Here is a 227,938-nt window from a genome sequence, read left to right as displayed (position 1 = left end):
TCGACTTCGGCCTCGAGGTTGGCTTCCGCCGCTTCGATCGAGCGCCGGATGCCGCCGAACAGGTCGATCTCCCATTGGACGTCGAACCCGAGCTGGAAGATGTCGATGTTGTTGCCGAAACCGATGCCGCCGGGTTGTCCGCCCGCGCCGCTTTGGCCGGCATTGTTGAGGCGCCGGCTCAGGCTCTCCTTGTTGGAGACGATCGGCAGACCGTTCGCGATGGCGACCAGGCGCTGTTCGCGGGCAGCGCGGATGCGGGTGTAGGTTTGCTTGAGATCCAGATTGGCGACCATCGCCTCCCGGATCAGCCGGTTCAGTACCGGATCGCCGAAGGCTTTCCACCAATCCGCACCGACCGCTTCCGACGGGGCCGCCGCCGGCGGCCTGGCTTCGTGCCAGCGGTCCGGCATCGCCGTGTCGGGGCGTTGATAGTCCGGACCCACCGGCGAACAGGCGGTAAACACCGCGCCGAGCAAGCATGCAAAGAGGCGCGGGACACGGCGCGGCGCCTCGCCCCGGGCGCGCTGTCCTGTGCGAACCAGCTCTGCGGATTGCGGCACGCGTTCGCGGCTCGAATTGTGATAGTCCGGCTGATTCAAGAAATTCATTCGGGTAATTCAAACGTATGTTTGAATCGAAGATACGAAACAAGTGTTTGGATGTCAACCGGAATATTTCGCTTTGTGCTTGGCGGCCATTTTCGCGGCGGGATGGACGATCCGGCGGCGGCTGGCGGAAAATGGCCTCCAATGACCCGCACACAACGCACGTCGATCGTCCGAACCCTGCAATCCGGCTTGCCCCAGCTGCTTGCCGTTTATGCATTCGGCAGCCGTATCCGCGGCGATGCGCGGCCCGACAGCGACCTCGACCTGGCTGTGCTGGTGGCGGGCTACGCCGACGCCGCCATTCCGAACATCGCCGTGCACGATGACCGGAGCCTGCAGTTGCCCATCACCATCACCATCAGCGTCATCGAGAAACATCTGGACGAATTTCTGCAGTTCAGCCGCGCGCTGTTCCTGCGCGACGCGGCCAGGTGATGCGCATCTTTCGACGTTCCTCCGTCGCCGCACTGATCGCCAGCCTGGTGCTGGAGGCCGCGTCCGCTCAGGCGGGCCCGAGTTTCGGCGGACAGGTGTCGGCGGTGCTGGACGGCGACTCCATCACCGTCGTGGATGCCGGCCAGCGCGAAGTTCAAGTGCGGCTGGTGCAGATCGACGCACCGGAATTTGGACAGGCGGACTGGCAGGCGTCCAGACAATCGCTGTCCGAACTGCTGCTGGGAAGGACGGTGACCGTGGAGGGGGTGGACGCGGACCGGTACGGCCGCGTGGTGGGCCGGGTGTGGAGGGATGGGACCGACGCCAGCCTGGAGCAGGTCCGGCGCGGAATGGCCTGGGTGTACCGGCAGTACGCCGCCGATCAGGCTTATTTCCGTGCCGAAGAGGATGCACGGAAGGAAAGGCGGGGACTTTGGTCGCGGCCTCACCCGGTTCCACCGTGGCGGTTCCGCCATCGGGCGGAAACCGGCGCCTCCCGGTTCCAGCGTTCTCCCTCGAAAAGCACCGCCAAATGCGGCGCCAAGCGCCGTTGCGCCGAGATGGTTTCCTGCGAGGAGGCGCGTTTCTATCTGCTGCGCTGCGGTGTCAAGAGTCTGGACCGGGACGGCGACGGCATTCCCTGTGAAGAGCTGTGCTGAATGGAACTGGTTCACGCCGACGCCGCATTGCTGGTGCTTTCCAAGCCCAGCGGCCTGCTCTCGGTACCGGGGCGCGGCCCCGACAAGCAGGACTGCCTGAGCGGACGGGCTCAGGCCAGGTTTCCCGACGCCCTCATCGTGCATCGCCTCGACATGGCCACTTCGGGCCTGATGGCCATGGCGCGCGGACCGGCGGCGCAGCGCATCCTGAGCCGGGCCTTCGCCTGCCGGGAAGTGGTCAAACGTTACGAAGCGGTGGTGCTCGGCATTCTGAGCACGCGGCCGGACGCCGAGGACGGCTGGAGCAGCATCGATCTTCCCCTGGTCCTCGACTGGCCCAATCGGCCGCTGCAAAAGGTGGATCCTTTGCACGGCAAGCCCAGCCTCACCCGCTGGCGAATCCTGGGCCATGAAACCGATGCCACCCGCGTCGAACTCGAACCCGTCACCGGGCGCTCCCACCAGCTGCGGGTCCATCTCGCCGCTTTGGGGCATCCCATGCTCGGCGATCCGCTGTACGGGCACGAAGCGGCGAAATCCCGGGCCGGCAGGCTGCTGCTGCACGCCAAGGGTCTGGGACTCCACCATCCGGTGAGCGGCGAATGGCTCGAATTCGAAAGCCCGGTGCCGTTTTGATGGGGACTCGGCAGGATTGACACCGACCCCGCGAGGGAAAGACCAAGAAGACCGGCCGCCAGCCTTCTAAGCCGAACTTTCCTCCACTGGGATAGGTTGTGGCTGGTTTGTCGCCAAACAGATGTTTTCAGACAGATCAATGCCCGCTTGCGGCCAATTGCGGACCTCGACGCTTCTGCTCTAAGCGGCAGCAGTGGAATGCATATCTGTCGTTCGCGTTGGCCCCAGAAGCTTGACTGCAACCTGTCTTAGTTCCCGCAAAATCCCGTTCTCCTCGATGGAATGTTGGAATGTGAGAACAGACCCCGCTTGTCCTCGTGTCCTCGCGCGATCGCTGAAGAAGTCGCATCTGCCAAGCTGGGATCCGCAGACCGGAGATGAGACCGAAGACGAGAACTGACGGCTGCCCCGCTTGCGTTGTCGGGCGGGGTGGGCTGTACCCATGATGATGGATAGGAAATCCTACGGGATTAATCGCCCATTTCGACCGAATGTTGCGCTTCGGGTGAAATGCCCTCACAAGTGCTACGAGACGGCAGAGTCGCTCGCGAGCTGCGCGTTCTTCGCCGCCGTAATCCCGGCCAGGCGCGCGGCCGCGATCTCTCCGATCCGCACACTTCGAACCGATTGATCGCGGCGATCGTCAGTCCGGTGGCGTACGGGCAAGCCCAGCGACAACCCAGTCGCCTCCGTCCGCGTTCACGCTCAGCCCAACTCGCGGCGCCGGTCGTCCGGGCGGGATGACGACAAACTTCGCGATCGACACATCAAAGGCGACTGGGGTTTTCGAATCCGCCATACTTGCCCGCGGAATGACAAACGCAACCACTGCTGACCCGACGGTGACCGCGGTTCGGGCGACGGCGTTACTCAGTCCGCTGAAAAGACTGCCGAGCGCGCCTTCCCCTCCAGCAGCGACCGTTCCGCCAACGCGAACCACGAGCCCGATCACACCTGCCGCCAGCGGGAGAGCTTCCACCACCAACCATCCCGCCGCAATCGCACCGGGTATTCCTACGGTTGCGATCAGCATCGTGAGCGCAGTTCTCTGCAGCGCCTGAACAGGGTCCGCCTTCACTTGCATCACCGCGATTTGGTTCGCGACGATGCCGGGTCCGAAGATGGCGTTGAACACCGCGCTGTTCAGCAGAATCGCGACCGAACTGCCGTCGAGAACCGTCTGTGCACAGATGCTGCGGATGCTTCTGATAAACTCCGGAAGCAATGGACCGAGCTGCGGGATGCAACCGTCCGGCGTCAGCACGGGAGGCTTGTATTTTGGTGGAGGAAGGTTGTTCGGCGGCTTGGCGCCCGGCAAAGGCTGCGGCTGGCCCACCGCGAAATAGTCTTTTACGATCTGCTGGCGAAGAGCCCAGGCAAAGTAGGGGATCAAGCTCGAGACTTCCGAGCCATTGATCCGCCACTTGTACAGCACCGCCCCCGGACGCCCCTGGTACGCAATCAGTTCCGCTTTATTGCCGTTGCCTTCGAGCCGATAGACGACACCGCCGCCGCCGAATAGATTGGTGGTGCTGTACGACGTTCCGGGCCGCCACTGCGAGCCACAGGCAACCTTCGCGAACTTTGCGTAGCGAGACGCCTCCTTTACGGCATTGTCCTCGAGGCGTTCGGGCTTGATCTCCCAGATCTCTCCGGTCGCGATCGACACGATATCGGCGAAACCGGTCTGGCCGCTGGTCGACTTGCTGGAGCCGGGGATCGCGAATTCAGCGCGCGCATCGCGCTGCACTTGCACCAGGAAGTCGAACTGCACCACGAGGTGCTCGACAGTACCGTGGCGCTCGAGGAGCGCGACGAAATCTGGTGAGCGCCACCAGGCGATGCCGCCACAGCTCACGCCAATCCCTCGCTCACGACTTTGCCGCCCGGCCTCGACGTCACCATGTTTTCAAGCGATCGTCGCAAGGTTCGAGGTGATCGCGATGTCCGTACCCGACGATGGTGTGTACTCGAACCACTCGGCGATGAGCGCGCCTTTGTCGCCGGGCTGCAGAACCGGGAGCGGCGTGGTCGCGCCGGTGTGTGCGTGAACGACTTTGTCGACGACGATGTGCGTCGGGTCCGGTATCTCCGTGATGAAGGCGACTTCCTGGACATGACGACTGTCCTCGGCGTCGAGAACGACCTGCAGGCCAACGACGAATCCCGTGCTACTGGCGACTGCAATGTTCACGCCGGAGCCAGGAGCGATATTCTCGTCGCATGTCGTGTACACGGCATCGTGCAGACGGACCGCCGACCGGGCAGGGTTAGCGGGCGGAATGCCCGGATAGTTGCGATCGTCGTAGGCCGCGATCTCCTGCGCGATCGACAGATACGGACCGGTGGTCGCCGGAGCAATGTCCGCGTCGATCGAGCCGTCCTGCACGAATTTCATCCACTTCGCCTCCCAGCCTTTGCGAACGGTGAGCACGACGCGCGCGCTGCCGGCACGGAGAAACGCCTGGCGTGTGGCATCGGGATGACGCAAACCGCGGATGAACGGCCAGCTCTGTGGAACGTCCCAGAAGTACGAATACAGAAAGCTGACGACGTTCTCCCACTCGATCGCCTGGTTGATGAAGCGAACCATCTCCTCGTGTTGACGCAGAATGGTCCACTGGCTCAGGTTGAGACCTGATAAGCTCGCGTCGTCGAAGGCGATTCCGTGTGCCAGATCCATGGCCTCGGCCTGGAAGGCTTTCTGGACCGGATCGGGCATCAGGTCGAAGTCGGTGCCGAGAACGAACTTCAGCACGTTCTTCATAATCTCGTCGCTTTCCTCGCGGCGCAGCGTGAGGGTGTCGACGTTCGCCAACCGCTCCTCGATGGCGCCGATCCGAGCGGCGATTTCCTGCTGCTGAGCGAAATGCCGGGCCTGGGCGGCGTTGTAGAGGGCGGTCCACACCTCCGCTTGCCACAGCTCGATCGTCTCGGGCGCGATTTCCAGATCGACTTTCAAACTGATCGCCGGAGAATCCGAGTGCCACATCCAGAAGAGAACATTCTGCTCGCCGGTCGCGCCCTTCAGATAGTCGCTGCCGTCGTTCGCGAACACCTTGGCGTCATGGAGCTCGAGGTTGTTCTCGTCCTCCCACGTAGGCTCGTTCCTGGCGCCGATGACACGTAGCCAAGGCCACTCGCCGTCGTTGTTCCCGATCAGAGCACTTACATACAAGGCTTTCACGCGAGTTCCTGCCGGAACGTTGAAGGGAAGCCCCATGTAGCTCCAGCTCCGGTTGCCCGCACCTGTGATGTTCTTGATGATCGGCGCGGGATTGGCAGGGTACGGCCGGACTGCGGCCCCGTATCGCTCGGCGAGCCAGATGTACTTCGGTTTGGCTTGAGGGCCCGGCGGTGCCGGGTTCCACTTCTGATCGACGACCGCCGGACTGATTTCGGTGTAGCTGAGGTTGAACACGAACGGGCCGAGTTGACTTCGGAGCGTCTCGAGCTCAACGTAGGCGCGCCGCATCGACGCGCCCGGTTCAGGGATCACCATGTCGTAGGTCAAGCGAAGTCCAAAGCGATACAAGCGCACCCGCCACTTCCGCATTAGGCTAAAGTAATCGATCCGGATTGCGTCGGTCGGGCTCGTGTTCTTCAGCATTCGCGTCGACGTCTCCGAGGCGCCGGTGACCGTTGTCGTCGAAATCGTCGTTTTGTGCTCCCGGCGCGATCGGGATGACGCCTTTTCCGTGATCGACGTCGCGTGTTTGATGCTGTCGGTTGCCGACTGCGATGTCGAGTCTTGGACGCTGAACCCTGTCGTCGTGGACCCGCTGATGATCGGGATACCTCCCTGCACGGTCGCTGTGATGTTGAACTGCGTCGCATGCTGATTCTGCGACGTCGTCGACTGCGACAAATCGGTGTTATCGGTGACGCCGGTTTCGCTCGTTTGCTCGAGCGAATCGGTCACGATGGTCGTGAACTCCTGGGATGTGACCGACCACTCCTTGTGCGTTACCGCGGTCTCTTCGTCAGGCGCGAGCGGAATGGTGGCGACGAGCTCGCCGCGTTCGATTCCGGCGGGCACCATCTCGATGCGTTCGAGGTTCAGCATGCCGATCGGCTGAGCTGCCGTGTAGGTGTCGAACGCACGTGCGGCGACTACGGCTGCGTTCAGCGCCTGCATCATCCTGCCGAGCGTCTCGTCTGGCAGGCGGTTGGCCTGGGCTGTTCTGACGCGTTCCGCCCTCAACGCGACGAGTGCTTTGGCGAACTGGGCGAGCTCGCCTGCCGGCGCGGCAGTGATCGCGGAAATTCCCGGTCGCAAGGCTGGAACGAGAGGGGCCTCGAACGAGCGAATGAGCCCAAGCGTCGCGTCGGAGACTCGCCGCACCTCTCCGCTCTGCGGCGACACGCGAGCGGGAATCTCGAGATGCTCTCGCACCGCATCCGTCTCGCCACGAGCGATCCCGAGGGTATTCACCATAGCCATCTTGAACAGCCCATGAGAATTGTTGGCTGATTCGGGAACCTTGAGCGGAACGAGCGTCCCCTTCAAGACTTGCCGTGCGGAATTCTCGAGTGGATCCATGGTGCTCCTTCAACGGCCGGAGGATAGGAAGAGGAAATCCAACGGGCGGAATCGCCCATTTCGGCCGAATGATGCGGTGGGGAGGAAATGCCGTCAAGCGATTGTGCAACCCCAAAATCCGCGACAGTAAATTTGAGCGGCCGCCTCCGGCCCTGTTTGGGGCGTCTTTTTGCGCTCGGGCGTGAGGCCCATGCGCAGAACGTGGACTATCGGGCGTGTTAGCCCCTATTGGCGGAGCGAAATGGTCGTCAGCCCAAATTTCCGACAGACCCCACTCGCGGGGGGCTTCTGAACCCCTGAGAGGGAGGGCCGGTCCGGACGACCAGGCTACGTCTCCCCTTCATTCGCCAGGAGCCAACACTGCATCCGAATGTGCTCGAACAGTTCGATGACGTTGTCGCGAACTTTGAGCATCATCCGGCCGGCATGGCGCACTAGCTTGCCGGCGATCTGGTAGAGGCGCCAGCGTAAGGTCTGTACCTGGTGTTGCCGCCACTCCTTTTTCAAGACCCAGCGCTTGAAGCCCTGGCACAGGTTGTAGGCCAACACGCCCAGGCGGAAGAACACGGCATTGGCGGTGAGTTGGCCACAGGGCATCCGTTCCATGCCGAAACCGAGTTTGAGTTCCTTGATCCGGTAATCATGCGGTATGTCCCTATACCGCACCCTTCGGGCGCTGCGCGTGCAAATCGGCAATCCTACCGATTTGTCGCTGGTTTCGCCCCGCTGGGCGTACCATTCCAGCGTGTCGGCGGCGCTTTCGATGCGGTTGCTGGCCACCGCCGTGTAGCGGTAACACGGCGCATTTGCGTCGAACAAATCGCCTGGCGGGGGGCGACGGATTACGATCAGACGGAAGGCTTTGTTCGTCTTGGCCAGGCTGTGCACGGTCTCGGCGATCTCGGCATCACGCCATTTGACCCAGGCCGCTTCGGGAATCTCGGCGATGACCGCTTTCACCGTCGCGTCCAGGTCCGCGCCAATGGCAAAGTGTTGCTTCTGCTCTTCACACGCATTGAAGATCGCTGCCTGATAGGCTGCACTGTCGGCCCGCACCGCCACGATCCGCTTGCCTTCGGGCATCTGCTGCTCACAATAACGGATGAATTCCAGATTGCCCGAAGCCGGCGCCGCATTGCCGTCGCGAAACGCCTCCCCCACGATCAGGCCGTTCTCCGCCAAGGTGCCCACCCGGGGCAGGTAACCTTTCTCTCCCTTGTAGGTCCACTTCGCCGCCTCTTTCTCGGCCACGATCTGCGTCGCATCAATATCCAGCGTGTATTCACGGCGCGACTCTTTCCTGAGCAACTTTTGCAGCAGCCGACGCTGCACCCGCGTTAAGCCGGCCAGTCCTTCGCCCGCCCCTATCCGCCGCAACCAGTCCCCCGCCGCATCGCTACTCGGTAACGCCGTCAGGTTCAGCAGCGTCCGCAAGCCCTCGTCACCACGTAACATCCGCAAGTCCTCCAGCGATCGCCCCCCGCCTTGCAGCATCAGCACCAACGATACCCCATAGACTGATGGCTTATAGCCCAAGGATTCAACGGTCCGGGCAACTCCCGGTCGAGTTGACTCGGCAAACCCATGGCCTGCAGGTACTCACCAAACAAAATCAACCCCGCCTGCGCCGTAATCGTGTCCTGAGTCGTCTCCAGCTTGAAGGGCAGTACCGTCTGTGACACCAGGCCCGCAAACCCTCCTGGGTGATGAGAAAAACGTCTCTAACAACGCTATCTTACTCATCCAGCGAGGTTTTTTGTTGCTCAAAAAATTCCGTCGCGGTTTTTGGGGCAACCTGAAAACGAGGTTGCAAGCGGGGATGCGCGAAAGCGTGATGCTTGGGGTGCCACAGAGGTGCCGGGACGCGGCCGAACCTGGCTGTCAGGTAAAGCGGTTCCGGTCGGCCCCTCAATAGCGGGGCGGGCTGGCGCGCGAATTACCAGCTTATGGTCTGATCGTATTCAAAGTCCGGGACCGGCTCGCCCGGTTCCGGATCGTTGGCAGAGTTTTGATCCCAATCGAAGGCGTCCTCAACCGGAGGGATCCGGCCGGTGAAATCGGCGGCAGGGCGGTCGGCTCGCCGATGTGGGCGACGATATGCCGGACCGGTTCCGGCTCGGCGACACAGGCAATGAGGTCGCATGCCCCCCACATTCCGGGCAGATCAAGGGCAGGACTTGGCCAGTGAGCGGCCATTCGATGGGGAAGGCCCGACTGTCGCCTCTGGGCACACTACGGACGATCGACAGGCTTAAATGACAAGACTGCTTGTTCTTCCTCAGACTGCGGACTAGCCCGGATGTTTCATAAAAATGCCCCCTGCGCCCGATAGCTTGGCCAGCTGCCTATTTTTTTAGTCCACCGAACTGACCTACGCCCCCCATGAGGCATGGGCAGCCCCTCGACCTGCCTCTTTTCGCGGGGGTGGTGGCCGGAATCCAGACACTGGACGCAATCAACCCTCCGAGTCCTGCCGGATCCTCCTCGGTTGAGGGTGACGGCGCGCTTCAGGCCATGGCCGGTGGTCGGACGAGATAGAGTATCTCGGTGACCCGGTGCAACAGCGCCTTCACCGGACAGGCGCTCGGCAAGTGCAACTTGATCCGGTCCTTGTACTGCACCACCCGCACCGCCAGCTTGAACAGCTTCAGGATGAGGGTCATGGGCTGCGCCTTGGCCAGTTCGGTGTGGCACAGGGTGTGCTCCCGCAGGCTGTGGATCAGGCTGTAGGCGGCACAGGCATAGAACAGGCGCAGGTGGTTGGCGAGGAAGGCATGGTCGGCGGTGCGATCACTGGCCAGATCGTTCTTCACCGCCTTGATGAAGTTCTCGTCCTGGCCGCGTGCGCAGTACAGATCCCGGTACAGCGCCTCCGGCGTCGGGTCGGCGAGCGAGGTCACGACGAAGCGCGGGTTGTCCCCCAGGCCCATGACCTCGGCCTTGAGCACCACCCGATAGGCCTTGGGCCAGGAACCGGCCTGGTAGGCCACCTCGTCATACAAACGGGTCGCCGCCGGCTCGGGCTGTTCGGCGCGGCGAGCGAAATCACAGCGTTGCGCATGCAAGGCGCGCGTCTTGGCAAGCAGCGGCTCGGCCTTGGGCGTCAGCACCTGGTTGCCGGCCAGGCCGAAGAGGAAATCCATCCGTGCATCGGCTTCGCACAGGGCCATCAACTCCGGGTTGGCGAAATGGCCATCCCCGCGCAGGACGAGGTGGGTATCCGGCCAGGCCTGGCGCAGGCGGCGCACGACCCGCTGGAGGATGGCGGCGTTCTCGCGCCCGGTGGGGCGTTTGCCGGGCCGCAGCACGGCGGTGATGAACTTGCCGGAGAGGCCCTCGAACAAGAACAGCGGCAGATAGCAGTGGCTGCCGTAGTGGTGATTGTAGAAGGCCAGTTCCTGCTGCCCGTGGGTGCGGTCTTCGGAGTGGTCCATGTCCAAGACGATGACCGCGGGCGGGGTGGTGTAGCTGGCGATGAAGGCATCGACGAAGGCGCGGGCCAGGCGGTAGATGTCCTTGCGGGAGACTCCGTTCTCCAAGCGCGAGAAGGTGGGGCCGGAAGCCAGGGCGTTGTCGGCATCCAACGGCGCCCGCTCGGCCGCCAGCTTGAACACGGGATCGTGGCGCAGGCTGTTGGCGTCGTTGCCGTCGGCATAGCCGCAGGCGGTCTGGAAGATGCGCTGACGCAGGAGGTCGGCCAAGCTGTGGGCGATGTAGGAAGGGTGCCGGCGATCCTGAATGGCCGAGGCCAGACGGGCGATCAATCCGGTCTGCCGATCCACGCCCTGCAGGAGGAGGGCGCCGAAGTCGCTGGACACCGCGCCGCCTTCGAAGTCGGCACGGACGGTGAAGCCGGCGACGGTGGGAAAACGGAGCTGGGTCGGGATAGAATCACTCATTGGGCGGTCTCGTTTAGGCTTCGTACGAAGCGTTATTGGCGCAACTCCAATTATATCAATTGGTTAAGCGAGATTCGCCCACTTTCTTGAAATATCCGGGCTAGATCAACCCGCCCATCAAGGGGTCGCTGATGCTGTCCTTGCCGGTTTCGACATGGCCGGCGAGTCGATATTCGAAGCCGGCGTCGCCTTCGACGGTGACGATCAGGTCGTACCACCCGGAGAACAGACCGAGCGACCAGCGCCTCGACCTGCCGACGCCGTTCTGCAGTTCGAGCACCGTGAACCTGCCGGTGTACTTGTCCAGGATGCGGACCTTGGCCTTTCCGTTTGCGAGGTTGGCGATGTTCAGGGTGATACCGTTTTTCACCTTGTCGTAGCTGGCTTTGATGTCCAGATTGGCCGGGCCATTTGGGCTACCTTTGAAGGACCGGAAAAAGCCGTTCGGGCCGTAAACCGACAGGTCGTAGCCAGCCGAGGTGCTCCAGCTGCCGGAGAGCGATTTGGAGGGTTCGACGGTGTACGTTCTAGGCATTTCCTGGTTGTTCCGCGAACGTACTTGAAAGACGGCGCCAGCCGTACCGGCGTTATCGAAATCGATCCGGAACGCATTGTCGATGCGAGCGCCATGGGCATTGAGTGCGTAGGGCAGAGCGCGCGCCCGACGGATACCGGTCTCCTGGACAGGCAGCGTCTGATTGACGGGCGGGGTCGGTACCTCTTTCGAGTAGGCGTCCTTGTTCAGGTCGGTCGGCAGATAGGTGCCGGTGGCCGGCAGCCTGACCTTCCAGGCGTTGGGTCTCTTGAAGTCGAAGGCGCTGGTGAGATCGCCCACCACCGCACGTCGCCACGGGGTGATATTGGGTTCGATCAGGTCGGGATGCTCGTCCGCGAAGCGTGCCTCGATGAAGCGGATCAAGGAGGTATGGTCGAACACCTCCGAGTTCACCCAGCCCCCCTTGCTCCACGGGGAAATAACCAGCATCGGCACGCGCATTCCCAGGCCGTAAGGGGCCGACGGGGGATTCCTGGGATCGGCGGGGTTGCCCGGAAAGATTTCATTGATGGTGTCGACGGTGGACAGGCCCTGGCCGTCGTTCATCGGCGGGGTCGGCGGAACCATATGGTCGAAGTAGCCGCCTTCCTCGTCGAAATTGATGATGAAGACGGTCTTGCTCCAAACCTCCGGGTTGGCAACCAGAATGTCCATGATCCGGGAGATGTACCACGCACCCCAGTTGGCCGGCCAGATCGGATGTTCGCCATAGGCCTCGGGCGCGGCGATCCAGGAAACCTGAGGCAGATTGCCCGACATGACGTCCGCGCGGAAGTCCTCCAGCAGCATCAGCGGATCCTTGCCGTGCGCCTTGATTTCCGTTCCGGTCTTGGCGCGATCCGCCAGCGGATTGCCGGGCTGCGCGTTCTGGTATTGATGGAAATACAGCAGGGAGTTGTCGCCGTAGTTGCCGATGAACGGATCGGAAGTCCAGCCCCACCAGTTGCCGTTGTCCGCGTTCAGACCGTCGCCGATGTCCTGATATACCTTCCAGGTAATGCCGGCGTCCTGCAGCCGCTCCGGATAGGTGTGCCAATCGTAGCCGGCCTCGTCGTTGAAGATCACCGGGCCGCCGCCCTGGCCGTCGTTGCCGCACCAGCCGGTCCACATGTAATAGCGGTTGGCATCGGTTCCGCCCATCAGGGAGCAATGGTAGGCGTCGCAGATGGTAAAGGCGTCCGCCAGGGCGTAGTGGTAGGGGATGTCCTTGCGGCCCAGGTAGGTCATGGCGGCGACCCCCTTGTTCGGCACCCACTGGTCGTAATTGCCCCAGTTCCAGGCGGCATGGGTGTTGTTCCAGCTGTGGGGCGGATCCGGCGAGAACCACAGGCCAGCGTTTTCGACGTCCGGGCGGAACGGCAGGAGATAGCCGGTTCCATTGGGCTGATGCCAGACCGGCTTGCCGTTCGGCAGCATCACCGCCCTGGGATCGGCGAAGCCCCGTACGCCTCGCATCGCGCCGAAATAGTGATCGAAAGAGCGGTTTTCCTGCGTCAGGATGACGATGTGTTCCACGTCCTTGATGGTGCCCGTGCGATTGTTGGCGGGAATCTCCAAGGCGCGGGCGATGCTGGTCGGCATCGCTGTAGCCATTGCGCCCGAACCCATCAACTTGAGGAATGTACGACGATCGGTATCGCCCATGGGTTGCCTCTGTCTGGATTTGTTATTTAGCCACGCCCAATGTCCTAAGCCTCATTCCGATGTGGCTGCCGAATCGTCAGGCAATACAGGCAGGCCGATTACGGGTCTGGAAGATTTTGGGCAGATACAAAATTGTAGGTCGCCAAAAATGTCAACTGTGAAACAGGCTGATTAACGATTCGTTACAGCATTTCCTTGGGGTCGACATTCTCAACGTGCCTGGGGAAGGGAGGATCGCAAGATGGCTGACGGTTTCGACAGGGGCTCGGAGCCGAACATTGCTGACACCACGCTGTCAGGAACCGGCCCTTACCATGCAGCCTCCCGACCAACTCCAAGGAGACCACAGATATGAGCAACGTAGCGAACTGGTTCGAAATCCCGGTGAAAGACCTGGCGCGTGCCAAGGCTTTTTACGGGGACGTCTTGCAAACGACGTTCAAGGACGAGGAAATGGGTGGTTACCAGATGGCGATCTTCGCTTATGAAGGCCAGGCGGTCAGCGGCATGCTGATAGCGGGCGAGCATTACGAGCCCAGCCAGACCGGCGCGGTCGTCTATCTCAACGGCGGGGAGGACTTGAGCCAGCCGCTGCAGCGCGCGGTCGAGCACGGCGGCAGCGTGCTGGTGCCGAAAACGCCGATCCATGACGGCGACTGCGGCTACTTCGCGCAATTCCTGGACAGCGAAGGCAACCGCGTCGGCTTATACTCACCGGCTTGAACCTTGCCGAGACGGGCGGCCGAGCGCACCTTGGCCGCCTGCCCACCCGATGCGACGCGCCGACCGCCTGTTTCAGATCGTCCAAATCCTGCGCAACAAGCGCTTGGTCACAGCAAGAGCGCTGGCCGAACGGCTGGAGGTCTCCGAGCGCACGATCTACCGCGACATCCAGGATATCAGCCTGTCGGGCATTCCCGTCGAAGGGGAGGCGGGTGTCGGCTACACCTTGCGCCATGCCATCGACATACCGCCCATCATGTTCACCGCAGCAGAACTGGAGGCGCTGGCGGTCGGGGCCAGGATGGTGAAGTCCTGGGCCGGAACCGAACTGGGCCATTCCGCGCAATCGGTGCTCGACAAGGTGACGGCCGTCGTCCCCGCCGAACTGAAGGCCAACATCGAGCGCAGCAAGCTGTTTTCCTTGCGCTTCGGCGAACGCGAGGACATCGACGTGACGCTCGACATCTGCCGGAAAGCCATCGATCTGAAGCGTTTCCTGTATTTCGGCTATTGCCGTGCGGACGGCGAACAAAGCCGGCGCCGCATCCGTCCTTTGGGCCTCTATTTCTGGGGGAACGTCTGGTCCTTGGCTGGTTGGTGCGAATTGCGGGAGGATTTCCGCAATTTCCGGCTCGACCGCATGCAGGCCATACTGATGGAAAACGAGTCCTTCGAAGACGGGGCGGGGCAAAGCCTACAGGACTTCATCAAGCGGATGACCTGCAATTCGTGACTCCAACGCGGTTTCGGGGGGCGAGAGTGCGCGGAGAATTGCAGAATCCAAAGGCGGAATCGTGATGAGTGGAGATTTGGCCGACGGGATACGCGGTACGATCGAAGCCATCTATCGTCAGGAATCGCGCCGCGTTTTCGCCACGCTGGTGCGCCTGCTCGGCGACTTCGACCTTGCCGAAGAAGCGCTGCACGACGCCTTTCGGGCGGCACTGGAACAATGGCCGCGGGTTGGCGTCCCCGCGAATCCCAGGGCCTGGCTGGTGTCCACCGGACGCTTCAAGGCCTTCGACGGCATGCGCCGCCTCTCCCGTTTCGAGGCGCTGCCGGACGAGGTCGCCGAGCAGCTCGCGGACGACCTGGCCGATCCGGCCGGCCTCGATGGCGAGACCCTTGAGGACGACCGTCTGCGGCTGATCTTCACCTGCTGCCATCCCGCGCTCTCGCCCGACGCGCAGGTCGCACTGACCCTGCGCGAAGTGTGCGGCCTGACCACCGAAGAGATTGCGCGCGCCTTTCTCACCGCCGCTCCCACGCTCGCCCAGCGCATCGTACGGGCCAAGGCGAAGATCCGCGATGCCCGCATTCCTTACCAGGCTCCCGCGCGCGAGGACCTTCCGGTCCGGCTGGATGCCGTGCTGCGCGTCGTCTATCTCGTGTTCAACGAAGGTTATTCGGCGTCGTTCGGCAACGCTCTCATGCGGCACGATCTTTCGACCGAAGCAATCCGCCTGGGGCGGCTGCTGATCGAACTATTGCCCGATCCGGAAGCACTGGGCTTGCTGGCGCTGATGCTGCTCCACGAATCCAGGCGCTCGGCGCGCAGCTCGCCCGAGGGCGAACTGATCCTGCTCGACGAGCAGGACCGCACACTCTGGAACCGGGATCAGATCGCGGAAGGATTATCCCTGGTAAGCCGGGCTCTGGCATCGCGGTATGTCGGCCCCTACGCGCTGCAGGCGGCCATCGCCGCGGTGCATGCCGAAGCGCCGAGCGCCGCCGCTACCGACTGGGCGCAGATCACAGGCCTTTACGAATTGCTGCTGCGCGCCGAACCCTCGCCCGTGGTGGAACTGAACCACGCCGTGGCGGTGGCCATGCGAGACGGTCCGGCGGCAGGGCTGATGTTGGTCGACACGATCCTGGCTGACGGCGCATTGGCGGACTACCATCTGGCGCATGCGGCGCGAGCCGACCTGTGCCGGCGGCTCGGGCGCACCGCCGAGGCCCGGGCTGCATACCAGCATGCCCTCGCCCTCGCAAAACAGGACGCGGAGCGGCGGTTTCTGGAGCGGAGACTGCGCGAGTTACCGGACTGAAAGGGAAACCATGGAGAAAATCGATTTCAAGAAACGGCTTGCGCCGTTGTATCAGGCCTCGGCCGACGGGCCCGTCCAACTCGATGTGCCCGCACTGAATTTCCTCATGGCGGATGGGGAAGGGGACCCGAATACCTCACCGAGCTACGCCGAGGCGGTGGGAGCCTTGTTCGGGGTGGCCTATGCGGTGAAGTTCATGATCAAGAAAGGGCCGCTGGCGATCGATTACGCCGTCATGCCGCTGGAAGGACTGTGGTGGGCCGATGATCTGTCGGTGTTCGCAACGAAGGACAAGGCCCGTTGGAAATGGACGATGATGATCCTGCAGCCGCCGTTCGTCGGCCGGGAAACCGTAGACGACGCGATTGCGGAGGTGGCGAAGAAAAAGAAGCCGCCTGCGATATCAAGGTTGCGCCTGGAAACCCTGACGGAAGGCCGCTGCGCCCAAATCCTGCACGTCGGCCCATTCTCGGCGGAAGGGCCGACGATAGAAAAACTGCACGGCTTCATCGACGCCAACGGCGAAAAGGCCGGGAAACACCACGAAATCTATCTGAGCGATATCCGAAGGGCGGAGCCGGCGAAGTGGAGAACCATCATCAGGCAACCGATGCGGTGAGGGGCTTGAATACCACATCGCCTTCGGCGCTTCATGCGGGAGAGTCGGCCTTGCGGTACAGCCATCCCACCAGCACGCCGTAGAGGCAGAATTCGAGCAGCCCCGACAAGAACCACTCCGCTGCCAGCAAGGGCGGGAGCGGGTACAGCAGATATTGGTTCAGATCCACCAGGAGGCCGGAGAGAAGCCCAAAAGACAGTCCGTGGAAAAGCCCATCCCGAACTCCGCCGTTCCGCGCGCATCGAACGTAGCTCAGGACGAAGAACAGAGCGATTCCGGCCGTCAGCGCAAGCGATAAACCCAAGCTCCGCTCCGATGCCGGTCTGATGATCCCGCTGAGGGCACTGTTGGCATCCCGGAGAACCACGCCATGGATCAAGCCGTTCCAAGCCAGGGCAAACACGAAGACGGCGGCAGTGACGAGCAGGAGACGCATCGGATTCACTTTCATGGCTTACCTCAAAGTCGATCGGGTATGGCGTTCCGATATCGGCGATGCAGGCGACCTGCTCGGACGGACGGCGGCCATGGCTTCGCCGTTTTCACAGCCGGTCCATGGCGACGGGGCTCTGATTGCCCGCCCGCACGTTCTCCAGGATGGGGTCGCCTCAGAAAACGGAAAATAAAGCACGCTAAGCCGGTTGCAGCGGTCGTAGCGGCCTGAACTTGCCCGCGCCGATCTTGGCGCTGCTGCGCCAGAGGTAATCGCCGGTGAGGTTGATGTGCTCCCAACCGAGCGGCGACAGGTACTGCAACAGCGCGTCATCAACGGCATGGCCGTTGCCACGCAGCGCGTGCGCAGCCCGTTCCAGATAGACCGTGTTCCACAACACGACGGCAGCCGTTACCAGATTGAGGCCGCTAGCCCGGTAGCGCTGCTGCTCGAAACTGCGGTCGCGGATTTCACCCAGGCGGTTGAAAAACACTGCCCTGGCCAGCGCATTGCGCGCCTCGCCCTTGTTCAGGCCGGCATGCACGCGGCGGCGCAGTTCCACGCTTTGCAGCCAGTCCAGGATGAACAGCGTGCGCTCGATGCGGCCCAGCTCGCGGAGCGCCACGGCCAGGCCGTTCTGGCGTGGGTAGCTGCCGAGCTTTCGGAGCATCAGGGAGGCCGTCACCGTGCCCTGCTTGATCGAGGTGGCCAGCCGCAGGATTTCGTCCCAATGGGCGCGGACGTGCTTGATGTTGAGCGTGCCGCCGATCATGGGTTTCAGCGCGTCATAGGCGGCGTCGCCCTTCGGGATGTAGAGCTTGGTGTCGCCCAGGTCGCGGATGCGCGGCGCGAAGCGGAAGCCCAGGAGGTGCATCAGGGCGAAGACGTGATCGGTGAAGCCCGCCGTGTCGGTGTAATGCTCCTCGATCCGCAAGTCGGACTCGTGGTACAGCAGGCCGTCGAGCACGTAGGTCGAATCGCGCACGCCGACGTTCACGACCTTGGTGTGAAATGGCGCGTACTGGTCAGAAATGTGGGTGTAGAACGTCCGCCCTGGGCTGCTCCCGTATTTCGGGTTGATGTGGCCGGTGCTCTCGGCCTTGCTGCCGGTGCGGAAGTTCTGGCCGTCCGACGATGAGGTGGTGCCGTCGCCCCAGTGCTCGGCGAAGGGATGGCGGAACTGTGCGTTGACCAGATCGGCCAGCGCCGCCCCGTAGGTTTCGTCGCGGATGTGCCAGGCTTGCAGCCAAGCCAGCTTGGCGTAGGTCGTGCCGGGGCAAGACTCCGCCATCTTGGTCAGGCCCAGGTTGATCGCGTCGGCGAGGATCGTGGTCAGCAACAGGTTCTTGTCTTTGGCCGGGTCGCCCGATTTCAGATGCGCGAAATGCCGAGTGAAGCCCGTCCATTCGTCCACCTCCAGCAGCAGTTCGGTGATCTTGACGTGCGGCAGGATCATTGCCGTCTGGTCGATCAGCGCTTGGGCGGTGTCGGGTACCGCCGCGTCGAGCGGCGTGATCTTCAAGCCTGACTCGGTGATGATGGCGTCCGGCAGCTCGTTGGCCGTCGCCATACGGTTGACGGTGGCAAGCTGTGTTTCCAGCAGCGTCAGCCGGTCGTTCAGGTACCGGTTGCAGTCGGTGGCCACGGCCAGCGGCAATTCGCTGGCCTGCTTGAGGCTGGCGAATTTCGCGGGCGGCACCAGGTAGTCCTCGAAGTCCTTGAACTGGCGCGACCCCTGCACCCAGATGTCGCCGGAACGCAACGCGTTCTTCATCTCCGACAGCGCGCACAGTTCGTAGTAGCGCCGGTCGATGCCGGTGTCGGTCATGACCAGCTTCTGCCAGCGCGGCTTGATGAACTCGGTCGGCGCGTCGGCGGGCACCTTGCGGGCGTTGTCGCTGTTCATGCCGCGCAGCACCTCGATGGCGTCGAGCACGTCCTTCGCGGCGGGAGCGGCCCGCAGCTTGAGCACGGCAAGGAATTCCGGCGCGTAGCGGCGCAGCGTGGCGTAGCTTTCGCCGATGCGGTGCAGGAAATCGAAGTCCTCGGGCTGCGCAAGCTTCTGCGCTTCGGTGACGCTCTCGGCGAAGGCATCCCAGGACATGACGGCCTCGATGGCGGCGAACGGATCGCGGCCCGCCTGCTTGGCCTCGATCAGCGCCTGGCCGATGCGGCCGAACAGCCGCACCTTGGCGTTGATCGCCTTGCCGGACGCCTGGAATTGCTGCTGATGCTTGTTCTTGGCGGCGTTGAACAGCTTGCCCAGGATGCGGTCGTGCAGGTCGATGATTTCGTCGGTGACGGTGGCCATGCCCTCGATGGCAAGCGCCACCAGGGTGGCATAGCGTCGCTGCGCCTCGAACTTGGCCAGGTCGGCGGGCGTCATCTGGCCACCCTCACGGGCGATCTTGAGCAGGCGGTTCTGGTGCACCGACCGCTCGATGCCAGAAGGCAGGTCGAGCGCCTGCCACGCTTTGAGGCGTTCGATGTGTTCCAGCATGTGCCGCGAATTCGGTTTGACGGGCGATTGGCGCAGCCAGGCCAGCCAGGTCGTTTTGCCGTTGTCCCGACGCTTGAGCAGATCGTCGAGGCGGCGGCGATGCGCGTCCGACAGCGGTTCGGCCAAGGCATCGTAGATGCGCCGGTTGGCGCGGGTGATTGCTTCGGCGCTCGCCCGCTCGACGGCGTTGAGGGCAGGCAGAATGACCGACTGCTGCCGCAGGTGCTCGATCAAGGTGCTGGCCAGCACGATGCCCTTGTCGGTCTGCAAGGCCATCTCGGTCAGCAACTGGACGGCCTGCCGGTAGTGGCCCATGGTAAAGGGCTGGAAGCCGAACACCGTTTGCAGTTCGACCAGGTGCTCGCGCCGGGTCTGCTCCCGCTGCCCGTATTCGTCCCAGCTTTCGACGCTGACCTTGAGCTGGTCGGCGACCAGTTTCAACAAGGGCGGAAACGGCGGCTCATCGACGCCCAGGATGACACCAGGAAAGCGCAGGTAACAGAGCTGCACGGCGAAGCCCAGCCGGTTGGCCGGGCCGCGCCGCTGCCGGATGATGGAGAGGTCGGTTTCGCTGAACGTGTAGTGACGGATCAACTCATCCTTGGTGTCCGGCAACGCCAGCAGGCTTTCGCGCTCGGCGGCGGACAGGATTGAACGACGTGGCATATTTACTGATCCGTTCTCAAGTATTGATACAGGGTTTCGCGACTGATTCCGAATTCACGAGCCAGCTTGGTCTTTTGCTCGCCAGCCTCGACACGTTGGCGCAGTTCGGCAATACGCTCAGACGACAGGGATTTCTTCCTGCCACGGTAGGCCCCGCGCTGCTTGGCGAGCGCGATGCCCTCGCGCTGCCGCTCGCGGATCAAGGCGCGTTCGAACTCGGCGAACGCGCCCATTACCGACAGCATCAGGTTCGCCATCGGCGAGTCCTCGCCGGTGAAGGTCAAATGCTCCTTAAGGAACTCGATGCGTACGCCGCGCTGGGTGAGGCCCTGCACCAGGCGGCGCAGGTCGTCGAGGTTGCGCGCCAGACGATCCATGCTGTGCACCACGACCGTGTCGCCTTCGCGCACGAAGGCGAGCAGCCGTTCCAGTTCGGGCCGCCGTGTGTCCTTGCCCGACGCCTTGTCGGTGAACACTTTATCCACCTGGATCTGTTCGAGCTGCCGTTCTGGGTTCTGGTCGAAGCTGCTGACGCGGACGTAACCGATGCGCTGACCGTGCAAGGTATCCTCCTGAGGGAAATGTGTCAGGAAGAAATCTATGACCCTTGACGGCGTATGTCAATCAATTCGGAAGGCAACTCTATTCTGACGATTTAGCGCCGGATGGTCTGACGCCAAGTTAGGGTATGCCTCAATCTGACGGTAGCGAGTCGCAGGCGTTCGGATCGGCATCGGTTTCGTTCCCTGTCTTGGCACGCGCTTCGAAGCGTTGATAACACTCCAACCCGCAGAAGTGCTCGACGTATTCCGCGCCTTCCGGGGTGAAGGCGGCATCGAGCGGGATTTCCTTGCAGCACACGCAGCAACTGGTGGTGGTCGAGTCACTTGCATTCATGGTGGCACCCCTCCATTGACTGACGAAGACGGCGAATGCCGCCGCCGGCATTGGCTTCGCGAACAGGAAGCCTTGTCCTGTGTCGCAGTCCGCTTGTCGCAATAGATCAAGACTCGCCGATGTTTCCACGCCTTCAGCCACCACATCCATGCCCAGCCCGTGCGCAAGCTGAATCACGGTGTGCACGATGGTTTGGTCGCGGCGGTCGTTGGCGAGCCCGGCGACAAACGATTGGTCGATCTTGAGCGTGCTGATTGGGCAGCACTTCAGATGTTGCAGACAGGAATACCCCGTCCCGAAGTCATCGGCGGCGAAGCGCACACCGATCTGCCGCAAGGCGTCCAGGGCGGGGAAGATCGCCGGATCACCAAACGCGACCGATTCGGTCAGCTCGATTTCGAGATACTCGGCGGGCAACTCGGCATCAGCCAGCACGCCCTTTACCCACCCGTCGAAGTCCGGTCCCACTTGGCTCGCCGAAACATTGACGGCCAGCCGGAACGGTCGCCATGCCAGCATTCGCCAGTCACGCATCTGGCGGCAGGCTTCGCCCAGCACCCAAGCGCCGATTTCAGGCATCAGGCCGGACGATTCGACCACGGGCAGGAACTGGCCCGGTGGCAATAGTCCAAGCGTCGGATGACGCCAGCGCAACAGGGCTTCCGCGCCGACAATCCCACCACTGCGCAGATCGACGACGGGCTGGTAGTGCAGTTCAAGCTGCCCGCGCTCGACCGCTTGGGCCAGTTCCGGCGTCGTCCATCCATCCGGCCGGAAAGCGCTCATTCTCTTTCCCTGAATGCCCGCAACGCCCGCGACAGGGACAGAAGGAACAGGCCGGTCAAACCGAGCGCCGCGATGACCCAATGCTCGCCGAGGAAAGCACCGGCGGTTGTGCCGGCCAGCACGACAGCGAGGATGGGCAGGTGGCAGGGGCAAGTCAGCACAGCCAGTCCGCCCCACAGGTAGCCGGTGATCGGTTTGTGCGTCTCGGACGGCAAGCGCTCGGGGTTGTTCATGGCAGACTCTCCGCGTGCTGTGCCGGCTCGGTCGGCAGGGTGGCCAACTGCACTTCCAGATCGGCCAACGCTTCGCGCCGACGCTCGACGAACTGACGCAGCAGGGCAAGCTGCGCGGCCGCTTCGTCGCCGTCCGCCGCATCCAGCGCCCGGCACAGCCGCGCCAGCGCGTCGAGGCCGATGCCCGCCTCGAAGGCCGCCCGCACGAAGCACAGCCGTTGCAAGGCGGCGTCATCGAACAAGCCGTAGCCGCCTGGTGTGCACGCCACCGGGCGCAGCAATCCGCGCAGCAGGTAGTCGCGCACGATATGCACGCTCACCCCGGCATCAAGAGCCAGCCGGGACACCGTGTAGGCGTTCATTGAACACCTCCTTTTTCTCACCCGGCGCAGCAGGAAAGCTGCTTCACATCCTTGTTGAAGGTCTGCGCCGCGAGCTTCAACCCCTCGACCATCGTCAGGTAGGGGAACAACTGGTCGGCCAGTTCCTGCACCGTCATGCGGTTGCGAATGGCCAGAGCCGCCGTCTGGATCAGTTCACCCGCTTCCGGCGCGACCGCCTGTACGCCGATCAGCCGATGGCTGCCTTCCTCGATAACCAACTTGATGAAGCCGCGTGTGTCGAAGTTGGCGAGCGCACGCGGCACGTTGTCCAAGGTCAAGGTGCGGCTGTCGGTCTCGATCCCGTCGTGGTGGGCTTCCGCCTCGCTGTAGCCCACGGTCGCCACTTGCGGATCGGTGAACACCACGGCCGGCATTGCGGTCAGGTCGAGCGCCGCATCGCCGCCGGTCATGTTGATCGCGGCACGGGTGCCGGCCGCTGCCGCCACATAGACGAACTGCGGCTGGTCGGTGCAGTCGCCGGCCGCGTAGATGTTCGGGTTGCTCGTGCGCATGCCTTGGTCGATGACGATGGCACCTTGCGCATTGACAGTGACCCCCGCTGCGTCCAGCGCGAGGCTGCGCGTGTTCGGTGTCCGACCGGTGGCAACCAGCAGTTTGTCGGCGCGCAATTCACCGTGCGTGGTGGTCAGCACGAATTCACCGTCCATATGGGCGACCTGGCTGGCTTGCGTGTGCTCCAGCACCTCGATGCCCTCGGCACGGAAAGCGGCTGTCACCGCCTCGCCGATGGCCGGGTCTTCACGGAAGAACAAGGTATTGCGCGCCAGGACCGTGACCTTGCTGCCCAGCCGGGCAAAGGCTTGCGCCAGCTCCAGCGCCACCACCGACGAGCCGATTACGGCAAGGCGTTCGGGAATGGTGTCGCTCGCCAGGGCCTCGGTGGAAGTCCAGTAGGGTGACTCTTTCAAGCCCGGAATCGGCGGGACCGCCGGGCTGGCACCCGTGGCGACCAGGCAGCGGTCGAACATCACGACGCGCTCGCCACCCTCGTTCAAACGGACGGTAAGGCTCTGGTCGTCCTTGAAGCGCGCCTCACCGTGCACAACGGTGATGGCCGGATTACCGCCCAGGATGCCTTCGTACTTGGCGTGCCGCAGTTCGTCGACGCGGGCCTGCTGCTGGGCCAGCAGCTTACTGCGGTCAATCGTAGGCACAGTTGCCGCAATACCGCCATCGAACGGGCTTTCCCGGCGCAGATGGGCGATGTGGGCGGCGCGGATCATGATCTTGGACGGCACACAGCCGACATTGACGCAGGTGCCGCCGATGGTGCCGCGCTCGATCAGCGTGACCTGCGCGCCTTGCTCGACGGCCTTCAGCGCCGCCGCCATCGCGGCTCCACCGCTGCCAATGACCGCTACCTGCACCGGGGGCTCGTTGCCACTGTGCTTTTCGGCGGCGGCCATCCATCCCCGCACCTTGTCGAGCAGTCCGACGCGGTTGTCCGCCAGTGGCGCATCGGCTAGCGTTGCCTTGTAGCCCAGTCCGGCCACGGCGGCAGTCAGCGCGTCCGGCGATGTGCCCGGCACGATGGCGAGTTGCGCTGTGCCCTTCGGATAGGACACCAGCGCCGACTGCACGCCTGGCACTTTTTCCAGCGCTTCCTTGACGTGCGCCGCGCACGAGTCGCAAGTCATGCCGGTGATTTTTAGATGGGTCATGCAACAGATCCTTTATCGTTTGTGGCGCCAGACAATGACGTCCGTTGTGCTGCGGTGCCGTTTTCAGTGACTCACTGCTTGACGCTGGACGGATAGCCCGCGTCTGCGGTTGCCTTGGTCAGCTTCTGCACGCTGGTCTTGGCATCGTCGAAGGTGACGACCGCTTGGCGTGTCTCGAAAGTCACGTCAACTTTGCTGACGCCTTCGACCTTGGAAATCGCCTTCTTGACAGTGATCGGGCAGGCGGAGCAGGTCATGCCCGGTACGGACAGCGTGACGGTCTGGGTGGCGGCCCAGACGGGGGCAACAACGGCGGCGAGGGCGAGGGAGGCAAACAGTTTCTTCATGGTGAACTCCGATCAGTAGAAAAATGGCATGACGTAGGGAAATCCGAGCGCGACCAGAACCAGCGCGGCCACGATCCAGAAAATGAGCTTGTAAGTAGCTCGCACTTGGGGAATCGCGCAGACCTCACCCGGTTTGCAGGCCGCTGCCTGCCGGTAGATGCGCCGCCAGGCGAAGAACAACGCCACCAGCGCCACGCCGATAAAGATGGGGCGATAGGGTTCCAACACCGCCAAGTTGCCGATCCAAGCGCCGCTGAACCCCAAGGCGATCAGAACCAACGGCCCGAGGCAGCAAGCCGAGGCGAGGATGGCGGCAAGCCCTCCAGTGAAGAGCGCGCCGCGCCCGGTTTTTGGTTCAGACATGCGCTTGTCCTTTCGAATTGAAATTGGATAGCGTAACCTTACTTCCGTACTCATGTACGGAGTCAAGCGATATGGAAAACAATTTGGAGAACCTGACCATTGGCGTTTTCGCCAAGGCGGCCGGGGTCAATGTGGAGACCATCCGTTTCTATCAGCGCAAGGGCTTGTTGCTGGAGCCTGACAAGCCCTATGGCAGCATCCGCCGCTATGGCGAGGCGGATGTAACGCGGGTGCGCTTCGTGAAATCAGCCCAGCGGCTGGGCTTCAGCCTGGATGAGATCGCCGAGCTGCTGCGGCTGGAGGATGGCACCCATTGCGAGGAAGCCAGCAGTCTGGCCGAGCACAAGCTCAAGGACGTGCGCGAGAAAATGGCTGACCTGGCGCGCATGGAGGCCGTGCTGTCTGAGTTGGTGTGCGCCTGCCATGCGCGAAGGGGGAACGTTTCCTGCCCGCTGATCGCGTCACTACAGGGTGGAGCAAGCTTGGCAGGTTCGGCTATGCCTTAGCGTGCTTTATTTTCCGTTTTCTGAGACGACCCCAGGATGCGCTGCGTTTCCGTTGCCGCGGCCATATCCCCGCGTTTTCGCTGCACTTCCGCGAGGGCCCAAAGCGCCCAGGCGTCGTTCGGAGCCTGTTCGAGCGAGGCGCGCAGGTCACGCTCGGCGCCCGCGAGGTCTCCCCCCAGGAATTTCAAGGCGCCCAGCGAGCGGCGCACGGGGTAGTACCAGTAAGGCGGTTCCATGTAGGGCAGTCTTTCCTGCTGTGCCGCCGCCCGCTCGAAGGCGGCAATGGCTTCCGCGGATTCGCCCCGTGCCTGGGCGATGCGGGCGCGGAGGACTTCACCGGCGATGCGGACCAGATCCGGCGCCGGCACTCCGGCGGCGGACAGCGCTGAAAAGTCCGCCTTTGTTCCCAGTTGCAACAAAGCGTCGAGCTCCGCCTGGGCCTCCTGAACGGCCGCCTGGCGCGCCGCCGCTACTCCCCGGGCATAGCGCCACATGGCCTGGACGTAAGGAAACTCCGAACCGGGATCGGCCAGCTTCGATACGGCCTCCGGCGTGCCGAATTGGGCCTGGGCGAGATACGGCGCCGCCTTGATGGGCTGCGCCCAGGGTACGGTCCGGACGGCGTCGTCGGCGATGACTGCGGCGAGCTTGCCCGCCGTGTCCAAAGCCATTGCGCCGTCACCGGCCATCTGCGCCGACACCATCAGGAAATGCACGTTGTGGGGATAATAGGCGAGCGCATAGATGCCCTTGGCGCCGGTTTCCTTCAGATACGCCTCGTCCGCGGCGATGGCGGCGCGATTGGCTTCCAACGCGTCGCGGTAGCGGCCCAGGCGGTAATACAGGTGGCCGGGCATGTGCACCATGTGGCCGGCGCCGGGCATCAGCCGCGTAAGCCGGTCCGCATGGGCTTCGGCCCGTTCGGGCCGGTCGGAGCCTTCCACCATGTGGATGTAGTAATGGATCGCGCCGGGATGGTCGGGATTCCGCGCCAGCACCCGTTCCAATACCTGCAGGATTTCCGCCGTGCGGCCCTTCGGTGTGTGCCCGTTTTCTTCCCAATAGTCCCAGGGCGAAAGGTCCATGAGGCTTTCCGCGTAAAGCACGGCAATCTCGTCATCCTTGGGATGGCGCCGATAAAGCTTGCCCATGGCGTCGGCATAGGCTTGGTCCAGGGGCTTGCGGCCGGTTTCGGAATTTCCGGGGTAGCGCTTGGCGAGCGCCTCGATCAAAGCCCGTTCCTTGCGATTCCCTCGCCTGGCGAGTGTCTTGGCCTGCCCGATCGCTGAGCCGGCCGGGCCGATGGCGGCGGGTTCCATGGGGGCGTTGATGTTGGGGCCGAGTACCAAGGCCTCGCCCCAGAAGCACATCGCGCAGCTTGGATCGAGCTTCTGTGCCCTGCGAAAGGCGCGCTGGGCTTCCAGGTGATTGAACGCGTAGGTGAGGCGCAGACCCTGGTCGAAGTAGCGCTGGGCCAGCTTGTCACGGGTCTTTATCTTGTAGCTCAGCGTACCGAGGTTGCTCCAAAGGGGCGGTTCGGTGTCGACATAGTCAGAAGCCGCCACGGCTGCCGCCGGAAGATGCCCCGCCTCTCCGTGACCGTGGGTATGACCGGGGTGGCCCTCGGCAAACACATTGACGCTGGCTGCCAGCAGCACGGCGAGCAGCGGTACGTTACTCCTGAGGGAGATGAGGATGAGTGAGTTGTCGCGGTTCATGGATATGCTCTTCACAAAAAAGTGTCATGAACAACGTCAAGGCGAACGGGGGTTCCTCATGATGCCACGAAACGACGTCGGCATCATGAGCGCCTACTTTCTCCTTTCTTCCTTTTGCTCTTCGAGCAGTTCCTTGAGCCGCTCCTCGATCGCCGAGTCGGTCTGGAAGTCGCGGCCCGGCGCTCTCTGCGCCAGCTTGAGGTGCAGGATCGCGTTGCGGGTCTGGCCGTCGGCGTAATAGGCTTCGGCCAGGTAGCGGTGGGATTCCGCTTCGTTGCCGAGCTGGGAGTGGGCCTGCGCCAGCAGCTCGTACACTTCCGGCGTTGCCGGGAACCGGAGCAGGTACTCCTGCAGCCGCTTGCGTGCCTCCGCGGGTTTACCGGACCGGACCAGGGTCTGGGCGTAGTTCAGGCTGAGCGCGCGGTTGCCGGGGAAGCGCTTCAGGGCTTCCTCGTAGGTGGCGAGGGCGGCGGGATAGTTCTTGGCTTCGCGCTCGGCGTCGGCGAGCGCGTTGTAGAATTGCGACTGCTCGGGATAGCGGCGGATGAGCTCCTGGAGCATGGGCCGGCCCTGGCCGATTTTGCCCTGGGCGATCAGCGCCAAAGCCAGGCCGTAATGGGCCACGTCCTGCTGCTGGCGGGTGCCGACGTCGGAAATCGCGGTGAAATAGCTGACGCTTTCCTGAGGGTTGTGGGTCGTTTGCACGTGCAGCTTGGCCCGGATGATCTGGTAGCTGAAAGAGTCGGGATACTGCTTGTAGGCGTATTGTTCGGCCCGCCCACGGGTGTCGGCGATACGGGACATGGTGACCGGGTGGGTCAGGAGAAATTCCGGGGTACTGCGGCCGGTGGAGAAGCGGGTGGATTGCTGCATCCGCTCGAAGAAGGTGGGCATCGCACGCGGGTCGAAGTTCGAGCCGGAGAGGATTTTCATGCCCACCCGGTCGGCTTCCGCTTCATTGTCTCGGGTAAAATTGATCTGCATCTGCTGGCTGGCCGCCGAGGCGGCGATGACCGCGGCCTGGCCCAACTGGCTGGAGCCGGTTCCGGCGCCCAGCAGCACGCCGGCCAGCATGGCCGCCGCGGTCGGCAGCGACATCCGGCCGGCGGCCTGGAATGCTTCGTAGAGGTGGCGCTGGGTGATGTGCGCGATTTCGTGTCCGAGCACCGAGGCCAGCTCGCTTTCGCTTTCGGTCGTGAGGATCAGGCCCGAGTTGACACCGATGTAGCCGCCGGGGCCGGCGAACGCGTTGATGACCGGCTGGTTGACGACGAAGAAGTGAAAGGGCTGCCCCGGGGTGTCGCTGTTTTCCACCAGCTTCCGCCCCAGCGCCTGGATATAGTCGGTGACTTCCGGGTCTTCGTTGATCTGTACCTGGAGGTGCAGATTCCGGTAAAACGCTTCGCCCAGCGCTTTTTCCTGCTGGGGCGTGAACAGCGTGCCGGTGGAGTCGCCCATGTCCGGCAGCTCGAGGTTGAGCGGTTCGCTGGCCGCGGGAAGAGAGGCGGCAATCAGGGAAACCGTCAGTATGGCGGTTGCCGCTCGGGACGGCAGGCAGGCGGGTCGGCGGGGGCGGGGAGGCGTCATGAAAGCGATTGGAATTGTGGGGCGGAAACGGGGTTGAAGCGGTTCGCGGCGGGAGCGGTGATCATGAAATTCGTCATACAGATCAATGCGAGCCCTCGCGAGGCTCAGGCGGCGAACACCGCGTATCAGTTTATCAAAGCCGCGCTGGCGAACGGCCACCGTATCCCGCTGGTGTTCTTTTACTATGACGGCGTCTGCAATGCACAAGTTTCATCGTTTGCCGGCGAAGACGATCTCTCCGCCCGCTGGAGCGCCCTGGCGCGTGAAACCGGCCTGGATCTGGTCCTGTGCGTTTCCGCGGCCCAGCGCCGGGGTTTGGTTTCCACGGACGGAAAGGACGAAGGACTGCTGGCGCCGGGTTTCCGTGTCGGAGGTCTCGGCCAGTGGGTGGACGCCTGCCTGAAAGCGGACCGGGTACTCACCTTCGCCGCATGAATCATCCCAAGAGTTTCGTGTTCGTGGTGCGGCAGCCGCCTTTTTGCGGCGGTCGCAACGCCGAGGTGGTGGACCAGTTGCTGGCGGTCGCGGCATTCGATCATCCCGTGGACGTCCTGTTCCTCGACGACGGCGTGTGGCAGTTGCAGGCGGCTCATATCCCCGAAGGCGCGGGGCTTCGCCCGTTGGCGCCGCTGCTGCAAACCCTGGAGTTCTACGACGTCCGCGAAGTCGCGGCGGAACACGAATCGCTCGCCGAGCGGGCGCTGTCGCCGGATGGGCTGGTCTTGCCGGTGCGGCTGCTGGCGCGGAGCGAGGTTCCGGGCTGGATCGCCGGCCACGATGTCGCTGTGGGTTGCGGATGAGCGTGCTGCATCTGGTCAATGCCTCGCCCTTCGAGAGCGCCGCCCTCAGCCGTTGCCTGGCCCGGGCGGGGGATGCCGACGCCGTGCTCCTGCTGGAAAACGGCGTCTACGGCGCTCTGGCCGGCTGCCGATTCTCGGATGAAGTCGTTGAGGCGGCGGCGCGTCTGGACATCCGCGTGCTGGCGCCGGATCTCGACGCCCGCGGTCTTCGCGCATCGAGCCTGCTGCCATCGCTCGGCCGGGTGGGCTATGACGGCTTCGTCGAGCTCGCGGCGCGCCACGAGCTTTCGCTGACATGGACGTGAATCAGTCCTTGCGGCTCGACGCCGACGGTTTCCTGCTGGATTCGCAGTCCTGGGACGAAGGTACGGCGGAACGCCTCGCCGAAACGATCGGCATCCGCCTGACCGAGGCGCACTGGGAGATCGTCCGCTTTACCCGGGACTACCATCGCCGCTTCGATCATCTGCCGAACGCCCGCCTGTTCGTGAAGGCGGTCCGGAAAGCGCTGGGGGAAGCCAAAGGCAACAACCGTTATCTGCACGGCCTGTTTCCCGGCGGGCCGCTCAAGCAGGCGTGCCTGATCGCCGGCCTGCCCAAACCGCCCGGCTGCCTGTAAGGTGGCCCTAGGGCGCGGTCTGCTAAAATCCGGCGTCTTTTTCCACCGAGCGCACGCCTTGTATTCCAGGAGCAAACTTTTCTCTTCCCTGCCGAAATTCCGTAATGCGCATCGGGGCTGCGGCCCGGCGATGCCGCGGTCCATGGAATCCTGGGTGTTCGAAAGCGGCTCCCTGACCCGGCGACTGAAGGCCGCGTGCGGCGCCCGTTTCAATGTCCGAGTGATCCGCCAGGGCTTCGCCCATCCCTTTCCGGACGAGGCTTTGCTGCTGAAACTCCGGTCCGGCCGCCGCGCGCTGGTGCGCGAAGTCGAGCTCAGATCCGGCGAACGGCCTTTGGTTCTAGCCCGCAGCGTCCTCCCGGTGCAAACCCTCAAGGGTGCCGGACGTCGGCTGACGCGCCTTGGGAATCGCCCCCTGGGGGAAATCCTGTTCGCCTCCCGGCGTCTGCGGCGCCAGGGCCTGGAGGCGGCGCGGGTCGGGATCCGTCAATGGCGCCCTGACGTTCGTGCCGGCCTGGAACCGGCAGCAACGGTGTGGGGCCGGCGCTCGCTCTATTCGATTGGGGGAAGGCCCTTGCTGGTCGCCGAATTCTTCCTTCCCGCCGTGCTTTCCGCCACGGAGTCCGTATGAACGTCCCGCCTTCGCTCGAATCGCGTGCCGATGCCTACTGGCGCTTGATGCGCTTCGACAAGCCCATCGGCATCTTCCTGCTGCTCTGGCCCGCGCTGTGGGCGCTGTGGATCGCCGGACAGGGACACCCCGCTCCGGGCGTGGCGACCGTGATCGTGCTCGGCGTGGTGTTGATGCGGGCGGCGGGCTGCGTCATCAACGACTACGCCGACCGCGATTTCGACCCGCACGTCGAACGCACCCGGCTGCGGCCGATCGCGGCGGGGGAGGTGACGCCGAAGGAGGCTCTGATCCTGTTCGTGGTTCTGTGCCTGACGGCCTTCGCGCTGGTGCTGACGATGAACGGCCTGACCATCGCCCTGTCGGTGCCGGGCGCGTTCCTGGCCGCCTCTTACCCCTTCACCAAACGCTATACCCATCTGCCCCAGGCCTATCTCGGCCTAGCCTTCGGCTGGGCCATTCCCATGGCTTTCGCCGCCCAGACCGGCTCGATTCCGGCCGTGGCCTGGGCGCTGTACGCGGCGACGGTGCTGTGGGCGCTGATCTACGACACCATGTACGCCATGGTGGACCGGGAGGACGATCTGAAGATCGGGATCAAGTCGACCGCGATCCTGTTCGGAAAGCATGACCGCGAAATCATCGGCGCCCTGCAGATCGCCATGCTGGCGATCCTGTTCGGCATCGGCCGCTACTTAGGCCTGGGCGGGCCCTACGCGCTGGGGCTGGCCGCGGCGGCGGGGTTCTCGGTTTACCAGCAGGTCCTGATTTTCCGGCGGGAGAAGCCCAAGTGCTTCCGCGCCTTCCTCAATAATCACTGGTTCGGTGCGGCGGTGTTCGCCGGATTGCTCGCAGACTATGCGTGGGCCGACTGAGCTGGCCGTTCGTAGATCACGATGCCGACGCGGTCGATGTGCTCGAGCAGTCCGGGTTCGGTGATGGCGGCGTAATCGAGCACATCGAAATAGTACGGTAAGGGCTTTTCTTCGTTCAGCACCCCCGCGAGGCGCACGGCGGATTCATGGCCGACGGCTTTGCCCTGGATCGCCAGGTCGACGTCCGAGCCCGTCTTGAAATTGCCCTCGGCGCGCGAACCGAACAACAGCACGCGCTCGATTTCCGGAAATGCCTCGATGGCATCGACGATGAGGGCGAGGTCGGAGTCGCGCAGTCCGTACGGCATCGCTATCCGTCAAGCCTAGCCCGGAAATCCCGGTACAACCGCTCCAGACAAGGGAAATACGTCGAGCGTATCTTTTGTTCCACCAGCACCGCGGTACTTTCATTGTAGGTATGCGTGGTCAGATTCCGGTCTTCCAGGGCTTCCAGCCACTCGTGTCCCTGGCTGATGAAGCTGGCTTGAAAGGCTTGCTTGATCGCGTCCCGGGGGCTCTTCGGCGCGAAACCCTCTGCCTCCTCGAAGTCCTTCAGCAGCTTCCAGCCGAGTTCGAAAGCCATTCCGAAGAACTGAATCAGCCCCGCGCGTTCCACTATCGAAGGCCGTTCGATCTCATTTGCCTCCTGCAGCAGCAGGAAGGCCTTTTCAAACTGACGGAACCGTTGCCGCCAGCGAACGTCCTCCTGACTCATAGGCTCATACCCGGTGCAGCACCAGCTCCAGCACCATCTTGCTGCCGAAATAGGCCAGCATCAACGCGGCGAAACCGCCCAGGGTCCAGCGGATGGCGGTCCGGCCGCGCCAGCCGCGGAACCGGCGCCCGCTGAGCAACGCGGCAAACACCCCCCAGGCGGCGATGGACAAGACGGTCTTGTGGGCCAGATGCTGGGCGAACAGGTTTTCGACGAACAGGAATCCGGTTACCAGGGACACGCTGAGCAGGACGAATCCGGCGCCAATCAGTTGGAACAGCAGTTTTTCCATGGTCTGGAGGGGCGGCAGCGATCGCACGAACCCGCTGGCGTGGTGGGTCTTGAGCCGCCAGTCCTGGACGGCCAGTACGATGGCCTGCAGGGCGGCGATGTTGAGAAAGCTGTAGGCCAGCATCGACACTACGATGTGCAAGCGCATCTCCAGAGAATGGTTCTTCAGGAAGTGCGCGCTCTCGGGCATTGAGAGCTTCAGGGCCAGAATCAGGGCGGCCATCGGAAACACCACGATGCCGAGTTTCTCCACCGGTCTGAACAAGGCTCCGGCCAGCAGCACGGTAGCGATCATCCAGGCCGCGGCGGACAGGGTATTCAGAAAACCGACGTTGAGGTCTCCTTCGGCGTCGAACAGCGTGGAAAGCGTCAATGCATGGCAGCCGATTGCGAGAAAGCCGAACACCAGGGTAGCCCCTTTCTGACGCCGCGTTTCCAGCGGGGAAAGGTAATCTGTACGCAACGACTGGTAGATGGATGCGGCGGCGGCGAGATAGGCCAGGATCGCGGTGACGGCGAAGATCGCGGAATGCATACGGGGTCATGTCCTCCGGGGCGTAGTCTGGCATAATGCGCGGTCTGTTTGAAGCCGAGGGGACCACCCCGGCATCCGAGCTACAAGATCAGGAAACCAGCCATGTTCGACAATCTGACCGACCGCCTTTCCGACTCCTTGCGCAAACTGCGCGGCCAGGGGCGTTTGACCGAAGCCAACATCCAGGACGCCCTGCGCGAAGTGCGCCAGGCGCTGCTCGAAGCCGACGTCGCACTGCCGGTGGTCAAGGACTTCATCGAACAGGTGAAGGCGCGGGCGCTGGGCCAGGAAGTCCAGAAGAGCCTCACCCCCGGCCAGGCCATGATCAAGATCGTCAACGAAGAACTGGTGACGATCATGGGCAAGGCCAACGAGAAACTGAATCTGGCCACCCAGCCGCCGGCCGTGATCCTGATGGCGGGTCTGCAGGGGGCGGGCAAGACCACCACCGTCGCCAAGCTGGCGCGCTGGATCAAGGAGAACCTGCGCAAGTCCGTACTGGTGGCCAGCGCCGACGTCTACCGTCCGGCCGCCATCCAGCAGCTCGAGACCCTGGCCGGCGAAGTCAAGGCCGAATTCTTCCCCAGCGACGCCAGCGAGCAGCCGGTGGACATCGCTCGCCGCGCCATCGAGCATGCCAAGAAACGCTACGTCGACGTGGTCATCATCGACACCGCCGGGCGTCTCCACATCGACGAGGAGATGATGGGCGAAATCAAGGCCGTGCACGCCGCGATCCAACCGATCGAGACCCTGTTCGTGGTGGACAGCATGACCGGTCAGGACGCCGCCAACACCGCCAAGGCCTTCCACGACGCGCTGCCGCTGACCGGCGTCATCCTGACCAAGACCGACGGCGACGCCCGCGGCGGCGCGGCGCTGTCGATCCGCCACATCACCGGCAAGCCGATCAAGTTCATGGGCGTGGGCGAGAAGACCGCGGCGCTGGAGATGTTCCATCCCGACCGCGTGGCATCGCGTATCCTCGGCATGGGCGACGTGCTCTCGCTGATCGAGGACGTCGAGCGCACCATGGACAAGGCCAAGGCCGAAAAGCTCGCCAAGAAGATCCACAAAGGCCGGCGTTTCGACCTCAACGACTACCGCGACCAGTTGCTGCAGCTCAAGAACATGGGCGGCCTCGCCGCCATGCTGGACAAGCTGCCGGGCGTGGGCAACGTGCCTCAGCACGTCAAGGACAAGATCAACGATAAGGAGATGTACCAGCAGTTGGCCATGATCGACTCCATGACCCCCGGCGAACGCTCCGACCCGGACGTCATCAATCCCTCCCGCAAACGCCGCATCACCCTGGGCTCAGGCACCGACGTGCAGGACTTGAACCGCATGCTCAAGCAGCACGAGCAGATGCAGAAAATGATGAAGAAGCTCAAGGGCGGCAACATCATGAACATGATGAAGGGCATGAAAGGCCAGATGGGCCGCCGGATGCCGTTCTGAAAACGGGCCGGCGACACTTTGCCCTTTGCCGTTCCGATACCACGGCCCGACGTTTTCGCAGCGATGGGGTAACGTTCCTGTAACCGCCGGAAGGTAGGCTGGCTGCCAAACTTCCAGCCATGGGGGCGGCATCCAATGAACGTTCGTGCACGGAATCCGCAGGGCCATTTTTCTCTATCGCTTGCCGCCGTTCTGCTGGTCTCGATCGGACCATTGAGCCCAGATGCCGCAGCGGCCGGACTTGCCACCATTTATGTCGCTCCGCACGTACCGAGACGCCTAAACAAGCTTCTCGGCGAGCGTTTCAATCTGACGCCCTTTTCGGCCGAATCGGCCCCGACCGTCTCGCTACAAGTTGGCGCAGGGGGGGTCGTTCTCGGCAGCAAGGACTTGGAGGTCCCCGAACTAACTAGGCTTGCTCGGGAAGCATACGGCCTTGGCCTCAGTGTCGCTATCGCGGATGCCGATGCCGAAGACGCGGAGCACCTACGCGCTATTCTGAGCCGGAGCCTGCCTATTCCGCTTGGCAAGAACTCCAGGCTTAGCGGCAAAATCTCCCTGTTGGCGGTACGCGAAGAAGCCGCCCCTACCTGTTGCAGGACGTCCACACTCCGAACCCACATAATGAAAAGGGCGGATAGAAAGGCGGACTCGCGAACGGTCGATTGGCTTGAGGCCGTCTTTCGAACTCGACGGACCAGTGGGTCACCAACAAGGAAGGCAGTGCTCTGCAGGTACTGAACGAGGCATGGGCAGCACGCTCTTTCGTGTCTAACGTAGATTATTACTATGTACAACAGTGGGTGACAATTGCCAATTCAAAGGGAAGTTCCCCCAAATTAATCAAGGACGTTACATACGCCGTTAACCAATTGGTAGCTCCCTTTCGCTCCATCATAATACAGGCGGCTCCGGGCACAACGCAGAACGCTACGACGTATACCAGTGGAGTAAGCTTTTCGACGGGAGCCACCGCCGGATATAATGCCGGCAATATTCTTACTGCCATGGCAGGATTAACTATTTCTAACTCCACCAGCACTACGGTTGCCCCGACACAGATCAAATATCAAGGAAGACCGGAAGCGGGAATGCCGATCTGGAAGACAATCACAAAAGAAGAAAAGAAGGGCCTTAACGGAAAGTCGTACAGTTACACACAGAACTGGATATGGGCCGTACCATTCGATTCGTACGAGGCAGGTCAGACGTCGATCAGCTACCTTACAATTACAACGGAACAGATCTATCGTGACTGGTCCGGTTTTAAGGAACCCGACCCCGTCCAATTCTTGTCCCTCGCGATAATGTCAGTCGTCCCGCTTCCGTTCAATCAGACCCAGCTTGCCCCACCATCCGTAACAGGGGTAAGTACGCTTTCCGCAAGACCAGGTGATGTAATTACCGTAACAGGCACAAATTTTTACTTACTGAATTCGGTATTGATTGGTGGTAACCCTGTGCCGGAATCAAACTACTCGGTTGTCGAAAGTGACACATCTTTGCAAATAATTATTCCAGCTAATCAACCGTCTGGGCCAGGGCAGAGCATTGTTATCAATACCGATGAAGGCTTGTCGAATTCAGATGTCACCCTAACGATCAACTGACAATGATTAGCAGGTCGCCTTCAGTTCGAAAACAAATTATAGGCGAAGGGTGACCGGAGTCATTAGGCGGTAATTTCGTCAGGAAATTACTAATCCGCTCGGACTTCAATAGTATATCCTGAATCCGTGTTCCCCTCGGCTTACACCTTCCCATCGGGCCTGAACGCATGAATTTCGAGCGCTCTCCCTTGGGATTTGCCCTCGCTACCGGCGATCCGGGGAACATTCGACCGGGGTTTCGGGGCCAATCTGCTTGGCGTGCGCTTATCGTCAGCTCATTTTCCGCTCCCTGCGCGAGACTGTCCCTTCCGGGGTTCCGGAATCAGGGATTCGAGGCGTGCGGCAGGCATTTCCCGTCATCCGGACGCCGCCGCCCACAGCCGATTCTGAAGCATCACGAACACGGCTACGTTTGCCGCCACGCCACGACCGAAATCGAGGATCAGCCGGCGGGCATGGGCGACGAACTTCGCCGCCCGGTACCTGATCTCCTGCAGCACGGTCCGGATGCGGCGGCGCTTGGCCGGATGACGGATCGGCGCAATCTCGCCAGTCAGGCCGATCTGTCCCAAGAGACGCAGGCAGTTGTAGGCGAAGGCCGCCAGATGCAGGATCACGTCGTGGGTGTCGAACTTGCCCGAGGGCAGCCGTTCCAGGTCGAGGTCGGTCTTGACAAGCCCGAAGGGCGCAGGACGCCACGCAGTGGCGGTCCTGAGCGAAGCGAAGGATTCGGCGGAGCCGAACAACTCGGAGTGGAACTGCTCATGCATGCCGTGGTGCTGGTAGAGTTCGATCACTTCCTCGGCGGAACAGGAGAGCGTCGTCCACCCGCCTTCCAGTTCGACCTCCGGGGCCAGCAGGTGTTGGCCCTTCTTGTCGATGGTGCGCTCGACGACCCTGGCGACCAGGCGGAAGGAGCGCTTCTCCTTGTGCCAGGCGCGCTCGATGTCCAGCGACAGGAGGGCCTCGCGCTTACCGGGGCGAGTCTCGGCAAAGGCGCCCGCGTCCTCGGCGCGCGCCACCCAGGCCGCCTTGTCCTGCTTGCGGGGGTTCCACTTGCAGATGAAGTCGAGGCTTCGCCCCAGCGCGGCTTGCCGGTCTCGCTCCGCGGCCTTGGCGAACAGGAGCTGTGCGCCGTCGAAACCGCTGTCCTCGCGCAGCAGCACGGGCTGATCCGGTTTGACCAGGCGTTCGATGCGCGGAAACAGCCGCTCGTAGAAGTAGTGCGTCTCGAACGCCGAGTGGCGGGACCCTGGCCTCAGTTCCAGCCCGGTGTTCCAGCCTTCGTTGCCGAGATAGGCGGCAATCGGCGTGTAACCGTCGAAGCCCTGATAGGTGCGCGACACCGCTTCCTTCTTCGTGCCACTATTGTCCATGGCGAAGGTATCGATGTCGCAGCAGACATAGCCCTTGTGCGGCGTGATCGGCGCCTCGGTTCGCTCCAGCAGCCTCAGGGAAAGCTCATCGGCCAGATCGCGGATGGCTTCCGCCTTGGCATTCAGACGCTGGCGCAGCCACACGGCTCCGGGCACCTTCGTCAGCCCCAGCGACTCCTTGAAGAAGCGGTCCTCCCGAAACGGTTCGATGGCTTCGAAGTCGCTCTTGCCCAGACTCAACAACCCGACCACGCTCTTGACGATGTCCGAGGTGCGCATGCCTTGCGACACCGGAATCTTCGGATCAATGACCGCCTCCACCTGCGCCGCCTGGCAGCACTGGCCAATCAGCGCCAGGCCGGAATACGAGGTCAGTTGCAGCTTGCTGGATTGCTTGACTTTAAAGCGCGGCATGATCAAATGGGTGACATCGAAAATGGGCTAATTATACAATGGATTCAATATGTTATGAATTATTTAGAGGGTGGGAGCACGGATTCAGGTTCCAGGCAACCCGACGCCCCCCGCTAGAACCTTTGGATTCAACATTGCCGGTCGGAAGGCGGATTCCACAGTGCGCGCGACTCCACCTTTTTGTCCCACATCTGGCACACTCACCTTGCCGACATCTCCGTGAGACTTCTCTTGGTCCCTGATGTGAGTCGCCGAAACTCAAGACTTGAAATCCAAGTTTGACGTCTCTATATCGCTGGCAGCACCCGAGTGAGAGTGCTAACCGCTGAATCCCGTGCATTTCGCACAATTCGTTGAAGCAACATAGTAAGGAGTTCCAAGTCATCATGAAAATCCGTCCCTTGCATGACCGTGTTGTGGTTGTCCGCCGGGAAGAAGAGAAAACCTCTCCGGGCGGCATCGTGATCCCCGATACCGCGAAGGAGAAGCCGATCAAGGGCGAAGTCGTCGCCGTCGGCACCGGCAAGGTGCTTGAGAACGGTCAGGTGCGCGCGCTGGAAGTGAAGGCGGGCGACGCGGTGCTCTTCGGCAAGTATTCCGGCACCGAAATCAAGATCGAGGGCACGGAGTACCTGATACTCCGCGAAGACGACATCATGGGCGTCCTCGAATCCTGATCTTTAGATTGTGCCAAGCTTTTGATTTGAACACTGGAGGAATGAACTGATGGCAGCAAAAGATGTACGTTTTTCGGACGATGCCCGTCACCGCATGCTGGCCGGCGTGAACGTATTGGCCGATGCGGTGAAGCAGACCCTGGGTCCGAAGGGGCGCAACGTCGTTCTGGAGAAGAGCTTCGGCGCTCCGGTCGTGACCAAGGACGGCGTGTCCGTCGCCAAGGAGATCGAGCTAAAGGACAAGTTCGAGAACATGGGCGCACAGATGGTGAAGGAAGTCGCTTCGAAGACTTCCGACGTCGCCGGTGACGGCACCACCACCGCGACCGTGCTGGCCCAGGCCATCGTGCGCGAAGGCTTGAAATCGGTTGCGGCCGGCGCCAATCCGATGGACATCAAGCGCGGCATCGACCAGGCGGTCGGCGTCGTGGTGGAGGAATTGAAGAAGCTGTCCAAACCCTGCACCGACAGCAAAGCCATCGCCCAGGTCGGCACCATCTCCGCAAACTCCGACGAAAGCATCGGCCAGATCATCGCCCAGGCCATGGATACCGTCGGCAAGGAAGGCGTGATCACGGTCGAGGAGGGGTCGGGCCTGCAGAACGAGCTGGATGTCGTCGAAGGCATGCAGTTCGACCGCGGCTATCTGTCGCCGTACTTCATCAACCAGCAGGACACCATGGGTGTCGAACTCGAGAATCCTTACGTCCTCCTGCACGACAAGAAGATCTCCAACATCCGCGACCTGCTGCCCGCGCTGGAGAAAACCGCGAAGTCCGGCCGCTCGCTGCTGATCATCGCCGAGGACGTGGACGGTGAGGCGCTGGCCACCCTCGTGGTCAACAACATGCGCGGCATTCTCAAGGTCTGCGCGGTGAAAGCCCCCGGTTTCGGCGACCGCCGCAAAGCCATGCTGGAAGACATCGCCATCCTGACCGGCGGCCAGGTGATTTCCGAGGAGCTGGGCCTGAGCCTGGAAAAGGTCGAACTCGCCGATCTGGGCCAAGCGAAGAAGATCCAGATCAACAAGGACAACACCACGATCGTCGACGGTGCCGGCTCCACGGATGCCATCAAGGCCCGGGTCGAGCAGATCCGCAAACAGATCGAGGACACCACCTCCGACTACGACCGCGAGAAGCTGCAGGAGCGCGTGGCCAAGCTGGCCGGCGGCGTGGCCGTCATCAAAGTCGGCGCTGCGACCGAGGTCGAAATGAAGGAGAAGAAGGCTCGAGTCGAGGACGCACTCCATGCCACCCGCGCGGCCGTCGAGGAAGGCATCGTACCGGGCGGCGGCGTGGCGCTGATCCGCGCCCAGCAGGTTCTGAAGACGCTGCAGGGCAAGAACCACGACCAGACCGTCGGCATCGCCATCCTGCGCCGGGCCATCGAGGAACCGCTGCGCCAGATCGTGGCCAACGCCGGCGAGGAGCCTTCGGTCGTGCTCGCGAAAGTCCAGGAGGGCAGCGGAACTTTCGGCTACAACGCCGGCACCGGTGAATACGGCGACATGATCGAAATGGGCATCCTCGACCCCACCAAGGTCACCCGTTCCGCCCTGCAGAACGCGGCTTCCGTCGCGGGCCTCATGTTGACCACGGAAGCGATGGTCGCGGAAATGCCCAAGAAGGAAAAGGGCGGCATGCCGGCAGGCGGCGGCATGGACGACATGATGTAATCGACGCCGGGTTCGGGGAGCGTCCGAGGCCCCAAACCGCAAGGAAAGCGGAAGTCTCCGCTGCAACCCCCGGTTCCCGCGCCGTCATGGCGCGGGATCGGGGGTTTCGTTTATGCGCCGGCGAACCAGCCCCGCGTCCGGTTGCATACCGCGCACACCGAGAGCATCACCGGCACCTCGACCAGCACGCCCACCACGGTGGCGAGAGCCGCCCCGGATTCCGGGCCGAACAGGGTGATCGCGGTCGCCACCGCCAGTTCGAAGAAATTGCTGGCTCCGATCAGGGCTCCCGGCGCCGCCACTGCGTAATTCACCCGGAACAGGCGCATCAGGCCGTACACCAGCGATGAATTGAAATACACCTGAAGCAGAATCGGCACGGCGATCAGCGCGACGTGCAGCCAGCGGCCGGTGATGTTGTCGGCCTGAAAGGCGAAGATCAGCACCAGGGTCAGCAACAGGGCGCCGATCGCCACTGGGTGCAGCCGGGGCAGGAACACCTGATCGAACCAGGCGGCGCCCTTGCTGCGCAAGAGCCAAAGCCGCGACAGCACGCCGGCGGCCAGCGGTATCACGATGAACACCACAACGGAATAGAACAGGACGTCGAACGGCACTTCCAGCCCCGCGGCCCCCGAAACCAGGTATTTCACGATGGGGACGAAGGCCAGCAACATGATGAGGTCGTTCACCGCGACCTGGATCAGGGTGTAGGCCGGATCGCCGTCGGTGAGGTAGCTCCATACGAACACCATCGCGGTGCAGGGCGCGGCGGCGAGGATGATGACGCCCGCCAGGTACTGGTCGCCGGCCTCGGGTCCGATCCATGGAAGGAACAGGTATTTGAAGAACAGCCAGCCGAACAGTGCCATGCTGAAAGGCTTGACCAGCCAGTTGACGAACAGTGTCACCATCAGGCCCCTGGGGTTCCTGCCCACTTTCACCACCGAGGCGAAATCCACTTTCAGCATCATCGGATAGATCATCAGCCAGATGAGACCGGCGATCGGCAAGTTGATGTGGGAGAGTTCGAGCGCCCGCAGAGCCACCACGGGTTCGGGCACGGCCTTGCCGAGCAGGACGCCGGCGCCCATGCACAGCGCGACCCAGAGGGTGAGGTAGCGGTCGAAGAAACTCATGCGCTTGGGCGCGATTCGAGTCGGCCGGGGCTTTTTCTTCATGCTATTTTCCCGATGCGTTCCAGTTCCACCGAAAGCTCGGCGGGGCTCATGTGTTCGATCGGCAGGGCCAGCAAGGCCCGCACCCGGTTTTCCAGGGTTTCGAATGTCGCGTCGAACACCGCGTCGATCTCCGCCAGCGTGCCCGTCGCCTTGGCCGGATCCGGCATCCCCCAATGGCCCCGGATGACCTGACCCAGGTAGGCCGGGCAGGTTTCGCCCGCCGCGTCGTCGCAGACGGTGATCAGGATGTCGAATACGACGTCGCCGAGGGCATCCCAGGACTTGCTGCTCAAGCCCTCGGCAGGCAGGCCGTGCCTGCGCAGGGCCTCCAGCGCATGGGGATTGACCTTTCCGGTCGGATGGCTACCGGCGCTCCAGGCCCGGAGGCGGTCTCCGCCGAGATGGTTGAGCAGCGCCTCGCCGAGGATGCTGCGGCAGGAATTGCCGGTGCAGAGCACCAGCACGTTGATCAATTTTCGGTTCATGAGTGTCTCCTTCGATTCAAATGCCGCAGATGCCATCTCCGTCCAACTTGCGCTAACCCATGCGTCCGATTTCGCGAAGCTTCCGCTCGAGGGCGAGCCGTTCCAGGCTGAGGGGATTGAGGGCGGTGAACAATCTGATGCGCCGCTCGAGAAGCGCGAAGGCTTGGGCGAACGCGAGCCTTCTTTCGCCCTCGGAACCTTCGACGGCTGCCGGATCGGGCAACCCCCAATGGGCGGTGAGGGGCTGGCCGGGCCAGGCCGGGCACGCCTCGCCGGCGGCGTTGTCGCAGACCGTGATGACGAAATCCAGCGGCGGCGCGCCGGGGCTGGCGAACTCGTCCCAGCTCTTGCTCCGCGCGCCATCCGTGGGAATGCCTTCTTTTTCCAGCCGTTTCAGTGCCAGCGGATTGACCCGGCCGGTTGGGCGGCTGCCGGCACTGAAGGCGCGGAAGCGGCCTTTGCCGAGATGGTTGAGCAGCGCCTCCGCCATGATGCTGCGGGCCGAATTGCCGGTACACAGAAAGAGCACGTTGTAGGTTCTCTCGCTCATTCACGGGTCTCCTGATCGCTTGCGCATCGCGTCGAGACCGATGTCGTGCAGGGGGCGCCGCTGCAACAATTCTCGGTCAAAAAGCCGATCAACTCGTTCATCGCCTGAAAATTGGCCGAATAGATGACATAGCGGCTTTCCTGCCGTGACCTGATCAGACCGGCATGGGCGAGTTCTTTGAGGTGGAAGGACAAGGATGAGGGCGCAATTCCCAACGCCTCCGAGATCCTGCCTGCGGACAGGCCTCCCGGCCCGGTCTGGACCAGCAGACGGAACACGGCCAGGCGGGAATCCTGGGCGAGAGCGGCAAGCGCAGTGACTACGGACTTAACTTCCATGTTTCTATGATTATCGAAATGTAGGGGCCGTGCAAGGGGTCACCTCACGAAACGGAAGATATCGTACGCTAAACAGCTGATAGCGACTGCAACGGCCTGAGCTTACCTATACCGACTCCGACCCGAGCGCGCGTTGCTTTTCATTCTAATATTCTGTAGAGTGTTTGCATGAATAACCGAGCACTGAAAAACGTCTTGTACGAACAGGTCGCCCGCATCGGCAAAGCAGTCTCCAGTCCGAAACGGTTGGAGTTATTGGAGTTGTTGGCACAGGGTGAAAAAGCTGTTGAGATGCTGGCCAACGAGTTGTCGACAGACATCAAACTCACCAGTGCGCACTTGCGGGCACTGAAGGAAGCGCGCCTTGTTACCTCTCGGCGCGAAGGCAAATACATCATTTATCGGCTTGCCGGTAGCGATGTCGCAGGCCTCTGGGTGAGTCTTCGACAAGTCGCCGAAGAGCACTTGCTCGAATTGAAGGTGGCAGTGAGCCAGATGGTCGCCGATCCAGCAAAACTGGCTGCGGTAAGTCGCCAGACCTTGTTGGAACAGGCGCGGCGCGGGGAGGTTATCGTCATCGATGTACGTCCACGCGATGAATACGAAACTGCTCACCTGCCGTTTGCTCGTTCGATGCCGTTGGAAGAGGTTGAGCAGCGGCTTTCGGAGCTACCGAGGGACAGAGAAATTGTCGCTTATTGCCGGGGGCCATTTTGCTTGTTGTCTGATAAAGCCTTGGCTTTACTAATTGCTCGGGGCTACCGCGCGAGCAAGATTCTCGATGGTATAGCTGAATGGCAAGCCGCTGGGCTTCCGGTCGAGTTGCCCGGAGTTTCCTTCCTATGAAAGGGCGTGAAAGTGGAATGCCTGACGAGGAATATTGGGCAACATTTTTTGACCCTGTCTCCGCCATTGGCCAGTTGTTGAGAGAAACGGAATACGCACCAAGGACACATCATCGAATTCGGCTGCGGATATGGCACCTTTACAATACCTGCCGCTCGCCGCACACGGGCTGTTAACCGCCTTCGATATTGAGCCGGCCATGGTCGAATGCGTTCGCTGAAAGGCTGAGACATTCAAACTAGCCAATATCCGGGCCGAGGCACGGGATTTCGTCGAGCATGGAACAGGTGTCAAGGATCGCTCGCAGGCGCACGCCATGATTTTCAACCTGCTGCACTTGGAACAGCCCGTGCGCTTGTTGCGCGAAGCCTATCGGACGTTGCGGGACGGTGGAATGTTATCGGTCGTCCACTGGCGTAGCGACATTCCCACTCCACGCGGCCCATCGCTGGAGATTCGTCCAACCCGTGAGCAATGCCGGGTATGGATGAAAGAAGCCTGTTTTATCGAAATTGAAACAGTCTATTTGAGTTTTTCCTGTCCTTATCACTTTGGCTTGGTCGCCAAGCGCTAAACCGTCTATGGAGGCTTCCCAAAATGCAAAAACCAGCCGTATTTATTTATGGTGTCATTTCTTACTTGGCATTTTTTGTCACTTTTCTTTACGCCGCGGGTTTTATCGGTAACTTCTTCGTTCCAAAAACCATCGACACGGGCGATCCGACTTCTTTGGCCACAGCATTGGTAGTCAATGCCGCCTTGCTTGCGCTGTTCGCGGTACAGCATTCAGTTATGGCCCGGCCAGCGTTCAAAGACTGGCTGAAAAACTTCATGCCGGCGGCGGCAGAACGAAGTACCTATGTGCTGATTTCGAGCCTTTTACTTGCGTTACTGTTTTGGCAATGGCGACCTTTGCCTGATTTTGCTTGGCAGATAGAAGCGCAGGCTGGCCGGTTCGTGCTGTGGTGCCTATTTTGGTTAGGATGGATAATCGTATTGGCGTCCACCTTTATGATTAACCATTTTGATTTGTTTGGTCTGAGACAGGTATTGCTATTTTTTTTTGGAACCGAGTATCGGCATCTGGAGTTTTCCACGCCTGGGTTATATCGCTACGTTCGCCATCCAATTATGACTGGTTTCATTATTGCCTTTTGGGCAACGCCCGATATGACCGTTGGACATTTGCTATTTTCGCTCGCCACAACCGGATACATATTTATTGGCATCTTCTTTGAGGAAAGAGACCTCGTCACTTCTTACGGGGACATATATGAAAGGTATCAGCAGGAGGTTCCGCGCCTTATGCCCAGGCTGAAGAAATCGGCATGGACACCAACTTCCAGCGATTCTACTAAGAATTAGATTCCACCGCTTTGGCTAAACACCGGCTGCCAAATGATTTATCTGGAGCTTGTTATGAAAGTATTGATCATTTTCAACCGTCAACCCTATGACGGTACGGATGTCACCTGGAATGGCCTACGCCTTGCCGATAAACTGTTAGAGGCCGGAAGCGAAGTTCGCCTGTTTCTTATGAACGATGCCGTCGATATGGCGCGCGATGCATGTGTTTCGCCAGAAGGTTACGATCAAGACTTGGCGAAGATGCTCAAGGCCCTTATCGCCTGTGGCGTCACGGTCAAGGTTTGCGGAACCTGCATGGCGCGGTGCGGCATTTACAAGAACCAACCCTATTTTGATGGTGCCGAAAAATCAACCATGATGGCGTTGGCGGAATGGGTCATCGATAGCGATAAGGTGATTTCGTTTTGAAATGCTCCAGGGTGCCGTAATGTCCATAACTCCGGCGCAATGCGATACTTGGTATAAAAGTCCGCGCGGGAGTTGGATTGACGACATAGAATATCGACTATTGTCCGAGGAACTGGGGTTGAAATCGGGAGGGCGGTGCTCGATGTCGGATGCAGAACGAGTCGGTTTACCCGCCAATTGGCGGCATACCGGGTTTGCGAGTTACTGGTATCGACCTCGATGCCGAATGGCTGGCGCTTGCCCGTAGCCGCGACCCGCATCCACGTACTTGCAGGCCGAGTTCTGATTGGGGAGGAGAAAACGCTGTTTAACATTCCCGGTGAGGTCAAGCTTTGACCCGACCTTTGCCAATCTGAACGTCGAGCTGCGCCGCCGGGTGCCGATCGGCTCGAACTAGGGCGAGGCGAAAAACACATTGACCCGCGCCGTGAACGAGCTACGCGATCCGGGTGTTGCTATTGACGACGCGCTGCTGACGTTCTTGGCCCTGCTATGGGACGGGAACACACGGCCTGACCGGCGACTGCCTCTGGCGGCAGAACAAGCCGACTGACCCTTGGCGTACGATATTTTCCGTATCGTGAGCTGCCCCCGCTGCAAGGCCTCGCCGGATCTGAACGCAAGTTTCATACAAAACCCCGCGAAAGCGGGGTCTGCCGAAGAGCGCCGGTGCTGCGCGGTGGCGAGAAGCGCGTCAGGCCGCGTTCTTCTGCTGTTCGTCCCTGAGGACGGTCACGGCCTCGCGTGCCAGCGCGCTCAGTCCTTCACCGCCGGCCTGGAGGTGGGCGATGATCTGGCGGCGCATCCGGGGCTCCCAGAACTTGTGCAGATGGTCGACCACTCCCTGAATGGCCACGGCGTGGTCGGGCTCGGCCTGGAAAAATGCGCTGATGTTGTTTGCCATCTTGACAAGGTTTTCGCTATGCATGTGGAACCTGGGCTCCTTCTTGGCGTTATGGGTTCGAAACTCGCTTATTGTTCGTGCAGCCGATGGGGATGGGCATAAACCACGCACGCCTCGCCGCGGACGAAACCGACCAGGGTCAGGCCGGTCTCCAGGGCGAGCCGGACGGCGAGGCCGGTGGGCGCTGAAATCGCCGCCAGGAAGCCGATGCCGGCCTCCGCGCATTTCTGCACCATCTCGTAGCTTGCGCGGCTGGTGACCAGGACGAAACCCTCGTTCCGGGGCGCGCGGGTTTTCGCCAGGACGCCGATCAGCTTGTCCAGGGCGTTGTGGCGGCCGACGTCTTCCCGGAGGTGAACGAGGCCCTTGCCGGGCACGACCCAGGCCGCGGCGTGGACCGCGCCGGTCAGTAAATTGATGTCCTGCCGCGCACGCAATTCCTCCTGAGCATGGCGTAGATCGGCCATCGACACCCCGGCGCCTGCTCCGACGGATGCGGGATGACGCACCGCTTGCTGCAGGGTCGCCGAACCGCACAGGCCGCAGCCGGTACGGCCGGTGAGATTGCGCTCCTTGCCCGGCAGGCCGGCGAAACGTTCCTCGGTGATGCGCAGCCTCACCTCGATGCCTTCGCTGCGGTTGTGGGCGCGGACCGCCAGGATTTCGGACGGCGAGCGGACGATGCCCTCGGTCAGGCTGAAGCCGATCGCGAAATCCTCCAGGTCCAGGGGTGTCGCCAGCATGACGACGTGCGGCACCCCGTTGTAGACCAGCGCGACGGGCACCTCCTCGGCTACCTCGTCGGTCTCGACGCTGGCGATGCCGTCACGCAGGCGCTTGACCGTGACCCGACTGTGGCTGGGCCGGCTCCCGTCTTCCCGGTCCCACGCACCCGGCGCGTCGTCCCCGCCGCTCGGGCGAAGTACGGGGTCGAAGACGGTCGCGGCCGGGCCCATCATACGGAATCAGCCCGCCGTGGCCTTTTCCAGGAAGGACAACTGCTCTTCCGTGAAGCTGCGGAACTTCTCCTGCCACTCCGAAGGCGCGTTGACCTTGGTCACCTGCACGGCAGTCACCTTGTATTCCGGACAGTTGGTGGCCCAGTCCGAATTGTCGGTGGTGATGACGTTGGCGCCGGATTCCGGGAAATGGAAGGTGGTGTAGACCACTCCGGGCTGCATGCGCTCGGAAACTACGGCCCGCAGCACCGTCTCGCCCTGGCGGCTCTTGATGCCGACCCAGTCGCCGTCGTTGATGCCGCGGTTTTCGGCGTCGTGCGGATGGATCTCCAGGCGGTCTTCCGGATGCCAGGCCGTGTTCGCCGTGCGGCGGGTCTGCGCGCCTACGTTGTACTGGGACAGGATGCGGCCCGTGGTCAGGATCAGCGGGAATTTGCTGCTGGTGCGCTCCTCGGTGGGCACGTATTCCGTGAGCATGAACCGGCCTTTCCCCCGCACGAAATGGTCGACGTGCATGGTGGGCGTGCCGTCCGGCGCCTCCTCGTTGCACGGCCACTGCAGGCTGCCGACTTCGTCCAGACGCTTGAAACTGACCTTGGTGAAGGTCGGCACCAGGCTGGCGATCTCGTCCAGGATCTCCGAGGCATGGCTGTAGTTCATCGGATAGCCCAGGGCGTTGGCCAGCATCTGGGTCACCTGCCAGTCCTCGTAACCGGCCAACGGAGGCATCACCCGGCGCACCGGCGAAATGCGCCGTTCCGCGTTGGTGAACGTGCCGCTCTTCTCCAGGAACGATGCGCCGGGCAGGAAGACATGGGCGAACTTGGCGGTTTCGTTCAGGAACAGATCCTGGACGACGACGCATTCCATCGCTTCCAGCGCCGCGAATACATGCTGGGTGTCCGGATCGGACTGGGCGATGTCCTCGCCTTCGCAATAGAGGCCCTTGAAGCTGCCGTCCAGCGCCGCCGAGAACATGTTGGGGATGCGCAGGCCCGGTTCGGGGTCCAGCTTGGCGTTCCAGGCCGCCTCGAACTGGGCGCGGATCGTGGCGTCGGAGACGTGGCGGTAGCCGGGCAGTTCGTGCGGGAAGGAGCCCATGTCGCAGGAGCCTTGCACGTTGTTCTGGCCGCGCAGCGGGTTGACGCCTACGCCTTCGCGGCCGACGTTGGCGGTGGCCATCGCCAGGTTGGCGATGCCGATGACCGTCGTCGAGCCCTGGCTGTGTTCGGTCACCCCCAGGCCATAGTAGATGGCGGCATTGCCCCCGGTCGCATAGAGCCGGGCGGCTTCACGAACGGTTTGCGCCGGTACGCCGGTGACGGATTCCATGGCTTCCGGAGAGTTGCGTTCCTGGGCGACGAAATCCTTCCATTTGTTGAAAGAATCCACTTCGCAGCGCTCGTTGACGAAGGCTTCGTCGACCAGCCCCTCGGTGACGATGACGTGGGCGAGGGCGGTCACCACCGCAACGTTGGTGCCGGGTTTCAATTTCAGGTGGTAGTCGGCCTGGATGTGCGGAGAGCGAACCATGTCGATGTCGCGCGGATCGACCACGATGAGCTTGGCGCCCTGGCGTACCCGCTTCTTCATCAGCGAGCCGAACACCGGATGGCCGTCGGTCGGGTTGGCGCCGATGACCATGATCACGTCGGACTTCATCACCGAGTCGAAGGTCTGGGTGCCGGCCGATTCGCCCAGGGTCTGCTTGAGGCCGTAGCCGGTGGGCGAATGACAGACCCGGGCGCAAGTGTCGACGTTGTTGTTGCCGAAGGCGGCGCGGACCAGTTTCTGCACCAGGTAAGCTTCCTCGTTGGTGCAGCGGCTGGAGGTGAGCCCGCCGACGGAATCCTTGCCGTACTTGGCCTGGATGCGCTTGAACTCGGATGCCGCGTAGTCGACCGCCTCTTCCCAGCTCACCTTCTGCCAGGGATCGTGGATGCTCTTGCGGATCATTGGCGAGGTGATGCGGTCCGGATGGGTCGCATAGCCGAAGGCAAAGCGGCCTTTGACGCAGGAATGGCCGTGATTGGCCTGGCCGTTCTTGTCCGGCACCATGCGCACGACCTCGGAACCCTTCATCTCGGCCTTGAACGAGCAGCCGACCCCGCAGTAAGCGCAGGTGGTGATGATCGAATGGTCGGCCTGGCCCTTCTCGGCCACGGACTTTTCGATCAGGGTCGCGGTCGGGCAGGCCTGGACGCAGGCGCCGCAGGAGACGCACTCTGAATCCATGAAGGACTGGTTCTGTCCGGGCGAAATCTTGGATTCGAAGCCGCGGCCGTCGATGGTGAGGGCGAAGGTGCCCTGGGTCTGTTCGCAGGCGCGGACGCAGCGCGAGCAGACGATGCACTTGGAGGGCTCGAACTGGAAGTAGGGATTGCTCAGATCCTTCTTCGCATCGAAATGGTTCTCGCCTTCGTAACCGTAGCGCACTTCCCGCAGACCGACCACGCCGGCCATGTCCTGCAGTTCGCAGTTGCCGTTGGCGGAGCAGGTAAGGCAGTCGAGCGGATGATCGGAGATGTACAGCTCCATGATGCCGCGGCGGACCTGGGCCAGTCGGTCGTTCTGGGTCACGACCTTCATGCCCTCGAACACGGGCGTGGTGCAGGAGGCCGGAAGCCCGCGCCCGCCTTCGATCTGAACCACGCACAAGCGGCAGGAGCCGAAAGGTTCCAGGCTGTCGGTGGCGCAGAGCTTGGGAATGTCGATGCCGATGCTGGCGGCCGCCCGCATGACCGACGTGCCTTCCGGCACAGTGGCGGTGAAGCCGTCGATTTCCAGGGTCACCATTTTGTCGGAAGCGCTGGGCGGCGTGCCGAAATCTTTGTCTTGTAATAGAGCCATGGGGCTATCTCCTCTCGTGGTCGGTGCTTGCAGGGCACCCGTCAGGGAAGGGCGGCGTCAGGCGACCTGCGCCACGCTCTTCTCGCCGAAATCTTCCGGGAAATGGTTGAGGGCGCTGAGCACGGGGTAGGGCGTCATGCCGCCCAGCGCGCACAGGGAGCCGGCCAGCATGGTGTCGCCCAGGTCCCGCAGCAATGCCAGATTCTTCGCCCGGTCCTGGTCGTCGATGATGCGGTCGATGACTTCCACCCCGCGGGTCGAACCGATGCGGCAGGGCGTGCACTTGCCGCAGGACTCGATCGCGCAGAATTCCATGGCATAGCGCGCCATCTTCGCCATGTCCACCGTATCGTCGAACACCACGACGCCGCCGTGACCGAGCACGGCCCAGATGGCGCTGAACGCCTCGTAGTCCAGCGGGGTGTCGAACTGGGATTCAGGCATATAGGAGCCCAGCGGACCGCCGACCTGCACGGCGCGGATCGGGCGCCCGCTGGCGGAGCCGCCGCCGTAGTCGTACAGCAGCTCGCGCAGGGTCATGCCGAAGGCCTTCTCGATCAGGCCCGGGCGCTTGACGTTCCCGGCGAGCTGCAACGGCAGGGTGCCGCGCGAGCGGCCCATGCCGTAGTCGGCGTAGTACTTGCCGCCCTTGTCCAGGATGATCGGCACCGAGGCCAGCGAGATCACGTTGTTGACGACCGTGGGCTGGCCGAACAGGCCTTCGATGGCCGGCAGCGGCGGCTTGAAGCGGACCATGCCGCGCTTGCCTTCGATGCTCTCCATGAGGGCAGTTTCTTCGCCGCAGACATAGGCGCCGGCGCCCAGACGGACTTCCACGTGGAAGCGCTTACCGCTGCCGAGGATGTCATCGCCCAGATAGCCGGCCTCGAGGGCGGCAGCTATGGCTTGGTTCAAGGCGACATCGGCATGCGGATATTCGACGCGGAGGTAGATGTAGCCCTGGGTCGCCCCCACGGCGAGGCCGGCGATGGTCATGCCCTCGATCAGCACGAAGGGATCGCCTTCCATGATCATCCGGTCGGAGAAGGTGCCGGAATCGCCCTCGTCGGCGTTGCAGACGATGTACTTTTCAGGCAGCGCGTCCTTGGCGCTGCCCCCTTCGGGCGCGTTCCGCGTGCCAATCGGCTGTCCTGCCGATTGGTGCTTGGCGGGGGTGTTGAGCACCGTCTTCCATTTGATGCCGGTGGGGAAGGCGGCGCCGCCGCGGCCCCGCAGCCCGGAAGTGGTCACTTCCTCGACGATGGCGGCGGGTTCCAGCCCCAATGCGTTGCGCAGCCCGCGGTAGCCCTCGTGGGCCAGGTAATCGTCCAGGCTGACCGGGTCGGTGATGCCGACGCGGGCGAAGGTCAGGCGTTCCTGGTTCTTCAGGTAGGGTATCTCCTCCGTCGGTCCCTGGCACAATGGATGCGCCTTGCCTTCGAGGAAGCCGGCGTCGAACAGACCGGGAACGTCGCCCGGCTGCACCGGACCGTAGGCGACCCGGCCGGCGGGCGTGGCGACCTCCACCATGGGTTCGAGCCAATACAGGCCGCGCGAGCCGTTGCGGACGAGATTGATCGCAGCGCCGCGCTTGGCGGCCTCCACCTGGATGGCGTTGGCCACCCGTTCGGCGCCGAGCCCGAGAGCACTGGAGTCGCGGGGAACGTAAACGGTAATCATGCGGCGATCTCCTTCAATTCATTGATGATCGCGTCGAAGCTCTGCGGGGTGACGCGGCCATGCACCTCATGGTCGATCATCATCGAGGGGGAGCAGGCGCAATTCCCGAGGCAATACACCGGTTCCAGGCTGAAGGCGCCGTCCGCCGTGGTTTCATGGTAGCCGATGCCGAGGCGCGCCTTGATGTGCGCCTCCAGGGCCTCGGATTCCATCGCCTGGCAGGATTCGGCGCGGCACAGGTGGATCGTGCGCTTGCCCGGCGGCGTGGTGCGGAAATAGTGGTAGAAGCTGATGACGCCATGGACTTCGGCCCGCGAAAGATTCAGTGCCTTGGCGATTTGCGGAACCGCGTCTTCCGGAATGAACCCGATGCGGTCCTGGATTCCGTGAAGAATGGGCAAAAGCGCCCCCGGCATGGATTTCTTCTGTTCGATGACTTCCGTCACCGCATCGCGGTCCCATTCGGTCTGCGTCATGGTGCGTCTCGTGAGTGCCTAACGAAATAGTTGATTAAAGTAGTATGGATTTATAGCACAACGGCAATCCGGTGCAACAGGAGTTAGCCGGAAAATTAAAGCACTTTTGTCTTGTCCGCTCAACGACGTATGGCCTTGCCGTTCAGCGTTTCGCCAGCAGCCTGGCGATTCTGGAATCCTCAAAGGCCTTGTCATCTGTGGGGTTTTCACAGGACTTGAGCCATTCGGACGCGGTGTCGGAGAGCAGTTCGCTGCGGCGCCCGAGGTGATCCAGGGATTGGGACACCCCGGCTCCGATTTCAGCCAGTCCGACCTCGAGGCCCGCGCGGATTCCCCGCAGGGCGGCCCGCTCCGTGGACGGTTTGAGGGCTCGGTACAACAGGTAGGGCAGCAGCCACGCCAGGATGATCAAAAGGGCGCTGTGGACGGCGAAATCGACGCCCAGATAACCCAGATGCTCGGTGCTGCTGCGGTAATAGAACGTCACTACGTTGAACGTGACCCAGCCGGACGCCGCCAGCGGCAAGAGCAAGGCGAGCATCCAGCAGAGGCGGTAAAGCACCCGCTGCAGGCGGTTGCCCGGCCGGGAGAGGGCGCCGCGCAGCCGCTCCTCGACCCGCTTGGCGACCGTGGCGGATGCGCCGGCCGATAAAGGCGCCAGCGCCTGCTGCAAGGGCTGCCGCGGCAACTGCCGGTCGTCCGCGTCGACGGCCAGGGCTGCGAGGGTATCCTCCCACCGCTGCTGCGCCCACGGGTCCCAGACAGCGTTGACGGGCGGGGCATCCCGGCCGGCGGCGGGTTCCGGCGGATTCAGCGACTTGAGCCGGCCCGCCAGAAATTCCGCCGCGGCCCGCTCCGTTACCCAGGCGAGGCCCCCCTCGATCTCGGCCGTGGCCCCCTCCCATTGCGCCTCCCAGCGGGCACGCAGCGCCTCCCACGCCGGACGTTGCTCCAGGCGCGACTTGACCGCGCCGAGGCAGGTTTGCAGTTGCCGGGCGCGGTAGGCCAGCGCCTGGGCATCGATCTGGTCGACCAGATGTTTGTCCGCCAGTTCTTCGATCAGGCTTTCCAATGCCGCGAAATCGTCCGCCACGGCGGGCGCACCGTCGTCGCTGGCGCATTGGGTGCGGAACAGGTAGGGTTCGGCGAAACCGCCGTTTTTCAGCAGACCGAGGAAATCCTGGATCTGCATGGGATCGCCGTGGTCCCACTGGTTCATGACGAAGGCCCAGGCGTGGGTTCCGCGCTGCTCCATCAGCATCCTCCAGCCGCAATCGTCGCGATAGCGCTCCGGGCTGACCACGTAGATCAGGAGGTCGATGTGAGGAAGCCAGCGCAACGCCAGGTCCCGGTTGGCGGTTTCGGCGCTGTCGATGTCCGGCATGTCGACCCAGACCAGCCGGCGCAGGGCGTCGTTGTGGTGGTGGGCCAGTCGGACCCGCTCCAGGGGCAGGCCGGCCGGGAAGCGGTCGAGCCGCACCGATTCGTGGGCATAGAGCGAGACCTCGCGCGAGGTCGGCCGTTCGACGCTCACCCTGGCGATCGCCGCGCCCGCGAGGCGGTTGAGCAACGAGCTCTTGCCGACGCCGGTTCCGCCGAAAAAGCCGATCACCAGAGGCCGGTGGACGCTGCCGTCGAACAGCGTGCCCGGGCTCGTGTCGTCCTGGCCGGCGAAGGGCTCGAGATCGTCGCGGCTGAGCCAGCCGGCATGCGCCAGCGCCTGGACCCAGGCGAGGACTTCGCTCCGGAGGGTCGAATATTCCTGCTGATTCATGATTTCTCAGGATGTACCGGCGAGTTCCCGTTCCGCCGCTTCGATGGCGTCGACGGGAATGAAGAAACCGGTGTCGTAAGGCATGTCCTCGGGCAACCGGAGGAGAGTTGCCGCGAGGTGATCGTCGAACAAACCACTCACGGCGGCGGCCTGGCGTCTTTTCAGGTCCTCGGCGGCCCGCTGGACGTAGTGGCCCAGCGCGCTCTCGGTCAGCAGCGAGGTGAGCGAGAGGATGGCCGGAGCGATCACGAAATCCTGCAATCCGATCCCTCCCGTGTGCAGTCCGACCGCCAGTGCCGCCGCATCGGTGGTGACACGGGTGGCCCTGAGGCCGTTGAGCACCGCCGGATGTTCCCGCAGACGGTCGTACAGCGCATGCGCCGTCTTTTCGACTTCCGGCTCGAACTCCCGCGCGTAGGCCGAGGCGGCCTGCGAGAAACGGCCGACGGCAACAGCTTGCCTCTGGCCGAGCTCGCGCCCCAGCGCCAGCCACCACGGCCGCGTTTCCGTCGCGTTCTCGGCGATCTCGGCCACCTCCTGGCGCAGCGTGAGCATGACGTGCAAGGCGGTCTGCTGCAGCACCGACTGCTCGCTGCCCAGATTTGCGGCATCGGGCCGCCAGCGCCGTCCGAGCTGCCCGATCTGCCTGACCGGCCAGGTCATGATCCGTCGCATCTGCGTCAACACCCGCGCGACGCCGGGGATTTCCAGCAGGGTCAGCAGTTCGGCCAGCGCGCGTTGGAAGGTCTCGTAATGATGGGGGTGGTCGAGATAGTCACGGCGGTAGATCCGGTTCGCCGAAACCACCGCCCGGCCGACCAGGGCGCGCCAGTCCTCCTGAGCCTTCTGCTCCACGCGGACCGGCGCGAGCCAGTTTTCCCAATTCGCCCGCAGAAACCGTTGCAGTCCCAGGGTCTGGCGCGGCCGGTCCGTTTGCCGGAGGAGGGTCCGGGCTGCTGCGACCAGCGCGTCCACACCGGGAGGTTCGAGAGCGTCGGCGCCCAGATAGGGCAGGGCGACGATGGGAGGCGTGGCGTCGCGCCGCGCCTGGCGCCACTTCCCTGTCAGCGAACGTACCACCGTCTCAGCGGCCGCGGCGGGGGTCTTGTTCAGGCAGATGAGGCTGGGGATGCCGAGCGGCTCGATCATGGCCAGCAGTTCCCACACCGACTGGTCTGCATACTTGTCCTTGCTGAGCACACAGACCAGCAGATCCGACAGGGCGATGGCCCGGAGCAGGCCGCCCCGGTACCGCTCCGAATCGATCGAATCGAAATCCGGCGTGTCCCACACGGTGACGGGACAGCCCAGCCGGGGAAGGCCGGCATGCGCCGGCTCGAAACCGAAAAACCGGAAATCCTCGGCGGGCAGCTCGGAAATTCGCCTCGGCTGCAGGGGCTCGAAGTACCGGAGCAGCGCGGAAACGGCCTCCCCCTCGCAGCCATAGGCGAATCCTTGTGGATGCCGGGTGAATCCCGCCAGCGGACTCGCCACGGCGGCATTCTCGCCCAGGAGCCAGTTGATCACGGAGCTCTTGCCGGCCTGTGTCGGGCCGATCACGGTGATCTGGGGCGGCGTTGCGCTCGACGCGAGCCAGCGCAGCCGCAGGTTCGCCAGTTGGAGCGAGTACAGGTTCCGGCGATGATCCGCGGGCCGGGCCGCGCCGGTTTTCGCCAGATGGTCGTCCTTGCGCACGTAGCATTTTTCCAGCCTGGCGAGGAACTGCCGAAGCGCCGGACCGCAAGGACCGTCGTCGGCGTTCACCTGCAAGGCATTACGGACCGGGCCGTCCTTCCTCATCAAAGGAGGCTCCCCCGTGCCGCAATGAGGGAGGTGGGGCCGGCGGTTTCCGGGTTTCGATGGGATGGGCTGGAATACATGAGCGGTGAGGTGGTCGGGATGGGCGGGACGAAGCGGGCCTCGTGTCTGCGAATTTTAACGCGTTTGAGCGCGCGGTCAGCGGTTTTCGCGCAGCAGCACGTCCTTCGCCTGATTTATCTTGGCCGCGAGATAGTCCGATCCGCCCCGGTCGGGGTGCAGCTTCTGCATCAGCCGCCGATGCGCGTCGACGATGGCCTCGCGCTGCACGCCTTCCTTCAGCCCCAGTATCGCCAGCGCTTCGGCGCGGCTCATTTTGCCTGATTGCGACGCGCCGGCAGCCGCATCCTCCGCCCCCGCGCCGGCCCGCCAGCCGGCCCCCATCACGCGGTCCAGGTAGGCCTCCAGCAGACGGGCGGATTCGGCATCGGCCCGCAGCAGGTCGGCATGGAGTTCCCGCAGATCCGCCGGACTCAGATCGTAGAGCTGGCGGCCGGCCTGCCTTCCGGCGAGCACCTCGCCCCGGATTTCCCCCGTGGTCAGGTCCAGGCGCATCCGCAGGAATGGCGTTTCCACCACCGATTCTCCCGCGGCGTCGAAGGTTTTCCGGCGCCATAGCCGTTGCAGGATCGGCAGCAGGGGAATCAGGCCGGGCAGCAGCCGCAGCAAGGCCGCCAGCAAGGCGCCGGCGAGCGGCACGACCCAGCCGAGCCGGCCGGTGGCCGCCAGCCCCACGAACAGCAACAGAACGAGCCACAACGCGACCCGCCGAAGTCTCCCGGCCAGGGCGGGACCCATGGCGCGCAGAAAGGTTGCCAAAGCCGGCAGGACGAGCAGCAGGATCAGGAGCAGGAGGACGATCTGGATCAAGGCTGACGCAACTGGCGGGTCAATTCGGGTATCTCCGCGTTCCCGCGCTCCGGCAGTGCCTGCATCGAATGGATGCCCCCCGCGGCGTAGGCGGCCGCGGCCCGGAGCAGGCGGGCGAGGCGATCCGGGCTGCCGGCATCGAAGCGGGCATAGGCTCCGCGGCTCAATCGGGCAATCTTCCGGAATACGGCTTCGACTTCGGGCTCGTCGCCTTCCTGGAACATGAAGATGCGGACTCCGTGCAGGCCGAGTTCTCCGGCCAGGCCGCAAAGCACCGCGCCGTCCTCTTCCAGGGCGTCGCCGACGAACACGAGCGCGTTCACCGCCTGCCGCCGATTTTCCGCCAGCGCATGGCGCAGCACCCGGTCCAACTGGGTGTAGCCACTGACGCAGCCGATGCGCTCCATTTCCCGCCGCAGCGGCTCGGCCTCGGTATGCCAGGGCAGCGCTTCGAAGCCGTCGAATCCCTGGTAATAGCAGACCTGTATGGCCAGCCGGCCGGTTTCCGCCGCGACCTCGAACATCTGAGCCTGGAGGCGGGCGGCCCGGCGCCAGGTGGGTTCGCGACTCGCCGTGGCGTCGAGGGCAAAGATCAGACGGCCAGGGCTCGATGCCGGCTTGAGCCGCCGCACCGCGGCCATTTCGGCCAAAAAGGCATCGACGCCGGAAGCGCCTCCCTGGACCGCGGGACGCTTGTCGTTCATGCGAAACCTCCGGCTCCGCCAGCCATTCGCGGATGTTTTCTCATCATGCGATACAGTGTACCGGAGACGCCGCTAGCCGTTGAATCCCGGCCGGAACCGCCCTCCTTGTTCGAAGATGGGGCAACATGGTAACGTGCGCGTACCCTGGGAAGGGGAGACTTGATCCCAAAGAGGAGGTAATAACGAATGTCTAACGAAAACAATAGCGAAGGATCCGCTAAGCCAAGCATTTTAGACACGCTCAAGGCCAATCCGAAAGTGCTGTATGTGATCGGCGGGGCACTGGTCGTGATCCTGCTCGCCCTGGCCATGGGCGGTGGCGGGAACGGAGAGGTCCAGGTCAAGACCGCGGTCCAGGTCGGCCAGACGGTGGTGGTGTCCAACCCCAACGTGGGCGACTCCCAGCTGACCGCGGCGCCCGGACTGATGAACGTGGCTTCGGGGGAAGAAGAAAACGACGAGCAGAAGGTCTGCGTGGTGAAATCGGGTACCCGGGCAACGGTGGAAGAAGAATCGATCGTGGGCGCTTTGCCCTTCGTGAAGCTCAAGATCCTGGACGGTCCCTGCGAAGGCAAGAGCGGCTGGACTTCCAAGGTCAACGTGTCCACGAATTGAGTACTGTCGGCGATGGGTTGGGCAGGGGATTGAACCTCCCATCGCCGCTCCGTGCAAAGCCTTTTCCCTTCTCCTTTTAGGACAGGTCACGCAGGACGTCGTTGGGGCTCGTATTGACGACCCTGCGGACGCTCCATCGCCCCGCAAGTCCCACACTCATCGCGCCCAGGCAGGGCGCGGCGAGCCATAGCCAGGGGTGTGCCTGCGGCATCAGATTCATCACCCGGGAAAATACCACGGCACCGACCAGTTCGGCGCAGGCGGCGGCAAGGATACCGGCAAGAAACCCTAGGCTCGCGAACTCTATCCACTGGCTCGTTTTCAGAAGCGGCGCCTCCGCGCCGATGGCCCGCAACAGGGCGTCCTCCCGCATCCGTTCCTCCGCCGTGGCGTGCACCGCCCCGAAGAGAACCGTGAAACCGGCAACCACCGCGAACCCCAGAACGACCTGGACCGCCAGCGTCACCTGCTGCAGGATCGATTGAAATTGTTTCAGCAGGGCGTCGACATCCAGGAGGGTGATGCCCGGAAACGCCTTGACCAGGGCATTGAGCGCGGCGCTCCGCCCCGGAGGAACGTGAAAGCTGGTCAGATAGGTGCGCGGCTGGTCCTGCAGGCTGCCGGGCGAAAATATCATGTAGAAATTCGGGGTCATGGCGTCCCAGCGAACGCTGCGTATGCTTTCGACCGTCGCTTCCACCCGGGCGCCGGCGACATCGAACGTAAGCTGGGCACCGGTGCGGATGCCCAGTTCAGCGGCAAGCTTCTCCTCCACCGACACCCGTTGAGGAACACCCGACCACCAGCGGCCCCGGACGATGCGGTTGCCGGAAGGCGGGACCTCGCTCCAGGTCAGGCTGAGGTCCCGCTCGATGGCAGCTTCGGCCTGCGAATCCTTCGGCGCGAGCTTCCGTGCGTCGATCCCGTCCACACTTACCAGACGCCCCCGAACGATGGGATAGAGCTCGCCGCTTTCGATCGATTCGGCCGCGAGGGAGCGCCGGAACCGGTCCAGTTCGGCCTCCTGCAGATTGAGCGCGAAATAGTTGGGTGCATCGTCCGGCAGCTGCCGTTTCCATTCGGACACGAGTTCGTTCTGTACGATGTAGCTGACCAGCATGGCGGCCATGGCCAGGCCGAACCCTATGATCTGAAACGAGGCGAGCCGCCGCCGGCGCAGCAGATTGTGCAGGCCGAGACGCCAGATCAGAGGACGCCGCCGCAGCAGCGCCGGCAGCAAGCGCAGAATACCGCCGAGGCACAGGCGGAAGCCCGCCAGCGCCGCCGCGCCGCCCGTGAGGATGAGCGCTACCAGCGCGGGGTCGCGGGCGGGCCGCAACAGGAGGGCGCCCAAAGCCAGGACGGCGAATCCAAGGCTCAGCCAGACGCTGGGCGGGGTGGGCCCGAGGTCGCGCCGCAGGACTCGCAGCGGCGGCACACGCATCAGCCCCGGCAACGGCGGGATGGCGAATCCAGCGAGGACCACCAGTCCCATCAGCGGCGCGGTCAGCAACCCCTCCAGTCCGGGCTGGGCCAGGCTGTGGGGCAGGAGTCCCGCGACCGACCGGGCGATGCCGGCCTGGACGAGATAGCCGAGGGCGCTGCCGAGCACCGTGCCGGGCAGGCCCACACTCACCAGGACGAAGGCATAGATCGCCAGGATGTCGTTCTTCCCCGCCCCCATGCATTTGAGCAGGGCGGTCGTATCGGAATGACGCTCGGTGTAACGCCGGGCGCTCATACCGATCGCCACTCCCGCGATCAACACGACCATCACGCTGGTCATGCCAAGGTAGCGGTCGGCGCGGTTCAATGCGGTGCCGACCTCGGGACGGTCCTCGTGCACGTCCAGCAGCCGGTCGCCACGCTGCAAACGGGGCTTGAGCCAGGTCTTGAACCGCCCCACGGCGGCGTCCTCCCCCGCGAACATGTCGTAGTAGTGCACCCGGCTGCCGGGCTGAATGACCCGAGTGGCCGGCAGATCCCCGAGGTTCATGATCACGCGCGGCGAGAGGCTGTAAAGGTCCCCGCGCCGGTCCGGCTCATGGGTGAGGAGCCGCTCGATGCGGAATTGCGCGCTGCCGACCGTGAGCGGAGCACCGATCGTGAGGCCAAGGGTACCCAGCACCCGGGATTCGACCCATACCGTGCCCGGTTGCGGGATGTCCCTCGCCGGCTTTTCGTCCGCCGCTTCCCCAGCCCGGGTGCGGAGTTCGCCGCGCAAGGGGTAGGCAGGGCTCACCGCCTTGATCCCTCCCAGCAAAATCTGGTCGTTCTCCATGAGCACGCTGGGGAATTCCACGCTGGCCGCGTGCTTCAAGCCCAGGATCTCCGATTGCTCGATCCACTCCGACGGAATCTTGCGATGGCTCGCCAGCGTCAGGTCGCCGGCGATGAACTCCGCCGCATGGTCGACCATGGTGCGGGCCAGCCGATCGCCGAACAACTGGGTGGCGGCGGTGGCGGCCACGGCGATCACCAGGGCGACGAGCAGGACGCCGAGTTCGCCGCCCCGCCAGTCACGTCTGGCAAGCCGCCAGGCCAGGCGGAAATTGCGGGCGGCGCTCATGACTCGAGGATCCGCCCGGCCTCCAGCCGGATCAGGCGATCGCAACGCGAGGCGAGGCGGGCGTCGTGCGTCACCAGGACCAGCGTCGTGCAATGCTCGTGGTTGAGATCGAACAGCATGTCGATAACGGTCTGGCTGGTGCGGTCGTCGAGGTTCCCGGTCGGCTCGTCGGCGAAAAGGATCGCCGGCACCGTGACGAAGGCGCGGGCCAAGGCCAATCGCTGCTGCTCCCCACCGGACAACTGGCGGGGATAGTGGCCCAGACGATGCTGGAGCCCGACCCGGGACAGCATCCGGTGCGCCCGGTCCTGGGCTTCGTCGAGACGGCCGGCGAGCTCCAGCGGCAGCATGACGTTTTCCAGGGCGGTGAAACTCGGCAGGAGCTGGAACGACTGGAATACGAAGCCGACCCGCTGCGCCCTCAGCCGCGCCAAGGCGTCTTCGTCCAGGTGTGAAAGGCGGCGGCCGTCGAGCTCGATCTCGCCTGCTGACGGTCGGTCGAGCCCGGCGAGCAGGCCGAGCAGGGTCGACTTGCCGGAACCGGAGGTGCCGACGATCCCGACGCTCTCGCCCGGTTTGATCGCCAGGTCCACACCTGTCAAGATATCGAGCCTTTCACCGGCGTTCTCGACCCATTTGCCCACCTGTTTCGCCATGATCAAAGCGCGCTCGCTCCCCGGTCCGGCATCGTTGCTGTTCTTGTCCATCATGTCTGGTTTCATCTTGGGATTCCCCCCTCCTGCGGATTCCGCCGAGGCGACTTCGGTGCTCGTCGTAGGCGACAGCCTCAGTGCCGGCTACGGCCTGGCGGACAGCGGCAAGGGGTGGGTGGCATTGTTGGAGGAAAAACTGCGGACCCGGAACATCGCCGTGGTCAACGCCAGTATTCCCGGTGATACCAGCGCCGGCGGACTGGCCCGCCTGCCACCGGCGCTGGCCGCGCACAGCCCCCGGATCGTGATCCTGGAACTCGGCGCCAACGACGGCCTGCGCGGACTGCCGCCGGCTGCACTGAAAGCCAACCTCGGCGCCATGATCGATCAGGCGCGGTCGGCCGGGGCGCAGGTCCTGGTCCTGGGCATGAAGCTTCCGCCGAATTATGGTGGCCGCTATGCGGAAGTCTTCGAACGGGTGTACCAGGAACTCGCCGAGGAGAAAAAGGTCCAGGTCCTGCCATTTTTTCTCGACGGGGTAGGGGGCAACGACCACCTGCTGCAGTCCGACGGTCTGCACCCGAACGCCGAAGCGCAACCCATCCTGATGGAAAACGTGCTCGAGAAACTCGACCCCATACTGATTTCAATCAAACAACCATGACGACAGAAGAACTCATTGCCCGCGTACGGCAAGGCGACCGCATCGCCTTCAACGACGCCATCCAGGCGATCGACTCAGCTTATCATTTCACTCCCACGGAATTTCGCAACGGGCTGGGGAATGACGCCGTGATCAATCCGGCCGGCACCAACTCGGGTTCGTGCAAAATTTTCGGTTTCGCCCGACTGCATGGGCTGTCGGCCGCCGAAACCCTCGCACTGTTCGGCGACTACTACTGGCAGGACGTACTCGGACGTCCGGACGGCGACGACCATCGCAACATCCGGACTTTCATGAAATACGGCTGGGAGGGGATCGACTTTCCGGAAAGCCCTCTGGCACCGCGATGAGCTGCTAACCGTGCCCGGGTTGCCGGCTGAGAGCCGACAGCGTGGCGCCGCGCCGGCCGCCGCTTTTCCGGGGCGTTGCCGGTTTCGCGCCATCGAGGCTCGACGCCAGGACCGCGGCGCTCTCGACCGGCAGCAAAACGTCGTAGCTGCGTTTGGGCGGTTGCACGCCGGGTTTGAGGGCAGGGTTCATCTTGAAAAACTCCTGCTCGGGGAGTCCCGATCCGGCGACGACTTCGGCCACACGCACCTTCGAATCGATCTCTACCCTCGCCAGATAAGGCTTGTCCTGGATTTTCCGAAGCTTCAGCCCGTAGCCTTCCGGATTGGCGATAATGCTGGACAACGCCAGTATCCGAGGCACATAGGCCCGGGTTTCGGCCGGCAGATCGAGCGTCCAGAAACTGCCGCCGCGGCCGGCTTTGAGGCTTGCCGCGACCGCCCGCTGCACCGCCCCCTCGCCGGCGTTGTAGGCCGCCAGGGCCAGCAGCCAGTCGCCTTTGAAGACGGCGCCGAGATGCTTCAGGTAAGACAGGGCGGCGGACGTCGAGGCATGTATGTCGTAACGGCCATCATAGTTTTCGCCCACGGTGAGCCCGTGTTCTTCACCCGTGCTCCGCACGATCTGCCACAGGCCGGCGGCATCGCGGGGTGATAGCGCCTGGGGGTCGAATGCGCTTTCGACCATCGGGACGACAAGTACGTCCATGGGCAAGCCTTTGCGCTCGATTTCGCTCGCCAGATAATGCAGAAAGGGCTCGCCCCGCCTTGCCAGCGCATCGAGATGGGCCGGGTTATGGGTGATGGACTCGATTTCGGCGTCCACCGCTTCGTGCCGAATCTCGCCCAGAACCAACTTTTGCCTGATATGCTGCCACAGGCCATCTTTCCCCGGCTGGCTGGAAATCGTCCTGGTGAGGCGCAGGCCGGGCGTCGCCTTTGCTTTTCGTCTCTTGCTTCCCTGCGTCCTTGCGGTGTCGGGTTCTTCCCCTATGGGCAAATCGCCGTCCCAGAGACGGTTGGCGAGCCGGTCCTGGAGAAGCGCCAAGTCCGAGGGAAGCCGAAGGTAGGACGGGTCGTCCGGCTTCCGGCGGGGCGATTCGGCATCGCGATGCGACATCGAATGATGGCCGGCTGGCGGCAGGGAGTGAGCGCAGGCCGCCAGGAGCGGCGGAAAAGTCAGCGTACCGATCAGTCGCGTCGCTCTTCGCAGCAACACAGACCGCCACCTGTGCCCGGCGCCAATGGGAGCCGACAGGGAAATTCGATTTGTCATAAGCTTATGAATAGAGTTGCTTCCGTTGAAATAAATGGATTTGTTGTGGTATAAAACAATTAACAACAATCGAATGATGTCAGCCAATGATTTTTGAAAAGTTCATGGAAGAAACCAGTGAGCGTACCGTCAGAGCCCTGATCGGAATGAGTAAGGCGCAATTCGCCAAGCTTTGCCCTATCTTTGAGGAGGCTCATGCGGAGCTTCAGCAAGAACGCGTTCAGCAAGGCGAAATAAAACGGGTACCCAAAGGTGGCCATGTGGGCTATCTCGATCGGATAGATAAGAAGCTGTTCTTCATTTTGCATTACCTCAAGACCTACTGTACCTTCGATGTCCTGGGCTTTCATTTTGGCTTCAGCTCGGGACACGCGCATCGCCATGTGGCGCAACTTCTGCCCGTGTTACGGCGCAGCCTGGCGAAACTTGATCTGCTGCCCGAGCGGGAGCTGACGACCCCGGGAGAGATGATGAAGCTGATTGAAAAACATGGAGATATCATCATTGACGGGGTGGAATGCAGTTGCGTCAGGCCGCAGGATGACGATCAGCAGAAAGCCCACTATAGCGGTAAAAAAAACGCCATACGGTTAAAACCCTAGTCATTTCGACCCTGGCACGGCAAATTTTGTTCGTTGGAAGTATCGTGGCCGGCAGTGTTCATGATTATGCGCTGATGAAGCGATGGTTCGATCCTGCCTTATCATGGTTTGACGGTGCCGATGTCTGGTTGGATTTGGGGTTCTTGGGGGCCGCTTCCGATTATGGGAATAAAGCCAGAATTCACCTGCCTCATAAGAAACCCAGAGCCTCCAAGAACAATCCTCATCCCGCGTTGGCAGATCAACAAAGGCGCGAGAACAAAAAGCAAGCGCGAACTCGCATCTCCGTCGAACACTCCATTGGAGGAATGAAGACCTTTCATTGCTTGATGCATCGCATTAGAAACCGACTCAGTCTATTCATAGATAGCTTTTTCGGGCTTGGCGCTGGCCTTTGGAATCTAAAAATTTCTTTGTAATCATGCGGTTATCATCGGAAACAACTCTAATATTTCCGACAAAAATGGCTGATCCATATCTTATGGATTCAGGATTCTGCCTCAAACACCCTGGCTGTGACAAGTCTTTATTCCATGATCGGGCGATTCCTACCGGTTCTTCCTCATTTGGCGGATTTCAACCGGCGCTGCCCGACCCGCTGTCGATACTTTGTCATATACCTCGTCGAATGCCAGCTTGCATAACGGCAATTGTTCACGCAGACGATCGTAGCCGCCATGATCGAACATCTGCCTGAAGTCGGTGCGGCTCAGAGCCGTTTTTGCATATAGCGCCTGATAACCCTTATGCCGCAGCACGAACTGTTCGAGCAGGGTCAGCACGTACCGGGCATCTACGTCTTTCCTTTTCAGGGCACCGTATGCGCCGATATCCACGAACAGCTCGTCCTCGACACCGTTCCCGTCGCGGAACGGATGGACAAATCCATTATCCTGGCCGTTGCGCCTTATCGACATAGGAGACAGCCAGAGAGGGTAGAGCCCCGTCTGCTCGTCGAAATATTCGATGGATTTTCTCAGGTATCGAATGGGCATCAGCATGTCCTGAATCATCTGATGGCGCTCCCTCAGTTCCCTCGTGGTCTCAGTTTCGGTATATTTCAGCAGCTCAATCCTGGGCGGCAGCGCCCAACCCAATAGTACCCGAAACAACGGATGATTACCGAACGGAATGATATCTTCCATCATCCAGAAATAACCCCGCGTATGCCTGTGAAAGTAATCCTCCAAAGGAATATATTCAACACCGTTCAGGCTCGTTTGGAGATGGCTCTCCACGTGCTTGAAGAACCAAGGTTTATACCACCGGTTGATGGGATTGATGGGGCCGTCGCGTCCCGCTACGTCAGTCAGTCTCCCGCACATGATGACGGCCTTGTCTCTGCTGTAGACGATCCCTTCCACGAAATCATTCTCGGCATTCCTCGACTCGAACTCGAATAGCCTTGTCATTTCGTCCAGAGAAAATACGGGCTGGTAATGCAATCGCACATAACGCTTCGACGGTATTACTTTTAGTTCGGCGGCCACGAGAAAGCCGAGCGTGCCGTGACTCCACGGAATCTGATGAAACAGCTCCGAATTTTCGGAGCGGTTGCAGCGAACCAGCTTTCCTTCCGCGGTTACGATCTCGAAAGATTCGCATATCTGTTGAAAGAGGCCGTATTTATGGCTGCTGGTTTCGACGCCGAACCCCATGATCAAACCACCCACCGTCAAATCGTTCAGTTCGGGAACCACGGGAAGCATCCATCCCTTAGCCCTCAAGCTGGACGATATCTGCCCCATCGTGACCAACGGCTCAACCCTTACGACACCTCGAGCCGCATCGATTTCCAGAACGTCATATAAATCAAGATAGATTTTTCTGTGAGAATATTTATATCTTGGCACGAGTTCGCTCATGCTTTTCCATCCGGAGCGCCCTGTACACAATTTTCCCTTGCAGCCTTGTTCTCTCCACAGAGTGATCTGCCGGATCACTCCCTTGACTTTTTCATCATGCCGAGCCGGCGCGCTCCGCCAGAGAAACATGGCCCGATTTCTCAGATTTACATATGCACTGTAGATTACTGATATCGGCAAAAGAAATAGCGTCACAAAAATACCGCGGTGGTAGGTTAGTATATATTCGAGCATGCTGGAAAAAATATCGGTAAGTGCTTTATAAGTGCCAAGCCAGATGGCTGAAAAACCACAGATGTTACTCAGACCAGAAATCTTCATTCAAAATATAGTCAAAATTTATTTTTCTTACCATTCGCAAGTTTCCGGGAATTCACTCTTGCTGAAACCGGTATCGGTGGCAGCGAGTTTTACGGCATTCGGGTAAGCATGCTTAACGGCTTGTTCGACTGTTTGTCTAAGGCTCTGGTTATCGTTCAGAACGTCCGCAATGTCGATGCGTCGAATCTCCATCGTCACTCTCCCCTGAATCCGTGTTCCCCTCGGCTTACACCTTCCCATCGGGCCTGAACGCATGAATTTCGAGCGCTCTCCCTTGGGATTTGCCCTCGCTACCGGCGATCCGGGGAACATTCGACCGGGGTTTCGGGGCCAATCTGCTTGGCGTGCGCTTATCGTCAGCTCATTTTCCGCTCCCTGCGCGAGACTGTCCCTTCCGGGGTTCCGGAATCAGGGATTCGAGGCGTGCGGCAGGCATTTCCCGTCATCCGGACGCCGCCGCCCACAGCCGATTCTGAAGCATCACGAACACGGCTACGTTTGCCGCCACGCCACGGCCGAAATCGAGGATCAGCCGGCGGGCATGGGCGACGAACTTCGCCGCCCGGTACCTGATCTCCTGCAGCACGGTCCGGATGCGGCGGCGCTTGGCCGGATGACGGATCGGCGCAATCTCGCCAGTCAGGCCGATCTGTCCCAAGAGACGCAGGCAGTTGTAGGCGAAGGCCGCCAGATGCAGGATCACGTCGTGGGTGTCGAACTTGCCCGAGGGCAGCCGTTCCAGGTCGAGGTCGGTCTTGACAAGCCCGAAGGGCGCAGGACGCCACGCAGTGGCGGTCCTGAGCGAAGCGAAGGATTCGGCGGAGCCGAACAACTCGGAGTGGAACTGCTCATGCATGCCGTGGTGCTGGTAGAGTTCGATCACTTCCTCGGCGGAACAGGAGAGCGTCGTCCACCAGCCTTCCAGTTCGACCTCCGGGGCCAGCAGGTGTTGGCCCTTCTTGTCGATGGTGCGCTCGACGACCCTGGCGACCAGGCGGAAGGAGCGCTTCTCCTTGTGCCAGGCGCGCTCGATGTCCAGCGACAGGAGGGCCTCGCGCTTACCGGGGCGAGTCTCGGCAAAGGCGCCCGCGTCCTCGGCGCGCGCCACCCAGGCCGCCTTGTCCTGCTTGCGGGGGTTCCACTTGCAGATGAAGTCGAGGCTTCGCCCCAGCGCGGCTTGCCGGTCTCGCTCCGCGGCCTTGGCGAACAGGAGCTGTGCGCCGTCGAAACCGCTGTCCTCGCGCAGCAGCACGGGCTGATCCGGTTTGACCAGGCGTTCGATGCGCGGAAACAGCCGCTCGTAGAAGTAGTGCGTCTCGAACGCCGAGTGGCGGGACCCTGGCCTCAGTTCCAGCCCGGTGTTCCAGCCTTCGTTGCCGAGATAGGCGGCAATCGGCGTGTAACCGTCGAAGCCCTGATAGGTGCGCGACACCGCTTCCTTCTTCGTGCCACTATTGTCCATGGCGAAGGTATCGATGTCGCAGCAGACATAGCCCTTGTGCGGCGTGATCGGCGCCTCGGTTCGCTCCAGCAGCCTCAGGGAAAGCTCATCGGCCAGATCGCGGATGGCTTCCGCCTTGGCATTCAGACGCTGGCGCAGCCACACGGCTCCGGGCACCTTCGTCAGCCCCAGCGACTCCTTGAAGAAGCGGTCCTCCCGAAACGGCTCGATGGCTTCGAAGTCGCTCTTGCCCAGACTCAACAACCCGACCACGCTCTTGACGATGTCCGAGGTGCGCATGCCTTGCGACACCGGAATCTTCGGATCAATGACCGCCTCCACCTGCGCCGCCTGGCAGCACTGGCCAATCAGCGCCAGGCCGGAATACGAGGTCAGTTGCAGCTTGCTGGATTGCTTGACTTCAAAGCGCGGCATGATCAAATGGGTGACATCGAAAATGGGCTAATTATACAATGGATTCAATATGTTATGAATTATTTAGAGGGTGGGAGCACGGATTCAGGTTATAGCTTAGATCAAGGGGGGGCGGCTTTCCTCAGGAGTTGCGTAATTCTATGCATCCATCGTTTAACATAATATACATTATGCGCAGTTCGGTTGCGAAGGCGAAGAGCAGGTCGATGCGCGTTTCTAGTGGGAACGCCGGGGCGATGAGGGAAAGCAAGTGCGCCGGGAAGCGCAGCGTCATGCCGGCAAGAAGCCGCATGGCCGAGAACCCCAGCCGCCCGAGGTGGACCCGCCGGCGAAGGACGAGGTCAGTCCGGCCGATGAAGAATCGCAGATCATGCCGATGTCCTACAACAGGATGGCATCCCCGGGCGATAATGGAGCCGACTCATGGCACAAATGGAGATCCCCCCACCAGGATACCAACCAATTGACGGGCTTCGATGGTAGTCGCCAGGAGGTACGGAGACGGCAGAAGCCCTCTTGCCTCGAATCTTGCGGGCTCTTGGTACATGCAGGGATCATGCGAAACCGCTAATTGGTGGTGGCGGGCGGAATTGAACCGCCGACCTAGGGGTTATGAATCCCTCGCTCTGACCAACTGAGCTACGCCACCGTTGACCTGTCTGCACACCGAAAGCGTGAGACACCGTATTGCCTGAAGGGCGGCGCGACGCGCTGCCCCAAGTGGAGGGGCGCATTATCTTTTTTGATCACAATCGTGTCAAGAGCGCTTCATTATTGAAGAATGTCCGGCCGCTGTGGCATGATTGCCCTCCTTCCTGAGGGGATGGACCGGCATTGTCGCGACTTTCCGTGTCGAGGTTCGTCCTGTTCCCGTCCGCACCTCTACGAACAAGAGCAATATCCAAATCCTAAACTCAAGGTGAATTTGATGCCTGGTCGCAACCATCTTTACGTTCCCGGTCCAACGAATATCCCGGATGCCGTTCTCAGCGCGATGCACGTACCGATGGAGGACCATCGGCGGCCGGACTTCCCCGCCCTTGTGACCCCGCTATTGGAAAATCTGAAGAAGATATTCCAGACGGAAACAGGACAGTGCTTCATATTTCCGGCTACGGGAACCGCGGGTTGGGAAATCGCTCTCTCGAACACGCTTTCTCCCGGTGACAAGGTGTTGTCCTACCGCTTTGGGCAATTCAGCCATCTCTGGATCGACTTGGCCGGACGCTTGGGACTCGAAGTGGAATACGAAGAGGTGCCGTGGGGCCAAGGGGTGCCGCTGGACAAGCTGGAAGCGCGCCTGAAAGCCGATACCGCACACGAAATCAAGGCGGTGTTGATCTGCCACAACGAAACCGCGACCGGCGTGACCAACGACCTTCCGGCCGTGCGAAGGGCCATCGACGCTGCCGGCCACCCTGCCCTGTTCTATGTGGACGGCGTCAGTTCCATCGGCTCCCTCGATTTCCGCCTGGATGAATGGGGCATCGACATCGGTGTGGCCGGCTCCCAGAAAGGCTTCATGCTGCCGGCCGGTCTGGCGCTGCTGGGCTTCAGCCAAAAGGCGCTCAAGGCGCGCGAGTCCGCCAAGTGCAGGCGCGCATTCCTGGACATCAACGATCACATCGTTCACAACGCCGGTGGCTTCTTTCCTTACACGCCGTCGATCCCGTTGCTGTATGGTTTGCGCAAGTCGCTGGAGCTGCTGCTCGAGGAGGGTTTGGAGAACGTTTACGCCCGCCACGCCCGGTTGGCCGAAGGCGTCCGCCGGGCAGTAGCCGCCTGGGGCCTCGAGGTTTGTGCCCAGGATCCGAAATGGTATTCGAACACCGTTTCGGCTGTCGTCGTGCCGCCCGAGTTCGACGCGCGCGACGTGATCCACACGGCTTATTACCGCTACAACCTGTCGCTGGGTGCGGGCCTGACCGAAGTGTCCGGCAAGGTATTCCGCATCGGTCACTTGGGTGACCTCAATGAATTGAGCCTGTCCAGCGCCATAGTCGGTTCCGAAATGGCCATGCTGGACGTGGGCATCCCGGTGACGCCCGGCAGCGGGATCGCGGCGGCCAGCGCCTACTGGCGCGAGACCGCTCCGGCAATCCAGCCCCGGGCTTGATTCGCCAGGCCTCGCAGCGATACGGATCGTCGCTGCGAGGCAGGATTCCATCGGAGCGCGCCGGACGGCGCGCCCTCCCCTTTCTGGAGCCGCAGCCATGAGCAAGCCCAAAATCCTGGTGACGCGACGCTGGCCGGAATCTTGTGAAAGCAGACTCCGGGAGTCGTTCGACGTCTTCTTCAACGCCGACGACCATCCGATGAGCAGGGAAGAGCTGAAGGCGGCCCTGCGCGATTACGATGCGGTGCTGCCCACGGTCACCGACACCATCGATGCCGATGTGCTGGGTGTGGAACCGCTGCGCTGCAAGATCCTCGGCAACTTCGGCGTCGGCTTCAACCATATCGACCTCGAAACCGCCAGGCGCCGCGGCGTCGCCGTAACCAATACCCCGGACGTGCTGACCGACTGTACCGCCGACATCGCGATGCTGCTCATGCTCGAGGTCGCCCGCCGGGGCGGAGAAGGTGAGCGGGAAGTCCGTGGCGGCCGATGGACGGGTTGGCGCCCCACCCACATGCTCGGTACCAAGGTGACCGGCAAGACCTTGGGACTCGTCGGTTTCGGCCGGATTGCCCGCGCCATGGCAAAAAAGGCCCATTTCGGATTCGACATGCCCGTCGTCTTCTACGATCCCTTCCCACCGCCGCAGGACGTGATCGACGCCCTCGGCGCCGAGCAATGCGGCACGCTGGACGAAGTGCTGGAACGCGCCGATTTCGTTGCCCTCCACTGTCCCGGCAGCAAGGAGAACCGGCATTTGATCGGTGCGGAGCGTTTGACTCGGATGAAACCCCATGCCTATCTCATCAACACCGCCCGTGGCGACGTGGTCGACAGCGAAGCCCTGATCGACGCCCTGCGTAACCGGCGCATCCGTGGTGCGGGCCTGGACGTTTACGAAGGCGAACCCCGGCTGAATCCGGGCTTTCTCGAGCTCGACAACGTCGTGTTGTTTCCCCATCTGGGCAGTGCCACGGAGGAAACGCGGGTCGCCATGGGCATGCGCGTCATCGACAACATCACCGCGTTTTTTGAAGGGCGTCCTCCGGGGGACAAGGTGGCCTGATTGCAGGAAATGGCGACCGGTTCGTTACCATTGTGGCCCGCCCGGATATTGCCGGACGACGCATACCGGCTGATCTGGGAGCGGGTCCGGCCGGCCTTCCTGGCCTCGATGGCGAAGCAGCGTATACCCTCCACCCTCGCCGAATCTTTGGCGAGAGTCTACTTGCCGCTGGCCGCCTGGGTCGTGGCGCACAAGAAGGATGGGCCGTTCGTGCTCGGCGTCAACGGCGCACAAGGCTCCGGCAAGTCGACGCTATGCGAATTCCTGGCTCTGATTCTACGCGAGGGTTATGGTTACAAGGTTGCCGGCTTCTCCATCGACGATATCTACAAGACGAGGATGGAACGGGAGCGGCTGGCAGGGGAAGTTCACCCCCTGTTGGTGACGCGGGGGGTTCCCGGTACCCATGATGTCAGCCTGGGACTGGAAACGCTCGATCGTCTGACGACAGCCGGCATGGAAAGCTCCGTGGCCTTGCCGGCGTTCGACAAGTCGGTCGACGACCGGCATCCGATGTCCGCCTGGCCCCATGCGCAAGCGCCGGTCGACATCGTCATCTTCGAAGGCTGGTGCGTTGGCTGCCTTCCTCAGTCTCGGGAGGAACTGGCCCATCCCATCAATGCCCTGGAGGCCAAGGAGGATGGGGATGGCCGCTGGCGGACCTACGTCAACGAGCAGCTCCGCGGACCTTATGCGGAACTGTTCGGGCGGCTCGACCGGCTGATCATGCTGAAGGTGCCCGGCATGGAATGCGTGCACCACTGGCGGAGTCTGCAGGAGCGCAAGCTCGCGGCGGCGACCCGTGAGAACGGCTCCCCAGGCCACCGTCTGATGGACGAGACGGCGCTGCGGCGCTTCATCATGCATTACGAACGCCTGACGCGGCATATGCTGGCGGAAATGCCCGCGCGCGCCGATGTCACGCTGTTTCTCGACGAAAATCATCGCTTCGCCCGAGTTCACATCAACGAATGACCATGACTGCCTTATCGTCCAAGCTGGTTTCCGGCCTCCAATATCTGCTGCCCCAACACGGCCTTTCACGGCTCATGCATACGGCCGTCCGCATTCGCCGACCTTGGGTCAAGAACGCCATGATCCGGGCGGTTTGCAAACTCTATCGGGTAAATCTTGCGGAAGCCGCTTGCGGTTCGCCGGACTCATTCGACTGCTTCAACGCATTCTTCACTCGCGCGCTGAAACCCGGCGCCCGGCCGATCTGCAGCGAGCCGGATGCCATCGCTTGCCCGGCGGATGGCGCGATCAGCCAGATCGGCGCCATCGAAGGCAGACTGCTGTTCCAGGCCAAAGGCCACAGCTTCGAACTGGCCGAGCTGCTCGGCGGCGATGAGGGCCAGGCAGAAAAATTCGAGAACGGCAGCTTCGTCACCGTCTATCTTTCGCCCCGTGACTACCATCGCGTCCATCTGCCGGTGGCCGGCACCCTGGGAGCCATGATTCATGTGCCCGGCGAACTGTTCAGCGTCAACGTCGCGACGACGGAAAACGTTCCGAATCTTTTCGCGCGCAACGAAAGAGTAATCTGTTATTTCGACACCGCCGTGGGACCGATGGCGGTCATTCTGGTCGGAGCGATTTTCGTATCGAGCATCGAGACCGTATGGCATGGCGAGGTCACACCGCCCCGCTCAAAGACGATCCGGCGGTGGGATTACTCTGCGCAAGGCCTCAGTTTCGAACGCGGAGCCGAAATCGGGCGCTTCAACATGGGGTCGACGGTGATCGTCCTTTTCGGCGCCGGCCACGCGCATTGGAGCTCCGAGATAAAAGCTGGTTCATCCGTCAAGATGGGGATGTCGCTGGGTTCTTGCCGATGAAGCCGACACCCGAGCCGGCCGGCTGGATCGTTCCCCAAGCGCGGCAGGTTGGACAATGCCAATGCAGCTCACGGCATTCATATCCGCACTGGACGCAGCCGTAACCGGGCTGCTGCGTGGCGAGGCCGTCGAGAGCGGTCAGGCAGCGCCGCAGGGCCGGCACGCAATCGCCATCGATGCGGGTGGCCGACCCGGCGTAATGTAGAGTGCGGCGGATCAGGTTCAGGCTCGACCGCTCGGACAGAAGGCCCGTCAAGTAGCTTGCCGCTGCCGGCGCCCCTTCCCGTTGCGCCAGCTCGTCGGCCAGAAGCAAGGCGGCCGCTTCCGTGCGATAGCGCTGGTAGACATAGTCGAGATAGGCCAAATACCCGTCCATGTCTCGGAGATTGGCGTGGCAGAGCCGCAATTGCCCGATGACTTCCGGAAGAAAGGCGGGATTCTGGAATTCCACCGATCGAAGCAGGACACCCGCTTCCGCCCACTGCTGCCGTTGCAGCGCGAGCCTTGATTTCAGGAGGGTCGCCCGGACGCAGCGCGGATCTTCGGCCAGGGCTTGCTGGAGATGTGTCTGTGCCGCGACCGTTTCTCCCCGGGCAATCGCCGATTCAGCCTGCTCGCACAGGAGATGGGCCAAAGTGGTGTTACGCTGGCCCGCATCGAGCTTCTTGAGCGTCTGCGCACACTCGGCCGCCCTCACCCAATCCTTTTCGCTCTGGTAGATCGCCAGCATTTGCTGGAGCGAGGCTTTGCCGTGAGAAGCGCTAGCCGTCAGATCCGCAAAGACGTTCTCGGCCCGGTCCAGCAACCCTGCGCTCAGATAATCCATGCCCAGTTCGAAACGAATGGCGTGTTGCTGTTCATCCGTCAACTGAGGTTGGGAATGGAGGCGTTCGTGCAGTTCGATCGCCTTGGAAAGTTCGCCGCTCCTGCGGAACAGACTGCCGAGGGCTAGCTGCAGTTCCAAGGTCTTGGTGCTGGAATCGGCGATCTGCCTGAGCAGATGAAAGGCCTCGTCGGCTCTGGCGCCGATGGCGGGATCTGCGGGCGCCTGATAGGCTCGTCGAATGCCGTCTTTCAGTTCGCCCGACAGGTTTCGGCCGTGGTGCCTGGCCGCGGCATACCAGCCGGAAGCCGCAGCGACCGGAAGAAGCAGGGTCAGCAGTTCGAGCATGGCGCCGTCCGGCATTCCGGTACCCCGCGATTCACCGAGGGAGGGAGGCGGAGAGATCGATCCCGCCGATAGAGGTCTTATTCCTTGATCGAATTGACCCGGTCGCGCAACTCCTTGCCGGGCTTGAAATGCGGAACGCGCCTGGAGGGAAGGTGAACGGACTCTCCAGTCTTGGGATTCCTGCCGACACGGGGCGGACGATAGTGCAGGGAGAAACTGCCGAACCCTCGGATTTCGATGCGCTCGCCCCCTGCCAACGCTTCGCTCATATAGCCGATCATCTCCTTGATGGCATATTCGATGTCCCGGGGAGACAAATGCGGATACTTTCCGGCCAGGGATTCGATCAATTCCGATTTAGTCATGTCGATTTCCAGGTTCCAAAAAGTGAAACGGAAGGGGCCTTGAGACCCCTTCCTCCGGGAAAACCGGAACGATCAGCGGTTTTCCATCTGTTCCTTGAAGATGTCGCCGAGGGTCGGAGTGCCGGTCGGTCCCTGCGCGTAATCCTTGATCGCTGCAGCCTCCTCGTCCTGATCCTTGGACTTGATCGACAGCGAGATGCTCTTGGTCTTCTTGTCGACGCCGATGAACTTGGCTTCGATTTCGTCACCCACGCTCAGCAGCGCCCGCGCGTCTTCGACGCGATCGCGCTGGATTTCCGAAGCGCGCAGATAGCCTTCCACGTTGTCCGCCAGGGTGATGACCGCGCCCTTGGCATCCACTTCCTTCACCACGCCGCGCACGATCGAACCTTTGTCGTGAGCCGCCAGGAAGTTCTGGAACGGATCCTGTTCGAGCTGCTTGATGCCCAGCGAAATGCGCTCGCGTTCGGGATCGATCGCCAGGATGACGGTTTCCAGCTCGTCGCCTTTCTTGAATTGGCGGATGGCTTCCTCGCCTGGTACGGACCACGAAATGTCGGAGAGATGGACCAGTCCGTCGATGTTGCCGTCGAGGCCGATGAAGATGCCGAAATCGGTGATCGACTTGATCGTGCCGCTGATCTTCTCACCCTTCTTGTGGGTCGAAGCGAACTCGTCCCAGGGATTCTGCCTGCACTGCTTCATGCCCAAGGAAATACGGCGGCGCTCCTCGTCGATGTCGAGGACCATGACCTCGACTTCCTCGCCGAGCTGAACGACCTTGGACGGATTGACGTTCTTGTTGGTCCAATCCATCTCCGAGACGTGGACCAGCCCCTCGACGCCCTCTTCCAGCTCGACGAAGCAGCCGTAATCGGTGAGGTTGCTGACTTTGCCGAACAAGCGGGTACCGGACGGATAGCGGCGGGCGATGTTGACCCACGGATCTTCGCCGAGCTGCTTGAGTCCCAGCGACACGCGGTTCTTTTCCTGATCGTACTTGAGAACCTTGACCTGCAGCTCCTGGCCGATCTGGACGGCTTCGGACGGATGGCGCACGCGCTTCCAGGCCATGTCGGTGATGTGGAGCAGGCCGTCGATGCCGCCCAGGTCGATGAACGCGCCGTAATCGGTGAGGTTCTTGACCACGCCGGTGACGATGGCGCCTTCCTTGAGGCTTTCCATCAGTGCTTCCTTCTCGGCGCTGAATTCGGATTCGACCACGGCACGGCGCGACAGCACCACGTTGTTGCGCTTCTGGTCGATCTTGATGACCTTGAATTCCAGGTCCCGCCCTTCCAGAAAGGTGGTGTCGCGCACGGGACGTACGTCGACCAACGAACCGGGCAGGAATGCCCGCAGAGCGCCGATCGCCACGGTAAAGCCGCCGCGGACCTTGCCGACGATGCGGCCGACGACGGTCTCGCTGCCTTCGAAAGCTTTCTCCAGGTCATCCCAGGCTTTGAGCTTCTTCGCCTTGTCGCGGGACAGCAGGGTCGCGCCCAGGCCGTCCTCCACCATGTCCAGGGCGACCTCGACCTGATCGCCCACCTGGACTTCCAGTTGGCCGTCGGCATTGAGGAATTGCCACTTCGGGATGACACCTTCGGATTTCAGTCCGGCGTTGACGACGACCGCGTCGGTGCCGATGTCGACGACGGTGCCGGTGATGATGCTGCCCGCGCGCATCTCGGCTTTCGCCAGACTTTCTTCAAACAGTTCTGCAAAGCTTTCGCCCATGATCAATGATTCCAGCGTCCGAGGTGTTACATCGGACGAACGTTAGTTGAGTTGGTTGACGATCGTGCCCGCTCGCCACGCGGCGGAACACACCCTATACTGTATTGGCCCCAGGATTTCAGTGCGATTCCACCACGGAAAGGCAGGCCTCGATCACTTCGTCGACGGTCAGATCCGACGAATCGATCACGACGGCATCCTCCGCCGCTCGAAGCGGGGCGGTTTGCCGCTCCCGATCGCGCCGGTCGCGCTCCTCTATCTCTTCGGTCAAGTTGGCTAGGCTAACATCTATGCCTTTCTCTTTCAACTGGTTATAGCGCCGGAGGGCACGAACCTCCGCGCTCGCGGTGAGAAAGACCTTGTAAGGCGCCTCCGGAAAAACCACCGTCCCCATGTCGCGGCCGTCCGCCACCAGCCCCGGGAGGCGGCGGAAGCTGCGCTGCTTGTCCAGCAATGCCCTGCGCACCGCCGGGAACGCCGCCAGTTTCGACGCCAGATTGCCGCATTCTTCCGTGACGATCCGCCCGCCGACGTCGGTGTTCCACAGCAGGACGCGCGGCGCCGGACCCGCCTCGAACACGAGATCCATCGATCCCGCGAGTGCTTCCAGCGCGGATTCGTCCTCCCAGGACACTCTCCGGTCCATTGCCGCGACCGCCAATGCCCGATAGATCGCTCCGCTGTCCAGAAAGTTCCAGCCGAGCCTGGCGGCGACCGCGCGCGCCGCGGTGCCCTTGCCGGCGCCGCTGGGGCCGTCGATGGTGAGTACGGGGATGGTGTCCTGCATGTCGGCTCAGTTGACCTCGATGTCCAAACCCAGGGTCCGCGCCAGTTCGACGAAGTTGGGGAACGAAGTCGCCACATTGGCGCAGTCGTGAATCTCGATGGGACCGGAAGCGCGCAGCGCCGCGATCGAAAACGACATGGCGATGCGGTGATCGCCGCGCGAATCGACCGCGCCGCCCCGGAGGCTGCCGCCCTGAATGACCATGCCGTCCGGGGTCGGCCGGGCATCGATGCCCAGTGCGGTCAGCCCGTCGGCCATGACCTGGATGCGGTCGCTCTCCTTGACCCGCAGTTCCTCGGCGCCGGTCAGCACCGTTTCGCCCGTCGCGCAGGCCGCGGCCACGAACAAAGCCGGGAATTCGTCGATGGCCAGAGGCACGGTGTGCTCGGGAATGCGGATGCCGCGCAGTTCGCGGTGGCGGATGCGGATGTCCGCCACCGGTTCGCCGCCGACTTCGCGAGGGTCGAGAATCTCGATGTCGGCGCCCATTTCCCGCAGGATCTCGATGACGCCGGTTCGCGTCGGGTTGATTCCGACGTGGCGTAGGAGCACATCGGAGCCGGGGCTGATCGCCGCGCCGACCATGAAAAACGTCGCCGACGAGATGTCGGCCGGCACGTCGATGCGGGCGGCGGACAGTCTGCCGCCGGATTCGATGCAGACGCGGTTGCCGTCCCGCGCCACCGGATAGCCGAAGCCGGCCAGCATGCGTTCGGTGTGGTCGCGGGTCGGCGCCGGCTCGGTGACGCAGGTCCTGCCTTCGGCGTAGAGTCCTGCCAGCAGCAGACAGGATTTCACCTGCGCGCTGGCGACCGGCATCCGGTAATCGATGCCCTTCAGCCGCGCTCCGCCGGTGATGCGCAGCGGCGCGGTGCCGGCTTCGGTGGTGTCGATCCGCGCGCCCATGGACCGCAACGGTTCGGTCACCCGGCGCATCGGCCGGCGTACCAGCGACGAGTCTCCGGTCAGCGTCACATCGAATGCCTGCCCGGCCAGCAGTCCGCTCAAAAGGCGCATCGACGTGCCGGAATTCCCTAGATCCAGCGGCGCGGCGGGCGGCTTCAGACCGTGCAGGCCCACGCCGTGGATCCGCAACCGGCCGTCCTCCGGGCCTTCGATCTCGACGCCCATCGCCCTGAACGCCGCCATCGTCGCCAGACAGTCTTCGGCTTCGAGGAAGCCCGTCACCTCGGTCACACCTTCGGCGAGCGAACCCAGCATCACCGACCGGTGGGAGACGGACTTGTCGCCCGGCACCCTGACCTCGCCCCGCATCCGCCCGCCCGGCCTGGCGGTGAATACCACGTCTTCGTCATGCATGATTGTTTTCCGTCAACTGTAGAAATTTTTCGCGGGCGGCCTTGGCTTCGCTGAAGCAGGCGTATAGGCGCTCGGCGTCGTCGCTCCGGATCAGGCCCGCCACCTCGCGCAACGCGGCCTCGAACTCCCCCAGCAGCTCCAGCAGCGGCTCCCGGTTGGCCCGGCAGATGTCCAGCCACATCCTGGGATCGCTGGAGGCTATGCGGGTAAAGTCGCGAAAACCGCCGGCGGCATAGCGGAAGATTTCCGCCTGCTCGTCTTTCCGGCCCAGCATCCGCGCCAGGGTGAAAGCCAGCACATGCGGCAGATGGCTGGTCGCCGCCAGCACCTCGTCGTGGTGTCCGACCTCCATTTGCTCCACCTTCGCGCCCAGGTGCGTCCAGAACCCATTCACTCGCGCCAGCGCATCCGGCGCGCTGTCCGGCAAGGGCGTCAGGATGACGCGCTTACCCTCGAACAGACCGGAGTCGGCGGCCTCGGCTCCGCTGCGCTCGGCGCCGGCGATCGGATGGCCGGGGATGAAATTGGGCGGCACCTTGCCGAACACGCGCCGGGCGGCTTCCACCACGTTGCCCTTGGTGCTGCCGGCATCGGTGTAGACGCAATCCGGCCGCCAGACAGGCTGCAGCCTTCGGAACAACGGCTCGATGGCGAGGACGGGCGTCGCGATGAGCACGAAATCGGCCGCTGCCACGCCTCGTTCCAGACTGGCGCAGCCTTGATCGATGACGCCCAGGGTTTCCGCCCGGCTCAGGTTCTCCGGGTCCGCGTCGATTCCGACGATTTCCTCGCAAAACCCGCGGGCGCGCCGGGCCACCGAACCGCCGATCAGGCCGACGCCGATGATGCAGAGCTTGCGGATCATGGGGCCAGCACGCGGTCCAGGGCGGCGAAGAAGATATCGATTTCCTCCGCGGTGCCGACCGAGACCCGGAGATGGTTCGGCAGGCCATAATTCCCCACCGGACGCACGATGACGCCTTCTCGCAGCAGCGCATCGAAGACCGGCGCGCCGGGACGACCCAGGTCGAAGCTGAGGAAATTGCCGGCGGACGGGATAAAATCGAGGCTCCGCTCATGGAAACCGGCTTCCAGCCTGCGCAGGCCGGCGCCGTTCGCCCGCACCGTGGCCTCCAGGAACTCGGTATCTTCCAGGGCGGCGGCCGCGGCGGCCAGCCCCAGGGCGTTGACGTTGAATGGCTGTCTGGCCCGGTTCAGCAGGTCGGCGACCTCCACCCCGGCAACCGCATAACCGACCCGCAGGCCCGCCAGCCCATAGGCCTTCGAGAACGTGCGGGTGACGACCAAGGTGGGAAACTCCCCCAGCCAGTCCAATGCGTTCGGATAGTCGGATGCCGGCGCGTACTCGAAATAAGCCTCGTCCACGACCGCGACGATGCGCTCGGGCAGTGCCGACAGAAACGAATGCAACTCGCTCCGGCCGAGCAGTGTCCCGGTGGGATTGTTCGGATTGGCGACGAAGACCACGCGGGTATCGGCATCGACCCGCTCCAGCATGGCTTCCAGATCGTGGCCGAAGCGCGGCCCCCGGCTGCCGTCGTGGGCCGGGGCGACCTTTCCTGCCGCCCCGGCCGTCTGGGTCGCGATCGGATAGACCGCGAAGGCGTGTTCGGAATATACCGCGTTGAGTCCGGGCGCGAGGAAGACCCGCGCCACCAGATCGAGCACGTCGTTGGAGCCGTTGCCGAGGACGATCTGCGCCGGCTCGACGCCCAGTTTTTCCGCCAGCGCGGCTTTCAGTTCGAAGCCGCTGCCGTCGGGATAGCGGTGGCTGCCGCCGAGTATCCGCCGCACGACCTCCAGCGCCTTGGGACTCGCGCCCAGGGGATTCTCGTTGGAGGCCAGCTTGACGATGCGTTCCAGCCCGAACTGCCGTTCCAGTTCGCCGATGGGCTTGCCGGGCTGGTAGGGCGTGAGTCCGCGGACCCCGGGGGCGGCGAGTGAAGCGATGCTCATGTCGAAAATGTCAGCTCAGTGCGCGCGGATAGGAGCCGAGGATCCGCATCGTGCTGGCCTGCTCCCGTACCTCGGCCAGGGCCTGCGCCAAGGTGGGACCGGCCTGATGCCCTTCCACGTCGATGAAGAAAAAGTAGTCCCACATACCGCGCCGCGAAGGTCGCGATTCGACTTTGGTCATGCTGATCCCCAGGCGCGCGAACGGCTCGATGACCCGGAAGAGCGCGCCCGGGTCGTTGCGGGTGGACAGCAGCAGGGAGGTCTTGTCGTGTCCCGTCGGCCCCACCGGCTGGCCGCCGATGACGAGGAACCGCGTGGTGTTGTCGGGTTCGTCCTCGATATTGCGCTCCAGGATTTCCAGACCATAGAGCTCCGCCGCCACTTCACCCGCGATCGCCGCCGTGCCGGCGGTTTCCGCCGCACGCCGGGCGGCTTCGGCATTGCTGCCGAGCGGCGTGCGGCGGGCACCGGGGAGGAAGCGGTCCAGCCATTCCCTGCATTGCGCCAGCGATTGCGGATGGGAGAACACCTCGGTCAGCGTATCCAGCGCGCTCGGCGTCTTGCACAACAGGTTGTGGTGGATGCGCAGTTGCACCTCCCCGGCGATGATCAGGCTGGAGCGCACGAAGCTGTCCAGGGTATGGGTGATGACGCCTTCGGTCGAATTCTCGACCGGCACCACGCCGTAATGACAGGCGCCGCTCTCAACCGCCCGGAAGATTTCGTCGATGGCCGGCAGTGGGACGGCCTGGATGGCGTGGCCGAAATGCCTGTACGCTGCCTGCTGGGTGAACGTCCCTTCCGGGCCGAGGAAGGCGACGCTCAGCGGCTTCTCGAGGGCCAGGCATTCCGACATCACCTCGCGGAAAAAGCGGATCACGGCCTCCCTGCCGAGCGGGCCGGGATTGTTCGCCGCCAGCCGCCGCAGCACTTCCGCCTCCCGTTCGGGACGGTAGAAGCAGTCGGTCTCGCCCGCCGCGACCTTGATCTCCGCCACCTGTTGCGCACACCTCGCCCGCTGGTTGAGAAGTTCCAGCACCCGGTCGTCGAGTTCGTCGATGCGTTTGCGCAATTCCGCGAGAGAAAGATCGTTCGCCATGCTTGGGTCTTGAAAAAGGCTGCGGCCTAGGGTTCGTGGGCGGACAGGGGGTGGACGGACAGGACCCCGCGGATTTTCGCGATCCTGTCCAGAACGGCCGGCGGAACTTCGGCGTTGAGGTCGATGAGCGTATAGGCGTATTCGCCGCGCGACTTGTTCAACAACTCGAGAATGTTCAGGTTCGCCTCCCCCAAGGCCGCCGAGATCTGGCTCACCATGTTGGGGACGTTTTCGTTGGCGACGCCGATGCGATGGGCGTCGCACCGGGGCATTTCGATCGTCGGATAATTGACCGAATTGCGGATGTTGCCGTCTTCGAGGAAATCGCGGATCTGGTCCGCGACCATGACCGCACAGTTGTCCTCGGCCTCGGCCGTCGACGCGCCCAGATGCGGCAGCAGGATGGCGCCTTTGAGTCCCATGAGGCCGGCGGTGGGGAAATCGCTGACGTAAGCGGAAAGCCGTCCGTCTTTCAGCGCTGCGCGTACGGATGGCTCGTCGACGATGCCGGCACGCGAGAAATTGAGCAGCACGGCCCCTTTTTTTACGGATTCCAGCCGTGCGGCGCCGATCATGTGCCGGGTCTCGCCGTTGAGCGGCACGTGCAGGCTGATGAAGTCGGCTCGTGAGATCAGATCGTCGATGCCGCCGGCGCGGGAGACGGCGGCGGAAAGCTGCCAGGCGCGCTCCACCGTGAGCGCCGGATCGAAACCGGCCACGTTCATCCCCAGGGACACCGCGGCATTGGCGACGCCGACGCCGACCGCTCCCAGGCCGAGCACGCCCAACGTCTTGCCGGCCAGCTCGGTGCCGGCGAAATTCTTCTTGCCCTGCTCGACGGCCTGGGCAATGGCCGCGTCGTCCCCCGCGAGCGAACGGGTGAAATCCCAGGCCTCGCAGATGTGCCGCGCTGCCAGCAGCATCCCTGCGACGACGAGCTCCTTGACGGCATTGGCGTTCGCGCCGGGGGTGTTGAACACCGGTATCCCGCGCCGGCTGCAGTCGTCCACCGGAATGTTGTTGACGCCGGCGCCGGCCCGCCCGATACAGCGGACCGATTCGGGAATCGCAACGCCATTGAGGTCGAAGGAGCGTAGCAGGATGGCGTCCGGATGCTGGATCTCCGAAGCGACCTCGTAGCGGTCGCGCGGCAAGCGTTCCAGGCCGGCGACGGAGATATTGTTGTATGTCAGTATCTTGTACATATCTCCCCCTAGCCGCGCCGGCGTTCGAAGTCCGCCATGAAGGCGATCAGCGCATCCACCCCGGCCTCGGGCATGGCGTTGTAGATGCTGGCGCGCAAGCCGCCGACCGAGCGGTGGCCTTCGAGCGCCACCAGCCCGCGGGCGGCGGCCTCGGCGGCGAAGCTCTTCTCCAGCCCGGCGTCGGCGAGGCGGAAGGGCACGTTCATGCGCGAGCGGAAGGCGGGGTCGATCGGGTTGGAGTAGAACGCCGAAGCGTCGATGGCGGCATAGAGCTTTTCCGCCTTGCGGATGTTGCGGGCCTCCATGGCCGCCACTCCCCCTTCCTGCTTGAGCCATTCCAGCACCAGCCCGAGCAGGTACCAGATGTAAGTCGGCGGCGTGTTCAGCATGGAGCCGTTGTCCGCGTGCTTCCTGTAGTCGAACACCGTGGGCGTACCGGGGATCGTCTTGCCGATCAGGTCCTCGCGGACGATGACCACGGTGATGCCAGCCGGTCCCATGTTCTTCTGGGCGCCCGCATAGATCAGCCCGAACCGGCCCACGTCGACCGGCCTGGACAGGATGTTGGAGGACATGTCGCACACCAGGGGCAGGCCGCCCGAATCCGGGACGTCCTGGAATTCCACCCCGTTGATCGTTTCGTTTGCGGTGTAATGGAGATAAGCCGCGTCGGGATCGATCCGCCATTCGCCACGCGGCGGCACGGTCGTGAAGCCGCCCGCCCTGGCGGTGGCCGCAACGACGACCTCGCAGTAACGGCTGGCCTCCTCGATCGCCTTTCCCGACCAGATGCCGGTATCGACGTAGCAGGCCGCGGCCCTGTCATGCAGCAGGTTCATCGGCACCATGGCGAACTGGGCGGTGGCGCCGCCCTGCAGGAACAGCACCTTGTATTCCGGCGGAATGGCGAGCAGCTCGCGCAGGTCGGCTTCCGTCTTTTCCGCGATGGCGCCGAAATGCTTGCCGCGATGGCTCATTTCCATCACGGACATGCCGCTTTCGCCCCAGTCGAGAATCTCCTCCCCGGCGCGGCGCAGCACCGCCTCCGGCAGCATCGAAGGGCCAGCGCTGAAGTTGTAGATGCGTGTCATGGTTAGGCTCCCGGTATTCGTCGATATGCGGGATCGCTTGAAAGCCCCCGCCGGGGATTCAGTGCCATTCCCGTCCAGGTATTGAATACCCGAAAGATTTCATTGATAGCCATGGCCCGCCTGGATTCATTCGGTTTCCGCGGGTTCTTCGGAACCATTGTCCGGCTCATCCCCTTCGCCATCGGGCAGGCTGCCGATCCGATCCATGCCGACGACCTTTTCACCGGCGCCCAACCGGATGACGGTGACGCCCTGGGTATTGCGGCTCAGCACGGAGATTTCACCGACCCGCGTCCGCACCAGGGTACCGGCATTGGTGATCAGCATGATCTCGTCCTCGTCCTCGACCAGGGCCGCGCCGACCACCGCGCCGTTACGGGCGCTGGTCTGGATGGCGATGACGCCCTGCCCGCCGCGCCGGTGGCGGGGAAATTCCTCCAGGCGCGTACGCTTGCCGTAGCCGTTTTCGGTGATGTTGAGCACCGTGCCTTCGCTGGCGATGATCAGGGCGATGACTTTCTGCCCCTCCTGCAGGGTCATGCCGCGCACCCCGGCGGCGGTGCGGCCCATGGCACGGACGTCGGTCTCGTGGAAGCACACCACCTTGCCGTCGCTGCTGAACAGCATCACGTCCTGTTCGCCGTTGGTGATCGCTACGTTGACCAGGCGGTCGTCGTCGCGCAGCTCGATGGCGATCTTGCCGCTGGGCCGCGGCCGCTCGAACTCGCTGAGCGCGACCTTCTTGACCGTGCCGGAGGCGGTGGCCATGAAGATGAAATGGGCTTCGTCGAACTCGCGGATCGGCAGGATGGCGTTGATGCGTTCGCCTTCCTCCAGCGGCAGCAGGTTGACGAAGGGGCGGCCGCGCGCGGTGCGGCTGGCGACCGGGAGCTCGTACACCTTGAGCCAGTACACCTTGCCGGCGCTGCTGAAGCACAGGATGGTGTCGTGGGTGTTGGCCACGACCAGCTTCTCGATGTAGTCCTCTTCCTTGGTAGCCGCGGCCTGCTTGCCGCGGCCGCCGCGGCGCTGGGCGCGGTAATCCGACAGCGGCTGGGACTTGACGTAGCCCTCGTGCGAGACCGTCACCACCATGTCTTCCTCGGTGATGAGATCCTCCGCCGAGAGGTCGAGGCGGTCGGCGATGATCTCGGTGCGGCGGGCATCGCCGAACTGTTCGCGGATGGCGGCCAGTTCGTCGCGGATCACCTGCATCAAACGGGTGTCCTTGGCCAGGATGTCCAGCAGATCGGCGATCTGCTCCAGCAGCGCCCGGTACTCGGCGATGATCTTGTCCTGCTCCAGGCCGGTGAGGCGGTGGAGGCGCAGGTCCAGGATGGCCTGGGCCTGGGTCGGCGACAGGTGATAGGCGCCGTCCCGCAGCCCGTAGCTGGGGTCCAGATCGCGCGGCCGGGAGGCTTCGGCGGCGTCGGCCCGCTCCAGCAACTCGGTCACCGCACCCGGCCGCCAGGCCCGCGAGACCAAGCGCTCCTTGGCCTCGGCGGGGTTCGACGAGGTCTTGATCAGCTCGATGACTTCGTCGATGTTGGCCAGCGCCACCGCCAGACCTTCCAACACATGCGCCCGCTCGCGAGCCTTACGCAACTCGTACAGGGTGCGCCGCGTCACCACCTCGCGGCGGTGGTCGATGAAGGCGGCGATCAGGTCGCGCAGGTTCATCAGGCGCGGACGGCCGTTCAGCAGCGCCACCATGTTGATGCCGAACACGCTCTGCATCTGGGTCTGCTGGTAGAGGTTGTTCAGCACCACTTCCGGCACTTCGCCCCGGCGCAGTTCGATCACCATGCGCATGCCGTCCTTGTCGGACTCGTCGCGCAGGCCGGAGATGCCTTCGAGCTTGCCTTCCTTGACCAGTTCGGCGATCTTCTCCAGCAGCCGCGCCTTGTTCACCTGGTACGGCAGCTCGTTGACGATGATGCTCTGGCGGCCACCCTCCTCGCCCTCGAACTGGCAGCGGGCGCGCAGGTAGATGCGGCCGCGGCCGGTGAGATAGGCCTCACGGATGCCGGCGGCGCCGTTGATGATGCCCGCCGTGGGAAAGTCCGGGCCGGGCACGTGGGCCATCAAATCCTGCACCGTCGCCTCGGGATTCTCGATCAGCGCCAGGCAGGCGTCGATGACTTCCCTGAGGTTGTGCGGCGGGATATTGGTCGCCATGCCGACCGCGATGCCGGCCGACCCGTTGATCAGTAGATTGGGAACCCGTGTCGGCAGGACCGAAGGCTCACTTTCGGAATCATCATAGTTGGGGACGAAGTCGACGGTTTCCTTTTCCAGGTCTGCCAGCAGATCGTGGGCGATGCGAGCCATGCGCACCTCGGTGTAACGCATGGCCGCCGGCGGGTCGCCGTCCACCGAGCCGAAGTTGCCCTGGCCGTCGATCAGCATGTAGCGCAGCGAAAACGGCTGGGCCATGCGGACGATGGTGTCGTACACCGCCGTGTCGCCGTGCGGATGGTATTTACCGATCACGTCGCCGACCACGCGGGCCGACTTCTTGTAGGGCTTGTTCCAGTCGTTGCCGAGCTCGTGCATGGCGTACAGCACGCGGCGGTGCACCGGCTTGAGGCCATCGCGGGCATCCGGCAGGGCGCGTCCCACGATCACGCTCATGGCGTAATCGAGGTAAGACTGCTTCATCTCGTCTTCGAGGTTGACCGGAATGATTTCTTTGGCGAAGGCTGTCATCGGACCTGAGCAGTATGGAATGGGCGCGGCAAAGACGCCGGCCCAGAGTGGAATCGCAGCATTATAACAAAAGCGTTATGCCTTGCCCCGCGCTCAGTCCGAAGGCATCAAAGCCTTGACCGCGTCGTATTTCGGCGCGCCCGGCTGATCCCGGTATTCGAGCAGGCCCCAGCTGCCCCAGCGGGTATACGGACCGACGCTGTTCCACAGGTTGTAGAGTCCGCCGCCCGACGCCCGCCAGTCCTCCAGATGGCGAAGGTAGGCGTCGCCCATGCGGTCGTCCCGGTTGGCGGCCACGAACAGGGCGGTGATCGCCGGATCGTCGCCGGCCTCGCCCACCCCCACCAGATGCTGGCCGCCTTCGTAGGCCACCAGATCCAGCCCGTATTCGTTGGCAAGGCGCTTGTTTTCCCGCATCTGCCGCCTGGCTTCCTCCAAGGCTCCCCCGGCCGGCCCCCCGGGAAGCTCGCCGCCGTGGAAGATTTCGGCGAAAAGGCGGTGCAGTCCCCCATCGGGATCGGCGCACCATCCTTTCACTGCCGCCGCATGTTCAGGCAGGCCCAGGTAATGGCCGAAATAGGGGGCGATGGCCAAAGCCCGGATATGATGGCGGTAACACGGCGCGCCGCCACTTTCGGCCCGCCACAAGGGACAGTCCAGCGCCTGGCGCGCGGTCCAGGGATTGGCTGCCTGGCTTCCCAGGACACAGACGACCTGGTCCCCCTCCTCCGCCCACACCGCTTTCCAGATGTCGCAGACCTGCGCCGTACGCATTCCGTACCATTGCAGCCTTTTGCCGTAGGCACTCTCGCCCGCGGCCGGCCATTTCGCCAGCGCCTGCGCTTCCATCCAGCGACCGGCGGAGAAGGCATCGTTCCAGGCTTCGTTGCCGTATTCGACGTAGACCTTACGGCCTTTGTCGAGCATCTGCCGCACCAGCGCAGAGAACTGGCGCACGTAGCCGTCGTCGGCGCGGGTGGGCATGTTCACCCAGATGTCCGCCTGGAGCAGGTTGCCCAATGCCGGGATCAGCTCGGCCGGCCCGCCATCGCCGTTCCCGAACGCCCAGGTCCGGCTTTCCGGAACCGTGCGATCGGCCCAGCCGGCAGCGGTGGAATCGTTGGTGTTCTGGTAGGCCATGAAGCGGATGGCGCGGAACTTCGCCAGGTTGCGCAGGAAACGCGGATCGAAGATCTGGGTCTGGTCCGCGTCCTCGAACGGCCGGCAGGCGCGCTGCTCCCCGCATGTCCGGGAATCCTTGCAGTCGGCGGGGGCCGGCCCTTCGCACGTGCCGCCTTCGGGCACTACGCTGATACTCCGGATGTAATCCCCGCTGCCCGCCGGGTCCGTCGCCAGAATGGCGAGCTCGAACCAGGATTCGCTGCCGTCGCCGCTCACATCGACGACGTCCTGCCCGGTTGCCGACAAAGCGGCATTGCGGACGGCTCCCCGCGCATAGCCGAGCGTGCCCTGGCCTTGGTAGAGAACGATGAAGCGCCCGGCCGGTCGTGAAGGACTCAAGCCGGTCGGTACCAGAGTCGCGACGGAGGTGAAACGGCTGCCGGACGCCGCGCTTCGGGCCGGATCCGGCAAGGATTTCGGATAGCCCGCCGCATCCAGCGCCAGCTTTTCCTGCTCGAGCGTGTTCCAGGCGCTCGCGCCGGGAGGCCAGCCTTCCTCGCTGCAGCCCCGATCGCGCCCGGGTTGGCACTGGGTAAACCACGGCCCCGAGAGTTTGAACAGATCGACGAAAGGGATTTCGGTGCCGTAGTAGGCCAGGCCCGCGAGGTTCACGCCGATGCCAAAGCCGGAGTCCGGCACCGCAGCCGGAGAATCCGCTTCACCGCAGGCCGTCAGGACCAGGGCCAGTACTGCCGCGAAAAGTCGGCCGATCCACCGTCCGCCCATCGGCCCGGACACGCCATCCGCCGCCCGTCGAAGTGTCAAACCCGGTGGTTGCCGCGCAACCATACCTTGCCACGGCGCGCCAGGGCGACCAGATCCCGCACCAAAGGCCAGCGGTCGTACCACCGGTTGGGATAGATGTCGCTGCGCGAACTGCGCTGCCATCCGAGGCTGGGCACGGCCACCAGGGTAACGACATCGGGATTCTGCTGCCGGAACGTCGAGTACGCTCCGTCCACGTGCATGGGCCCCCCGTCCGGATGGCCCGGCGGGCGCTGCAACAGGGTGTCGAGAAAAGCCAGGAGGCGTTCGATGACGGGGCCGTTGACCGCATAGAAGTGCGCGGTGACGATGGGACCGGCGTAGGGCTCCAGATGCGCGCTGTCCAGCCCGGCTTCGGGAAGCTCCAGCACATGGCCGAAGAACGCGAAATCCCACCGGGTTTCGCGCAATTCGCCGAGCAGTTTCTCTTCGACTGCGGGAAACTGGGCGGCGAAGGTGAGGTCGTCCTCGAGTATCAGGACATTGCGGAGACCCTGGCCCCTGGCTTCACGCAAAATGCCCAGATGGCTCATGAAGCAGCCGTGCGCGCCGATACTGGGGAACGGCCCGGCGGATTCGGGCCGGATCGCCGGGAAGAACTCCACCCGTCCGGACTCCGGCGGCATGCCGGCCCGTTCCAGCTCCTTCTCCATCTCACGCCGGCGGTCCCTGCGTTCGGGCAGATTGATGACGTAGCAGCAGTCGAAATAATCCATCAGCGGCATGGCTTCCCCCCTCGGTCGATGCCGCCCATCATACCGCAGCCGTCGTGCGGCCAGGTGCACCCGCAGCCGGATGCCTGTGCGCGTGGCAAAATAACGCGCCCTTCGACTCACAGGAACAGCAGTCCATGGCCGACGACCACCGCAACGCCCATACCCGCCTGTCCAGGAATGCCATTGCCAGCGTCGTCGGGCAGATGATCTACCTCGTCACCCGTGTCGGCCTGCCGCCGTTCATCCTCCTGCACGTTTCGCTGCAGGACTACAGCATCTGGGCCACCTGCTTCCTGGTGCTGGGCTACATCGGCATGAGCACCTTCGGCATCGCCGGGGTGTACATACGCTATTCCGCCGAATACTACGCCCACGGCCGGCTCGATGAGATAGGCCGCATGATGGGCGCGGGCATCTGGCTGACGCTGGCGCTCGGGAGCCTCATCCTGGGTGCGTTGTGGATCTCCATGCCCTGGCTCTACGCCTGGTTCCACGTCGAGCCGGGGATGCAGGAAACGATGCGCCTCCTGGTGCTGGGTGTGGTGGGGGCGATGCTGCTGGAACTGCTGATTCCTTATGGCTACGTCATGGGGGGCATTCACCGCAATGCGGAAAATGCGGTGATCTCGCTGGTCTGCTCGACCCTGGAGGCCGTGCTGATCGTCGTCTTCCTGCTCCAGGGCTGGGGTCTGGTCGGGATGATGGCAGCCTACGTGCTGCGCGCCGTGTTAGCGCTGACGTTCACCCTGACCTGGTTTCACCGGCTGCTGCCGGGATTCCGCATCCATCTGTGGGGGCTGGGAAAGGCCCCGTGGCGGCCGTTCCTGCAATACGGCGGCGTCATGCAGGTGAACGGCCTGCTCAGCGTATTCCTGAATACCAGCGAGCGGGCGCTGGCCGGCTACGTCACCCACAATCCCGGCGCCGTCGGCCTGCTGGACATCAGTCAGAAATTTCCGATGATGGCCACCCAGCTCTTCAATTCGGCGACCAACAGCCTGCTGTCGGCGATCACGCACCTGCACACGCTCGGAGAGCGCGAGGAACTGGTGCGGCTGTATCTGCGTTCCTCGCGCTACCTGAATGCGCTCAACGGCCTGGCGCTCGGGTTCATGGCGCCGTTCTCGGCGGTTCTCATCACGGCCTGGATGGGCCACAGCGTCCCGATCGCCGACGCCGGCACCCTGCTGCTCTACGCCGCGGTCGGTTTCCATGTCCATGCGCTGACGGCGCCGGTCACCAGCTATTTCCAGGCGGTGAATTCGCCCGCCCGCACCTTCTGGGCCTTCATCGTGCCGCAGATCGTCCTGCTGGCGATTGGGCTGGCCTGGGTGATGTGGCGGGGTCAAACCGGCCTGCTCTCCCTGGCCGGGATGATCATGCTGACCCGGATTGGAAGCAGCTTGGGCGTCATCGTTTACGCCAATGCCCAATTGGGTATCGGCCAGTTCCGGTTTTTCAGGGAGGTCGCCCCCATCGGCGCCCTGCCCTATCTGGTTGGCTATATGGCTTACCAAGCCGTTTCCGGCTGGGCCGGACTTGCCGAACTCACACGCTGGGAGGCTCTCGGCGTATTGGCGTTGTTCGGCGTCGTCTATGCCGCCGTCACCCTCGGCCTCGTGTTCGCCTTCCTTTCCCGGCCCGACGAGCGGCAGGTCGTCTACGGTGCCCTGGCCAAGCTGGGCTGGAAGCCGCGCGGTGAGCACCTGGAAGACGACTCGCCATCGTGCGCGGCCAGGGCCGGCTTCTGCCGCTGGCCGGTCCCGGCGGCCGCATTGGGCGTGTTCGTGGGAATCGGTCTGTTGTATTCGCTCGCCCTGCGCGGCGGGCTCCTGGCCAACCTCACGATGCCCACCGTCGAGCCGGCGCGGGAGTGGATGTCCGGTTTGACCGTGCTTGGCATGGGGCTGTCGGCGGGCTTCGGCGGCCGCTGGGCCGACCGGGCCGGACCGCGCCCACCGCTTCTCGCCGCCTGCCTTTTCCTCTTCGCCGGTCTCCTCTCGGTCCTGCTCGGCGGGCATCTCCAAGCTGCCGTCCTGATTTTTTCCGGCTATGGCATAGCGGGCGGCCTTGGCTTGGGGCTCGCATATGCGGCTGCGATGCCCGCATTGCTGCGAGCCTTTCCCGCTTGCCGCGGACTGATGGCCGGGCTGGCGCTCGCAAGTTTCGGCGGTGGCATACTGTTGGCCGGACCACTGGCGGACGCTGTCCCGAGGATCATCGGAAATCCCGAACCCTTGGGAACGGCGGAAACCGTGTTTGCCCTGGGGTTGCTGGGCCTGGCCTTGCTGCTGGCGGGTTATGCCGCCATTCGTGTGCCGCCATCGGATGGCAATCCCGCCACGGTACGGGAATGGCACCAGCCGCGGTTTTACCTGCTTTGGCTGATGCTCTGCCTCAGCGCGGCCGCCGGCATCGGCCTTTCGAGCCTGGCCGTGCCGATACTGCGGGGCATGCCCGACGCGGCCGGCACGGCGGCGGCACTCGCAGGAATACTGGGGCTTGCCGACCTCGGAGGCCGCCTGGTCTGGAGCTGGGCGTCCGACCGCCTCGGCCGCAAGCCGGCCTATACGCTGATCTTCCTGGGAGGAGCGGCGCTCTGCATGGCTCTTCCTTTCGCCGGTCTGGCCGGCAACGTTCCGGTTTTCGTGGCTTGCTGCGCTGCCGCGGTGAGCCTTTTCGGTGGCGGACTCGCGGCATTGCCAGCCTATGCGGCGGATTTATTCGGAACGCTTCGGATCGGGCAGGTCTACGGCAGCCTGCTGACGGCCTGGGCGGTCGCGGCGGCAGCCGTTCCGCCGCTGGTTTCCCGGCTGGAAACTTGGCTGACCGGCCTCGGCCTTGCCCTGGACCACACCCGGTTCGCCATGTTGTGGATGGCGTCCGGCCTGCTGCTGATCGGCTTTCTCTGCAATCTACTGGTCAGACAAGCCGAAGGAGCTGGTGCCTCATAAAACCCGCCTGAACCGGAACGGCACCGCCACCTCGAACCGCCGCGCGGCCTCACCAGCCCCGCCCCATTCCCGGCTCCGCCGCTGCATGTAGCTCTCCGCCCAGCCGGTGAGCATGAAGAACATGGGCATCGTCTGCTGCCCCATGAATACCGTCGCTATGGCGACGAAATAGGCGAGATAGATGCCGGCAAGCGTGAAGGACAGCGAACTGCCCGGCGGTCCGGTGGGCGGCTGGCGCAGCCCGTAGATCAGGAGCCGGGCCAGGGTACCGAGCAGCAACAGCAGGAAGAACGCCGAGGCCAGGTAGCCGTGCATCAGCAATAGCAGCAGGAAATGATTGTCGATGGACTCCGCCCCCGGCACTTTCGGCCATTTGGTCAGGCCCCAGCCCCACAATGGCTGCTGATTGGCGATGTCCAGGTAGTGTTCGATCAGCTCGTACCGGTAGGCGGCGGTTTCCTGGTTCGGGTCCTTGGCGTTTTCACGGCCGACGGAGGCGTATTCGAGAAAAGCGACGATGGCAGGAACTCCCACGATGACCATCCCGCTCAGGATTGCCGCCATCGCCACCCGGCGGTACTTGCTCCTGCCCACGGCGACCAGGCCGGCGCCGATGAAGGCGGCGAGCCAGGAGCCTTTCGCCAAGGTAATGAACAGGCCGCCGGCGGTGATGAGACTCAGCCACAGCGCCGGTTTGTAGGGCAGCCAGGGCAGCAGTCTGAACTTGTCCGGCCAGGCACCGGACCATTGCAGCCAGCGCTGCAAGCGGAAAGCGACGATCATCATGATCCCGCCCAGCAGGGCATGGGCGTAGGGACCCGCCGCCCGCGCCAGACCGAAGCGGAAGGTCGTGACCCACTCCATCCCCTGGCCGGGAAAAAACCGGTCGAACACGAAGCGCCATGGGTTCATCCCCAGGCGAAGCTCGATCAGGTTCAGGATCGAAACGGCCGCCATCGACAGCACGCAGATCTTGGCGAACAGGAGGCGGTTGCCGAACGGCTCGATCAGGCTCTTCGCCAGCACATAAGGGACAACGCCGCTGAACAGCATCGCGAACATCAGGTTCTGGGCGTCGGAATAGCCGGAAGCGCGGTATTCGGAAATCGACACGCACAGCGCATAGCCGAACACCCAAACATCGTTCAGGCTGAAACGATAGCCGGGAAAGCCGGTCATCGCGAAGCTCGCCGCCACCGCGACGCAGGCCGCCTGGTTGAAGGTCGGGTCCGGCAGGCCCGGGAAGATGCAGCGGTAATAATCCGGCAGGAGCAGCAGCACCGGCAGATAGACGCGGAGAAAGGCGTATTGGGTGTCGTGCCGCGTGGCGATCAGGAAGGCCGCGATGCCGGGCAGCAGCGCGATGTAGGACAGCATCAGCCGCCGCGCGCGCGCTCGATGGGGCGGGCGGGAACCCCGGCTACGACCGCGCCGGCGGGCACGTCATGCGTCACGACCGCGTTGGCGCCGATCACGGCGGCCTCTCCGACCGTGACTCCCCGCAGGATGACCGAGCCCCGCCCGATCCAGGCGTTGCGGCCGATCCGAATCGCCTTGGCGTCATGGCCGGTGTCCCGCACGGAGCGGCCTTGGGCGACGCGGTGATTGGCGTCCCGGATGCTGGTGTACTCACCCACCATCACGCCGTCTTCGAGGACGACCGAGGCGTAGGACACGATGTGCACCCCGCGCGACAGCACGACGCCGTCGCCGATCCCGATGCGGCCTCGTTCCTGGGTTTCCAGGTACAGACCGGGATAGAGGTACAGATCCCGCCCCAGGCGGATGTTTCTGCTGCCGTGCAGTTCGGGCGTCCCCAACACCACCACGGAGGGGTCCAGGGCCGAACCGAGGGCCGCCTTGAGCCGCGCATGGGCCCACAGGCGATGCCAGGAGTTCAGGCGGTTCGCGATCGCCGCGGCCGGTGTCAATAAGCCCAACAGGAAACGTTTGGCGGTTCTGGACATGGCATCTCACTTGTACTCGATCAGAAAACGGCGGCGTTTGCGCAGGCGGTCGATCCGGCAGGCGATCTGGCCGGCCAGGATGGGGATCTGCTGGAGATGCGAGTGGATGCCGTAGAGCAACAGCGTCCAGAACCCTCCCCCTTTCCAGCGGGCCTTCCAGGCCGAGCGCAGGGCCAGCGCCAGGAAGACCGCCATCACCAGCCCCAGAGGCAGCATGCTCTTGACGACCGCCGAGGCCGATGCGCCGACGGTGAGCAGCAGGCTCAGGAAACCGCCGCGCAGCAGGTTCCGCCGCGCATCGGCCACCCAGAGCGGAAATTCGGTGCTCCTGAGCCGCTCGGATACTTCGGCATAGGCATAGCCCGCCCGGAACGCCCGCTTCCAGTAACTCGCCCAGGTTTTCATCGCCAGGTCGTGCCCGGTCATGGGGCGGTCGACGTGCAGGATGATGAACCCCAGCGCGCGTATGCGCTGGCACATTTCCGGCTCCTCCCCGGCGATCAGGCTGGCATCGAAGCCGCCGACGGAGCGGACGACCTCGGCGCGCATCAGCGCATCGCCCCCGCAGAAATCGGAGGGGCCCGGGGGATAGACCCAGTCGAGGTCCAGCGCGCGGTTGAACAGCGAATGCTCGGGATGGAGCTCGCGCCGGTGCCCCCACACCACGGCGATTCTCGGATCGTCGAACTCGGGCAGCGAGTCGGCGACGAAATCCGGGTGCAGCACGGTGTCACCGTCGAGGAAGAGCAGGTACGGCGCTTTGGCTTCCCGCCAGCCGGCGTTGCGTCCGAGGGCGGCGGAGGGGCGTTCGGGCTTCACTTCGACGACTTTCGCGCCGAACGCGCGTGCACGCGCCACGCTGTCGTCCCGCGAGGCCGAATCGACATAGATGATCTCGACCGGACCGCCGGGGTCGCGCATGCCGCGCACGGACGCCAGACAACGGCTCAGGCGCTCGCCCTCGTTCCGCCCTATGACCACGACCGAAAGCAAAGGCTTCGTGGAAAGCGTCGGTTCAGTCATCCGCAAGCTCCTTGAAAAGCCTGGCATAGCGCTCCAATCCCGCCTTGCTCGAGTAGCGCTCACGCAGCCTGGCGTCGGCCGCCGCGGCGATGCGGTCCAGGCTTGCCGGCGGGAGGCTGGCCACTTCTTCCAGCACGGTTCCCAGATCGCCGGCGTCGCCGGCACGGAACTGGAATCCCGAAATACCGGGTTCGATCAAGGACGCCGCGCCGCCGGCGTCCGGCACCAGCACGGGAACGCCGGCGGCCATCGCCTCCAGAATGGCGAGGCCGAATGGCTCGCACGGGCACAGGTGCAGCAACAGGTCGCTCCCCGCCAGGATTTGCGGAATCCTGTCGCTGAAACCTTCGAACACCACGTTCGGATGGTCCTTTTCCGCCCGCGCCCGCAGTACCTCCAGGTCCCAGCCGGTCCCACAGATGCGGAAATTCAGGCCCTTAAGTACCGGATGCCGGTCCAGGCAGTCGAGCAGCAAGTCGATCCGCTTGATCGGGTCGACGCGCGAAACCACGACGACGTTGCGGACCCCTTCGCGGAACGCAGGCCGACGGGGAACATCGGCGATCTGCCGGTCGGGCAGGAAATTTTCGCAGACGTCGATACCGGCTTCGGCGACGCCGTGAGCGAGCAGGCGGTCCCGGACGAATTCGGACACCGCGACGAAGCGTATGCCTCTTCCGTTCAACATCCGCTTGCGCCCGTAGCTTTCGCGCTCGTCCGTGCCGCCGTGCACGAGGTGGATGTGCACGTTACGGCGCCCGTACAGCAGGTTCCAGGCCAGGAATATTATCGAATGGCTGACGCCGGTGGCGGCGAAAGCGAGCCGGCGGTGACGGGCGATCCAAGGCCGCAGTTTGATGGCCAAGTCACGCGCGCCGCGGAATTCCACTGCCTGGATCTCCAGCCGCTCCGCCTCGCCCAGGGCGGGACCGGGCGGGGCGAACAGGACGGGTTCCAGGCGATCGCGCAAACCATCCAGGGTTGCCAGCGCCATGCGTTCGGTACCATAGAGATTGCCGCTGTGCAGCACGTAAAGAAACGCCGGTTTCATCCCTCCAGCCTCCTCGATGTGTGTTCCTGCTCATTTTCGTGGCCGGCGGCGGCCAGTGCGAATTCCTCGGCCAGTTTGGCGTAATAGCCACCGCCCCGATAGACCTCCAGACGGGTGACCACGAAGCCCACCGCCTTCGGGTCGATCTTCTGCAGGATGCCCGCCGCCCTTCGCAGTTCGCCCGGCTTGACCTGGCCGGCTCCGACCAGCAGCAGGGTGACGTCCGCGACTTCCACGAGGTATTCGGTATCGGCGGACAACAGAAGGGGCGGCGCATCGACCAGCACCAGATCGTAGGCCGCCTTCAGCTCGTCGAGGCATCGGCGCAGCGTGGGATAGGCGAACAACTGCCGACTGGGCGCGATCCCCATGCCCAATCGATCCGGCAATCCGTCCGCCGCTGCCACGACCGCCGCCGGAACTTGGCCCGAACCGGCCAGGAGGTCGGCCAGGCCCGGCTTGGCCGGCTCGGCCCGGTAGCGAGGGTCCGGCTTGCGCGGATCAGCCTCCACGACCACGGTACGCACGCCGAGCACGGCCAATTCGGAGGCCAGATCCAAGGTGAGGCCCGTCACCCCGGCCTCCGGCTTGACCGAGGTCAGCAACACCAGCCGGTTGCCCTGCGACTCCCGCTCCCGGTTTACGGCGATGGCCAGCCGGCGCAGCTGGTCTGCGCTCATCCGCTTCAGTTCGGGACTGCCGTGATGTTCGACGAACCAGGCGACCGGCCTGTGCCCGATGATCTTGGCGACCTGCCCGGTAGTCCGGATACGCTGATCCAGCATGTCGAGCCCGACCGGCGTGGCGGCGCCCAGGATCATCGCCAACACCAGTACCACGGCGAAAAGCTTCTTCCGGCCGCCCTTGACCGGAAGCTCCGGCGGTCGGGCATAGGTTTCGACACGAACGAAACCGGGCGCCCGCGACTCCAGCTCGAAGAATTCGATACGCCCGTCGATCACGTCGAGCTGTTTCCGGTTGCGTTCGATTTCGTCGTTGAGGCTCAGGGCTTCGTTGTACAGTGCCGCGAACCAGGAAGCCTTTTGGCGGAACGATTCGAGCTGCTGGGCGAGTTCCTGTTCGATCTGGCGGTCGCGCTTCACGTCGGACCTGCGCTGATCGATGAGACTTTTCGCCACCTGCTCGGTGAGCTTGTCGGCCGTGCGACTGAGTTCCTCGTCGATTTCCTTGAGTTCACGGTCGATCTGGATTTTCAAGGGATGCCTGGGATCGAGACCGCTGGCCTGCTGCAGCAGGTCGCTGCGGCGCTTGTAGAGGCTGCCTTTCAGGCTGATCAGCCCAGGGTCTTTCTGGATGGTGTCGAAGGCCGCCGCGGCGATGGCGTCCTGCCCCTGCCTGCTGCTTCTGTCCTCGAACAGCGCCAAAGCGGCCTCGCTCGCCAACCGGTTGCGCTGGGCCGTGGCAAGGGCGTTCTGGCTTTCGACCAGCAGTTTGTCGTAAGGACTTGCGATCTGTTCGCTGAACGTCGTCACGCTCAGCTCCTGGGCGATCTCGGTGCGGCGGGCCAGCCTCGCGTTGATCTCGTCCTGGATCTGTGTCCGCCTTTCCTGCAGGCTGGCCAGGCGTACGTTGCGTGCGAAAAAGGAGTCCGACTCCCGGGATTTTTCGAGATAGGTATCGACGATGATGTTGACCAGTTCATCGAGATGGTCCGGCGTGGTCGATTCCAGCGTGACGGTGATGAGGTAGCTGTCCTTGACCGGCTTGACATCGAGCGCCGCCTGCAGCCGCTCCGCGGCCCGCCGGTCCGACTCCTGCTTCCTCTGCCAGACATAGCGCTTGTCGCCGAGCTTGGCCAGCGACTCCAGCAGTATGTCGTAGCGCGGTACCGTCAATGCCTGATGTTCGATGAACTGGTCATAGGCGGGGATGTCCAGCTCCTTGGATTCCTTGAGGATGTTCACGAAACGCGGCGCCACGTACAGTACCGCGGTGGCCGAATAGACGGCCTTGCCCTTGACCCAGGCGAATCCCGCGCCCAATACGACGGCCACGGCCATGACGATCAGCGCGATGCGGCGGTGCCTCTGGAAGCTCACCAGCGGCATCAGCGTGCCGCCGGGCTGCAGTGGAGTCGGGGTAGTCTCGGAGGCGGAAGCGTTCATTGTGACCGCGTTACATGGTGCCGATCTGGCGAAGCATCCAGGCCTGCATGAAGGGGTTCGCCCGCTGCAGGATGAATCCGATCTTCGAAGCGGTGTTCATGGGCACGTAGATGATGTCCCCGTGCTCCAAAGCCAGGGACAAGCTCGGATCGGGTTTCATGATCTCGCCGAAATCGATTTGCAGGTTGACTCCCTTTTGCGGGCGAATCAGGTGTATTTCTCCCTGGTGGGCATCCGGAGTGGGGCCGCCGGCCTGCCCGAGCGCGTCGACGAAGGACATCCGCGACGTGAGGCGGATGGCGCCCGGCTTGTTGACGGCGCCGAGCACGAAGACCTGGCGGTCCGACGCATCGGGGATGTACACCACGTCGTTCCGGTGCAGCTGCACGTTGAGCTGCAGGTCGCCTGCCAGCAGCCTTCCGATGTCCACCCAGAGGATGCGATCGCGCCGGATCACCGCGCAGCTCGTGAGCACCTGCTCCGGCCGGATCAAAGGGAAGACGCCGGCTTTCGACAGGATTTCCAGCAGCGTGGGAGGCGTATCGAAAGGCACCGGGCCGGGATGCTCGACCCGGCCCAACACGGTGACGCGGTTGGAAGCGTACTGAAGCACCCTCACCGTGGTGAAGGGATCGCGATAATACTTCCTCAATGCCTTGCTGATGGCATTGGCCGCCTGCTCCCGCGTCAGGTCGCGAACGGAGATGTTGCCGACCACGGGCAGAGTGACGTAACCATCCGGCCCGACCACCTGCGGCCCGGACAGTTCGGCTCGACCGACCACGTCGATGTTGATCTGATCGCCGTCGCCGACCCGATAATCGGTGACGGTGTCCTCCTGAAAAGACCTGAGCAGCTCCGCCGGCGACATCGTCTCGACCTTCTGCGGCGCGCTGAACGCCTCACGGGCACCCGGCGTGGCATCCGGCACCGACTCCCAGGAACCGCAGCCGGCCAGCCCCACGACCAGCGCGAGACTCGCTACCTCCCCTGCCCGAGGCAACATATTCATTCCCTGGCGTCCCGATTGGCGTTGGCTGTCGATGGCCGCATCGAATCCCTTCGGTCTGAGATCATTCGAGCGATGCGAGATAGCCGGCCGCACCTTCGGGTTCGGCGAAAACCAGGAAAATCTCGTTGAGACGGGTCAGTTCTATCAAGGCTTGGATTTCCGGGGACAGCCCCGCCAGGACCATCTTTCCCGACCGGCCTTCGATGGCCTTGAAGGCGGCGATGAGCACCGACAGTCCGCTGGAGTCGACGAACGTGACGTCGCCCAAATCCACCACCAGGCGGCCGGTACCTTTTTCCACGACGGCCAGGAGCTCGGCCCTGGCCTTGGCAGCGTCCGCCATCACCAGGCGGCCACCGAGCTCGGCGATGTCCACGTTGTCCTGCGTCCTGTGCTTGAGAAGCATCCCCCTACTCCTGGCGTTCATCGAGAAATAGCTATGCTTGGTTATTGTAGTTAGAACGGTTTCACAAAGTCGATGAGATTGCGCGGCGCGCTATCTGCCTGCAGCCGGACGAGTGCTACAATTCCGCGCGCCCATAGGGCAACGGCATCGGCTCGATCGCTATCGACTGGGGAAAGCATGGAAAACTTCGGCAGATTGCTCCTTTCGGCCTACCAGTGCGCGCCGGGTATGGGGTCGGTCTCCCAGATCGGCTGGGAATGGTATTCCCGGCTGGCCGGGCGTCTCCCACTCACGCTGGTGACGCATGTCCGCAACCGGAAAGCGTTGGAAGCGGCCGGAGCCCCGCTGCCCGGTACCGATGTCGTCTACGTCGACACCGAATGGTTCGCCGGCCCCCTCTACCGCCTGGCCTCACGTCTGTTTCCCCGCAGCGAGCACCCGGTATTCTTGATCTCCTCCCTGGATTTCTTCGTTTACGACCGGACGGCGCTGCGCATGCTCCTGAGACTGCGCGAGGAAGGTAAAAACTGGGACCTGGTCCATCAGCCGACACCGGTTTCCCCCCTCGCCGCGACCACCTTGCACCGGCTGGGAGCGCCTTTGATCCTCGGGCCCTGGAACGGCGGGCTGAAGTCGCCGACGAATTTCCCCGAAATCATGGCCGCCGAATCCGGCTGGCTTTATCCGGTGCGGCGGCTGGGCCGGCTGGCGGACCGGCTGCTCGGCTCCGGCCGGAATGCGCGCTTGATTTTGACCGCCAACGCCGCCACCCGCGCCGACGTGCCATCACGCTACCGGGGGAAGTGCCGGGACATGCTGGAGAACGGCGTCGACCTCGAAGTCTTCCGCGCAGCGCCCTGGCCCGAGTCCCCCGGCAACGGACGGCCTTTGCGCATCCTTTTCGTAGGCCGTCTGCTCCCCTTCAAGGGCGTGGCCATGCTGCTCGAGGCGGTGGCGAGGGTCTGCGCCGGGTCGCCCGTCCATCTCGCCGTCGCAGGTGCCGGTCCGGAGGAAAACGCGCTGCGGCAACGGGCCGGCGAACTGGGGATCACCGGCCACGTGGAATTTCTGGGTCCCCTGCCCCACGCCGAAGTAGCTCGCCGGTTGGCCGAATCCCATGTGTTCTGCCTCCCTTCGATCCGCGAATCGGGCGGAGCGGTGCTGCTGGAGGCGATGGCCGCCGCAAGGCCGGTCGTCGCCCTGGATTACGGAGGACCTTCGGAAATCGTCGACGGCGAGGTCGGCGCCCTGGTGCCCGCCACCGGCTGGAAGCCCGTCGTGGAAGGACTCGCCGGAATCTTCGAAGACGTTTTCCGCGATCCGGAAGGCTGGCGCCGCCGCGGCCAGGCTGGCCGCCAGCGGGTCGAACAGCGGTATTCCTGGCCCGCGAAGATCGACGCGGCATTGTCCCTCTACCGCGAATGCCTGGAGAGTCGATGAGCGCCCCCTACAGACTGGCTTATCTGGTCAGCCAATACCCCGCCATTTCCCATACCTTCATCCTGCGGGAAGTGCTCGGCCTCAGGGCGCGGGGTTTCGCGATAAACGTCGCCTCGGTGAACCCACCGGATCGGCCGCCGGAAAAGCTGACGGCGGATGAACGGCGGGAGGCCGAGGCAACCTGGTATCTCAAGCCGCAAGGTGCGGCGGGCGCGCTGAAGGCCTTGTGCCTGACCGCCCTGCGCCGCCCGTCGGCCCTCGCCGGCGGTCTGTGGTTCGCGCTGCGCCTCGGCGGCACCGACGCCAAGAAACTGGGCTACCAATTCGCCTATTGGGTGGAAGCCATCATGCTCGGCGACTGGATGCGGCGGGAAGGGCTTTCCCATCTGCACGTCCATTTCGCGACACCCGCCTCGATGGTCGGCCTGATCGCCGGCAAGGTGTTTCCCATCGGCTTCTCGTTCACCGTGCACGGTCCCGACGAGTTCTACGACGCACCCGGCTACCGCCTGGCGGAGAAGATCGCGGGTGCCGACTTCGTCGTCTGCATCAGCCACTATGCCCGCAGCCAGTTGATGAAGCTCTCGCCGGTGACGCACTGGAACAAGTTCGAGGTCTGCCGGCTCGGCGTCGACCCCTCCCGTTTCGCCCTGCGTGAGAGCAGATCCGCCGGCTCCGTGTTCGAGCTGCTTTGCGTGGGCCGCCTAGTGCCCGCCAAGGGGCAGCACATCCTGCTCGATGCGTTGGCCCTGTTGCTCGCCCGCGGCCGCCGGGTCCACCTCACCCTGGTCGGCCAGGGACCGGACCGTCCCTCGCTGGAAGCCCAGGCCGGCCGGTTGGGGCCGGGAAGCGCCGTCAGCTTCGCCGGGGCCGTCAACCAGGACGAGGTGTTCGGCTACTACGCCGCCGCCGACGCCTTCGTGCTGCCCAGCTTCGCGGAGGGGCTGCCGGTGGTGCTGATGGAGGCCATGGCGCTCGGCGTTCCCTGCGTCACCACCCACATCACCGGCGTGCCGGAACTGATCAGGGACGGCATCGAAGGCTTGCTGGTCGCGCCATCCGATGCCGAAGGACTGGCCGCCGCCATCGAGCGGCTGATGGACGATCCGGCGCTCCGCAGCCGGCTGACGGAAGCCGGGCGGGCCAAGGTGCTGGCCGAATACGAACTGAACGGAAGCATCGCGCGGCTGGCGGAGGTCTTCACACACAGGCTTTCCTCTTCCTGACCGCTTCGAGGCTCCGGCATGCCGACCGACACCCTCATCATGATACCCGGCGCCTTGTTGAGCGCCGCCGTCCTGCCCGGCACCTTCGAACTCGCCATGTTGACGCTCGGAGGCGCATTGCTTCCCCGAAAAACCGCGGCGGGCAACGGCGCGGTTCCGATCCGCTTCTGTATCGTGATTCCGGCGCACGACGAGGCCGAAGGCATCGAGGCCTGCCTGCGCGGCATCCAGGGAGCCGATGAGGGCATTCATGCCGTGACCGTCGTCGTCATCGCGGACAACTGCGGCGACGACACGGCCGGCCGCGCGGAAGCCGCCGGAGCGCGGGTGTTGGTCCGTGACGACCCCGGACGACGCGGGAAGGGCTACGCGCTGGACCATGCCTTCTCGATCCTGCTGAAGGAGGATCACGACGTTTTCGTGGTGGTCGATGCCGACACCCGGGTGGAGACGAACTTCGTCACCGAACTCGCGGCGCTGTTCCAGGCCGGCGCCGACGCGGTGCAGACGCGCTACTGCGTGTCCAACCCGGCGCAGTCGACCCGGGCCCGCCTGATGCACGTGGCCTGGCTGGCGTTCAACGTACTGCGTCCGCGTGGGCGGGAGTATTGGGGCTGGTCCGCCGGCATTCTCGGCAGTGGCTTCGGACTGCACCGCAGGACCCTGGAAAGCGTCCCCTTCGACGCCGGCTCCATCGCCGAGGATCTGGAATACCACATCCGCCTGGTGCGAGCGGGCAAGCGCGTGCGGTTCTGTGACGGCACGACGGTGTGGTCGCCGGTGCCGGCCACCGGTGCGGTGGCTTCCAGCCAGCGCGCCCGTTGGGAGGGAGGGCGGTTCCGGATGATGCGGGAACAGATCCCTCCCCTCGTCCGGCAGGTGGCGGGAGGCCGCTGGCCGCTGCTGGAACCTCTGCTGGACCTGCTGCTGCTGCCTTTGGCCTTTCACGTGATTCTGCTGGCGCTGCTGCTGGTCTGGCCCTGGGCGCCGGGGAGGACACTCGCCGCGTCCGGCATGGCCATCCTCGGTTTGCACGTCGCCGCCGCCCTGGCCGTAGGACGCGCCGGCTGGCGAGACTGGGCGGCGTTGGCGACGGCGCCTTTCTATATCGTCTGGAAACTCACGTTGGGCAGACGCCTCCTCTCTTCCGCGAGCCGGGAAGCCGCCTGGGTGCGCACCGAAAGGACGAAATCCGATGAATCCGCCTGACATTTCGGTTCTGATCGTATCGTTCAACACCCGCGACCTGCTGCGCCGGTGTCTGGCCAGCCTGCGCGAACAGGCAGGGCGGGCGGGGATCGAAACCATCGTGGTGGACAACGCTTCCCGAGATGGATCGGCCGACATGGTCGCCGCCGAGTTTCCGGAAGTCCGGCTGATCCGAAGTTCCGCGAACCTCGGCTTCGGCAACGCCAACAACCTGGCTTTCGAGCAGGCCCGGGGACGCTACCTGGTTCTGCTGAACTCGGATGCCTATCTCGCCCCCGGCCTGCTCGACGCCGCCTTGATGCGCATGGATTCCTCGCCGGGCGTCGGCATGGCGGGAGGGCGTCTGGTCGGCACGGACGGCGGCTGGCAGCCCTCCGCCCGCATGTTCCCCTCCTTGCTGAACGAGTTCATCATCCTGAGCGGCCTGGCGTACCGTTATCCGAAATCCCGGCTGTTCGGCCGTTTCGACCGGACCTGGGCCGACCCTGCCGAAGAAGCCGAAGTGGACTGGGTGCCGGGGGCTTTCGCGATTCTGCGGCGCGACCTGATCGACCGTATCGGCTTCTTCGATCCGCGTTTTTTCCTTTACTACGAGGAAGTCGACCTGTGCCGGCGGATCCGGGCGGCCGGCTGCAGGATCATGTACTGGCCGGAACTCGTCATCACCCATCTCGGCGGCGAGTCGGCCAAGACCTTGAGCGGCATGGAATTCTCCTCCCATGCCTCGCAGCTTACGCTATGGCGGATGCGGAGCCAGGCGCTGTATTACCGCAAATGGCACGGCTTTGCCGGCGCCTGGAGCGCCAAGGCCCTGGAGCAGGTCTGGCATTGGGTACGGGCCTTCCGCAACCGTGGAACCGTCCCTGCCAAGGCGCGCGAATCCGAGGGGCTGATCCGCCTGTGGAACCAGGCCTGGAAAGAAACCGAAGGCGGCACGGTCTCGCCGCCGCAACCGTGGTGATCCGCATGTTCGAGCACGTTCGGGAAGACTGGAAAAACTACGACGGCGACCTGACCCGGCAAGGGCTCTGGGTCATGCTGGTCTACCGGTTCGGACGCTGGCGCTACCGGATTGGGCCTCGCTGGCTGAGGCTACCGCTCTCGTTCCTCTACAAGATATTGAAATTGCTGTCGCAGATACTCACCGGCATCGACCTTCCCTGCGAAGCGCAGGTCGGGCGGCGCTTCACCATCGAGCACTTCGGCGACGTGATCGTCAGTGGCGACGCCGTCATCGGGGACGACGTGACGATCCGCAACGGCGTCACCATCGGGCTGAAACGGACCAACGAGCCCGGCTCCCCCGTGATCGGCAACCGGGTCGACATCGGCGCGGGCGCCAAAGTCCTGGGACCGATCCGGATCGGCGACGACGTCGTCATCGGCGCCAACGCGGTGGTCATCACCGACGTGCCGCCGAACAGCCTCGCGGTCGGCGTCCCGGCGCGCATCAAGCCACGGACGAACGCCGGCGCCGGACGCTGACATGGGCCACCCCACCCCCATCCCCGGCCCCCTGGGAAAACGCTCGCACTGGCACTGGCGTTTGTGGCTGCTGCCGCTGCTGACCCTGGGGGCCAGCCTGCTGCCACGGATCGTCGATTTCAGCGTTGCGGGGGCGTTGCTGATTCTGCTTGCACCGCTGCTTTTGGTCCGCGCCCTCGTCGCCAAACTGCGCGCGGGACGCGTCTTCGCCGCCACGGAAAGGGCGGGCCGTTTCCAGACGCCGTTCCGGCAGCTCGCCTTCGCCGACGACGCCCCCGGCCGCAACCTCGCGGTTCTGCTGAACGTATTCTGGGGAGACATGGCCTTCGCCGGACCGCGCCCCCTGAGTCTCGAGGAGGCCGCGGCGGCACCCGCGGACCAGGCCATCCGCTTCAGCCTCCGGCCCGGTGTTTTTTCGCCCTACGCGTTGCGCTCCAAGGTCGGGATCGCCTATGAAGGCGAAGCGGATCTGGACCGCGAGTTCTATTACACCGAAACGGCGGCGGGCAATCTCGGCCTGATCCTGCGCACCGGCGTCTCCGGATTGCTCGCCGGCGATGCCGTGCGGCCGATGCCGGAGCATCTGGATTTCTTCGGTGTTGCGATCGCCAACACCACGATGGGCGAGGCGATCGACTGGATCGTCCGCCGCGTCCGCGACGACCGTCCGGCGACGATCGCCTTCGTCAACCCGGATTGCCTGAACATCGCCCATGGCAATCCGGAATACCGCGCCGTCCTGGGCAAGGTCGAACGCGTACTGCCGGACGGCATCGGCATCCGTTTCGGCTGCCGGATTTTGGGCATCAGCCTGCGCGCCAACGTCAACGGCACCGACATGTTTCCCCGTCTGTGCGAACGCTGCGCGGACGAAAACCTGTCGCTGTTCCTGCTGGGCGCCCGGCCGGGCGTGGCCCGGCAGGCAGCCGAAAACATGCTTCAGCGCTATCCGGGCCTGAAGATCGCCGGCACCCGCGACGGCTATTTCGCGCCGGACGCCGAGGCTGAAGTCATCGACACCATCAACCGGTCCGGGGCGGACATCCTGCTGGTCGCCTTCGGCGTCCCCAAACAGGAACTCTGGCTGTGGAAACACCGCTCCCGGCTCAAGCCGCGCGTCGCCATGGGGGTGGGCGGACTGTTCGATTTTTACTCCGGCCGAATTCCGAGGGCTCCGCTTTGGCTGCGGGAAATCGGGCTGGAATGGAGCTGGCGGCTGCTGCAGGAGCCGGGACGGATGTGGCGGCGCTACATCATCGGCAATCCCCTTTTCCTCTATCGCGTCTGGCGGCAGAAAATTGGAAAACTCGTCATCTGAAAGGAAGTCCGGGCTGGCGGCGATTCTGGGAGGTGCCCTGCTGCTGCGCGTCGTGCTGGCGGCCTCCTTCAAGGGCCACCCCATCGACGTCGGCACCTTCAGCGCCTGGGCCGGTCACGCGGCGGAAGGATTGCTTTCGTTCTACAGTCCGGGTTATTTCGCGGACTATCCGCCGGGCTACATCTACGTATTGTGGCTGATCGGCGAATTGCGGGCGCTGTTGCAGACCGGCTTCGATACCCCCGGATTTCTGGTGATGCTCAAGTTCCCGGCGATCGTGGCGGACCTCGCGACGGTCTGGGTGATTCACCGCCTTGCCACCGGACAAGACTACCGTGCCCCCCGGGCGCTCGGTCTCGCAGGGCTTTATGCCTTCAACCCCGCCGTCATCGCCGACTCGGCGGTATGGGGGCAGGTCGATTCCGTGCTGACGCTGTTCCTCCTGCTCGGCGTGCTGTGGCTGGAACGCCGCCCCGCCGCATCGGGTGCGGCTTTCGCGGCGGCGCTGCTGGTGAAGCCGCAGGCGTTGATCTTCGCTCCCGTCCCCTTGCTATGGTTCGGGGACCGCCTGTTCCGCCGGCACACGGCTGCCGAACTGAGCCTTTTCCTGCCGGCCGCGATCCTGGTGTTCGCCGTCGGAGTCCTCCCGTTCGTCGCGGTACACGGGCCCGCCTGGGTCGTCGAGAAATATGCATCAACCCTGGCCTCCTATCCCTACGCCAGCCTGAATGCCGCCAACGTCTTCGCCCTCGTCGGCGGCAACGGCGCCGACGCGGCCCAGGCGGTGCTGTTCCTGAGTTTCAAAACCTGGGGAACGGTCTTTCTTTTCGTCATCCTCGCCTGGGCGGTACGGCTGGCCTGGCGTGGACTGACGGCTTCGGACTGCGTTTACCTGGCGGCCTTTCTGTCGGTTTCCGTCTACCTGTGGTCGATCAAGATGCACGAGCGCTACCTTTTCCCCGCTCTCGCCATGCTGCTCGCCTATCACATCCTCAGCCGGGACCGGCGGGCGTTATGGCTGTTCCTCGGCTTCAGCGCGACGCTGTTCATCACCATGGCGCAAGTGCTGTATCTGGGCATGCGCGAGACCTGGTACATCCCCCGTTTCGACCCGACCTTCCTTGCCGTCTCGGCGGCCAACCTGCTGCTCTGGTCGCTGCTGGCATGGACCGGCTGGCGAACGCAGCGGCAATGAAGTAAGCAGACCAGCCGGAGGAGACAAGCATGCGCGTGATCGTCCTGGCCGACCGCATCGGCCGCGAGCTCCTGCCCTTGACCGACCGCACCTGCGTCGCTCTGCTGCCGGTGGCGGCAAAGCCTCTGATCGACTACACCTTGGAAATGCTGGCGGCCGCCGGCATCGGGGAAGCGGTGATGGCCGTCGGCCCTTTCGGCGAGCAGCTCCGGGCGCATCTCGGCGACGGGCGGAATTTCGACCTGAGTCTGGACTACTGGCCCTCCCCCGGCGAAGTGGACATCGCCTTGCTGCTGAGCCAGTTGCCCAAATACCCGGACAAATCGACCCTGATCGTGCGCGGCGACATGCTGCGCTCGCCGATCCTGGGCGAATTTCTCGAGGCGGCCGGCTCCAGCAAGGCGTCGGTCCTTCATGGCTGGTGCGACGGCAAGCCGGCCGGGCTGTGGCTGCTGCGCGGCAGCGCGGATGACACTCGCGGCATGGGCTGGCAGGACATCGTCTCCGGCACGCCCGTTCCGGCGGCCTGCAAGCTGCTGCTGAAGGAAGGCACCGCATGCCTGCTGGAATCCCTGTGGGCCTACCACGGGGCGAACCTCGACGCCGCGGCCGGACGCATCCAGGGACTCGCCATTCCAGGACGGCAGATCCAGCCGGGGCTCACGGTGGGCCGCAACTCTTCCGTATCGACCGCAAACCTCGCGGACGTCACCGCGCTGGTCGGCAGCCATTGCCGAATCCATCCGAGCGCGCAGCTACAGGGCCAGGCCGTGATCTCCGACGGTGTGATCGTCGACCGCGGAGCCCGGTTGTCCAACGCCGTCGTACTGCCCCACTCCTACGTCGGCGAACTCGTGACGGTCGAGAACGGTATCGTGCGCGGGAACGATCTGCTCCGTGTCGACACCGGCGCCCAGCTCAGGATCGTCGACGCGTTCCTGCTGGCCGACCTGGATCAAGTCTCGATCAAGCACGATTTTTCCGGCCTGTTGAACCAATTGGCCGGCGTCCTGCTTCTGGCGGCGTCGGCGCCGCTGTGGCTCCTGGCTGCACTGGCCGCAGTGGCGCGGTACCCGACCCGGCCGCTGCGGTTCCGACACCTGCGCGGCAACCGGCTGGTCCGGGACGGCACCGGCGCACCGGTGCGGGCGGACTTCACGGCCGCCGAATGGACGATCGGCATTCCCGTGCTGGCGAAGCTGCCCTGGCTCCTGAATGTGGCGAAGGGCGACCTGAGACTGGTCGGCGCGGAAGCCGTCACACCCGAGCAGGCCGCCGGCCGTACCGCCGAATGGGAAAAAATGGCGGACCGGGCCCCGGCCGGCCTGATCGGACCGACCCAACTGGATCTGCCGGCGTCCGCCCCGGCCGAGGAACGGCTGATGAGCGATGCCTTGTTCGCCGCCCAAGCGGAGCCGGGCAAGGAGTTTCGCGTCATCCTGCGCGGTTTGCGCGCCCTGTTCAGCCGGCGCGCCTGGCATCCGGGGGACTGAGTGCGGATACTCCTCGTCGACGACGACCCCATTTCGGTACTTGCCGTCGCCGTGTACCTCCGCAAGCTCGGCTACGAGGTCACTTCGGCGCGGGACGGCCGTGAAGCTTTAGAGCAGTTCCAGTCCCAGCGTTTCGAGTTCGTCATCAGCGACTGGAACATGCCTCACCTGAACGGCGAGGAGCTGTGCCGCCGGGTGCGGTCGCTGAAGCTGCCCCACTACGTTTATTTCATTAGAGTTGTTTCCGATGATAACCGCATGATTACAAAGAAATTTTTAGATTCCAAAGGCCAGCGCCAAGCCCGAAAAAGCTATCTATGAATAGACTGAGTCGGTTTCTAATGCGATGCATCAAGCAATGAAAGGTCTTCATTCCTCCAATGGAGTGTTCGACGGAGATGCGAGTTCGCGCTTGCTTTTTGTTCTCGCGCCTTTGTTGATCTGCCAACGCGGGATGAGGATTGTTCTTGGAGGCTCTGGGTTTCTTATGAGGCAGGTGAATTCTGGCTTTATTCCCATAATCGGAAGCGGCCCCCAAGAACCCCAAATCCAACCAGACATCGGCACCGTCAAACCATGATAAGGCAGGATCGAACCATCGCTTCATCAGCGCATAATCATGAACACTGCCGGCCACGATACTTCCAACGAACAAAATTTGCCGTGCCAGGGTCGAAATGACTAGGGTTTTAACCGTATGGCGTTTTTTTTACCGCTATAGTGGGCTTTCTGCTGATCGTCATCCTGCGGCCTGACGCAACTGCATTCCACCCCGTCAATGATGATATCTCCATGTTTTTCAATCAGCTTCATCATCTCTCCCGGGGTCGTCAGCTCCCGCTCGGGCAGCAGATCAAGTTTCGCCAGGCTGCGCCGTAACACGGGCAGAAGTTGCGCCACATGGCGATGCGCGTGTCCCGAGCTGAAGCCAAAATGAAAGCCCAGGACATCGAAGGTACAGTAGGTCTTGAGGTAATGCAAAATGAAGAACAGCTTCTTATCTATCCGATCGAGATAGCCCACATGGCCACCTTTGGGTACCCGTTTTATTTCGCCTTGCTGAACGCGTTCTTGCTGAATCTCCGCATGAGCCTCCTCAAAGATAGGGCAAAGCTTGGCGAATTGCGCCTTACTCATTCCGATCAGGGCTCTGACGGTACGCTCACTGGTTTCTTCCATGAACTTTTCAAAAATCATTGGCTGACATCATTCGATTGTTGTTAATTGTTTTATACCACAACAAATCCATTTATTTCAACGGAAGCAACTCTATTCTCCTGACCGGGCGCGATGACAAGGATTCGCTCCTGCAGGGCATGGAGGCCGGGGCCGACGATTTTCTGGTCAAGCCGGTCGACCGCGAGGAGCTTCGGGTCAGGATCCGGGCCGGGGAGCGCATCCTCAGGCTGGAGCAGCAGATCGACGAACGCGGCCGCCTGCTGGAGAACGTGAACCGCGAACTCAAACAGGCTTACCAGACCATCCGCAACGATCTCGCCACCGCCGCCGCCATTCAGAAGTCCCTCCTGCCCGAGCCGTGGACGCTGCCCGACCTGGAAGTCCGGTCGCTGTTCATCGCCAGCGACTTCCTCGCCGGCGACATGTTCGGCTACTTCCCGCTGGACGATCGCCATGTCGGCCTGTTCCAGCTCGACGTTTCCGGGCACGGCGTATCCTCGGCACTGATTTCCGTGGCCTTGAGCAAATGCCTCCTGCAGAGCCGATCGCTCGACGTCACGGCGGAAGCTTGCGGATCCCCTGGCTGCGGCGGCCTCCCGCCCAACCGGATGCTGGAAGAATTGAACCGTTTCTTCGCCGGCCAGCCCGAATCGAACAACTATTTCGCCACGATGATCTACGCCGTACTCGACCGGGAAACCGGCCGGCTCGAACTCAGCGCGGCCGGGCATCCTCCGCCCCTGATGTGGAAGGGCGGAACGGGTGCGGTCGTGGAAAGCGGAGTTCGCGGACTCCCGCTGGGGGTCGTCGCCGACCGCCACTATGCGTCGGAATCGCATTGGATGGCAGCCGGAGACCGATTTTTCGCCTATTCGGACGGGATCACCGAATGCATGAGCCCGGCGGGGGAGGCTTTCGGCAGCGGACGCTTCCGCCGTCTGCTGGAAGAAACCGCCCCTCTGCCGTTGGCGGAAGCGATCGGCCGCATCGAACTGTCGCTGTCGGACTGGCGCGGCCGGGGCAGCTACACCGACGATATTTCGCTGGTCGCGATAGAGAGGAAGTGAACCGGTGCATCAGGCCATTCAGCTCACCATCAGCAGCGAAGCGGACAACATCAACCTCGTCGGCGTAACCATTCGCGCCTTGTGCTTCGCCGCCGAGATATCGCCGGTGGACGCCGCCCGCATCGAACTCGGCATCGTCGAAGCCCTGAACAACATCATCCTGCACGGCGGCGCCTGCGAACCGGTCACGGTGTCATGGAACCGCGCCCCGCAAAGCATTTCGATCGAGATCGAAGACAGCGGCCGGCCTCTCCTTCACTGGCCGCCGCGCAGCGAATTTCCGGAGCCCTTCGAAGAATCCGGCCGTGGCTGGCCCCTGATCGCCGCCTGCTTCGACAGCATCGACTACCGGGTGGAGGCCTGCAGGAACACCCTGACCCTGGTGAAGGCTCAAGGGATCAAGACCGCCTGAGCCGCCCCCTCAAGCCGGGGAAGGACTGCGCGCCTCTATCAGCCGCACCAGCGCGTTCAGCCGTTCGACCCGTTCCAGCCGGAATCCGGAAGTCTCCACATTCTCCACCGTGCGGCGATTGATGTGAGCGCCGACCAGGCGGGAAACCCAGGGATCGAGAAGGTCCATTATCCACCCGGCCGCTTGCCGTTCCGAACGCACGTGTTCCAGCAGGACGAGCTTGCCTCCCGGTTTCAGGACTCGCCGCAATTCCCCCAGGCCGCGGAGCGGATCGGGCACCGAACAGAACACGAAGGTGCCGACGACCGTATCGAACTCGCCGTCGGCAAATGCCAGGGCCTGGACATCCATGAGTTTCAGATCGCTCCGGACCCCGAGCCGGATCGCGCGCTCGCGGGCCCGGCGCAGCATCCGTTCGCTGAAATCCACCGCGGTGACGTGTCGCCCCACGGGGTGGAATGCGAGGTTCTTGCCGGTCCCGACGCCCACCTCGAGCAGACGTTCGCCCTCGGTCAGGCTCCAAACGCGGCGGCGCCAAGGCTTGAACCACAAGGCTTCCATGACGCCTTCGATGAAATCGAAGAAAGGCGCGATGCGGTCGTAACGATGGCGGACAATTTCGGTAGCCTCGGGGGACTCGCTCATGTCCAGCTCCTGGATTCAGCCTTTTTGCCAAGCCGCGGCCCCAGGATACCCGCGCTATTCGGAAAAATCGACGTACTGATAAACGGGGCCAACCTCGCTGCCGGGAGGCAAGGTGATCAACTGTTTGATGAGTCCGTCCTGCAGTCCGTAAACCCAGCCATGCAAGGTCGGACAGTGCTCCCGCTTCCAGCTCTGCTGAATGATCGAGGTGTGGGCCAGATTGTAGACCTGTTCGATCACGTTCAGCTCGACCAGGCGGTCGACGCGCTCCTCCTCGCTGCCCAGAGCCTCTATCTCGTCGGCATGCAGCCGGTAGACGTCCTTGATGTGTTTCAGCCATTTGTTCACGATCAGGAGCTTCGCGCTCTGCTTCTGCAGCGCCGCCCTGATGCCGCCGCAGCTGTAGTGTCCGCAGACGACGACGTCGCGGACCTTGAGCACGTCGACCGCGTACTGCAAAACGCTCAAGCCGTTGAAATCGGTCGTGACCAACTGGTTGGCGATGTTGCGGTGGACGAAGATTTCGCCGGGCTGGGCATGGACGATGATTTCCGCCGGCACCCGGCTGTCCGAACAACCGATCCAGAGTACGGCGGGATTCTGACCGCCCGCCAGTCGCTCGAAATAACCCGGTTCCTTCAGTATCTGGTCCTTGGCCCAGGCTTTGTTTTCCAACAGCATTCGTTCGAAAGCTTCCATGAGTTCGCTCTTTGATATTCAAGGGGAATGGTGAACGCTTCTGCCGGCTAGGGACTCAGCCGGAAATTTTGTACAAGGGGGCCGCGCCGGCGTCCCCTTGCCTGCTCTCCGAGTTTCTGCCGGCATGCCCGTGCGTGGCTTTGAGATTCTTCAGATGAACCACGATACGGTCATCGCGCGCGGCTTCGACGAAGTCCTCGATGGTTTCCAGGATGTCATGATCCACGAATTCCGCATAGGTTCCGTCGATGATCAGCTCGCTGTCGGGCTCGACCTGGTCCAGTTGCTCGCGCAGCAGGGCCTTGTTCAGGAACGAGACGTCCTTGCGAAGCCGCAGCAGGTAATGGTTGCCATGGCGGGTGAGGGAAATGGCGGCGTGGAAGTTGGTCCGGATGACGTAATACAGACCGCAGGCGACGCCGACGGCGATCCCTTTGAGCAGATCGGTGGCCAATATCGCCATGACCGTGACGGCGAACGGGATGAACTGGGTCGCCCCCTGGCGGTACACCTGTACCACCATCGCCGGCTTGGCCAGCTTGTAACCCGTCATCAGCAGGATCGCCGCCAGCGCTGCCAGGGGGATGTGGTTGAGGTAGCGGGCAAGGAAGCCCACGCTCAGCAACAGCAGGAGGCCATGGATGAAGCAAGCCACTTTGGTACGCCCGCCGGCGTTGATGTTGGCCGACGAGCGGACGATGACCGCCGTGATCGGTAAACCGCCCACCAGGCCGGCCAACAGGTTGCCGACGCCCTGCGCCTTCAGCTCCCGGTTGGTCGGCGCCACCCGCCTCAGCGGATCGAGCTTGTCGACCGCTTCCAGGCTGAGCAGGGTTTCGAGACTGGCAATGACGGCGATCGTGAACGCTACCGTGTACACCGCCGGATCCATGATCCGGCTGAAATCCGGAAAGATGAGGCGGCCAGCCAGATCCTCGAAACCCCGGATGTCCGGAAGCTGAACCATGTGCTCCGGTGCAATCTCCCAAGACGATCCCGCCATCGAGAGATTGAACGCCACCGCCCAGGCTATCGCCGCCAGCGGCCCCGGAATCTGCGCCAGCAGCGGCACGGAGCGGATAAGCCGGGACTCCCACAGCACCATGATGGCTATGGCGACCGCACTCACCACGGTCGCTCCCGGTGAAATCGAACCCATGGCTTGCAGCAGTTCGGAGAAGGTGCCCTCCGCGTCTTGAGGCAGATAGGTTTCCTCTCCCACGATGTCCTGGCCGTAGCCGACGGCGTGGGGAAGTTGCTTGGTGATCAGGATCAGCCCGATGGCCGAGAGCATGCCCTTGATGACGGACGACGGGAAATAGGCGCCGATGGTTCCCGCCTTGAGGAAGCCGAGAGCGAGCTGCATCAGCCCCGCCAGGATCAGGGCGAGCAGAAAGTGCTCGAAGCCGCCGAGCTTTTCGATGCCCTGCAGCACAATGACCGTAAGGCCCGCGGCCGGGCCCGACACGCTCAACTGCGACCCGCTGGCCCAGGCGACGACCAGCCCACCGATGACGCCGGCAACCACACCTGAAAGCAGCGGCGCGCCGGAAGCCAGCGCAATACCCAGACAGAGAGGGAGCGCCACCAGGAACACCACGATGCCGGCCGGGATGTCCTGCGTGAGATGCGCGAGATAGTACGCGAGATGTTTTCTGACCATGTCCGATGCTTTCCTCTCGTGTGGTACAACCGCCCCTGGCATACCGGCGAGTCCGCCGCGGAGCCTGGCCCGGTTCATTCATCCAGGCGGACGACACCGAAGGTCTCCCGCCTACTCGTTCGATTGTGGCTGAATTACACCATGGCGGTGAGGTTGATTTCAACACTTTGGTTTATATAAACCAAAACATCCTCCTCAACCACCCGGAATCCGGAATAAAGATGCCCCTCCAAGCCTGCGGAACGGACGAGCCGAAGTATCGACTCAATCATGTATTGACAGTGAATCTTCTAACGCCTACCCTTCTTCATCGTTTCGTTACGAAACCATTAGGGTCTGCATGACAAGGCAAAGCTCCGGCATGCCCGCTACGGTGAGGATGCGGCTCCGCTTTCACGCAGACGAGCACACGATCGAACGAGAGGAGAACAACAAGATGACCGAAGAGACTCAGACGGGGAAAGACTATTTCTGGATTTACGTTGCCCTGGCAACGGCCGCTCTGGTGGGCGTCGTCGTCATGGCGAAGCTGAGTGAGAACGAAAAGTACGATCCCATCCGGGCGCAGCAGAACGAAGAAGTCGCGCGCATGAACATACGCGTTCTCAACTGAATCCAGAACCGCACCACCGGTTTTGCCGGAAGGACATCCCCATGATCGACACAAGCTTGAAACTCTATTCCCTTCTTCTCCTGGCCCTGGTCTCGGTACTGCCGGGAAGCGTCTTCGCCACGGAATACATCTATCGCGACCTGATCGGCAACACGCTCCCGCCGCAGAAATGCGCGGCAAGAACGGAAGCCGAAACGGCCGCATCCGAAGAATACAATCTGAAAAAACACGCCAGGATATTCTGCGAGTCGCAGGGCTATGGCTGGCACGTCGAACAGCGCAAGAGCGCGGGCAAGCTGGTCTGCGAGGAATGCAGCGAGGGCGGGGAGAAGGACCGATTCCACTGCCATCTGGAAGACGTGGTCGTACAATGCAAGCGGATCAAACCCGGCTCTGTCGGCCTGATCCCCGGCCAGGGATGAGCATCCGTCCCCCATCCATATAGAGGAGGCTTCCGCCGGCGGACGGCAAAGGCCGCCATTTTCGGGAAAAACTCTGTTGCGTCGGACCGGGGCGGTACGTATACTGGCCGCCGAGCTGTAACCTGCTCTTTCTCTTGAAGACCAGACGTATAACATTATCTGGAGGACATTAAGATGCGTTGGGAAAAACCGAGCTACAACGACATGCGCTTCGGCTTCGAAGTCACCATGTACATCTACAACCGTTAATCCCAAACGGTTGTGCGAAAGCGGGGTTCGATCATTCGAGCCCCGTTTTCGTTTGCGCGACAGCATAAACCTCTTAAAGCTTCCTTATGATCATTCGTGTGCTCGGCGCCGGCGCCGGCGGCGGATTCCCGCAGTGGAACTGCCGATGCGGCAATTGCCGGCGCTTCCGGGAAAACAAGCTCAACGCCCGAGGCCGCACCCAGTCCTCGATCGCGGTCAGCGCCGACGGCAGGCGCTGGGTCCTGTTCAATGCCTCGCCGGACATCCGCAGCCAGCTCGAAGCCTTTCCGGCCAGCCACCCGCGTGAGGGCGTCCGCGACACCGGCATCCACGCCATCGTGCTGATCGACAGCCAGATCGACCACACCACCGGCCTTTTGATGCTGCGCGAATCCACCCGCCCGCTGCAAGTCTATTGCAGCGAGATGGTGAAACAGGATCTCTCCACCGGCTTTCCGCTGTTCCGGATGCTGGAACACTATTGCGGCGTGGAACACCATGCCGTTCCGCTGGATGGGGGCAGCTTCACGATCCCCGGCATCGAAGGCCTGAAATTCTCGACCCACTCGCTGAAAAGCAAGGCGCCACCCTATTCGCCCCATCGCCACGACCCGCACGATGGCGACAACATCGGCGTGATCGTCGAAAACTTGGAAAACGGCCGCAGGCTCTACTACGCGCCGGGCTTGGGCGAGATCGAACTGCACGTCCGCGCCGCCATGGAAGCTGCGGACTGCGTGCTGGTCGACGGCACCTTCTGGCGGGAAGACGAGATGCAACACGCCGGCATCTGCGACAAGCAGGCACGGGAGATGGGCCACCTGCCGCAGTCCGGCCCGGGCGGCATGCTGGAAGTCTTGAACAGCTTGCCGGATGCCCGCAAGGTCTTGATCCACATCAACAACACCAACCCGATTCTGGACGAAGATTCGCCGCAGCGTCAGACCCTGACCGAAGCCGGGGTCGAAGTCGCCTACGACGGTTTGGAAATCGTTTTGTGAGGAATCCCATGAGCAAAGACACGACCCCCTGGAGCCGCGACGAATTCGAAGCCCGCCTGCGCGCGAAGGACAAGTACTACCACATCCATCATCCCTATCACGTGATGATGGCGAACGGCGAACTGAACCGCGAGCAGATTCAGGGCTGGGTGGCGAACCGCTTCTATTACCAGATCGCCATTCCGCGCAAGGATTCGGCCATCATGGCCAACTGCCCGGACCGCGAGACCCGCCGCAAATGGATGCAGCGGGTGATGGATCACGACGGCTACGGCGACGACCCCGGCGGGATCGAAGCCTGGATCCAGCTTGGCATCGCCTGCGGCCTGAGCCGGGAAGACCTGACCTCGATCAAGCGCGTGCTGCCCGGCGTGCGTTTCGCGGTCGACGCCTACGTCAACTTCGCCCGCACCGCGACCTGGCAGGAAGCCGCCTGCTCTTCGCTCACCGAGCTGTTCGCGCCGACCATCCACAAGCAGCGACTGGCCGGCTGGCCGGACCTGTACCCCTGGATCGCCGCCGACGGCCTGGCTTATTTCCGCAAGCGGGTGACCCAAGCCAGCCGCGACGTCGAGCACGGCATCGAAATCACCCTGGATCATTTCAAGACACGCGAACAGCAGGAGCGGGCGCTGGAAATCCTCCAGTTCAAGCTCGACATCCTGTGGTCGATGCTGGATGCCATGTATCTGGCCTACGTCGACAAGAAACCGCCCTATTTCAACATCGCCTGATCCGCATGAGCCTTCAACCCGATACCCTGCTGGAAATTTCGCCCCTGCTGCGCTTGCAATGGGAGGAAGCCCAGCAGCGCCACGTCATGCTCTACCCCGAGGGCATGATCGAACTGAACGACACCGCCGCCGCGATCCTGGAACTTTGCGACGGACAAAACAATCTCACCAGCATCGTGGAGAAGCTGGAGCAAAAATACGAGGCTACCGGAATCGAAGCCGATGTGCGCGAAATGCTCGAAAGTGCCTTGAACAATGGCTGGATCAGAGAATTCGTCCCTCAGTAAACCTCGCTGGCTGCTGGCGGAACTGACCTACGCCTGCCCGCTGCAATGCCCCTATTGCTCCAACCCGCTGGATTATGCCCGCTTAGGCGATGAGCTGAGCACCGGGGAATGGAAGCGGGTGTTGAGCGAGGCCCGCGCGCTCGGCGCCGTGCAGCTCGGGCTATCCGGCGGCGAACCGCTGACCCGCCGCGACCTGGCCGAGATCGTCGCGCACGCCCGCCAGCTCGGCTATTACACCAACCTCATCACCTCCGGCTACGGCCTGGACGAGGCCCGCATCGCCGAACTGAAATCGGCCGGCCTCGACCACATCCAGGTCAGCATCCAGTCGCCGGAAAAGCTGCTGAACGATAAGCTCGCCGGCACCGAATCCTTCGAGCACAAACTCGACGTCGCCCGCTGGGTGAAGCAGCACGGCTATCCGATGGTGCTGTGCGTGGTGATCCACCGCCAGAACATCCACCAGATGCGGCAAATTCTGGAGATGGCCGAGGAGCTCGGAGCGGATTACCTGGAACTGGCCAACACCCAGTATTACGGCTGGGCGCTGCTCAACCGGGACCATCTGCTGCCGACCCGCGAACAGTTCGCCGAAGCCGAAGCGATCGCGCAAGCCTACAAGGAGAAGGTGAAGGGCCGGATGAAGATCTACTACGTCGTCCCGGACTATTACGAAGACCGGCCCAAGGCCTGCATGAACGGCTGGGGCACGACTTTCCTCACCATTGCCCCGGACGGCATGGCCCTCCCCTGCCACGCCGCCCGCGAACTGCCGGGCCTGGCCTGCCCCAACGTACGCGACTTCAACGTGCGCGAAATCTGGTACGAATCGGAAGCTTTCAACCGCTTCCGCGGCTACGGCTGGATGAAGGAGCCCTGCCTCAGTTGCCCGGAAAAGGAAAAGGACTTCGGCGGCTGCCGCTGCCAAGCCTATCTCATGACCGGCGACATGACCGACGCCGACCCGGTATGCAGCAAGTCCCCGCACCACCATCGGGTGCTGGAAGCCATTGCCTCGACGCAGCAGCCCGCTGCAGACAAACCACTCATCTTCCGCAATGTGAGAAACTCCCGTGTTTTAACGGGCTGACTTATTTTTGACGGTTACCGGCTTTGCTCATGCGGCTACGGTAGCCGGTGCGGGATTGGAACGTCTGCAGAATCCTACTCTCCAAAGGTGCGGCGGGTTCGGCGCATCGAGCTTGTCCTGACCTCGTGCAATCCCGAGAAGAAGATATGAGTCTCTAGCCGGTGTGTTCGAATACATGGAGTCTTACTGCGACCGGCGGCAGGGCGGCATTCCGTGCTCAATTACGTGTCACCATCTGACTTTGACGCGCGAACGGCCGCTTATTCAGAATGGGTGTCACAAGAGGGGGGTAAGATCACTCTAAGAGTTCGTCTTTCGAAATACAATTTTCTACCTGGTCCCTTTTGGGGACCGGTACGCCCCGGCAGCCATGAACAAAAAGCAGCAAGAAACCGAGCTTCCATCCCCTCCCGCGCCGAGTTCATCCGTCGGCGAGCGAAATCTTGCAAAGATCAATCGTCCGCGCTTGGGGGAGGTCTATTGGCGAGAGCGGCTGTTTCAGCTTTTGGACCAGGAGCCAAACCGCCCGGTGATCCATGTCACGGCTCCTGGCGGTGCAGGCAAGACCACCTTGGTGGCAAGTTATCTGGAGGCGCGCAAGCTGCCTTGCCTTTGGTATCAGGTCCAGCGGGACGACGTCGACGTGGCAGGCTTCTTCCACTACATGAACCAAGCGGTGCGGCAAACGGCGCCGGCAACCGGCCCCATGCCCCGTTTCTCCCCCGAGTTTCTGCCGAATTTACCGGTGTTTAGCCACCGCTATTTCCGGGAGCTGTATGGCCGTTTTGAACCGCCTTTCGTCATTGTGCTGGACGATTGCCACGAGGTGGGTACAGAAGCCTTGTTACACGACGTAATCCGCGACGGCTTGGCCGAGCTTCCCACCGGATTCCGCATGATTCTGATTAGCCGCAATCAGCCGCCGCCCGCACTGGCCCGATTGCGCCTCAACCAGTCGCTCGCCCTGCTCGATTGGGAGGCATTGCGTCTGACGCCGGACGAGGCCGAAGCCATCGTACACCGCCAGTCCCACGGGCAGTGGGTTCCCTCACCGGAGTTACTGGCGCGGCTCTACGCTCGTTCCGAGGGCTGGGTGGCGGGCCTAGTCCTGTTGGCGGAATGGGCACGGAAGCCGGATCAACCGCGAATGGAAGACCACCCCCAAGCGCGCGAAATCGTGTTCGACTATTTCGCCGGCGAACTATTCTCCAGAACCGAACCGGTAGTTCGGGATTTCCTGCTGCAGACCGCCATCCTACCTGGCATGAGCGCAGCGATGGCCATGGAACTCACCGGCCATCCGGAAGCACCCGCCATCCTGGCGGACTTGTACCGGCGGCATTACTTCATCGAGCGGCGCGCTCACGCCGACGGCGCAGTCTATCGTTATCACGCCTTGTTCCGCGAATTCCTGCTGGCCCGGGCCCAGTCGACTTTTTCTCCCCAGCGTCTCAGGGAACTGCGCCGGCGAGCCGGCGCGCTGCTGGAACAGGCCGGCGAGTCGGAAGCGGCCGTGGAGCTGCTGCGGGATGCACAGGCCTGGGACGAGCTAGTTCCCGTGCTGCTGCGGCAGGCTCCGATCCTTGTGGCCGAAGGGCGATCGAAAACACTGGCGGGTTGGCTGCACGCCGTGCCTGCGGACGTCGTGGCAGCGCAACCCTGGCTGTCCTACTGGCAGGGCGTCGCCGCCATGGCGTTCGATCCCCCAGAGGCACGTCGCCATTTCGGCCTGGCTTTTAGTCGGTTTCAGGCCTTACGAGATCCCAACGGTCAATACCTTGCCTGGAGCGGGATGCTTGAATCTCTGTTTGGCGACTTGGACGTACAGGTCATCGACAGTACCTGTTGGGAAGACTTCGATGCGCTACGGACGCGCCATCCAGAGTTCCCTTCCCTCGTAGTCGAAGCACGCACCACCCTGGCGCTGTTGTGGTCGTTGCTGCTCTTTTACGGTCAGCCGCGGCGTACCGCCTATTGGGCTGCGCGCGCCGAGCGGCTGCTGGCGCTGGACGGCATCGACTCCGACACTAAAAACGGCCTCGCCGGCACGGTGCTGCACCAGCACCTGTGGTCCGGCGATTTCGCCAAAGCACGGTTGGTGTTCGACCGGCTTTGCCGTGACCCCGCCTGGCAGGCGATAACGCCCACCATGCAGGTAGCCGCTTGGGCGGCCCGGGCTCAGTACTTCCAGATGACGAGCGCCTACGACGATTGCCTGCGGGCGATGGAGGAAGGCCTGGAAAAATGCCATGCCCTGGGAATTCATCGCTCGGACATAGCGTTCCTTTGCCAGGGAGCCATGATCGCCCAGAAGTTCGGCGATCTGGCTCGGTCCCGTGACCTGTTGGAGCGCCTCGCTGTTGCCGTCGCCGCCTCCGGCGGCCGCGGCAACGGCAGCCTGACCTACCATTGCCAGTCCGTCGGCGATGCCCTGTGCCGAAAAGACTACGCTGTAGCCCTGGAACACGCCCGCACGGCGTTGCGGATCGCGAAAGAAACAACGACCTATTTTATTAAACCTTACTTGCGGCTGTCGCTTGCCTATATCGCCTGCGGCCAGGAATATCATGACGAGGCCACTGCCGAACTCACCGAAGCACGTCGGCTCGGCGTCCAGTATCTGGGCAGTCCCTTGTTCGATTTCCAATGCCAGCTGGCCGAAAGCTATCTAGTGTTTAATTGCGTAAATTAGCGATAGTATTGCGCAGCTGGGAGCCTTTGACTTCCCGCTTGCGCCAGACGAATGGGGCGGCCTTGTCGTTGTAGGCGGCGATGAAATCGTTGATCGCCTGCGCCAGTTGGTCGATGCTGTTGAAACTGGCCCCACGTAAGGCCTTGCGGGTCATGATGCCAAACCAGATTTCCACTTGGTTCAACCAACTGGCTGAAGTGGGCGTGAAGTGAAAGTGCACGTTGGGATGGGCGGCCAACCAGTCATCGTTCTTCTTGTGAGTGCAATAGTTGTCGAGAATCACATGAATTTCCCGATCAGCCGGAACATCGGCGACCACCTCATCGAGAAAGGCCTGAAAGTCAGGACGCTTCTTGGTCGTGGTGGTTTTGGACTGAATGGTACCGGTCGCCACATTCAAGGCCGCAAAAAGATTGATCGTGCCATGGCGCTTATAGGTGCTTTTCAATCCACGAACCAGCTTGCCGCTGCTGGTAAAGACGAAACCGCTGGCCCTTTCCAGCGCCTGAATGGAAGGCTTTTCATCAACGGAAATGACCAACGCATTTTGCGGCGGATTCAGGTACAGCCCGATAATGTCGGCCGACTTGATGGCAAACTGAGGGTCCGTGCTGACGCACCACGAGCGATGCCGCTGGAGTTGGATGCCTTCTTTGCGCAACAGACGCCAGACGGCATCATCGGAAACCCCCAAGGCTTTCGACAACGACCCGCCATCCCACGTCGCCTGTCCGGCCGGCGGCGGCTGTTCAATCTGCGCAAGCAATCGATTGCGCAACTCGGACGGCGGGTACCGCGGAGGCTTGCCCGGTCTTTTTCGATCACGCAGTCCTTTCAACCCTTCAGCCGCAAAGCGCCTGCGCCAGACACCGACCGTGCCGGGCCGGATACCGAGTTCAGCAGCAATTTCGTCATTGCGCTTGCCCGCCAGACAGCCCATGACAATCTTGGCGCGTTCGACCAGACGAGCCTCCTCGGTGCGGCTATTGCTCAAACGCTCCAACTCACGCCGGTCTTGGTCCGTACAACTCACCGATATGGCAACTCGCGCCATCCTTCCCTCCGTTCCTGTGGGTAACGGAGACATGATATTACAGTCGCTTAATAATGCAATTAGACACTAGTCCTGGCGCGGGGCGAGGAAACATCGGGCCTGGAGCACCTGCGCATAGCCTTGGCTCAAGGTAGGCAACGGGAATTCGTCAGTTGGCCCCATTGCCTGCCGCCGCTGGTGTTGCCCTTGTTCCTACAAGCTCTGGAGGCCGACATCGAGGTGGACTACGTACAGTCAGTTATCCGCCGGCACCGCATGATGCCCGATCAGCCGCCGCTGGAAATCGAGCGCTGGCCTTGGGAGATAAAGATTTAGGCATTGGAACAAAATAAATCTGCCATATGAATGCTACGGCAGGATCGTATAATTCCATTCGCCATGGAAGGCATGGCGCTGTATTTTGAGGCCGTCCATTTCCGCGTCGGTGACCTTGATCCCTTTGGGATATTCGCTATCGTCCAGTTCGCAATAGACCCGCAAGCCTTTGCGATTGGTCGTCGAGGCAATCAAATTCACCACGACCTCGTGACTGATGAGCGGACGACCGCGCCAATTCATCGTGATAAAGGAAAATAGGCGATGCTCAATCTGGTTCCATTTGCTGGTTCCCGGCGGGAAGTGACACACCGTGATGGCCAGTCCTAACTCGGTGGCTAATGCCTGAAGCTCCCGCTTCCATAAGCGCACACGCGAGCCATTGCTCCCACCGCCATCGGCCGTAATCAACAAGTGCCGTGCCTTCGGATAACACGGTGCGCCCATGGAGTGCCACCAGCGGCGAATACTTTCCACCGCGAATTGCGCGGTGTCGTGATCCGTCCCGACATTGACCCAGCCGATATTCAACGTCGGATCGTAAATGCCATACGGTGCCACCTTCCCCAGTTCGGGGTCTTGAAAATCATACACCCGAACGGCTTCCGGCTGCCCTTCGGGGCGCCATTCCAGGCCCTGTTGCTTGAAATTCCCGACCAGTTCCTTCTTCTTGGTGTCCACCGAGATGACCGGATCGCCCCGCCCTTGGAACTGCTTCACCTGGGTGTAGATATGCTCGAACTGGGCATTGCGATCCGGATGCGAACCGCCCTCCAAGGTTTTTCGATTACCTTGCAGGCTATAGCCCAGCGCGCGGAGCAGTTCGCCCACCATCCGATGGCTGGTTCGGTGCCCCATCTCAGTGAGGGCTTCGGCCAATTGCCGAGTGCTCTTACACGTCCAACGCAACGGGGATTCCGGATCCCCGCGCGTCACCGGATCAATCAATCGCTCCAAATCGGCCTTCAGGGTGGAGTCCTGGTCAACCGTCCGTTTCCGGCCTGCCCCCTTCCGGCGAATACGGCCCTGAGGCAAGGCATTCTGTTGTTCCAACTCTTGGCAGCCTTGACGAATCGCCTCTCGACATAAACCGGTTTCCCGTGACACGGCCGAGATTCCGCCTCGGCCAATCGCCAGCGCCTCCGCCCCGGCAACCAAGCGCCGCAGACGCTCGTCCAGGTACCGATCGAGTTTCTCAAAGCGCTTCTTGATTGCGGCATGTTCCATACCGCAACTTTAAAACAAACCCCTCAGTATTTGGAAGAGTTATTTTGTTCCAATGCCTTATACGCTGGGCCGCTTCGCCGTGGTTAGGAGCGGCGTGGAAATGCGTTTTCAAGCCAAGGCGCAAAACAAACCGATGGAACTGCTCAAGGCGCTGGTCGCCCTGGGTGGACGGGACGTCCACGCCAATGCCTTGATCGACGCTCTGTGGCCGGACGCCGAAGGCGATACACAAAAGCTCTTCGAAGTTACCCTGCATCGGCTGCGCAAATTGCTGGGCAGCGGTAAGGCCGTCACCTTGAGTGCCGGCAAGCTGAGCCTGGAGACTCGCCATGTGTGGGTGGATGTCTGGCAGATCGAGCGTCTAATCGCCGACATCGAATTGCTGCTCCGGCCCGGCGCGTCGAATCCCGCTCCATTGCTGCAAGCGTCGGATAAGCTGCTGCGAACCTACCAAGGGCATTTCCTGGCGTGCGAAGAAGATCAGGCCTGGATATTAGCGACCCGGCAGCGCCTACGAGGCAGGTTGGAGCGGATCATCGCCATGGTGGCCGCCCACTGGCAGCAGGCCGGCGATCTGGAACGGGCCATCTCTCTCTACCGCCGTGGCATTGAGCTCGACCACCTGGCTGAAGTGCTGTACCGCGGTCTCATGCTCTGTTACCGCGACAGTGGACGTTCCGCCGAAGCAGTCGAAGTCTTCCTGCGCTGCCAACGAATGCTCACCACCCATCTTGGCGTGGCGCCGGGCGCCGCCACCGTAGCAGTCTACGACGCCCTCGCACCACACTAACCAAGCCTTACGGCACTTTTCTCGGCGACATCCCGGATCTGTAGGCTATCTGTAGGTTCGCGTTCGATAACGTGTCCCCCGATAAAAAAGGAGGGCATATGCCTCAAAACCTGCTCAGGCCGTTGCAGCGGCTTTGTTCGTCGGTGTCTTTCAACCCGTTTGGGCGGCGCCCATCGCCCTACCGGGTAACCAAACCCATATCTTCGCCAGAGAGCACTGGAACCCTGATTGTTTCTTGGCTACATCCGTATAGAGAGCCAGGGATATGAGATTTGCAGGTAAGCCGAGCGCTGCCATTGCGTGCTTGCTTGCCGCCGGAAGTGCCACCTGCCACGTCCGCGCGGAGCGGGTGCGCATTCCGGCGAACGTGACCGTTGATTCCGGTGATCGTGACCGCCGGGGATCTCATGCCGCGCTGGAGGTTGGTTTTTTACTTGGACCGGTCACGTTGGGTCAAGCCGGCGGTGGTTTTGCGCATCGACTCGCCGGTCAGGGGTAGCCGGTGGGCGTTGTGCAGGAGGCGGTCGAGGATGGCATCGGCGAGGGTGGGCTCGCCGAGGTAGTCGTGCCAGTGCTCGACCGGCAGCTGGCTGGCGATGAGGGTGGAGCGCAGGCCGTGGCGGTCTTCGATCAACTCCATGAGGTCGTTGCGCTGAGAGGCGGTGAGCGGCTGGATGCCCCAGTCGTCGAGGATGAGCAGGTCGGTGCGGGCGAGCTGGTTCATGAGCCGGGAATAGGAGCCGTCGCCGCGGGCGACGGCGAGCTGTTCGAGCAGCCGAGGCAGGCGCAGGTAACGGACGGCTAGTCCCTGGCGGCAGGCCTGATTGCCGAGGGCGCAGGCGAGATAGGTCTTGCCGGTGCCGGTGGGGCCGGTGAGGCAGAGATTGTGATGGGCGCGCAGCCAAGAGCCTTCGGCGAGCGCGGCCATTGGGGGACGATGCAGGCCGCGGGGGTGGCGATAGTCGATATCCTCGATGCAGGCGGCAAGGCGCAGCTTGGCGTCCTTGAGCAAACGGCTGAGGCGGCGGTTGTCGCGGTAGAGCAGCTCCCGGTCGACGAGCAGCGCGAAGCGCTCGTCGAAGGAGAGATCGTGGGTGGCGGGCTGTTCGAGCTGTTGTTCGAAGGCCTCGCGCATGCCGGTGAGGCGCAGGGTGTGGAGCTTGTCCAGGGTTTGCTGGGTGAGCATGGTTTTGTCTCCTGTTGTAACGGGTTTCAGTTGTAGTAGTCGGGACCGCGCACGTTGCCGTGGGCCGGCAGCGCCGCGGCGGTCTCGTCATGGGCCTCATGCGGCTGGCGGTCGAGCCCCTTGTCGAGGATGGAGCTGACGGAGCGATAGGACGGTGATTGGATGGCCAAGGCCCGCGCACAGGCCGCCTCCAGCCGCGCTCGGCTGTAGCGCCGAGCGAGATTGAGCAGGCCCAGGCAGGCGCGGTAGCCGTGCTCGGGATGGGGCCGGTTGTTGAGCTGGTGTTCGACCACGTGCAGCGTCGCTACGCCGATGTCTTTGGCCCAGTTCATGAAGCGCCCCGGTGACCACTGGCGGTGCTCGCGGTGGGACTTGGGCATGTGCTCGGGGAGGGTGGAGAAGCGGCCGGCGCCCTGGCGCGGGTGCGCGGCGACGCGGTGTCCCCGGTGCAGCACCTCGATGCTGGTGGCGGTGGCGCGCAGCTCCAGCACCTGGCCGACCAGCGCATGGGGCACGCTGTAGAGGCGACCGCCGAACTCGACGTGGTAGTCGATGCCGGGCTTGACCTGTTTCCACTCGGCGTACTCGTAAGGCACCAGCGGCAGGGGTTTGAGGGCCGGCCGGTCGAGGGACTCGAACAGGTCGCGGCGGCTGTCGGGCTGGCGCTGGAAGGGGCGGCCGTTGAGTGACTCCAGCAGCTCGTGTATGGCCTGGTTGAGGGCCGCCAGGGAGTGGAAGGTGCGATGGCGCAGCCGGGCCAGAATCCACCGTTCCACGACTTGCACGGCCACCTCCACCTTGGCCTTGTCCTTCGGCTGGTAAGGGCGCGCCGGCAGGATGGCGGCGCCGTAGTGGCGGGCCAGCTCGGCGTAGGTGGCGTTGGGCTCGGGGGCGTAGCGGCAGGGCTGGCTCACCGCCGCGCGCAGGTTGTCCGGCACCCACAGCGCGGGGGTGCCGCCGAAGTAGCGCAGGGCGCGCTGATGGGAGGCGATCCAGTCCGGCAGCGCCTGGGTCCAGGTGGCCTCGGCGTAGGTGTAGCTGGAGGCGCCGAGCACGGCGACGAACACCTGCGCCTGGCGCAGCTCGCCGGTGGCGGGGTCGATCACCGGAACGGTGGGGCCGCAGTAGTCGAGAAAGAGCTTCTCGCCGGCGTGGTGAACCTGGCGCATGCTGCGCCGCTGCTGGCCCTGCCAGAGCCGGTAACGGTGGCAGAACTGGCTGTAACGGTAAGCGGCCTCGCCGTGGGTCGCCACGTACTCGGCCCACAGCAGCTGCAGGGTCACCCCCTTGCGCTTGAGCTCGTGGTGAAGGCGCGGCAGGTCCGGCTCCACGAAGCGCGCCGGGGCCGTGGGGGCGGGGAACAGCAACCGCTCCAGGGCCGCCTCGTCCATCGCCCCGGGCAGCGGCCAAGCAACGCCCTTCGCCTGGGCGAGGCTCACGTACTTGCTGACCACGCCCTTGGAGACGCCCAGCGCCCGGGCGATCTTCTCGTGGCTGAGCTTCGCCTCGTGCTTGAGGCGCAGAATCTCGGTGATGTGTCGCATGGAACTCCTCTTTGCCGGCATGTCGCCCCCTTCGAAAGTAAAAGGGCGGCTCTATGCCTGTTGGGGTTGAGAAATTCCAGCGCGGCTGAGGTGATTCCGGGAACGTGACCGCGATTTCCGGCATCGTGACCACCGATTCCGGCCGGAAGGCCAAAATCGGTCACGATCAAACGGAATCGCCGGTCACGTTCACCCGGCATGGGCGGTCACGATCAAACGGAATCGGCGGTCACGTTGGGCCGGAATACGCAACAGGGAGAGCAAAATTGACGAGGCAGGAGAAAAAAGGCCTTGAGTTGTTCAAAGGAAAGGCCAAGTGCTCGAATTGTCACACCACGAAAAAAACGAATCATGGACACCAGTTGCCGCTGTTGACAGATTTTACTTACGATAACATTGGTGTTCCAAAAAACATGGAAAACCCGTTCTACCATATGCCGACTGAATTTAATCCGCTGGGTGCAGGTTGGGTGGATATGGGGTTAGGCGGCTTCTTGGCGACTAGATCTGATTTTGCTCAGTATGCGGACGCAAATATGGGTAAGCATAAAGTTCCGACGCTTCGCAATGTGGATAAGCGTCCATCGTTGGCCCATTTGAAGGCATACATGCATAACGGTGCATTCAAGAATCTGAAGGAAGTTGTCCATTTCTATAATACGCGGGATGTCTTGCCGGTTTGCGGTGATGTTCCAAAGCCAAAGGCGGGCATCAACTGCTGGCCAGCTCCGGAGATGGCGGATAACGTCAACCGGACGGAGTTGGGAGATCTGAAACTGTCGGGTGAAGAAGAAGATGCGATCGTTGCATTTTTGAGAACGCTAACGGACGGTTTTTCGCCGACGAAACGCAATAGCGATTAGGTCGACGAAGCCATTCTCCAGGCTATACTTTCCCCATGGGAGGAACTAGAGATGATTAAATGGCATGATAGTCAGCCTCGGCGCCCCAATCTCATACTTTGCGTCATTTCAGTTTCCCTCTGGCTGAGCTCCGAAATGGTACTAGGCGCAGGCGATCCGCGTGGTAGTGTTTACGTTGCGCCAGGAGCTCTAGACTCTGGTTATCCGAACCATGCCGTGAAATTGCTGCGTCGGCGCTTCAAGTTGCGGGACATCCATAATCCTACCCCGATTACGGATCTTCCTTCCAACACAAGAGGAGTCGTACTGACCGGAAAAGATCTGGCTAATCCGGCGATAGCGAAATTCGTTCAAAATGCCTATGCCGCGGGCCTTACGGTTGCTCTAGTTGATGCGAACGACGAAGAAGCCGAACGTTTACGGGTGTTGGTTGGGCGGGATCTTCCCATTTTCTTGTCCGATGACACGACCAATTCCCTAACCGTTGCTATGGTTGCCATTCGTGAAGACGTGGCGGGAAACTGTTGCAGTAACCGCCGATTGCATAGAACACACATCTTGGGCGAGCTGACTTCACAGAGGGCGGAGCGGCGCGCGGCCCAATGGCTCAAGGCGGTATTCAATAAATGGCCTGAAGCGGTACGTCCGATCGCAGAGAGTCCTTCTGATGACCTGGTAGATCTGGCAAATTCAACCTTAACTGACAAGATAGTGAGTGATCAACGGGGTAGGGTCTTACAGATTGTCAATACGACATGGGCAGCGCGATCATTCCAATCGCAAGTCGACTATTACTATGTGCAACAATGGTTGACTTTTCGGACTCCCAAGTTTACCTATTTGCTCCAAGGGGAAAAAACGACGAATAGCTGGGTATCTCCAAGTGGCACTCCTATTACGGTGGAATTCGGTCCGGGTACGACCGAGAATGCAACGACCTATTCCAGTGGGGTAAACTTCAACATCGGAGGAGTGGCAGGGTACAATAAAGGTGCTATAGCCACTGTCAATGGGGGCGTCACAATTTCGAATTCAACCAGCACCACCGTTCCTCAGACCAATATAAAATATACCGGGAATCCACAATATGGAACAAACGAATGGGAATACTTATCTCAAAAATCTAAGAAGGAGACAACCTATGCATATACCCAGAACTGGATTTGGGCGATACCGCTAAATGTTTATAGTTCCAACGACCCCGTTACATTTTCAACAAGGGCTGTAGGGGCGACGGAGTGCGTGTGCAAAATTGACCCTGAAATAGTGCTGTCACTATCGAGTAGCGTACCGCAGCCTTTCAATCATACCCAGCTTGGGCCGCCAACGGTTGAAGGTGTCGATAGATCCCAAGCCAAGCCCGGTTCAGCGATTACTATTACCGGTAGTAACTTTTACCAGATCAACGGGGTGCTGCTTGGTGGGACGCCTGTGAATACGGCAAACTATGAGGTGGTCGAGAGCGATACTAAGATAAAACTAATAATTCCAGGAAATCAGCCGATAGGACCAAGCCAAAGTGTGGTAGTTAATACACAAGAGGGTATATCAAATACCAATGTCACGATTGATATCATTAACTAATCGGAACTTGCCAAGCGTTTGGAGCTGATTCCAGGCAGATTGTCCGAATTATGGGTTACCTCAAAAAGCAACCTGTTACACGCATTATTACTAATGGCTTGAAATAGATATTTGCGAGCTTGGTTTTGCATGAGGTATTGACGGCGAAAAGGCCGCATTCAGCAGGAGAATGGTATGTCAAGTGTCGGTTATCACGAACCCGTCGAGGAAATGTCAGATGAAACGCGCGATATGCATCGAGCAATCGTGTCATTGATGGAAGAGCTTGAAGCCGTTGATTGGTACAACCAGCGTGCTGACGCATGCAAGGATCCTGAGCTTAAAGCGATCCTTGAGCACAATCGGGATGAGGAAAAAGAACACGCGTCCATGGTGCTTGAATGGATTCGGCGAAAGGACACGAGATTTTCCAAGGAACTCAAAGACTACTTGTTCACCGAAAAGCCAATCGCACACCACATCAAAGAGGGAGGATAACGTTAGTCAGACCCCGCCGCCCATCCGGCGTTCAATGAGTGGTCACGGTTGAAATGAGCCTATTAGCATCCCTAATCGCCTTTGACAACTACCGAAGAAAAAAGGAACGAAATAATGTCGACAAATATTCAACTTGAGCCTCAAGCCATCGACTTCGCCAAGGCAACCGCAAACCCGCCGTTCCTTTATGATCTTGGTCCCGAAAAGGGGCGGGAGGTCGTTGATGCGGTTCAGGCGACACCTATTATCAAGCCGCCCGCTGCAGTAGAAGACTTGCTGATCTCTGGAGGCCCGACTGGACAAATCTCCGTGAGAATCGTTCGCCCAGAGGCAGCGTCGGGCGCGCTGCCGGTGATCTTTTACCTCCATGGCGCGGGTTGGGTTTTCGGCAACGCCCATACCCATGATCGCCTGATTCGCGAACTCGCCGTACGTACCGGCGCGGCGGTTGTCTTTCCGAACTATAGTTTGTCTCCAGAGGCAAAATATCCCACGGCGATCGAGGAATGCTATGCTGCATTGAAGTGGGTCGCCGAAAATGGCCAGGAACGCGGTTTGGACCCGGAGCGTTTGGCGGTTGCCGGAGATAGCGTAGGCGGCAATATGGCCGCAGCGATGACGCTGATGTCCAAAGCACGCGGGGGGCCTTCTATCAAACTGCAACTGCTCTTTTATCCGGTGACCAACGCGTCCTTTGATACCGAATCTTATCAGCAATTTGCTTCAGGGTATTTCCTCACTCGGGATGCCATGAAGTGGTTCTGGGATCAGTATACTGCCAACGAGGACGAACGAAACGAAATTACTGCATCTCCTCTCAGGGCAACTACCGATCAGTTACGCGGTTTGCCGCCAGCGTTGGTAATTACCGGCCAGGCCGATGTTCTGCGCGACGAGGGAGAAGCTTATGCTAATAAGCTAAGGGAGGCCGGGGTCCAGGTCACGGCGGTACGCTTCCAGGGCATTATTCACGATTTCGTGATGTTGAACGCTCTTGCTGATACTGCAGCTGCTCGCGGTGCGATGACCCTTGCAACCGGATGGCTGCGCGAGGGATTTTCCGGATAGCAGATCAGGCTGCCTTTGAAATGCATGCTCCTTGGAGTTCCACTGTGATCTTGCCGCGATCCTAAGGATAAGGTCTTCTCGCAGCCTTTGATCTTAAAAAAAGTTCGACCTGGAGCATGCCCAGGATCGATTGTTCAACGCTAAGCTCGCACAAGAGGAGCACTGGAATGACACCGAAGCGGATACCGATTGTCGGATTCATCGGATTGAGCTTGTCCTTGTTTTTGCTGTGTGCCGAAACATCGGCGGGGGCTGACGAGAGGCCTTCAAGTTATGCGCCGGTGGATATCAGGGATGATTTCGAGAGCCTCATGAAGCGGATGAAGTCCGAGAAGCAGACGGTGATGAAGCGCCATTTGGCTTTGCTAAATGAGCGCTACGATTTGAGCGATAGAGCGGCGAAAGGCGTAACCATGTTCCGTGGCAAACCTGTCCAGGAGGGCGTGCGCGTCAAATTGCCTAGTACGGTCACCTGGGGAAAGCTGGCCTCTATGACTCCGGAGGAGATTAAGGCGGCCGACGTTTTTCCGCATGGCTTCCTGCCGTTACCCCACCCCAATCATGCAGAGGGTGGGGCTCTGTTCCCCATAACCTGGTTAGAGGCCATCAAGGCACAAGAGGGTCGTGATCTGACTCGATTCGACCTTGATCTGGATGTGATGGCGCACTTCCAGCCCGAGTTTCCACCGCCGCTATTCCTCACAACCCGACCAGATCTCGGGGACGTTTCTCAAGGCCAACTTGTCACGCTTTCGAATTACTACGGGTTGTTTAATGGTGTGCTGAATCCAAAGCAGCTCGAAGGTCTGAGGTTACTGGTAACACCTTTTCCCCAACAGCAGTTCAACGCAACCGAGGATAGGCGTTCCGAAAAGCCTTCCTCGGGGGTGGCTTGTTTTGACTGCCACGTTAACGGCCACACCAATTCCGCGACGCACTTGGTCGGCGACATCCGGCCGCAGGAGTTCCGCCATCGCATTGACACGCCTTCGCTGCGCGGAACGTATGTGCAGCGGCTGTTCGGGTCCCAGAGAGCGCTTAAGAGCGTCGAGGACTTCACTGAATTTGAGCAGCGCGCGGCATACTTCGATGGTGATCCGGTCATTGCCCAGAAAAAAGGGGTTAACGTATTGGAGCGGGGAAGCCAAGTCCATTTCATGGCAGAGTTCCAGGAACTCTTGGACTTCCCTCCAGCACCAAAACTGAATGTATTCGGAAAACTGGATCCCCGTAAGGCAAGCGAGTCCGAGCTGCGCGGGCAAGAGGTTTTCTTTGGTAAGGCGCAATGCGCTGTCTGCCATATTCCACCGTATTATACGGACAATCTTATGCATAACCTGCAGATGGAACGCTTCTACAGACCACGAATGATCAATGGAATGATGGCTTCAGCCGACGGACCTATCAAAACGTTCCCCTTGCGCGGGATCAAGGAATCCCCGCCTTACCTGCATGATGGTCGACTGCTGACGTTGGAGGATACAGTGGAATTTTTTAACCTCGTCCTTGAATTGAAGCTCAATGAACAGGAAAAGAGCGACTTAGTGGCGTTTCTCAGGGCGCTTTGAAACTCCAGAAAACGGTTCCGTTACCCTCTTAGTTATGAAATGCACTGTTGCCTGATAACCAGGTTGATTCATGATGAATGCCATTGGTCATATGCTGAACAAGACTTCACCTATAACTATCTACGACTCACCTTATAGCGTCAAAGAGACCATCGACCGCATAGAGAACATCCTGCGCGAAAGAAACGTGACAATATTCGGCCGGATAGATCATGGCGCGGGAGCAAGACAAGCAGGATTTGACATGCAGGACGAGGAACTATTGATTTTCGGAAATCCGAAAATTGGAACCGATTTGATCCTGGATAATCCGGCTATCGGCATAGATCTACCCCTAAAAATACTGGCCTGGAGTGATGACTCTGGAACTAAAGTGGGGCATCACAAACTGGAAAGTCTATTCGAAAAATATGGCGTCCATAACAAAGCGGTGATATCGAATATGACTGAAACAGTGCGAGCCATTGTTACTATCGCCATTAAAAACCCATAACAATCACCTGAATCCGTGCTCCCACCCTCTAAATAATTCATAACATATTGAATCCATTGTATAATTAGCCCATTTTCGATGTCACCCATTTGATCATGCCGCGCTTTGAAGTCAAGCAATCCAGCAAGCTGCAACTGACCTCGTATTCCGGCCTGGCGCTGATTGGCCAGTGCTGCCAGGCGGCGCAGGTGGAGGCGGTCATTGATCCGAAGATTCCGGTGTCGCAAGGCATGCGCACCTCGGACATCGTCAAGAGCGTGGTCGGGTTGTTGAGTCTGGGCAAGAGCGACTTCGAAGCCATCGAGCCGTTTCGGGAGGACCGCTTCTTCAAGGAGTCGCTGGGGCTGACGAAGGTGCCCGGAGCCGTGTGGCTGCGCCAGCGTCTGAATGCCAAGGCGGAAGCCATCCGCGATCTGGCCGATGAGCTTTCCCTGAGGCTGCTGGAGCGAGCCGAGGCGCCGATCACGCCGCACAAGGGCTATGTCTGCTGCGACATTGATACCTTCGCCATGGACAATAGTGGCACGAAGAAGGAAGCGGTGTCGCGCACCTATCAGGGCTTCGACGGTTACCCGCCGATTGCCGCCTATCTCGGCAACGAAGGCTGGAACACCGGGCTGGAACTGAGGCCAGGGTCCCGCCACTCGGCGTTCGAGACGCACTACTTCTACGAGCGGCTGTTTCCGCGCATCGAACGCCTGGTCAAACCGGATCAGCCCGTGCTGCTGCGCGAGGACAGCGGTTTCGACGGCGCACAGCTCCTGTTCGCCAAGGCCGCGGAGCGAGACCGGCAAGCCGCGCTGGGGCGAAGCCTCGACTTCATCTGCAAGTGGAACCCCCGCAAGCAGGACAAGGGGGCCTGGGTCAAGCGCGCCGAGGAGGCGAAGGCCTGGGTCGAGACTCGCCCCGGTAAGCGCGAGGCCCTCCTGTCGCTGGACATCGAGCGCGCCTGGCACAAGGAGAAGCGCTCCTTCCGCCTGGTCGCCAGGGTCGTCGAGCGCACCATCGACAAGAAGGGCCAACACCTGCTGGCCCCGGAGGTCGAACTGGAAGGCGGGTGGACGACGCTCTCCTGTTCCGCCGAGGAAGTGATCGAACTCTACCAGCACCACGGCATGCATGAGCAGTTCCACTCCGAGTTGTTCGGCTCCGCCGAATCCTTCGCTTCGCTCAGGACCGCCACTGCGTGGCGTCCTGCGCCCTTCGGGCTTGTCAAGACCGACCTCGACCTGGAACGGCTGCCCTCGGGCAAGTTCGACACCCACGACGTGATCCTGCATCTGGCGGCCTTCGCCTACAACTGCCTGCGTCTCTTGGGACAGATCGGCCTGACTGGCGAGATTGCGCCGATCCGTCATCCGGCCAAGCGCCGCCGCATCCGGACCGTGCTGCAGGAGATCAGGTACCGGGCGGCGAAGTTCGTCGCCCATGCCCGCCGGCTGATCCTCGATTTCGGTCGTGGCGTGGCGGCAAACGTAGCCGTGTTCGTGATGCTTCAGAATCGGCTGTGGGCGGCGGCGTCCGGATGACGGGAAATGCCTGCCGCACGCCTCGAATCCCTGATTCCGGAACCCCGGAAGGGACAGTCTCGCGCAGGGAGCGGAAAATGAGCTGACGATAAGCGCACGCCAAGCAGATTGGCCCCGAAACCCCGGTCGAATGTTCCCCGGATCGCCGGTAGCGAGGGCAAATCCCAAGGGAGAGCGCTCGAAATTCATGCGTTCAGGCCCGATGGGAAGGTGTAAGCCGAGGGGAACACGGATTCAGGAATCAGAGAGCAAATCTTATGCTTCATGAATTAGTAGGCAGTTGGAAAGTGATCGGATGCCAGCTCAATACTAAGTGGCTGCCGGATTCGATCTTCAGGGAGTTTCGCTACAAATTCACTCCCGACGATCATTTCTTATTGGACTGGTCGGAGCTCACTTATCCTCAATTCCTGGGCGGATTTCCCAAGAGCGCAACGGGAAAGGTCATTATCAACATCGACGCCGCGCCGCAGCAAATCGATTTCATTCCTGACGAGGGACCGTTTTCCGGAAAGGCGCTGCTAGGCATATTTGAGCTGGATCACGATATCTTGAAAGCTAATTTTGCCTTTCCGGGCAACCCCCGGCCTACGGAATTTACTGCATCCGACGGTCAGGTTTACGAGATTTGGCAGCGCGTGGGCTGATTTGGCTGGTGTCTCCTTCCCAAAACCCAGGGCTTTGGGGCGTACACTGGAAAGAACCGCATGAATTCCATGGTGCACGCGTGACTCAAGCTCACCCCCGCGCGGAAGTGACACGGGATAATTCAATATTAATATTGTTGTTGAGATATTTTAACACAAGGAATCTATAGTTAGTTCGGCATTGAAGGGGCACAAGGAAGTCGAGCGAGTGCGACGCCCCCCGCGAAGCCGTAGGCCCGGATGTTTTGTCGGAGTCCGCGACTTCATCGCGGGCGGAGCCGAGGCGGACGCAGGATGGCGCGGGCCGCCGAAGGCAAAGACATCGCCACAATTTGCTCCCGAGGGTGACTGGAATGTCCCGTCGGGTTTCGCAAAAAATGGCGACGCTCCAGACTCTGAAAAGTACCAAACCAGTTACTAGATTTTGGAGTTTCAACATGAACAGTGCGCTTGCTCCTGTCTGCGACCACGCTCGACCCGACTTGCAAGCAGCAACTGCTACCGAGGTCGCCGAACTGCTGGTAGCCTACCTGGAACAGATCGGCGTCGAATACGTTTTCGGCATTCCCGGGGGCGCCATCGAGCCCTTCTACAATGCCTTGGCCCGCAGTTCCCGCCGTGGCGGGCCGCGCCACATCCTGGCGCGGCATGAGTCCGGCGCCGCCTTCATGGCCGACGGCTACGCCCGCGAAACGGGACTTCTCGGCGTGTGCTGCTCCACGTCGGGTCCCGGTGCCACTAACCTCATTACCGGCGTCGCCTGCGCCCACGACAACGAGGTGCCTTTGCTGGTGATTACCGCCCAGCCGGCGCTCCCGGTGTTCGGCAAGAATGCCTTGCAGGAGTCTGCCTGCACGGGCATCAACACCGTAGGCATGTTCCGCCACTGCACCCGCTACAACTCTCTGGTGTCCCACCCCAAGCAGCTCGAGCCGAAGTTAATCGCGGCCCTGCAGGCCGCGACCCGCCCCCCACGTGGGGCGGCACACCTCAGCTTTCCGGTAGACGTGTTACGCAGTCTAGCCTCGAATGCGGCGCCGGCCTACGATCTGCGCGGCCTCCTGCATCCGGCATCGCTGCTGGATCAGGACGCGGTCGAGCATCTGCGGATGGAGTTGCGTCAAGCTGAGAAGCCAGTGCTCGTCATTGGCGGCGGGTGCGGTGAGGCCATCGACTCTATCCTGCAATTCGCGGCTCTGAAGAATGCCGCCTTCGTCACGACCCCTGACGGCAAGGGCCTAGTCAATCCCCACCACCCCTTGTTCCGAGGCGTCTTCGGCTTCGGGGGCCATGCCTCCGCCGATGCGGCCCTACGCGATCCGGCCGTGGACCTGATCATTGCCGTCGGTACCAGCATGGGCGAATTTAACACCGGCGGCTGGAGCGACGCTCTCCTCAACAACCGCTTGGTGCACGCCGACGAGTCGGAGGAGCACTTGGCCAGCACTCCCATGGCCCGCCTTCACGTGCGTGGCCGCATCCTCGCCGTCTTCGATCGCCTGATTAATTGGGGTATCCATGAGAACGCCTCCACCGACGAACGGCACCGGACTTCCCGGCAGCGGATCGGCTTCGGTCAGCATATGGGGCCGGAGCTCGCCGAACCCGATCAGTTCGACAGCGAGGCGATACCCATCACGCCCCAGCGCTTAATTAAGGAACTGGGACGGCGCTTTCCGCCGACAACCCGCTTCCTAGCCGACGCGGGTAACAGCGTCGCCTGGGCTAGCCACTATCTGCACCCCACCGACTTCGGTATCGGCAATCGGCGCTTGGCCGGCGGCGACCCGCGGCAGAACCATGGTGGCTGGCTCCGGGTGACCATGAACTTCGCGCCCATGGGCTGGGCCATTGGGGGCGCCGTCGGCACCGCGGCCGGCAACCCGGCAGCCCCCGTGGTCTGTATCACCGGCGACGGTAGCATGCTCATGAATGGCCAGGAACTCTCCGTGGCCGTCGCCGAAGGCCTAACGGTTATCTTCGTGGTTCTCAACGACCGGGCACTGGGAATGGTCAAGCACGGTCAGCGGCTGGCCGGCGCCCAGCAAGTAGGCTGCGAGCTGCCGGCCACCGACTTCGCCGCACTGGCCCGCGCCCTCGGCGCCGAGGGCCACACCATCCGCGGCCCGAAGGACTTCGACGCCCTGGACATCAATGCGATATGCATCCGCAAGGGGCCGACCCTGCTCGACGTCCTCGTCGACCCCGAGCAGGTGCCTCCTATGAAAATGCGGGTGAAGGTTCTGAGCTCGGCCAACTGAGGAGAAGGTAATGGGACAATTCGCGGGGAAGGTCACCCTCATTACGGGCGGCTCCAGCGGCATCGGTCTGGCGACGGCGAAGCTATTCCGGGGCAGGCTGGATGTACTCTTCCTGAACGCCGCGGCCGCCAAGCCGACTCCCGTCGACCTGCTCACGGAGGCCCAGTTCGACGAAGTGATGGCAGCCAATTTCAAGGGAACCTACTTCACCATCCAGAAGGCCCTGCCGCTGCTCGGCAACAATGCGTCCATCATTTTCAACACATCCATCGTCGGCCGCACCGGCTCGCCCAACTTCAATGTCTATGGCGCCACCAAGGCGGCGTTGGCATCTCTGGGCCTAGCCCTGATCAGGCGAGGCATACGCGTGAACGCCGTTTGCCCCGGCCCCATCGACACCGGCGGCTTCCGCCGCCTGGAAATTCCGCCGGAGGTGCTGCAGACCATCAAGGGCGATATCGAAGTCCGTTCGCCAGGCAAGCGCTTCGGCACACCGGAGGAAGTGGCCAAGGTGGTGCTCTTCCTCGCATCGGAGGACTCGGCCTACGTAGTCGGTGAAGAGATAGTCGTAGACGGCGGCACCAGCTACGTGTGCCTGCCATGAGCGACGACTTCATCCACACCCGCATCTGGCGGGAAGACCCCGAAGCCGACAACCCCTTTGCCACCCGTGCTGCTTATTGCCACGGCTACGACGTCTTCGGTGAAATGCTGGGCAAGGCCCGCTGGGTGGAAATGCTCTACCTGCTCTTCCGCGGCGAAGCGCCATCCAACACCGAGGCCAATCTCCTCGAAGCCTTGGCTGTAGCGCTTGCCAATCCGGGGCCGCGCGCGCCCTCCGTCCATGCGGCCATGTGCGGCGGCACCGCCGGTTCGCCGGCGGCCTCCGCCCTGATGGCCGCCCTTGCCGTCGGGGCGGGCAATCTTTCGGGAGGACGCGAGGTTCGGCTGGCTATGGAGGCCTGGGCCACCTGCGGCGTCGACCTGGAGGTCTGGCGGAATCGGCTTGCCGCACCCGCCGCGGCAGAGCCGATTTCTCCTTGGCCGAGCCCGGAACATCCACCCGGTTTTGATCCTCATGGGATAAGTACGGCGACACCCGTCAGGCAGACGCTCGCCTGTTTTGCAGACCTCAGTCCGGGGCGCTGTTTGCCTTGGCTGGCGGGAAGCCGTGTTTCTCTCGAGGAGGCCGCCGGCCATCCGTTGGCCTTGTCGGGTATCGTCGCCGCCGCCTTTGTTGACCTGGGATTCGCTCCGGAACAAGGCGAGATGCTGCATCTCATGCTGTGCCTGCCCGGCGCCGCGGCCCACGCCTTGGAACAGTGGCAGTACGGCCATAGGAAGTTTCCCTTCTTCACCATAGATTTCGATGACAACGCCGCGGACTCCGCGAAGGAGTCGACATGACGGGGAATATCCGCGGGCCGGAATTCTTGCGCGGGCGAGTCGGCCACCTCAAATCCCGCGTCGGCGGGGTCGTCCCGGGCAGCCGCGCGGTCTTTCGGGGCCACGACTTGCATGTCAAGCTCAAAGATACGAGTTGGATCGAACTATACATATTCGGCATCACGGGGCGGCGTTTCTCGCCGGAGCAGTTGCGCCTCATGGAGGGGCTGTGGATATACACGAGCTACCCGGACGCCCGTATCTGGAACAACCGGATCGCCGCCCTGGCCGGCAGTGCCCGCAGCACAGGAACGCTCGGGGTGGCGGCAGCGTTGGCCGTTTCCGAGGCATCGATCTACGGGCACGGCATCGGTATCCGGACCATCGACTTTTTAATGCGGCTGCGACGGCATGTGGATTCGGGCGGTTCCATGGAGGAGTATTGCCGTAGGGAGCTGGCCGAATGCCGCCGCATCGGCGGCTACGGCCGGCCGCTGACCAGCGCAGACGAGCGCCTGGCCCCCATCTTGTCACTGGCCCGCGAACTCCGCTTGGCCGATGGTTCCTATCTGCGATTGGCCTTTGCAGCCGAGCAGGTGCTGCTCGCCTGCCGCACGCGGCTGTATCTGAACTACGGCGGTGTCGCCGCCGCCCTGGCTGCCGACATGGGTTTTTCTCCGCGGGAATATTATCTTTTTATGTTTCCAACTTTCCTGGCTGGAATGCTTCCCTGCTTCATCGACGCGGCCGAACAGCCGGAAGGCGCGTTGTTCCCGTTACCGTGCAATATGATTTGTTATGAAGGAAAAGCGAAACGCCCGTGGCGTAGGTGCTAGAATCGGCGCTGATCGCCGGCGTAGTTTGGGGAGGCTGGATACTCGGTCAATTTTCCTACCTAGCAGCAGTGTCTTAATATTTTTCCGAACCTCTTGAAATGCTTCAAGTAAAATATAGATTGGAATGGAATATCCCAAGATGCCTCACTCCCAAGAACCACAGAAGATAGCTGAATATTCGCTCAGCGGGCTTACCACCGGGCGGATCGAAGCATTCAGCGATGGGGTATTTGCCATTGTCATCACCTTGTTGGTCATTGACCTTAAAGTGCCTCAAATTGCTGACGACCTGGTAGCTGACCAATTAGGACCACGTCTGATCGAACTATCACCCAAATTGCTGAGCTATGCACTCAGCTTTATCATTGTGGGGGTATATTGGGTTGCGCACCATCATGTGTTTCATCATGTCGAGCGCTCGGACAGGACGTTGCTGTGGCTAAATATATTTTTCCTGTCATCAGTGACGTTCGTGCCGTTCCCAACAGCACTTATCGGTGAGTATGGCGATCAGGAGCTTGCCGTTGTCATCTACGGTGTAAATGTTGTTGTGACAAGGCTGCTGCTGCTTATGATGTGGAGATATGCCACCAACAACCATCGATTAATTGCACCGGAGCTTGATCCATTCCGTGTAAACGCTGTAGCAAAGCTAATCGCTATCCCCATCGGAATTTATGCCTTCGCTATCGGTTTTTCGCTTATCAGCACAAAAGTGACGCTGATATTATATGGGATCGTCCCCGTCGTTTTCAGCATTTTGCCCAATGTTCTTAATCGGAGACACCCTATTTAGCGGAGTATTTGGCTTTTGGATAGGGCGCGATCCAGAAACTACTCGCTATGTGGGCATCCAATTCGACCCTGTCAGACTATTTGGTGCCTCGAAAGAACCGCTATACGAGAGAATTTTGTCATTGAGAAGCCGTCTTGTAAAACAAATCAGCGCAAAGTCAGTAAGTTGTCGGCCCCAAAAAAATAGCCGCCAGATGCGCAAATCCCATAAAGTGGCGAACGGCTGGTGGCTATTTCCAATCTTTCCAACTTAAGGAAACCGCCTTCCACAGTCTTTCAACTGTCATGAATAGAGTTGTTTCCGATGATAACCGCATGATTACAAAGAAATTTTTAGATTCCAAAGGCCAGCGCCAAGCCCGAAAAAGCTATCTATGAATAGACTGAGTCGGTTTCTAATGCGATGCATCAAGCAATGAAAGGTCTTCATTCCTCCAATGGAGTGTTCGACGGAGATGCGAGTTCGCGCTTGCTTTTTGTTCTCGCGCCTTTGTTGATCTGCCAACGCGGGATGAGGATTGTTCTTGGAGGCTCTGGGTTTCTTATGAGGCAGGTGAATTCTGGCTTTATTCCCATAATCGGAAGCGGCCCCCAAGAACCCCAAATCCAACCAGACATCGGCACCGTCAAACCATGATAAGGCAGGATCGAACCATCGCTTCATCAGCGCATAATCATGAACACTGCCGGCCACGATACTTCCAACGAACAAAATTTGCCGTGCCAGGGTCGAAATGACTAGGGTTTTAACCGTATGGCGTTTTTTTTACCGCTATAGTGGGCTTTCTGCTGATCGTCATCCTGCGGCCTGACGCAACTGCATTCCACCCCGTCAATGATGATATCTCCATGTTTTTCAATCAGCTTCATCATCTCTCCCGGGGTCGTCAGCTCCCGCTCGGGCAGCAGATCAAGTTTCGCCAGGCTGCGCCGTAACACGGGCAGAAGTTGCGCCACATGGCGATGCGCGTGTCCCGAGCTGAAGCCAAAATGAAAGCCCAGGACATCGAAGGTACAGTAGGTCTTGAGGTAATGCAAAATGAAGAACAGCTTCTTATCTATCCGATCGAGATAGCCCACATGGCCACCTTTGGGTACCCGTTTTATTTCGCCTTGCTGAACGCGTTCTTGCTGAATCTCCGCATGAGCCTCCTCAAAGATAGGGCAAAGCTTGGCGAATTGCGCCTTACTCATTCCGATCAGGGCTCTGACGGTACGCTCACTGGTTTCTTCCATGAACTTTTCAAAAATCATTGGCTGACATCATTCGATTGTTGTTAATTGTTTTATACCACAACAAATCCATTTATTTCAACGGAAGCAACTCTAATGATGATATCTCCATGTTTTTCAATCAGCTTCATCATCTCTCCCGGGGTCGTCAGCTCCCGCTCGGGCAGCAGATCAAGTTTCGCCAGGCTGCGCCGTAACACGGGCAGAAGTTGCGCCACATGGCGATGCGCGTGTCCCGAGCTGAAGCCAAAATGAAAGCCCAGGACATCGAAGGTACAGTAGGTCTTGAGGTAATGCAAAATGAAGAACAGCTTCTTATCTATCCGATCGAGATAGCCCACATGGCCACCTTTGGGTACCCGTTTTATTTCGCCTTGCTGAACGCGTTCTTGCTGAATCTCCGCATGAGCCTCCTCAAAGATAGGGCAAAGCTTGGCGAATTGCGCCTTACTCATTCCGATCAGGGCTCTGACGGTACGCTCACTGGTTTCTTCCATGAACTTTTCAAAAATCATTGGCTGACATCATTCGATTGTTGTTAATTGTTTTATACCACAACAAATCCATTTATTTCAACGGAAGCAACTCTAATATATAAATTTGGGTCGGGTATGCTACGGGCAGCAAGCTGCGAACCGAACCATAGATCCGCAATAGCTTTGGGGGTAATCCATGTCGAGAACAAATTCAGCTATTCTCTTGGCCGTGGTGGCCGCAATGTTCGTTACAGGCCATGCGCAGGCCGCCAGAAAGGCGGCGCAGGGCGGTGTATTAGTTGCCGTAGACTCGAAAGGGAAGGTGATTGGGCAGGTCATCGAGGCGGATAGCCCGACGGCGGATACCAGTGCCCCTCCTGCCACTGTTGTGATGCAGGTCAAGGAAAAGACCATTGCAATCCGAATGAATTATTATGGAATTGCCAATTGGCGAAATCTATACTTCACTGAGCCTAACTGTGCCGGTAATGCATATTACTACAATGCGGTTTTCGACAATCCAAAGTCCCGTTATCTGTTGGACATGGCGATAGTATCTGGCCGGAATGCAACAGTGTTTTTGCTAAGTGGGAACTCGGTAGCCGCGAAGGATGTCGTCGTGCGATCAGTTCAGTTGGGAACGAATTCTGCGGCAGATTCTAACCTAGTGTACTGTTCCAACGATGTCGATCCTTCGCAATTGCAGAGCGGTTACATGATGCCGTTCGCTCCAGCGTTCGACCTTTATTCTGTCTATAAGCCGCCATTCGCTGTGAAGTTTATTAACACAAGCCGATAACCCGATGGTGTCCACACTGCCCGCGCAGGATGGACCGCCAATACAACCTGTTCTCATCTCAAGAGCATTCATAACAACAGTGAGATATCGCGACAGAGTGAACTCGTTAACGCGAAAGTCGCAGTACCTTGCCCCCCCTCTCCCTTTGGGAGAGGGCCGGCGTGAGGAACGATCACGGCGAGCAGTCGCTTTCATAGTCCAGGGCGGCTGGTCGCCATGATCCGTTGGGTTGATGGCGGATTTTGGCGGCGGTTGATAGCAGCGGCTCAGGCTTGGAAGTATTTCTCGAAAACTGCCTGTCTGAGAGACCGGAAACGTGGCAAGCCCTCGTCCCCGGCCCTTTCACGCTGAACTCCTGTTCAGCGCCCTCCGGGTAAAATGCACAAATCGGCAGGAAAGCCGATTCGCACGCGTAGCGCCCGAAGGGTGCGGCATAGGGATATGCCACATAAAATCTGCTCCTGGCGGATTCGTCCCAAAGGGGGAAGGGGGAATGACGACTCTGTGGTTTTCTCAGTCCGGGCTCATCAGATCGAACACCATCAGGACATGCTTGCCGGTCTTGGTGTTGGTGGCCTTGAAGGTGGCGACGTCGTTCTCCATGCCGACGCATTCGATTTCCACCGGCGGGTCGTCGTGCTCGCTCTCCGGGACCTCGAGCCGTTCGAGCAGGTCCGCATCTTCCTCTTCGGTCAGTTCCATGTTGCCGTGTTTGTCGATTCTCATGCTTTTTTACCTTCAAATTTCCGAAATCAAGTGGAAGCGGCTACGCGGAGACAAACGTCGGAGAGGCCGAGCCAGGGATCGCCCGGCTCCAGCCCTTTCGCTACCCGGTCGACCCGGGCGCACAGCCGGATCGCATCCAACACGCCGTCCCGGCCGAGCCGTCTCGCGGCCCTGGCGAACGCCTCCTTGCGCTTGTCGAATATCCGCAGCCTGGCCAGGACACTGTCCATCGGCTGGCCCCTCGCAGTCTCCCGTTGGACCGCAGCCAGCGAGCGCAGTTCGCGGGTGAGCGCCCACAACACCACCAGGGGCGCCACGCCTTCTCCTTCGAGGCCGCGCAGGACCCGCAAGGTCCGGACGGTGTGGCCTTCGAGCATGGCCGCCGCGACGTCGAACACGTCGTAACGCGCGCAGTCGCAGACCGCCGATACGATCTGCTCGTCCTCGATGCGGCCGGCGCCGTACAAGATGCGCAGCTTTTCGATTTCCTGGGCCGCGGCCAGCAGGTTGCCTTCCACCCGGGCGGCCAGAAGCCGAAGACCGGACTGGTCCGCCAGCAGACCCAAGCGGTTCATGCGCCGGTCCAGCCAGCCGATCAGTTCGCGTCCTTCCAGCGGCCAGACCTGCACCACTACGCCGGCCGAGTCGGCGGCCCGCGCCCAGCCGGCATTCAGCTCTTCCCTGGTCAAGCGCGGCAGGGTGAGAACGAGGATCGCATCCGAGGGTGGCTTGTCGAGATAGCGCAGCAACGCGGCGGCGCCTTCCTTGTCCGGCTTGCTATTGAGGCGCAGGTCCAGGATGCGGAGGTCGCCGAACAGGGGAACGGAGTCGCCGGCCTCCAGAAAAGTGCCCCAGCTGAAACCGGGCTCGACGTGAAACAGCTCGCGAAGACTGTAGCCCCGTTCGCGAGCCGCCGCTCGGATGGCATCCGCGGCCTCCCCCAACTGCAGGGGCTCGTCGCCGGACAGGACGTAGACCGGAGCCAGGCCGCGATCCAGCGCCCCGGCCAGTTGATCAGGCTTCAACCTCAAGACTTGCCGCCCGGATTCCGGCTCATCTCGATGAGCACGCGGCGAACGAGGGTTTCCGCAAGCTCCCGCTCCATTTCGGACCTGAGCAGCGATTCCTCCTCCCCTTGGCCGATCGGCGAGAGCTGATTGTTGAAATATTCGCGCTTCACCTCGACCTCCTGGGGCGGAATGATGATCTCGCCCTGCGGCGTCGTGACTTCGTACCTGACCCGGGTATAGAGGTCGAACAGGTTGCCGCGGCCGCCCAGGTTCAAGGATATCGTGCGGCGTTCGTCGGTTTCCTTGAGGATGCGGATAACGCCTTTGGCGTCGATCATATTGCGTGTGAGCTGAGCACCCGTGAGACGGATCGCGTCGGAAAGCCTCGAGCCTACGCGGGTGGAACCGGCTTTTTCCAGGTAGAGGACTTGACCGGCGCCGTCCGAGGTCTCGCCGCCACGCAGATGGAAGCCGCAGCCGGCCAATGAGACCATTAGAATCAGGAAAAGATGCCGGGACGCCTTGTTCACGCTCATACCACGATGTTGACCAGTTTTCCCGGCACCACGATCGGTTCCCGTTTCGGCTGTTTTCCCTCCATGAACCGTTGGACATTAGCACTGGCAAGCGCAATAGCAGCACAAGCGCTCGGAGTGGCGTCACTTGGCACGAAAATCTTATCTCGCAGCTTGCCGTTGACCTGAACCACCAGCTCGATCTCGTCCCGCACCAGGGCGGAGGCGTCCTCCACCGGCCAGCCGGCTTCCAGAATATCGATGCCGGGCATGAGTTGCCGCCAGAGCGCGTCGCAGATGTGGGGCGCGATCGGATACAGCAGCCGGGTCAGCAGCGAATAGCCCTCGAAGGCGACCACGGCGGCGCCTCGACGGAATGCGTCTTTTTCGCCACCTTCCGGAAGATGATCGCAATTCCAGAATCCCTTGTCGTCCGCCAGGGTGTTGAGAATCTTCATCGCCGCGGAGACCACGGTGTTGAATTGATGGCGGGCGAAGTCGAAATTCGCCTGCTTCAGGGTCGCGTGGATCAGGCGGCGGGCTTCCTTGTGGTTCGGCGCCAGCGGAAACGCGGCCCAGTCGGCAACCCGCAATTCATCCCGGCCGTACTGCGAAAACGCGGTGTTGACATTGAACGCGGCCCGCGTCCACAGACGCTTGAGGAACCTGAACGACCCTTCCACCCCGCTGTCGGACCACTCCAGCGACTGGTCCGGAGGCGCCGCGAACATGGTGAACAACCGCACGGTGTCCGCGCCGTACTGGTCTATCAAAGACTCGGGGTCCACGCCGTTGTTTTTCGACTTGGACATCTTCTCGATATGGCCCACGACGACCGGCGCGCCGTCGGACTTCAGGGTCGCGCCCAGCGGGCGGCCCTTGTCGTCGGTGCTCAGTTCCACCTCGGCGGGACTGAAATAGTGCTTCTTGCCACTTTCCTCCCGGAAGAAGGTGGGAGCGACCACCATACCCTGGGTCAGCAGATTGGCGAACGGCTCGTCGCAGTGCACCAGGCCGGCATCGCGCATCAGCTTGTGGAAGAAGCGGGCATAGAGCAAGTGGAGGATGGCGTGTTCGATGCCACCGATGTACTGGTCGACCGGCAGCCAGTAATCGGCGCGCTGGTCCAGCATGGAATCGCCGTTGTCCGGGCAGGCGTAGCGGGCGTAGTACCAGGACGATTCGACGAAAGTGTCCATCGTGTCGGTCTCGCGTTCCGCCGCGCCGCCGCACTTGGGACAGGTCGTGGTGTACCACTCCGGCATCTTCTTGAGCGGCGAGCCGACGTCGATGGTGACGTCCTCCGGCAGCACCACCGGCAACTGGTCCGCAGGCACCGGCACGTCGCCGCAGTTCGGGCAGTGGATGATCGGGATGGGGCAGCCCCAGTAGCGCTGGCGCGAAATGCCCCAGTCGCGCAGGCGGAACTGGGTGCGCTTCTGGCCCAGTCCTTTGGTTTCCAGGTCCGCGGCGATGGTGTCGAAGGCTCGTTGGAAATCGAGGCCATCGTATTTTCCTGAGTTCACACAGACGCCGTGCTCGGCATAGGCGTCGATCCAGCCGCTCGTCGCATCCACGGTTTGATAGGCGCCGGCAGTCGAGGCGATGACCATCTTGATCGGCAGGCCATACTTGTTTGCAAACTCGAAATCGCGTTCGTCGTGCGCCGGCACCGCCATCACCGCGCCTTCGCCGTAGCCCCACAGCACGTAGTTGGCGACCCAGACCGGCAGTTTCTCGCCGTTCAGCGGATGGACCACGAAACGCCCGGTGGCCATGCCCTTCTTTTCCATGGTGGCGAGGTCGGCCTCGGCGGTCCCGCCATGCCGGCATTCCTCGATGAACGCCGCCAGTTCGGGATTGCCTTCGGCGGCTTCCAGGGCCAGCGGATGCTCCGCCGCCACGGCGACATAGGTCGCGCCCATCAGGGTGTCGGGACGGGTGGTGTAGACCTTCAGGACCGCCCCCTCACCCCGACCCTCTCCCAAAGGGAAAGGGGGAACGATCCGGAAATGCACCTCGCAGCCGTGGCTCTTGCCGATCCAGTTGCGCTGCATGGTCTTGACCTGTTCGGGCCAGCCGGGGAGATTGTCCAGCTCGGCCAGCAGTTCCTCGGCATAGGCGGTGATCCGCATGAAATACATGGGGATATCGCGCTTCTCCACCAGGGCGCCGGAGCGCCAGCCGCGGCCGTCGATCACCTGCTCGTTGGCCAGCACGGTGTGGTCCACCGGGTCCCAGTTGACCGGCGCGATCTTCTTGTAGATCAGTCCCTTTTCGAACAGCTTGGTGAACAGCCACTGCTCCCAGCGGTAATACTCCGGCTTGCAGGTCGCCAGCTCCCGGTCCCAGTCGATCGCAAGGCCTAAGGATTTGAGCTGCTTCCTCATGTAATCCGCGTTGGCGTAGGTCCAGGCCGCCGGCGCGACCTTGTTCTGCATCGCCGCGTTCTCCGCCGGCAGGCCGAAGGCGTCCCAACCCATCGGTTGCAGCACGTTTTTGCCGCGCATGCGCTGGTAGCGGGCGATCACGTCGCCGATGGTGTAATTGCGCACATGCCCCATGTGCAGCCGCCCGCTGGGGTAGGGAAACATCGAGAGGCAGTAGAATTTCTCGCGGCTCGAGTCCTCCCTGGCCCGGAAAACCCCGCCCTCTTCCCACGCGCGTTGCGCGGCCTCTTCAATGGCCTTCGGACTGTAAATCTCTTCCATTCGAACCGATTCGATCAATCAAGCAAAAGTGGCTAGAATACCGGACGCCGCGTCTAATCTGAAGCCGGAACGGGCAATGAACGCATGAAGGCGGCAGCGTTCGGGGGGAACAATCATGCATAGGGTCATATTCAACCAGAAGGGCGGCGTCGGTAAATCGACCATCACTTGCAATCTCGCCGCCATCAGCGCCGCCAAAGGCAAGAAGACGCTGGTCATCGATCTGGATGTCCAGGGCAATTCCACCCATTATCTTTTGGGGCAGAAGGTGGCGGACCAGGACCGCACCATCGCCCGCTTCTTCAAGGACACATTGGGCCTGAGCCTGTTCGGCAAAGGCCAGGACGAGGGGCTGAACGCGGTCATCCACGAGACCCCCTATCCCAACCTGTACATCGCACCCTCTCATCCCGAGCTCGAACCGCTGCAGGGGCGGCTGGAATCCCGCTACAAGATCTATAAGCTGCGCGAGGCGTTGGAAGCTCTCTCGGGCTTCGACCGCGTCTTCATCGACACCCCGCCGGTCCTGAATTTCTACAGCCGCTCGGCCCTGATCGCGGCCCGCCGCTGCCTGATCCCGTTCGATTGCGACGCCTTCTCGCGCGAAGCCCTGTACAACCTGCTGGCGGTGATCGCCGAAATCAAGGCGGACCACAATGACGGCCTGATGCTGGAAGGCATCATCGTCAATCAGTACCAGAGCCGCGCCAGTCTGCCGCAGAAGCTGGTCGAGGAACTGCTCGCCGAAGGCCACCCGGTACTGGACACCCGGATTTCACCCTCGGTGAAAGTCAGGGAATCGCACAGCGAGTCCAAACCGCTGCTTTACTACGCGCCGGACCACAAGCTGTCCAACGAGTTCCAGGCGCTGTTCGACGAGTTGGAGACTTAGCAGCCCATGGTGGCCGACGACGCCTCGGATTAGAATGTTTCGCACCTATGTTTCCTGCATTGTTCAATAAGCCGGTATGACCGAAAGCCTGGACAACTTGGTGGCTCAACACCTGCGCCACATCCGTGGACGTGTGGATCAGATTGCGGACGATATGACCACCGTGAAACTGCGGCTATCGACCATCGAGGAAGGGCTGGCGATCATGAAGCGAGGTACAGCCCTGGACGAGCAAACGCTCGCACAACCACAAGCAAGTATCGATAAGCTGGCCGAACGCCTCGCCCGAATCGAAGCTCGCCTGGAACTGCTGTAACGCTCTCCTCAGCCAAGTTTTTTGAACCGGCGCCTCGCGAAACAGACGCCGACGATCCCCGCGCATAGTGCAACGGCCGGCCAGTCGCCCCACAAGGCGTAAGGCGTCGCGCCCGCCATGGGCTGCAGCATACCGGTCAGCGCTTGGCGTTCAAACATGGGCGCGACCGCGACCGGTCTGCCGCCGGCGTCGATGATGCCGGTGACGCCGGTGTTGGTGGCGCGCAGCATGTAGCGCCCCGTCTCCAAGGCCCTCATCCTCGCCTTCTGCCAGTGCTGGTAGGGGGCGAACGAGTCCCCGAACCAGGCGTCGTTGGTGACGTTGACGAGGTAGGCTCCTTCCGGCAGCCCCGCCAGCGACTCCTGGCCGAAGATGTCCTCGTAGCAGATCGAGGCGATCAGCGGATAACCCGCCGCCTGGAGCAGCGTCTGTCGGGGCGCGCCGGCGGTGAAATCCGACAGCGGGATCTGCAGGATATCCAGCACGAAGCCCAGCACGGGCCGCAGCGGCAGAAACTCCCCGAAGGGCACCAGATGGCGCTTGAAATAGCGGCCCGGCTTGGCGCCGAGCGTCACCACAGCGTTGTAGTAGCGGTCGCCCTGGGCCTCGTAGTAGGGTACGCCGACCAGAATGTCGGCCCCATGCTGCCGGGCCTCCGCCTCCAGCGGCGCCATGAAGCTCTCGGCCACCTGCTGATAGAACGCCGGCACCGCCGTTTCGGGCCAGACGATCAGCCGGGAATCCCAGTGCTGGCGGGTCATGTCTACGTACATCTGGACGGTGGCGCTTTTCGCTTCCGGGCGCCATTTCTGGTCCTGCGGCACATTGCCCTGCAGCAGCGTGACCTGGATCGGATCGCCGGCGGGATGAGTCCACTGCACCTTCGCGAACTGGGTGCTGCCGACGAGCACCGCGGCTGCACCGAGCAACGCGAACCGGCGTCCGCGCCGGTCCAGCAGCCAGGCACTCAGCACCAGACCGGCCAGTACGGCGAGCAGCCAGCCCACTCCGAACACACCGAACACCGGCGCAATACTGCGCAATCCGGTATCGGTCTGACTGTAGCCGATCTGCAGCCAGGGGAAACCGCTGAACAGCCAGCCTCGGAGCCATTCGGTGACGACCCAGGCGGCGGGGAATACCAGCAGCCCCCGAACGAGCACCGAACCGCCGCCGGCCTTGACGCCGAGCCAGCCCGCCAGCGCCGGAAACAAAGCCAGATAAGCCACGAACAGCACGGTCAGACCGGCGGCCGAAAACACGTCGCTGCCGCCGTATTCGTGCATGCTCACGAAGACCCAGGACACGCCGACCCCGAACTGGCCCAGCCCGAACAGATAGCCATACAGGGCAGCCTTCAGGGGGGAGGCGTTCAGCCAGACCCGGAACAGGAGTGCCAGAGACAGCAGCGCCACCAGCGCGTAGCCGAACGGTGCGAAGGCGAACGGTAGCAGAGCGCCGCCGGTCAACGCGAGCAGCACGGCCTTCATCTCCTCAGCCCGCCGCCGGACTGAGAGCGTCCGGAGATAGGCGCAGCAGCCTCAAGAGATGCACGCGCCGGCTGTCGGCGCGAATCACGGTGAATCGGAACGGGCCGATCTCGATCCGCTCTCCCCGCTCCGGAACGTGCCCCAGGCGGTGCACGATCATTCCGCCGACGGTGTCGTACTCGTCGTCCTCGAAATCGGTACCGAAATATTCGTTGAATTCCTCGATGGGAGTAATGGCCTTCAGGGTGTATTCCTGGTCGTTTTTCCGGAAGATGTATTCCTCCTCTCCCAGGTCGTGCTCGTCCTCGATTTCGCCGACGATCTGCTCCAGCACGTCCTCGATGGTCACCAGGCCGGCGGCGCCGCCGTATTCGTCGACGACAATGGCCATGTGACTGCGGGAGGTCTTGAACTCTTTCAACAGCACATTGAGGCGCTTGCTCTCCGGCACGAACAGGGCCGGGCGCATGATTTCGGAGACCTTGAGCTGGCGGTTGCGGAGGCTATGCGCCAGGAGATCCTTTACTAAAAGGATGCCCACCACTTCGGCGCGGTCGTCGGCGATGACCGGATAACGGGAATGGCCGGACTCGACGACCAGCGGGAAAACCCGTTCCAGTTCGGCGTCCTGGGGCACCACCGCCATCTGCGCCCTGGGAATCATGATGTCCCGGACGCGCAGCTCGGAGACCTGCAGAACGCCTTCGATCATGTTGAGGGCTTCGGTTTCGATCAGTTGACGCTTCTGGGCATGCCGGAGCGCCTCGAGCAACTCTTCCCTGCTCTCCGGTTCCCCGGACAGGAAGTGCACGAGCCGCTCCAGCCAACTTCGATGTTCGCCCGAATTTTCCTCGCTCATTCCGGCTGAATCTCCAGATAGGGATTTTCGATACCCAAGCCCCGCAGGATCTCGATCTCGCGGTTTTCCATGACTTCGGCGTCCACATCTTCGATGTGGTCGTAGCCCTGAAGATGCAGCATGCCGTGCACGACCATATGGGCCCAGTGGGCCTTGGGAACCTTGCCCTGGTCCTGCGCCTCGCGCTCGACCACCGGCGCGCAGATCACCAGATCGCCCAGAAGCTCGTTGGGAACGCCTTCCGGCACCACGAAGGGAAAGCTGAGCACGTTGGTCGGGCCGGTCTTGCCCCGGTAAGCCGAATTCAGAGCCGCGCTTTCCGCCGCATCGACGATGCGGATGACGACCTCCGCATGCCGCTTTTCCAGGGCCGCCTCGGCCCAAATCCGGAACGCCGACTCGTCCGGCACCGCCGACGCACTTTCTTGCTGCAGGGTCAGATCGATCACTCGCCACCCTCCTGCTGCGCCTTTTCGTGCGCCTCGTAGGCGGCGACGATGCGCTGCACCAGCGGGTGCCGTACCACATCGCGGGTGCTGAAGAAGGTGAAGCTGATGCCTTCCACGTCGCGCAGCACCTGCAGCACATGGCGCAACCCGGATTCCTTGTTGCGCGGTAGATCGGTCTGGGTGATGTCGCCGGTGATGACCGCCCGGGAGCCGAAACCGACGCGGGTCAGGAACATCTTGATCTGTTCGATCGTGGTGTTCTGGGCTTCGTCGAGGATGATGAAGGAATCGTTCAAGGTACGGCCGCGCATGAAGGCCAGGGGCGCCACTTCGATCACGTTGCGCTCGATCAGCTTGGCGACCCGCTCGAAGCCCAGCATCTCGTACAACGCGTCGTACAGCGGCCGCAGGTAGGGATCGATCTTCTGCGCCATGTCGCCGGGCAGGAAGCCCAGCTTCTCGCCCGCCTCGACCGCCGGCCGCGCCAGCACCAGGCGCCGGACCTGTTCCTGCTCCAGTGCCGCCACCGCGCAGGCCACCGCCAGATAGGTCTTGCCCGTGCCGGCGGGGCCGATGCCGAAATTGATATCGTGCTGCTCGATGTTCTGCAGGTATTTCCGCTGGTTGGCTCCGCGTGCCCGGATCACCGAACGCTTGGTGCGGATCAGCACCTCCTCTTCCGGCGCCCCGGCCTCGCTCACCAGCGTGTCGACGTTCGCGGTCTGCAGCGACAGATGCACCCGCTCCGGCGTGATGATCTCGTGCTGGGCCGCATCGAACAGGCTGCGGATCACTTCATAGGCCGCCCGCGCCGCCCTGCCGGCGCCGATGATCTGGAACTGGTTGCCGCGGTTTTGGATTTCAACCCCGAGCCGCCGCTCGATCTGGCGCAGGTGTTCGTCGAATTGGCCGCAGAGGTTCGCGAGCCGGGCGTTGTCCGACGGCTCCAGGAGCAACTGCATTGAACTGGGATGATTAGGCAACTTGAGCGGCAGAGGCTGGGACGGAACGGGACTCGCGGGCCAGGCCGACGAGCCGGCCTCGCAGCGAATTGGGCAGGGAGTCGGTGATGACGACATCGACGAACTGGCCGATGAGCCGGGGATGGCCTTCGAAATTCACCACCCGGTTGTTTTCGGTACGGCCGCTGAGCTCATTGAAATCCTTGCGCGACGTGCCCTCGACCAGCACCGATTGCACGCCGCCCACCATCCTCGATGCGATTTCCGCGGCATTTTCGGCGATTCGGGCCTGCAATCGGGCCAGCCGGGCGCGCTTGGTCTCCAGTGCCACGTCGTCGGCCATCTCGGCCGCCGGGGTACCCGGCCGGGCGCTGAAGATGAAGCTGAATGACTGGTCGAAACCGAGCTGCTCGATCAGCGCCATGGTGTCCTCGAAATCCTCGTCGGTTTCGCCCGGAAATCCCACGATGAAATCCGACGAGAGGCTCAGATCGGGCCGGATCCCGCGCAGCCGGGTGATCTTGTCGACGTACTCGTCACGGGTATGGCCGCGTTTCATCAGCCCGAGAATCCGGTCGCTGCCGCTCTGAACCGGCAGGTGCAGGTGACTGACCAACTGCGGAATGTCGCGAAACGCCTCGATCAGGCTGTCGGAGAACTCCACCGGATGCGAGGTGGTGAAGCGGATGCGGTCGATGCCATCCACCGCCGCCACGTAATGCAGCAACAGAGCCAGATCGGCCACACCGCCATCGGCCAACGCGCCGCGGTAGGCGTTCACGTTCTGGCCCAGCAGATTGATCTCGCGGACACCCTGCTCCGCCAGCGCGACGATCTCGACGATCACGTCGTCGACCGGCCGGCTGATTTCCTCACCGCGGGTATAGGGCACGACGCAGAAAGTGCAGTACTTGCCGCAACCTTCCATCACCGACACGAAAGCCTTCGGCCCTTCGGCACGCGGCTCCGGCAGCGCATCGAATTTCTCGATCGCCGGAAACGACACGTCCACCACCGGCCGCCGCTCGCGCCTGACCTGTTCGAGCATGGCGGGCAGCCGGTGCAAGGTCTGGGGACCGAACACGATGTCGACATAAGGCGCCCGCTTCTGCAGGGCTTCGCCTTCCTGGCTCGCCACGCAGCCGCCCACGCCGATGACGACCTCCGGACGCCTGAGTTTGAGCGGACGCCAACGCCCCAGTTGCGAAAAGACTTTCTCCTGGGCCTTTTCCCGGATCGAACAGGTGTTGAGCAGCAGGACGTCCGCCTCTTCGGGCGACCGGGTGAGTACGAAACCGTCCGTAGAGCCGAGCAGATCCCGCATCTTGGCGGAATCGTATTCGTTCATCTGGCAGCCGAAGGTCTCGATGTAGAGCTTTTGCGGCATGTGTTCGGGGCGGGGGACCGTCGGGGATCAGCGTCAGGGGATGGAGTTATTCTAGCAGACTTGCCCGCGCCGATTAAGAAAGCCGGCCCGCGCCTCCGCGGCAATGAAGGCCAGGACCGGCTGTCGCTCGAGGATCAGAGGGAAGGATGCGCAAATTTGAAGGGATTGATCAGCGTCGATCCCACCCGCAGCAAATGCGCCTCCGGCTGGGTACGCGCCATGAGCTCGCGAACCCGTTCCTCCTCCTCGGCCCTGGCATCGATGAGGATGAGATGCTTCCCGGCCTCGATCTCGTCGTGATAAGCAGCGATCTTCTGGTTCTCGGTGGCCATCCCCATCAGTCCGCCCACCCAGACGCCGAAGAGCGTGACGAAGCCGAAAATCGCAAGATAAACCATGCCACTCATGTCCGGACCGAACGGCTGCTCGCTGGCCACATAGACGCTGCCGAGGATGGAGAAGACGAAGCCCACCATGGCGCCGCGCTCCGCATAACGCACCGCGTCGGATTTCTGAATGAAATTTGCCGAATGGATGTGGCGGCGGTAAAGCCCCGCCTGATCCTTGCTGATGACATGGAAGTTCCAGTCCGAGACACCCTCCTTGTGCAGCGCGCTCGAAATCCTTTCGACGCTGTCGAGATTGTCCGTAAGGTAATACAGTCGTTTCATGACGCACCTCCTTACCCCTGTTACGGTACGAATGTCCCCGGCAAATGGTCTACTTCGCCGGGCTAAGGGAGACTCTTAGTACTTTTGCCGACCGCTGTCAATTGCCATGTCCAGGAACGGGGAAAGGCCGGCGATTTCGGACGGGATCGAACCGGCCGAGACCGCCCCAGTACACGAGGTCAGGGCGAACTGCGGAACAGCTCGCGGCTCTTGAGAGTCCGACCGTCCAGATGGTGGGCGATGACCCGCCGCATCAGGCGCTTTGCTTCAGTGCGGGTTTCCGGAATATCGAAGCGGCGGTCGCGCAATGCCAGCAGCGTTGTTCCGCGCACCGCATCGGCCTCGTCGCCGGCGGGAACGGGACCGGCGTCGATCCGATAGGTGTAAAGGCGGTCAGGCTGGATGGCTTCCCCGCTCTCGGCCTCGACCAGAAGCTGCAGACCATAGCCGATGCCTTCCAGCAGCGACAGCTCGAAACTGCGCAGCGCAGATTCCGTGTCCCCGCCCGCGGCAAGTGCTTCCAGCCCCCCTTGGTAAGCGATGAAGAGTGCCGGATACGGATCGTGCGCGGGCAGCAGCTTGACCAGGAGTTCGTTCAGGTAAAAGCCGCAGAACAGCGCGGTATGCTGCAGCCGGATGCCGGAGCCTGCGGCCTCGGCATGGCTCAGGGTGGCAAGCTCGCCGCGGCCGCACCAGGATACCAACAGGGGCGCGAATGGCTGCAATACCGCGGCGAATCCCCGCCGGCCGCGACGCGCGCCTTTGGCAATCACGCCGATGCGGCCATGCCGGAGCGTGAACAATTCGAGGATGAGACTGGTTTCGCGGTAATCGCGCCGATGCAGAACATAGGCGCTGTCGAGCAGGACCCGGCTCGGATCGCCAGAGCGCGGGGGGGCCTCACCCGGCATGGGAGCTGGAGGCCTTCAGCCTTCGGAAGAAGGCAACCGGAAAAGTGCTCCCCCAACGGCCAAGCTCATTCGGCATAGCCCAGGCCTTGCAACGCCCGTTCGTTGTCCGACCAGCCGCGCTTGACCTTGGTCCAGAGTTCCAGATAAACGCGCCGCTCCAGCATGCGCTCCAAGTCCTTGCGCGCCGCCTCGCCCACCCGTTTCAGCACCTCCCCGCCCTTGCCGATGACGATGGCCTTCTGGCCTTCGCGCTCCACCCAGATGACGGCATGGATGCGGACCAGGGTCGGCGATTCCTTGTATTGCTCGATCTGGACCGTGAGCGCATGCGGCACTTCCTGCGCCAGGCGGTTGAACAGCTTCTCGCGGATGATTTCGGCGACGAAGAAGCGCTCCGGCCGGTCGGAAATCTGGTCTTCCGGATAGATCGGCTCGCCCTCGGGCAGGAGGCCCAGGATGCTTTCTTCCAGCACGGCCAGATTGACGCCCTTGAGCGCCGAAATCGGCACGATGTCGGAGAACATCCCCATGGCGTCCGTTTCGGCGAGGAACGGCAGCAGCACATCCTTGTCCTCGATGCGGTCGACCTTGTTGACGGCGAGGATGACGGGAAGCTTGGCTTCCTTGATCCGGGCCATGACCAGTTCGTCGTCCGGCAACCAGCCGGCCCGGTCCACCAGCCAGACGATGACGTCGACCCCGAGCAGGGAGGAAATCGCGGTACGGTTGAGATAGCGGTTCATCGCCCGCTGTGCGCCGCCGTGGATGCCCGGCGTATCGACGTAAATGGCCTGGCCCCGCTCGTCGGTCTTGATCCCGAGGATGCGGTGGCGGGTGGTCTGCGGCCGGCGCGAGACGATGCTGAGCTTCTGCCCCAAGAGACGGTTGAGCAGCGTCGACTTGCCGACGTTGGGACGGCCCACCAGGGCAACGTAGCCTGATTTCAAACTCTGAACCTCGATTGTTCGGAAAGGCGGTTGAGCATGTTTTCCGCCGCCTGTTGTTCGGCTTTCTTGCGGGAGCTGCCCTCGCCGAGGCAGGGCTCGACCGCCAACGGAATCTCGCAGCGCACCCGGAAATGCTGGTCGTGCGGCAGCCCCGACTGGTCGATCAGCGTGTAAACCGGGAGCGGCAAGCCGCGTCCCTGCATCAGTTCCTGCAAACGCGTCTTCGGGTCCTTTTTCCAGTCGTCCAGCGACAAAGCGGAGAGCGGGCCCTCGAACAGCTTCAGGACCAGCGCGCGGCAGGCGTCGATGCCCTGGTCCCGCAGCACCGCGCCGAGGATGGCTTCCAGGGCATCGGACAGGATCGAATCACGCCGGTAGCCGCCGCTCTTGAGTTCGCCCGAACCCAGGATCAGGTATTCTCCCAATTCCAGCTCCCGCGCGATCTTCGCCAGGGCGGTTTCATTCACCAGGGTCGCCCTGAGCCGGCTCAGCACCCCTTCGTCCGCCGAAGGAAACCGCTGATAGAGATACTCGGCGACCACGAACCCCAGCACCGAATCGCCCAGGAATTCCAGGCGCTCATTGTTCGGGCCTTCGGCGCTGCGGTGGGTCAAGGCGTTCTTGAGCAGATTCGGCTCCCGGAAAGGGATGCCGAGCTTACGCGCCAAGTGCTCGTGGCTGCGGATCAACGCCGTTCGACCTCGATCTGGTCGTCGAAGTGAATCAGCGCTTCGACGTTTCCCATGATGGGCCGCACCACTTCGTAGGCGACCTGGACGCGCAGGATGCCGTCGCTGCGGGTGATCCTCACGTCTTTCGTGGTGACGGTGTCCACCATGTTGATGTCCCAGCGCTTCTCCAGCGTCTTGAGGATGTCCTCACGGGATTTCTCCAGGATCTCGCGGTCGGACTTCAACGATTCCAGCGAGCTGCGGACCTTGTAGTGATTGAGATAAACCGGCCCGATTCGGAACAGCAGCAGCAGGAAAAAGCCCGCCACTGCCATCAGCAGAGCGAAGCTGAGGAAAGTCAAGCCGCGCTGGTGACGGGGCATGCCGCCCATGGTTCAACTGCCGGAATTCAACACGGTGCCGAGGCGCGAGAAGCCGATGCCGCCGTTCTCGAAGTCCCAGCTCATCCAGATGAAGAAGGCCTTGCCCACCAGGTTGGCTTCCGGCACCACACCCCAATAGCGGCTGTCGTTGCTATTGTCGCGGTTGTCGCCCATCACGAAGTAGCTGCCTTCGGGCACGGTGAACTCGCCCTGCACCGTCGGCTGGCCGTGGCGGATCAGAATGTCGTGCTTGACGCCTTCCAGATCCTCCGAAAGCAGCTCGGCCCCGCTCATGCTGGCGCCCTGCCCCACCCCTTCATAGGTGCCCAGCGAGGTCTGGGCGATGGGCTTGCCGTTCACGTAAAGCTGCTTGTTGTAGTAGCCGATCTTGTCGCCCGGCAGGCCGATCACGCGCTTGATGTAATCGACGGTCGGATCCTTCGGAAAGCGGAACACTACGATGTCCCCCCTTTGGGGCTCGCCCATCTCGACGATCTTGGTGTTCAACACCGGCAGGCGGATGCCATAGGTGAACTTGTTGACCAGGATGAAATCGCCGATCAAAAGCGTCGGCATCATGGAACCCGACGGGATGCGGAACGGCTCCACCAGGAACGAGCGCAGCAGCATGACGACGAGCACGATCGGAAAAAACGACCGGGCATATTCCACCAGCAGCGGCTCCTTGTGCGCTGCGCCTTCCGGCACGGGGTGCCGCTTCAGCCAGAGCGCGTAACCGCCCCATACCGCACCGGTGACGACCGTGGCGGCGACGAGAAAAAACGAGAAATCGTAGTCCATCGGAGTGACCGTTATCAGGAATCCTTGTTGACGCGCAGGACGGCGAGGAATGCCTCCTGGGGAATGTCGATCTTGCCCACCTGCTTCATCCGCTTCTTGCCGGCTTTCTGTTTTTCCAGGAGCTTGCGCTTGCGGGTGATGTCGCCGCCATAGCATTTGGCCAAAACGTTCTTGCGCATGGCTTTGACCGTGGAACGGGCGATGATCTTGGAGCCGATGGCGGCCTGGATCGCCACTTCGAACATCTGCCTGGGGATCAGGTCCTTCATCCTCTCGACCAGGTCGCGGCCGCGGTTCATGCTGATGTCGCGGTGCACGATCAGCGACAGCGCATCCACCTTTTCGCCGTTGATCAGAATGTCGAGCTTGACCAGTGGCGCGACCTGGAACCGCAGGAATTCGTAATCGAAGGAGGCGAAGCCGCGGCTGCACGACTTGAGCCGGTCGAAGAAATCGAGCACCACCTCGCTCAGGGGCAGCTCGAAGCTCAGGGCCACCTGCCCCCCCATGTATTGCAGCTTCTTCTGCACACCGCGCTTTTCGATGCACAGGCTGATCACCGCGCCCAAGTAATCCTGGGGTACCAGAATGTTGGCCTCGATGATCGGTTCGCGGATTTCCTCGATCTCGTTCGGCGACGGCAGGTCGGCCGGATTGTCGACGGGAATCACCGTACCGTCGGACTTGGCCACCTCGTAGACCACGGTCGGCGCGGTGGTGATGAGGTCCAGGTCGTACTCCCGCTCCAGCCGCTCCTGGATGATCTCCATGTGCAGCATCCCCAGGAAACCGCAGCGGAAGCCGAAGCCCAAGGCCTGCGAGACTTCCGGCTCGAAATGCAGGGCAGCGTCGTTCAGATGCAGCTTGTTGAGCGCTTCCCGGAGATTCTCGTAGTCGTCCGACTCGACAGGATAGAGGCCGGCGAACACCCGCGGCTGAACTTTCTGGAAGCCGGGCAGCGCTTCCGTCGTCGGGCGGTCGGTCGCGGTGATGGTGTCGCCCACCGGCGCGCCGAAGATGTCCTTGATGCCGGCCACCACGAAGCCCACCTCGCCGGTATTCAGCACCGTCTTGTCCAGCGGCTTGGGGGTGAATACGCCCAGCTTCTCGACCAGATGACTCTTGCCGGTCGACATGATGGTGACCTTCTGCTTGCGTGAAATCGAGCCGTTCACCACCCGGACCAGGGATACCACGCCGAGGTAGTTGTCGAACCAGGAATCGATGATCAGCGCCTGCAGCGGTCCCTCGGCGTCGCCCTTGGGCGGCGGAATCTTCTTCACCAGCTCTTCGAGCAGGGCATCGACGCCGAAGCCGGTCTTCGCGCTGATCTCCACCGCGTCTTCCGCCGGAATGCCGATGATCTCCTCGATCTCACTCTTCACACGCGCCGGATCGGCCGAGGGCAGATCGATCTTGTTCAGCACGGGGAGGACTTCCAGCCCCTGCTCGATGGCCGTGTAGCAGTTCGCCACACTTTGCGCTTCCACCCCCTGGGCGGCATCGACCACCAGCAACGCACCTTCGCAGGCCGCCAGCGAACGGGACACTTCGTAGGAAAAATCGACGTGCCCCGGCGTGTCGATGAAGTTGAGCTGGTAGGTGCCGCCGTCGCTGGACTTGTAATCCAGGGTGACGCTCTGGGCCTTGATGGTAATGCCGCGTTCGCGCTCGATATCCATGGAATCGAGCACCTGTTCGGCCATTTCGCGGTCGCTCAGGCCCCCGCAAATCTGGATGAAACGGTCTGCAAGCGTCGATTTTCCATGGTCGATGTGCGCGATGATGGAGAAGTTGCGTATGTGCGTCAGGTCGGTCACTGCTTTTCGTCTTTCAATTTCATCGCCAGGAAGATGGAGCCATCGCGCCGCTGTACCAGAACCGCCAGGGATTTCCCCGTCGGCAGGGCCTTTTCCAATTCCACCAGTTGTTTCACGCTGTTGATTTCCTTGTCCTGGATCCTGAGGATCACATCGCCCCGCCGGAGTCCCGCGTCGTACGCGGGGCCGGGATTGACGCCGTAGACGAGCACCCCGCCGCGCGGCACCTCGAACTGCTCGCGCAGCTCCGGGGTAAGGTCCGCCACCCTGGCACGCATGCGTTTCAGCGGCACGGCATCGGGCTCGGCGGCGCCCATGGCCGGTTCTTCCTCATCGGGAAGCGATCCGATCTTGAGGCTCAACTCCTTGGTCATACCATTGCGCAACAGCTTGATCTTGGCGCCTTCGCCGACCTTGGTCATGCCCACCATGGGTGGCAGCGCGGCCGACGTGTCCACCGCCTGCCCGTTGAATTCCAGCACGATGTCGCCGACCTGGATGCCGGCCGCCTCGGCCGGGCTCTTCGGCAAAACCTTGGATACCAGGGCGCCTTGCGGCTTCTTCATGCCGAAGGACTCGGCCAGCTCCCGCGTCACGTCCTGGATCTGGACGCCGAGCCAGCCGCGGGAAACCCGCCCGCTGGCCTTGAGCTGGTCCACCACCTGCATGGCGACTTCGATGGGAATGGCGAAGGACAGTCCCATGAAACCGCCGGTGCGGCTGTAAATCTGGGAATTGACGCCGACCACTTCGCCGTTCAGATTGAACAGCGGTCCTCCGGAGTTGCCGGGGTTGATGGCCACGTCGGTCTGAATGAACGGTACATAGTTGTCGCTGGGGAGGCTGCGCCCCTTGGCGCTGACGATGCCGGCTGTGGCGGAATGGTCGAAGCCGAACGGCGAACCGATGGCGAGCACCCATTCGCCGACCTTGAGCTTTTCGGAGGACCCCAGCTTCACCGTGGGTAGCTGAGCGGCCTCGATCTTGAGCAGGGCCACGTCGCTGCGCTTGTCGGAGCCGACGATCTTGGCCACCAGTTCCCGCCGGTCCTGCAGGCGCACGACGATCTCATCGGCCCCCTTCACGACGTGGTGATTGGTGATGATGTAGCCGTCCGCCGACATGATGAAACCCGAACCCAAGGACTTCGCCTCGCTGGGCTGGCCGTCGCTGCCGCCGCCTTCGCCGAAGTAATGCCGGAAAAAATCGTCGAACGGGGTGCCTTCGGGAATTTCCAATCCCTCCGGCATCTGTTGTTCGTTGGCCGCCACTTTCTGCGTGGTGCTGATGTTCACGACGGCGGCATTGTTCTGCTCGACCAGATTGGTGAAATCGGGAAGCTGTGCCCGGGCTGCCGGGGAAGCAACCAGAACCAGGACCGCACAAATCGCGCCGGCAAAGCGGTATCTATCAAACATGGTGACTCCTGAATGCAAAGGCGGCGGCCGCTGGCGTAGCCGGAAAACTCCGGGCACCTCAACGGGAAATACGGCGGATGAATACCGGATGAAGATCCTGCCGATGTAGGCCGGGATGGTACTTGAGCAATACGAACGTCAGCCCCAGACCGAGCAGTCCTCCGGCGATCGAGCCGGCATCGGCCGAAGCGAACAGCCCCTGATCGGCCAGCAGCTTGCCCAGCAAGGCGCCTCCGAGCAGGGAAAACAGGGGCAACAGGTACATCCGGAAAGAACCGGCGAGCAGAGCGCCTTCTTCCACCCCGATGATGACGCGGTCCCCCGGTGACACGGGGGCCTCCGCATCGACCTTAAGGCGTATGGGTTTGCCGCCCAGCAGCCGGGCCACCAGGGAAGTGCTGCAACCCTGGGTGCAGCTTCCGCATGCCGATTTCTGAAACTTCTCCACCCAGATCGAGCGCCCTTCGATCTCGGTGACTATTGCCTCTTCCTCAATCATTCACGTCAACGTCACTTATTGGATTTCTGGTACCGGATCCCATTGGCGATCATATGAACAGTCTTGGGCGGAACCTCCCCCATCACTGTCACGACGAAGCCATCGATCTTCCGGGTATAGGCATTCACGGCGCCGATTTTCTTCAGTTTTTCCAGGAAGGGCTCTTCCTTCAGTTCGTCCACGTAGATTGAAACAGATGAGAGCCCGTCGCTCAACAATATATGTTCGATGGGGTGCTTCAGCGGCGGATGTTGGACGCGGCTGTAGCCGCTGATCCGGAACCCCACGGGAACGCTGTCCAGGCTCCAGCCCATCGTCTCGATGGGTATGATCTCTCGTTTCGACGATTGTTCCGAGTAGGTATCGGACGCCAATGCCGGGGCCATGTCCCGGCCGGCTGCTTCGCCGGATACCTCCAGGGAAGTGAACACCATCTGCTCGATGGGCCTGTTGTTTTCGTCGAGCAGTTCGAAGCGGAGCGGCAGACGGGACTCCGTGTCGATCCAAACCTTGCGCCCGTACCGGTAGTCGTCGACCGGCACGATCTCGATGGTCTGTGCGCGCCGTTGCGCCACGTACTCCTGGCCGCCGACCAGGAACGCGTAGTAATCGCACAAGCCGACGAACGACTCGGGAAGGTCGACCAGGAAGGAGCGGTTTGTGGGCACGCGTTCCGTCATGACCGACTTCGTTTCCGGAAAAAAGAACCGGACCAGATCGCCATCCCTGACGATTTCCCGCATCGGGCTGTTCAGCGAGGTGAGGCGCTCGTGCTCGACGCCGTTCGACATGCCGTGCACGAACTCCATGCTGTTGACCTTGTCGTCCTTCAGATATGCCACCAGACCCCGATAATTGAGGCGGATCATGGCATCGCGCATACTCGACAGCCATTCCACACCCGCACGGGCACCGAGCGCCTGCGGCCCCTCGTCGGCGAGGGACGGTTGCGGACGTTCAAACGCGACGGCGGCCCCCAGGGCCGCCGCAATTACTCGAGCTCTGAACATGGCAGGATTCGAATCATGTTATTGCTCATAACTGACCATCCTCATGTACGGCATCAGCGTCCCCGATCCCGCCACATGGGAGGTGCCGCTGTGCGCCAGAAGGTAGGCCTGCATTTCCGGATCCGTTCGCGCCTCGGCCAAGGCCACGCCAGAACCGGCGGACGGCCCGCCGTCGAATGCGGCGAAACCGCTCAGGCCTCGCCAGACGAAAACCGCCACCACCGCCATGGAAGCCGCGAGCGCTCCGGTCACGACGTGCCTGCGAAAGGCGTCGGAAGACTTCACCCTTACAGGGGCGAGAATCGCCGGCTCGAGCGCGATCTGGCGCGCCACCGTGTCCGCCAGCTTGCCGCCGAGGGGGGTCCGTCCTGTACGAAGCACTTCGCCGATCAGGTAATACCGGCTCACGGTGGAGCGGACCTCTTCCCGCTTTTCGATCAGCCGGAAGTAGTCCTGGGCTTCGGCCAGGTCCATTTCGTTATCCACGAAAACGGAGGCTTTTTGCGCCATATGCTCGTCCAACATCGTTCGATTCCTGTCCTCAATCAATCGAGTAACGGCCGGAGCCGTTTGTCTATGGCTTCTCTCGCCCTGAAGATACGGCTGCGGACGGTACCCACCGGGCAGTTCATGACTTCCGCAATTTCGTCGTAACTCAGTCCGTCCAGCTCTCTCAGAGTTATAGCCAGCTTGAGTTCCTCCGGCAACTCGTTCAGCGCTGCTTGAATCGTTGCCGCCAATTCGTCGCTCAAGACAGCGGCTTCGGGCGTATCGACATCCTTTAGACGATAGCCGTTCTCGAATTGTTCCGCAGATTCGATGTCGAATTCGTCTTCAGTGGGCCGACGTGAACGGGTGACGAGGTAATTCTTTGCCGTATTGATCGCGATGCGGTAAAGCCAGGTGTAGAACTGGCTGTCCCCGCGGAATCCCGGCAACGCCCGATAAGCCTTGATAAAGGCCTCCTGCGCCACATCCAGGGATTCGTACGGATCCTTGATATAGCGGGAAATGAGCTGGGTGATCTTGTACTGGTACTTTCTGACGAGTAAGTCGAAAGCTCGCTTGTCGCCGCGTTGCACCCGCCTGACGAGCTCGTCGTCCAGTTCTTCACTCATCTCCATTCCACGCATCGCCTTGGACATCACACCATTTCCTTCCGGGAAATCCTCGGAATCGCGGACATTCACGATCCACTGCTGGAACGGATAGGCGGAAACAGGATTTTGATTATCTTACGTTCGGAAGCGCGCTTCAACGCAGTGGCGATTTACTGTAACATGCCGTTAACATGACGATACCCATGGACAAGGACATCACCTACGACGCGCTCGTCATCGGCAGCGGCGCTTCAGGCCTCAGCCTGGCCTTGCGGCTCGCCGACCATGCGCGGGTCGCCGTCCTCTCGAAGGTCGCCTTGAGTGAAGGCAACACCCGCTACGCCCAAGGCGGCATTTCGGCAGTGCTGGATGCCCAGGACTCACTCGAATCGCATATCGAAGACACGCTGGCGGCCGGAGCCGGCCTGTGCGATCCGGAAATCGTGCGTCTGGTGGTTTCCCAAGGCAAGGAATGCATCGACTGGCTGCTCCAACACGGCGTTGCCTTCACGGAAGTCGAAAGCACCGACGGCGCCCACCATCTGCACCTGACCCGGGAGGGCGGCCACACCCACCGGCGGGTCGTGCACGCCGCCGATGCCACCGGTCGGGCCGTGGAGTCATCGCTCGAGCAACATGCCCGTGCCCATCCCAACATCGATCTGTTCGAACACCACAACGTCATCGACCTGATCACCTCGCACAAGCTCGGCCTCGCCGGCCCGCGACGCGTGCTGGGCGCCTATGCGCTGGATACGCGAAGCCACCGGACCCGCACGTTCCGCGCGCGAGTCATAGCGCTCGCGACCGGCGGCGCCAGCAAGGTCTATCTGTACACCAGCAATCCCGACGTTTCCACCGGCGACGGCATCGCGTTGGCCTGGCGGGCCGGCGCGCGGGTGGCGAACATGGAATTCATTCAATTTCACCCCACCTGCCTCTATCACCCCCACGCCCGGTCCTTTCTGATCTCCGAGGCCGTGCGCGGCGAAGGCGGCCGGCTGCTGCTGCCCGACGGCAGCCCGTTCATGCAGCGGTTCGATCCGCGGGGCGAACTGGCTCCCCGCGATATCGTGGCGCGCGCCATCGACCACGAAATGAAACGGCTGGGCGCCGACTGCGTCTACCTCGATATCAGCCACCGGCCGGCCGATTTTATCCGGAGCCATTTCCCCACGATTCATGCACGCTGCCTGGAATTGGGAATGGACATCACCCGGGAGCCCATTCCGGTGGTGCCCGCGGCCCATTACACCTGTGGAGGCGTCGTTACCGACCGGCTGGCGCGGACGGATATCGATGGCCTTTATGCGGTCGGCGAGGTCGCCTGCACCGGCCTGCACGGTGCCAACCGCATGGCCAGCAATTCCCTGCTGGAATGCCTGGTCTTTGCCAAACAGGCCAGCCAGGACATCCTGCGGCGCCTGCGCGACATCCCTCCTCCCTCGCCGCTGCCGGAGTGGGACGAGTCGCAGGTCACGGATTCCGATGAAGAGGTCGTCGTGTCCCATAACTGGGACGAAATCCGGCGCTTCATGTGGGACTATGTCGGGATCGTGCGGACCGACAAAAGGCTGCAGCGCGCATTGCACCGGGCGGAGCTGCTCAAGCAGGAAATCGCCGAGTACTATGGCAACTTCCGCGTCACCAGCGATCTGCTGGAACTTCGCAACCTGGTCATCGTCGCCGAACTCATCATCCGTTCGGCCCTCCAGAGGAAGGAGAGCCGCGGGCTGCACTTCACGCTGGACTATCCGGAACGGGACGAGGCCCACCCGCCGCGAAACACCGTACTCGAGCCCTGAGAGCTCCAGGGTCAGCCCGCCCGGCCGTACATGCGAACCTGATGGGCAAGATGGTCGGCGTGCTCGTCGCGCAACTGGGTCCAGTCGAAACGCCAGATCCAGTTGTCGCCCACCGTCCCCGGCGTATTCATGCGGTGTCCCCGCCCCAGCTCCAGCACATCCTGCATGGGAACGATCGCCAGCCTCGCGACTGATGCCATGGCGGCCTGAACCAGCGCCGCCGGCATGGGGAGCCCGGACCGGCCGAGGTAGTCGTAGACATAACCCTGCTGATCCGGCGACAGCCCTTCGAACCAGGACAACGTCGTGTCGTTGTCGTGCGTGCCGGTGTAAACGACACTGTCGACGGCATGGTTGTGGGGCAGATAGGGATTCCGGGGGCCGCCTTCGAAAGCGAACTGGAGTATCCGCATGCCGGGGATGCGGAAACGCCGCCGCAATGCCTCGACCTCGGCGGTGATGATGCCCAGGTCCTCGGCGACCAGGGGCAGGGTCTCGCCGAAGGTCTCGGCGCAGCAGGACAGCAGCGCCTCGCCGGGAGCCTTGACCCAGCGCCCCTCCATCGCCGTCTCGGAATGGGCGGGAATTTCCCAGTAGGCTTCGAACCCCCGGAAGTGGTCGATGCGGATCAGATCGTAGAGGTCGAGCTGGGTGCGCAGCCGATTCAGCCACCAGGAGAAACCGGAGCGCGCCATGTTTTCCCAGTTATAGTGGGGATTTCCCCAGCGCTGCCCGGTGGCGGAGAAATAGTCCGGAGGCACGCCGGCAACGACGCGCGGCTCGCCGTCTTCGCTCAGCTCGAAATAGTCCCGCCCGGCCCAGACTTCCGCACTGTCCGAAGCGACGAAGATCGGCATGTCGCCAAACAGCAGCACGCCGAGCCTCCTGGCATACTCATGCAGGCCGTGCCACTGTTCGAAAAACACGAACTGCTCGAAGCGGACCCTGGCTATGGTGTCGGCATACAGGGTGCAGGCCGAAGCCAGGGCATCGGCCTTGCGGTCCCGCAAGGCCCTGGGCCAGGCCTGCCAAGGCAGGCCGCCGTTGACTTCCTTGAGCGCCGCATACAAGGCGTAATCGGCCAGCCACCAGTCGTTCGCGCTGACGAAATCGCCGAAGGCGGAACACAAGGCGTCGGAGGTCCCGCGCCGGCGAAAGGATTCGAAGGCCCGCTGCAGCGCCTGTTGCCGGACCGCTTTCGCATCCTCGGCGGGGGAAACGGCATCGGCCTCCAGCAATCCGCGCTCGACCAGCCAGTCCAGCCCTATCAGGAGGGGATTGCCGGCATGCACGGACGTGCACTGGTAGGGTGAACCGTCCTCGTGAGTCGGATTGATCGGCAGCGTTTGCCATACGGAAATGCCCGCCGCAGCGAGAAAATCCACGAAACGGAAGGCATCCGCCCCCAAGTCCCCATTTCCCGGCCCGCCGGGTAAGGAACTGATGTGGAGCAGAATACCCGCGCGGCGCCGATCAAAAATTCCGTGAGCATCCATGTGGCTATGAGACCGAAAACAACGGGTGGAGCGGCAGTTCGGCAGGCGTGCTCCGCCCGCCAGACCGGGAGGCGGACCGTCCGGCCGGCACTTTCAATTCTTGATCAGCGGTGGAAATGCAGCCTCTGGCCGAGGCAATCGGGGGTCACCAGGACGATGCCGTCGGGGCTGACGTAAAAGCGCCTGCAGTCCTCTTCGAGATTTTCACCGATGACGGTATTGGGCGGGATGTTGCACCCCTTGTCGATCACCGCCCGGCTGATCCTGCAATGGCGTCCGACGTTCACGTCGGGCAGGATCACCGAGTCGAGCACGCGCGAGAACGAATTCACCCGCACATTCGAAAACAGCAGCGAGTGGCGGACCTCGGCGCCGGAAATGATGCAGCCTCCCGAGACCATGGAATCCACCGCCATGCCGCGCCGGTCGTCGTCATCGAACACGAATTTGGCCGGCGGCGTCTGGGCCTGGTAGGTCCAGATCGGCCATTCCTGGTCGTACAGATTGAGTTCCGGATCGACCCCGATCAGCTCCATGTTGGCGGCCCAGTACGAGTCCACCGTCCCCACGTCACGCCAGTAGGACTGCACGCCGCTCTGGACGTTGCGGAAACGGTAGGCGAAGACGCGGTATTTCTGGATGACCTGGGGGATGATGTCCATCCCGAAGTCGTGATTCGAGCCGGGGGTATCGGCATCCTTGATGAGCTGCTCGAACAGGAAAGCCGTGTTGAAGATGTAGATCCCCATGGAAGCCGCGGCGTGATCGGGGCGGTTCGGCATGGCCGGCGGATCGGACGGCTTCTCGACGAACCGCTGGATCCGCTGCTCGGCATCCATCTGCATGACGCCGAACGCCCTGGCGTCGGCGAGCGGCACCTCCATGCAGCCGATGGTGAGATCGGCGTTCCTTTCCGCGTGATAGGCAAGCATCAGGCCGTAGTCCATCTTGTACACGTGGTCGCCGGCCAGGATCAAGATGTATTCGGGATGGCGCTGGCGGATGATGTCCAGGTTCTGGTAAACCGCGTCCGCCGTGCCCGCGTACCAGCTCTCCTGGAGACGCTGCTGGGCGGGCAAGATGTCGACGAACTCGCCGAGTTCGCCGCGCAGGAAGCCCCAGCCCTGCTGGATGTGGCGGATCAGCGAATCCGCCTTGTACTGGGTCAGCACACCGACCTGGCGTATCCCGGAATTGACGCAATTGGACAGGGGGAAATCGATGATCCGGAACTTGCCGCCAAACGGTACGGCGGGCTTGGCACGCCATTCCGTCAGTTTCTGCAACCTGCTCCCGCGCCCGCCCGCCAGGATGAGGGCCAGGGTCTGCCGGGTCAGCCGACTTACGAAACGGGATGATGCGTGCATCGACTCGGGCATATGGGACTCCTGATTCCTGACTAGGGCATACGCGGTGGGAAATCTGGTAACATCATGCCGCAGACATCGCCCATTCCGGCACCGGCGTGTCGGCATTGTACTCTCAGAAATCCAACAAAGTGAATCCGAACGGGAGGGACGCGGTTTGACGGACAGCTCGACCTTGGCAGAACTCTCGCAGGACTTCCAGCGACTCATCGAAGCCCGCCATCACGATCCTTTCGCGGTGCTGGGCCGTCACCGGCGGGAAGGCAGGGATGTCGTCCGCGCTTTCCTGCCCCGCGCCGAAGAAGTGCGCGTCGGGCCCGACGGCCGGGTGATGGAGCGCATCGCCGGTACCGCCATTTTCGAATGCGCGGTCGAAGCGGGGGTCCCCGACACCCACTACAGGCTGTATTGGACCGACCAGACGGGACAGACCCACAGCTTCATCGATCCGTACACCTTCCCTCCCCGGATTTCCGACTTCGATCTCTATCTTTTCGGGGAAGGCCGGCACTGGAACATCTATCGTACTCTGGGAGCCCATCCGCACAGCGTCGACGGGATCGACGGCATTCTGTTCGCGACCTGGGCGCCCAATGCCGAACGCATCAGCGTGGTCGGAGAATTCAACGGCTGGGACGGCTGCCGGCACCCCATGCGGGTGCGCGGCGACAGCGGCGTGTGGGAGCTGTTCATTCCCGAACTGCAGCCGGGCCTGCTGTACAAGTTCGAGATACGCAACCGGCCGCACGGCACCATCCATCTCAAGAGCGATCCTTACGGACGCCAGTTCGAGCTCCGGCCGAACACCGCTTCGATCATCACCCGCGAGAGCGACTACGCCTGGAACGATGCCGCATGGCTCGCGCAGCGCAAGGACTGGCCCTGGCTGCACCGGCCGCTGTCGGTATACGAGGTGCATGCCGGCTCCTGGAAGCGCGATCTCGAGGGCGGCTATCTGAATTATCGTGATCTCGCGCACGAGCTGGTGGACTACGTCAAATCGGCGGGCTTCAGCCACATCGAGCTGATGCCCGTCACCGAGCATCCGCTGGACGCCTCCTGGGGCTACCAGACCACCGGCTATTTCGCCCCCACCAGCCGGTTCGGCACCCCCGACGACTTCCGCTATTTCGTCGATCATTGCCACCGGAACGGCATCGGCGTGATCCTGGACTGGGTGCCGGCGCATTTTCCCAAGGACGCCCATGGCCTGGCACGCTTCGACGGCACCGCGCTGTATGAACACGAAGACCCCCGGCTGGGCGAGCACCGCGACTGGGGCACGCTGATCTACAACTACGGCCGCAACGAGGTCAAGAACTTCCTGCTGGGCAGCGCGCTGTTCTGGCTGGAGGAATTCCACCTCGACGGTCTGCGCGTCGACGCCGTCGCCTCGATGCTCTATCTCGACTATTCGCGCCAGCCGGGCGACTGGATACCCAACAAATACGGCGGCAACGAAAACCTCGAAGCCATCGCCTTCCTTCGCGACCTCAACACCGTCGTGCACCAGCAGTTTCCGGGCGTGCTGGTCGTGGCCGAGGAATCGACCGCCTGGCCCCAGGTCACCCGGCCGACCTGGACCGGCGGCCTGGGCTTCTCCATGAAATGGAACATGGGCTGGATGCACGACATCCTGGTCTATATGAGCAAGGATCCGGTGCACCGGCACTACCATCACGACCAGCTCACGTTCGGCCTGCTGTACGCTTTCACCGAGAACTTCGTCCTGCCTTTCTCCCACGACGAGGTCGTCCACGGCAAGGGTTCCATGCTGGCAAGAATGCCGGGCGACGAATGGCGGCGCTTCGCCAATTTGCGCGCCCTGTACACCATGATGTTCACCTACCCCGGCAAGAAGCTGCTGTTCATGGGCTGCGAATTCGCCCAGACCGGTGAATGGAACCATACGGCAACGCTGGACTGGCCCCTCCTCGAATCCAACTTGCACAAGGGCATGCTGCACCTGGTGGGCGACCTGAACCGGCTGTACCACGGCACCTCCGCGCTCTATGCCTACGATTTCGAGAGCCAGGGCTTCGAGTGGATAGACAGCCACGACGCAGCGCAATCGGTCATCAGCTACGTGCGCCGAGACGACGACAGCCACGTGATCGTCGTCATGAACTTCACCCCGGTGCCACGCCACAACTACCGCATCGGCGTGCCCGAGCCGGTTCGATACCGGGAAATCTTCAATTCCGACGCCGAATGCTACGGCGGCGCCAATATCGGCAATTGGAAAATCGAAACCGAAACCGTGGCATGGATGGGACGCGCCCAGTCCGTCGTGCTGACCCTCCCGCCCCTGGCCGGCATCGTGCTGGCTCCGGCCGCACCGTCGGCCGAATCCGAAGCCGGGATGCCGACCGACGAATGAAAGTCCTGTTCGTATCCAGCGAGGTCTTCCCCCTGATGAAGACCGGCGGCCTTGCGGACGTGTCCGGCAGCCTGCCGGCGGCCTTGTCCGCGCTGGGCCATGACGTGCGCATCCTGATGCCCGCCTATCCGGAAGCCGTCGCCGCCGCGGAAACCTCGGCGGAACTGAGCCTGCGGCAGGCCGGCAGCCATCTGACTCTCTTGTCCACCCGACTGCCCGGCACCGCGGTTCCGCTGTTGCTGCTGGATGCCCCGGCCTCGTTCGGCCGCCTCGGAAACCCTTATCTGGCGCCCAACGGCGCGCCCTGGCCCGACAATGCCGAGCGCTTCGCCCTGCTCGCGCGCGTCGCCGTCGACCTGACCCAGGACCGGCTTGGCCTCGGCTGGAAACCCGACGTCGTCCATTGTAACGACTGGCAGACCGGCTTGATCCCGCCGCTCTTGAGCGACGAGCCGAACCGGCCGGCCGTCGTGTTCACCGTTCACAATCTCGCCTACCAGGGCCTGTTTCCCCACGACACCTTCCAGCGCCTGGCGCTGCCCCCACGCCTCTGGAGGATGGAAGCGCTGGAGTTCTACGGCCAACTGTCCTTCATCAAGGGCGGTCTGGTATTCGCCGACCGCATCAACACGGTAAGCCCTAGCTATGCGGAAGAAATCCAGACCCCGGAGTTCGGCTGCGGCCTGGACGGCCTGCTGAGAAGCCGGCGGTCATGCCTGAGCGGGATTCTCAACGGCATCGACGACGTGGCCTGGAATCCGGCAACCGATCCGTACCTTCCCGCGACCTATGGCCCGGACACCCTGGAGCGGAAAAGGGCCAACCGCACGGCGCTCAGACAGCGGTTCGGCATGCCGGACGATCCGGACGTCGCCGTCATGGGGCTAGTGGGGAGGATGGTCGAACAGAAGGGCATCGATCTCTTGATCGACATTCTGGACGACCTGCTCCATCTGCCGATCCAGCTCGTCGTCCTGGGCAACGGCAACAAGGAATTCGAATGCAGCTTCGAACGGGCGGCCGCGGCCTGCCCGGAACGCATCGCCGCCACCATCGGCTACGACGAACCGCTGGCCCATCTCATCGAAGCCGGCGCCGAGATCTTCCTGATGCCTTCCCGCTTCGAGCCCTGCGGTCTGAACCAGCTCTACAGCCAGCGCTACGGCACCGTACCGATCGTGCGGAAGGTGGGCGGACTGGCCGACACCGTCGAGGACGCCACACCCGAGCGCATTGCAGCCGGACAGGCCAGCGGAATCGTGTTCGAACCGGCGAAGCCCGCCTTCCTGCTGGAAGCCGTCTACCGGGCCCTGGCACTGTACCGGGAGCCCGAGGTTTGGCGGACTATCTGCAAATGCGGCATGGGCAAGGATTTTTCGTGGCGCAAGAGCGCCTCCCAGTATGTCGAACTCTACCGGGAAGCACTGGCCGACCTGAACGCCGGCCGCTCCGTCGCCGGTCCCCGCTGCGCGGCCTGATCCGGCCGTGGCGGATCAGGCCGCGCCGTAACGCATCCGGATCCGGTCCCGGTTCAGCGCCAGCCATTGCAGGCCGATGATGGGGATGGCCGAGCGGATCCGCCCCTCGCCGAGCAAGACCATCGCTTCGGCAAAATCGATCACGCTGACCAGGATGTCCTCATGCTCTTCGGCCAGGCCATGGACGCCGCCGAGACCGGCGGAATCGACGATGCCGCAATAGAGGGCGATGCTTTCGGAGCAGCCGCCCGGCGTAGTGAAGAACTCGGACACGGGGATGAGCTCGCGGATCCGGCTTCCGGCCTCCTCCATCGTCTCTCGGTGCGCCACCTCGTCCGGACGTTCTCCCGGCTCCACGGCGCCGGCGACGATTTCCAGCAGCCAGGGATTTTCTCCCGACTTGAGCGGGCCGACCCGGAACTGTTCGATCAGCACCACCCGGTCGGCGATCGGGTCGTAAGGGACGACCGCCACGCAACTGCTCCTGTGATACAGCTCGCGCGTCAGGACCTCGCTCCAGCCGCCGCCGTGCAGGGTATGGCGCAGATGCATCCGCAGCAGCGTGAAGAATCCGCCGTGAAGCCGCTCCTCCCGTAGAACCTCGAAGTCGCGGGTCATCAGTACAGGCGGGGCGACGAGGTGGACAGATTGGTCAAAGCCGCCCCCAGGCTGGTGCCCAGTTGCTGGGCGATGCGGTCCAGCAAGGTCTCTCTGTGCGAGTAATTCACGATTTCCTTGGCGCCGATGACCGTCTCGGCCACCTGATGCAACTCGCCGACGGCGTCCACAAGACCCAGCTCGATCCCTTCGGCGCCGGTCCACACCAGGCCCGAGAAGATTTCGGGCCTGTCCTTGAGGCGATCCCCGCGGCCAGCCTTCACCGCCGCGATGAACTGCTGGTGGACGGCGTTCAGCAACTGCTGCACATGCTGTTTTTCGGCCGGGTCCACGGGACCGAACGGATCGAGGATGGCCTTGTGGTCGCCCGCCGTCATCACACGGCGCTCGACGCCCAGCTTCTCCAGCGTGCCGACGAAGCCGAAACCGTTCATGATGACGCCGATCGAGCCGACGATGCTGGCCGGATTCACGAATATCTTGTCCGTGGCCGAGGCGATGTAATAGCCGCCCGAAGCGCACACGTCGGACACGACGGCATAAACCGGCAGCGCCGGATGTTCCTTCTTGATCCTGCGGATTTCATCGTATACGTAGGCCGATTGCACCGGACTCCCCCCCGGCGTATTCATCCTGAGGACGATGCCTTTCACTCCCTTGGCCTCGGCCGCATCGCGCAACCCCTCGATGATGGTGTCGGCATCGATCTCACTCCCTTCGGCGATGGTGCCGATCACGTCGACCACTGCCGTGTGCGTTTTTCCGGGCCCGGACAGACCATCCTGTGACAGCGGCTTGAACGCCAGAACGAAACCGAGTCCGACCGCGGCAATCAGAAAGGCTCTGAACGCCAGGTTCCACCGCCGCGCCTTCCGCTGTTCCACCAGCGCTTCGAGCAGCAGCTTTTCCAGCAGTTCCCGCTCCCAGCCGGAGGCCGGGCGAGCCGATTCGGTCGATGACTGGGGTGTTGAATCCGCATTCATAATTTTTGAACCCTGTGGAATTTTGAGACGGAAGACAAGGGGACCCGAGAATTCGCGCCGGGGAGGGCTTAAGGCCTGACGGCCGCCAGAAAGTCCGCGAGGTCCGTTTCCAGCGGCGCCTCGACGCGGACCTCCCTACCACTTCGGGGATGCGCGAATGCGAGCGTCGCGGCATGCAGAAACAGACGCTTCAAGCCGCGCTGGCGGAAAGCCTGATTGAGCGAGGGATCGCCATAACGCTCGTCACCCGCCAGCGGATGGCCCAGCGACCTGGCATGCACGCGGATCTGGTGCGTACGGCCGGTGACCGGCCGGGCTTCCACCAGCGTCGCGCCGGAAAGCGCTTCCAGGCGGCGGAACTCCGTGACCGCCGCTTTCCCCTCGGACGAAATCTTCACCATCCGCTCGCCGCTCTGCAACACGTTTTTGAGCAAAGGAGCATCCACCACTTGCCGCCGACGCGCCCAGACGCCGCTGAACAGGGCCAGATAGGTCTTTTCCACACCCTCACCCCGGAACTGTTCGTGCAGCTGGCGCAGCGCGGAGCGCCGCTTTGCGATCAGCAGACAGCCCGAAGTGTCGCGGTCCAGCCGGTGCACCAGTTCGAGAAACCGCGCTTCTTCACGCACCGCCCGCAAACCTTCGATCACCCCGAAACTGAGGCCGCTGCCGCCGTGCACCGCCATCCCAGGGGGTTTGTTGACGACCAAAACATCCTCGTCCTCGTAGAGGATCCGGCTTTCCAGCCGGTTCCGCAGCCACGGCGCCGGCAGCCGTGCATCCTGTGCCGGTGCGACGCGTACGGGCGGAACGCGAACGACATCCCCCGCGTTCAGCCGGTGCTGCGCCTTGCTCCGGCCGCCGTTGATCCGCACTTGGCCGGTCCGCAGAATGCGGTACACATGGCTCTTGGGGACGCCCTTCAGGCGCGAAAACAGGAAATTGTCGATGCGCTGGCCGGCAGCCTCGGCGTCGACTTCGATCAGGCGAGGCTGGTTCGGGTCTTGCGGGAGAGATTTCATCACGAAAAATCATATCAGCTTTACACCTTAAATTGATGCTTTTGCTGAAGATTGCTATAGTCTGTATGGCATTTCACCGGCTGTGCGCCTGACGGCGCGACTCGCCTTCGGTGAAAGCCCCAAAGAATTGTTGAGCGAATGAGCCGGTGCATCGCCTGAATATGCTGGTGTGCCCGATGCGGCTCCCGAGCGGGCGGAAGCGTCGTCAAGCAGCGGTGCCTGCCGGAATCCGATATACAAGTCAAAACAGGGTTTGGATGCTCGACCCTTGACGAGCTCGAGAGTTACGTTTTCCAACAATATTATTATCCGCCGGACCGGCCTTCGAGCCGAGCGGACTGGCCGTGTTTTCGCACGGTATGAAAGTGGACGGGCCACGACGAAAAACCTCGCGGAAAGCGGGTTCACGGCAGGCATCACGCAGCATACCGTTCGCCGAATGGGACCGGCGCAGGAACCATCTGGTTCCCCGGCTGCCCATCCTTAACACACAGGGCATCGGGATACCCATCATCCGATCGATCACTTCGATATCGCGAACCTGAAGAAGAGCATTCGCATGACAGAAGAAACAGAACAGGAAGGGATGTTGGCGGAATCCTGCGGCACCACCGGTTCAGGCGGTTCTCCAGCAAGAACGCCCAAGGAATCCATTGATGAAAAGAATGTTGATCAACGCCACGCAACCCGAGGAATTGCGGGTCGCGCTGGTCGATGGACAGAAGCTTTATGACTTCGACATAGAAATCCCTTCGAGGGAACAGAAAAAGGCCAATATCTACAAGGGACTGATTACCCGCGTCGAGCCCAGCCTCGAGGCGGCGTTCGTGAATTTCGGCGCGGAGCGGCACGGCTTTCTGCCGTTCAAGGAAATCCTGCCGAAATATCTCAGCGCCAGCGGCGAGGAGTCCGTCTCCCGGCGGGAAATCAAGGACGTCCTCAAGGAGGGCCAGGAAGTCGTCGTACAGGTCGAAAAAGAGGAACGCGGCACCAAGGGCGCGGCCCTGACCACCTACATCAGCCTGGCCGGCAGCTATCTGGTGCTCATGCCGAACAACCCCAAGGCAGGCGGTATCTCCCGCCGCATCGAGGGTGACATCCGGTCCGACATGAAGGAGACGCTGAGCCAGCTCCATATCCCCGAAGACATGGGGGTGATCATCCGCACGGCGGGCGGCGGCAAGACGGTCGAGGAGTTGCAGTGGGACCTCAATTATCTGCTGCAGCTCTGGGAAGCGATCGAACGCTCGACGCGGGAAAAACCGGCTCCGTTTCTGATTTTCCAGGAAAGCAACGTCATCATCCGGGCCCTGCGTGACCACCTGCGCGGCGACGTCGACGAAATCCTGGTCGACAACCCTTCGACTTTCAGGCTGGTGCACAGCTTCCTGCAACAGGTCATGCCGCAGTTCATCAACAAGGCGCGCCTGTACCAGGACAACGTGCCTCTGTTCAGCCGCTACCAGATCGAAAGCCAGATCGAGACGGCCTATTCCCGCGAAGTACCCCTGCCCTCCGGCGGCGCCATCGTCATCGACCACACCGAGGCCCTGACGACCATCGACATCAATTCGGCGCGGGCCACCAAGGGCGGCGACATCGAAGAGACCGCGCTGAACACCAACCTCGAGGCGGCCGACGAGATCGCCCGCCAGATGCGCCTGCGCGACCTGGGAGGGCTGTTCGTGATCGATTTCATCGACATGATGGCCGCCCGCAACCAGCGCGCCGTCGAGAACCGTCTGCGCGAGGCGGTGCGCGTCGACCGGGCGCGCATCCAGCTCGGCCGGATCTCCCGCTTCGGCCTGATGGAAATGTCACGCCAGCGCCTGCGGCCGTCGCTCACCGAAACGGCACTCCTGACCTGCCCGCGCTGCAAGGGCCAGGGGACGATACGCAGCGTCGAGTCGCTGGCCCTGTCCATCCTCCGCGTCCTGGAGGAGGAAACGATGAAGAAGAACACCGACCGGATCATCGCCCAGTTGCCGGTCGAGTCGGCCACCTACCTGCTGAACGAGAAACGCGCGGCGATCCAGCAGATCGAGACGCGGTACAACGTGTCCATCACCATCGTCCCCAATCCTCACCTCGAAACGCCCAACTACGACATCCAGCGGATCCGGAGCGGCGGAGTCGGTGCGGAGGAGGACACGCGCAAGAGCAGTTACCAGCTCATTTCGGAAAAATCCCCCGAATCCCCTAAGCCTGTACGGACGCCGGGCGCCGCGGCGGAGGCCCCGGCGGTGCGGGAATTCATCCCTGCCGCGCCGCAGCCCGGTGGCGATCAGCGCATTCAGGCTCAACCGGGCCAGCCCGGCGGCGGATTGATCAAACGCTTCCTCAACATCCTGACCGGCCAGCGCATCGAGGACCAGCCATCATCCTCCGACGCGGCTCAGCCGTCCACGGAACTGCCCTTGCCCGTGCCTTTCGTGCAGCCGGGCAAGATGCCCGGCGAACAGGCGGGAGCCGGCGCCGTCTTGGCAGACGAAAGCGAACGCCCCGGCGGCCAGCGCCGGCGCGACCGGGACGGCAGCAGACGCAGCGGCGGCAATCGCCGGAAACATCCCGCGCAGCGGGACGAAACTGGCGACAGACGCCGCGGCGCGGTAACGGCGGACACCGAGGCTACCCAAGACCTCGGAACGGAGGAACCGCCTCAGACCCCGGCCGCGCAAGAGAGCCGGCCGAAGACCCAGGAGAGCCGCAGCCGCCGGCGGGATGGCAGGGGCCAGCGCCGCCGGGCCACGGCTCAGCCGGCGGTCGAATCACCGACGGAAGATATCGCGGATGAGACGGCAACGGCGGACGTTCCGACAGGCACTGCAGATTTGAATGACCTGGTGCCGACCGCCGCCGCCGATTTCGGCGAAATTCCCGAAGAAGGCGATGCCGTCAGCGCAGAAACGGCCGGAGAAGACGCCGGGGACGCGGAACTCCGCCCGCGGTCTTTGCGGTCGCGCAGGGGCGGCATGAGGCGGCGCGGCCGCGGCAGGCGGGATCGCCGACCGGCAACGCCGGGCGAGCAAGAGGGGGGCGAAGCTTTGGAGCCGATCAGCCTCGATTGGGAAAACGACGTACCCGAACGCAACGTCGCGGAATCAGATTTCGAGCCGGCCGCACCGCGGGAAACCGGCGATCGCCGCACTGAGCCGCCTGCCGCCGAGCCGTTTTCAGCCCCCGCGGAACGGGAAGCCCACACGGAATCCCGTCCGGAATCTCAATATCGGGCGCCCGGCCTGCCGCCCAGAGCGTGGGAAGCCCCCAAAACCGATCACGAACCGCGGGATGATCGCGCCGATCCCCCTGCGCCTGCCGAACGTGGAACCGGTTCTTCGGAGTGAGGATAGCCGTCGTGCACGGACGGGTAGTCCTTGCACGATGGCGCGCACGAAAAAACACAAGCCCTTTCCCTACCGGGGCCGCTACGCGCCGGTGCCCTGCGGCGAAAAGGGCTTATCTCCCATTTCCGTAGTGATGCCAGATCTCAGCGCTGGGGGCTTACCCGCTGCGACCACAGTTCCCGCAGGCGTTTTGCGGAGACCGGATACGCGGTTTTCATCTGCTGGGCGAAGAGTGAGACGCGGAATTCTTCCAGGGCCCAGCGGAGTTCGTCGCGTTCGGGCGGGTTGGGCGCTTTCCCCTTTTCCACCGATTCCCAATACGGCCGCCAGAAGGCCATGATCTCGGCCTGCAGGCGGGCGTCCCGCGCCGGGTCTTGGCGGCTTTTGTCCAGCCGGTGCAGTAGGGCCTTCAAATAGCGGGGGTAGTGCCGCAGGCGTTCGTAGGGGGTGGCGGCCACGAAGCCGGCGCGGACCAGGCGGTCGAGCTGTTCGCCGGCGTCTTCGGCGGCCGGGCCGGCGCGGTGCGTCTTCAAGGCGCTGCGGCATTCGCCGTACAGCCCCAGCAGTTGCTCTACGGTTTTCCCTACCTCGTTGGCCTTCGTCACCAGCTCGCTGCGCAGCTGTTCCACCCTGGCCTCGAATGCCTCGCGGCTCCGTAGTTCCGGACGGTCGTCGAGAAACAGCGCGGCCATGATCCGGTCCTGCAGGTCTTCCCGCAGATCGCGTCCGGCCGGGGGCAACTGGCGGTAGAGCAGCTCGCTGGCCGCGCTCAGCGGCAGATTTTTGCGCAGGTATTTGATCTCCCTGGCCAGCGTCAGCCGGAATAAGCGAATCAGGCCGAATTCATGTTGCCGCCGGGCCTCGTCGGCCAAGTCGAACACCCTCACGCCGACGGTCTCGCCTTCGTCGACGATGGCCGGGAAGCCGTGCAGGTCCTGGCCGTCGACCCGTCCGCTGTATGCGACCGGCAAGTCGTCGAAATCCCAGGCCCGCCGCCCGGAAACCGCAACCTCCTGGCGGGCGATGTTCTGGAAGTTACGGCCGGCTTCGGCGCCGTGGCTCGCCTGGAGCCGGCCGAGGTCTCGGGAGCGGGCGATCACCACGTTGTTTTCGTCGACCAGGGCGTAGTTCATGCGCAGATGCACCGGCAGCGCGGCTTCGTCGAAGGCCGAGACCGGCGGCGCCACCCCGCCGATTTTCTTCAGCGCCTTCGCCAGTTCCGCCGGCAGCGAACCTTGGCGATAGTCCAGCATGGGCAGGGCGCGGTCGGCGAAATCGGGGGCGGGCACGAAATGGATGCGCCAGGTCTTGGGCAAGGACTTGATCAGGGCCACCACCTTCTCGCGGTACAGCCCCGGCACCAGCCAGCGCAGCGGCTCGGGGTCGATCTGATTGAGCACGTGCAACGGCACGATGGCGGTGACGCCGTCCTCCTCATGGCCCGGCTCGAAGCGGTATTCCAGCTTCAGCCGCACCGGCCCCAGCACCAATTCGTCCGGGAAATCTCCCGCGGCCCCTGCCCCGCCGGCGTCCAGCGTGATATCTTCCCTCGACAGCATCAGCAGCCAGGGCTCGCGGCGCTCGGCGGCCTTGCGCCAGACCTCGAAACTGGCGCCGTTGACCACTTCGGCGGGCACCCGCTCGTCGAAGAAGCGGTACAGGGTCTCCTCGTCCACCACCAGATCGACCCGGCGCTCCTTCTGCTGGGAGTATTCCGCCTCCTCCAGCAGCTTGCGGTTCGCCAGCAGGAACGGGGCCTTGCTGTCGTAGTCCATGCGCACCAGGGCCGAGCGGATGAACAGCTCCCGCGCCGCCGCCGGGTCGACATTCTCGTAAGGCACCTTGCGGCCGTTCTGCACGCTGAGGCCGTACAGGGCGGTGCGCTCGAACACGGCGCCGCGCGCGGCCTTGCGTTCCCAGTGCGGCTCGTAATAGTGGCGCTTCAACAGGTGAGCGCCACACTTTTCGATCCATTCCGGCTCGATCTTGGCCACGGTGCGGGCATAGACCCGGCTGGTCTCGACCTGCTCGGCCGAGACGATCCACACCGGCCGGGCCTTGAACAGGAACGAACCGGGGAAGATCTGGAATTTCTGCCCGCGCACCCCGACGTATTCGCTCTGGTCCTGGCGGAAACCGACGTGGCACAGCAGCCCGGTCAGCAGGGCCCGGTGGATCTCGCCGTAGTCGGCGGGGACCTGGTTCATCCGAAGGCTCAGTTCCCCCTTGATGACGTCCAGGATCTGCTGGTGGATGTCGCGCCATTCCCGCATCCGCAAGGGCGACAGGAAGTTGTCGCGGCAATATTGGCGCAGCTTGCTGCCGGAGAGATGCCCGCGCTGGTCCTCGTAGTCCTTCCACAGCGCCAGGATCGCCATGAAGTCCGAATCCGGATGGCGGAACCGGGCATGCTTCTGGTCGGCGGCCTGGGCCTTGTCCACCGGGCGCTCGCGCGGATCGGGCACGCTCAGGGCGGCGACGATGATGCAGACCTCGTTCAGGCAGTTTTCGTCGGCGCCGGCCAGGAGGATGCGGCCCAGGCGCGGATCGACCGGGAGTTTGGCGAGGCGGCGGCCCAGTTCGGTCAATCGGCCATTCTCGTCCAGCGCATTGATTTCCTGCAGGGTCTTGAGGCCGTCCCGCACCAGCCGCTCGTCGGGCGGTTCGACGAAGGGGAAAGCGCGGATGTCGCCCAGGTTCAGCGCCTTCATCTGCAGGATGACGGCGGCCAGGTTGGTGCGCAGGATCTCCGGATCGGTGAATTCCGGCCGGTTCAGAAAATCCTGCTCCGAATACAACCGGATGCACACCCCCGGCCCGACCCGGCCGCAACGGCCGGCGCGCTGGCTGGCCGAGGCGCGGGACACCTTCTCGATCGGCAGGCGCTGCAGCTTGCTGCGGTGGCTGTAACGGCTGATCCGGGCATAGCCGGCATCGATCACTCCGCGGATGCCGGGCACCGTCAGCGAGGTTTCGGCCACGTTGGTGGCCAGCACGATGCGGCGGCGGCCGTGCGGCTTGAAGATCTTCTCCTGGTCGGATACCGCCAGCCGCGAGTACAGCGGCAGCACCTCGCAGTCGGCCGGATGATGCTTGCGCAAGGATTCGGCGGTGTCGCGAATCTCCCGCTCACCGCTCAGGAAAATCAGGATGTCGCCGGTGTTCTCACGGTGCAGCTCATCCACCGCATCCAGGATCGCCTGCTGCTCGCCGCGGTCGGTCTCGTCGCTCTCCTCGCCGGCCAAATCGGGTGGACGGTAGCGGATTTCCACCGGATAGGTGCGCCCGGAGACGCTGACGATGGGGGCGTCATCGAAGTGGCGGGAGAAGCGCTCGGGGTCGATGGTCGCCGAGGTGATGACCAGCTTGAGGTCGCGCCGCCTGGGCAGCAGCCATTTCAGGTAGCCCAGCAGGAAGTCGATGTTGAGGCTGCGCTCGTGGGCCTCGTCGACGATGAGGGTGTCGTACTGGTCCAGGAAGCGGTCGGCCTGGGTCTCGGCCAGCAGGATGCCGTCGGTCATCAGCTTGATGAGGCTGTCCGGCCGGGTCTGGTCGTGGAAGCGGACCTTGTAACCGACCGTCTCGCCCAAGGGGCGCTTCAGCTCGTCGGCGATGCGCCCGGCCACGCTGCGTGCGGCGATGCGGCGCGGCTGGGTATGGCCGATGTAGCCCTTGATGCCGCGGCCCGCCTCGAGGCAAATCTTAGGCAACTGGGTGGTCTTGCCGGAACCGGTCTCGCCGCACACGATCACGACCTGGTTCTGCCGGATCGCCTCGGCGATCTCGCCGCGCCTTTCGGACACCGGCAGCTCTTCGGGATATTCCAGCGCGGGCACGGCGGCCACCCGCGCCGAACACAGAGCGATCGACGCATCGATCCGCCGGGCGACCGCCTCCAGCTCCTCCGTCGGGGGAGGTGTCTTTCCTGCCACGGTTTTCAGGCGTTGCAGGCTGCGCCGCAGCACAAACCGGTCTTTACCGAAACATTGGTCCAGCGACCGTTCCAGCCGCGTGATGTGGTCGAGCATGAGGGATTATTGCGTCAGCCTGCGTTGCAGGCGCCAGATGGCAAGGAAAATCGCCGCCACGGCAAATGCCAGGAGCACCGCCGCATGCCGGAACAAGCCAAGGTCCAGGTCTCCGGCCAGCAGCGGCCGGACCAGCTCCACGACGTGCAACAGCGGCAGGCACTCGCTGCCGCCCCGTACGGCGGAAGGCAAGCTGTCGGACGGGAAGAACACGCCGCTCAGCAGCACCATGGGTGTGATGCCCAGCGTGATGTAATACACGAAAAAGTCGTAGCTGCGGGCGAAGGAGGTCACCACCAGGGCGATACTCCCGAAGCAGACGCCGGCCAGGAAAGCCAGCGGCAGCACCCCGAGCGCGGCCCATCCGGCGGCGAGGCCGAGGCCGGCCAGTACGGCCAGGATCAAGCCGGCACTGATCAGGCTCTTGGTGCCCATCCACAGCACCTCACCCATTACGACGTCGGTCAGCGACAAAGGTGCCGCCAGCATGCCGTCCCAGGTCTTCAGCACCGCCATGCGGGTATAGGCCAGGTACAGTCCTTCGAAGGTCGCGGCGTTCATGGCGCTGGTCGCGAGTATGCCCCCGGCCAGGAAATCCAGATAGGGCAGACCGGAGACCCGGCCGACGTAGCTGCCCAGTCCGAAACCGAGCACCAGCAGATTGAACAGCGGCTCGACGAAACCGCCCAGTAGCGCCGTGCGCGCGCCCTTGCGCCAGACCCAGGCGTTGCGCCGCCATACGGATTTCCAGCGCCTGGCCGCCTCAAGCATCGTGCAGATCGCGGCCGGTGAGCTTCAGGAACACGTCTTCCAGATTGGCGCGCCGGTAGACGTAATGCACGCCGTCCCACGCATCCAACGAGCGAACCAGGGCTTCCAGGTCGTCACCGTAGTGGAAGATGCTCTCGCCGATGCACTCGCAGCGCTGCCCGCCTGCCAGGGTAAGCGAAGAACGCCAGCTTTCGGCATTGACGCCGTGCACCTCCAGCACGTGCGGCTCGATATGGTCGCGAATCAAGGCCTGCGGGCTGCTGTCCGCCAGAATCCGCCCGCGGTCCATCAGGATGATGCGTCCGCACAGGCGCTCGGCCTCTTCCATGTAATGGGTGGTCAGGACGATCGTCAGTCCTTCGTTCTGCAACTGGCGCAGCATGCTCCAGATGTTGTGCCGAACCTGGGGATCGAGCCCCGTGGTCGGTTCGTCCAGCACCAGCAGCTCCGGTTGATTGATGAGGGCGCGGGCGATCGACAGCCGCCGCTTCATGCCACCGGAAAGCTGGCCGATGCGGGCATGGGCCTTGTCGGTGAGAGCGGCGAGATCCAGGAGCTTGGGGATCCGAGCCTTCAGCGCCTTTTCGCTCAAGCCGAAATAGCCGCCGTAAATCCGCAGGTTCTCCACCACCGTGAAGTCGATGTCGAGATTGTCCTGCTGCGGCACCACACCGATCCTCGCGCGCATCGCCCGCCCCTCGGCGGGGATGACAAAGCCAAGCACCGAAAGTTCGCCCGCCCCCGGCGGCGTATTGCCCACCAGCATCCGTAGCGTCGTGGTCTTACCCGCCCCATTGGGACCGAGAATGCCCACGAACTCGCCTTGCCGGATGTCGAAGCGCAGGCCGTCCACTACCCGCTTCCCCTCGAAGGATTTGGTCAATTGGCGCGCGATGACGACGGGGGAGCCGGGAGAGTTCACGGAAGCTTGTGGAAGGGGAAATGCCGGGGAGCGAGCGTCAAAATTATACTATCGCGCCCACCGGGGCCGCCATGCGGCACGACGGCCGGGCATTGGAACGGGATGGCCCCTACGGCTCGAACACCACGCTGTCGCCGATGGCAAGGTCCAAGGCCTGGTCCGCCCTGCCCCGGTTGACGGCGACCTCGACCAGATCCAGCGAGTTGCGGTACCAGAAGGCCGCGCCCGCCTCGACTGCGCAAAAAACGTCCGCATGCGGCACCTGCCGGTCGTTGACGCGCAACACCCGTTCCGCGAATTCAGACCGGTAGCGCAGGCCGGTCAGCGCATTGCCGTAATGGTCGAAATACACGATCGAGGCGCGGTCCGCCGGCCATGCCGTAACGTCCGGCCCATCGATGGCCTGGTGCTCCCACCCGAAGTCCCGCTTGGCAATCCGGGCCGCGACCGGCGCGAACAGGTCGCGGCCGTGGAAGCTGGCCGACAGACGCGCCGGCCGCCAGTCGATGCGCAGCCAGCGCCTGGATTCCGCCTGCGCGGCGACGGTATTGAGCAGGCCGTTGCCGGGTCCGACGAACCAGCGGCCGTCCGCTTCGAGCACCAGCGCCTGCCGGTCGCCGCCCACCCCCGGATCGACCACACTGAGAAAGACACTGCCTTCCGGAAACTGCCGGCATAGCGCCGCAAGCAGGTAACCCGCGGGCAGCGGAGCGGGCGCATCGCTCACCAGGTGGATGACGTCCACGCCGGGCGCGTTCAGCCGAAGCACCGCTTCCATCTGGCCCAGGTAGGGCCCGGCCGGACCGAAGTCGGTGAACAGCAGAATCATGGATGATGAGCCCGCCGGAAACCCGGCCTCACTGCCCCGAAGGGGAGGAATCGCGGTGTTCGACGGCTTTGGCGGCGACCGTCTCGTGTTCCGGCTTGGCTTCGAAAAACCGGGAGAAGAAGAACCCGAATTCGAACAAGAGCCAGATCGGAACCGAAAGCAGCGTTTGCGACACGACATCCGGCGGCGTCAGGACCGCTCCTACCACGAAAGCGCCCACGATGACGTAGGGACGGTTGTTGCCGATGGTTTCGCGGGAGACGATGCCGCTCCATACCAGGAGTATGGTCGCGATCGGCACTTCGAAGGCGATGCCGAAGGCGAGGAACAGCGTCAGGACGAAATCCAGGTACTTGGCGATGTCCGTCATCACCGCCACCCCGGCCGGCGCCGTGGCCGTCAAAAAGCCGAACATCACGGGGAACACCACGTAGTACGCGAAGGCCACGCCGCCGTAGAACAGAACCGTGCTCGCCACCAGCAGCGGAAGCACCATGCGCCGCTCGTGGCGGTAGAGGCCCGGAGCGATGAAAGCCCAGGCCTGGTACAGGATGAACGGGATCGACAGGAACACGCAGACCATCAAGGTCAGCTTGAACGGCGTGAGGAACGGCGACGCCACGTCGATGGCGACCATCTGCGACCCTTCCGGCATATGCTTCAGCAAGGGCCCGGCCAGGAAGGAATATATTTCGTTCGAGTAGAACGCCAGCCCAAGAAACAGCGCCAGCACCATCGCCAGGGCGCGAAGAATCCGCTGCCGCAGCTCTACGAGGTGGGAGATGAACGGCTGCTCCACATCCTCTTCGGCCCTCCTCGACTTACGATCGGTCATCGGCTTTTTCCGGCGCTGCGGCTTCCGGCGGCGGATTCCCGCCGGGCTCGCCATCCTGGCCCGAAGCCGGTTCGAGAGTCCGGCCGGACTTGGCTTCCAGCATGGCCTGTTTCAAGTCCTGCATTTCCATCTCGTGCTCGATTTCCGCGCGAACGGAAGCCAGCGTGCTGCGGGCCTTGCGGATCCAGTAGCCGGTTTCCCGCGCCACCTTCGGCAGGCGCTCCGGGCCGAACGCCAGCAGGGCGACCAGCCCGATCAGCAGCATCTCGGTGAAGCCGATATCGAACATGATCCGGTCAGACCTTGTCCTTTTCCTTCTTCTCGACCACTTCACCCTCGATGGTGCGCGCCCCGCCTTCTGAGGGTTTGTCTTCGCTCTCGCTCATGGCCGAGCGGAAGCTTTTGATCGCTCCGCCCAGGTCGCCCCCGATGTTGCGCAGACGCTTGGTGCCGAAGACGACCAGAACGATCAGAAAAAGCAGCAGCAATTCCCAAACACCTATGCCCATGGCTCAAACTCCCAGGTTGGATTCATACGGATTCGCGGCTCGTCCGGGCCGCATCGCCCCGTCATTTGACGAGAAGCAGCGGCTTGCCTTCCGATGCGAACTTGCAGTACGTGCCGAGGAAATAGTCGCAATCCTTGGACTGCTCGATCACGGCCGCATCGCCTTTGAGGTGAATCTTGAGTTCGCAGTAGCGCGTTTCGCTTTCCACCTGTTTCTTCAGGACCAGCTCGTTGTCTGCGACCTTGTCCGCATTGCCGTCGATCGTGTGAGAGCAGGGCCGCTTGCCTTTGTCGACGCTGCCGACCGGCTCGAAGTCGACATCCACCTCGACGTGGATTTCATCGCCGACCTCGTTGATCTTCATGTGCTGGACATGGCCGCCGTCCCCGCGAACGTAATGCTGGGCGACGGCGAACACGTTGGCGGAAAACAAAAGGCCCACTACCGCGGCGGATACTCGTTTCATGACTCTTCCTCGATTCTCGATATATTTGTTGTTTGATGATCAGTCCCTGAGCAGCTCGTTGATGCCGACCTTGCCTCGGGTCTTTTCATCCACCTGCTTGATGATCACCGCGCAATAGAGGCTGTGGCTGCCGTCCTTGGCCGGCAGATTGCCGGACACCACGACAGAGCCCGCGGGCACCCGGCCGTAGCTGATCTCGCCGGTCATCCGGTTGTAGATCTTGGTGCTCTGGCCGATGTAGACGCCCATGGAGATCACCGAACCCTCTTCCACGACGACGCCTTCGACGATTTCGGAGCGCGCGCCGATGAAACAGTTGTCCTCGATGATGGTCGGGCCCGCCTGCAGCGGTTCCAGCACGCCGCCGATGCCGACACCGCCGGAGAGGTGGACGTTCTTGCCGATCTGGGCGCAGGAGCCCACCGTGGCCCAGGTGTCGACCATGGTGCCGGAATCCACGTAGGCGCCGATGTTGACGTAGGACGGCATCAGGATCACGCCGGGCGCGATGTAGGCGCCGCGGCGGACGGCGGCGGGCGGCACCACACGGACGCCCGCGGCGCGGAAGTCTTCCGGACTGAAGCTGCCGAACTTGGGCTCGACCTTGTCGAAATAGCGCGTCTCGCCGCCGTCCATCACGCGGTTGTCGTTGATGCGGAAGGAGAGCAGCACCGCCTTCTTCAGCCACTGGTTGACCGCCCAGCCGCCGTCCTTCTTCTCGGCGACGCGGGCCGCGCCGCTGTCGAGCAGGCGCAGAGCCTCTTCCACCGCCTCGCGCACTTCGGCGCCCACCGCGCCCGGGCTGATCTGCGCACGATTTTCGAAAGCTTCGTTGATGATGTTTTCCAAAGACATGTTATCGCTGACTATAGGGTTTGAATGAACTGCTTGATACGATGCGCCGCTTCGACACACTCCTCCAAAGGAGCGACCAGGGCGATGCGGACGTGGCCTGCGCCCGGATCGACGCCGCCGCTCGACCGGGACAGAAACCGCCCCGGCAGCACCGTGACATTCTGAGCCTCGAACAGGCCGGCGGCAAATGCCGTGTCTTCGATCGGGGTGCGTGGCCAAAGATAAAACCCGGCCGAAGGCACGGCCATTTCGAGGACGTCCTCCAGCACGGCGGCGACCGCGTCGAACTTCCGCCGGTAAAGCGTCCGGTTTTCACGCACGTGGGCTTCGTCGGCCCAGGCCCTTTCGCTGGCTTTTTGCACGGGGAGCGACATGGCGCAGCCGTGATAGGTCCGGTAAAGCAGGAAGCGGCCGAGAACGTCCGCGTCGCCCGCCACGAAACCCGAACGCAGGCCGGGCGTGTTGGAGCGCTTGGACAGGGAATGGAACACCACGCAGCGGCGGAATTCGGTATTACCCATGTTGGCTGCGATCTGTAGCAAACCCGGCGGCGGATCGGCCTCATCGGCGTACAGCTCGGAATAGCATTCATCAGATGCGACGATGAAATCGTACTTTTCCGCCAGCTCCAGCAACTGCCGCTGCTGATCGGCCCCCATCACCGCCCCGGTGGGATTGCCGGGAGAACAGACATAGACCAGCCGGCACCGCCGCCATACCGATTCCGGCACCGCATCGAAATCCGGCAGGAAGCCGGTCTCCGCCGTGGTGTTGAGAAAACAGGCCTCCGCCCCGGCCAGGATCGCCGCTCCCTCGTAGATCTGATAGAAGGGATTGGGCATCAGCACGAGGGGCCGTTCCGCCGGATCGATCACGGCCTGGGCGAAGGCGAACAGCGCCTCCCGCGTGCCGTTGACCGGCAGCACCTGCCGCTCCGGGTCCACCGTGCCCCCGCCCAGGCTGAACCGCCGTTCCAGCCATCGCGCGATGCCGTGGCGCAACTCCGGCCCACCCTTGGTGGTCGGGTAGGTAGACAGGCCGTGCAGATGCTGCAGCAGCGCCTCGGCGATGAAGTGCGGCGTCGGATGCCGGGGCTCGCCGATGGACATCGCGATGTGAGGCTTGTCCGCCGGCGGCACCCGGCCTCGCTTGAGATCCGCCAGCTTTTCGAAGGGATAAGGGTGCAGGCTGGCGAGCTTGGGATTCATGTCGGGAAGAATCGCGGGCGCCGTCTTCGTTGAAAAGGGCCGCAAGTATAAGTCATGGCACAGCCTTGTCCAATGACACATGAGCCTGAAGGGAGTGCCGTGTTTCCAAGGTGAGGTGAGCCTGGCGGCGGTGAGTGGGATCATGGAGACATGATCGTGATGCTACGGACCGCAGGACTTCAGAGCTTGGCGCAGGTACGCGCCTTCGTGGTGGGCAATGCGCCCGTTTCCTTCACCTTCGCCGATCGCACCGCCGCTTCGGTGTGGATGACACAGACACTGAAGCGGTTCTGCCAACCGCACTGCAGCCGGCTTCAGTCGGTGGGCACGGCCACACGCCCACCGCAACTGGTCCTCAAAGCGGTGGGTTTGAAAAATGCCTGCGTGGCCTCGGCGGTCGTGTGTCGGGCGACGATCCAACCCAGACATAGCCCCGCGCCCCGGGAGGCTCATCGGCTGGCTTCTTTCGCCAATTGCCGATGGTATTCGGCCATCTGCCGGCTTTCCTTGGCCGCGAGTTCGAAGTCGCGGATCATCGCCTCGGCGCGGGCTTTCAAGTCCAATATCCGTTTGCCGTATTTGTGCGGTTGCGCCTGATATTGTGCGAGCATTTCCCTTTCCTCTTCCGCATCGTCCTGCATTTGTTTGGCCACCTCCTCGTAGTGCTTCGCCAGTGCCTTGTGCGCCTCGCGCGTCTCGGCGGTTTGCACGGCTAAAGCCCATTTATGGGGACGCACCTCCCTGGCGGGGGCGCAAGCGACCAATAGGCCGAGGATGCCGACGATGGTGAATGGACGTAGTGTTTTCATGAGAGACCTCCTTCAGGAGTCGTAAATATACAACATGAACTCTTACGCGGTGCTTGGCACGCCTTCCAGTGCTTCGTACCGAGCCGTAAGGCGTTGTCCGGAATTAACTTGAACAAATTGGGGCAACGGTGCAGGTTCACCCTGCACATCCCGCAAACGGTCGGCCGTGACATCCGGAAGGACTCCATGCGTCTCGGCAAAGATCGCGCCGCTGTTTTCCGCTCCATCCGTCGGCTGAACCCGAAGGCATGAGCGACGTTCCAATGGGCACCGGCAGAGCTTTCCTTTGTGTCGCCGTCCCTCCTGTCGAGCAAATCTAGTGTTTAATTGCGTAAATTAGCGATAGTATTGCGCAGCTGGGAGCCTTTGACTTCCCGCTTGCGCCAGACGAATGGGGCGGCCTTGTCGTTGTAGGCGGCGATGAAATCGTTGATCGCCTGCGCCAGTTGGTCGATGCTGTTGAAACTGGCCCCACGTAAGGCCTTGCGGGTCATGATGCCAAACCAGATTTCCACTTGGTTCAACCAACTGGCTGAAGTGGGCGTGAAGTGAAAGTGCACGTTGGGATGGGCGGCCAACCAGTCATCGTTCTTCTTGTGAGTGCAATAGTTGTCGAGAATCACATGAATTTCCCGATCAGCCGGAACATCGGCGACCACCTCATCGAGAAAGGCCTGAAAGTCAGGACGCTTCTTGGTCGTGGTGGTTTTGGACTGAATGGTACCGGTCGCCACATTCAAGGCCGCAAAAAGATTGATCGTGCCATGGCGCTTATAGGTGCTTTTCAATCCACGAACCAGCTTGCCGCTGCTGGTAAAGACGAAACCGCTGGCCCTTTCCAGCGCCTGAATGGAAGGCTTTTCATCAACGGAAATGACCAACGCATTTTGCGGCGGATTCAGGTACAGCCCGATAATGTCGGCCGACTTGATGGCAAACTGAGGGTCCGTGCTGACGCACCACGAGCGATGCCGCTGGAGTTGGATGCCTTCTTTGCGCAACAGACGCCAGACGGCATCATCGGAAACCCCCAAGGCTTTCGACAACGACCCGCCATCCCACGTCGCCTGTCCGGCCGGCGGCGGCTGTTCAATCTGCGCAAGCAATCGATTGCGCAACTCGGACGGCGGGTACCGCGGAGGCTTGCCCGGTCTTTTTCGATCACGCAGTCCTTTCAACCCTTCAGCCGCAAAGCGCCTGCGCCAGACACCGACCGTGCCGGGCCGGATACCGAGTTCAGCAGCAATTTCGTCATTGCGCTTGCCCGCCAGACAGCCCATGACAATCTTGGCGCGTTCGACCAGACGAGCCTCCTCGGTGCGGCTATTGCTCAAACGCTCCAACTCACGCCGGTCTTGGTCCGTACAACTCACCGATATGGCAACTCGCGCCATCCTTCCCTCCGTTCCTGTGGGTAACGGAGACATGATATTACAGTCGCTTAATAATGCAATTAGACACTAGTTCAACTTGAAGAACATTGTGGTCAATCTGACGCCGCTGAACTCTGACAGTCGGCAGACCGTCTTGGATTGGAAAAATCTGACACCCGGCCCACGTATCCGTTCAGCCCCCCCCCCAGCTTTTTTGCTGGGAACGCGGCCATCCTGGCCGCTTTTTCAGCGGGGCGACGCCCACGCTCCCAGGGGGCTGAACGGTTACCGGCCCACTGCCGGCCGGTCCGGCTTTGGCCCCATGAGTACTTTTGGCGGGAACCGGGCAAGTCGCGTTCCCCATACGGCCATGGTTCGCAACGGCCGGATTGTTGAAGCTATAATCTAAAAACCTCGGTTGACCGCTTCGCATAACACCGAACCTGCATGAATACTGATATTCCCTGCTTCGGTCAGTCGCGCCTTTTGGGTGAGCGCGCTACGCGTCCGATTGCACGGCTGGCGGACCACCTTACTTCGTTGCTCCTCCTTGTGGGGGACGGCCCCACGGCGTCGTCGCGCCTTGCCAGCCGGCCCACCAGCCGCACACTCGGGCACGTCCAACTGAGGTTTTTAACGTGAAAGTCGCAGCAACCTTGCTCACCCTCTCCCTTTGGGACAAATCTGCCGGGAGCAGATTTGCATTGACCCGAAGGGTGCCGGGCAGGAGAGCCCGGCATGATTGGGCCGGGGTGAGGGAACGATCATGGCGAACAGTCGCGCTCATGCGATACCTCCCTGTATCGCACCCTTCGGGCGCAAAGCGTGCACAAATTTGCAGGGAGCAAATTTGAACATGCGGAGCATGGCCCGGAGGGCGGGCCCCAAGGACGGGACCTGTCACTCGACCTTCCTGCCGATTTGTCATCATCCCGGGCGGCTGGTCGCCATGATCGTTAGGATAATGCGCCGCCGTTCGTCACCCACCCGATCCCGATTCAATCCGTCCCGATGAACCCGCGCCCCGAATCCACGCTCGCTCAATCCGCCGAATGCGACGTGCTGATCATAGGCGGGGGGCCCGCCGGTTCCACGGCCGCCGCCCTGCTGGCCGAGCGCGGCTACCGCACGGTGGTGCTGGAAAAATGCCGCCATCCCCGCTTCCACATCGGCGAGTCCCTGCTGCCGGCCAGCCTCCCCTTGCTGGAAAGGCTGGGCGTGAAGGATGAAGTCGAGCGCATCGGCATGTACAAACCCGGCGCGGAGTTCGTGTCACCCGATCACGACGACACGCTCACCTTCGAATTCGCCGACGCCTGGGACAAATCCATGCCGTACGCCTACCAGGTGCGGCGATCGGAGTTCGACCACATCCTCATCCGGAACGCGGCGAAGCATGGCGCGGAACTCCTGGAGGGCTGGCGGGCCACGGACATCCGGTTTCTGTCCGACGGGCAGGGCGCAGAAGTCGATTCCCAGGACGACGAAGGGCGGAGGCGGCGCTGGCGAGCGCGTTTCGTAGTCGATGCTTCCGGCCGCGATACCTTCATCGCCAACCGGCTGAAGCTCAAGCAGCGCAACAGGAAACACAACAGCGCCGCGGTGTACGGCCACTTCGCGAACGCGCGCCGCCGCAGCGGCCGCCACGAGGGCAGCATCTCGGTGTTCTGGTTCGAACACGGCTGGTTCTGGTTCATCCCCCTGGCCGACGGCACGACCAGCGTGGGCGCGGTGACCTGGCCCTATTACATGAAGCGCAGGAACACACCGCTGCGTGAATTCTTCCTCGACACGATCGCCTCGTGCCCGGCCCTTGCCGAGCGCCTTGCCGCTGCCGAATTGGTCTCCGACGTGCACGCCACCGGCAATTTCTCCTATGTTTCCACGCGGACGCACGGCGAGCGCTATTTGCTGATCGGCGACGCGTTCGCCTTCATCGACCCGGTGTTCTCCTCCGGCGTCCTGTTCGCCATGCAGGGAGGCGTGACCGCCGCCGAAACGGTGGACACCTGCCTGCACCAGCCACGGCGTGCGGGCGCGGCGCTCAAGCGCTTCGACCGGCGGATGCGGCACGGCCCTCGGGAATTTTCCTGGTTCATCTACCGGATGACCGACCCGACGATGCGCGAGCTGTTCATGGCGCCGCAGAACGTGCTGCGCATGAAGGAAGCCTTGCTGTCGTTGCTGGCGGGTGACATCTTCGGCAGGACGCCGATCTGGTTTTCGCTGTATGCATTCAAGGCGGTCTATTACCTCAACAGCCTGTGGCATTTCCGCCGGACCCTGGAAGCGCGCCGGCGGCGCGGATTGAACATCCAGGACGCCGACGCCGCCTGATGTCCCTAGCCATGGTCACGCCAGCGGAAGGCGCCCTGTCAGTCCTCTACCTGCGGCAGGCCGAACTGCCGGCCTTGCTCGGCCTGATCGGGGAACGCGGGCTCGGCGCCGTCGGCTTCGGGGTGGATCCGCCGGCCGGCCTCCCCCCCTCGCTTCCCCGGCTTAGGATCGCCACGCCGCAGATGCAGCCGGCCGAGCCGGTGGTCGAGATCTGGATGGGCACGCGCCGTGCGACCCGCGGCCGGACCGGAGCCATCGACTGGGCCTGCGACGGCCACCATCTCTTCGGGACGATGCAAACCGAGGCGGGTGCGGACATCCGCCGCGCAACCCGGCAGACCTACGACTCCCTCTTCCGGTTTGCCGGCCGGCGTGGCTACCCGCACCTCGTGCGGGTCTGGAATTACTTCCCCGGGATCAATCGGGAAGAATCGGGTCTCGAACGCTACCGGCAATTCAACGTCGGGCGGCAGGAGGCTTTCCTGCGCGCGAGCCGGCCGGCCGCCGGCGCCCTGCCCGCCGCCTGCGCGCTCGGTACGCACTCGGGTCCCCTCGCGATCTACTTCGTCGCCTCGCGCACCCCGGCGGTTCCGATCGAAAACCCGCGCCAGCTCAGCGCCTACCTTTACCCCCCGGCCTACGGGCCGCGCAGCCCGAGCTTTTCCCGCGCCACCCTGCTGCGATCGGCGGACCGGATCGCGGTGTTCGTTTCCGGCACGGCGAGCATCCTGGGCCATGAGAGCCTTCATCCCGGCGATGCCGCGGCACAGACCCGCGAGACGCTGGCCAACCTGGCGGCCTTGATCGAGACGCTGAACGGGGAGTCCCGCGATACCGCCTTCGCTCTGGAGGATTTCCGCTACAAGGTCTACGTCCGGCCCGGCTGCCCTCTGGAACCGATAGAATGCGAACTCGCGGCGGTGCTGCCGGCGGCCGACATCCTGTTCCTGGAGGCCGAGATCTGCCGCCGTGAGCTGCTGGTCGAGATCGAAGCCTTCGGAAGCAGAGCGCCTTAGAAATCCAGGAGAACCGACTTGAGCCGTTTGATCCGCCCGCTGAGGATGCTGTACGAATACACCGCGCTGTACCTGGGGCTGCTGCTGTACGCCTCCATGTCCCTCGCCTGGATCGGCACCGCCGTGTTGCTCTATCCGGTGTTGCCGGAACGGCTGGGGCGGCCGGTCGGCCGATTCGGAATCATGTACGGCTGGCGGATCTTCTTCGGCATCATGCATGCGGCCGGCGCCTTCCGCTTCGATACCACGGAACTCGAAGCGCTGCGCAAGGACACGCCGCTACTGCTGGTCGCCAACCATCCCAGCCTCCTCGATGCCGTGATCGTCGCCTCGCGCCTGCCCAACCTGGTCTGCATCATGAAGGCCAACCTGAACGACAACATCTTCCTCGGCGCCGGCGCCCGCCTGGCCCGTTACATCCGCAACGACTCCGGCCACGGCATGATCAAGACCGCCGTCGCGGAGCTGCGCAAGGGCGGACAACTGCTGATCTTCCCCGAAGGCACCCGCACCGCGGAGCCGCCAGTCGGCCGGTTCAAGGGCGGCGCCGCCCTGATCGCCCGCCATGCCGGCGTGCCGGTGCAGACGCTGATCGTGGAAACCGACTCCCCTTTCCTGAGCAAGCGCTGGCCGGTGTACGCAAGACCCCGCCTTCCGATCCGCTTCCGTATCCGGCTGGGCCTGCGGTTCGATCCGCCTGACGACCCGGTGGCATTCACCCACGCGCTGGAAGCCTATTACGCCCGGGAACTCGCCGGAACCCCATCCGCCCCCATCGAATCCGATCCCACGACATGAGCACGCCCTCCCGCACCCACCTGGTCATCATTCCCAGCTACAACCCCGGCCCCAAGGTTTACGAGACGGTCAAGGCCGCCCGCCAGTACTGGAATCCGGTCTGGGTCGTGGTGGACGGCAGCACCGACGGCACCTGGGAAGGGCTGCTGAAACTCTCGGCGGAGGACGGCGGACTGGTGGTCCTGGGGATGCCGGCGAACCGCGGCAAAGGCGCGGCGGTGCTGCGGGGATTGCTGACCGCCCGCCGCAAAGGGTTCACCCACGCCCTGGTCATGGATTCGGACGGCCAGCATCCCGCCGACCGGATTCCGGAATTCATGGCACGCTCGCAGGAAGAGCCGGACGCCATGATCCTGGGCGTGCCGGTATTCGACGACTCCGCTCCCTCCCTGCGCGTGAAAGGCCGCCGCATTTCCAACTGGTGGGCGAACCTCGAGACGCTCTGGACCGGGATCGGCGACTCCCTGTTCGGCTTCCGCGTCTATCCGATCCAGGCGCTGTGCGTCGTCATGCAGGACCGCCAATGGATGCGGCGCTTCGACTTCGATCCGGAAGCCGCCGTCCGTCTCTGCTGGGCCGGCATCCGGCCGGTCAATCTGCCCGTGCCGGTCTATTACCCCCGGGCCGAGGAGGGCGGCACCTCGCACTTCCACTACTGGCGCGACAACGTCCTCCTGACCTGGATGCACGTCCGTCTGATGTTCGGCTTTCTGGCGCGTCTGCCGATCCTGCTCGCCCGAATCGTCCGCCGGCCGGAAATCTGACTCGCCGCTCCGCAGGAGCCCACCCTAGAGGAACCGAAGTGCTTGCCAACACTCACACCGCCACCGAGCAGGACCGCGAATACATGCGGCAGGCGATCCACATCATGCGGCGCGCCGGCGTCGTCGACAGAACCGGCGGCCCGTTCGGCGCGGTCATCGTGCGCGGCGGACAGGTGCTCGCCAGTGCCGGCAACAGCGTGATCCGCGACAACGACCCGACGGCCCACGCGGAAGTCAACGCCATCCGGGAAGCCTGCCGCAAACTCGGCAGCTACGACCTTTCCGGCGCCGTGCTGTACAGCAGCTGCGAATGCTGCCCGATGTGCTACGCGTCGGCTTACTGGGCCCGTATCGACAAAGTCTTCTACGCCGCCGCCTGGCACGACTACGAAGACTTGTTCGACGACTCCCGGATCAATCTGGACATCGCGAAATCCTACGCCGAACGGCACCTGGCACCGCAGCAGCTCATGCGGGAGGAAGCGCTCCAGGTCTGGCGGGAATTCCGGACGCTGCCGAATGGGGCAAGGTACTGACAGCCCGCTGAGCCCCACGGAGCCGGTTACCAGTCGTTAAGAAAGTAATGTCATTGTTTGATCGCCCTCACCCTACCCAGGAACCTATCGGGATCGGGCGGATAAGCGGCAGCGCATCCGCCAAATTCGGCTCCGCCGCTCTCCGAGTCAGCTCCGCTGCTCTTCGAGTCGTTACGGAGGTGGATGCGCTACGCTTATCCACAGGGACGACGTAGGGCGGAACCGGCTCTTTCGGGTTCCGCCATCCCGAAACAGCACGCATGCCAGCCGGGCCCACAAATCGTGTGGCTTTAGGGGATTGGTTGGCGGATCGCCTTCGGCATCCTACAGGTTCCGGGGAACAATCCGGTGCGCATGGCGCACATCGACCTCTCCCAGAGGAGAGGGAATGTTGTGTGACACTGCTTTCTTAGCCGTTAGTAACACCGGTCCAGCAATTCCACCCAATGCCGCACCGGCCGCCCGGTGCCGGAAGCCAGATGAGCCAGACAACCGATGTTGGCCGTGGCGATGACGTCGGGATCGCCGGCTTCCAGATTCCGGAGCTTGTCTTCCCGCAGCCTCGACGACAGCGCCGGCTGCAGCAGGGAATAGGTGCCGGCGGAGCCGCAGCAGACGGCGGCATCCGCGACCGGCGTCAGTTCGAACCCCAGTCCCTGCAACAGCTCCTCGACCAGGCCGTTCAGGCGCTGGCCGTGCTGCAGGGTACAGGGTGACTGGAAGGCTATACGGCGTTTTTGGACCGCAGGCAGCGATCGCCAGTCCTCGGCGGCGACGGCTTCGCTCAGGTCGCGCGCCAGCGCGGACACCCGCGCCGCTTTTTCCGCGTAGGCCGGATCGTCGCGCAGCAGTTCGCCGTACTCCTTCACCATCACGCCGCAGCCGCTGGCGGTGATGACGATGGCTTCGGCGCCGGCCTCGATGGCGGGCCACCAGGCGTCGACGTTGCGGCGCATGAAATCCAGCCCTTCCTCATGGGCACCGAGATGGTAGCTCAAGGCGCCGCAGCAGCCGCTTTCCGAGATCCGAATCAGCGAAATCCCTAAGCGGTCCAGCACCCGCGCCGCCGCCGCGTCGATGGACGGCGCCAGGACGGACTGGACGCAGCCGCCCAAGGCCAGCATGGTGCGCGGGTGTCTGGCCGGCGGCCAGGGCAACGCCGCCGCGGCGGGAAGCAGCTTGCGCCGCAAGGCCGGCGGCAGCAGCGGACACAGCCGGCGCGCCAGGCCGACCCAAGGCGCGAGCCTTGCCGGATACGGCAGGATCATCCGCAACAACTTGCGTTTGAACCTCTCGAGCCCCGGCCTCGGCGCCCGTTCTTCGACGATGCCGCGGGCGATGTCGGCGAGCCGGCCATAGCGCACACCGGAGGGACAAGCGCTCTCGCAGGCACGGCAGCTCAGGCAGCGGTCCAGGTGGTTTCGGGTGCGCTCCGTCGCCGGCTCGCCTTCCAGCATCGATTTGATGAGGTAGATGCGGCCGCGCGGGCCGTCGCGTTCGTCGCCGAGCAGACGGTAGGTCGGACAGGCGGCCGTGCAGAAGCCGCAATGGACGCAAGCCTTGAGGATGGCCTCGGCTTCCCGCCCTTCCGGCTTGTCTCTGAAACGATCGTCCAAACGCGCGAGCATCTACGACGCCTCCGGACACAGTCCACGGTTGAGCATCCCTGCCGGATCGAACGCCGCCTTCACCCGCCGGTGCAGGGCGGCCAGCGCCGGGGCCAGGGCGGCGCATCGCATCGCCGCGGGATTCGCGCTGCGGAACAACCGGGCATGCCCGCCCACGGCCTGGGCGGCGGCGAGCACCTCGTTCCGACCGGCGTCTGTGCGCAGCCAGCGCTGGGCACCGCCCCAGTCGATGAGCCATTCGCCGGACAGGCCGCCGATGTCCGCGGCCGGCGGCACCGACAGCCGCCATAGGTCGCCCTTTCCGGAGAAGAACTCACGCGTCTGCTCGCGCAGACCGTTCCAGAAGGTATCCGCCTCCACTGCCCGATCGCCGCCGACACGCCGGGCGGCGGCGGAAACCGCCTGCTCCGGTCCGGCCAGGCGGAGGTAAAGTCGCCCGTCCCAGGCCATGCCCGTCACCGGCAGTCCGCTTCCGCCCCAGCGGATCATCCGTTCGCGGCCTTCCGCGGACGGACATTCGAAGCACAACGTGGTCTCGCACTCGGGCCTGGGCAGCACCTTCACCGAGATTTCCAGCAGCAATCCCAGCGTGCCGAGCGCGCCGGCCATCAGCCGGGAAACGTCGAAGCCGGCCACGTTCTTCATCACCTCGCCACCGAAGCGCAGCACCTCGCCCCGGCCGTCGACCATCCGGCAGCCGAGCACCGCGTCGCGCACGCTGCCGGCCCAGGGCCGACGCGGTCCGGACAATCCGCAGGCCACGGTCCCGCCCCAGGTCGCGCCGGAGCCGAAATGCGGCGGCTCGAAGCCCAGCATCTGGCCGGACATCGCCAACGCGGCCTCGATCGCGGCGAGCGGCGTGCCGCTGCGGGCGGTGAGCACCAGTTCGGTGGGTTCGTAATGGACGATGCCGGTGTGGGCCAGAGTCGACAGGGCCCCGCCCTCGCCCGATCCCGAGTAGCAGGTTTTGCTGCCGCCGCCCTGAATCCGCAACGGCTCGCCGCGGGCGCAGGCTTCCGACACCCGCCCCGCCAGATATTCCGAGTCGTCCTGGCTACGCATTGTGGATATCAGAACCGCTCCAGCTCGGGATGGCGGAGCCGCCCGCCGTGCACATGCACCCGGCCGAATTCGGCGCAGCGCGCCAGCGTCGGAACGGCCTTGCCGGGATCGAGCAGCCCGCCGGCGTCGAACGCCGCCTTCAAAGTGTGAAACTGCCTCAGCTCCGGCGCGCCGAACTGGACGCACATCGGATTGAGCTTCTCGATGCCGACCCCATGCTCGCCGGTCACCGTGCCGCCGACCTCGACGCAGAGGGTGAGAATTTCCTCGCCCAGCGCCTCGGCGCGCTCCAGTTCGCCGGGATGGGAAGCATCGTAGAGGATCAGGGGATGCAAGTTTCCATCGCCGGCATGGAAGACGTTGCCTACGGCCAAGCCGAATTGCTCCGAAAGTTCGCCGATCCGCCCCAGCACCTCCGCCAACCGCTTCCTGGGAATCGTGCCGTCGATGCAGTAATAGTCCGCGGCGATCCGCCCGACCGCCGGGAAGGCGGCCTTGCGTCCGGCCCAGAATTTCCGGCGCTCGGCTTCGTCGCGGGATTCGCGTACTTCCGCCGCGCCGTGCGATTCCAGCACCCGGCGTGCCCGGGCGATCTCGGCCTCGACCTGCTCTGCCATGCCGTCCATTTCGCACAGCACGACGGCCGCCGCCTCGACCGGGTAGCCGGCGTGGACGAAGGCTTCGGTAGCGCGGAGCGTGAGGCTGTCCATCATTTCCAGCCCGGCCGGCAGCAGACCCGCGCCGATCACGCCGGCCACGGCGTCACCCGCCGCCTCGATGCTGCCGAACGCCGCCAGCAGCGTCCGGGCCGTTTCGGGCACCGGCAACAGTTTGACGACCACCTCGACGATCACCCCGAGCAGGCCTTCCGAGCCGTTTATCAGGGCGAGCAGGTCGTAGCCGGGACCGTCCAGCCCCAGCGAACCCAGCGTCAGCAATTCACCTTCGATGGTCAGCAGGGTGACCTGCAACACGTTGTGCACGGTCAGCCCGTATTTCAGGCAGTGCACCCCACCGGAATTTTCCGCCACGTTGCCCCCGATGGTGCAGGCCACCTGGGACGAAGGATCGGGAGCGTAATAGAGACCGAAAGGCGCCGCGGCCTCGGAAATGGCGAGGTTGCGGACGCCCGGCTGCACGCGGGCCATGCGGTTGGCGGGATCGACCGCCAGGATACGGTTGAACTTCGCCAGGCTCAGCAACACGCCCTCCGCCACGGGCAAGGCGCCGCCGGACAGCCCGGTGCCGGCACCCCGAGCCACCACCGGCACACCCCGCGAATGGCACAGACGCAGCACCGTCTGGACCTGCTCCACGGTTTCCGGCAGCACGGCGATCCAGGGCAGGACGGTGTAGGCGGAAAGCGCGTCGCATTCGAAGGGCCTCAGATCCTCCGGATCGCTCAATACGGCCTCCGCCGGGAGAACACGCTTCAATTCGCGGAGAAAGGCCGTCCGGTCCACGGTTCGCTCCGGAAAACTCACGTGCGCACCCGGCGCAAACCGGTCTCTTCAGGGGGCTCGCGCTCCGGCAACAGGAACAGCCGGTGCGTGAGCACCCCGATGATGAAGCCGCCCAGATGCCCCCACCACGCTACGTCCGCGTAGGGCGCATGGCTGGCGAAGCCGCTGGTGGCCTTGTAAAGCTGGAAGATGACCCAGGCACCGAGAAAAGCGATCGCCGGCACGGTGACGAACAGCGGCAGGAAAAACACCCAGATCACCAGCCGGGCGTAAGGGTACAGGAAGAAATAGGCCCCCATGATCCCGGCAATGGCGCCGGACGCCCCCACCGTGGGGACGGCCGACTGCGGACTGAAATAGACCTGGAGCCCCGCCGCCACCACGCCGCACAACAGATAGAAGAACAAGAACCGCACCCTGCCCATGCGGTCCTCGATGTTGTCGCCGAAGATCCACAGCAGCCACATGTTGCCGACCAGGTGGAACCAGCTCCCGTGCAGGAACATACTGGTGATGAAAGGGCTGTACACATCGGGTGGGAAGCCCGCCGTCGCCGCCCACTCCGGCAATCCGTAGCGCGCCGGCACCAGGCCGTGCAGGGTGAACAGCGCCTGCAGCGCCCTGGGCGGCAGCCATTGGGTGTAAAGATGAACCGCGAGATTGAGCGCCATCAGGCTCCACGTCACCCAGGGCGTATGGCGGCAGGGGATGGTATCGCGGTAAGGAATCACGCCGCCCTGCTCTCCGCTGCGGGCAGGCGCCGGAAATTCGCCAGTGCGTCGACGGCGCCCAGCACCGCCAGGCCGACGGCCCCGAACTGGGGCACGAAGACCAGGGCGAGATACGGCGGCAGCCAGCCCGTCCAGCCGATCCCGCGCTGGGCCACCACCCCGTGCACCACCGCCAGCCCCTGGAACGCGTACATCATGATGCCCACCAGCAGGAGGTGCATTTGGAGCGCGGGACGCCCGAAATGCGCGAGCACGAGCAGCGCCACAGCCACCGCCAGGGCGGTGCGGGGCAAGCGGAGGCGCTGGAATTCCGGTCCGAACTGGTCCGGGTTATAAAGGAGCGACTGCCACCAGCGCGCCAGGAGCAGGGTCAGAAAGGCGCTGGCCCCGACCAGGAAGGCGATGAGACCGTTCATCAGCACCAGCGTGCCGTTCTCCTCGAATCCCTGGACGGTCGCGCCTTTGACGCCCTTCACCGCATGCTGCAGCCAACTCTTCCAGAACGCGGTGGCATCGCCGGAGATCAGTTCTATGGCGATGACGCCGGCCATGCACACCGCGCCGATGAGCAGCAGCGGCGGGCCTTGCCGCCCGTCGCGATGCAGCAGGGCCGCCGCGCCCAGCACCAGCGGACCAATCAGGGCAAGCAGTGGCAGCTCCAGACCCGGCCGCGGCGGGAACAGGTAGCCGCAGGCCGCCACCGGCACGGCGACCGCCAGCGCCAGAAGGACTCCCCTCGCCGCGCCCAGGCGCAGGCCGACCAGGCCGATCGCCGCCGCGCTGAACGATGCGGCGGGGAGAAAATACAGGGACAGCACGCCCAACAGGCTCGCAATGAGGAAGGCGAACGCCGTCCCCCGCATGATCAGCCCGGCAAAGTCCCGCATGACCTCACGCATACCTCAGACCTCCGTTTCGTTGTTATGGGCTTAAGTTAACTTAGGCGGCGGACAATAAAAACCCCGGCAGGGTGGGAGGGTCCGGGAGCGTAGCGCCACTCTCCGAATTTTGTCAGACTGTACACAGCAACGAGGCGCGGATATGGCTACCATCACTTTCGATACACATAAATTCGTTCGAAAACTGACCGATGCAGGGGTTCCGACGGAGCAAGCCGAAGCTATCGCCGACGCTTTCAAAGACGCTCAGTCTGAAGCCGAACTCGCCACCAAGGGGGATATTCAAAACCTTGAACACAGGATCGATACGCTGGAGTATCGCCTGACCATCAAACTCGGTGCGTTCATCATGCTGGCGACAGGCGTCCTCATCGCGGTCATCAAACTGTAGGTCCCTTGCAGCTCCAAGCTAGCTAGGCCGTCCAACCCCGTCGTCATGCCGTTCAACCCGAAGGAACGAGAGCTCGACATGCAGAATTCCAGCGAATCGGAAGATCCAAAATCCGAATCCGGCCGCCGTAAATTCCTGAAGACGGGCTTGGCGCTGACCGGCACCGCCCTGACCGGCAGCGTCCGGGCGGCGGCGCCGCCGTGGATGACCCGGCCCGGCGCTCCGCTTTCCAATTACGGCCAGCCCTCGCCGCACGAGCGCGCCGTCATCCGCTGGGTCGCGGCCAATGCCGATGCGCCGGGAAACGGGATTTCCTGGACGCCGCTGGAACGGCTGGAAGGCATCGTCACTCCCAGCGGCTTGCATTTCGAGCGCCACCACAACGGCGTGCCGCAGATCGATCCCGCCGTACATCGGCTCGCGGTGCACGGACTGGTCGGCCAAGCCTCGAGCTTCGGCATCGACGACCTCCTGCGCTACCCGATGACCTCGCGCCTGTGCTTCATCGAATGCGGCGGCAACAGCAATGCCGGCTGGCACCGGGAGCCGATACAGGCCCCGGCGGGGAATATCCACGGCCTGGCCTCCTGCAGCGAATGGACCGGCGTTCCGCTGGCCACCGTGCTGGAGGAATGCGGCGTGCAGCCGAACGCCAAATGGCTGATCGCGGAAGGCGCGGACGCCGCCGCGATGAACGTGAGCATCCCGCTCGACAAGGCGCTGGACGACGCCCTGCTCGCCCTTTACCAGAACGGCGAAAGGCTGCGGCCGGAGAACGGCTACCCGCTGCGCCTGGTCCTGCCCGGCTGGGAAGGCGTCACCAACGTCAAATGGCTGCACCGCCTGCAGCTCGCCGACCAGCCGGCCATGGCCCGCAACGAAACCGCGAAGTACACCGAGCTGCTGCCCTCCGGCCAGGCACGCCAGTTCAGCTTCGTGATGGAGGCCAAGTCGGTCATCACCCACCCCTTCGCCGGCCAGACCCTGCCTGGCCCAGGCCTGCACCAGATTTCCGGCCTGGCCTGGAGCGGCCGGGGAACGATCCGGCGGGTGGAAGTCTCGACCGACGGCGGTCAAACCTGGCGCGATGCGACGCTGGACTCGCCCATCTTGCCCAAGTGCTTCACCCGCTTCCGCCTGCCCTGGCGCTGGGACGGTTCTCCCGCCGTACTCAAGAGCCGGGCCACCGACGAGACCGGCTACGTCCAGCCCGAACGTCAGACCCTGATCGCCGAACGCGGGCGCCATGGGTATTTCCATTACAACGCGATCGTGTCCTCGGCCGTCGCCGCCGATGGGAGCGTCAGCCATGTCTATGCGTGACCCGATCCTCGCCGTATTTCTTGCCCTGGCAAGCACTCCGGCGCTCGCCGCCCCCGAAGGCCCGCGCCTGGGACAAGCCCTGGAACCGGCCGCGATCTCCGCCCTGGACATCACCGTTTTCCCCGACGGCACCGGCCTTCCGCCAGGCCAGGGCACAGCGGTCGAAGGCAAGGCCGTTTACGATGCCAGATGCGCCGCCTGCCACGGCCCGGACGGCAGCGGCGGCAGCGCCGAGGAACTGGCCGGAGGCCGCAATCCTCTGACCAGCGCCGAGCCCGACAAGACCATCGGCACTTACTGGCCCTATGCCAGCACGGTCTTCGACTTCATCCGCCGCTCCATGCCCCTCGACGCCCCACGCTCATTAGGCAACGACGAGGTCTATGCCGTCACCGCCTACCTCCTCCACGCCAACGGCATCATCGGCGAACGCGACCGGCTCGACGCGACGACGCTGCCGAAAATCCGCATGCCGAACGCCGCCGGCTTCGTCTGGGCCTACCCCGAACGGCAATCGCCCTGAAATCCTGATCGATACGACCATGCAGTTCCCCGAAGACCAATCCCCCCGCGACCGCGAATCCATCTCCACCCACGCCGGCCTGATCCGGCAATGGCTGGACGCCAACATCCTCGAATTGGGACGCCAGGTCCGGTTCAGCTACCTGCCCCCACTCATGGTCTACCTGGCCGCCGGCATCTCCGGGCTCACCGGCATCGTCGGCACCTTCTTCGTCAAGGAATACCTGGGGCTTTCGGCCGAATTCCTCGCCGCGCTCGGCTTCTGGGCCATGCTGCCCTGGGCGATGAAGATGCCCATGGGGCACCTAGGAGTCTGTCGGACTATGGATTTACTCGGGTCGGGATTCTTGGAATCGAGAATTTTTCGGGGGCATTGGCGGGGTAGTCACCAACGTTTCGCGTCGATAACTAGACCAAGATGTGCCCCGCCTCCCCCATGGCGGCGCTATTGGTGTGTAACGCTTGGTTTTTACGTGAAGCCTGTCACGCTGCCGCCAACACGTGCATCCGCCTCAGATTGAACGCCATCGCCACCAGCTTCCATTCTCCGGCCACTGCCTCCAAGCCGCGCAGAGAGAACTGGCGGAATCCCAAGACCTGTTTGATGATGCCGAACACCGGCTCCACCGTGGATTTGCGCTTGGCGTAGCGGGCCTTCCCTGCCTTCGTTTTGAGTTTCCAGGCCATCTTCTCCACGGGATCGGTGGTTTCCGGTTCCGGGGCATCCGGAGCCAGGCGTTCCGCCAGCGGCACGTGATGGCTGTCCCGTCCCATCGCGATCAGCGGTTCGATCTGCTGTTCGCAGCAGGCGTGCACGTTGCCGGCGCTGAAGTAGCCCGTGTCGGCCAGCAGGGCTTCGGGCTTCCCCCAGGCTTCCGGCAGCTTCTCGATCTCGGCCAGCATCGGTTCGACCTGCTGCTTGTCGTTGGTCTGCTGACTGACGGTGGTGGCGACGATCAACATCGTCTCCACATCCACCGCAGCCTGGCTGTTATAGCCCTGGAGGAAACCCGCGTGGCTCGGCATGATGCGGGATTCCTCGTCGGTCAGATTGATCTGGTCGCTGGCCTTCGGCCCGGTTTCCGGCGGCTTCGGCTCCTGCCCACGTGGCTTCTTGCCCGCCTGCCGCTGGCCTTCGCGACGGGCTACCTTGGCTTCATAGTCCTGCTGCGCCCGGGCATCGCGCTCCGCGACCCGCTCCACGATCTTGGCCTTCGCCTCCGCCAGGGCCTTCAGCCGATCCTGCCGCCGCGCCAACTCCTCTGGCAGGTCGATGCCGTCCGGCTCCTCCGCCCCGTCGGCCTCCGCCGCCTTCTGCAACAAGGCCTGCACCTCCTCCCGCAACTGCGCTTCCAACTTCTCGATGTGGCCATGAGACAAGGCCTTGTGCTTGGAGGCGTTGGCCTTAATCTTGGTCCCGTCCAGGGAAATCTGCCCGAGCCTCACCAGCTTCATCGCCTGCGCCAGGCTCAAGACCTGAACGAACAGGTCCTCCAGCTCCCCCAGAAAGGTCTTGCGAAAGTGGGCCAGGGTGTCATGATCGGGATGGGTTTCCGCCGACAGAAAGCGGAAGGCCACCGAATCGTAGGTGGCCCGCTCAATCTTGCGGCTGGAGAACACCCCGGTGGCATAACCATAAACCAGCAGGGCCAGTAGTACCGACGGATGGTGCGCCGCCGACCCGCGCCCCGAGTAGCGGCTCGTCAGTCGACTTAAATCCAGCTGATCGATGACCTCGACGAGGAACCGTGCCAGGTGGTTGGCTGGCAGCCATTCGTCAACCGAGGGCGGTAGCAGATACTGCTGGTGGCGATTGACGGGGATGAAGCGGCTCATCGGGTCTCACCTTGTCGCGATCTATCCGGAATAGGCCGCTATGTTAACGGAAACAGCGGACTTCCGCCCCTCCAATCCGGTTCGAACCAGAACCGGAAAGTCCGACAGACTCCTAGTCGATTTGCTTTGGCGTCACAAGGGACGCCTGATTTATTTCGGCGCCGGGCTCGTCGCCCTGAGCCTCCTCATCATGATCGGACTGCTCGCCAAGCCGGCGGCGATGCGGGAAATCATGTCGCCCGAAAGCTGGTACGTGCTGTCCGTCCTGCTGGCCCCGATGGGCTACGTCATCCAGGACACGGTGGCCGACGCCATGACCGTGGAAGCCGTCCCCCGCGTGGACGACGAAGGCAACACCATTCCCGACGAACAGCTCAAGCTCGCCCACACCACCATGCAGACGCTGGGACGCGTCGCCATCATCGGCGGCACCCTGCTGGTCGCCGCCGTCAATGTGTTCATGTTCAGCGGGGTGGAGAGCATGGACCTGGAACAGAAAAAGCAAATCTACCTCGAAATCTACCGGCTGGCCCTCATCATCCCGGCCGTCTCCGTCGGCGGCGTCTGGCTTTCCGCGATGCTCAAGAATCGCGAGGCCCGGCGCCTCGCCGCCCAGGGTTTCGAAATGGACGCGATCGAAAGGCTGCAAAGCACGCATATCGAAACCCCGGACGTGAACTGGTGGATACTCGGCGGCAGCCTCGCTTTCCTCGCATTTTCGGTCGTCATGGGCCTGGCAGATTTCAAATTCAGCGCCGAAATCGTCTTCGCCGGCTCCATGGGCATCGTCCTGTTCCTGATGCGGCAGCTCACCGAAGACCTCGCTCCCGACGCCCGACTCGAACTCCTCGGCACGGCTGCCGTAATCTTCGTGTTCCGCGCCATCCCCACCAGCGGCGCCGGTTCCACCTGGTGGATGATCGACGAACTCGGCTTCGACCAGCAGTTCCTCTCCAAGCTGTCCCTGCTCGCCAGCGCCCTGGCCCTGTTCGGCATGTTCGTCTTCCGCCGCTTCATGGCCGAGCGCTCGGTGATCTACGTGTTCGGCGCGCTCACCGTCGCCGGCGCCGTGCTGTACCTGCCGAACATCGCCATGTTCTACGGCTTCCACCATTGGACTGCAGCGCTCACCTACGGCGTCATCGACGCCCGCGCCATCGCCTTGATCGATACCGCCCTGGAATCGCCTCTCGGCCAGATCGCCATGATCCCCATGCTGACCTGGATCGCCCGCTCCGCCCCGTCGGCCCTCAAAGCCACCTACTTCGCCGTCATGGCCGCATTCACCAATCTGGCGCTTTCGCTCTCGCAGCTCGGCACCAAATACATGAACCAGATATTCACGGTGACTCGCGAAGTGAAAGACACCGCGACCGGTGCCATCAAAATCCCCGCCGACTACAGCCAGCTCGGCGAGCTATACATCACCGTCGCCCTGCTTGGCCTGATCCTGCCGCTCACCACGATCTACCTGGTGCAGCGCAATGCGCCGCTGCTGGCAAAGCAGGAGGTGCGAGACTAAAGAAGGCCGTGCCTCCCGTCTTGGAGGAGAGGCTCCGGAATGCCAAGCGCGATTGGAGAGATACCGGCCAGGGGAAGAATGCAAAACCTTCCGTATTTCAAATAAGCAGCTAAACTACTATCCGACTCTCGCCAACGGCTTATCCATGCGCATCAGCCCGCAGACTCGCAGCGTCATCCGGCAAACCGCCGCCGAGCTGTTCGGCGACGAGGCGCGCGTCGTTCTGTTCGGTTCCAGAACCGACGACGACCAACGCGGCGGCGACATCGACCTGCCGAATATCGACGCGGAAAAACAACGCAAGAGCCTGACCTTCGTGGCCCGCCTTCAAAGACGGCCGGGCGACCAGCGGATCGACGTCCTGGTAGCCGACCCGTCGACGCCGGAACTGCCGATATACCGGATCGCGCGTGAAGCCGGGATAGCGCTGTGAACGAAACGACACTTTCGCCTTTGCGGCGTTTTCTCGCCACCCTGGACATCGTCCACCGGGAAGCACGCCATCTCGCCTGGAGCCACCGCAGGGTATTTGCCCAGCGGATCGACCTCGAATGGTTCGATAGTCTCGACAGGAACCCCGAGCGCGCCGAACAACTCGCCGAACGCCCGCCAGCCAGATCGAATCGCTCAATCGCGCGGAAAGGCTCGGTGTCATCGAAAGCGTCGACCGCTGGCTGGAGGCTCGGCAATTGCGAAACCGCCTCGTCCATGAATATATGACCGGGGCCAGCAATTTTCTCGCCAGCCTCACCCTGGCGGATAATTACGGCTCCATGCCGCTTCGGACCTATGAGAACTTCCGGCGAGATACCATCAACCGCCTTGGCGTTGCGCCAAACAAAGTGCCGCCTTCACTCGACACGATTTCTAGCCACTAAGGTTAAAAAAAGTAATACAATTCTGCGCTCTCTGCCTCTGGAAGAGGGTTGAGGCAAGGGCGCTCATATAACGATAAAGTATATGACACAAAATGCCACAACTGCAAAAAGCAAAACACCTGATAGGAAGAAGCTTAGTATTACGTAACGCGACTGTAGCCGACGCTGGTTTCATCCTATCGTTACGCACAGACAGAAGCAAGTCAAAATATCTATCATACACCCCTCCCGAAATAGAAAAACAAATTAAGTGGCTAGAAAATTATGCCACCAAATCTGACCAAGCCTATTTCATTATTGAAGACAAATTCGGAGGAGAGATTGGCGTTGTTCGTCTCTACGACCAACGCGGAGATAGCTTCTGCTGGGGAAGTTGGATACTTAAGAACAATGCCCCACAAAGTGCCGCAATTGAATCCGCCCTCATTATTTACGCCTACGCGATCAGCCACCTAGGATTTAACCAAGCCCACTTCGACGTCCGCAAGGATAACAAGAAGGTTTGGCAATTTCATGAACGATTTGGCGCTATGCGTATTGGAGAAACAGCCGACGATTATCTTTATCAAATTGGCTTGAAGGACATTACCGCTTCATTACGTCGATATAAAAAATTCCTTCCCGGCCCAATCGTGGTAGTGAACTACGATGAATCTTAAGCTCTGCGAGATACTGCATCTACCCAGGATAGAAGACCCGCGCGGCAACCTTACTTTTATCGAATCGAGCACCCACATTCCATTTGATATTGAAAGGGTTTATTATCTTTATGATGTCCCTGGCGGATCAGAGCGTGGAGGCCATGCTCACAAAAACCTACACCAGCTTATCGTCGCCATGTCTGGCAGTTTTGACGTCATCCTTGACGATGGGAAAGAAAAAAAGCGCGTTCACTTAAATCGCTCCTATTATGGATTATATGTCTGCCCCATGATATGGCGAGAGCTCGACAATTTCTCATCCGGCTCTGTTTGCATGGTATTAGCATCCAACAAATATGACGAAACAGATTATTATCGAGATTATGCGGAATTCATGAGGGCTCGGTGGCAACCATAGACGTACCCTTTTTAGATTTAGAGAAGGCTTACAAGGAATTGCAGGCCGAGATTGAATCAGCGGTACTCGCGTCGTTGCGGAAGGGTTGGTACGTCCTCGGCCCCGAAGTCGAGGCATTCGAAAAGGAATTTGGAGCCTATTGTGGGGCAGCCCATTGCATTGGCGTAGCTAGTGGTCTCGATGCTTTGCATCTTGCTCTCCGCGCTATGGGAGTTGGTAAAGGCGACGAAGTTATCGTACCCTCACACACATATATAGCCACTTGGCTGGCGGTAAGCCTATGCGGTGCCACACCCGTCCCCGTTGAGCCGGATCTTGATACCTTTAACATTGATCCCTCACGGATAAGGCCTGCCATCACACAGAATACCAAGGCGATTATCCCCGTACACATGTATGGTCAACCTGCTAATCTCGATCCTATATTGGACATCGCCCGAAGGCATCAGCTGAAAGTATTGGAAGATGCTGCGCAAGCGCATGGCGCATGCTACAAAGGTGCGCGGATCGGCACGCATGGCCTTGCCGTCGCCTGGAGCTTTTATCCGGGGAAAAATTTAGGCGCTCTCGGCGACGGAGGAGCTATAACTACCAACGACCCCGGAATTGCGAAATCGGTCCGACTGCTGCGCAATTATGGCTCCAACTCGAAATACCTTCATAACACGCAAGGTCACAATAGTCGTCTAGATGAGGTTCAAGCTGCCGTTCTGCGAGTGAAGCTGAAATATCTCGACGAATGGAACACACGACGCTCCGCCATAGCCGATCGCTACAGCACATCCCTGGAGCACTCCAATATCCGTTTTCCTGTTGTACCGAATTGGGCGACTCCTGCCTGGCATCTTTATGTGATTCGATCTCCAGAGCGTAATGTTCTACAACAGCATCTATCTAGAGCAGGAATAGGTACGCTTATACATTACCCAATTCCGCCACATTTGCAAAAGGCTTATAACCACCTTGGATACAAAGCCGGCGACCTTCCGGTTGCCGAAAGAATAGCTCAAGAAATACTTAGCCTGCCAATCGGCCCACATTTGGAACATCATCAGTTGCACAGGATACTCGAGGAGCTCAATAAAAGAGCAGATCGATTTAATTAGCGATGATCTGCAGAGATTATAATATGCTATTTGGCAGGGTCTTGAAAAATATAACCAGATTTCGACGGGCAGTGGGACGCAAAACACGCAATCCAAAAATCAGCGTCATCATAGCGGCCTACAACCACGATAAATATATATCCGAGACAGTGCAAAGTATATGGCAGCAGGGATATGACAACTTGGAAATCATTGTGGTAGACGATAATTCATCGGATGATACATTCACGATTCTGAACAATCTGAGTGAACAATCACCCGTCCCTATGGTGGTAACAAAAAATCCGACCAATTGCGGATCCGCTATCACTTTTAACCGCGCCGCCGCTCTCGCTAGCGGCGATCTACTGGCTTTATTCTCTTCCGATGATCTGTTTATACGGAATCGCTTCGAACTCCAGGCGCCAATCCTGATAAAGGAGCCAGAAATTGAGGCCGTGTATGGAAATGGCTACTGGTTTGACAGTATTACAAAGTGCCACATTGGAACAGTTCACTCCCCAGAGACAATATCGCTTCTACAAAATTATCCGGCAGATATATATGAGCATATAGTTTCAAATAAATGCGGCATCTTCGTTCAAACCGCTCTGATAAGGCGAGGCCTGTATGAAGATATTGGAGGCTGCGATGAAACAGGGCTTTCCGACGACTGGGCGCTTAACATTCGAATTTTCCGTCACTTGGCAGCAAAACGAAAACGCCACGCCTTTCATAACGACTTCGTGTTTGAGTACAGAGCACATGATGAACAAAGCTGGCGTAACGATGAACGCCAGCTTGAATCAAAGTGGAGGATAATAGAGACATATACGCCGGACAAATTCAAATTTGATGCGAGCAATAATATAATTCTTTTTCACATCAATAGCCGTTGGCCTTATCTTTCTCTTGCCGCCCGCACCAGTCAGCTTCTAAGGCTTGCTCGCTTTCACGCGTCTCTCGGCGAGTGGTCGTCTGCCATGGACTTAGCGAATCGTATTTTATCCCTTGATCCAAAAAACGAGGGGGCTAGTATGTTATTGTCATATCAGGATACGAAAGAAAAGACGGGCTTCTCTTTTGAGACTGCTGGACTTTTAGAACAACGTTAGATTATCGTAGGTATTTCGGATAGCCATATAATGGGAATATTGCGACGATTAACGGCTAGCATCTCGCTCGATCTCCGGTATGGCAGAAAAATCGCCCTTGCAGGCGACCTGATTAACTCGGAGAAGTTCGATGAGGCAGAGGAGATTGTTATATCAGTACTTGGTAGCAAACCGGCGCATGCGGAGGCACTACACCTTGCAGGCTTCATTGCTCACCGCAGAGGTGACCAGCATCGGGCGGTGGAGCTAATTTCTAACGCGATCCGACATGCTCCCGACAATAGCCTTTTTCATTTCAACCTGGGCAATGCGCTTCTGGCGTCCGGTGCCACCGAAGCAGGAATTGAAGCGCTTCAAAATTCGACGAAGCTGAATCCGGAAAGGGTGGACGCCTGGATTAACCTGGGGCTCGCGTTGATTGACGCGAAGCGTCATCCGGAAGCCGTATCGGCATTCGAACAGGTATTGGAACTTGCACCTGAACACGACGTCGATATCGCATTTGCGTCCGCACTAGTGGGTGCGGAAACGACGCGAAATGAGCCGCGAGTGCTTGACCGGGTGATCGAGCTGCTCGAGTCGAAACCCAGACATGGCTATGAACGTTATGCCGCGCGCGTCATTTTGGCGAGGGCGCTGGAACACCGGAACCGGCTCAGCGAGGCCATCGCGCAGCATCAGGCGCTGCTCGAACTGAACCCCGAACATGTCGGGATACGCAACAATCTCGCCCGCTGTCTGGTACAGCTCGGGCGCGTCGATGAAGCCAGGGAGCACTATCGACTATGCGTGAAAGCAGCCCCGGATAAGTTCCATGCGTTTTCGGCCTTGCTCGCTGGCCTGAATTATGAGCCGGACATGACCCCGGAAGCGCACGAGGCGGAACTGCGCAACTGGGAAACACTACTGGCGCTACCCCATTATCCGAAAGATCACGAATTCCCGAATGAGCGCGATCCTGAGCGCCCCCTCAAAATTGGATATCTCTCTCCCGATCTGCGGCAGCACGTGGTTGGCCACAATTTCCTGCCCGTACTCGAACACCGGAACCGGGAGCGGTTTTCGGTTGTTTGTTATCACATCGGAGAGCAGGCGGACGATCTGAGCCGCAGAATCGCCGCGCTGTCCGATGACTGGCGCCATATTCATGGGGTTTCCGACGATGAAGTTGCGGCGGCCATCCGTGAGGACCGTGTCGATATTCTCGTGGATTTGTCCGGCCATACCTCAAAAACCCAGCCCTTGGTTTTTGCCCGCAAGCCGGCTCCCGTCCAGGTGAGTTGGCTTGGCTATTTCGATACAACGGGGCTCGCCACGATGGACTGGTTCATCACCGATCCGTATTCATCACCTCCGGATCAGAAGCAGTATTTCTCCGAGCGGCTGTACCGGATGCCGCATACCCGCCTCTATTACCATCCTTATCCAGACATGCCGGAGGTGGGTGAACTGCCGGCCAAACGGAACGGCTACGTCACGTTCGGCTGTCTGAACAATCTGGCAAAGATCAATACGCAAGTGCTGGATCTCTGGGCACAGATTTTGGCTGCGTCGCCGACCAGCCACCTGCTCATCCAGACACTCGCTCTGTGCGACAAGCTCAACCTCGAGAGGTTTCGCGCTCTTTGTGTCGAACGGGGCATAGACCCCGCCCGGCTCGAACTTCGGCCTGCAACGCCACTGGAAAAGTTCGCGCATACTTATTACGAAATCGACATTGCGCTCGACCCATTTCCCTTTTGCGGCGGATTTACCAGTTTCGACGCACTGTGGATGGGCGTGCCGGTCGTCACACTGGAACAGCAGCGGCTGGTGGGTCGCCAGACTCTCAGCATGCTGAGGAACCTAGGGCTGCCGGAACTCATTGCCAGAACGAAGGACGACTATGTCGCGATCGCGCTTGGACTCAGCAGTGACTGGAAGAAACTCGAGCAATTGAGATCAGAGCTTCGGCCACGGTTCATCCAGTCTCCTCTGATCGACTACCGGGGGTTCACCGGCGATCTTGAGCGCGCTTATCGCTTCTTCTGGAAAAACCACTGCACCAATGGCTTTTCACCGTAGATAAAAAAAGCGCCCCAGAGGGGCGCTTCTGAAATTTGCAATGTTACCGATCAGCGGCACGAGCCTGGTACGTATCTGGCCGGCGCACCGGTGCACGACCAAACAGCCGACCCCATTGCCGAGTTCCAGCTTGGAGTAAGCGTAATACTTACAGCCGCACCTACGCTATCAGTTGCCGTACTTCCCTTTATTTTGACAATTCCATCGTCGCTAACGCTACCGCCCGTTATCTTTCCACCAATTTGGACTGTCAGACTGGTCCCAGAAGCGGTACAAGTACCAGCCAACTGGCATTTTTCAGTGATGTCGGTTCGATATTTCGCAGCCGTGAGAAGCAGTTCTGAAACCTTGGCCCGAACCGTATAGTCCTGGTAGGCCGGCAAGGCGACCGCGGCCAAGACGCCGATGATCGCCACGACGATCATCAGCTCGATCAATGTAAAACCTTTTTGCACCGCTTTCATATCATCTCCTTGTTTTCATCCGTTTGCAGGGACAGCGGCTTACGCCACTTGCATAAACATAGCAGAGACCGAACGTTATCGAAAGGCTTGACCGTTCGTTTTCAGGACCGTCCGCAGCCTATTGCGTATTCCGGCCCAACGTGACCGCCGATTCCGTTTGATCGTGACCGCCCATGCCGGGTGAACGTGACCGGCGATTCCGTTTGATCGTGACCGATTTTGGCCTTCCGGCCGGAATCGGTGGTCACGATGCCGGAAATCGCGGTCACGTTCCCGGAATCACCTCAGCCGCGCTGGAATTTCTCAACCCCAACAGGCATAGAGCCGCCCTTTTACTTTCGAAGGGGGCGACATGCCGGCAAAGAGGAGTTCCATGCGACACATCACCGAGATTCTGCGCCTCAAGCACGAGGCGAAGCTCAGCCACGAGAAGATCGCCCGGGCGCTGGGCGTCTCCAAGGGCGTGGTCAGCAAGTACGTGAGCCTCGCCCAGGCGAAGGGCGTTGCTTGGCCGCTGCCCGGGGCGATGGACGAGGCGGCCCTGGAGCGGTTGCTGTTCCCCGCCCCCACGGCCCCGGCGCGCTTCGTGGAGCCGGACCTGCCGCGCCTTCACCACGAGCTCAAGCGCAAGGGGGTGACCCTGCAGCTGCTGTGGGCCGAGTACGTGGCGACCCACGGCGAGGCCGCTTACCGTTACAGCCAGTTCTGCCACCGTTACCGGCTCTGGCAGGGCCAGCAGCGGCGCAGCATGCGCCAGGTTCACCACGCCGGCGAGAAGCTCTTTCTCGACTACTGCGGCCCCACCGTTCCGGTGATCGACCCCGCCACCGGCGAGCTGCGCCAGGCGCAGGTGTTCGTCGCCGTGCTCGGCGCCTCCAGCTACACCTACGCCGAGGCCACCTGGACCCAGGCGCTGCCGGACTGGATCGCCTCCCATCAGCGCGCCCTGCGCTACTTCGGCGGCACCCCCGCGCTGTGGGTGCCGGACAACCTGCGCGCGGCGGTGAGCCAGCCCTGCCGCTACGCCCCCGAGCCCAACGCCACCTACGCCGAGCTGGCCCGCCACTACGGCGCCGCCATCCTGCCGGCGCGCCCTTACCAGCCGAAGGACAAGGCCAAGGTGGAGGTGGCCGTGCAAGTCGTGGAACGGTGGATTCTGGCCCGGCTGCGCCATCGCACCTTCCACTCCCTGGCGGCCCTCAACCAGGCCATACACGAGCTGCTGGAGTCACTCAACGGCCGCCCCTTCCAGCGCCAGCCCGACAGCCGCCGCGACCTGTTCGAGTCCCTCGACCGGCCGGCCCTCAAACCCCTGCCGCTGGTGCCTTACGAGTACGCCGAGTGGAAACAGGTCAAGCCCGGCATCGACTACCACGTCGAGTTCGGCGGTCGCCTCTACAGCGTGCCCCATGCGCTGGTCGGCCAGGTGCTGGAGCTGCGCGCCACCGCCACCAGCATCGAGGTGCTGCACCGGGGACACCGCGTCGCCGCGCACCCGCGCCAGGGCGCCGGCCGCTTCTCCACCCTCCCCGAGCACATGCCCAAGTCCCACCGCGAGCACCGCCAGTGGTCACCGGGGCGCTTCATGAACTGGGCCAAAGACATCGGCGTAGCGACGCTGCACGTGGTCGAACACCAGCTCAACAACCGGCCCCATCCCGAGCACGGCTACCGCGCCTGCCTGGGCCTGCTCAATCTCGCTCGGCGCTACAGCCGAGCGCGGCTGGAGGCGGCCTGTGCGCGGGCCTTGGCCATCCAATCACCGTCCTATCGCTCCGTCAGCTCCATCCTCGACAAGGGGCTCGACCGCCAGCCGCATGAGGCCCATGACGAGACCGCCGCGGCGCTGCCGGCCCACGGCAACGTGCGCGGTCCCGACTACTACAACTGAAACCCGTTACAACAGGAGACAAAACCATGCTCACCCAGCAAACCCTGGACAAGCTCCACACCCTGCGCCTCACCGGCATGCGCGAGGCCTTCGAACAACAGCTCGAACAGCCCGCCACCCACGATCTCTCCTTCGACGAGCGCTTCGCGCTGCTCGTCGACCGGGAGCTGCTCTACCGCGACAACCGCCGCCTCAGCCGTTTGCTCAAGGACGCCAAGCTGCGCCTTGCCGCCTGCATCGAGGATATCGACTATCGCCACCCCCGCGGCCTGCATCGTCCCCCAATGGCCGCGCTCGCCGAAGGCTCTTGGCTGCGCGCCCATCACAATCTCTGCCTCACCGGCCCCACCGGCACCGGCAAGACCTATCTCGCCTGCGCCCTCGGCAATCAGGCCTGCCGCCAGGGACTAGCCGTCCGTTACCTGCGCCTGCCTCGGCTGCTCGAACAGCTCGCCGTCGCCCGCGGCGACGGCTCCTATTCCCGGCTCATGAACCAGCTCGCCCGCACCGACCTGCTCATCCTCGACGACTGGGGCATCCAGCCGCTCACCGCCTCTCAGCGCAACGACCTCATGGAGTTGATCGAAGACCGCCACGGCCTGCGCTCCACCCTCATCGCCAGCCAGCTGCCGGTCGAGCACTGGCACGACTACCTCGGCGAGCCCACCCTCGCCGATGCCATCCTCGACCGCCTCCTGCACAACGCCCACCGGCTACCCCTGACCGGCGAGTCGATGCGCAAAACCACCGCCGGCTTGACCCAACGTGACCGGTCCAAGTAAAAAACCAACCTCCAGCGCGGCATGAGATCCCCGGCGGTCACGATCACCGGAATCAACGGTCACGTTCGCCGGAATGCGCACCTATGGCTTCCCGGCGCTCAATTGCCGCGCAACGCCATGCAGCACGGGTGTCCAATCCCCCGAGCGCGGTTGGCGGATCAGCCGCACCGAAGGATACCAGGGCATGGTCTGTCCCGAAGCGAGATACCGCCATTCCGGCACACGTGGAACCAATACCCAGCCCGGACGGCCCAAGGCTCCGGTCAGATGGACGATGGAAGTGCACACCGTGACAACTCTGTCCAACGCCATCACCAAGGCGGCGGTTTCGTCATAGTCATCGATCGCTTCCTGCCAGTGGAGAACCTTAAGGCCGTAGTTATCCGACAGCGCTTCCAGCTCGGTTCGGCAGTCGGTGTATTGCAGACTCACGAAATGCATGCCGTCGGTGGCAAGAATCGGCAGCCATTCTTGGAGCGGAATCGAACGCGCCTCCCGCCGGGTCTTGCCCTGTCCCCCGCGCCAGGAGATGCCGATCTTTGGACCGTCGCCCAACGCCGCCAGCCGGTTTCTCCAAAATGCCACGCGTTCCGGATCGGCCTTGAGGTAACCCCGATGGTCGGGAAAGGCGGCCTCTTCGGTGCGAAAGATGCTGGGCAGATCACCTATCGCCACTTGAAAGTCGATGGGCGCCACATCCGCCAGACGCTCGAGACCGGATTGTGCTCTAGCCGCGCCGATTACCGTAACGCCCGGAAACGAACGCCGAAACAGGCATTCGAGGCGGAGGTTACATTCCAGAACCACCCTCGCCCCCGATTTCTCCAGAACATCCTTGATGCAGGATGAAAACATGATTTCATCCCCCAAGCCCTGTTCACCGTAAATCAGCAAGGTTTTTCCGGGACAGGGCTGGCCGTCCCAGTTCGGAAACGGGAAATGGCGGTTCTGCGTGCCGCGATAACGCCAGCGGAGGTGATAGTCCCGCCATCCTTCCTCGAAGCGCCGGTTTTTAAGCAGCACGATGGAGCGGTGAAACATCACTTCTTCGCGGAACGGTTCTGCCAGCAACGGTTCGAATCCGGCGAGGGCTTGCTCCACCTCGCCCGCGTCCGCTCGGGCCTGGCACAGGTTGAAGCGGGCCTCCGTCAGATCGGGTTTCAAGTCCAGTGCCCGCCTGAAACACGCGATTGCCTTGTCGACGTCGCCTTTTCCGTAGTGCCACTGCAGCCCCAGATTGTTATGGGCCGACGCATCCCGAGGGTTCAATGCGATCACCTCTTCCCAGGTGCGGATCGTCAGATCGATTTCGTCCAAATCGTCGTAGATCAACGCAAGCTGCGATAAGAATGCACCTGAATCCAAATGGCGGCCCTTGGCCTCCTTCAGGATGGCAAGCGCTTCCGGCCTGTTCCCAAGGGCAATGCAATTCCTGGCCAGCTTATGCAGAATTTCGGATGAATCGGGACGGCAGCGCAAGGCCATCCTTAAACAGTAATCCGCCTCGGCCAGCTCGTTCTTCTGCTGATAGATTTCACCCAGCGCAGCATACGCATTGGCACATTCTGGATCGTGGTCGATGGCCTGCTCCAGCCATGTCAGCGCGGAATCGAGATTGTTCGCCGCCAGCTCCGCCAGCCCCCGCTGACAACAGACGCGCGCTTTGCTCTGTACCTCATCCGATACCGTTACCATCATCGGGCTACCGCTACGTCATCGAAATTCCTGAGTGAGAATGCATTCGTCAAACTCTCGAGCTCCGTACCGATCTCCACGATGACAGGCTCCCAATGCAGAGGTTCAGCCTGCCGGAACAGACGGGCCGCGGGGTACCAAGGGAGGCTTGCCCCTTCGCGCAGGTACCGCCAGCCCGGCGAACTCGGCACCAGGACCCAGACCGGCACCCCCAGCGCACCCGCCAGATGCACGACGGCCGTGCAGACACTTATGACCAGGTCCAGGCTGGCGACCAAGGCCGCCGTTTCCTCGTAGTCGCTTTCGATCTCGCGCCAGGAATGAATCCGGATACCATGCCGTGAATGGAACGAATCCAGCTCGGCCCGGCAATCGGTATATTGAAGGTTTACGAAATGCGTATTCGGCCGGCTGAGCACCGGCAACCAGGTTTCCAAAGGGATGGAACGCAGATAAGCGTTCGTCCTGCTGGTCCCCCCTCGCCAGGACAGCCCGATTTTCAGCCCCGGCCCGAGCGCGGCGAGCCGTTCTTTCCAGCGTCCAACACGCCGCGGATCGGCTTCCAGGTACCCCGAATGGCGAGGGAAATCCACCTCCTCGTTGCGAAAAAAACGGGGAAGGCTGCCGACCGGTATTTGCAGATCGATGGGGCGGAATGCCTCCAGCCAGGTATCCGGCTTCTTGAACCTTTTCCCGGCAAATTCGGCCTGTGGAAAAGAACGCCGATACAGGGTTTCGAGCCGGGGGTCGCATTCGATCACGCAACGGCCCCCTTTTGCGAACAGATCGGGGAAGCAGCCAGCCAGCATGATTTCGTCACCGATTCCCTGCTCGGCATAAACCAGCAGGTTTTTTCCGGTAAGGTCCTCTCCTTTCCATTCGGGGAATGGGAACCGGCCGCGTGGAAATTCCGGCGCCAGACGCCGGTATTCCTGTTCCTCCCAGCCTTCGCGGAAACGTCCGGCCGAAAGCAATAAATGAGCTTTCGTCAGATGAATATCACCGGATTCGGGCTCCAGTTCCAATGCCCGATCGAAAGCGGCAAACGCTTGGTCGATATCACCGAGGTCTTGATGCACAACACCGATATTGGCGTGGGCCAGTGCGAATTCGGGTTTCAGCAATACGGCATGTTCAAGCATTGCCAATGCTTCGGCCGGTCTTCCCAAATCTCTCAGCAAGAGCCCGTAATTGTGCATGGCCTCGACGAAATCCGGCTTCAGTTTCAATGCCCGCCGGAAACATGCCAGGGCTTCTTCGAGGTCCCCTTTCCGCTGCAGGGCGATTCCCAGATTGCACCAGGCATAGGCGTGCGTGTCGTCCTTGGCCAGTATCGAACGGAAGCAGGTCTCCGCCCTTGCGCAGTCATCCAGGTCCAGCCAGACGATCCCGATGCGGTTGCGGGTTTTCGCGTCGAGTCCCGGGACGCTTTCGGCCCGGTTCAGACATTCCGAGGCTTCCGGGAGACGCCTTTGAGCAAGCCTGACCCTGGCAAGATGGAAGCTGGCAAGGGCCGCCCCGGGCCGCAGGTCCAGGGCTTTTTGGCAGCAAGCTTCCGCGAGGGCGAGATCGCCCTCCGCCAAAGCTTTCTCGACTTGCTGATAAAGCCGATCTATCGCCGTGTCGTCGGACTCGATCGATTCCCCTCCATTGGTACGGGAAGGGCGCACCCCGGATAGGGGAAGTGCGCCGGTTTCCGCTTTACGCGAACTCCCCGCCCCTTCCGGGAGGCAGATATCCTTGAGTAACCGCAGCAGCATAGTCGAATCCCGTGCTGAACCGAGAGCCGCCTTCAGCGGCCCTGTCTCTGGTCGACCCGCAACATGCCGGCGAGTTCGGCGCGCCACTCTTCGGAATATTCGCAGTCATGGTATTCCTCGAAATAGGGTCCGCCTATGGTATAGTGCACGAGCGACACGTCGCGGGACGGGGAATCATATCCCACCAAGTGGTTCCAGCGATGAGGTATCTCCCCTATCAAGGCTTCGTCATCGAGCCATTTGAACTGGTGCAGTTCGAGCCCTGAAGCGGTATTGACATAATCCGGTGTCAAGGCTTTGCATTTCGCGTTATTGAAAAGCATGACGCTGGACCAGTTCTTTTTCTCGTATCGGGTCTGTGCCGCGTCCAGAAACTTGATCTCCTCCTCGGGGACGTGGTTATGCTTGACCACCTGTACGGCGTAACGCTCGTCCCGCAATGCCCAAAGCTCTACGATGTCCTCGAGGACGAGCATGTCGCAGTCCATGAAAACGGACCAGCCGGAAAATCCCGCCAGATACGGCACCAGGAACCGGCTGAACGAAAAATCCGTCGACTGCAGCGGGTTGCGTTCCCGCCTGTACACTTGGCCAAGCTGGGTCAGCATCAAGGGTGTGATGGATACCGGCTGTGAAGCTCTGACGTGAATGCTGTGGGTCAGCACGCTGAAGGCCAAGGCTTCGCGCGGATCGTAGCCGATGAATATTCGAATGGGGGAGACTTCTTGCATGTGCTTTTTGAGGATTCTGTTTTTCTTTACCACAAGGGCCGAAGCCGGTATTTTCGCTTCGACTCCGCTCAGCGAACGACTTACTAAGAGTTAAGAAACCAATGCCATATATCAGCTTCCCTCACCCCAACCCTCTCCCAAAAGGATAATACCGTTAAGTTAAGAAGAACTCGTCGTTCCGGCAGGGAATGCCGGAACCCAGAAGCCAGGGATGGCGACAGCCGTACACGTCCTTGTGGCCTGGATACCGGCAGTCCCTGCCGGTATGACGGCCTAAGTTAACTGCATTATGCAGAGGAGCATTTTGTATATTTGGACAACACTTTATTGACATCCGGCAGCCGATATCAAGAACGGTGTGGCTTCATGCCAACTATCCTCATATCCCTGGGCTCTCTCAATTTGAATTGGGCGGGCTCCTGACGCACGTTGATCAGCCCGGATTGCCGCATGATTTCCGCGAGACTCTCGGGCGTGTAACCCCAGCGGTGGACCATCAGCGGATCACGCCAGGAAGGGTCGCCGTAAAGCACCCACATCGACCGCTGACACTCCATCCCTTCCTCTTTGGCGCTGACAGGATTCCTGAGGATTTCCTGGCATGCCGCGATCAGATTCGGACACTCCAGAATCATCCTCCCGCCGGGTTTCAGAACCCTGACCCACTCCCGCAGCACATCCTGCACCTCCCATCGCCAGAAATGCTCGATGACGTGAACGGAAAGGATTTCGTCCGCCGAGTCGCCGTCGAACGGCAAGACATGGAGATCGCAAATAATCTCCGGTACCTTTCCAGCACGGCTGGGGGCGACGTCGACGTTCAAATACCCCGGAAGTATTTTGTCCCCGCAGCCGAGGTTCAAGCGAAGCGAATCGGCGACCGTCCCGGCGACAATCGGCGCCTCTTTGCGAACGGTGCCGTGGCCAGTTTCGGAGATGACCTCCAGCCAGCGCGCCCCAATGTTCTCGGCGGACAAATTATCTTTTATGAACGCCTGGGCCTGTGCCACCTGGCTCGACACCATGTCCGGATGCGTCAATGCCCACTTGATACCCGTCACCAGATCTTCGCTGATCCAGGCCCAATCGATGAAATCCTGGTAGGCCGGCAGAGGATGGGCGACGACGTATTTCCCGGCCCAAAGCGCTTCGGTCAGCCTGTTGTGACTCTTGACGGACTCTCTGCCGCCCGCGGAATCGCCGGGGATGATCACCAGGTCGCAGCGTTCCAGGGCATTTTCCATTGCCTGGGGGGACCACTCGGAGAACGTGAGACGAAAGTTATTGCTGGCCTCCGTCCCATGCTTCGACAGCAGACCTTCCAACAAGGGATTTCTGGAAGTGACGATCTCCAACGCTACCGGATATTCCTTCGTCAACACCATGAGAGAGGGAATCACCGCCAGCAGAGCGGGCAGATTGGACGGATGCCCGAACCACAGCAGGCGTATCGCCTCCATAGGGCGGAGAAGCAAGCCGAAGTGCCGCCGCCCGGCGGTCCTCATGGCGGAAGGCGGCCTTCCCCGCCCTTCGACCGGATCGGGGATGACGGCAGCGACGATACCGGTGTACTTCAAAGCCGCTTCGCCCATCGCCTCAGTCGGTACGGTCACCCGGTCCGCCAGGGCCGCCATTGCCCGATAATGGGCACACAGTTCGGGATTGATGAAATGGTTGTCGCTGACGTCGAATATGACTTTCGCACCGTTCGCTCCGGCGAAAGATGCCGCGTCTTCGTTTGCCCTGTTGAAGCTCTTGGAGAAAATGACGACGTCGGCATCCAGCGAATCACGGGGATAGGAATCCCAGGTCATGTCCAGGCCGACGCTGTGAAATTCCACCGCATGTCTCTGGCCCTGAAGATACCTGCCCGGCAAGAGCATGCGATAGCGCGCGCTTGCCATGTCCGATGCGATTTCGCCATTTTCCATCCGGAGGCTGGCGAAGGTGATCCAGCTAATTTTCATCGAGATACGCGCTCAATTCATTTTTCACGCGAAGAATGACTTCCTCCCAAGCAAACGGCACCGCCTGCCTGAAGACGCGGCAGGTTGGATACCAAGGCATGGCACCTTCGCCGATTCCATACCGCCATTCCGGGCCGGCCGGCGCCATGACCCACACCGGCCGCCCCAGTGCGCCGCCCAGGTGAACCGCCGCCGTGCAGACGCTGATGACCAGATCGAGCGCACCGAGGAGCGCGGCCGTTTCGTCGTAATCGGCAATGGCCGCAGGGAAATGATGGATGGCCAAACCCTGTGCCGCCTCGAGCGTTGCGATCTCGTGCCGGCATTCGTCGTATTGCAGGCTGATGAAATGCGCCCCGGCGAGTTCGAGCACCGGCGCGAGCGCTTCCAAAGGAATGGAACGGTAGCTCTGGCGGGTCTGGCGGGTACCGCCCCTCCAGGCGATGCCGACCTTCAAGCCAGGGCCGAGCTCAGCCAACGACCGGCGCCAGTGTGACACGCGCGCCTCGTCCGCTCTGAGGTAGCCACCGTGATGCGGGAAATCCTCCAAGCGTCTACGGAAATGCAGAGGCAGGCTGCCGATCGGGACACAGCAATCGATCGGCGGCAGCCGGGACAGCCAGGCCGGTTCGTCGTGCTGGCTGCCGCCATGCACGGTGGCCGTCGGGAAGGAGCGCCGGAAGATCGGCGCCAGCTTCTCGTGGCATTCGATCACGCAATGCCCGGCCTGGGCGATGACGTCGGGCAGGCAGGAGGCGAACATGATTTCATCGCCCAGGCCCTGCTCGGCATAAACCAGAATGGTCTTGCCGCTCAGGCTGGATCCGCCCCAGCGCGGAAACGGGAACGGACGCTTGGGGCGATCCTCGCTGAGCAGGCGGAGTTCGTAGTCGGCCCACCCATTCTCGAAATCGTGGACCAGCAGCCTTGCGAGAGCGCGGTGAAAGCGTATCGAACGGTTTTCCGGTTCCAGCGCCAATGCCTTTTCGTAACTGGCCAGAGCTTCGTCGATACGGCCGAGGTCTTGAAGCGCGATGCCGCGGTTGCCGTGCAGTTCCGCATCGTTCAGCCCCAGCTCCAACGCCCGGTCGAAATGTGCGATGGCCAGATCGGGGCGAAAGCGGCGCTTAAGCAGGAGGAATCCCAGGGCAGCCTTTATTTCGGCATCGTCCGGGGCAGCGCCGGCCCACCGCTCCAGGAGCCACTGGGCATCCCCCGGCCAGTCCAGCGATTCCTGCAACCCCACCCAGTGCCGCAGCGCCAGGCCGAAACGGGGATTCAGATCCAGCGCCCGCCGGAAGCTTGCGGACGCCTGCGCCGGTTCGGAGCGCGTTTGCTGACAGATGCCCAGGTTACACCAGGCCAAGGCGCTGGTTTCGTCCAGGGCGAGCGCCTGCCGGTAAGCCGACTCCGCCTCCGCCAGGCCGCCGGACATCTGGTGGACGTTGCCGAGATCGATCCAGGCTTCCGCGAAATCGGGTTTGAGCCGCACCGCTTTCGCCAGATTCCGGCCGGCGAGCGCCAATTCGCCCCGCATGCCCTGCAAGCGCCCGAGGTCGTACAGGGCCTCCGGTGATTCCGGATCTTGCCGGAGGAGGGAGGCGAAAGCGCGCTCCGCGCCTTCCGCATCGCCCGACGCCGCCATTGCGCGCGCCTCTTCCAGAGAGCTGGAAACGCCGGCAACTCCGCGCTTGCCGCGGTCCGCCAATACCCTTGCGGCCCGCTTGAGGACCTGAGCAAGCATGCGTTTAGGCGTTCCAGGTGTTACTTTCTGCTGAGGTAGACGATCAGCCCTTCCGTCGCCACTTCGACGAAGTCCTTGCTGTAGCCGAGATCCTTCAGCTCCCAGCGGAAGGTGTTGCCGAACTTGGCCTTCTTGTACATGCCCAGGCCTTTTTCCTGGTTGAACTGCTTGGCCTTCGCGTAGGCGTCTTCGAGGATCTTGGTGAGCCGGTTGGCGGAAATTCTTTTCTCCTGGACGGTATCCATGGATGGGGGGTAGCGCTTGGCGATGTCCTGCGCCAGTGTCTTGGCGAACAGGTCGACCTCTTTGTTGGCGGAGAACCAGGAGAACAGGCCCATGTTGCTGCATTCCTCGACTGTATTTGGAGTTTTCTGTCAATGCACTGCGACGCTTTTCGGCGTCGCGCCCCGGCTGGAGAAAACTAGCAGATTTGGAACTTTCCGCAAGGGCGTCGGCGGCCATATCCGCACTCCGGGCGAACACCGACATGCCCTTCATCGGGGTAATCCGCTGCCGATAAACGTAGTCTTTCCGCCACCACCGGCTTGACAAAAAGGCTCTGCGGCACAACAGTTCGGATACAGGGCGCGGAAAGAACGCCCCATCGTTTTCCTACCCGACGCCCGGAACATGGCCGAACACCTCTACCCCAGCTTTTTCAGCGAACTCCTGGTACTGTTGCTGGCTTCCCTCGCCAGCGTGCTCCTGTTTCAGCGCCTGCGCCTGCCCGACATCCTGGCCTATCTGTTCGCCGGCGGCCTGGTGGGGCCGTTCGGCTTCGGGATGGTCACCAACGGCGACAACATTCATTTCTTGTCCGAGCTGGGACTGGTTTTCCTCATGTTCGAGCTGGGACTCGAATTTTCGGTCCGCCAGTTGCTGCATCTCACCCGCGCGGTGTTCGGCTTGGGTTCGTTGCAGATGCTGCTCACACTGTCGGCCTTCGCCTCGGTGCTTTTCTTCGGCCTGGACTGGCCCGTCGGCGCCACGCTGGTGGTGGCGGGATCCATGGCGCTGTCCTCGACGGCCCTGGTCATCCGCGAGCTGCGCTCGCTCAAGCTCATCAACCGGCACCATGCCCAGCTCGCGGTGGGCGTGCTGATCTTTCAGGATCTGGCCGCGCTCCTCGGCCTGA

215 protein-coding genes, 1 tRNA gene and 1 pseudogene (2 of these 217 only partly in view) are annotated in these 227,938 nt (G+C 62.4%); 93 read left to right on the top strand and 124 right to left on the bottom strand.

Going from position 1 to position 227,938, the window contains the following annotated elements; genetic code table 11:
- On the bottom strand, positions 1-608 hold the beginning of the coding sequence (locus ABZN20_RS03515) for an efflux transporter outer membrane subunit (protein ID WP_367026758.1). It extends 955 nt beyond the left edge of the window; 608 of the gene's 1,563 nt are visible here — the first part of the coding sequence; its start codon is at positions 606-608; its stop codon lies off the left edge, out of view.
- 141 nt (positions 609-749) lie between these two features.
- On the opposite strand from ABZN20_RS03515, the gene ABZN20_RS03510 reads away from it, so the two are divergent.
- The 3 genes from ABZN20_RS03510 to ABZN20_RS03500 are packed head-to-tail and all read left to right on the top strand — an operon-like array spanning position 750 to position 2,338.
- On the top strand, positions 750-1,043 hold the full coding sequence (locus ABZN20_RS03510) for a nucleotidyltransferase domain-containing protein (protein WP_367026757.1): 294 nt from the start codon (positions 750-752) through the stop codon (positions 1,041-1,043).
- Entirely contained in the window at positions 1,043-1,702 is a 660-nt protein-coding gene (locus tag ABZN20_RS03505) for a thermonuclease family protein (protein ID WP_367026756.1), read from the top strand. Before ABZN20_RS03510 ends, ABZN20_RS03505 begins: the two co-directional genes overlap by 1 nt.
- A complete protein-coding gene (locus tag ABZN20_RS03500; protein WP_367026755.1) occupies positions 1,703-2,338 on the top strand; it encodes an RluA family pseudouridine synthase in 636 nt (211 codons plus the stop codon). It begins immediately after the preceding gene.
- 643 nt (positions 2,339-2,981) lie between these two features.
- Here the strand turns inward: ABZN20_RS03500 and ABZN20_RS03495 are convergent.
- The 5 genes and pseudogenes from ABZN20_RS03495 to ABZN20_RS03475 all read right to left on the bottom strand — a co-directional run bounded on the left by ABZN20_RS03495 (position 2,982) and on the right by ABZN20_RS03475 (position 12,980).
- Complete coding sequence (locus tag ABZN20_RS03495) at positions 2,982-4,115, bottom strand: hypothetical protein (protein WP_367026754.1); 1,134 nt, start codon at positions 4,113-4,115, stop codon at positions 2,982-2,984.
- Positions 4,116-4,247: 132 nt separating this feature from the next.
- Positions 4,248-6,881: a hypothetical protein gene (locus ABZN20_RS03490; RefSeq protein WP_367026753.1), complete on the bottom strand. Its 2,634-nt coding sequence runs from the start codon at positions 6,879-6,881 to the stop codon at positions 4,248-4,250.
- A 327-nt stretch (positions 6,882-7,208) separates the two neighbouring features.
- Positions 7,209-8,566, bottom strand: a pseudogene (locus tag ABZN20_RS03485) (IS1380 family transposase).
- 822 nt (positions 8,567-9,388) lie between these two features.
- Entirely contained in the window at positions 9,389-10,780 is a 1,392-nt protein-coding gene (locus ABZN20_RS03480) for an IS1380 family transposase (protein WP_367025178.1), read from the bottom strand.
- Between the two features lie 100 nt (positions 10,781-10,880).
- Positions 10,881-12,980 carry a phosphocholine-specific phospholipase C gene (locus tag ABZN20_RS03475; protein WP_423246426.1) on the bottom strand — a complete coding sequence of 700 codons (2,100 nt, stop codon included), beginning with the start codon at positions 12,978-12,980 and terminating at the stop codon, positions 10,881-10,883.
- A gap of 351 nt (positions 12,981-13,331) precedes the next feature.
- Here ABZN20_RS03475 and ABZN20_RS03470 point away from each other — a divergent pair, with 351 nt between their 5' ends.
- The 4 genes from ABZN20_RS03470 to ABZN20_RS03455 all read left to right on the top strand — a co-directional run bounded on the left by ABZN20_RS03470 (position 13,332) and on the right by ABZN20_RS03455 (position 16,373).
- The gene (locus ABZN20_RS03470; RefSeq protein WP_367026751.1) at positions 13,332-13,703 is read left to right on the top strand and encodes a VOC family protein; all 372 of its coding nucleotides are present in this window, start codon (positions 13,332-13,334) and stop codon (positions 13,701-13,703) included.
- A gap of 49 nt (positions 13,704-13,752) precedes the next feature.
- The gene (locus ABZN20_RS03465) at positions 13,753-14,436 is read left to right on the top strand and encodes a helix-turn-helix transcriptional regulator (protein ID WP_367026750.1); all 684 of its coding nucleotides are present in this window, start codon (positions 13,753-13,755) and stop codon (positions 14,434-14,436) included.
- A gap of 64 nt (positions 14,437-14,500) precedes the next feature.
- On the top strand, positions 14,501-15,754 hold the full coding sequence (locus ABZN20_RS03460; RefSeq protein WP_367026749.1) for an RNA polymerase sigma factor: 1,254 nt from the start codon (positions 14,501-14,503) through the stop codon (positions 15,752-15,754).
- A gap of 10 nt (positions 15,755-15,764) precedes the next feature.
- Positions 15,765-16,373: a GyrI-like domain-containing protein gene (locus ABZN20_RS03455; RefSeq protein ID WP_218806919.1), complete on the top strand. Its 609-nt coding sequence runs from the start codon at positions 15,765-15,767 to the stop codon at positions 16,371-16,373.
- 31 nt (positions 16,374-16,404) lie between these two features.
- Here the strand turns inward: ABZN20_RS03455 and ABZN20_RS03450 are convergent, their stop codons facing one another.
- Positions 16,405-16,824: a hypothetical protein gene (locus ABZN20_RS03450; protein ID WP_218806920.1), complete on the bottom strand. Its 420-nt coding sequence runs from the start codon at positions 16,822-16,824 to the stop codon at positions 16,405-16,407.
- On the opposite strand from ABZN20_RS03450, the gene ABZN20_RS03445 reads away from it, so the two are divergent.
- Positions 16,823-16,999, top strand: a complete 177-nt coding sequence (locus ABZN20_RS03445) for a hypothetical protein (RefSeq protein WP_367026748.1) — start codon at positions 16,823-16,825, stop codon at positions 16,997-16,999. The genes ABZN20_RS03450 and ABZN20_RS03445 overlap by 2 nt on opposite strands.
- A gap of 6 nt (positions 17,000-17,005) precedes the next feature.
- Here the strand turns inward: ABZN20_RS03445 and ABZN20_RS03440 are convergent, their stop codons facing one another.
- The 8 genes from ABZN20_RS03440 to merT all read right to left on the bottom strand — a co-directional run bounded on the left by ABZN20_RS03440 (position 17,006) and on the right by merT (position 24,663).
- Positions 17,006-19,972 (bottom strand): Tn3 family transposase, encoded by a 2,967-nt coding sequence (locus ABZN20_RS03440; RefSeq protein ID WP_001138070.1) that lies wholly within the window; start codon positions 19,970-19,972, stop codon positions 17,006-17,008.
- 2 nt (positions 19,973-19,974) lie between these two features.
- A complete protein-coding gene (locus ABZN20_RS03435) occupies positions 19,975-20,535 on the bottom strand; it encodes a recombinase family protein (protein ID WP_003124096.1) in 561 nt (186 codons plus the stop codon).
- A gap of 130 nt (positions 20,536-20,665) precedes the next feature.
- A complete protein-coding gene (locus tag ABZN20_RS03430; RefSeq protein ID WP_003132006.1) occupies positions 20,666-21,655 on the bottom strand; it encodes a DUF3330 domain-containing protein in 990 nt (329 codons plus the stop codon).
- Positions 21,652-21,888, bottom strand: coding sequence for a broad-spectrum mercury transporter MerE (gene merE, locus ABZN20_RS03425; RefSeq protein ID WP_003132004.1), 237 nt, complete (start codon positions 21,886-21,888; stop codon positions 21,652-21,654). Before merE ends, ABZN20_RS03430 begins: the two co-directional genes overlap by 4 nt.
- Positions 21,885-22,250 (bottom strand): mercury resistance co-regulator MerD, encoded by a 366-nt coding sequence (gene merD, locus ABZN20_RS03420; RefSeq protein ID WP_000995360.1) that lies wholly within the window; start codon positions 22,248-22,250, stop codon positions 21,885-21,887. The genes merE and merD overlap by 4 nt, the downstream gene beginning before the upstream one ends.
- Positions 22,251-22,267: 17 nt before the next feature.
- Positions 22,268-23,953 carry a mercury(II) reductase gene (merA, locus tag ABZN20_RS03415; protein ID WP_003156770.1) on the bottom strand — a complete coding sequence of 562 codons (1,686 nt, stop codon included), beginning with the start codon at positions 23,951-23,953 and terminating at the stop codon, positions 22,268-22,270.
- Between the two features lie 71 nt (positions 23,954-24,024).
- The gene (merP, locus tag ABZN20_RS03410; protein WP_003131987.1) at positions 24,025-24,300 is read right to left on the bottom strand and encodes a mercury resistance system periplasmic binding protein MerP; all 276 of its coding nucleotides are present in this window, start codon (positions 24,298-24,300) and stop codon (positions 24,025-24,027) included.
- A 12-nt stretch (positions 24,301-24,312) separates the two neighbouring features.
- Entirely contained in the window at positions 24,313-24,663 is a 351-nt protein-coding gene (gene merT, locus ABZN20_RS03405; RefSeq protein WP_003131974.1) for a mercuric ion transporter MerT, read from the bottom strand.
- A gap of 71 nt (positions 24,664-24,734) precedes the next feature.
- Between merT and ABZN20_RS03400 the strand changes: the two genes are divergently transcribed.
- A complete protein-coding gene (locus ABZN20_RS03400) occupies positions 24,735-25,169 on the top strand; it encodes a mercury resistance transcriptional regulator MerR (RefSeq protein ID WP_003131969.1) in 435 nt (144 codons plus the stop codon).
- Here ABZN20_RS03400 and ABZN20_RS03395 read toward each other — a convergent pair.
- Both ABZN20_RS03395 and ABZN20_RS03390 read right to left on the bottom strand, forming a co-directional pair.
- Positions 25,166-26,887: a hypothetical protein gene (locus ABZN20_RS03395; RefSeq protein ID WP_367026747.1), complete on the bottom strand. Its 1,722-nt coding sequence runs from the start codon at positions 26,885-26,887 to the stop codon at positions 25,166-25,168. The two genes, ABZN20_RS03400 and ABZN20_RS03395, sit on opposite strands and share 4 nt — an antisense overlap.
- A gap of 93 nt (positions 26,888-26,980) precedes the next feature.
- On the bottom strand, positions 26,981-28,474 hold the full coding sequence (locus tag ABZN20_RS03390; protein ID WP_367026746.1) for a M48 family metalloprotease: 1,494 nt from the start codon (positions 28,472-28,474) through the stop codon (positions 26,981-26,983).
- A 63-nt stretch (positions 28,475-28,537) separates the two neighbouring features.
- Between ABZN20_RS03390 and tusD the strand changes: the two genes are divergently transcribed.
- The 6 genes from tusD to ubiA all read left to right on the top strand — a co-directional run bounded on the left by tusD (position 28,538) and on the right by ubiA (position 31,399).
- Complete coding sequence (gene tusD / locus ABZN20_RS03385) at positions 28,538-28,909, top strand: sulfurtransferase complex subunit TusD (protein ID WP_367026745.1); 372 nt, start codon at positions 28,538-28,540, stop codon at positions 28,907-28,909.
- Positions 28,906-29,274 carry a sulfurtransferase complex subunit TusC gene (gene tusC, locus ABZN20_RS03380; RefSeq protein WP_367026744.1) on the top strand — a complete coding sequence of 123 codons (369 nt, stop codon included), beginning with the start codon at positions 28,906-28,908 and terminating at the stop codon, positions 29,272-29,274. Before tusD ends, tusC begins: the two co-directional genes overlap by 4 nt.
- Positions 29,271-29,579, top strand: a complete 309-nt coding sequence (gene tusB / locus ABZN20_RS03375) for a sulfurtransferase complex subunit TusB (protein WP_218806925.1) — start codon at positions 29,271-29,273, stop codon at positions 29,577-29,579. Before tusC ends, tusB begins: the two co-directional genes overlap by 4 nt.
- Positions 29,570-29,893 carry a TusE/DsrC/DsvC family sulfur relay protein gene (locus ABZN20_RS03370; protein WP_367026742.1) on the top strand — a complete coding sequence of 108 codons (324 nt, stop codon included), beginning with the start codon at positions 29,570-29,572 and terminating at the stop codon, positions 29,891-29,893. Before tusB ends, ABZN20_RS03370 begins: the two co-directional genes overlap by 10 nt.
- Positions 29,894-30,035: 142 nt before the next feature.
- The gene (locus ABZN20_RS03365) at positions 30,036-30,524 is read left to right on the top strand and encodes a chorismate--pyruvate lyase family protein (protein ID WP_367026741.1); all 489 of its coding nucleotides are present in this window, start codon (positions 30,036-30,038) and stop codon (positions 30,522-30,524) included.
- Entirely contained in the window at positions 30,521-31,399 is an 879-nt protein-coding gene (ubiA, locus tag ABZN20_RS03360; protein WP_367026740.1) for a 4-hydroxybenzoate octaprenyltransferase, read from the top strand. Before ABZN20_RS03365 ends, ubiA begins: the two co-directional genes overlap by 4 nt.
- Here the strand turns inward: ubiA and ABZN20_RS03355 are convergent.
- The 3 genes from ABZN20_RS03355 to ABZN20_RS03345 are packed head-to-tail and all read right to left on the bottom strand — an operon-like array spanning position 31,381 to position 32,940.
- Positions 31,381-31,707, bottom strand: coding sequence for a nucleotidyltransferase domain-containing protein (locus ABZN20_RS03355; protein WP_367026739.1), 327 nt, complete (start codon positions 31,705-31,707; stop codon positions 31,381-31,383). The two genes, ubiA and ABZN20_RS03355, sit on opposite strands and share 19 nt — an antisense overlap.
- A gap of 2 nt (positions 31,708-31,709) precedes the next feature.
- Entirely contained in the window at positions 31,710-32,114 is a 405-nt protein-coding gene (locus tag ABZN20_RS03350) for a nucleotidyltransferase substrate binding protein (RefSeq protein ID WP_367026738.1), read from the bottom strand.
- Between the two features lie 4 nt (positions 32,115-32,118).
- The gene (locus ABZN20_RS03345) at positions 32,119-32,940 is read right to left on the bottom strand and encodes a cytochrome C assembly family protein (protein ID WP_218806928.1); all 822 of its coding nucleotides are present in this window, start codon (positions 32,938-32,940) and stop codon (positions 32,119-32,121) included.
- Between the two features lie 102 nt (positions 32,941-33,042).
- Here ABZN20_RS03345 and ffh point away from each other — a divergent pair, with 102 nt between their 5' ends.
- Positions 33,043-34,401 (top strand): signal recognition particle protein, encoded by a 1,359-nt coding sequence (ffh, locus tag ABZN20_RS03340; protein WP_218806929.1) that lies wholly within the window; start codon positions 33,043-33,045, stop codon positions 34,399-34,401.
- A 767-nt stretch (positions 34,402-35,168) separates the two neighbouring features.
- Complete coding sequence (locus tag ABZN20_RS03335; RefSeq protein WP_367026737.1) at positions 35,169-36,011, top strand: hypothetical protein; 843 nt, start codon at positions 35,169-35,171, stop codon at positions 36,009-36,011.
- Positions 36,012-36,367: 356 nt separating this feature from the next.
- On the opposite strand, the gene ABZN20_RS03330 is transcribed toward ABZN20_RS03335, so the two are convergent.
- Positions 36,368-37,801: an IS1380 family transposase gene (locus ABZN20_RS03330; protein WP_367026736.1), complete on the bottom strand. Its 1,434-nt coding sequence runs from the start codon at positions 37,799-37,801 to the stop codon at positions 36,368-36,370.
- A gap of 386 nt (positions 37,802-38,187) precedes the next feature.
- Here ABZN20_RS03330 and groES point away from each other — a divergent pair, with 386 nt between their 5' ends.
- Positions 38,188-38,478: a co-chaperone GroES gene (groES, locus tag ABZN20_RS03325; RefSeq protein ID WP_367026735.1), complete on the top strand. Its 291-nt coding sequence runs from the start codon at positions 38,188-38,190 to the stop codon at positions 38,476-38,478.
- Between the two features lie 49 nt (positions 38,479-38,527).
- Positions 38,528-40,156 carry a chaperonin GroEL gene (gene groL, locus ABZN20_RS03320; protein WP_367026734.1) on the top strand — a complete coding sequence of 543 codons (1,629 nt, stop codon included), beginning with the start codon at positions 38,528-38,530 and terminating at the stop codon, positions 40,154-40,156.
- Between the two features lie 110 nt (positions 40,157-40,266).
- Here the strand turns inward: groL and arsB are convergent, their stop codons facing one another.
- Genes arsB through ABZN20_RS03300 form a run of 4 tightly spaced genes read right to left on the bottom strand, consistent with a single transcriptional unit; the run spans position 40,267 to position 42,710 of the window.
- The gene (arsB, locus tag ABZN20_RS03315; protein WP_367026733.1) at positions 40,267-41,337 is read right to left on the bottom strand and encodes an ACR3 family arsenite efflux transporter; all 1,071 of its coding nucleotides are present in this window, start codon (positions 41,335-41,337) and stop codon (positions 40,267-40,269) included.
- A complete protein-coding gene (locus ABZN20_RS03310; RefSeq protein WP_367026732.1) occupies positions 41,334-41,822 on the bottom strand; it encodes an arsenate reductase ArsC in 489 nt (162 codons plus the stop codon). The genes arsB and ABZN20_RS03310 overlap by 4 nt, the downstream gene beginning before the upstream one ends.
- A 52-nt stretch (positions 41,823-41,874) precedes the next feature.
- A complete protein-coding gene (locus tag ABZN20_RS03305) occupies positions 41,875-42,372 on the bottom strand; it encodes an arsenate reductase ArsC (protein WP_367026731.1) in 498 nt (165 codons plus the stop codon).
- On the bottom strand, positions 42,369-42,710 hold the full coding sequence (locus ABZN20_RS03300) for an ArsR/SmtB family transcription factor (RefSeq protein ID WP_218806934.1): 342 nt from the start codon (positions 42,708-42,710) through the stop codon (positions 42,369-42,371). Before ABZN20_RS03300 ends, ABZN20_RS03305 begins: the two co-directional genes overlap by 4 nt.
- Before the next feature lie 168 nt (positions 42,711-42,878).
- Between ABZN20_RS03300 and ABZN20_RS03295 the strand changes: the two genes are divergently transcribed.
- From ABZN20_RS03295 to ABZN20_RS03280, 4 genes are all read left to right on the top strand, one after another.
- Positions 42,879-43,556 carry an ArsR/SmtB family transcription factor gene (locus tag ABZN20_RS03295; protein WP_367026730.1) on the top strand — a complete coding sequence of 226 codons (678 nt, stop codon included), beginning with the start codon at positions 42,879-42,881 and terminating at the stop codon, positions 43,554-43,556.
- Positions 43,557-43,872: 316 nt separating this feature from the next.
- Positions 43,873-44,130, top strand: a complete 258-nt coding sequence (locus ABZN20_RS03290; RefSeq protein ID WP_218806936.1) for a class I SAM-dependent methyltransferase — start codon at positions 43,873-43,875, stop codon at positions 44,128-44,130.
- A 23-nt stretch (positions 44,131-44,153) separates the two neighbouring features.
- Complete coding sequence (gene mddA, locus ABZN20_RS03285; protein ID WP_367026729.1) at positions 44,154-44,921, top strand: methanethiol S-methyltransferase; 768 nt, start codon at positions 44,154-44,156, stop codon at positions 44,919-44,921.
- Positions 44,922-44,975: 54 nt separating this feature from the next.
- Positions 44,976-45,332 (top strand): DsrE/DsrF/TusD sulfur relay family protein, encoded by a 357-nt coding sequence (locus ABZN20_RS03280; RefSeq protein ID WP_218806938.1) that lies wholly within the window; start codon positions 44,976-44,978, stop codon positions 45,330-45,332.
- A 694-nt stretch (positions 45,333-46,026) separates the two neighbouring features.
- Here ABZN20_RS03280 and ABZN20_RS03275 read toward each other — a convergent pair.
- The 9 genes from ABZN20_RS03275 to ABZN20_RS03235 all read right to left on the bottom strand — a co-directional run bounded on the left by ABZN20_RS03275 (position 46,027) and on the right by ABZN20_RS03235 (position 57,367).
- A complete protein-coding gene (locus ABZN20_RS03275) occupies positions 46,027-46,260 on the bottom strand; it encodes a formate dehydrogenase subunit delta (protein WP_218806939.1) in 234 nt (77 codons plus the stop codon).
- 44 nt (positions 46,261-46,304) lie between these two features.
- Entirely contained in the window at positions 46,305-47,195 is an 891-nt protein-coding gene (gene fdhD, locus ABZN20_RS03270) for a formate dehydrogenase accessory sulfurtransferase FdhD (protein ID WP_367026728.1), read from the bottom strand.
- Between the two features lie 6 nt (positions 47,196-47,201).
- A complete protein-coding gene (gene fdhF / locus ABZN20_RS03265; RefSeq protein ID WP_367026727.1) occupies positions 47,202-50,045 on the bottom strand; it encodes a formate dehydrogenase subunit alpha in 2,844 nt (947 codons plus the stop codon).
- Between the two features lie 57 nt (positions 50,046-50,102).
- Positions 50,103-51,725, bottom strand: coding sequence for a formate dehydrogenase beta subunit (locus ABZN20_RS03260; protein ID WP_218806942.1), 1,623 nt, complete (start codon positions 51,723-51,725; stop codon positions 50,103-50,105).
- A complete protein-coding gene (locus ABZN20_RS03255) occupies positions 51,722-52,201 on the bottom strand; it encodes a formate dehydrogenase subunit gamma (protein ID WP_218806943.1) in 480 nt (159 codons plus the stop codon). Before ABZN20_RS03255 ends, ABZN20_RS03260 begins: the two co-directional genes overlap by 4 nt.
- 142 nt (positions 52,202-52,343) lie before the next feature.
- Positions 52,344-53,975, bottom strand: coding sequence for a GTPase (locus tag ABZN20_RS03250; RefSeq protein WP_367026726.1), 1,632 nt, complete (start codon positions 53,973-53,975; stop codon positions 52,344-52,346).
- 6 nt (positions 53,976-53,981) lie between these two features.
- Positions 53,982-55,775, bottom strand: a complete 1,794-nt coding sequence (locus ABZN20_RS03245; RefSeq protein ID WP_367026725.1) for a GTPase domain-containing protein — start codon at positions 55,773-55,775, stop codon at positions 53,982-53,984.
- A 156-nt stretch (positions 55,776-55,931) separates the two neighbouring features.
- Complete coding sequence (locus ABZN20_RS03240) at positions 55,932-56,663, bottom strand: molecular chaperone DnaJ (RefSeq protein ID WP_367026724.1); 732 nt, start codon at positions 56,661-56,663, stop codon at positions 55,932-55,934.
- Positions 56,660-57,367 carry a hypothetical protein gene (locus ABZN20_RS03235; RefSeq protein WP_367026723.1) on the bottom strand — a complete coding sequence of 236 codons (708 nt, stop codon included), beginning with the start codon at positions 57,365-57,367 and terminating at the stop codon, positions 56,660-56,662. Before ABZN20_RS03235 ends, ABZN20_RS03240 begins: the two co-directional genes overlap by 4 nt.
- 186 nt (positions 57,368-57,553) lie before the next feature.
- Between ABZN20_RS03235 and ABZN20_RS03230 the strand changes: the two genes are divergently transcribed.
- Complete coding sequence (locus tag ABZN20_RS03230) at positions 57,554-57,982, top strand: hypothetical protein (protein ID WP_367026722.1); 429 nt, start codon at positions 57,554-57,556, stop codon at positions 57,980-57,982.
- Positions 57,983-58,058: 76 nt separating this feature from the next.
- Here ABZN20_RS03230 and ABZN20_RS03225 read toward each other — a convergent pair whose 3' ends face one another.
- The gene (locus ABZN20_RS03225) at positions 58,059-60,551 is read right to left on the bottom strand and encodes an ABC transporter permease (protein ID WP_367026721.1); all 2,493 of its coding nucleotides are present in this window, start codon (positions 60,549-60,551) and stop codon (positions 58,059-58,061) included.
- Positions 60,548-61,258: an ABC transporter ATP-binding protein gene (locus ABZN20_RS03220; RefSeq protein ID WP_367027527.1), complete on the bottom strand. Its 711-nt coding sequence runs from the start codon at positions 61,256-61,258 to the stop codon at positions 60,548-60,550. The genes ABZN20_RS03225 and ABZN20_RS03220 overlap by 4 nt, the downstream gene beginning before the upstream one ends.
- A 58-nt stretch (positions 61,259-61,316) precedes the next feature.
- On the opposite strand from ABZN20_RS03220, the gene ABZN20_RS03215 reads away from it, so the two are divergent.
- Entirely contained in the window at positions 61,317-61,868 is a 552-nt protein-coding gene (locus ABZN20_RS03215; RefSeq protein WP_367026720.1) for an arylesterase, read from the top strand.
- A complete protein-coding gene (locus tag ABZN20_RS03210) occupies positions 61,865-62,218 on the top strand; it encodes a HopJ type III effector protein (RefSeq protein ID WP_367026719.1) in 354 nt (117 codons plus the stop codon). The genes ABZN20_RS03215 and ABZN20_RS03210 overlap by 4 nt, the downstream gene beginning before the upstream one ends.
- Positions 62,219-62,222: 4 nt before the next feature.
- Here the strand turns inward: ABZN20_RS03210 and ABZN20_RS03205 are convergent, their stop codons facing one another.
- A complete protein-coding gene (locus ABZN20_RS03205; protein WP_255556486.1) occupies positions 62,223-63,434 on the bottom strand; it encodes a transglycosylase SLT domain-containing protein in 1,212 nt (403 codons plus the stop codon).
- A gap of 143 nt (positions 63,435-63,577) precedes the next feature.
- Between ABZN20_RS03205 and ABZN20_RS03200 the strand changes: the two genes are divergently transcribed.
- Positions 63,578-64,093 (top strand): helix-turn-helix domain-containing protein, encoded by a 516-nt coding sequence (locus ABZN20_RS03200; RefSeq protein WP_367026718.1) that lies wholly within the window; start codon positions 63,578-63,580, stop codon positions 64,091-64,093.
- A gap of 26 nt (positions 64,094-64,119) precedes the next feature.
- A complete protein-coding gene (locus tag ABZN20_RS03195) occupies positions 64,120-64,512 on the top strand; it encodes a transposase family protein (protein WP_367025614.1) in 393 nt (130 codons plus the stop codon).
- Between the two features lie 129 nt (positions 64,513-64,641).
- Here the strand turns inward: ABZN20_RS03195 and ABZN20_RS03190 are convergent, their stop codons facing one another.
- The 4 genes from ABZN20_RS03190 to ABZN20_RS03175 form a co-directional block, all read right to left on the bottom strand.
- Positions 64,642-66,279 carry an FAD-binding oxidoreductase gene (locus ABZN20_RS03190; protein WP_367026717.1) on the bottom strand — a complete coding sequence of 546 codons (1,638 nt, stop codon included), beginning with the start codon at positions 66,277-66,279 and terminating at the stop codon, positions 64,642-64,644.
- A gap of 27 nt (positions 66,280-66,306) precedes the next feature.
- On the bottom strand, positions 66,307-66,471 hold the full coding sequence (locus ABZN20_RS03185) for a DUF29 family protein (RefSeq protein ID WP_367026716.1): 165 nt from the start codon (positions 66,469-66,471) through the stop codon (positions 66,307-66,309).
- Between the two features lie 250 nt (positions 66,472-66,721).
- On the bottom strand, positions 66,722-68,155 hold the full coding sequence (locus tag ABZN20_RS03180) for an IS1380 family transposase (protein WP_367025845.1): 1,434 nt from the start codon (positions 68,153-68,155) through the stop codon (positions 66,722-66,724).
- Positions 68,156-68,727: 572 nt separating this feature from the next.
- Positions 68,728-68,804, bottom strand: a tRNA-Met gene (locus ABZN20_RS03175).
- Positions 68,805-69,083: 279 nt separating this feature from the next.
- Between ABZN20_RS03175 and ABZN20_RS03170 the strand changes: the two genes are divergently transcribed.
- The 4 genes from ABZN20_RS03170 to asd all read left to right on the top strand — a co-directional run bounded on the left by ABZN20_RS03170 (position 69,084) and on the right by asd (position 73,178).
- Positions 69,084-70,271 carry an aminotransferase class V-fold PLP-dependent enzyme gene (locus tag ABZN20_RS03170; protein WP_218806957.1) on the top strand — a complete coding sequence of 396 codons (1,188 nt, stop codon included), beginning with the start codon at positions 69,084-69,086 and terminating at the stop codon, positions 70,269-70,271.
- A 97-nt stretch (positions 70,272-70,368) separates the two neighbouring features.
- Complete coding sequence (locus ABZN20_RS03165; RefSeq protein WP_367026715.1) at positions 70,369-71,340, top strand: 2-hydroxyacid dehydrogenase; 972 nt, start codon at positions 70,369-70,371, stop codon at positions 71,338-71,340.
- Between the two features lie 48 nt (positions 71,341-71,388).
- Positions 71,389-72,315 carry a hypothetical protein gene (locus ABZN20_RS03160; RefSeq protein WP_367026714.1) on the top strand — a complete coding sequence of 309 codons (927 nt, stop codon included), beginning with the start codon at positions 71,389-71,391 and terminating at the stop codon, positions 72,313-72,315.
- The gene (gene asd, locus ABZN20_RS03155) at positions 72,312-73,178 is read left to right on the top strand and encodes an archaetidylserine decarboxylase (protein WP_218806959.1); all 867 of its coding nucleotides are present in this window, start codon (positions 72,312-72,314) and stop codon (positions 73,176-73,178) included. Before ABZN20_RS03160 ends, asd begins: the two co-directional genes overlap by 4 nt.
- Here asd and lapB read toward each other — a convergent pair.
- The 13 genes from lapB to ABZN20_RS03090 form a co-directional block, all read right to left on the bottom strand.
- Positions 73,144-74,349 carry a lipopolysaccharide assembly protein LapB gene (gene lapB, locus ABZN20_RS03150; protein ID WP_367026713.1) on the bottom strand — a complete coding sequence of 402 codons (1,206 nt, stop codon included), beginning with the start codon at positions 74,347-74,349 and terminating at the stop codon, positions 73,144-73,146. The genes asd and lapB overlap by 35 nt on opposite strands.
- A 77-nt stretch (positions 74,350-74,426) precedes the next feature.
- On the bottom strand, positions 74,427-74,714 hold the full coding sequence (locus tag ABZN20_RS03145; RefSeq protein WP_218806961.1) for an integration host factor subunit beta: 288 nt from the start codon (positions 74,712-74,714) through the stop codon (positions 74,427-74,429).
- A gap of 72 nt (positions 74,715-74,786) precedes the next feature.
- Positions 74,787-76,454: a 30S ribosomal protein S1 gene (gene rpsA / locus ABZN20_RS03140; protein ID WP_218806962.1), complete on the bottom strand. Its 1,668-nt coding sequence runs from the start codon at positions 76,452-76,454 to the stop codon at positions 74,787-74,789.
- 118 nt (positions 76,455-76,572) lie between these two features.
- Positions 76,573-77,241 (bottom strand): (d)CMP kinase, encoded by a 669-nt coding sequence (cmk, locus tag ABZN20_RS03135; protein WP_218806963.1) that lies wholly within the window; start codon positions 77,239-77,241, stop codon positions 76,573-76,575.
- 6 nt (positions 77,242-77,247) lie between these two features.
- Positions 77,248-78,561, bottom strand: a complete 1,314-nt coding sequence (aroA, locus tag ABZN20_RS03130; RefSeq protein WP_367026712.1) for a 3-phosphoshikimate 1-carboxyvinyltransferase — start codon at positions 78,559-78,561, stop codon at positions 77,248-77,250.
- Positions 78,554-79,426: a prephenate dehydrogenase gene (locus ABZN20_RS03125; protein ID WP_367026710.1), complete on the bottom strand. Its 873-nt coding sequence runs from the start codon at positions 79,424-79,426 to the stop codon at positions 78,554-78,556. Before ABZN20_RS03125 ends, aroA begins: the two co-directional genes overlap by 8 nt.
- Positions 79,423-80,538, bottom strand: coding sequence for a histidinol-phosphate transaminase (gene hisC / locus ABZN20_RS03120; protein WP_367026709.1), 1,116 nt, complete (start codon positions 80,536-80,538; stop codon positions 79,423-79,425). Before hisC ends, ABZN20_RS03125 begins: the two co-directional genes overlap by 4 nt.
- A gap of 10 nt (positions 80,539-80,548) precedes the next feature.
- Entirely contained in the window at positions 80,549-81,637 is a 1,089-nt protein-coding gene (gene pheA, locus ABZN20_RS03115) for a prephenate dehydratase (protein WP_367026708.1), read from the bottom strand.
- A 26-nt stretch (positions 81,638-81,663) separates the two neighbouring features.
- Positions 81,664-82,842: a phosphoglycerate dehydrogenase gene (locus ABZN20_RS03110; protein ID WP_367026707.1), complete on the bottom strand. Its 1,179-nt coding sequence runs from the start codon at positions 82,840-82,842 to the stop codon at positions 81,664-81,666.
- Positions 82,843-82,850: 8 nt separating this feature from the next.
- Positions 82,851-83,933 carry a 3-phosphoserine/phosphohydroxythreonine transaminase gene (gene serC / locus ABZN20_RS03105; RefSeq protein ID WP_218806969.1) on the bottom strand — a complete coding sequence of 361 codons (1,083 nt, stop codon included), beginning with the start codon at positions 83,931-83,933 and terminating at the stop codon, positions 82,851-82,853.
- Between the two features lie 126 nt (positions 83,934-84,059).
- Positions 84,060-86,642, bottom strand: coding sequence for a DNA gyrase subunit A (gene gyrA, locus ABZN20_RS03100; RefSeq protein ID WP_367026706.1), 2,583 nt, complete (start codon positions 86,640-86,642; stop codon positions 84,060-84,062).
- 93 nt (positions 86,643-86,735) lie between these two features.
- Positions 86,736-88,589, bottom strand: coding sequence for a cellulose-binding protein (locus ABZN20_RS03095; RefSeq protein ID WP_367026705.1), 1,854 nt, complete (start codon positions 88,587-88,589; stop codon positions 86,736-86,738).
- Entirely contained in the window at positions 88,586-89,314 is a 729-nt protein-coding gene (locus tag ABZN20_RS03090) for a glycosyltransferase family 25 protein (protein ID WP_367026704.1), read from the bottom strand. Before ABZN20_RS03090 ends, ABZN20_RS03095 begins: the two co-directional genes overlap by 4 nt.
- Positions 89,315-89,439: 125 nt before the next feature.
- Here ABZN20_RS03090 and ABZN20_RS03085 point away from each other — a divergent pair, with 125 nt between their 5' ends.
- Positions 89,440-92,259, top strand: coding sequence for an MFS transporter (locus ABZN20_RS03085; protein WP_367026703.1), 2,820 nt, complete (start codon positions 89,440-89,442; stop codon positions 92,257-92,259).
- On the opposite strand, the gene ABZN20_RS03080 is transcribed toward ABZN20_RS03085, so the two are convergent.
- The 7 genes from ABZN20_RS03080 to ABZN20_RS03050 form a co-directional block, all read right to left on the bottom strand.
- The gene (locus ABZN20_RS03080; RefSeq protein WP_367026702.1) at positions 92,254-93,636 is read right to left on the bottom strand and encodes an O-antigen ligase family protein; all 1,383 of its coding nucleotides are present in this window, start codon (positions 93,634-93,636) and stop codon (positions 92,254-92,256) included. The genes ABZN20_RS03085 and ABZN20_RS03080 overlap by 6 nt on opposite strands.
- The gene (locus ABZN20_RS03075) at positions 93,636-94,226 is read right to left on the bottom strand and encodes an acyltransferase (RefSeq protein ID WP_367026701.1); all 591 of its coding nucleotides are present in this window, start codon (positions 94,224-94,226) and stop codon (positions 93,636-93,638) included. The genes ABZN20_RS03080 and ABZN20_RS03075 overlap by 1 nt, the downstream gene beginning before the upstream one ends.
- 6 nt (positions 94,227-94,232) lie before the next feature.
- Complete coding sequence (locus ABZN20_RS03070; protein ID WP_367026700.1) at positions 94,233-95,249, bottom strand: glycosyltransferase; 1,017 nt, start codon at positions 95,247-95,249, stop codon at positions 94,233-94,235.
- Entirely contained in the window at positions 95,242-96,300 is a 1,059-nt protein-coding gene (locus tag ABZN20_RS03065; RefSeq protein ID WP_367026699.1) for a glycosyltransferase family 4 protein, read from the bottom strand. Before ABZN20_RS03065 ends, ABZN20_RS03070 begins: the two co-directional genes overlap by 8 nt.
- Positions 96,297-98,426, bottom strand: coding sequence for a GumC family protein (locus ABZN20_RS03060; RefSeq protein WP_367026698.1), 2,130 nt, complete (start codon positions 98,424-98,426; stop codon positions 96,297-96,299). The genes ABZN20_RS03065 and ABZN20_RS03060 overlap by 4 nt, the downstream gene beginning before the upstream one ends.
- A gap of 10 nt (positions 98,427-98,436) precedes the next feature.
- Positions 98,437-99,438 carry a polysaccharide biosynthesis/export family protein gene (locus ABZN20_RS03055; RefSeq protein WP_367026697.1) on the bottom strand — a complete coding sequence of 334 codons (1,002 nt, stop codon included), beginning with the start codon at positions 99,436-99,438 and terminating at the stop codon, positions 98,437-98,439.
- Positions 99,439-99,499: 61 nt separating this feature from the next.
- Positions 99,500-99,844, bottom strand: a complete 345-nt coding sequence (locus tag ABZN20_RS03050; RefSeq protein ID WP_218806978.1) for an STAS domain-containing protein — start codon at positions 99,842-99,844, stop codon at positions 99,500-99,502.
- A gap of 177 nt (positions 99,845-100,021) precedes the next feature.
- Between ABZN20_RS03050 and ABZN20_RS03045 the strand changes: the two genes are divergently transcribed.
- From ABZN20_RS03045 to ABZN20_RS03005, 9 genes are read left to right on the top strand one after another with little or no spacing between them, the layout of a single operon-like run.
- On the top strand, positions 100,022-101,284 hold the full coding sequence (locus ABZN20_RS03045) for a glycosyltransferase family 4 protein (RefSeq protein WP_218806979.1): 1,263 nt from the start codon (positions 100,022-100,024) through the stop codon (positions 101,282-101,284).
- The gene (locus tag ABZN20_RS03040; protein WP_367026696.1) at positions 101,281-102,510 is read left to right on the top strand and encodes a glycosyltransferase family 4 protein; all 1,230 of its coding nucleotides are present in this window, start codon (positions 101,281-101,283) and stop codon (positions 102,508-102,510) included. The genes ABZN20_RS03045 and ABZN20_RS03040 overlap by 4 nt, the downstream gene beginning before the upstream one ends.
- Positions 102,511-102,528: 18 nt before the next feature.
- The gene (locus ABZN20_RS03035) at positions 102,529-103,719 is read left to right on the top strand and encodes a glycosyltransferase family 2 protein (RefSeq protein WP_218806981.1); all 1,191 of its coding nucleotides are present in this window, start codon (positions 102,529-102,531) and stop codon (positions 103,717-103,719) included.
- The gene (locus ABZN20_RS03030; protein WP_367026695.1) at positions 103,706-104,680 is read left to right on the top strand and encodes a glycosyltransferase family 2 protein; all 975 of its coding nucleotides are present in this window, start codon (positions 103,706-103,708) and stop codon (positions 104,678-104,680) included. The genes ABZN20_RS03035 and ABZN20_RS03030 overlap by 14 nt, the downstream gene beginning before the upstream one ends.
- Positions 104,681-104,685: 5 nt before the next feature.
- Positions 104,686-105,204 carry a serine O-acetyltransferase gene (locus ABZN20_RS03025; RefSeq protein WP_218806983.1) on the top strand — a complete coding sequence of 173 codons (519 nt, stop codon included), beginning with the start codon at positions 104,686-104,688 and terminating at the stop codon, positions 105,202-105,204.
- Position 105,205: 1 nt separating this feature from the next.
- A complete protein-coding gene (locus tag ABZN20_RS03020; RefSeq protein WP_367026694.1) occupies positions 105,206-106,522 on the top strand; it encodes a WecB/TagA/CpsF family glycosyltransferase in 1,317 nt (438 codons plus the stop codon).
- Positions 106,503-107,717, top strand: coding sequence for a hypothetical protein (locus ABZN20_RS03015; protein WP_367026693.1), 1,215 nt, complete (start codon positions 106,503-106,505; stop codon positions 107,715-107,717). The genes ABZN20_RS03020 and ABZN20_RS03015 overlap by 20 nt, the downstream gene beginning before the upstream one ends.
- Positions 107,718-107,746: 29 nt before the next feature.
- Positions 107,747-109,210 carry an NDP-sugar synthase gene (locus tag ABZN20_RS03010; protein ID WP_367026692.1) on the top strand — a complete coding sequence of 488 codons (1,464 nt, stop codon included), beginning with the start codon at positions 107,747-107,749 and terminating at the stop codon, positions 109,208-109,210.
- Positions 109,211-109,531, top strand: coding sequence for a response regulator (locus ABZN20_RS03005; RefSeq protein ID WP_367026691.1), 321 nt, complete (start codon positions 109,211-109,213; stop codon positions 109,529-109,531).
- Here the strand turns inward: ABZN20_RS03005 and ABZN20_RS03000 are convergent.
- Both ABZN20_RS03000 and ABZN20_RS02995 read right to left on the bottom strand, forming a co-directional pair.
- Entirely contained in the window at positions 109,473-109,865 is a 393-nt protein-coding gene (locus ABZN20_RS03000) for a transposase family protein (protein ID WP_367025614.1), read from the bottom strand. The two genes, ABZN20_RS03005 and ABZN20_RS03000, sit on opposite strands and share 59 nt — an antisense overlap.
- Before the next feature lie 26 nt (positions 109,866-109,891).
- The gene (locus tag ABZN20_RS02995) at positions 109,892-110,407 is read right to left on the bottom strand and encodes a helix-turn-helix domain-containing protein (RefSeq protein WP_367025613.1); all 516 of its coding nucleotides are present in this window, start codon (positions 110,405-110,407) and stop codon (positions 109,892-109,894) included.
- Here ABZN20_RS02995 and ABZN20_RS02990 point away from each other — a divergent pair.
- Positions 110,407-111,456: a PP2C family protein-serine/threonine phosphatase gene (locus tag ABZN20_RS02990; RefSeq protein ID WP_367026690.1), complete on the top strand. Its 1,050-nt coding sequence runs from the start codon at positions 110,407-110,409 to the stop codon at positions 111,454-111,456. The genes ABZN20_RS02995 and ABZN20_RS02990 overlap by 1 nt on opposite strands.
- Before the next feature lie 4 nt (positions 111,457-111,460).
- On the top strand, positions 111,461-111,868 hold the full coding sequence (locus tag ABZN20_RS02985) for an ATP-binding protein (RefSeq protein WP_218806988.1): 408 nt from the start codon (positions 111,461-111,463) through the stop codon (positions 111,866-111,868).
- Positions 111,869-111,877: 9 nt separating this feature from the next.
- Here the strand turns inward: ABZN20_RS02985 and ABZN20_RS02980 are convergent, their stop codons facing one another.
- The 3 genes from ABZN20_RS02980 to ABZN20_RS02970 are packed head-to-tail and all read right to left on the bottom strand — an operon-like array spanning position 111,878 to position 114,875.
- A complete protein-coding gene (locus ABZN20_RS02980) occupies positions 111,878-112,513 on the bottom strand; it encodes a class I SAM-dependent methyltransferase (RefSeq protein WP_367026689.1) in 636 nt (211 codons plus the stop codon).
- A gap of 54 nt (positions 112,514-112,567) precedes the next feature.
- Complete coding sequence (locus ABZN20_RS02975) at positions 112,568-113,212, bottom strand: carbonic anhydrase (RefSeq protein WP_218806990.1); 645 nt, start codon at positions 113,210-113,212, stop codon at positions 112,568-112,570.
- A gap of 55 nt (positions 113,213-113,267) precedes the next feature.
- Positions 113,268-114,875: a SulP family inorganic anion transporter gene (locus ABZN20_RS02970; protein ID WP_367026688.1), complete on the bottom strand. Its 1,608-nt coding sequence runs from the start codon at positions 114,873-114,875 to the stop codon at positions 113,268-113,270.
- A gap of 436 nt (positions 114,876-115,311) precedes the next feature.
- Between ABZN20_RS02970 and ABZN20_RS02965 the strand changes: the two genes are divergently transcribed.
- From ABZN20_RS02965 to ABZN20_RS02930, 8 genes are all read left to right on the top strand, one after another.
- Complete coding sequence (locus tag ABZN20_RS02965; protein ID WP_218806992.1) at positions 115,312-115,488, top strand: hypothetical protein; 177 nt, start codon at positions 115,312-115,314, stop codon at positions 115,486-115,488.
- Between the two features lie 41 nt (positions 115,489-115,529).
- Positions 115,530-115,910, top strand: a complete 381-nt coding sequence (locus tag ABZN20_RS02960; protein WP_218806993.1) for a hypothetical protein — start codon at positions 115,530-115,532, stop codon at positions 115,908-115,910.
- 174 nt (positions 115,911-116,084) lie between these two features.
- Positions 116,085-116,159, top strand: coding sequence for a pyrroloquinoline quinone precursor peptide PqqA (gene pqqA / locus ABZN20_RS02955; protein WP_010960722.1), 75 nt, complete (start codon positions 116,085-116,087; stop codon positions 116,157-116,159).
- An 86-nt stretch (positions 116,160-116,245) separates the two neighbouring features.
- The gene (gene pqqB, locus ABZN20_RS02950) at positions 116,246-117,160 is read left to right on the top strand and encodes a pyrroloquinoline quinone biosynthesis protein PqqB (protein ID WP_367026687.1); all 915 of its coding nucleotides are present in this window, start codon (positions 116,246-116,248) and stop codon (positions 117,158-117,160) included.
- Between the two features lie 8 nt (positions 117,161-117,168).
- On the top strand, positions 117,169-117,894 hold the full coding sequence (pqqC, locus tag ABZN20_RS02945; protein WP_367026686.1) for a pyrroloquinoline-quinone synthase PqqC: 726 nt from the start codon (positions 117,169-117,171) through the stop codon (positions 117,892-117,894).
- 5 nt (positions 117,895-117,899) lie between these two features.
- Positions 117,900-118,181: a pyrroloquinoline quinone biosynthesis peptide chaperone PqqD gene (gene pqqD, locus ABZN20_RS02940; protein ID WP_218806996.1), complete on the top strand. Its 282-nt coding sequence runs from the start codon at positions 117,900-117,902 to the stop codon at positions 118,179-118,181.
- Entirely contained in the window at positions 118,150-119,271 is a 1,122-nt protein-coding gene (pqqE, locus tag ABZN20_RS02935; protein ID WP_218806997.1) for a pyrroloquinoline quinone biosynthesis protein PqqE, read from the top strand. Before pqqD ends, pqqE begins: the two co-directional genes overlap by 32 nt.
- Before the next feature lie 370 nt (positions 119,272-119,641).
- Positions 119,642-121,963 (top strand): hypothetical protein, encoded by a 2,322-nt coding sequence (locus ABZN20_RS02930; RefSeq protein ID WP_367026685.1) that lies wholly within the window; start codon positions 119,642-119,644, stop codon positions 121,961-121,963.
- On the opposite strand, the gene ABZN20_RS02925 is transcribed toward ABZN20_RS02930, so the two are convergent.
- Positions 121,947-123,017: an IS630 family transposase gene (locus ABZN20_RS02925; RefSeq protein ID WP_218806107.1), complete on the bottom strand. Its 1,071-nt coding sequence runs from the start codon at positions 123,015-123,017 to the stop codon at positions 121,947-121,949. The genes ABZN20_RS02930 and ABZN20_RS02925 overlap by 17 nt on opposite strands.
- Positions 123,018-123,365: 348 nt before the next feature.
- Complete coding sequence (locus ABZN20_RS02920; protein ID WP_367025483.1) at positions 123,366-124,559, bottom strand: ISAzo13 family transposase; 1,194 nt, start codon at positions 124,557-124,559, stop codon at positions 123,366-123,368.
- Positions 124,560-124,611: 52 nt separating this feature from the next.
- On the opposite strand from ABZN20_RS02920, the gene ABZN20_RS02915 reads away from it, so the two are divergent.
- Entirely contained in the window at positions 124,612-125,349 is a 738-nt protein-coding gene (locus tag ABZN20_RS02915) for an AfsR/SARP family transcriptional regulator (RefSeq protein WP_367026684.1), read from the top strand.
- 430 nt (positions 125,350-125,779) lie between these two features.
- Here ABZN20_RS02915 and istB (ABZN20_RS02910) read toward each other — a convergent pair whose 3' ends face one another.
- On the bottom strand, positions 125,780-126,535 hold the full coding sequence (istB, locus tag ABZN20_RS02910; protein WP_367025276.1) for an IS21-like element helper ATPase IstB: 756 nt from the start codon (positions 126,533-126,535) through the stop codon (positions 125,780-125,782).
- A 26-nt stretch (positions 126,536-126,561) separates the two neighbouring features.
- Positions 126,562-128,100 carry an IS21 family transposase gene (istA, locus tag ABZN20_RS02905; RefSeq protein ID WP_367025277.1) on the bottom strand — a complete coding sequence of 513 codons (1,539 nt, stop codon included), beginning with the start codon at positions 128,098-128,100 and terminating at the stop codon, positions 126,562-126,564.
- An 83-nt stretch (positions 128,101-128,183) separates the two neighbouring features.
- Between istA (ABZN20_RS02905) and ABZN20_RS02900 the strand changes: the two genes are divergently transcribed.
- The 13 genes from ABZN20_RS02900 (at position 128,184) to ABZN20_RS02840 (ending at position 141,587) form a co-directional block, all read left to right on the top strand.
- Positions 128,184-128,942, top strand: a complete 759-nt coding sequence (locus ABZN20_RS02900) for a cytochrome-c peroxidase (protein ID WP_367026683.1) — start codon at positions 128,184-128,186, stop codon at positions 128,940-128,942.
- Between the two features lie 216 nt (positions 128,943-129,158).
- A complete protein-coding gene (locus tag ABZN20_RS02895; protein WP_367026682.1) occupies positions 129,159-130,526 on the top strand; it encodes a hypothetical protein in 1,368 nt (455 codons plus the stop codon).
- Positions 130,527-130,700: 174 nt separating this feature from the next.
- Positions 130,701-131,003: an encapsulin-associated ferritin-like protein gene (locus ABZN20_RS02890; RefSeq protein WP_218807001.1), complete on the top strand. Its 303-nt coding sequence runs from the start codon at positions 130,701-130,703 to the stop codon at positions 131,001-131,003.
- Between the two features lie 114 nt (positions 131,004-131,117).
- Positions 131,118-132,071 (top strand): alpha/beta hydrolase, encoded by a 954-nt coding sequence (locus tag ABZN20_RS02885; protein WP_367026681.1) that lies wholly within the window; start codon positions 131,118-131,120, stop codon positions 132,069-132,071.
- Positions 132,072-132,238: 167 nt separating this feature from the next.
- Positions 132,239-133,639 (top strand): cytochrome B6, encoded by a 1,401-nt coding sequence (locus ABZN20_RS02880; protein WP_367026680.1) that lies wholly within the window; start codon positions 132,239-132,241, stop codon positions 133,637-133,639.
- 70 nt (positions 133,640-133,709) lie between these two features.
- The gene (locus ABZN20_RS02875; RefSeq protein WP_218807004.1) at positions 133,710-134,132 is read left to right on the top strand and encodes a DUF302 domain-containing protein; all 423 of its coding nucleotides are present in this window, start codon (positions 133,710-133,712) and stop codon (positions 134,130-134,132) included.
- 95 nt (positions 134,133-134,227) lie between these two features.
- Positions 134,228-135,661, top strand: coding sequence for an IS1380 family transposase (locus ABZN20_RS02870; protein WP_367026679.1), 1,434 nt, complete (start codon positions 134,228-134,230; stop codon positions 135,659-135,661).
- A 257-nt stretch (positions 135,662-135,918) separates the two neighbouring features.
- Positions 135,919-136,308, top strand: coding sequence for a TIGR03067 domain-containing protein (locus ABZN20_RS02865; protein WP_218807005.1), 390 nt, complete (start codon positions 135,919-135,921; stop codon positions 136,306-136,308).
- Positions 136,309-136,790: 482 nt separating this feature from the next.
- Positions 136,791-138,569: a thiamine pyrophosphate-binding protein gene (locus tag ABZN20_RS02860; protein ID WP_255556493.1), complete on the top strand. Its 1,779-nt coding sequence runs from the start codon at positions 136,791-136,793 to the stop codon at positions 138,567-138,569.
- Between the two features lie 10 nt (positions 138,570-138,579).
- Entirely contained in the window at positions 138,580-139,173 is a 594-nt protein-coding gene (locus ABZN20_RS02855) for an SDR family oxidoreductase (RefSeq protein ID WP_367026678.1), read from the top strand.
- Positions 139,170-139,976, top strand: coding sequence for a citryl-CoA lyase (locus tag ABZN20_RS02850; RefSeq protein ID WP_367026677.1), 807 nt, complete (start codon positions 139,170-139,172; stop codon positions 139,974-139,976). The genes ABZN20_RS02855 and ABZN20_RS02850 overlap by 4 nt, the downstream gene beginning before the upstream one ends.
- A 107-nt stretch (positions 139,977-140,083) precedes the next feature.
- Complete coding sequence (locus ABZN20_RS02845; protein WP_367026676.1) at positions 140,084-140,791, top strand: citryl-CoA lyase; 708 nt, start codon at positions 140,084-140,086, stop codon at positions 140,789-140,791.
- 139 nt (positions 140,792-140,930) lie between these two features.
- Positions 140,931-141,587: a TMEM175 family protein gene (locus ABZN20_RS02840; protein ID WP_218806607.1), complete on the top strand. Its 657-nt coding sequence runs from the start codon at positions 140,931-140,933 to the stop codon at positions 141,585-141,587.
- Between the two features lie 318 nt (positions 141,588-141,905).
- Here the strand turns inward: ABZN20_RS02840 and ABZN20_RS02835 are convergent, their stop codons facing one another.
- The 3 genes from ABZN20_RS02835 to ABZN20_RS02825 are packed head-to-tail and all read right to left on the bottom strand — an operon-like array spanning position 141,906 to position 143,334.
- Entirely contained in the window at positions 141,906-142,298 is a 393-nt protein-coding gene (locus ABZN20_RS02835) for a transposase family protein (RefSeq protein ID WP_367025614.1), read from the bottom strand.
- 26 nt (positions 142,299-142,324) lie between these two features.
- Positions 142,325-142,840 (bottom strand): helix-turn-helix domain-containing protein, encoded by a 516-nt coding sequence (locus tag ABZN20_RS02830; RefSeq protein ID WP_367025613.1) that lies wholly within the window; start codon positions 142,838-142,840, stop codon positions 142,325-142,327.
- A 32-nt stretch (positions 142,841-142,872) separates the two neighbouring features.
- The gene (locus ABZN20_RS02825) at positions 142,873-143,334 is read right to left on the bottom strand and encodes a helix-turn-helix domain-containing protein (RefSeq protein ID WP_367026675.1); all 462 of its coding nucleotides are present in this window, start codon (positions 143,332-143,334) and stop codon (positions 142,873-142,875) included.
- A 157-nt stretch (positions 143,335-143,491) separates the two neighbouring features.
- On the opposite strand from ABZN20_RS02825, the gene ABZN20_RS02820 reads away from it, so the two are divergent.
- Positions 143,492-144,094 carry a hypothetical protein gene (locus ABZN20_RS02820; protein ID WP_218806606.1) on the top strand — a complete coding sequence of 201 codons (603 nt, stop codon included), beginning with the start codon at positions 143,492-143,494 and terminating at the stop codon, positions 144,092-144,094.
- 513 nt (positions 144,095-144,607) lie between these two features.
- Here ABZN20_RS02820 and ABZN20_RS02815 read toward each other — a convergent pair.
- The 4 genes from ABZN20_RS02815 to leuS are packed head-to-tail and all read right to left on the bottom strand — an operon-like array spanning position 144,608 to position 149,056.
- Positions 144,608-144,820: a hypothetical protein gene (locus ABZN20_RS02815; protein ID WP_218806605.1), complete on the bottom strand. Its 213-nt coding sequence runs from the start codon at positions 144,818-144,820 to the stop codon at positions 144,608-144,610.
- A gap of 26 nt (positions 144,821-144,846) precedes the next feature.
- Positions 144,847-145,851: a DNA polymerase III subunit delta gene (gene holA / locus ABZN20_RS02810; RefSeq protein WP_218806604.1), complete on the bottom strand. Its 1,005-nt coding sequence runs from the start codon at positions 145,849-145,851 to the stop codon at positions 144,847-144,849.
- Positions 145,848-146,366, bottom strand: coding sequence for an LPS assembly lipoprotein LptE (gene lptE / locus ABZN20_RS02805; RefSeq protein ID WP_218806603.1), 519 nt, complete (start codon positions 146,364-146,366; stop codon positions 145,848-145,850). Before lptE ends, holA begins: the two co-directional genes overlap by 4 nt.
- A complete protein-coding gene (gene leuS / locus ABZN20_RS02800; RefSeq protein ID WP_367026674.1) occupies positions 146,363-149,056 on the bottom strand; it encodes a leucine--tRNA ligase in 2,694 nt (897 codons plus the stop codon). The genes lptE and leuS overlap by 4 nt, the downstream gene beginning before the upstream one ends.
- A gap of 115 nt (positions 149,057-149,171) precedes the next feature.
- Between leuS and ABZN20_RS02795 the strand changes: the two genes are divergently transcribed.
- Together ABZN20_RS02795 and ABZN20_RS02790 are read left to right on the top strand one after the other, a co-directional pair.
- Positions 149,172-149,948, top strand: coding sequence for a ParA family protein (locus ABZN20_RS02795; protein ID WP_169603439.1), 777 nt, complete (start codon positions 149,172-149,174; stop codon positions 149,946-149,948).
- 76 nt (positions 149,949-150,024) lie between these two features.
- Positions 150,025-150,264, top strand: coding sequence for a hypothetical protein (locus ABZN20_RS02790; protein WP_218806600.1), 240 nt, complete (start codon positions 150,025-150,027; stop codon positions 150,262-150,264).
- An 8-nt stretch (positions 150,265-150,272) separates the two neighbouring features.
- On the opposite strand, the gene lnt is transcribed toward ABZN20_RS02790, so the two are convergent.
- The 17 genes from lnt to rpoE form a co-directional block, all read right to left on the bottom strand.
- Positions 150,273-151,754: an apolipoprotein N-acyltransferase gene (lnt, locus tag ABZN20_RS02785; protein ID WP_218806599.1), complete on the bottom strand. Its 1,482-nt coding sequence runs from the start codon at positions 151,752-151,754 to the stop codon at positions 150,273-150,275.
- A gap of 4 nt (positions 151,755-151,758) precedes the next feature.
- A complete protein-coding gene (locus ABZN20_RS02780) occupies positions 151,759-152,613 on the bottom strand; it encodes an HlyC/CorC family transporter (RefSeq protein ID WP_367026673.1) in 855 nt (284 codons plus the stop codon).
- A complete protein-coding gene (gene ybeY / locus ABZN20_RS02775; RefSeq protein WP_218806597.1) occupies positions 152,610-153,062 on the bottom strand; it encodes an rRNA maturation RNase YbeY in 453 nt (150 codons plus the stop codon). Before ybeY ends, ABZN20_RS02780 begins: the two co-directional genes overlap by 4 nt.
- Positions 153,059-154,024: a PhoH family protein gene (locus tag ABZN20_RS02770; RefSeq protein ID WP_218806596.1), complete on the bottom strand. Its 966-nt coding sequence runs from the start codon at positions 154,022-154,024 to the stop codon at positions 153,059-153,061. The genes ybeY and ABZN20_RS02770 overlap by 4 nt, the downstream gene beginning before the upstream one ends.
- A 13-nt stretch (positions 154,025-154,037) precedes the next feature.
- Positions 154,038-155,411, bottom strand: a complete 1,374-nt coding sequence (gene miaB, locus ABZN20_RS02765) for a tRNA (N6-isopentenyl adenosine(37)-C2)-methylthiotransferase MiaB (protein WP_367026672.1) — start codon at positions 155,409-155,411, stop codon at positions 154,038-154,040.
- Between the two features lie 134 nt (positions 155,412-155,545).
- The gene (locus tag ABZN20_RS02760; protein ID WP_218806594.1) at positions 155,546-156,082 is read right to left on the bottom strand and encodes a hypothetical protein; all 537 of its coding nucleotides are present in this window, start codon (positions 156,080-156,082) and stop codon (positions 155,546-155,548) included.
- Between the two features lie 179 nt (positions 156,083-156,261).
- Positions 156,262-156,993, bottom strand: a complete 732-nt coding sequence (gene recO, locus ABZN20_RS02755) for a DNA repair protein RecO (protein ID WP_367026671.1) — start codon at positions 156,991-156,993, stop codon at positions 156,262-156,264.
- A gap of 65 nt (positions 156,994-157,058) precedes the next feature.
- Positions 157,059-157,940: a GTPase Era gene (gene era / locus ABZN20_RS02750; protein WP_367026670.1), complete on the bottom strand. Its 882-nt coding sequence runs from the start codon at positions 157,938-157,940 to the stop codon at positions 157,059-157,061.
- Complete coding sequence (gene rnc, locus ABZN20_RS02745) at positions 157,937-158,629, bottom strand: ribonuclease III (protein WP_367026669.1); 693 nt, start codon at positions 158,627-158,629, stop codon at positions 157,937-157,939. The genes era and rnc overlap by 4 nt, the downstream gene beginning before the upstream one ends.
- Positions 158,626-159,003 carry a DUF4845 domain-containing protein gene (locus ABZN20_RS02740; RefSeq protein ID WP_367026668.1) on the bottom strand — a complete coding sequence of 126 codons (378 nt, stop codon included), beginning with the start codon at positions 159,001-159,003 and terminating at the stop codon, positions 158,626-158,628. Before ABZN20_RS02740 ends, rnc begins: the two co-directional genes overlap by 4 nt.
- Before the next feature lie 3 nt (positions 159,004-159,006).
- A complete protein-coding gene (lepB, locus tag ABZN20_RS02735) occupies positions 159,007-159,795 on the bottom strand; it encodes a signal peptidase I (RefSeq protein ID WP_218806589.1) in 789 nt (262 codons plus the stop codon).
- Between the two features lie 14 nt (positions 159,796-159,809).
- On the bottom strand, positions 159,810-161,615 hold the full coding sequence (gene lepA, locus ABZN20_RS02730) for a translation elongation factor 4 (RefSeq protein ID WP_218806588.1): 1,806 nt from the start codon (positions 161,613-161,615) through the stop codon (positions 159,810-159,812).
- Positions 161,612-163,033: a DegQ family serine endoprotease gene (locus ABZN20_RS02725; RefSeq protein ID WP_367026667.1), complete on the bottom strand. Its 1,422-nt coding sequence runs from the start codon at positions 163,031-163,033 to the stop codon at positions 161,612-161,614. Before ABZN20_RS02725 ends, lepA begins: the two co-directional genes overlap by 4 nt.
- Positions 163,034-163,091: 58 nt before the next feature.
- Positions 163,092-163,532, bottom strand: a complete 441-nt coding sequence (locus ABZN20_RS02720) for a SoxR reducing system RseC family protein (protein WP_367026666.1) — start codon at positions 163,530-163,532, stop codon at positions 163,092-163,094.
- An 11-nt stretch (positions 163,533-163,543) separates the two neighbouring features.
- Positions 163,544-164,542 (bottom strand): MucB/RseB C-terminal domain-containing protein, encoded by a 999-nt coding sequence (locus ABZN20_RS02715; protein WP_367026665.1) that lies wholly within the window; start codon positions 164,540-164,542, stop codon positions 163,544-163,546.
- Positions 164,543-164,560: 18 nt separating this feature from the next.
- Positions 164,561-165,067: a sigma-E factor negative regulatory protein gene (locus tag ABZN20_RS02710; protein WP_218806584.1), complete on the bottom strand. Its 507-nt coding sequence runs from the start codon at positions 165,065-165,067 to the stop codon at positions 164,561-164,563.
- A 20-nt stretch (positions 165,068-165,087) separates the two neighbouring features.
- Positions 165,088-165,660, bottom strand: a complete 573-nt coding sequence (gene rpoE / locus ABZN20_RS02705) for an RNA polymerase sigma factor RpoE (RefSeq protein WP_218809119.1) — start codon at positions 165,658-165,660, stop codon at positions 165,088-165,090.
- A 185-nt stretch (positions 165,661-165,845) separates the two neighbouring features.
- On the opposite strand from rpoE, the gene nadB reads away from it, so the two are divergent.
- Positions 165,846-167,447, top strand: a complete 1,602-nt coding sequence (nadB, locus tag ABZN20_RS02700; RefSeq protein ID WP_218809118.1) for an L-aspartate oxidase — start codon at positions 165,846-165,848, stop codon at positions 167,445-167,447.
- Between the two features lie 11 nt (positions 167,448-167,458).
- Here nadB and malQ read toward each other — a convergent pair whose 3' ends face one another.
- Positions 167,459-168,943: a 4-alpha-glucanotransferase gene (gene malQ, locus ABZN20_RS02695; protein WP_367026664.1), complete on the bottom strand. Its 1,485-nt coding sequence runs from the start codon at positions 168,941-168,943 to the stop codon at positions 167,459-167,461.
- A 104-nt stretch (positions 168,944-169,047) separates the two neighbouring features.
- On the bottom strand, positions 169,048-170,322 hold the full coding sequence (glgC, locus tag ABZN20_RS02690) for a glucose-1-phosphate adenylyltransferase (protein ID WP_218806582.1): 1,275 nt from the start codon (positions 170,320-170,322) through the stop codon (positions 169,048-169,050).
- A 145-nt stretch (positions 170,323-170,467) separates the two neighbouring features.
- On the opposite strand from glgC, the gene glgB reads away from it, so the two are divergent.
- Positions 170,468-172,690, top strand: coding sequence for a 1,4-alpha-glucan branching protein GlgB (glgB, locus tag ABZN20_RS02685; RefSeq protein ID WP_218806581.1), 2,223 nt, complete (start codon positions 170,468-170,470; stop codon positions 172,688-172,690).
- A complete protein-coding gene (glgA, locus tag ABZN20_RS02680; protein WP_367026663.1) occupies positions 172,687-174,168 on the top strand; it encodes a glycogen synthase GlgA in 1,482 nt (493 codons plus the stop codon). The genes glgB and glgA overlap by 4 nt, the downstream gene beginning before the upstream one ends.
- Positions 174,169-174,183: 15 nt before the next feature.
- Here glgA and ABZN20_RS02675 read toward each other — a convergent pair whose 3' ends face one another.
- From ABZN20_RS02675 to rluC, 3 genes are all read right to left on the bottom strand, one after another.
- Positions 174,184-174,786 (bottom strand): NUDIX domain-containing protein, encoded by a 603-nt coding sequence (locus tag ABZN20_RS02675; protein ID WP_367026662.1) that lies wholly within the window; start codon positions 174,784-174,786, stop codon positions 174,184-174,186.
- Positions 174,786-175,769, bottom strand: coding sequence for a signal peptide peptidase SppA (sppA, locus tag ABZN20_RS02670; RefSeq protein WP_218806578.1), 984 nt, complete (start codon positions 175,767-175,769; stop codon positions 174,786-174,788). The genes ABZN20_RS02675 and sppA overlap by 1 nt, the downstream gene beginning before the upstream one ends.
- A gap of 68 nt (positions 175,770-175,837) precedes the next feature.
- Positions 175,838-176,791: a 23S rRNA pseudouridine(955/2504/2580) synthase RluC gene (gene rluC, locus ABZN20_RS02665; protein WP_218806577.1), complete on the bottom strand. Its 954-nt coding sequence runs from the start codon at positions 176,789-176,791 to the stop codon at positions 175,838-175,840.
- Between the two features lie 656 nt (positions 176,792-177,447).
- On the opposite strand from rluC, the gene ABZN20_RS02660 reads away from it, so the two are divergent.
- Positions 177,448-180,135 (top strand): Rne/Rng family ribonuclease, encoded by a 2,688-nt coding sequence (locus ABZN20_RS02660; protein WP_367026661.1) that lies wholly within the window; start codon positions 177,448-177,450, stop codon positions 180,133-180,135.
- 143 nt (positions 180,136-180,278) lie between these two features.
- On the opposite strand, the gene hrpA is transcribed toward ABZN20_RS02660, so the two are convergent.
- From hrpA to ABZN20_RS02600, 12 genes are all read right to left on the bottom strand, one after another.
- Entirely contained in the window at positions 180,279-184,163 is a 3,885-nt protein-coding gene (gene hrpA, locus ABZN20_RS02655) for an ATP-dependent RNA helicase HrpA (RefSeq protein ID WP_367026660.1), read from the bottom strand.
- 6 nt (positions 184,164-184,169) lie between these two features.
- Positions 184,170-184,934, bottom strand: a complete 765-nt coding sequence (locus tag ABZN20_RS02650; RefSeq protein ID WP_367026659.1) for an ABC transporter permease — start codon at positions 184,932-184,934, stop codon at positions 184,170-184,172.
- Positions 184,927-185,856: an ATP-binding cassette domain-containing protein gene (locus ABZN20_RS02645; protein WP_367026658.1), complete on the bottom strand. Its 930-nt coding sequence runs from the start codon at positions 185,854-185,856 to the stop codon at positions 184,927-184,929. The genes ABZN20_RS02650 and ABZN20_RS02645 overlap by 8 nt, the downstream gene beginning before the upstream one ends.
- A gap of 109 nt (positions 185,857-185,965) precedes the next feature.
- Positions 185,966-186,685, bottom strand: coding sequence for an SAM hydrolase/SAM-dependent halogenase family protein (locus ABZN20_RS02640; protein WP_367026657.1), 720 nt, complete (start codon positions 186,683-186,685; stop codon positions 185,966-185,968).
- Positions 186,686-186,713: 28 nt separating this feature from the next.
- A complete protein-coding gene (gene tatC / locus ABZN20_RS02635; protein ID WP_218806571.1) occupies positions 186,714-187,520 on the bottom strand; it encodes a twin-arginine translocase subunit TatC in 807 nt (268 codons plus the stop codon).
- On the bottom strand, positions 187,507-187,809 hold the full coding sequence (tatB, locus tag ABZN20_RS02630; protein WP_218806570.1) for a Sec-independent protein translocase protein TatB: 303 nt from the start codon (positions 187,807-187,809) through the stop codon (positions 187,507-187,509). Before tatB ends, tatC begins: the two co-directional genes overlap by 14 nt.
- 7 nt (positions 187,810-187,816) lie before the next feature.
- On the bottom strand, positions 187,817-188,029 hold the full coding sequence (gene tatA, locus ABZN20_RS02625) for a twin-arginine translocase TatA/TatE family subunit (RefSeq protein ID WP_218806569.1): 213 nt from the start codon (positions 188,027-188,029) through the stop codon (positions 187,817-187,819).
- 61 nt (positions 188,030-188,090) lie between these two features.
- Positions 188,091-188,495 carry a hypothetical protein gene (locus tag ABZN20_RS02620; RefSeq protein ID WP_367026656.1) on the bottom strand — a complete coding sequence of 135 codons (405 nt, stop codon included), beginning with the start codon at positions 188,493-188,495 and terminating at the stop codon, positions 188,091-188,093.
- Positions 188,496-188,534: 39 nt separating this feature from the next.
- The gene (gene dapD, locus ABZN20_RS02615; protein WP_367026655.1) at positions 188,535-189,350 is read right to left on the bottom strand and encodes a 2,3,4,5-tetrahydropyridine-2,6-dicarboxylate N-succinyltransferase; all 816 of its coding nucleotides are present in this window, start codon (positions 189,348-189,350) and stop codon (positions 188,535-188,537) included.
- Positions 189,351-189,361: 11 nt separating this feature from the next.
- Complete coding sequence (gene dapC / locus ABZN20_RS02610; RefSeq protein ID WP_367026654.1) at positions 189,362-190,558, bottom strand: succinyldiaminopimelate transaminase; 1,197 nt, start codon at positions 190,556-190,558, stop codon at positions 189,362-189,364.
- A gap of 449 nt (positions 190,559-191,007) precedes the next feature.
- On the bottom strand, positions 191,008-191,367 hold the full coding sequence (locus ABZN20_RS02605; protein WP_367026653.1) for a hypothetical protein: 360 nt from the start codon (positions 191,365-191,367) through the stop codon (positions 191,008-191,010).
- Between the two features lie 323 nt (positions 191,368-191,690).
- Positions 191,691-192,761, bottom strand: a complete 1,071-nt coding sequence (locus ABZN20_RS02600; RefSeq protein WP_218806107.1) for an IS630 family transposase — start codon at positions 192,759-192,761, stop codon at positions 191,691-191,693.
- A gap of 990 nt (positions 192,762-193,751) precedes the next feature.
- On the opposite strand from ABZN20_RS02600, the gene ABZN20_RS02595 reads away from it, so the two are divergent.
- From ABZN20_RS02595 to ABZN20_RS02575, 5 genes are read left to right on the top strand one after another with little or no spacing between them, the layout of a single operon-like run.
- A complete protein-coding gene (locus ABZN20_RS02595; RefSeq protein ID WP_367026652.1) occupies positions 193,752-195,077 on the top strand; it encodes an NAD(P)/FAD-dependent oxidoreductase in 1,326 nt (441 codons plus the stop codon).
- Positions 195,077-196,093, top strand: a complete 1,017-nt coding sequence (locus tag ABZN20_RS02590; RefSeq protein WP_367026651.1) for a hypothetical protein — start codon at positions 195,077-195,079, stop codon at positions 196,091-196,093. Before ABZN20_RS02595 ends, ABZN20_RS02590 begins: the two co-directional genes overlap by 1 nt.
- Before the next feature lie 18 nt (positions 196,094-196,111).
- Complete coding sequence (locus ABZN20_RS02585; protein WP_218806564.1) at positions 196,112-196,891, top strand: lysophospholipid acyltransferase family protein; 780 nt, start codon at positions 196,112-196,114, stop codon at positions 196,889-196,891.
- Positions 196,888-197,655, top strand: coding sequence for a glycosyltransferase family 2 protein (locus ABZN20_RS02580; RefSeq protein WP_218806563.1), 768 nt, complete (start codon positions 196,888-196,890; stop codon positions 197,653-197,655). The genes ABZN20_RS02585 and ABZN20_RS02580 overlap by 4 nt, the downstream gene beginning before the upstream one ends.
- Before the next feature lie 38 nt (positions 197,656-197,693).
- Positions 197,694-198,191, top strand: coding sequence for a nucleoside deaminase (locus ABZN20_RS02575; protein ID WP_255556394.1), 498 nt, complete (start codon positions 197,694-197,696; stop codon positions 198,189-198,191).
- Between the two features lie 416 nt (positions 198,192-198,607).
- Here the strand turns inward: ABZN20_RS02575 and glcF are convergent, their stop codons facing one another.
- From glcF to ABZN20_RS02550, 5 genes are read right to left on the bottom strand one after another with little or no spacing between them, the layout of a single operon-like run.
- Entirely contained in the window at positions 198,608-199,819 is a 1,212-nt protein-coding gene (gene glcF / locus ABZN20_RS02570; protein WP_367026650.1) for a glycolate oxidase subunit GlcF, read from the bottom strand.
- Positions 199,820-200,881, bottom strand: a complete 1,062-nt coding sequence (gene glcE, locus ABZN20_RS02565; RefSeq protein WP_367026649.1) for a glycolate oxidase subunit GlcE — start codon at positions 200,879-200,881, stop codon at positions 199,820-199,822.
- An 8-nt stretch (positions 200,882-200,889) separates the two neighbouring features.
- Positions 200,890-202,344, bottom strand: coding sequence for an FAD-linked oxidase C-terminal domain-containing protein (locus ABZN20_RS02560; protein ID WP_367026648.1), 1,455 nt, complete (start codon positions 202,342-202,344; stop codon positions 200,890-200,892).
- A 17-nt stretch (positions 202,345-202,361) separates the two neighbouring features.
- Positions 202,362-203,075: a rhomboid family intramembrane serine protease gene (locus tag ABZN20_RS02555; RefSeq protein ID WP_218806559.1), complete on the bottom strand. Its 714-nt coding sequence runs from the start codon at positions 203,073-203,075 to the stop codon at positions 202,362-202,364.
- Positions 203,072-203,974: a hypothetical protein gene (locus tag ABZN20_RS02550; RefSeq protein ID WP_367026647.1), complete on the bottom strand. Its 903-nt coding sequence runs from the start codon at positions 203,972-203,974 to the stop codon at positions 203,072-203,074. Before ABZN20_RS02550 ends, ABZN20_RS02555 begins: the two co-directional genes overlap by 4 nt.
- A gap of 142 nt (positions 203,975-204,116) precedes the next feature.
- Between ABZN20_RS02550 and ABZN20_RS02545 the strand changes: the two genes are divergently transcribed.
- The 4 genes from ABZN20_RS02545 to ABZN20_RS02530 all read left to right on the top strand — a co-directional run bounded on the left by ABZN20_RS02545 (position 204,117) and on the right by ABZN20_RS02530 (position 206,731).
- On the top strand, positions 204,117-204,365 hold the full coding sequence (locus tag ABZN20_RS02545) for a CCDC90 family protein (protein WP_218806557.1): 249 nt from the start codon (positions 204,117-204,119) through the stop codon (positions 204,363-204,365).
- A 78-nt stretch (positions 204,366-204,443) separates the two neighbouring features.
- A complete protein-coding gene (gene soxC, locus ABZN20_RS02540) occupies positions 204,444-205,688 on the top strand; it encodes a sulfite dehydrogenase (protein ID WP_218806556.1) in 1,245 nt (414 codons plus the stop codon).
- Positions 205,675-206,211, top strand: a complete 537-nt coding sequence (locus tag ABZN20_RS02535; protein ID WP_255556392.1) for a c-type cytochrome — start codon at positions 205,675-205,677, stop codon at positions 206,209-206,211. The genes soxC and ABZN20_RS02535 overlap by 14 nt, the downstream gene beginning before the upstream one ends.
- Positions 206,212-206,230: 19 nt before the next feature.
- Positions 206,231-206,731, top strand: a complete 501-nt coding sequence (locus tag ABZN20_RS02530) for a hypothetical protein (RefSeq protein ID WP_367026646.1) — start codon at positions 206,231-206,233, stop codon at positions 206,729-206,731.
- On the opposite strand, the gene ABZN20_RS02525 is transcribed toward ABZN20_RS02530, so the two are convergent.
- A complete protein-coding gene (locus tag ABZN20_RS02525; protein ID WP_218806980.1) occupies positions 206,694-208,046 on the bottom strand; it encodes an IS1182 family transposase in 1,353 nt (450 codons plus the stop codon). The genes ABZN20_RS02530 and ABZN20_RS02525 overlap by 38 nt on opposite strands.
- Before the next feature lie 121 nt (positions 208,047-208,167).
- Here ABZN20_RS02525 and ABZN20_RS02520 point away from each other — a divergent pair, with 121 nt between their 5' ends.
- The 8 genes from ABZN20_RS02520 to ABZN20_RS02485 all read left to right on the top strand — a co-directional run bounded on the left by ABZN20_RS02520 (position 208,168) and on the right by ABZN20_RS02485 (position 215,769).
- Positions 208,168-209,568: a hypothetical protein gene (locus ABZN20_RS02520; RefSeq protein WP_367026645.1), complete on the top strand. Its 1,401-nt coding sequence runs from the start codon at positions 208,168-208,170 to the stop codon at positions 209,566-209,568.
- A 145-nt stretch (positions 209,569-209,713) separates the two neighbouring features.
- Positions 209,714-210,001 (top strand): nucleotidyltransferase domain-containing protein, encoded by a 288-nt coding sequence (locus ABZN20_RS02515; RefSeq protein WP_218806554.1) that lies wholly within the window; start codon positions 209,714-209,716, stop codon positions 209,999-210,001.
- Complete coding sequence (locus ABZN20_RS02510) at positions 209,998-210,288, top strand: hypothetical protein (RefSeq protein ID WP_218806553.1); 291 nt, start codon at positions 209,998-210,000, stop codon at positions 210,286-210,288. Before ABZN20_RS02515 ends, ABZN20_RS02510 begins: the two co-directional genes overlap by 4 nt.
- 250 nt (positions 210,289-210,538) lie before the next feature.
- Positions 210,539-211,105: a GNAT family N-acetyltransferase gene (locus ABZN20_RS02505; RefSeq protein WP_218806552.1), complete on the top strand. Its 567-nt coding sequence runs from the start codon at positions 210,539-210,541 to the stop codon at positions 211,103-211,105.
- Positions 211,095-211,505 (top strand): sugar 3,4-ketoisomerase, encoded by a 411-nt coding sequence (locus tag ABZN20_RS02500; RefSeq protein WP_218806551.1) that lies wholly within the window; start codon positions 211,095-211,097, stop codon positions 211,503-211,505. Before ABZN20_RS02505 ends, ABZN20_RS02500 begins: the two co-directional genes overlap by 11 nt.
- Positions 211,493-212,611 (top strand): DegT/DnrJ/EryC1/StrS family aminotransferase, encoded by a 1,119-nt coding sequence (locus ABZN20_RS02495; protein ID WP_218806550.1) that lies wholly within the window; start codon positions 211,493-211,495, stop codon positions 212,609-212,611. The genes ABZN20_RS02500 and ABZN20_RS02495 overlap by 13 nt, the downstream gene beginning before the upstream one ends.
- Before the next feature lie 71 nt (positions 212,612-212,682).
- Positions 212,683-213,705, top strand: coding sequence for a glycosyltransferase (locus ABZN20_RS02490; protein WP_218806549.1), 1,023 nt, complete (start codon positions 212,683-212,685; stop codon positions 213,703-213,705).
- Between the two features lie 30 nt (positions 213,706-213,735).
- Positions 213,736-215,769 (top strand): tetratricopeptide repeat protein, encoded by a 2,034-nt coding sequence (locus tag ABZN20_RS02485; RefSeq protein WP_218806548.1) that lies wholly within the window; start codon positions 213,736-213,738, stop codon positions 215,767-215,769.
- A gap of 50 nt (positions 215,770-215,819) precedes the next feature.
- Here ABZN20_RS02485 and ABZN20_RS02480 read toward each other — a convergent pair whose 3' ends face one another.
- Positions 215,820-216,233, bottom strand: coding sequence for a pilin (locus ABZN20_RS02480; RefSeq protein ID WP_218806547.1), 414 nt, complete (start codon positions 216,231-216,233; stop codon positions 215,820-215,822).
- Positions 216,234-216,585: 352 nt separating this feature from the next.
- Here ABZN20_RS02480 and istA (ABZN20_RS02475) point away from each other — a divergent pair, with 352 nt between their 5' ends.
- Both istA (ABZN20_RS02475) and istB (ABZN20_RS02470) read left to right on the top strand, forming a co-directional pair.
- Entirely contained in the window at positions 216,586-218,124 is a 1,539-nt protein-coding gene (istA, locus tag ABZN20_RS02475; protein ID WP_367025277.1) for an IS21 family transposase, read from the top strand.
- Positions 218,125-218,150: 26 nt separating this feature from the next.
- Entirely contained in the window at positions 218,151-218,906 is a 756-nt protein-coding gene (istB, locus tag ABZN20_RS02470; protein WP_367025276.1) for an IS21-like element helper ATPase IstB, read from the top strand.
- A gap of 81 nt (positions 218,907-218,987) precedes the next feature.
- Here istB (ABZN20_RS02470) and ABZN20_RS02465 read toward each other — a convergent pair whose 3' ends face one another.
- The 6 genes from ABZN20_RS02465 to ABZN20_RS02440 form a co-directional block, all read right to left on the bottom strand.
- Positions 218,988-220,604, bottom strand: coding sequence for a tetratricopeptide repeat protein (locus tag ABZN20_RS02465; protein ID WP_367026644.1), 1,617 nt, complete (start codon positions 220,602-220,604; stop codon positions 218,988-218,990).
- Positions 220,601-222,361, bottom strand: coding sequence for a tetratricopeptide repeat protein (locus ABZN20_RS02460; RefSeq protein WP_367026643.1), 1,761 nt, complete (start codon positions 222,359-222,361; stop codon positions 220,601-220,603). Before ABZN20_RS02460 ends, ABZN20_RS02465 begins: the two co-directional genes overlap by 4 nt.
- 32 nt (positions 222,362-222,393) lie before the next feature.
- Complete coding sequence (locus tag ABZN20_RS02455; protein ID WP_367026642.1) at positions 222,394-223,092, bottom strand: glycosyltransferase; 699 nt, start codon at positions 223,090-223,092, stop codon at positions 222,394-222,396.
- Positions 223,093-223,439: 347 nt separating this feature from the next.
- A complete protein-coding gene (locus ABZN20_RS02450; RefSeq protein ID WP_367026641.1) occupies positions 223,440-225,059 on the bottom strand; it encodes a methyltransferase domain-containing protein in 1,620 nt (539 codons plus the stop codon).
- Positions 225,049-226,803, bottom strand: a complete 1,755-nt coding sequence (locus ABZN20_RS02445; protein WP_367026640.1) for a tetratricopeptide repeat protein — start codon at positions 226,801-226,803, stop codon at positions 225,049-225,051. Before ABZN20_RS02445 ends, ABZN20_RS02450 begins: the two co-directional genes overlap by 11 nt.
- Before the next feature lie 20 nt (positions 226,804-226,823).
- Complete coding sequence (locus ABZN20_RS02440; protein WP_218806541.1) at positions 226,824-227,141, bottom strand: hypothetical protein; 318 nt, start codon at positions 227,139-227,141, stop codon at positions 226,824-226,826.
- A gap of 292 nt (positions 227,142-227,433) precedes the next feature.
- Between ABZN20_RS02440 and ABZN20_RS02435 the strand changes: the two genes are divergently transcribed.
- Positions 227,434-227,938 carry the 5' portion of a cation:proton antiporter gene (locus ABZN20_RS02435; RefSeq protein WP_218806540.1) on the top strand. The gene runs 1,235 nt beyond the window's last position, so only the first 505 of its 1,740 coding nucleotides appear in the window; its start codon is at positions 227,434-227,436; its stop codon lies beyond the right edge, outside the window.

The sequence above is a fragment of the Methylococcus sp. ANG genome (assembly GCF_040730495.1).
In the GTDB taxonomy this organism is placed as follows: Bacteria; Pseudomonadota; Gammaproteobacteria; order Methylococcales; family Methylococcaceae; genus Methylococcus.
Note: the sequence above shows the minus strand (reverse complement) of the source record. Positions and strands in the feature narration are given on the sequence as shown.

Excerpts from the sequence above, each read along its gene's own strand:
- ABZN20_RS03510 (WP_367026757.1), top strand. The coding sequence starts at position 750 with ATGACCCGCACACAACGCACGTCGATCGTCCGAACCCTGCAATCCGGC.
- ABZN20_RS03505 (WP_367026756.1), top strand. The coding sequence starts at position 1,043 with ATGCGCATCTTTCGACGTTCCTCCGTCGCCGCACTGATCGCCAGCCTG.
- ABZN20_RS03500 (WP_367026755.1), top strand. The coding sequence starts at position 1,703 with ATGGAACTGGTTCACGCCGACGCCGCATTGCTGGTGCTTTCCAAGCCC.
- ABZN20_RS03490 (WP_367026753.1), bottom strand. The coding sequence starts at position 6,881 with ATGGATCCACTCGAGAATTCCGCACGGCAAGTCTTGAAGGGGACGCTC.
- ABZN20_RS03480 (WP_367025178.1), bottom strand. The coding sequence starts at position 10,780 with ATGAGTGATTCTATCCCGACCCAGCTCCGTTTTCCCACCGTCGCCGGC.
- ABZN20_RS03475 (WP_423246426.1), bottom strand. The coding sequence starts at position 12,980 with ATGGGCGATACCGATCGTCGTACATTCCTCAAGTTGATGGGTTCGGGC.
- ABZN20_RS03470 (WP_367026751.1), top strand. The coding sequence starts at position 13,332 with ATGAGCAACGTAGCGAACTGGTTCGAAATCCCGGTGAAAGACCTGGCG.
- ABZN20_RS03465 (WP_367026750.1), top strand. The coding sequence starts at position 13,753 with ATGCGACGCGCCGACCGCCTGTTTCAGATCGTCCAAATCCTGCGCAAC.
- ABZN20_RS03460 (WP_367026749.1), top strand. The coding sequence starts at position 14,501 with ATGAGTGGAGATTTGGCCGACGGGATACGCGGTACGATCGAAGCCATC.
- ABZN20_RS03455 (WP_218806919.1), top strand. The coding sequence starts at position 15,765 with ATGGAGAAAATCGATTTCAAGAAACGGCTTGCGCCGTTGTATCAGGCC.
- ABZN20_RS03445 (WP_367026748.1), top strand. The coding sequence starts at position 16,823 with ATGGCTTACCTCAAAGTCGATCGGGTATGGCGTTCCGATATCGGCGAT.
- ABZN20_RS03450 (WP_218806920.1), bottom strand. The coding sequence starts at position 16,824 with ATGAAAGTGAATCCGATGCGTCTCCTGCTCGTCACTGCCGCCGTCTTC.
- ABZN20_RS03440 (WP_001138070.1), bottom strand. The coding sequence starts at position 19,972 with ATGCCACGTCGTTCAATCCTGTCCGCCGCCGAGCGCGAAAGCCTGCTG.
- ABZN20_RS03430 (WP_003132006.1), bottom strand. The coding sequence starts at position 21,655 with ATGAGCGCTTTCCGGCCGGATGGATGGACGACGCCGGAACTGGCCCAA.
- merE (WP_003132004.1), bottom strand. The coding sequence starts at position 21,888 with ATGAACAACCCCGAGCGCTTGCCGTCCGAGACGCACAAACCGATCACC.
- merD (WP_000995360.1), bottom strand. The coding sequence starts at position 22,250 with ATGAACGCCTACACGGTGTCCCGGCTGGCTCTTGATGCCGGGGTGAGC.
- merA (WP_003156770.1), bottom strand. The coding sequence starts at position 23,953 with ATGACCCATCTAAAAATCACCGGCATGACTTGCGACTCGTGCGCGGCG.
- merP (WP_003131987.1), bottom strand. The coding sequence starts at position 24,300 with ATGAAGAAACTGTTTGCCTCCCTCGCCCTCGCCGCCGTTGTTGCCCCC.
- merT (WP_003131974.1), bottom strand. The coding sequence starts at position 24,663 with ATGTCTGAACCAAAAACCGGGCGCGGCGCGCTCTTCACTGGAGGGCTT.
- ABZN20_RS03400 (WP_003131969.1), top strand. The coding sequence starts at position 24,735 with ATGGAAAACAATTTGGAGAACCTGACCATTGGCGTTTTCGCCAAGGCG.
- ABZN20_RS03395 (WP_367026747.1), bottom strand. The coding sequence starts at position 26,887 with ATGAACCGCGACAACTCACTCATCCTCATCTCCCTCAGGAGTAACGTA.
- ABZN20_RS03390 (WP_367026746.1), bottom strand. The coding sequence starts at position 28,474 with ATGACGCCTCCCCGCCCCCGCCGACCCGCCTGCCTGCCGTCCCGAGCG.
- tusD (WP_367026745.1), top strand. The coding sequence starts at position 28,538 with ATGAAATTCGTCATACAGATCAATGCGAGCCCTCGCGAGGCTCAGGCG.
- tusC (WP_367026744.1), top strand. The coding sequence starts at position 28,906 with ATGAATCATCCCAAGAGTTTCGTGTTCGTGGTGCGGCAGCCGCCTTTT.
- tusB (WP_218806925.1), top strand. The coding sequence starts at position 29,271 with ATGAGCGTGCTGCATCTGGTCAATGCCTCGCCCTTCGAGAGCGCCGCC.
- ABZN20_RS03370 (WP_367026742.1), top strand. The coding sequence starts at position 29,570 with ATGGACGTGAATCAGTCCTTGCGGCTCGACGCCGACGGTTTCCTGCTG.
- ABZN20_RS03365 (WP_367026741.1), top strand. The coding sequence starts at position 30,036 with ATGGAATCCTGGGTGTTCGAAAGCGGCTCCCTGACCCGGCGACTGAAG.
- ubiA (WP_367026740.1), top strand. The coding sequence starts at position 30,521 with ATGAACGTCCCGCCTTCGCTCGAATCGCGTGCCGATGCCTACTGGCGC.
- ABZN20_RS03355 (WP_367026739.1), bottom strand. The coding sequence starts at position 31,707 with ATGCCGTACGGACTGCGCGACTCCGACCTCGCCCTCATCGTCGATGCC.
- ABZN20_RS03350 (WP_367026738.1), bottom strand. The coding sequence starts at position 32,114 with ATGAGTCAGGAGGACGTTCGCTGGCGGCAACGGTTCCGTCAGTTTGAA.
- ABZN20_RS03345 (WP_218806928.1), bottom strand. The coding sequence starts at position 32,940 with ATGCATTCCGCGATCTTCGCCGTCACCGCGATCCTGGCCTATCTCGCC.
- ffh (WP_218806929.1), top strand. The coding sequence starts at position 33,043 with ATGTTCGACAATCTGACCGACCGCCTTTCCGACTCCTTGCGCAAACTG.
- ABZN20_RS03330 (WP_367026736.1), bottom strand. The coding sequence starts at position 37,801 with ATGCCGCGCTTTAAAGTCAAGCAATCCAGCAAGCTGCAACTGACCTCG.
- groES (WP_367026735.1), top strand. The coding sequence starts at position 38,188 with ATGAAAATCCGTCCCTTGCATGACCGTGTTGTGGTTGTCCGCCGGGAA.
- groL (WP_367026734.1), top strand. The coding sequence starts at position 38,528 with ATGGCAGCAAAAGATGTACGTTTTTCGGACGATGCCCGTCACCGCATG.
- arsB (WP_367026733.1), bottom strand. The coding sequence starts at position 41,337 with ATGAAGAAAAAGCCCCGGCCGACTCGAATCGCGCCCAAGCGCATGAGT.
- ABZN20_RS03310 (WP_367026732.1), bottom strand. The coding sequence starts at position 41,822 with ATGAACCGAAAATTGATCAACGTGCTGGTGCTCTGCACCGGCAATTCC.
- ABZN20_RS03305 (WP_367026731.1), bottom strand. The coding sequence starts at position 42,372 with ATGAGCGAGAGAACCTACAACGTGCTCTTTCTGTGTACCGGCAATTCG.
- ABZN20_RS03300 (WP_218806934.1), bottom strand. The coding sequence starts at position 42,710 with ATGGAAGTTAAGTCCGTAGTCACTGCGCTTGCCGCTCTCGCCCAGGAT.
- ABZN20_RS03295 (WP_367026730.1), top strand. The coding sequence starts at position 42,879 with ATGAATAACCGAGCACTGAAAAACGTCTTGTACGAACAGGTCGCCCGC.
- ABZN20_RS03290 (WP_218806936.1), top strand. The coding sequence starts at position 43,873 with ATGATTTTCAACCTGCTGCACTTGGAACAGCCCGTGCGCTTGTTGCGC.
- mddA (WP_367026729.1), top strand. The coding sequence starts at position 44,154 with ATGCAAAAACCAGCCGTATTTATTTATGGTGTCATTTCTTACTTGGCA.
- ABZN20_RS03280 (WP_218806938.1), top strand. The coding sequence starts at position 44,976 with ATGAAAGTATTGATCATTTTCAACCGTCAACCCTATGACGGTACGGAT.
- ABZN20_RS03275 (WP_218806939.1), bottom strand. The coding sequence starts at position 46,260 with ATGCATAGCGAAAACCTTGTCAAGATGGCAAACAACATCAGCGCATTT.
- fdhD (WP_367026728.1), bottom strand. The coding sequence starts at position 47,195 with ATGATGGGCCCGGCCGCGACCGTCTTCGACCCCGTACTTCGCCCGAGC.
- fdhF (WP_367026727.1), bottom strand. The coding sequence starts at position 50,045 with ATGGCTCTATTACAAGACAAAGATTTCGGCACGCCGCCCAGCGCTTCC.
- ABZN20_RS03260 (WP_218806942.1), bottom strand. The coding sequence starts at position 51,725 with ATGATTACCGTTTACGTTCCCCGCGACTCCAGTGCTCTCGGGCTCGGC.
- ABZN20_RS03255 (WP_218806943.1), bottom strand. The coding sequence starts at position 52,201 with ATGACGCAGACCGAATGGGACCGCGATGCGGTGACGGAAGTCATCGAA.
- ABZN20_RS03250 (WP_367026726.1), bottom strand. The coding sequence starts at position 53,975 with ATGAATCAGCAGGAATATTCGACCCTCCGGAGCGAAGTCCTCGCCTGG.
- ABZN20_RS03245 (WP_367026725.1), bottom strand. The coding sequence starts at position 55,775 with ATGAGGAAGGACGGCCCGGTCCGTAATGCCTTGCAGGTGAACGCCGAC.
- ABZN20_RS03235 (WP_367026723.1), bottom strand. The coding sequence starts at position 57,367 with ATGAACGACAAGCGTCCCGCGGTCCAGGGAGGCGCTTCCGGCGTCGAT.
- ABZN20_RS03230 (WP_367026722.1), top strand. The coding sequence starts at position 57,554 with ATGTCTAACGAAAACAATAGCGAAGGATCCGCTAAGCCAAGCATTTTA.
- ABZN20_RS03225 (WP_367026721.1), bottom strand. The coding sequence starts at position 60,551 with ATGAGCGCCGCCCGCAATTTCCGCCTGGCCTGGCGGCTTGCCAGACGT.
- ABZN20_RS03220 (WP_367027527.1), bottom strand. The coding sequence starts at position 61,258 with ATGGACAAGAACAGCAACGATGCCGGACCGGGGAGCGAGCGCGCTTTG.
- ABZN20_RS03210 (WP_367026719.1), top strand. The coding sequence starts at position 61,865 with ATGACGACAGAAGAACTCATTGCCCGCGTACGGCAAGGCGACCGCATC.
- ABZN20_RS03200 (WP_367026718.1), top strand. The coding sequence starts at position 63,578 with ATGATTTTTGAAAAGTTCATGGAAGAAACCAGTGAGCGTACCGTCAGA.
- ABZN20_RS03190 (WP_367026717.1), bottom strand. The coding sequence starts at position 66,279 with ATGAAGATTTCTGGTCTGAGTAACATCTGTGGTTTTTCAGCCATCTGG.
- ABZN20_RS03185 (WP_367026716.1), bottom strand. The coding sequence starts at position 66,471 with ATGGAGATTCGACGCATCGACATTGCGGACGTTCTGAACGATAACCAG.
- ABZN20_RS03180 (WP_367025845.1), bottom strand. The coding sequence starts at position 68,155 with ATGCCGCGCTTTGAAGTCAAGCAATCCAGCAAGCTGCAACTGACCTCG.
- ABZN20_RS03170 (WP_218806957.1), top strand. The coding sequence starts at position 69,084 with ATGCCTGGTCGCAACCATCTTTACGTTCCCGGTCCAACGAATATCCCG.
- ABZN20_RS03165 (WP_367026715.1), top strand. The coding sequence starts at position 70,369 with ATGAGCAAGCCCAAAATCCTGGTGACGCGACGCTGGCCGGAATCTTGT.
- asd (WP_218806959.1), top strand. The coding sequence starts at position 72,312 with ATGACCATGACTGCCTTATCGTCCAAGCTGGTTTCCGGCCTCCAATAT.
- lapB (WP_367026713.1), bottom strand. The coding sequence starts at position 74,349 with ATGCTCGAACTGCTGACCCTGCTTCTTCCGGTCGCTGCGGCTTCCGGC.
- ABZN20_RS03145 (WP_218806961.1), bottom strand. The coding sequence starts at position 74,714 with ATGACTAAATCGGAATTGATCGAATCCCTGGCCGGAAAGTATCCGCAT.
- rpsA (WP_218806962.1), bottom strand. The coding sequence starts at position 76,454 with ATGGGCGAAAGCTTTGCAGAACTGTTTGAAGAAAGTCTGGCGAAAGCC.
- cmk (WP_218806963.1), bottom strand. The coding sequence starts at position 77,241 with ATGCAGGACACCATCCCCGTACTCACCATCGACGGCCCCAGCGGCGCC.
- aroA (WP_367026712.1), bottom strand. The coding sequence starts at position 78,561 with ATGCATGACGAAGACGTGGTATTCACCGCCAGGCCGGGCGGGCGGATG.
- ABZN20_RS03125 (WP_367026710.1), bottom strand. The coding sequence starts at position 79,426 with ATGATCCGCAAGCTCTGCATCATCGGCGTCGGCCTGATCGGCGGTTCG.
- hisC (WP_367026709.1), bottom strand. The coding sequence starts at position 80,538 with ATGAGCATCGCTTCACTCGCCGCCCCCGGGGTCCGCGGACTCACGCCC.
- pheA (WP_367026708.1), bottom strand. The coding sequence starts at position 81,637 with ATGGCGAACGATCTTTCTCTCGCGGAATTGCGCAAACGCATCGACGAA.
- ABZN20_RS03110 (WP_367026707.1), bottom strand. The coding sequence starts at position 82,842 with ATGTACAAGATACTGACATACAACAATATCTCCGTCGCCGGCCTGGAA.
- serC (WP_218806969.1), bottom strand. The coding sequence starts at position 83,933 with ATGACACGCATCTACAACTTCAGCGCTGGCCCTTCGATGCTGCCGGAG.
- gyrA (WP_367026706.1), bottom strand. The coding sequence starts at position 86,642 with ATGACAGCCTTCGCCAAAGAAATCATTCCGGTCAACCTCGAAGACGAG.
- ABZN20_RS03090 (WP_367026704.1), bottom strand. The coding sequence starts at position 89,314 with ATGCCGCTGATGGATTATTTCGACTGCTGCTACGTCATCAATCTGCCC.
- ABZN20_RS03085 (WP_367026703.1), top strand. The coding sequence starts at position 89,440 with ATGGCCGACGACCACCGCAACGCCCATACCCGCCTGTCCAGGAATGCC.
- ABZN20_RS03080 (WP_367026702.1), bottom strand. The coding sequence starts at position 93,636 with ATGCTGTCCTACATCGCGCTGCTGCCCGGCATCGCGGCCTTCCTGATC.
- ABZN20_RS03075 (WP_367026701.1), bottom strand. The coding sequence starts at position 94,226 with ATGTCCAGAACCGCCAAACGTTTCCTGTTGGGCTTATTGACACCGGCC.
- ABZN20_RS03070 (WP_367026700.1), bottom strand. The coding sequence starts at position 95,249 with ATGACTGAACCGACGCTTTCCACGAAGCCTTTGCTTTCGGTCGTGGTC.
- ABZN20_RS03065 (WP_367026699.1), bottom strand. The coding sequence starts at position 96,300 with ATGAAACCGGCGTTTCTTTACGTGCTGCACAGCGGCAATCTCTATGGT.
- ABZN20_RS03060 (WP_367026698.1), bottom strand. The coding sequence starts at position 98,426 with ATGAACGCTTCCGCCTCCGAGACTACCCCGACTCCACTGCAGCCCGGC.
- ABZN20_RS03055 (WP_367026697.1), bottom strand. The coding sequence starts at position 99,438 with ATGAATATGTTGCCTCGGGCAGGGGAGGTAGCGAGTCTCGCGCTGGTC.
- ABZN20_RS03050 (WP_218806978.1), bottom strand. The coding sequence starts at position 99,844 with ATGCTTCTCAAGCACAGGACGCAGGACAACGTGGACATCGCCGAGCTC.
- ABZN20_RS03045 (WP_218806979.1), top strand. The coding sequence starts at position 100,022 with ATGGAAAACTTCGGCAGATTGCTCCTTTCGGCCTACCAGTGCGCGCCG.
- ABZN20_RS03040 (WP_367026696.1), top strand. The coding sequence starts at position 101,281 with ATGAGCGCCCCCTACAGACTGGCTTATCTGGTCAGCCAATACCCCGCC.
- ABZN20_RS03035 (WP_218806981.1), top strand. The coding sequence starts at position 102,529 with ATGCCGACCGACACCCTCATCATGATACCCGGCGCCTTGTTGAGCGCC.
- ABZN20_RS03030 (WP_367026695.1), top strand. The coding sequence starts at position 103,706 with ATGAATCCGCCTGACATTTCGGTTCTGATCGTATCGTTCAACACCCGC.
- ABZN20_RS03025 (WP_218806983.1), top strand. The coding sequence starts at position 104,686 with ATGTTCGAGCACGTTCGGGAAGACTGGAAAAACTACGACGGCGACCTG.
- ABZN20_RS03020 (WP_367026694.1), top strand. The coding sequence starts at position 105,206 with ATGGGCCACCCCACCCCCATCCCCGGCCCCCTGGGAAAACGCTCGCAC.
- ABZN20_RS03010 (WP_367026692.1), top strand. The coding sequence starts at position 107,747 with ATGCGCGTGATCGTCCTGGCCGACCGCATCGGCCGCGAGCTCCTGCCC.
- ABZN20_RS02995 (WP_367025613.1), bottom strand. The coding sequence starts at position 110,407 with ATGATTTTTGAAAAGTTCATGGAAGAAACCAGTGAGCGTACCGTCAGA.
- ABZN20_RS02980 (WP_367026689.1), bottom strand. The coding sequence starts at position 112,513 with ATGAGCGAGTCCCCCGAGGCTACCGAAATTGTCCGCCATCGTTACGAC.
- ABZN20_RS02975 (WP_218806990.1), bottom strand. The coding sequence starts at position 113,212 with ATGGAAGCTTTCGAACGAATGCTGTTGGAAAACAAAGCCTGGGCCAAG.
- ABZN20_RS02970 (WP_367026688.1), bottom strand. The coding sequence starts at position 114,875 with ATGGTCAGAAAACATCTCGCGTACTATCTCGCGCATCTCACGCAGGAC.
- ABZN20_RS02965 (WP_218806992.1), top strand. The coding sequence starts at position 115,312 with ATGACCGAAGAGACTCAGACGGGGAAAGACTATTTCTGGATTTACGTT.
- ABZN20_RS02960 (WP_218806993.1), top strand. The coding sequence starts at position 115,530 with ATGATCGACACAAGCTTGAAACTCTATTCCCTTCTTCTCCTGGCCCTG.
- pqqB (WP_367026687.1), top strand. The coding sequence starts at position 116,246 with ATGATCATTCGTGTGCTCGGCGCCGGCGCCGGCGGCGGATTCCCGCAG.
- pqqC (WP_367026686.1), top strand. The coding sequence starts at position 117,169 with ATGAGCAAAGACACGACCCCCTGGAGCCGCGACGAATTCGAAGCCCGC.
- pqqD (WP_218806996.1), top strand. The coding sequence starts at position 117,900 with ATGAGCCTTCAACCCGATACCCTGCTGGAAATTTCGCCCCTGCTGCGC.
- pqqE (WP_218806997.1), top strand. The coding sequence starts at position 118,150 with ATGGCTGGATCAGAGAATTCGTCCCTCAGTAAACCTCGCTGGCTGCTG.
- ABZN20_RS02930 (WP_367026685.1), top strand. The coding sequence starts at position 119,642 with ATGAACAAAAAGCAGCAAGAAACCGAGCTTCCATCCCCTCCCGCGCCG.
- ABZN20_RS02925 (WP_218806107.1), bottom strand. The coding sequence starts at position 123,017 with ATGGCGCGAGTTGCCATATCGGTGAGTTGTACGGACCAAGACCGGCGT.
- ABZN20_RS02920 (WP_367025483.1), bottom strand. The coding sequence starts at position 124,559 with ATGGAACATGCCGCAATCAAGAAGCGCTTTGAGAAACTCGATCGGTAC.
- ABZN20_RS02915 (WP_367026684.1), top strand. The coding sequence starts at position 124,612 with ATGCCTTATACGCTGGGCCGCTTCGCCGTGGTTAGGAGCGGCGTGGAA.
- istB (WP_367025276.1), bottom strand. The coding sequence starts at position 126,535 with ATGCTCACCCAGCAAACCCTGGACAAGCTCCACACCCTGCGCCTCACC.
- istA (WP_367025277.1), bottom strand. The coding sequence starts at position 128,100 with ATGCCGGCAAAGAGGAGTTCCATGCGACACATCACCGAGATTCTGCGC.
- ABZN20_RS02890 (WP_218807001.1), top strand. The coding sequence starts at position 130,701 with ATGTCAAGTGTCGGTTATCACGAACCCGTCGAGGAAATGTCAGATGAA.
- ABZN20_RS02885 (WP_367026681.1), top strand. The coding sequence starts at position 131,118 with ATGTCGACAAATATTCAACTTGAGCCTCAAGCCATCGACTTCGCCAAG.
- ABZN20_RS02880 (WP_367026680.1), top strand. The coding sequence starts at position 132,239 with ATGACACCGAAGCGGATACCGATTGTCGGATTCATCGGATTGAGCTTG.
- ABZN20_RS02875 (WP_218807004.1), top strand. The coding sequence starts at position 133,710 with ATGATGAATGCCATTGGTCATATGCTGAACAAGACTTCACCTATAACT.
- ABZN20_RS02870 (WP_367026679.1), top strand. The coding sequence starts at position 134,228 with ATGCCGCGCTTTGAAGTCAAGCAATCCAGCAAGCTGCAACTGACCTCG.
- ABZN20_RS02865 (WP_218807005.1), top strand. The coding sequence starts at position 135,919 with ATGCTTCATGAATTAGTAGGCAGTTGGAAAGTGATCGGATGCCAGCTC.
- ABZN20_RS02855 (WP_367026678.1), top strand. The coding sequence starts at position 138,580 with ATGGGACAATTCGCGGGGAAGGTCACCCTCATTACGGGCGGCTCCAGC.
- ABZN20_RS02850 (WP_367026677.1), top strand. The coding sequence starts at position 139,170 with ATGAGCGACGACTTCATCCACACCCGCATCTGGCGGGAAGACCCCGAA.
- ABZN20_RS02840 (WP_218806607.1), top strand. The coding sequence starts at position 140,931 with ATGCCTCACTCCCAAGAACCACAGAAGATAGCTGAATATTCGCTCAGC.
- ABZN20_RS02830 (WP_367025613.1), bottom strand. The coding sequence starts at position 142,840 with ATGATTTTTGAAAAGTTCATGGAAGAAACCAGTGAGCGTACCGTCAGA.
- ABZN20_RS02825 (WP_367026675.1), bottom strand. The coding sequence starts at position 143,334 with ATGATTTTTGAAAAGTTCATGGAAGAAACCAGTGAGCGTACCGTCAGA.
- ABZN20_RS02820 (WP_218806606.1), top strand. The coding sequence starts at position 143,492 with ATGTCGAGAACAAATTCAGCTATTCTCTTGGCCGTGGTGGCCGCAATG.
- ABZN20_RS02815 (WP_218806605.1), bottom strand. The coding sequence starts at position 144,820 with ATGAGAATCGACAAACACGGCAACATGGAACTGACCGAAGAGGAAGAT.
- lptE (WP_218806603.1), bottom strand. The coding sequence starts at position 146,366 with ATGAGCGTGAACAAGGCGTCCCGGCATCTTTTCCTGATTCTAATGGTC.
- leuS (WP_367026674.1), bottom strand. The coding sequence starts at position 149,056 with ATGGAAGAGATTTACAGTCCGAAGGCCATTGAAGAGGCCGCGCAACGC.
- ABZN20_RS02795 (WP_169603439.1), top strand. The coding sequence starts at position 149,172 with ATGCATAGGGTCATATTCAACCAGAAGGGCGGCGTCGGTAAATCGACC.
- ABZN20_RS02790 (WP_218806600.1), top strand. The coding sequence starts at position 150,025 with ATGACCGAAAGCCTGGACAACTTGGTGGCTCAACACCTGCGCCACATC.
- lnt (WP_218806599.1), bottom strand. The coding sequence starts at position 151,754 with ATGAAGGCCGTGCTGCTCGCGTTGACCGGCGGCGCTCTGCTACCGTTC.
- ABZN20_RS02780 (WP_367026673.1), bottom strand. The coding sequence starts at position 152,613 with ATGAGCGAGGAAAATTCGGGCGAACATCGAAGTTGGCTGGAGCGGCTC.
- ABZN20_RS02770 (WP_218806596.1), bottom strand. The coding sequence starts at position 154,024 with ATGCAGTTGCTCCTGGAGCCGTCGGACAACGCCCGGCTCGCGAACCTC.
- miaB (WP_367026672.1), bottom strand. The coding sequence starts at position 155,411 with ATGCCGCAAAAGCTCTACATCGAGACCTTCGGCTGCCAGATGAACGAA.
- ABZN20_RS02760 (WP_218806594.1), bottom strand. The coding sequence starts at position 156,082 with ATGAAACGACTGTATTACCTTACGGACAATCTCGACAGCGTCGAAAGG.
- recO (WP_367026671.1), bottom strand. The coding sequence starts at position 156,993 with ATGCCGGGTGAGGCCCCCCCGCGCTCTGGCGATCCGAGCCGGGTCCTG.
- ABZN20_RS02740 (WP_367026668.1), bottom strand. The coding sequence starts at position 159,003 with ATGGGCGGCATGCCCCGTCACCAGCGCGGCTTGACTTTCCTCAGCTTC.
- lepB (WP_218806589.1), bottom strand. The coding sequence starts at position 159,795 with ATGGACTACGATTTCTCGTTTTTTCTCGTCGCCGCCACGGTCGTCACC.
- ABZN20_RS02725 (WP_367026667.1), bottom strand. The coding sequence starts at position 163,033 with ATGTTTGATAGATACCGCTTTGCCGGCGCGATTTGTGCGGTCCTGGTT.
- ABZN20_RS02720 (WP_367026666.1), bottom strand. The coding sequence starts at position 163,532 with ATGATTGAGGAAGAGGCAATAGTCACCGAGATCGAAGGGCGCTCGATC.
- ABZN20_RS02715 (WP_367026665.1), bottom strand. The coding sequence starts at position 164,542 with ATGTTCAGAGCTCGAGTAATTGCGGCGGCCCTGGGGGCCGCCGTCGCG.
- ABZN20_RS02710 (WP_218806584.1), bottom strand. The coding sequence starts at position 165,067 with ATGTTGGACGAGCATATGGCGCAAAAAGCCTCCGTTTTCGTGGATAAC.
- rpoE (WP_218809119.1), bottom strand. The coding sequence starts at position 165,660 with ATGAGTGAAGAACTGGACGACGAGCTCGTCAGGCGGGTGCAACGCGGC.
- nadB (WP_218809118.1), top strand. The coding sequence starts at position 165,846 with ATGGACAAGGACATCACCTACGACGCGCTCGTCATCGGCAGCGGCGCT.
- malQ (WP_367026664.1), bottom strand. The coding sequence starts at position 168,943 with ATGGATGCTCACGGAATTTTTGATCGGCGCCGCGCGGGTATTCTGCTC.
- glgC (WP_218806582.1), bottom strand. The coding sequence starts at position 170,322 with ATGCCCGAGTCGATGCACGCATCATCCCGTTTCGTAAGTCGGCTGACC.
- glgA (WP_367026663.1), top strand. The coding sequence starts at position 172,687 with ATGAAAGTCCTGTTCGTATCCAGCGAGGTCTTCCCCCTGATGAAGACC.
- ABZN20_RS02675 (WP_367026662.1), bottom strand. The coding sequence starts at position 174,786 with ATGACCCGCGACTTCGAGGTTCTACGGGAGGAGCGGCTTCACGGCGGA.
- sppA (WP_218806578.1), bottom strand. The coding sequence starts at position 175,769 with ATGAATGCGGATTCAACACCCCAGTCATCGACCGAATCGGCTCGCCCG.
- rluC (WP_218806577.1), bottom strand. The coding sequence starts at position 176,791 with ATGAAATCTCTCCCGCAAGACCCGAACCAGCCTCGCCTGATCGAAGTC.
- ABZN20_RS02660 (WP_367026661.1), top strand. The coding sequence starts at position 177,448 with ATGAAAAGAATGTTGATCAACGCCACGCAACCCGAGGAATTGCGGGTC.
- hrpA (WP_367026660.1), bottom strand. The coding sequence starts at position 184,163 with ATGCTCGACCACATCACGCGGCTGGAACGGTCGCTGGACCAATGTTTC.
- ABZN20_RS02650 (WP_367026659.1), bottom strand. The coding sequence starts at position 184,934 with ATGCTTGAGGCGGCCAGGCGCTGGAAATCCGTATGGCGGCGCAACGCC.
- ABZN20_RS02640 (WP_367026657.1), bottom strand. The coding sequence starts at position 186,685 with ATGATTCTGCTGTTCACCGACTTCGGTCCGGCCGGGCCCTACCTGGGC.
- tatC (WP_218806571.1), bottom strand. The coding sequence starts at position 187,520 with ATGACCGATCGTAAGTCGAGGAGGGCCGAAGAGGATGTGGAGCAGCCG.
- tatB (WP_218806570.1), bottom strand. The coding sequence starts at position 187,809 with ATGTTCGATATCGGCTTCACCGAGATGCTGCTGATCGGGCTGGTCGCC.
- tatA (WP_218806569.1), bottom strand. The coding sequence starts at position 188,029 with ATGGGCATAGGTGTTTGGGAATTGCTGCTGCTTTTTCTGATCGTTCTG.
- ABZN20_RS02620 (WP_367026656.1), bottom strand. The coding sequence starts at position 188,495 with ATGAAACGAGTATCCGCCGCGGTAGTGGGCCTTTTGTTTTCCGCCAAC.
- dapD (WP_367026655.1), bottom strand. The coding sequence starts at position 189,350 with ATGTCTTTGGAAAACATCATCAACGAAGCTTTCGAAAATCGTGCGCAG.
- dapC (WP_367026654.1), bottom strand. The coding sequence starts at position 190,558 with ATGAATCCCAAGCTCGCCAGCCTGCACCCTTATCCCTTCGAAAAGCTG.
- ABZN20_RS02605 (WP_367026653.1), bottom strand. The coding sequence starts at position 191,367 with ATGAAAACACTACGTCCATTCACCATCGTCGGCATCCTCGGCCTATTG.
- ABZN20_RS02600 (WP_218806107.1), bottom strand. The coding sequence starts at position 192,761 with ATGGCGCGAGTTGCCATATCGGTGAGTTGTACGGACCAAGACCGGCGT.
- ABZN20_RS02595 (WP_367026652.1), top strand. The coding sequence starts at position 193,752 with ATGAACCCGCGCCCCGAATCCACGCTCGCTCAATCCGCCGAATGCGAC.
- ABZN20_RS02590 (WP_367026651.1), top strand. The coding sequence starts at position 195,077 with ATGTCCCTAGCCATGGTCACGCCAGCGGAAGGCGCCCTGTCAGTCCTC.
- ABZN20_RS02580 (WP_218806563.1), top strand. The coding sequence starts at position 196,888 with ATGAGCACGCCCTCCCGCACCCACCTGGTCATCATTCCCAGCTACAAC.
- glcF (WP_367026650.1), bottom strand. The coding sequence starts at position 199,819 with ATGCTCGCGCGTTTGGACGATCGTTTCAGAGACAAGCCGGAAGGGCGG.
- glcE (WP_367026649.1), bottom strand. The coding sequence starts at position 200,881 with ATGCGTAGCCAGGACGACTCGGAATATCTGGCGGGGCGGGTGTCGGAA.
- ABZN20_RS02550 (WP_367026647.1), bottom strand. The coding sequence starts at position 203,974 with ATGCGTGAGGTCATGCGGGACTTTGCCGGGCTGATCATGCGGGGGACG.
- ABZN20_RS02545 (WP_218806557.1), top strand. The coding sequence starts at position 204,117 with ATGGCTACCATCACTTTCGATACACATAAATTCGTTCGAAAACTGACC.
- soxC (WP_218806556.1), top strand. The coding sequence starts at position 204,444 with ATGCAGAATTCCAGCGAATCGGAAGATCCAAAATCCGAATCCGGCCGC.
- ABZN20_RS02535 (WP_255556392.1), top strand. The coding sequence starts at position 205,675 with ATGTCTATGCGTGACCCGATCCTCGCCGTATTTCTTGCCCTGGCAAGC.
- ABZN20_RS02530 (WP_367026646.1), top strand. The coding sequence starts at position 206,231 with ATGCAGTTCCCCGAAGACCAATCCCCCCGCGACCGCGAATCCATCTCC.
- ABZN20_RS02525 (WP_218806980.1), bottom strand. The coding sequence starts at position 208,046 with ATGAGCCGCTTCATCCCCGTCAATCGCCACCAGCAGTATCTGCTACCG.
- ABZN20_RS02515 (WP_218806554.1), top strand. The coding sequence starts at position 209,714 with ATGCGCATCAGCCCGCAGACTCGCAGCGTCATCCGGCAAACCGCCGCC.
- ABZN20_RS02505 (WP_218806552.1), top strand. The coding sequence starts at position 210,539 with ATGCCACAACTGCAAAAAGCAAAACACCTGATAGGAAGAAGCTTAGTA.
- ABZN20_RS02500 (WP_218806551.1), top strand. The coding sequence starts at position 211,095 with ATGAATCTTAAGCTCTGCGAGATACTGCATCTACCCAGGATAGAAGAC.
- ABZN20_RS02485 (WP_218806548.1), top strand. The coding sequence starts at position 213,736 with ATGGGAATATTGCGACGATTAACGGCTAGCATCTCGCTCGATCTCCGG.
- ABZN20_RS02480 (WP_218806547.1), bottom strand. The coding sequence starts at position 216,233 with ATGAAAGCGGTGCAAAAAGGTTTTACATTGATCGAGCTGATGATCGTC.
- istA (WP_367025277.1), top strand. The coding sequence starts at position 216,586 with ATGCCGGCAAAGAGGAGTTCCATGCGACACATCACCGAGATTCTGCGC.
- istB (WP_367025276.1), top strand. The coding sequence starts at position 218,151 with ATGCTCACCCAGCAAACCCTGGACAAGCTCCACACCCTGCGCCTCACC.
- ABZN20_RS02465 (WP_367026644.1), bottom strand. The coding sequence starts at position 220,604 with ATGATGGTAACGGTATCGGATGAGGTACAGAGCAAAGCGCGCGTCTGT.
- ABZN20_RS02460 (WP_367026643.1), bottom strand. The coding sequence starts at position 222,361 with ATGCTGCTGCGGTTACTCAAGGATATCTGCCTCCCGGAAGGGGCGGGG.
- ABZN20_RS02455 (WP_367026642.1), bottom strand. The coding sequence starts at position 223,092 with ATGCAAGAAGTCTCCCCCATTCGAATATTCATCGGCTACGATCCGCGC.
- ABZN20_RS02450 (WP_367026641.1), bottom strand. The coding sequence starts at position 225,059 with ATGAAAATTAGCTGGATCACCTTCGCCAGCCTCCGGATGGAAAATGGC.
- ABZN20_RS02445 (WP_367026640.1), bottom strand. The coding sequence starts at position 226,803 with ATGCTTGCTCAGGTCCTCAAGCGGGCCGCAAGGGTATTGGCGGACCGC.
- ABZN20_RS02440 (WP_218806541.1), bottom strand. The coding sequence starts at position 227,141 with ATGGGCCTGTTCTCCTGGTTCTCCGCCAACAAAGAGGTCGACCTGTTC.